The sequence below is a fragment of the Ignavibacteriota bacterium genome, from assembly GCA_016708125.1.
GTDB lineage: Bacteria > Bacteroidota > Ignavibacteria > Ignavibacteriales > Melioribacteraceae.
Genome location: JADJGF010000001.1, coordinates 1,041,373 through 1,272,058 on the forward strand (window position 1 = coordinate 1,041,373; position 230,686 = coordinate 1,272,058).

The window sequence follows — 230,686 nt, forward strand, 5'->3', positions numbered from 1 at the left end:
TATCTTTAACACTTATTATTAAATTTTCTTCCCCGGAAAAACTATATGGATTTCCATCTGGCTGCCAGCCGGGATTTTTTGCAATATTACTTGCGGCTAAATTTATTCCGGTTCGCGCAATTTCTTTTGCCGTAACCAATTCAAAATATTTACCCGAATTATCTGCAGCGGATCCGGATACAGAATTAAAATTCAATCCAATAATCAAAAGTATGCTGCTGAATCCTAAAACTAATAATAAGGCTGCTTTTCCTCCCATATTACCTGCTTATATTTTTGGTTGCTAAACGAATTTGGCGCCACAATGCCGTTTGGTATTTTTCACTATGTTCTTTTTCTAAATTATCTGTATCATATCCGTAACAGTCTTCAACTTTTATATCTATCTGCATTGAAGCAATTATTTGTGCATTTATCGGATGGGAAAGTAAATTGCCGAAATTATCAAAATATTTTATTGAAAAATGTGTAATTCCCAAATTTGATGCATCTTTATCAAAACCCGGAATAAATCTGTATAATAATTTGTCATTAGGATTTGGAGTTTTATTTACATCATCACCCAATTCATAACGCAAAGTATCAAGAATTCCATCTCCTCTAAAATCTGAAGAGTTTAAAGCAAGGTCTGTGCAGAATTCAATAGCAGTGGAATCTGCATAAAGAATCATATTTTCCGGATTGGGAATTTTTGTCGGATCTTCACAATAGCCTAATCGGGAAAAATCATATTCAATTAAATCTATTATTGAAACTAAATTTTGCTGTACAATTAAATCGCTATGATATTTGCTTGTATTTTCACTAACATTACCGTTAAACGCTTTTATTGTTAGGAGCATTAATGCTCCAATTATCATTGCTCCAAGTATGTCAATTAATGTACTAAATCCCATAATTTATAACATTTTCCATTGGCTAAATACTGTTGATATTGCAATTGTATCTACAATTCCAGTAAACGGATTTTTTAAATTTGTATTTGTAACTTTGATTTTTACAGCTTTATGGTAAGTGTTTGATGCAGAATATTGAAGATCATCATTAACATAATTTACATTTACTTTAAAATTGAAAACTCCAAAATTTTCAACTGAATCTTTTTTTGAAAAATTATTAAAATCATCAATATCATCAAAATTTGGATATGCCTCACCGGACTCGGATGTTAACGCAGAAGAAAAATTAGAAGCATTTGTAATTACAGCACCACTAATAATTTTTTCATCAAAAGCTTTATTACTTATTTCATCAAGCAAAGATTGCGCAGCGGTTGTTGTTAGAATATATTCTTTATTATAAATTAAATTATCCTGAGTGTTGAGCGAACTTTTGTTAAAGTTCAAAACTGTCAGCACAACTAATGCTAAAGCTGCAATTGTAATTAACGTTTGTCCGGTATTCATTTTACATTTTCATTTAATTTATTCAAACCAAGAAACAATTTCATATGATGTTGTTGAGGGAAATGCAGGAGGTGTAGAATGTCTATATCGTTTATCATATTTTATTACTTGGTTGTATCCAGCACCATTTGTGTAACCAGTTGTTTGAGCAGTATTTTCTATTAAACTTCCATGAATTCTCATTTTACCCATATTTGGTTTTGAAGAACTTATTCCTTCAACTGAAATTCCACCACCATAATTAAAAAGTGCAGCATGTATATTTATATCATTTCTGTTTGCTGCATTGTCTTTGACTACAACTTGTTGTTCAGCAACAATACCAAGCATATCTTCACAATCTGGATTTGTAACAGTTGTTCCTCCAGAGACAAATTTCAGAGGATCATTACGATATACAATATCATCTTCTAAATAAACATTTCCCGTCGAGCCGCCACTTTTGGCTGTTCCAACAGTATATTTTCCATTAACTGTTCCAGATAAATAGATATTCCCTTTTTTATTCCAAATAACTCCATTAGTTGTAAGAGTATCTAAATCTGCATTAACTGGAGTTGTCCAACTTGAAGTTCCGGTTTTTTTTGTACTCCAATCAACAGTTCCATCAGAATTAAATTTTAACCTAACGTCTAAATTGTGTCCACTAGGATCATTGAATAATTTTCCACCACTTGTAGCAATACCTTCAAGGGCAGAAGTATTGAGTGTAAATGGAACATCAACTGGTGTTTCGTAACCTCCTTTAAATTCGGGATTTGCTGCTCCATATCCATATGAATTACCAACCATTTTTAATCCGGCTTTTGTAGTAACTTTTCCAAGAAAAACCGGTGATCCAAGTGTATTTAACTTTCCTTGTGTATGAAAGGGACCATCAATTGTATCACCAGTAACCAAATAACCAGTACCCCAATTTTTTGTATAATAACCAAACCTTGAATAGTTTGTAGCATTTAAAATAAAATTTACTCTTGATTCTTCAGTTATTTTTTCGCCAGCATAGAAAAAACTATAAACTGCTTTCGCATCAAATTTTGCTTTTGCATTTACAGGATTATTTACAGTAAGAACAGCATATCCGCCATTCATATAAAGTGTATCATGGCCAAATCCCGACCAATTTGGATTTCTAAATAACTCATTAGCTGCAATGTTTGCAGCACTTGATGCAATATTATGTGCATTGGTTTTTACATAATAACTGGTTAGTCTTTCTGTGGCTTGAGCCGTTGTATTAGTTGAATTATATTTTACAACTGTAAACATCAAACTAAATGAAATTACAACAAGTAATATTGCTTTTCCACCCATCTATTTAATACTCCTATCAGAAATTATCTATTGTTTAAACTTGGTGCTGCAAGTCTAATTTGTCTCCAAAATGCACTTTTATCTTTTGAGTAAACTTCATTTTCTTCATCTTCCATATCACCATATGCTGCGGTGTTTTCAACTGTTATATCAATTTGCATTGTAATTACACCAAGTGGTTGTTTTGCTGCTGCACTCACAATTAGTTCTGATACAGGTATTTCATAACCCAATGCATCAAAGTAAACTATTTTAAGCTGTGTTACCCCCATATTAGAATATAATGGAGCTTCTCCATTAACTTGTCTATATAACATTCGATCTTTAGGATTAGGTGTTTTTCTTACATCTACATCATTTGGTGATCCAACCCAATATCGCAAAGTATCAATATTCCCATCTCCAAATTGATTTACAGTTGTAGAAACATCGGTTAAAAATGAAATACTCGTATCAGTTGCTTCTAATAAAGCCTCACTTGGAACTGGGGCATCTTCCCAATTTTGACAATATCCAATTTTTCTTAAATCATATTCTAACAATTCAACAACCGATATTAAATTTGTTTGAACAATTAATTCACCACTATTTAAATAATGGTTTTCTACAGCTGAATCATTCATCCTAAATAAAATTAATAAGATAGTTCCACCTATCATTGTTGAGCCAATAATGTCTAATAACGTTGAAAATCCCATTGGTTCTCCATTAGTAATAAAAGTAACTGTAAATTTTAGATAATTTTACCGTATCTTTCCCTTCATTAAGAAATTTACTTGTTACAAACACATCCATTCTTTTGTGCCAAGTTCTATAATTGACTTTTTTCAATTCACTGTCAGTTGATGGATCTACATAATAAACATCACTTTCAACTTTAAATATTGCTGAAATTTCATTTTTTAATGTTTCGGAATAAACTGAATCCATTGAAGCATTTGATGTGTTTTCAACAAATCCATTGTAGTCATCAAAATCGTTAAAATTTCTCCTTTTTCGTTCAGAAGGACTTGGTCCAAGACTATAATAATTGGTAAGGTCTGATAAATTATCAGCTTTTTCAGCATCACCCGTAATTGGATCTCTTGCAGTATATGCATCAAAAGATTTACTAAATGCTTCTTCAATTAAAGCCGTTCCAAGCGAAACACCAAGAATCTGGTATTTATTTTCCGTCATTGAAGAAGTAGTATTTAATGCGTTTTTGTTTACACTAAGTATAACTGTTGACAGCAGTATCATTGCCGCCATTGTAATCATCATTTGTCCAGTATTCATCTTTTTATAATTTTGTTTTACAACATGCGGTTAAATCAATTCTGATGCCATTCTGAAAATTTGAATTTTAGCTTAAAAAGTGAGGTTTATTTTAGGTTTGGATTGTTTCAAATCACAAAAATGATTTTTTTGTATCATATTGATTCAATTAAATACACTTTACTGAATCAAAAAAGTTTGAATTTTAAAAACAAAAACCCAACATTTCTGCTGGGTTTAAATTTCAAATTATCATAATTATATGTTATGCGGATTTTCTATCAACTTCGTAATAAATTGGTGTATCGCCATTTTCAACAGTATCTTTTGTGATTAAGCATCGTTCAACGTTATCTAAATTCGGAAGTTCATACATAATATCCAACAAAGTAGTTTCTACAATTGATCTTAAAGCTCTTGCGCCGGTTTTTCTTTCCATCGCTTTTTTAACTATTGAATCAATTGCTAATTTATCAAATTCTAATTCAACACCTTCCATTAAAAATAATTTTTTGTATTGTTTAAGAATTGCATTTTTTGGTTCTGTTAAAATACTTTTTAACGCTTCTTCATTTAATGAATGCAAAGGAGCAATAATTGGAATTCTGCCAATTAATTCCGGTATTAAACCATATTTTAATAAATCTTCCGGTTCAACTTTTGAGTAAAGTTCATCTTTAATAATTTCTTTTTCTTCATCTTGAGCAGCTGAAAATCCCATTGTATTTTTATTTAAGCGCGATCCGACAATTTGTTCAATTCCATCAAATGCGCCGCCGAGAATAAATAAAATATTTTTTGTATTAATATTTATTAAACTTTGTTCAGGATGTTTTCTTCCGCCGCGCGGTGGAACTCCAGCAACTGTTCCTTCCAAAATTTTTAGAAGAGCTTGCTGAACTCCTTCACCGGAAACATCTCTTGTTATTGAAACACTTTCACTTTTGCGCGAAATTTTATCAATTTCATCAATGTAGATAATTCCCTTTTGAGCTTTTTCTAAATTATAATCCGCAGCTTGTAGTAAACGAACTAAAATTGTTTCAACATCATCTCCAACATATCCGGCTTCGGTTAAAGTTGTTGCATCAGCAATTGCAAACGGAACATCTAAAATTCCGGCAAGTGTTTTTCCAATTAAAGTTTTACCAACTCCGGTTGCACCAATTAAAAGAATATTGCTTTTATCAATTTCTACATCGTCAAAATCAAACATTGATGATGCTGCATTTATTCTTTTATAATGATTATAAACCGCAACAGAAATTACTTTTTTAGCTTTATCTTGACCAATAATATATTCATCAAGATTTTTCTTAATCATATCGGGAGTTAAAGAATTTGTTGAAGTTTCTTTATTGTTATAAGCGGCTAAATTATTTTTTAAAATATCCACACTTGTTTTTACACAAATATCACAAATGTAAACATCCGGTCCGGCTACCATGCTTGTTACTTCGTTTCCGTCTCTTCCGCAAAATGAACATTTTACAACTTTATGATCATGCAAATCGCTCATATGTTACCTTTTCCCCCATCATTAATTTCTGAAATTATTTTTCTGGATTTGCCAGAATAAATTGAGTTTGGAAATTCGTTAAAAATTCTTGCAAATATTTTTAATGCATTTTCCGTTTTGTTTAAACCATAATAATACGTTGATCCTAATAAGTAAAAAATCTTATCCTTATAGATGTTATCTTCGTCACAATTTGAAATTTCCTCCAAAAAGATAACAGCTTCTTCATAATTATTCAATGATAATAATAATTCTGCGTAATTAACTGAAGCAAAATCCTTAAGTAAAATTAAATTTTTATTTTCTGCTAATTTTTTAAATTCGATAGAAGCATCGTAATATTTTTCTTTCTCAATTAAATAATCGGCATTTACGTAAGAAAATAAATTGATCGAATCATTTTTAAATGTGTTTAAAAGCAATAATAATTGAAGTGCATCGTTCGTGTTTTCATCTTCCGAGTTTTCCTTTACTTCATTAAACTGCAAAATCGCTTTGCTGAATTCACCTTTCCACATTTTAGTTTTTGCCAACAAAAATTTTATTTCTTTTTGCAAATTTTGGTCATTTATTTTAAATAGTAAAATTTCATTAAGAATATTTTCAGCCGCATTCAAACTATCATTTTGAAGTTTTAATTTTGCTAATCTAAATTTTACTTCCGGAATAATTACATTTCCCTTGTTTTCCGAAATGATATTTTGAAAAATACTATCTGCCTTTTTATAATTTCCCAAAAATTCTTGATAAATTATTCCACTTCTAAATTCAGCTTCAATTCCAACATTATCTTTCGGATATTTTTTAGTAAGATTTTCGTAAGAGGAAATTAAATTTTCAACTTCTTTTTGCTCAAATTTATAATTATTATATTTCTTCCAACTATCTTTTGCTGATAAACTATTTTTCAGATTAAACTCAATTTCTCTCGTAAGACTAATTTCCGTCTGCGGAATTAACGGACTTTGTGGATAGTTTTCCAAAATGTATTTATAAGAATTTGCCGCAATTTCATGATTTCCAAGTCGTGAAATTCTTGTTGCAATATTAAATAAATAAGACCCGTTATGCGTATTTTCTTTTTCAAATTTAATTGCGTTTTCAAAAACTTTAGCAAAATTATTTGTTTTGAGATAAAGATCAATTAGTAATTCCAAAAATTGTTGACTTTCGTAATTATCGTAATGATTTTCAATAATTCGTAAAGTTGGCTCTTCCGCTCCGGTTGAATTTATATAACCCAATATCCTATTTTTTACAATTGCTATTTGGTTTGGTTTTGAAACAATAATTTTACAATATTCTTCTGCGGCTTTCTCAAATTTCATTGTTACGGAATACAAATTCGCAATATCATACGAAAAAATTGTTTGATCTTCAGATTTGGAATTACCGATTTCCAAATATTCAATGGATTTTTCAATCAAACGATTTTCAATTAAGTAATTTGCAATAATTCTGTAACTAAATGCATTTTCAGAATTCAGCGAAATTCCCTTTTCCCAAGTTTCAAAAGCATCTTTTTCTTTTCCGGTTAAATAATATAAAGACCCGAGATCGCCGTATAAATCAATATTTTGAGAATTTAGAAGAATTTGATTTTCAATTAGATTTTTACATTCATCGTAATTTTTGATTTTAATAAGTAAATCATGAAGGTTTTTGTAAAAAATGAAATTTTGAGGTTCTTGAATTAACAAATCTTCATAAATCTTTTTTGCTTCGTCAAAATTGTTTATTTCTTCAAAAGATTTTGCTAATCGAATTTGATTTTCAACATTTTTATCTTGTCCAAAAATTGAGATTGAAAATAAAAGAAAAAATGAAATTAAGTATTTTACTTTCAGCATTTTAGACTTCGTTCAAATATTTTTCGCTAAAAATATTATTAAGACTTAAAACCATATTGGAATCTAAGGTCTTTTTTAATTTTGCCATTTTCAATATATTTTCTTCACCAAACATATTTAACAGAAAATCTCTTTTATATTTTCCAATTCCGTGTTCAGCAGAAATAGTTCCGCCCAATTTTGTTGAAAATTTGCAAATTTCAGCATAAAGTTTTCTGCTCATATCAAGTTCATTTTTACTTTTTGGCAGCATATTAAAATGTAAATGCGAATTTCCCATATGTCCGTAAACAACATAATCTAAATTATTTTCTTTTATAAGACCGCATGTATATTTATAAAATTCATAAAATTTTTCATCCGGTACAGCGTTATCTGTCCCAACTTTTTTTAATCCTCTTTGAGAAATTATATCATTCACTTTTAATGCAATACTGTGTCTGAATAATTTCATTTTATTTCTTTCGTTTTCATCAATTGCAAACCAAATATTTTCTAAATTTCCATCATATTTTGTAATAATTTCCGTGATTTCGTCTAAAACTTTATCTTCATTATTTTCAAGTTCTTGCTCAATCCAAATTGCACTTTTTGAATTTTCCGGAATATTTGGAAATTCATTAATCAATAATTTCAATGAATTTTTATCAAAAAATTCTATTTCCCTCAAATCAATTTGTGAATTTCCATTTTTACACTTTTCTTTAATTTCTGCTAAAAATGAAAAACTATTATCTTCCGAATTAAAGAAAATAATCATCGAAAGAATTTGTTTTGGTAAATCAATCAATTTAAGTTTTATACTTGTAATAATTCCCAAAGTTCCTTCTGAGCCAATAAACAAATCAATTAAATCCATATTTTTTTTGGCAAAATATCCGGCAGCATGTTTTACATTCGGCATTTCATAATCCGGAATCGGTATTTCAATTGTATGATTTTCGCTTGTGATAATTTTTCCTAAATAATTTTCCGAAATATTTTCACCACGCTTTAAAGTAATTTCTTCTCCATTTGGTAAAATTATTCCTAATTCTTCCACAAAATTTCTTGTCGATCCGTATTTAAAAGTTCTTGCACCGCTTGCGTTTGTGGCAACATTACCACCGATTGAACTATTTGTTTCTGTCGGGTCTGGCGGATAAAATAAATTTTTCGATTCAACTATTTTTTGAAGTTCCGAAAGTAAAATTCCGGGTTCAACAATTATGAATTTATTTTTTTCATCAAACGAAATAATTTTATTTAACTTTTCCAGAGAAATTAGTATTCCGTTTTCCGGAACACTTCCGCCGGTTAATCCAGTTCTTGCCGCAGAAACTGTAACTTGAATTTTTTCTTTATTCGCTAATTTTAAAATTTCAACAATTTCATTTTTACTTTCCGGAAAATAAACTTTATCACAATTTCCCTTAATGTTTGCTGCATCGCATAAATAATTTTCAAATTCCGATTTATCAATTTTTTCAATCATATAATTAAAAAGGTTTGTTATGTTTTTTCATAACTTCCGTCCATTCTTCCAAACTCAATTGTTCGGCTTCATCAATAAGCATAATGGGAATATCGTCTTCAATTCTATATTTTCTTCGTGTTGCTTTATCAACAGAAATTAAAAAATTTCCTTCAAGAACCAAATCGGCTTTAGTTTCCGGGCAGCACAAAATATCTAATAAATCTTTGCTCACCATAAAATCTCCAAAAGTTTTGTAAATTATATTTTTAAAAATGCCATTAAATATTTATAATACAAAATTTGGAAAATAATTGTTAGATAACCTTTTTATAAATTTGCCGAGATTGGAAACCGAAAGATTAATTTTGCGTAAAATTGAATATTCGGATCGATTTGATATTTACGAATATGCGAAAAATCCCGAAGTTGCAAAATATGTTTTGTGGGAAGCGCACAAAAGTGAAATTGATACAATTGCATTTTTAAATTTAATTTACGAAGGTTATAATAAAAACGAACCCGCACCGTGGGGAATTGAGCTAAAAGAAAATTCTAAAATTATTGGAACGGTTGGTTTTGTAAATTTGAATAAAGAAAATAATTCCGGTGAAATTGGATTTGTTTTAGCTCAAAAATTTTGGAATAAAGGTTTCGTTTCTGAAGCTGTAAAAAAAATTATTCAGTTTGGATTTGAAGAAATGAAACTTCACAAAATAATTGCAAGGTGTAAATTAGAAAATATTTCTTCGGAAAAAGTTTTATTAAAATCCGGTTTTATTTTTATAGGAATTTTAAAGGATAATCTATTTATAAAAGGTGAACTTTGCGATATGAAACTTTTTGAAATTTATAATTCGTTACTTTTTTAATTTTATGAAAAATGTAAAAGTAAAAATTTGTTGTATTTCAAGTTTGGAAGAAGCTCAAATAGCAATAGAATTGGGAGCTTCGTCAATTGGATTAGTTTCTGAAATGCCAAGCGGACCGGGAGTTATTGGTGAATCTTTAATTTCAGAAATTGCAAAATCAGTTCCGCAAAATATTAATACTTTTTTACTAACCAGTAAACAAAATTCAAAAAAAATTATTGATCAATTAAAAAGATGCAAAACCAATTGTTGATAATTTAATTGATGGAATTTATTCGGATATTAGGAATGAAATTCCAAATATAAAAATTGTTCAAGTTTTGCATGTTCAAAATGAAAATAGTATTGATGATGCTCTGGCAATTGAAAATGATGTTGATGCAATTTTACTCGATTCCGGAAATCAAAGTTTATCAGTAAAAATATTAGGCGGAACCGGAAAAACTCATAATTGGGAAATTAGTAAATCCATAGTTGAAAATGTAAAAGTTCCGATTTATTTAGCCGGCGGATTAAATTCACAAAATATTATAGAAGCTGTTCAAACCGTTAAACCATATGGCGTTGATCTTTGTTCAAGTGTAAGAACGAACGGAAAATTAGATAAACAAAAATTGTTAGAATTTTTCACTAAAATTAATTCGATATAAAACATGAGAAAACTTTTTAAAATATTTTCAATCATTCTACTAATTACAATTTCAAATTTTTGTAATTCAAATAATAATGTAAACGGAATTAGCGGAAATATAAAACCGGTTTCGCAGATAAAAATAAATGTTCCTGAACCATCCGGATTATACTTTGATGAAATTACAAATTCACTTTGGACAGTCAGTGATGAATCGAGTAAAATTTATCAAATTAATTTTGATGGAGAAGTTTTAAATTCATTTTCATTAAATGGATTTGATCTTGAAGGAATTACTTTTCTTAACGATACAACTATTGTAACAATTTTAGAAAGAACTCGCGAAGTTGTATTTTTGCATATCAACGGAAAAGAAATTAAAAGATTTTCACTAAATATTTATGGAAAACCAAATTCGGGATTTGAAGGAATTGAGTACAATTCTATAAATAATCATTTATATATTGTTAATGAAAAAAGCCCGTGTTTATTGATTGAGACAGATTTAGATGGAAATATTATTTCACAAAATAAAATTGATTTTGCAAAAGATCTTTCCGGATTGTGTTACGATAAAACTAAAAATGAACTTTGGATAATCAGCGATGAAAGTAAAGCGGTTTTCAAATGTTCAACTGAAGGAAAATTAATTCAAAAATATGATGTTGGTATAAAACAGATTGAGGGAATTGCAATTAATTTTTCTCAAAATAAATTATATATAATTTCTGATCCGGAAGAAACTCTTTACATTTTTAATCTGCCATGAAAAAAATTGTAATTTCAATTTTAGCAATTCTGTTTTTATTATTTCTGTTTTTATTTTGGGGCGGAAAAGTTTACACAAAATATACAATCAATTCTGAAATTGATGAATTAAGAAGTTCAGTAAATTTCAAAAACAAAAAAATATTTTACTTCTCACAAATTGAAAATCAGCCAAAATTAATTAAGAAATATTTCAAAACTGTAATTGATGATAGCTCTCAAATACCTAATTTTATTACACTAAATCAATCCGGTGAAATTAAAACAGAAGAAAATTCAAATTGGTTGAAAATAAAATCAGCAGAATATTTTACAACTCAAAAACCTAATTTATTGTTGGATGCGGAAATTGGAAATTCAAAATTTTTCTGGATTGAAATTGTTGACAGCTATTTGAAAAGTAAAGGGAATACTTTGATTAAAATAAACTCAAGTGTTACCATTGGTGATTCTTGGGGAATTGAAATTGATAAATCAAATTTGTTTAAATATTTATCTGAAGCGGTTTATTTTCCTTCTTCACTTTTACCAAGTGAAAATTTAATTTGGAATATTCTCGATTCAAATATTGCTGAAATAAAATTTACTAATTCCAAAACTTCGGTTGTTGCAAAATTATTTTTCAGTGAAAATGAAACAATTAACAAAATTGAAACATTAGATAAATTCCGACCAATGAATGACAATTATAAAGAATCACTTTTTACAATTTATTTTTCTGATTATAAAAAATATAATTCGTTTTTAATTCCAACTTATTGCGAAGTTGAATGGGAATTAGAAAAAGGTAAATTCAAATTTGGAAAATTTAAAATAGACAATATTAAATATGAGTAAAGAATTTTCTGTCGATGAAATAATTAAAATCCTTAGGCACAATAAAAATCCAAAAAATGTTGAAGGAATGGCAAAGTTTGGAATCAATCCAGAATTTGCTTTGGGAATTTCAATGCCATTTCTTAGAAATTTAGGAAAGCAAATTGGGAAAAATCACAATCTTGCAATTGAATTTTGGAAAACAAAAATTCATGAAGCACAAATTCTTGCAACAATTATTGATGATCCAAAACTTGTAACAAAATCACAAATGAATTCTTGGGTGAAAGATTTTAATTCGTGGGATTTGTGCGATCAATGCTGCATGAATTTATTCCGCAAAAGTGAATTTGCATTTGAAAAATCTTTAGAGTGGCTGGAACGAAAAGAAGAATTTGTAAAACGCGCCGGTTTTGCTTTAGCTGCAACTTTAGCAGTTCATTCAAAATATTTAACAAATGAAGATTTTGAAATTTATTTGCAAAAGATTATTGAAAAATCTGATGACGAAAGAAATTTTGTCAAGAAAGCAGTCAATTGGGCTTTGCGTCAAATTGGGAAAAGAAATATTTATCTAAATAAAAAAGCAATTGAAGTTTCCGAAAAATTAATAAATTCAAAATCCAAATCTGCAAAATGGATTGGGAAAGATGCGCTGAAAGAATTAACTTCAGAAAAAATTTTAGTTAGAATATCTTAATCTAAACTCAGCTCGACCAATTTGGAACTTACTCCGGGTAAAACTGCAACTTTTCTGGAAAGCTCATTTTTCTGTTCTTCGGTTCCATGTAATTCCAAAATTAACAAACCTTCATCACTGCAATTTTCCATTACGCCATCGTGAATTCCCAATCTGGTTTTAATAATACAGCCCCAGCCGGTTAAAATTTGCTGAACTTTTACAGCCGATTCTTTTCTGTTTCCAACTAAAATTAATAAAATTGATTTTGCCATTTTTTTACCAAATTGTTTTACAATCGTAAAAATAATTAACTAAAAAATAATATTTAACAAATATTTCTTTTATATTTTAAGCACATGTAAATTCTTATTTAGGAATTTAGCTATGATAAATGTGATTGAAACCGAAAGCGAAAATCCAATTTGTCCTTATTGCAATAATGAATTAAAAAGTGTTTTTGCGAGAAGAGTAGAATCAACTTTAGGAGTAAGATTTATTTACTTTTGCCAATTTTGTAAAAAAGTTTTAGGAGTTTCACATCGCAAAGGATTTTGGATGGGATAAAATTTATTTAATTCTGAAACTTTAAAAATCTAAAAACGTTAAAAAAAAAATTATAAATAAAATGAAAAAAATATGAACGCACTCGAAGTAAAAAATCTTACCAAAACTTTTGATGGAATTACAGCCGTCAATAACGCTTCCTTTGAAGTTCCCGAAGGTTCGATCTTTGGTTTAATTGGAAGAAACGGAGCTGGAAAAACAACAACAATCAGAATGATGATGAATATTTACTTGCCGGATTCCGGCGAAGTAATTTTGCGCGGAACAAAAGTAGGACAAGAATTTAAAAACAAAGTCGGTTATCTCCCCGAAGAACGCGGACTTTACAAAAAAATGAAAGTTTTAGATACACTTTTATTCTTTGCAGAAATTAAAGGTAAGTTGGGAAAAGATGTTACGAAAAAAGCATTAAATTATTTGGATAGATTTGAATTGCTTGATAGAAAAGAAGCAAAGGTTGAAGATTTGTCAAAAGGTAATCAACAAAAAGTTCAATTCATTTCTACAATTTTGCATGATCCGGAATTTATAATTTTGGATGAACCATTTTCTGGTTTGGATCCGATTAACACAAATCTACTAAAAGAAATTATTCTTGAAGAAAAGAAAAAAAATAAAGTAATAATTCTTTCAACTCACTTAATGGATTTTGCGGAAAAAATGTGTGATCATATTGCAATGATTGATCACGGAAATATTATTCTAAACGGCTCATTGAAAAGTATAAAACAAAAATATGCACAGAAAAATGTTAGCTTAACTTACGAAGGCGACATTTCATTTTTGCATAATCATCCAATAATCGATAAAATTTCTGATTACGGAAACACAATTGGAATAAGGGTGAAAGACACTTCGCAAATTCAGCAAATATTAAAATTGCTTGTTGAAAAAAATATTATTGTAAAAAATTTTAACGCAAATGAAATTTCACTTCAAGAAATTTTTATTGAATTAGCCGGAAAAGAAGATGATGTTTTGGAGGTAAAAAATGTTTAACTACAGAATTATCGGTTTACTAAAAAGAGAACTAAAAGAAAAATTACTTTCCAAAACATTTATTATAATGACGTTGGCTATACCAGCATTTATGATTTTAATTATGGGAATGCAGGCTCTTCTATTTTCTTATGATGGAGATGAAAATACAAAATTAGAGTTAATTACCGAATCTCAAGAACTGACACAAAATTTCAAATCTGATTTTGAAGAATTACCTTTCATAAAAAATAATTATTATGACTTTGAATATTCTACGAAATCCAAAAACGAATTGAGAAAATATTTGGAAGAAAAGAAATCAGATTTACTTGATGAAAAATTATCGGCTATAATTTTTATTTCTGATTCCTCAAAAAGCACAAAAAATGTTGAGTATTATTCTAAAACTCCAAACAATACAACAATAACAGAAAAGTTAGGCGGATATATTAATAAAGTTTTGGTAAATAATTATTTTCAGCATAAAAATTTATCTGAAACTGATTTAGATTTTGCCCGCTCAAGAGTTGATTTTTCGGGATTTAAAGTTTCTGAAGACCAAGAAATTGCAGAAGAAGGTTACGGAAATTTGGTACTTTCTTATCTTTTCACATTTTTACTTTACATAAGTCTTTTAATGATGGGACAAATGACAATGCAATCTGTGATGGAAGAAAAAAGCAGCAGAGTTGCTGAAGTTTTACTTTCTTCTGTTGGCAGTAAAGAATTAATGACCGGAAAAATTTTAGGTTCTTCAATAACCGGAGTTTTCCAAATGGCAGTTTGGTTAATTCCGTTAATTCTTGTAACCTTTACAACAATTTTTACACTTCCACAAGATTTTAGCTTCAGCATTTCTGTCGGTCAAATTTTGTATTTACTATTTAATTACTTTTTAGGATTAGTAACATTCTTAGGATTGTTCGCAATGATTGGATCGATATTTGAAAATTCACAAGATGCACAATCGGGAATGTGGCCGGTGATGATGTTAATAATGATTCCTTTTTTCATTTCAATGTCGTTGGTTAAAAATCCAGCAAGTCCAATAGCGGTCGGGGCTTCAATGTTTCCATTTGCTTCAATTATTGTAATGCCGGCTAGAATGACAATTGTTGATGTTCCAATTTGGCAATTTGCTGTCTCAATAATTGTAAGTATTGCTACAATTATTGCAATATTTCCTTTTGCCGGAAAAATATTTAGAGTAGGAATATTGCGCACCGGTAAAAAACCAACTTGGGGCGAAGTTGTTAAATGGCTAAAGTATAAATATTAATTTTTAATGAAAAATCCTTGGCTGGAAATTGATTTATATGATTATGAAAATCATATGTCACTTTCAGATATTGCACAAGCACAATATCTTTCAACTGTTTTTGAAAATGCGTTAAAAAAATTCCAGCCAAATTCTGTAGCAATTGTTGGTTGTTCCGGAGGAAATGGTTTAGAAAAAATTGATACAAAAAAGATAGAAAGAATAGTCTGCGTTGATATTAATTTTAATTACTTAAAAATCGCCAAAGAAAGATTCGAAAATTCATTTAAAAGTAGCGAATTTATTTGTGCAGATATTTGTTCTGCAGAATGTAAATTTGAATCGGTTGATTTGGTTTTTGCTGGACTAATTTTTGAATATTTAGATTTTCAAAATGCAATTTCCAACCTTAAAAAACTTATTAACCCAAACGGATATTTAGCAATAGTTTTGCAACTTCTGAGTGACTCAATTCCAGAAGTTACACCAAGTAAGTTTAAAAGTCTTGAAAAATTACAAGATATATTTGCTTTTATTCCAATTCAAAAATTCAAAGAATTTATTTTAGAAAATAATTTTCATTTATGTGCTGAAAATATTACAAAGTTAAAATCCGGAAAATCATTTCATGAATTAGTATTTCAATATTTAACAAAATAAATCCCAACAAAATTTCAATAAAAATTCTATCCATAATATTTACTTTTTATAAATGAAAAAAATTAAATGTGAAATAAAAGAAGTAAAATTTTATGATTTGGAACATTTTGATTTTTAGTTAAGTTAAATTAGAAAATAATTTTCAACATGGAGATTTTATGAAAATCACATCACTAATAATAATATCATTAATTTTGGGAATGGTAATGCAAACTTCTGCGCAAGAATCAAATCAAAAAGAAATTGCTGTAACGGTTTACAATAGTAATTTAGGTGTAATTAAGGATACAAGAAATATTAAACTAAACTCCGGAAAATCAGAAATTTCCATTACTGATGTTGCACAATTTATTGATCCGACAACGGTTCACATCAAATTTGATGGAGAAGTTTTAGAACAAAATTACCAATATGATTTAGTTGATTTAAACAAAATCTTAAAAAAATATATTGATAAAAATATTCAACTAATAAATGAAAATAATGAATTGGTGGAAGGAAAATTATTATCTGCTCTAGGAAATCAAATTGTTCTTGAAAATAAGGAAGGCGGATTAATAATGCTGCCAAGCACTGAAAAGTACAGATTCAATGTTGGTTCATTGCCCGAAGGTTTAATTACTAAACCAACTTTGGTTTGGCAGTTGAATTCAAATAAATCCGGTAATCAAGATGTTGAAATTTCTTATCAAACTCGCGGAATGAATTGGCATGCAGAATATGTTGCGGTTTTAAATGAAGATGATACAAAACTTGATTTGAATGCCTGGGTAAGCATTGAAAATAATTCGGGTTCAACATATAAAAATGCAAAATTGAAATTAGTGGCTGGTGATGTTAACAGAGTTCAAGATCAAAGACCAATGTACAAAGGAAGAGAATTAACAAGTTCAGTAATGATGGCTGACGAAGCTCAATTTGTAGAAAAGGAATTTTTTGAATATCACATCTATAATTTACAGCGACCAACAACTTTGGCACAAAATGAAACTAAGCAAATTTCACTTTTCGAAGCTAAAAATGTAGATGCAAAAAAGAAATATTTTTATAATTCACATGGTTATAATTCTAACGGAAAAGTAAATGTTATAATTGAATTTCAGAATAAGGAAGATCAAAAACTTGGCGTTCCAATGCCGAAAGGAAAAGTTAGAGTTAATAAGTCGGATGGTGAATCAATTGAATTTATTGGCGAAGATCAAATTGATCATACACCAAAAAATGAAACTATAAAATTAAAAATCGGCGATGCATTTGATATTGTTGCCGAAGAAACTCAAACCGATCATAAACAAATTACTGATAGAGTTTATGAGCAAACTTTTGAAGTAAAATTAAAAAATAGAAAAAAAGAAAATGTTGAAATTGAAGTAGAAAGATATTTGGGATTAAATTGGGAAATTCTAAACAGTTCAATTGAATATAAAAAGAAAAATGCTCAAACAATTACATTTAAAGTTTCGGTTAAAGCCAATGCAGAAACAACTTTAACTTATAAAGTGAGATATACAAATTAAATTTGTTCTTTAGGAAAATAGCACTTAGATTAAAAGAAGATCAGTGAAAATCTGTTTAATCCGTTTGATCTGAGTGCTATATTTCTATATCAATGATTTGGGATTAAAATTCAAATCAATCCAACTTATAAAATGCCCAACTTTGCTTATCAATTGTAAAATTCAAATTATTCTCAAAAAATTTAATATTATCTTTTGAACTTAAATTGAAAGCTGAAATGCAATTATACATTTCCGGAATTTTTAAACTCATATTTTGAATAACATCACTTTTATTAATTACAACTAAAATTCTTTCATTAAAATCAGATCGGATAAACGCATAAATATTTTCATCGGCTTGCAAAGTATAAAAATCTCCATAACGCAATGTCGGGTGTGCTTTTCGTAAATTAATAATTTTAGAAACTTCAGATAAAGTATTTTTTTCAGCAGCATTTAATTGGTTTCCAAATCTCATCATTCTTCTATTATCCGGATCCGAAGCACCGGTCATTCCAAATTCACTTCCATAATAAATAACCGGAAGCCCTGGGATAGAATTCATATATGCCATATATAGAATTAATTTTTTATAACTTTCTGCATTATCAACTTCTGGCGGATTATTCCAGCCTTCTTCAATTGCGGTCCATTGACTTGCATCTAAATCTCCATCTGCAAAAGCCATAAAACGATTTTTATCATGGCTATCCATAATATTTCCCATTAAATGATTTATTCCATAAACGGAAAATGTTTTTTGCATTTCCTTATCTAAAGTTGCAAATGAAGCATTTTCTCTAATAAATGTGGGAAGTGCAACATCATACAAATTAAAATTAAATTGCGAGTTTAATTGTCCGTTGTTTACATACGAACTAATTAGTTCGTAACTTCCGAAAGTTTCACCAATTTGATAAACCGATAAATTTCTTTTTGGTGAAATCTCTTTTCGAATTTTCTCATTTAGTTTTCTCCAAAATTCATTGGGAACATGTTTCACAGCATCATGACGGTAACCATCAGCACCGGTTTCATTCAACCACCATACTGCAACATTCGTCATTTCTTCTAAAGCCTTTTCAGAAGATAAAAAATCAAAAGAAGGCAAATACGGCTCAAACCAAGTTGTTAATCTAAATTCATCCCAAAATCTTATATTTAATCTTCCGTCCGGCAATTCAAGTTGACCAAACCAATTTTTATTTTTTTCATAATATGGATGTTGAATATGAACATGATGTGATACAAAATCTAAGAGAATTTTTATTCCTTTTTGATGTGCAATTTTTACAATTTCTTTTACATCTTCCAAAGTTCCTAAATGTTCATCAACCAGATAGGAGTTGATCGGCCAATATCCATGGTATCCGGAATAATATCTGTGCGGTGAAGGATATTCTTTGTATGCTTCATTTGGATTATCATAAACGGGAGAAATCCAAATTGTATTTATTCCAAGTGAAGTAAAATAACCATCATTTAGTTTTGAGATTATACCTTTTAAATCTCCGCCCATATAATTTGCTTTGGGAGAAAGTGAATCATGTTTTATTGGAGAATTATTTTGCTCATTTCCATCTTTAAATCTATCAATCATCAGCGAATATATAATACCGTCATTCCATGTAAAAGTTGAATTATCAATCGGCTTTCCATTAGATAGTTGAACAGTTTGGAAATTGGAAACCTTTCCATTTGCTGAAACTGCAATTCTTAAAGTTTGATTCTGCAGTTCATCATAATTGAAGTTAATGCTAATATGCTTGCCATCTACATTAATTTTATTTTTCGGAATTTTAGAATTATCTAACAAAGCAAAAATATTTTTAATATTTAATTCGTTGTCTATTTCATCTTCTAAATAAAATGAAAAAGTCGATTGCGGATTTTTAGAATAATATTCATCAATGTGTAAATAAAATTTTGCAGAATTTATATCTTCAATTGTGCGGATTGAATTAAAACTTCCCATTCCATTTGAAACTTTTTCGGGATTTTCCGGATCTTCGATTTCAATTCCATCGCCAAAAAATTTATATTGATAAATTCCCGGTTCCAATGCAACTTTTGTAGAAAATATTCCGTCACCATTTTCATCGTACATTGGCAAATTTGTTCTATTCCAGCCATTGAAACTACCGAACAAAGTAAGTTTCTGATATTGTTTATCGGGCTTAAAGGTAAATTCATAAAATTTTTCCTTTTTAGAAATTACCGGAATATGATAATCAATTTTATCTAATTTAAATTCAAGAAATGTTAAACCCTCAAATGCAGAATCGGCAGATAAGAATATTTTATCTTTTACTTGATTAACGGAAACATTTTTATTTTCAGAAAATTTTATATCATACATTTTTGAATAAAACAAATCGCTAATTATAACAGAATCTAGTTTACCGGAAGTAAGTTTTATTGGTTGAATTATATCATCGATTTTTTCCTTGTTTTCATTACATCCCAAAAACAATAAGTACATTAAAGAAATAATCAAATAATAATTTAATTTTAGCACGTGTTCACCTATAAATCATTTGCAATAATTAAAATTAGTAACGGAATTATGAAAATAAAAGTTTATTGATTTTATAAATATTTAAAATTTTTTTTAATATAAATTATTTCTATTTAAGTTTATAACATTAATTTTATACGATACTTATGAATACTACGTTAATAATTCCCACAGAAAATGTTATAAATAAAATATTATTTATAAGAAATCAAAAAAAATATTTTGGATAGAGATTTGGCATTGTTGTATAATGTTGAAACTCGAAAACTAAAACAAGCTGTAAGAAGAAATTTAAAAAGATTTCCACCGGATTTTATGTTTATCCTCAAAAATGCGGAAGTTGAGGAAATGGTATCACAAAATGTGATACCCAATAAAAGTTATTTTGGTGGAGCAAAACCATTTGCGTTTACTGAACAAGGAGTTGCGATGCTCTCATCAATTTTAAATAGTGAACGCGCAATTGAAGTAAATATTTTAATTATTCGTGCATTTGTTAAGTTGAGAGAATTAATTTCCACACATAAAAAAGTGGAGTTAAAAATAAGAGAAATTGAAAACAAATTAAACGAACACGATGAGCAAATTGTTAAAATCATACAATTAATAAATGAATTATTAACTCCGCCAGAAAAAAGCAAAAGAAGAATTGGATTCAATATTGATTAGTTGGAAAATTTATTTTTAAGAATTTACTAATTTGTCAAATTTTATTTTTGTGTGGAATTTTGCTCATCGCTCTTTCAGCTAATGCTGTTATTGTTAAAGAAGGATTTACACCGGGATTTGCAGAAACTGCCGAGCCATCGCAAACAAACATATTTTCATAACCAAACACTTTGTTGTCTTTATCAATTACACCTTCTCTTTCATCTTTTCCCATAACAGCTCCACCTAAAATGTGTGCAGTAGTTGGAATTCCTAAAAGTGTTTCCGAAATTAATGCAACCGGCTGACCATTAACAATTTTTGAATAATCTGAAACTAATTTTCGCGCTTCCGGAATAAAGGCAGTTGGTGCGGTTCCCTTTTCCATTGCAGATTTCATTCTTAGAAAACCTTTCTGAAAACTTAAAGTACTATTTAAGGTTTGCATAAATAATAATATTTGTGTTTGTTTTGCCCAATCTTTTATAAAATATACTTTAAACCATTTTATGGGATGTAATATAATTTCGACAAAAACTTTTAATAATCTAGAAAACCAATTTCTCCCATCAAGCATTGGCATTAGTTGGGTTCTCCAAAACCCGGAACCGGATGGATATCTCACGGCTTCAATATGGCTGTATTTATCTGTGTGGTAAATTGAGCCAATTGCAATTCCTTTTGAGAAATCTTTTTCTCTATCAATTGAAGTTACACCAAGTAAACTTTCGGAATTGGTCCGAATATTATTGCCAATTTTTTTTGAAAGATTTGGTAATGAAGTTTCACTTAATTTTAATAATAAAGGAATTGTTCCAAGAACTCCGCCGGCAAAAATAATTCCGTTACAATTTATTTTTTCTTTTTTTGCAAAAATATTTGTAGAAGATTTCCAGCTTACTTGATATAAAGTTTCTAAATTATTTGAAATTTGTTTAACATCATAAACTTCTGATTCAACTAAAAATTCAGCTCCATTTTTTTCAGCCAAGTACAAATAGTTTTTATCCAAAGTATTTTTTGCATCATATCGGCATCCAACCATACATCCGCCGCAAAAATTGCAACCGGATCTATCCGGTCCTTCTCCATTAAAATATGGATCAGAAACAATTTTATTTGGCTCGCCGAAAAAAACCGCAACATTGGTCGGTTCAAAATCTTTTTCTTGATTATTTTGTTTTGCTAAGAATTTAAGTGCAATATCACCAAATTCAAGTTTGGGATTTTTTTCAACACCAAGCATTTTTCTTGCGATTGAATAAAAGGGTTTTAATTCTTCTTCCCAATTATTTAAGTGTGACCAAGATTCAGATTCGAAAAATTCTTTTTTAGGAATTGGAAGTGTGTTTGCATAAACGAGTGAACCGCCGCCAAATCCAACTCCGGAAAGAATTCCGATATGACGATAAAATGTAATTTTAAAAAATCCGAAGAATCTTAAAGTAGGAATCCAGAGCCATTTTTTTACATTCCAATTTGTTTTGGGAAAATCCTCCGGTTTATATTTTTTCCCTTTTTCAATTACAAGAACTTTATAACCTTTTTCGCTTAACCGTAAAGCAGAAACGGAACCGCCAAAACCACTTCCGATAATAACATAATCATAATGCTGCCGAAGTGTTTTCATTTGTTAAAGTTAAAGTTCATCTAAATTTTCCGTATCGGAAAAACTCTGAAATGTATCATTATTTAATGAATGATTTTTCTCAATAATTTCATCAGCTAATTGTATATAAGCTTTTGATGCTCTTGCGTTTGGCTCAACAATAATTACCGGATCTTTTCGGAATGAAGCAACTTCCGCCGAAATATTTTTAGGTATTGCTGTTGTAAGCATATAATTAGGATAAAGATTATACAATTCTTTTTTTGCTTCGAATGAAGCTTTTGTATTAATCTCGTGCATCGTTAGAAAAATTCCTTCAATATGAAGATTGGGATTTCCATTTTTAGAAATTGCCTCTATTCTGCTGATCAATCTTGGAATTGGAGCAATTGAAAACATACTTGATTTTACCGGAATTAAAACCGAATCGGAAATGTTTAAAACATTTGTAGTCATTCCAACTAAAGTCGGAGGGCAATCAATAATTACATAATCATAACCGCCAATAAATGGTTTTACTTGATGTTCAAATAATTTTGTATCGTTATTAAACTGACTCAAGAATAATTCTTCTTCATACGAAACATTTTTAAAAGGTAAAATATCAAAATATGGATTTTCCGTTGTGTTTATTGCTTCATCACAGTTTTGAACATAACTTAAAACATTAAATAAATTTCCAATTTCCGGATCATCTGGTAAACCAAACGCTATTGCACATTGGTTTGATGGATCCGCATCAATGAGTAATGTTCTTTTTTGTTTGTTGGCTAAAGCGATTGATAAGTTAACTGCCGATGTAGTTTTTGCAACACCGCCTTTTGGCATAGCTAAAGCAATAATTTTTCCCATATTTTTTCCGGTTTTTATTCTGTTAAGTAGTTAATGAATTGGCAAACTTAATAAATTTTATTGAATATTTATGTGAGATGGACTAAATTTTCAAAATTTTCTTGCAACAACAATTACATCTTTTATTGTCTCAACAACCGCATTGCGGGAATTTACTGCTTCAAATAAAACAATATAAATTCCAATTTTTAATTGATTTTTCTTTTCGTCTAATCCGTCAAAAATTATTTCGCCGGATGAACCAACTGAAAGATTATTTTCTAGATTTCTAACTAACCTTCCTTTGCTATCGTAAATTCTTAAACGAATCTGCGAAATTGGTTCACTTAAATTATAACTAATAATTGTAAAATCTTCATATCCGTCATTATCCGGAGAAAATGGATTTGGCGAAATATTTAATTTTGATTTTGATATTTCTTTATTGATAAAAATTGAATTTTGCTTTCCGGGAGTTCCGCCAAAACTGCTTACCGAGCTGCTCCAATTGATTGATTTTGCTCTGTCCAACTCAACATTTATTAATTCTAAAGAAATGTTTTTAACATTTTCGAAAGCAGAATTGTGCCAAGTTTCCGAATAATAAATTGAATCGATAATTACATTTCTATTATCAATTAAATAAATTTTCTTGCCGGTATTTGTTAATCCGAATGAACTAATATTTTTAATTTTTAGATTTTCGAACTCGTGAAGCCACGAATAATTTTTTACGATTGATGAATCTGAAGAAATGACAAAATAATTATTTTCGTTTAAAATGAAACTATAATCGGAAAGTGAAAACAAATTTTCATCAACTTTAATTTTCCAACCGCCTAATTCTATTGGGCTTTCGGTAGTATTAAATATTTCTATATATTCAGAATTATTTTCATTCGGATCAAACATAATTTCTGTAATAATTAAATCACTGAAATTATTTTTAGGTATTGTAAGAATTGAATTTATATTTCCCGGTGTACTTCCTAATGAATTTAAACAATTTGTCCAATTAGATTTTTCCGAAGATTCCATTTCCAAACTAATTCTTTCAAGTGAAATATTATTTTTTATTTCCTCCGTAAAACTATAACTCATACTATCAATCATTGCATTTCTATAATCATAGATTGCAATTTTATCTTTCTTTTTATTTAAATCGGGAAGTTTAGAAATTATGAAATTTGTTTCAAGATTGAAATTATTTGAATCTGCGTTTTCTGTAATTATAATAAATTCATTTGGTGAAATTTTGAAATCATTTTGAGTAATAATTAAAGTTTGATTTCCATTTCTGATTAACCAATTTTTCAAATTAATTGTTGAATCACTATTGTTAATAAGTTCAATCCATTGCGGAAAGTTTTGAGATGGATTTATCATAATTTCATTTATCAATTGACAGTTTTGATTAAATCCAGCAACAATTATTTTTTCAATAAAATTATTTATTATATCTTCATCGTTTGCTAATTCAACTTTTACCGAAATAAATAATGTGTCTTCAATTCCAATTTGGTTTTTCGATTCAACAATAATTGAATCTTGCGAATCAATTTTATCAATAATTATTTCTTCAAGAAAATTTATAGCAGAAACTTTTCCAAAGAAGAATTTAACTTTTACATTTTCCGCATCGATTTCTCCGTAATTTTTGAGTAACATTTTAATTTTTATATTTTCATTTGTAATTGGTTTATTCGGAATCGAAAATAAACTTGAAACTGCAACATCAATATTTTTTGATGAAATACTATTTACTCTTCCGGGCGTACTTCCCTCAATATCCATCGAACTTTTCCAATTATTTAAACTTGTAGAATTGATGTTTTTCTCTATACGTTCAATTGAGAAACCGTTTTTACTAAATTCATTCGTGTATAAAACCGAATCAATTGTAATTCCTCTATTATCTTTAATTACAATTCCGTCTTCATCATTATTTAAGTTTGCAAATTTGGAAATAATAATTGGTGATAAAATCATTTTATGAAAATTATTTATTGTTGAATCTTTTGCAATTACTAAAAATGTTTTGGAATTAAAATTAAATTTCTCGGAAGAAATTTCTTTGAATATTGGTTTAGTTAGAACATCGCCAATTTGCCAATTATTTAAGTCAATGTTGTAATCTGAATTGTTATAAATTTCTATCCATTCGGGTTCATCATTTAACGGAGAAAACATAATTTCGTTTACAATTATTGAGGATTTTGCGTACCCGGGATTTAGTGCAAATTTAATCGAATTATTTGTCGAATCATCATCAATAACATTAAGTAGAACTAAATAATTTTGAGAAGAAACCTTAATTATAATTTTTGTAGCAAAGCTAAAATTTAAAGAATCGGAAATTGCTAAAATATTTTGAACTGATTCTTCAACAAAATTTATTTTATTTCCATTTTCTTCAATGAGATATATTTGAATTGAAAAAAGAATTTCTTCTTTTCCAATATTTTTAATTTTGCATGAAATCGTAACACTGTCATTTACAATATAATTTTGCGGAGAAATTGAAATTGATTCAATTTGTAAATCTCTATTTTTTTGCGAAATGCTGTTAATTCTTCCGGGAGTTGGAAATTTACTTTCATCCCAATTTAATTGGTCGAAAGAAACTTTCTCTGGATTAATTCTTTCAAGTGATTTTCCATTAATTCCACCCCAATCTGAAAAATATTCCAACGAATCAATCATTCGCAATAAAGAATCTCTAATTATAATTTTATCAGTTGAGTTATTCAGCGAAGGTAAATTTATAATTGCAGCATTTTTTACTTCGGGATAATAATCAAAAAATGAACTATCGTCCGCAATAACAAAATAATTTTGCGGTTCAACTTTTAAATCATCTTTATATATCGTGATTGCCGAACTTCCGTCTTCTAAAACAAACTTATTTAGATTTATTCCATTTTCACTATTGTTAAAAAGTTCTATCCATTCCGGTTCATCATTTATTGGCGAATACATGATTTCATTTATAATAATTGCAGATTTTTCATATCCGGGATAAATTTTTATCCATGCAAAATTATTTGTCGAATCATCATCTATGACATTAAGTTTTACAAAAAAGTTTTGTTTAGATTCATTAAATATTGTAGAATGGTTAAAAGTAATATTTGTTGAATCATTAGAATTAATTGAAAACATTTGACTTTCTTCAATCAAATCATCTTCAATAAAATCTAAGTTTTTGTCACCAAATAATTGAATGGAAAAATTACAATTTTGCCTTCCAATATTTTTTACTTTCGCAGATAATAATACTTTTTCACCTATCGCAGTATTGTTAAAAATAAATTCTGCTAAATCAATTTTGAGATCAAATTCTTTGAGCGAAACGCTGTTAAACTTTCCGGGAGTTGGATAATTACTATTTTTCCAGTTTGCTGGATTATTTGAATCATCATTTACATCAATTCTTTCCAATGAATTTCCGTTATTTCCGCCCCAAGTTGATGAATAAGCAACAGAATCAATAACTCGAAATAGTGAATCCATTAAAATTATTTTATCAGTTGTATTGTTTAAAGTCGGTAAATCAGTAATTAATAAATTTTTCAAATCCGGATAAATTTCGTTAATAATATTGTTCTCACTAATTACCAAATATTCTTTAGGTTTTAACAAGAATGAGCTGGTTGTTGTAAGAGTGTCGTTTTGATCTGCAATTTTATAATTATTTATGAAAATATTTTTCTCACTTTTGTTGTAAAGTTCAATCCATTCTGTTTCTGCATTCAAAGGAGCGAACATAATTTCATTAATAATTATATCGCCTCTAAATTCATTTATTTCTATTCCGTTTACACTTTTATAGCAATAATTATTCGCAGTAAATTCATCATTTGCAAAAACGAGTTCTGCAATAAAATGATTTTCACCTTTTGTAATATTTGATATTATTTCTTCAAGAATTATTGATTTAGATGAATCTAAATTTGTTAATGTTTTTGTAAGAATATGCTCATTAGACTGATGAACGCTGTCTTTGTTTTCATCTTTGAATAAATTTAGAATAAATTGTTGCGCTAATTTTGTTCCAAGGTTTTCAATTTTGATATTTATTGAAACTTCATTTCCAATAATTACATTATAATTTGAGAAAGTGATTTCTTTTATCGATAAATCAAATTCTTTCGGAGAAGCGGAATTTTTAAAACCCGGAGTTCCATTTAAAACTATTGAGTTTTTCCAATTATTACTTTCTATTAAAATTCGTTCATCAGAAAAACCAAGATTATTATCAGAAGTATAAGTGTAAGAATCAAGTGTATCATCAACAGAATTTAAAAGATAAATTGATCTATCACTTGTATTTGCCATTCCGGTACTTCCGAAAGCGTTGTCATCAAGCAAAAATAATAAAACATCTGCTGGAATTAATTCCTTATAAATTCCATTTTGAAAATCATAATCAGCTTCAAATATAATTGCATATTGATTTGGTAAAAGTTGATAATTATTGTTCTGAGATATTATTGCATCTGACGTAGTTGTGTGATATTTAATTTTGAATCCGGATAAATCTATTGTATCTGTATTGGAAATATTTTTAATTTCAATAAATTCAGAATTCTCAGATGAAGGCGCAAACATAATTTCGGAAAGTTTAACATTTTGTGCAAACGTAAAACTTGCAGTTAAATGAATGATTAGGAAAATATTCAGAAAAAGTATTTTTGATTTATTATTCAAACCTTTCTTACTTTATAAAAGTAACCTTATTGAATTTTAATTAAACATTTTCATTTATTATTTCATATTTTAATAATTTTTATTTAGATATTCAATATTAATTATTTTGCATTGTATAATTTTCATTTATTGAATTTACACTTCGCAAAAAATATAAATCACTTAATAATTGATTTTCCTTACCTCAATCTGAAATTTTGAAGTTTTATAATATTTGATATGTCTTATTATAAATAGTATTTTACAGCTCACAAATTTGTTTTTTATTATGGAAAAAGAACCAAACGTAAGCGTAGCAATACTTTCAGATATTTCTGTAGAATTTGTTTTATACGGAGAATTTCATTCAAATTTTTCTTCTGACCTTTTTAACGGAAAATTTACCGCTGAAATAAAAAATGGTTTTATTAGTCTTTTATCAAATGACGGTGAAATAAAAAATCTGCAAGAAATAATTTTTACACCAACTGATGAAAACTCCGATACGTTTTTATTAAAGAATGTTACAATTGGAATAAATTTTCATTGGGAGCAAAAGCAAAATCAACAGTTTGCCGGTAAGTTAAAAATTTTATTGAATGATGATAAACTTACAATCATCAATATTATTCCGGTTGAGCAATATTTACAAAGTGTAATTTCTTCCGAAATGAGTCCAACAAGTTCATTGGAATTATTAAAAGCACATGCAATAATTTCTCGAAGCTGGCTTTTGGCGCAAATGGATAAAAGTTCAAGTTTAATTAAAAAAGAAAAGTTTTTTACTTCTGAAACAATTACTGATGACGAAATAATTAAGTGGTACGATAGAGAAGACCACATTTTATTTGATGTATGTGCAGATGATCATTGCCAGCGTTATCAAGGAATAACAAAAAATTATGCACACAATGCCGAGTTAGCCGTAAAATCTACAAATGGATTAATTTTACAATATGAAAATAAAATTTGCGATGCAAGGTTTTCTAAATCATGCGGCGGCAAGACGGAATCTTTTGAAAATGTTTGGGAAAATGTTCCGCACGAATATCTAAAAACTTTAGTTGATTACAAATTTGAACATGATGGTTATGATTTAAATTTAGCCAATGAAAATTCCGCGGTTAAATGGATTAGCAATTCCCCCGTTGCATTTTGCAATACAAACGATTCAAAAATTCTTGAACAAGTCTTAAATAATTATGATCAAACAACAACAGATTTTTATAGATGGAGTGTAAATTATACGCAAGAAGAAATTGCAAATATTATTAAAACGAAAAGCGCAATTGATTTTGGAGATATAATTGATTTGATTCCAATTTTAAGGGGAAATTCCGGAAGAATAATTAAGTTGAAAATTATAGGAACTTTAAAAACTTTAATAGTTGGAAAAGAATTAGAAATAAGAAAATTTCTTTCTATGTCGCATTTATACAGTTCCGCATTTGTTGTTGAAAAAGGTGAACTTCAAAATAATATACCAACAAGTTTTAAACTAATTGGCGCTGGCTGGGGACATGGTGTAGGCTTATGTCAAATTGGTGCCGCAGTTATGGGTGAAAAAGGTTACCGCTTTGATGAAATATTATTGCATTATTTTCGCGGCGCACAAATAAAAAAGATTTATTAATTTCCTTTCCTACTGTATGATAATTAGATTGGAATAAAAATGGTTTTTCTTAATCCCGCAATTTTATTGGGTTTGCTTGCTGCCACAATTCCAATTTTAATTCATTTATTAAATTTCAGAAAACTTAAAAAAGTTGAATTTAGTTCATTAACTTTTTTAAAGGAACTACAGAAATCAAAAATTAAAAAAATAAAAATTAAGCAATGGCTGTTGTTGTTTTTAAGAACTCTTCTAATAATTTTACTTGTATTAGCTTTTGCAAGACCAACGCTTGAAGGAACAAATATTATCGGCTCTGCTTCATCGGCAAAATCAAGTAATGTGTTTGTTTTGGATAATTCAATAAGCATGTCGTATTTAAACGACAAGGGTACAATATTCAATCAAAGTAAAAAAATAATTAAGGAAATTATTAATAAGATTGATGACGGAAGTGATTTTTATTTTATCACAATTGCAGATTCTGTAAAAAGTACAACTAACAAAACTAATGCACTGCAAATTTTAGATGGGTTAAAATTAACTCAAGTTTCAAAACCTTTTGATAAAATTATTTTGTCTGCAAAAGATATTTTAATAAAATCTCAAAATCTGAATAAGGAAATTTTCATATTTTCTGATTTTCAGAAAAGTACATTCTCGACAAAAATTGATTCACTTAAAAATTCCATTGATGAAAATATTAGGGTTTTTTCATTTAATCTTGCGGAAGAAAATCCGGAAAATTATTCTGTTTCAAATTTACGCTTGAACAATTCAATTATTGAAGTTAACAAACCATTGAATTTTACGGTTGATGTTTCAAATAATTCACAAAATCAAACTGATGATTTAGCCGTCTCGCTTTTTATCAATAATGAAAGAGTTGCTCAGCAAAATATTTCACTTCAAGCAAACCAAATAAAATCAATAGATTTTGAAACAATTTTAAATTCACCCGGACTAATTGAAACAAAAGTTGAACTTGAAGAAGATAATATTATTGAAGACAATATTTGTTTTTTAAATTTTGAAGTTTTGGAAAAAATAAAAATTTTACTTTTATATGATTCTATTGACGATATTCGATTTTTAAACTCCGCTATAAATTCTGTAACCACATCGGATAGATTTGAAGTTACACAAAAACCAGCAAATAAAATTTCTTTTCTTTCTCTAAATAATTTTGATATAATTTTTCTGGTAACTTCGGGAAATATTGAGCCAAATCTAATTTCGAATTATTTAACATCCGGAGGAAATGTTGTATTTTTCCCAAACTCAAATCCGGAATTAAATAAATTAAACGAATTCCTTAAAAAGCTAAATTTGCCTTCCGCACAGAAAATTATTTCTACTGACAATACAAATTTAAATTTCGCAGAATATGGCAAAATAGATTTTACACATCCATTGTTTCAAAGTTTATTTCCGGATAAGAATAAGCAGCAGATTGAATCGCCGAATATTTTTAAGTATTTAAAATTTACCGAACAGCAAACAATTAAAAGTATAATAAGATTAAATGATAACAATCTTTTCATGGGCGAAACAAATTATAATAGCGGTAAAATAATATTTTTTAATTCTTCACCGAATTTTCAATCGGGAAATTTTCCAATCAAAAGTATTTTTGCTCCTTTAATTACAAGGGTAATCTTGTATTTAACTACAAATCAAAATGATAAAATATTTAATACCGGAAGTGAAATTCAATTAGATATAAAAAAATATAATTTTCCTATAATTGATATTACTACGCCAAATGGAAATGAAAAAATTAATATTCAGGATATTTATTTGGATAAATATAATTTTTCTGGAACCGATTTTTCGGGAAGTTACAAATTTTACAGTAATAATAAATTGATTGATTTTGCAAGTGTGAATTTAATTCCGGCAGAATCTGATTTGAGAAAAATTGAAATTGATACTTTAAATAATTTTTACACAAAACATTTTGGAGAAAATTATTCGCTTATTAATCCAAATGAAAATTATCTTGATAAAATTAAAAATGCCCGATTTGGAACCGAGTTGTGGAAATTATTTTTATTATTAGCATTTTTAACTGCATTGATTGAAATGTTTGTTGCAAGAAGCTCCCAAAAAGATTTAATGAATTTAACAGAAAATTAATTTATGATAGAAACCTCGCAAGTAGTTGTTGATAAGGCAATTCTTGTTGCGTTAAAAACAAGAGATATTTCCGATGAAAGAATTGAAGAACATTTACTCGAATTAGAAATGTTAACGGAAACAGCCGGCGCTGAAACAATTTTAAAAATTATTCAAGATAAAAGTAAAATGGATCCGGCATTTTATATTGGCAAAGGCAAAGCTGAAGAAATTGCCGAACTTGCTGAAATGAATAATATTACAATAATAATATTTGATGATGATTTAACGCCAACACAATTAAGAAATTTGGAAAAATTAATTAATAGAAAAGTTGTAGATCGCTCGGGATTAATTTTAGATATTTTTGCATCTCACGCAAAAACTAACGAAGCCAAAACTCAAGTGGAGCTTGCCCAGCTTCAATATTTATTACCGCGATTAACAAGAGCGTGGACGCATTTATCAAAACAATACGGCGGAATTAGAACTAAAGGTCCCGGCGAAACACAAATAGAAACCGATAGAAGAATTGTCAGAACCAGAATTAGTACACTAAAAGATAAATTAAAGAAAATTGAATCTCAGCAAAAAACAAAAAGTTTGGCAAGAGAAGAAATTCTTAAAGCAACTTTGGTTGGGTACACAAATGCGGGAAAATCAACATTATTAAATTTGCTTACCGATGCAGCCGTTTACGCAGAAAATAAATTATTCGCAACACTTGATTCTACAACTCGCGCTTATGAATTATCATCAAAGAAAAAAATTTTAATAACCGATACAGTTGGATTTATCAGAAAACTTCCGCATCATTTAATTGCTTCGTTCAAAAGTACTTTGAGCGTTGTGCGGGAAGCTGATTTAATAATTCATTTAATTGATATTACAAATCCATTTTTTGAAGATCATATAAAAGTTGTTGAAGAAACTTTAGAAAGTCTTGATTGCAAAAGTAAACCAACCGTGAAAGTGTTTAATAAAATTGATGTACTGAATGACAAAAGTAAAATTGAATATGTTAAAAATCATTTTCCAAATTGTTTAATCGTTTCTGCGGAAAGAGGAATTAACATAAAAAGTTTAAATGATTTATTTGTGAATTTCCTTGAACAAAATTTTGTAAAAAATAAAATTAGAACTGATCACACAAAAGGAAATTTAGTTGCAAAAGTTCATTCGCTTGTTGATGATTTGAAAACAACTTATGATGATTTTGGAATTACTTTGGAATACAGAACTTCGAAACAAATTCATGAACAAATTTTGAGATTGTTTAATGGCGAAAATTAAAAAATTAATTATTGATGGAAATTCGTTAACATTGGAAAAAATTGAATTTTTCTTAAACGAAAATCCTCAAGTTATTTTAAGCGAAGATTCAAAACAAAATGTAAGAAAAGCGAGAAAATTAATTGATAAATGGATTGAGGAAGACCAAGTAATTTACGGTGTTACAACTGGATTTGGAGAATTTTCCAATGTGAAAATTTCTAAAAATGATTTGGAAAAATTGCAAGAAAATTTAATTGTAAGTCACGCAGCCGGAGTTGGAGAAAATTTACCACCATTTATAATTAAAATTATGATGCTTTTGCGAGTCAATGCTTTAGCAAAAGGTTATTCGGGAATTAAACTTTCCACATTAGAACTTTTATTAGAATTTATAAATAATAATATTATTCCCGTTATTCCATCGCAAGGATCCGTAGGCTCAAGCGGCGATTTGGCTCCACTTTCTCATTTAGTCCTTTCATTAATTGGGAAAGGAAAATCGCAAAAATTTAATGTTGTAAATAGTGAAACCACAAAATTTACAAAACCGGTTTCAACAAGAAATTTGTTAAAAAAATATAAATTAAATTTCGTAAAACTTGGGGCAAAAGAAGGTTTAGCTTTAGTTAACGGAACCCAAATGATGACAGCGTTTGCGGCGTTCATTTCAATTCAAGCAAAAAAATTAGCAACTCAAGCTGATATCAGTGCGGCGTTAAGTCACGAAGCTTTACGCGCAACCGATAAAGCATACGATTTACGTTTACATAATTTACGACCTTTTGATGGACAAATTAATACTGCAAGAAATATGCTTGCGTTAATTAAGAATAGTGAAATCAGAAAATCACATTTGGAAAATGATACACGCGTTCAAGATTCATATTCGCTAAGATGTATTCCGCAAATTCACGGTGCTTCAAAAGATGCAATAAATTATGTGTGCTCCAAAGTTGAAATTGAACTTAACTCCGCAAATGATAACCCTTTAATTTTCCCGGAAGAAGGTGATCATATTGAAGGTGGAAATTTTCACGGACAACCAATGGCTTTGGCAATGGACTTTATGGCAATCGCACTTTCTGAAATTGCAAATGTTGCCGAAAGAAGAATTGAAAGATTGGTAAATGGTCAACTTAGTAATTTGCCAAGATTTTTAACAAAAAACGGCGGACTCAATTCCGGCTTTATGATTGCTCAATATACTGCTGCTTCTTTAGTTTCGGAAAATAAAACATTGGCACATCCGGCAAGTGTTGATTCGATTCCGACTTCTGCAAATCAAGAAGATCATAATTCGATGGGATCAATTGCTGCGAGAAAATGTTATCAAATTTTACAAAATGTTCAAACTGTAATTGCAATAGAAATGCTTGTTGCGTCACAAGGAATTGAATTTCTAAAACCATTAAAATGTGGAGTTGGGACTTCCGCTGCTTACAAAAAAATTAGAGAATTTGTAAAACCATTAGATCACGATAGAGAATTGCATATTGATATTCAGAAAGTTTTGAAAATTGTTAAAGATAATACTGTACTAAATTCCGTAGAAAAAGTAACTAAATTAAATTAGCTGATTTATCACCACAGTTTATATTTTTGATAAAGTTATTTTAAATATTACCAAGCATATCCAATATCAAATCTAACAGCCGGAACAGAACCGCTGTAGTTTGCATAATCATCATTATTATCATCAACAGATCCAGTGTAATAATCAAAACCAATTCCTAAACCAATAGCAAAATCATCTCCGGGAAACCATTGCCAACCAACTAGAGCACCAATACTAAAAGCAGATGTTCCACTTCCTTCATTAACTGTAAGTCGATTGTATGATATATTGGGCGCAATATAAAAACCTCTCAAAGTTTTACCGGAAGGATAAATTCTTGATTCTAAATTAATACCAAAACCACCAAGACCGCTAATTGTTGGAATTTGCAAACCACCACCCAAAGCAACTTTATCAGAAATTTTATGGAAATAACTCAAGTTGTAAAAAATAAAAAATTTAAGTGGGTTAACTACTATCATATCTTCCCGGGGAGTTATATCTTCAGAATTGCTAACAATTGTTGATTCTGTAAATAGCGTATCACCATTTTCGGTTACTGTCTTCTTTTTTTCTTTGGTAACAATTTGTGCAGAAAGTGTTATTGTAAACAATACAAAAAAGAAAAAAATGGATATTAGTTTCATAACAACCTCCTAACATTTTAGTTAAATCAAGGGAATTAGCAACTTAAAAAATATGTAATTTTCATTACTTCAAAATAGAAAAAATAATTTGATTTTAGTTACAAATTTGTAAACACATTTCTTCAAACCCACTCATCAATAATTTCTTTTGACATTTTTTCTGTTATGTTCCAATCGTGAAATTTTTCTTGAGCATTTTGTTCTAAATCTTTTTTCAATTTGGCGATAAGCAAATATGAGAAAAGCTGTAGGTTTTATATTTTTATTTTAAGTCTATACTTTAAACTATTTCATTATTTTTTACTTCATCAAAACAAATTTTTTTGTTGAAGAATATTTTCCATAAGATAGTTTGTAGAAATATATTCCGCTTGCAAGATTACTTCCATCAAATTGAATTTCATAATTTCCGGAATTCTTTTTTTCATTAACAAGAATTTTTACTTCTTTTCCCAAAATATCGTAAACAATTAATTTTACGTTTTGGTTTTCACTTTTTGCGTATATAGGAATATTATATTTTATTGTTGTTATTGGATTAAACGGATTTGGGTAATTTTGCATTAATTCAAATTCATTTTTTATATAATTATCTTGAGGATCTTCAACTTCAGTAATTACGTTTAAATTATAAATATTGCAATAAATATCATATCCAATATTTCTTTCGCGTAAATCTGACCATACAAAAAATACTTTATTATTGCTTATTAAGGCGTTCGAATTTTTTGTGCTGAAAACCGATTTTTGATGAATTATTTGTTTTGCATATTCAATTTTCCCTTCATGAGTGTAAACGCGGTAATATGAATATTGTCCGCCATCGAGTGAATTCAATGAATACAAAACTAAAAATTTCGAATTAAGCAGCGGAACTACACTAACATTTCCGTTATAATATTCTAAGTAAGGAATGTCACTAAAATCGATATTTGATACAAGTGTGTCTCCATAATGAGATTTTATTGTTCCTTTTAAATCATAACCATAATTATTGAAATTAGAATAAAATGAAAGAAATTTATTGCTGCCAATATATTCATTGAAATCATTTACATAAATCGAAGAAATAGGTTCAAGATTATTTTGAAAAAGCTGTAAATTGTTTCCCCATTTTACCCAAAGATTTTTTCCTTCTATATACAATTTTTTAGGATTTGGATATTGAAAATTCGGTAAGCCTATTTCTTTAACTAATTCACCAAAATTATTATAAGAAGTTAATTTTGTAGATTCACTTCCGGATATAATGCAGAAAGTAGTATCTGTTAATTTTATAAGATTTTCACTATAATTATAATAATTACAAATTTGAATTGTATCTTTTCTAATTAATTCATTGTTTGAATTATATATAGAAAAGCCAAGCTGCAATTGGTCTCCAGAAATTCTATCTTTCCATAGATTTACAAGTGTGCTGTTTTCTAAAAATACTACTTCATTTCCCTCTAAGATTATTTCACTTTCTTCAATTATTCCATTTTGAGAAATTTTTTGTCCGTAAAAATTTCTTTCGTTGCTCCATGCTACAAAAAACTTATTTTCATTAATTGCTGTTATTTGCGGATTTGTCTCATTACTTCCAGAAATATCATCATTAATTTTTATTCTTTCGGTTTCGATAAATACATTTTTTTTTATTAAGTATATATCATCATCAATAAATTTAGCAGATAAAAATTCATTATCCGATAACATAAAAATTCGTTCATTTATTCCGTTTTGTACAACTGATTTTTCAGAATATATTTTTAATAATTCTCCATTCTTATTAAAGATTAAAATAAAATTATAAAGATTTACTGCTCCGGAATCATATGAAATATTGACTGCAAATTTATTATCTCTCATTGAAGAAACATTAAAACTTCTTATTGAATATGTAAAATTTGAATCGAAATTTTCATTTAATTTAATCAGGGTATCATTAGTTAATTTTTTCCCATCTAAATCAAATTTTCTAAAAGAAAGTTCAAATGGTCCGTTGATTAAATCAAAAATTAAAAATGTACTATCTGTTAAAGAAACATTTTTAAATAATTCAGAATTATTATATAAATACTGCTCAATATTTTGATCGGTTTTTTTTACTTTAATATTAATTCGAGAGTTCTTGAGATTGTCTAAAATAGAACTATTAATCTCTATACTATCTGGGATTTGTTCCCAGGTATTATAGTTTATCCATGTTAAAATCGTTTTATTCGATAATGAACAAATATCAAAATTTATTAAACTTGTTGCATTAGTCGAATCAGAAAAATGGTAATTAGAAGTAATATTTCCTAACTCATCTAAATATATCAAGTCAAGTTTTCCGTTATCTCTAATTCCGAAAGTAAAACCATTTTCAGATTTAATTGTTTTAAAACCATAACCCAAATATCCAGTACCGCACCAAGGTAATGTAATATTACCAAGTAAAAATTCATCTTTTATAATTTCATTATTAGAATTAAATATGGAAGCATATACGGATCTGTTACCAACGTCAAAGAAATTTTCATAATATTCGTTTGAAATATTTAGAAACCCATCTTCTGCATCTAAAACAATATCAAAATTAGAATTTACTTTAAAATTAGATCCAATTTTGTTTCCCAAGGAATCAAATCTCTGTGCAAAGTAATTTAGATCACCTAATCTGTAATCTTCCCAAGCTACAATAAATTCTTTTGATGAGTTTGAAAATAAATTAGGATTTGCTTGTTTGAAAGAACTGAACAATTCATCTTTGCTAACTCTAAAATCTGATATTAGTGCATTTTCAATTTGGGAATAATGAAAGGATGTAAATGTTAAAAAGATTATTGTAAATATGGATTTTATCTTTAACATAATTTTCTCAACTAGTTTGAAATAAAATCAACAAATTTAGTACCAATTAAAATTTAACTATAAATTAGAATAATTTTATATTAGTATTCATCCACTATGAAAAAATTTCGTTAAAGCGAAAAAAATTCGTACTATTTAATTTCTTTTGTTTTAAAAAACCAATTCGTAATTCCCTTCACGGTTTTATCAACAAATTTTTCTTGTTTCATTTTTTCTTGATCTGCCAAATGCAAACTTTCATATCCAACCGCAACGTAATATGCAGCTTTATCAAAAAAATTATTTAACTGCTGATAAAATCCTAAACATTGATGAAGTTCCAAACTTGAATGAATTATTCCATGATTTATTATATACCGCCAAAGTACAACCCTTGATAAAATTAATGCATAAATTACTTCACTGCTTTTTAAATTTTCAGCCGCGCGCTGTCTGCCAATATCAATAAAAAATTCTGCGGTATTTGCATCGGTTGGATCAGCGTTCATAATCCATTCGCCAAGTCTGCGGTAAACATTATGAATTCTTTTTTTTAGAATTTCATCATCAACTTTTCTATAACCAAATGTTGATGGATTTGATTTTACTTCTTTAATCCATTCTTTGGTTATTGAATCTGCATGATCTTCAACGAGTCTGATAAATTTTTCGTATAACATTTTGCACCTCCATTTTATTTTTGAGAAGTACAACATCAATACGAAAACCATCAGTAATTATAGATTGGTTTTCTTTGGAAAAATTATTTTTCTAAGTTAAAAGGAATATTTATTGTTTTTGTTTGTTTGGAAATTTCATCGCTGACAATAAAAACTAAACTATAATTTCCAACTGCGAATGTTGAATCCAATTCAATTTGTGCTTCTAATTGTAAATCGGATATTTCTTTTTTTTCATCCAGCAAAATATTTTTATCAAAAATTGATTTGATTGTATCATTCTCCGGAGTAATCAAATCAACTTTATAAAATAGATTTATATTAGATTTATTTTCTTTAATATTTTGGGCAAATCCTTTTGCATTAACTGTAGCATTAACTTCCCAAGAATTATCAACTTCGAATGCAAAAGCTTCGGGACTGAATAATTCAAGTTTAGGTTCGGGCTTGCTTGAACAAGCCCAAACATTAAATAAAATAATTATTGACAAAACAACTTTGTAATTTTTCATAATAGTTTTAACTGAAATTCTTAAAAACTTATTTTAAATTATAGGTCATTTCAACAAAAGTGGAAATCCAATTTTCTATGGATTCCCGATAAAATCATTCGGGAATGACAATTATTTATATACTTTCTTAATTATTCTTTTTAAAATCTTTCATAAATTCAACTAAAGCTTCAACTCCTTTTTGCGGAAAAGCGTTGTAGATTGATGCTCTTAATCCACCGACAGATCTATGTCCTTTTAAACCGGAAAATCCTTTTGCAGTTGCTTCCGCAATAATTTTTTTCTCTAATTCTTCACTTGGTAATCTAAATGTAACATTCATTAAAGATCTATCTTCTTTAACTGCGGTTCCTTTATAGTAACCATCGCTTTCATCAATATAATTATATAGAATATTTGCTTTCTCTAAATTTTTCTTATACATAACTTCAAGTCCGCCCATATTTTGCAGCCATTTAAAAACCAATCCCATTATGTAAACACCAAATGTGGCGGGAGTATTATACATAGATTCATTTTCAACATGAATTTTATAATTCATATAAGTATGCAAATTATCGCTGCTTCTTTCAAGCAAATCTTTTCTAATAATGACAAGAACAACTCCGGAAGGTCCCATATTTTTTTGTGCACCGGCATAAATTAATCCAAATTTATTTACATCAAAATAATTGTGAAGCATATCCGAAGAAGTATCGCAAACCAAAGGAACATTTCCGGCTTCGGGAATATATTTAAATTGAGTTCCGAAAATTGTATTGTTAGATGTGTAATGAACATAAGATGCCTCGGAAGATAGTTTCAATTCATTTTGTTTTGGAATTCGTATAAAATTTTCTGTCTCGGTTGAAGCAGCAATATTAACTGTACCTTCACGCTTTGCTTCTTTAGCGGCTTTTTTTGCCCAAGTTCCGGTAAGGATGTAATCTGCTTTTTTTACCGGAGGCATTAAATTTTGCGGCACCATTGAAAACTGAAGTGTAGCTCCGCCTTGTAAAAATAATACCGCATAATTCTCACCAATATTTAAAAGTTTTCTAACATCCGCTTCTGCTGTTTTGATAATTGATTCATAAACTTTTCCTCTATGACTCATTTCCATCACAGACATGCCGGTGTTTTTGTAATTGTAAAAATCTGCTTGCGCTTCTTTTAAAACTTCTTCCGGTAAAACTGCTGGTCCCGCACTAAAGTTATAAATTCTTTCACTCATTTTAATTTTCCTTATTAAATTTTTGAATTGTTAATCTCACAGTACTTTTAATTTTTTTTCTTACCCTTAATCTTATTTTTACTCATTCTTTTTTATTTTTTAAAGAAAGATTAAGAGCAAGAGTAAGATTATGATTAAGAAATAAAAGATTATCTTTCAGAATTATATTCCACTTCCGGTTCGTGAATTCTTTCAGAATTACTTTTAATTAATCCTATTAACATTGAAACAATTTCTTTAAGTAATTCTTTTCCAAATTTAATTTCTTCTGATGTTAAAATAGTTTTTGTAACTAAAATATCTAATCCAGCAGAACATTCTAACGCCGACCCACGCGAAATATCAAAATATCTACATCTGTCTTTACTTGTAAACTTACCATTGCCTTCTGAAATATTCAAAATTATTGATGTTGAAGCTCTTTCTAATTGATCATAAACTGAATATCTTTTCTCAACTTTGGATAAAACAACATTTAACCACTTAAGAAATTCTAAAGATTTTTGATAAACAATTAATTTCTCATGATCGAAATAGTAAATCTTTTCTGTCATTTTTTTTCTTAATCTTACTCTTATTCTTAATCTTACTCATTCTTTTTCTTTCATTCTTTTAAAAAAAGATTAAGAACAAGAGTAAGATTATGATTAAGATTATTTAAATTGTATGAACAACCAATCCGTCTCTCAGCTTTGGTTCAAACCAAGTTGATTTTGGCGGCATAATTTCTCCCGCATCCGAAATATTTATCAAATCTTCAATAGAAACCGGAAACATTGAAAAAGCTGCTTTTGCTTTTCCGCTGTTTACTAATTTTTCTAATTCCGTTGTACCTCTAATTCCCCCAATAAAATCAATAGTTGTATCGGTTCTAATATCTTCAATTCCTAAAACCGGTTTAAGTAAATAATTTTCCAAAATACTTACATCTAAATTTCCACCAAAGTTATCAGCTTTCTTAACATTTTCATTCGGCTTTAACAAATACCATTCATTGGAAATATACATACAAATATTTTTTACATTTTTGGGTGAGGCTGAATCCGAACTTTCTACAGAAAAATTTGTTTTAATTTTTTCAATAAATTTATTTTCCGACATTCCCTTCAAATCAAAAATAACTCTGTTGTAAGGAAGAATTTTTAATTGTTCCGCGGGAAATAAAACTGCCATAAAATAATTATATTCTTCCTTTCCGTTATGATTTGGATTATTATCTTTTTTTACCGTTCTTGCTCTTGCTGCGCTTGCAGCTCTGTGATGTCCATCGGCAATATATAAATATTTTGTATTTGCAATTTCATCAATTATTGTTGAATTATTTTCTTTTGGCAAAATCCAAATTTTGTGAATTATTCCATCGTTAGAAGTAAAATTATATGTCGGAGTAATTTCTTTCATTGTTTTTTCAACAATTTGATTTACCTTATCAATCCCTTTGTATGTTAAAAATACAGCGCCGGTTTGTGCTTCCGTTGTAATAATATGATTTGTTCTGTCATCCTCTTTAACTTTTCTGGTTTTTTCATGTTTTTTAATTATATCATTTTCATAATCATCAACAGAAAAAGTTGCGGCAATTCCAACTTGCTTTTGCTCGCCCATTGTTAAATGATAAATGTAAAATCTTTCTTCATCATCTTGAATTAATGTTTTTTCATTAATAAATTTTTGAAAATTTTCTTTAGCTTTTTCATAAACTGATTTATCGTAAGGATTTGTATTTTCCGGTAGTTCAATTTCTGATCTTGTAACACGTAAAAAATTAAATGAGTTTCCGGCAGCAAGATTTGCAGATTCTTCTCTGTTAACAACATCATACGGAACACTGGCAACAAGTTGCGCAATATTTTCTGTCGGACGAAATGCTTTAAAAGGTTTAATTACTGCCATATTTTTAAATCTCCGAAAAAATTATTTTCTATTTGTAAATTAATAAATTACGGTGATAAAGGATATTGTTATCGTAAAAATTATTCAATCATCGTAATCATTTGATCAAGTTCTGCCAAAATTTCTTTTTCCGTTCCTTCCAATCCAACACTTTTGAATCTTATATTTCCATTTTTATCAATAATAAATTTTGTTGGAATTCCTTCAACTCCATAATTATCTATCACTTCATTTTGATCATCAAGCAAAACGTGAAATAGATATTTATTTTTTTCAATAAAATCCGAAGCATTTTTCAATTTATCTTCAACTCTTTCCCAAGTATTTACGAATAAAAATTTTACATTTTTACTTTTTTCAAATTTATCAACAGCTTTCTGCATTATTGGAAACGACTGCAGACAAGGTCCGCACCAAGTTGCCCAAAAATCAACAATTACAATTCTTCCTTTAAAATCAGAAAGACTCACAGAATTTCCCTTAAGATCTTTTAATTTAAATTGCGGTGCCGGTTTATTCAAAATAGAATTCTTTAATTTTTCTATCATTTTCTGATTTACACTTTCACCAATTTTACCAAGATGTTTATCCAAATTGTCTTTACTTCCGCCTAATTTTATAAATGAATTATTAAAAATTTCTTGAATCTTATTCGTGCTTTTTCCTTTAGAAATAAATTCTTCCGATTTATTTTTTGCTTTTTCAAATTGTTTTAAATTATAAAGTAACGAAACATAACTTTCATTCAATTCGGGATAATCGCCGTTTGTTAATGTTGCGGCTTCTTCAAAAGATTTTAATGCAGCTTCGGTTTTGCCTAATTCATTTTGAATATTTCCGTAAGTATCAAGAATAAATCCTAACGAATTCTTTTTAGAATTTATCCATTGTTCGTCATCAATATAAACCGGTTTAATTCCGGTTGGATTTTTAACTTCTTTTCTGGCAATTTCAATTCCCTTTTCACCATACTGCAAAGCACTTGGAAGATTTTTTTTCGTTTCAAACATTCTCCATGCAATTCCATTATAAAGATTTGAATTTGCCAAATACAAATATTCATTCAATAATTTTTCAGCTGATTTAAAATCATTTTCCTTTACTTGCTGATTTACAATGCCCGAAAACATGTAGCTCGTTACTTCACTGTTTTTATCAAATTTTAGATATTCATTAAAAACTTCTAATTTTTTTTCAACGGTAAGCATGTTTCTAAATTTTCCCAAGAATCTTGTCTTTATTAAATTCGATTCGGGGAATTTCTTTTCGATCATTTCAACATACTTTACAGATTTAACGTGATCGCCGATGTTTCGCGTCCAATTAGCTAAAAACTCAAATTCTTTTTGAGTGAAATTATTTTTCTCTTCTAACTTTTCAATTTCTGAAGCTGCTGCGCTATCAATTCTATTTTTAGGAAATGAACTAACGTAACCATTTAAAAATAAACCTTTTACTTCCGGATGTTTTGCGAAATCTTCCTTAAATAATTTGTTTGCCAATTCATTATCTTTTTTTAATCCAATTGTGGCAGCCCAACGCTGATAAATATTGGCTAAACCGGCTTTGTATCCGGGCAATTCATTTTCATCATCATCAAAAAGTGGAACTACAAATCCAAGCTGATTATTATCATCAATAAATTCATCCCCAACAAATTTTATAATCAAACCAAATATTTCATTTTCAGTTTTAAATTTTCCAATCCAAACATCATCTTTTTTTTCCATTGCAATTTTACTTGTGTTCAATAATTCATCGCCAAAAGAATAAACAATCATATTTAACTCTGATGCATTCTTTAAACTATCTTTTTCCGGTACGAATTGAATTTTAATTTCTTCACTAACTTTTGGCAATTCCGGAACAAAAGAAAACTTTTGTTTTTTATCATCCGAACATGAGGCGATAACAATTATTAGCAAAGTAACCATCAAATATTTTTTCATAAATCCTCGAAGTTAAAATTTTTCAATAATATTTTATTATTACAAAAATACCATTTTCCCTTCAATTTTATTACCTTGCTTAAGTGAAAGTTTTCTAAGTATTTTTTGCCAAAAGGAAATTGCTATGATTGATCAAGAAATAAAATACTTTACTCCGGAAGAAGCAAATAAAACTCTTCCGCTTGTAAAAAAAATTGTTAGGGATATTTTAGATTACAGTTTTGAACTGAAAACTATTTCTGATTCTGTTAATGGAGAAATAGATGAAAACAGAGAAGCCCAAAATTTAATTAGAAAAACTCGTGGTTTTATTAACGAATTAGAAGAAATTGGCTGTTTTTATAAAGATTGGAATTTTAATGTTGGATTAGTAGATTTTCCATCAATAATAAATAACGAAGAAGTTTATTTATGCTGGAAAAGTGATGAAGAAAAAATTATTTATTATCACGGAATTAATGAAGGTTTTAAAGGAAGAAAATTAATTCCGGAATATTATTTTGAAGAAACTTCAATTTAGATTTTAAATATCAAAAAAAATGTCTCTTCATAAACTCAAAAAAAATAAATCCAAAATTGAAAAATTCTCACATATTATTTCTGGCATAATAGTTCTTTTATCGGCGTTTGACAAATATGAATCGCAAAATCCAAATTACATATTTTTTGCACTTGCCGGTTTAATTTTTATTCAAGTTGCAATTTTTAATGATAAAATTTCTAAAAAATTTCCATGGATAAATAACACATTTATTTTTTTAGAAGGTTTGGTTTCAATCTTAATTGCTTGGGATTATTTTAAAATTGGAAAAAAAGCACTTCCATTTACATATCTTTTTGCCGGTTTAATTCAATTTATTGTAGGTTATTTAAAGATGAAAAAAATATCAATCTTTAAAAATCGAATGAATGATTGAATAACATTTAAAATGTAGAAAATTCTCTTCAATTAAGAAGAGAATTTCATCAAATTTATTTTTCTTCTTTAATTGTAAATGAGTGTGTAATTTCAACTGATTTTTCTAACATTGCGGTAACACTGCAATATGTTTTTTGAGAAAGTTCTATTGCTCGTTCAACATCAGCATCTTTTATATTTTTGCCAATAATTACAAACTCAAGGTGAATTTTTGTAAAAACTTTTGGATGAGTTTCCGCAGTTTCGGCAGAAATTTGGATTTCAAAATCATCTAATTTTACTCTTTTTTTCTCTAAAATTGTAATCACATCTGATGCGGTACAGCCGGCTAAACCAAGTAATAAAAGTTCTTTTGGTCTAATTGCTCCATTACTTCCGCCAAAATTTTCCGGACCATCCATCGTAATCCAATGATTTGAATCGGTTTTTCCAACTAACGTAATTCCTTGTAATTGTTTAACCACTGCTTTATGTTGAGCCATTTTTTCTCCAGTTTAAAATTTTGCATAGTATGATGAAAAAATATGAAAGTAGTTTCTGAATAAAAATGTTAAAACGTTTAAATGTTGAGACGTAAAAGCAAAAAAAACAAATTCCCAAATGTTTTCTATTTTAATTCACAGCAATCATATATGCTTTTATGTTTCTTACTCAAAGAAAAATATTCTTTTCCAAATAACAATCTTGAAATTTTTTATTAATGTTTTGTGTCTTTACTTCTAAACGTTTTCACTTTTCAACGTCGCAACGTTTCAACTTTATTTATTATATTTATCGCTCAATTTATAACAATAATTAGAAAATTTATGACATCGCAACAAATTAGAAATCAATTTTTAGAATTTTTCAAATCCAAACAACATACAATCGTACCAAGTGCGCCGGTTGTTCCTTATGATGATCCGACTTTACTTTTTACAAACGCGGGAATGAATCAGTTTAAAGATGTTTTTTTGGGAAAGGGAAATCGCGATTATAAACGCGCAGCTGATACACAAAAATGTATTCGAGTTAGCGGAAAGCATAATGATTTGGAAGAAGTCGGACACGATACTTATCATCACACATTTTTTGAAATGTTGGGAAATTGGAGTTTTGGCGATTATTATAAAGAAGAAGCTATTACTTGGGCTTGGGAATTATTAACAGAAGTTTGGAAACTTCCAAAAGAAAGGTTGTGGACAACTGTTTTTGAAACAGATGATGAAGCTTTAAATTTGTGGAAAACAAAGACAGATATTAACCCGAATCATGTTTTGAAGTTTGGTGCAAAAGATAATTTTTGGGAAATGGGAGAAACCGGTCCGTGCGGTCCGTGTTCTGAAATTCATATAAATCTAACAGATGATTATGAAAACCCAAAATATGTAAATGCCGGAGTTCCGGAATGTTTGGAGATTTGGAATTTAGTTTTTATACAAAATAATCGCGATGAAAACGGCACGTTGCATGATCTTCCTGCAAAACATGTTGATACCGGAATGGGCTTTGAGCGAGTTTGTGCAGTTTTGCAAAATAAAAATTCCAATTATGATACGGATGTTTTTCAACCGTTAATTCAAGAAATTTCAAAAATTTCTAAAATTCCTTATGATACTCAAGAACATCAAATTCCAATGCGTGTAATTGCTGATCATATTCGTACACTTACTTTCGCTATTGGCGATGGCGCAGTTCCCGGTAATGATGGAAGAAGTTACGTACTACGCAGAATTTTGCGTAGAGCTGCTCGTTACGGAAGAAAATTAAATTTAAATGAACCATTCATGTATAAGTTGGTTGATGTTTTGGTAAAAACAATGAGCAATGTTTTCCCGGAAATAAAATCAAATCAAGCAAATATTGAAAAAATTATAAAAGCCGAAGAAGAAAGTTTTAATGCAACTTTAGATAGAGGAATTTCTTTGTTCGAAGAAATTTCCCAAAATGTAATTTCGAAAAATGAAAAAATAATTCCCGGTGAAGATGTTTTTAAACTTTATGATACTTTTGGTTTTCCAATTGATTTAACAAATGTTATGGCTCAAGAAAAAGGTTTGAGAATTGATGAAGATAAATTTAATGTTTTGATGAATGAACAAAAAGTCCGCGCAAGAAAATCGACAAAAGATAAATTGGGAAATGTAAATATCGTTGAAAAATTATCAGATTTCGAAAATCTTAAACCATCTGATTTTATTGGCTACGAAACACTTGAAACAAAATCCAACATAATAGAAATTTCCGATGATTTTTTAATTTTAGACAAAACTCCATTTTACGCAGAATCCGGGGGACAAGTTAGTGATACGGGAATTTTGGAATTTCAAAATCAAGAAATTAAAATTCTTAACACTATAAAATCCAATAATATTTTTGCTCATGAATTTGAAGGAAGTTTAGATAAAAATTCAGTTCAAGAAGTTTTCGCAAAAGTTGATAAAAATCGCAGATGGGAAATTATGCGAAACCACAGTGCTACACATTTCCTTCACGCAGCATTAAGACAAATTCTCGGAACTCATGTAAAGCAAGCTGGATCGTATGTTGGTCCAGATAGATTACGTTTTGATTTTGCACATTTTCAAAAAGTTACTCAACAAGAATTGCAAGAAATTGAATCTTTGGTAAATTTTAAATTACATGAAAATATTGAACTTCAACATCACAGAAATATTCCGTTTGATGAAGCTAAGAAAATGGGAGCTTTAATGTTCTTCGGCGATAAATATGGAGATAAAGTGAATGTTGTTCAATTCAGCGATTTTTCTTTGGAATTTTGCGGAGGAACTCATGTAAAAAATAGTTCACAAATTGGTTTGTTTAAAATTATAAGCGAATCATCAATTGCAAGCGGAGTAAGGAGAATTGAAGCCGTTACCGGTTTGGGTGTTGAAAAATATATTCAAAATCAAATTTTAGAATTAAGAAATGCCGATGAAAAAATTGCACAACTAAATGAAGAAAAGAAAAAAATAGAAAAAGAATTGGCTGATATAAAACTTAAAGAAAAACTCGGCGGAATTGATTCTATTGTGAATAATCCTTTTGAGAAAAACGGAATTAATATTTTTAAAGGAAAAGTTGATGTAAACAATATGGATGAATTAAAATCCATGGGAGATGAACTTCGTGCAAAAATTAGAAATGGAGTTGGAGTTTTAATTTCGGAAATTGAAGGAAAGGTTGGAATTGTCTGTGTTGTTACAGATGATTTGATTAGTACAAAAAAATTATCTGCCGGAAAAATTGTTGGAGAAATTGCAAAGATTGTCGGAGGCGGCGGAGGTGGAAGACCGCATCTTGCTACTGCCGGCGGAAAAGATATTTCCAAAATTGATGAAGCATTAAGTAAAGTTGAAGAGTTTATTTAAATAATCAATTTATCAATCCGTGAATTAGTGGCAATTTATTTAGCCACGAATGCACTAATAAAAAATTGTATGAAAACTATAAATAACGTTTTAATAGTTTTTCTTCTTTTCTTCTCAATAATTTCTGCACAGCATAAATCTCAAAAAACGTATTGCAACCCTATGGATATTGGTTACCGTTACAACTTTGAGCAAATTGATGAGAAAATTTCATATCGTTCTGCTGCCGATCCCGTAATTGTTACATTCAAAGATTCATATTATTTATTTGCAACAATTTCAAACGGCTGGTGGAAATCTACAGATATGAGCGTTTGGGAATTTGTTACACCAAGCATGTGGCCCATGGAAGATAATTGCGCTCCGGCTGTACTTGTTGTAAAAGACACAATGTTAATTTATCAATCGACTTTTGAAAGACGACCAATTTTGTACACAACCCAACCCGAAACCGGAAAGTTAAAATTTTATAATCGTTATATGCCTTGGCGTAGAAAGGAAATTGGCTCTTGGGATCCGGCACTTTTTTATGATGAAGATTTGAATCGTTATTTTATGTATTGGGGTTCATCAAATATGTATCCAATTTATGGCTGCGAGTTAGATCATGGCCGACAATTAGCTTACAAAGATACGATTGCACATAAATTTATTTATCTACACCCGGAAGAACATGGCTGGGAAAGATTTGGTTTAAATCACAGCGATGAAATTGATCCGTTTATTGAAGGCGCTTGGATGACAAAGCATAACGGTAAATATTATTTGCAATATGCAGCTCCGGGTACCGAGTACAATGTTTATGCAAACGGAACTTATATCGGGAATGATCCGCTTGGACCTTTTACTTATGCACCGTACAATCCAATTTCATACAAGCCCGGCGGGTATGTTCAAGGTGCGGGTCATGGAAATACTTTTCAAGATTTGCATGGAAATTATTGGAATACCGGTACTCCGTGGATTGCGGTTAATTGGAATTTTGAAAGACGAATTGCAATGTTCCCGGCATTTTTTGATAAAGATGATCAGTTTTTTTCAAATACACGATTTGGAGATTTTCCACAATATTTACCCACCCAAAAAATCATAAATAAAGATGAACTTTTTACCGGATGGATGTTGTTGAGTTATAAAAAACCGGTTACCGCTTCGTCTGTTCGTGATACTTTTTCTTGTGCAAAAATTACGGATGAAAATCCGAGAAGTTATTGGGTTGCAAATACAAATAAATCCGGCGAGTGGGCAATTATTGATTTGCAAAAAATCAGTTATGTTAAAGCTATTCAAATAAATTTGACTGATTACAAATCAAATATTTACTTTAATGATTCAACGGTTTACACTCAATTTAAATTTTATACATCAAAAGATAATGTTAATTGGGAATGTGTTGTTGATTTATCGAACGAAAAGCAAGATAGACCAAATGGATATTTCGAATTAGAAAATCCTATTGACGCTCGTTATATAAAATTTGAAAATATTTATGTGCCAACTGCAAATTTGGCAATAAATGCAATTCGTATTTTTGGAAATAGTAATGACGTAAAGCCGGAAACTCCAAAAAATCTTTTTGTAAAAAGACATGAAGATGAGCGCAATGCTACAATTACTTGGGATAAAATTGATAGTGCAATTGGATACAATATTTTATGGGGAATTGCAAAGGATAAACTTTATCAGACTTACCAAATTTTTCATGATCAAGGAACAAAATTAGAATTGCGTGCTTTGAATAAAGGTGTTGATTACTTTTTTGCAATAGAAGCATTTAACGAAAATGGAGTATCAGAGAAGAGTATAGCTATATCTTGTGAATAAAAACTTTTGCCACGAATGCACGAATTATAAAACAATTCTTTTATAATTCAATTTAAGTTCACCAAAGTTTACAATTAAAGCCAATTTATTATTTGATACTTTTAAATAATTAATTGCTTGTGCAATATATTCTTCGGCAATTCCATTAGTTGATTTAATCTCAAGAATTATTTTATCAAATAACACAAAATCTGCAAAAAACTTATGCGGAAGAATTATGTTTTTGTAATGAATTAAATATTCCTTTTCCCTTTCGAATGGAATATTTGATTTTCGAAATTCATATTCTAATGCATCCTTATATACAATTTCCAAAAATCCAGGACCCAAATTATTATGAACTTCAAAACACTTTCCGATTATTGCATAACTTTCATCTTTGTATATTAATTCGTTCATTTTTTTATTAGTGCATTCGTGGCTATAATTTTTTCTTACTTTATTCGATATATCGAAGTACTATACCCTCCAAAAATTCCCAATCCATTTTGAACATTGTTGTGAATTGAAACCGGCTCAGCAAAAGGATTATCATCCGCTTCATCTTGTTCTTTTACCGAAACAAGATATCTATATAAATTTTCACTTAGCGAAGAAAGCACAACATAAACTTCTGAGTAATAACTAATTTCGTAAGTTGATATTTTTAATTTATATACTTTTCCGGAAATTATTGCATCATCAAAATATGCTGCGTAACCATAAAATGTTTTTTCATTTTCATCAAAAATATCACTTTCGCCAATTAGAATATCGTTGCTTTCAAAGAATAAATTTGTTCTATAAATTTCTCCGGAAAAATTTTCAATTGCATATAATGATAATTGATAATAATTTTTAATGCTTCCATCATCTTCAAAAGTAATTGTAATTTCATACTGAGAAAGATATTCATCCATGGAATTTGATTCCAATAAAACATTTTTTATTAAAATACTATTTGGAATTTTATCTTCTGCAAAAACTGATTTAAATCCATCAGCACTTACAACAATTTTATAATTATTATTTATTTGAGGAAATGTGTTTTGAGCAATGTAGAAGCCCTTTCCGGAGTAATTTAGATTTGTGACAAAATTATCTCCGTTCCAAATTTCAACTTTAGCATTTTCTAAAATTGGAATTTTATCTTCATTATATCCATATTCATTTAGCACAGAAAAACTTTCTAAAATTCCCAAACTTTTAGAAACATGAACTTTAAAAACACTATCTGGAGCAAAAAAGCTATTAACAACAATTAATGGATTTTGTTTTGGTAATTCAACATCTACAACAGATTCGCAGCTGATTGATATAAAAATTATAGAAAATATTTTTAGAAAATTTTTCATTTTATATTGTCTTAAAATTTAAAACTATAACTGATAGACGGAATAATTGGAAATAGCGTAATTTGTTTTAGAACTTTTTTATTATTCATGTAATCATTTTCAAAATAATAAAAGAATGGATTTTTTTGTGAATATGCATTATAAACCGCAATCGTAAATACACTACTGTTTTCTTCTCCCCACATAAATCTGCAAGCCAAATCCAAACGATGATAAGCCGGCATTCTGTAACTATTTTTTTCTCCAAAATATTCTAACTGCTGATAATTATAATTGTAATATTGATCGAACAAACTTGAGTTGCCGTAATACTGAACAAGCGGAAGCGAGATTGCGTTTCCGGTTCCGTAAACCCAAGTTAAAGAGGCATCAAAACTTTCGGATATTTTATGATTAAGAACCAAAGAAATATCATGTCGCCTATCGTATTTATAAGGATACTCTTTTCCGTTATTTAATTCATCAAATTCTCTTTTTGACCAAGCCAGCGTGTAACCAATCCAGCCGGTTGTATTTCCCTTTTTCTTTTGAAGAAATAATTCAATGCCGTAAGTTGTACCTTCACCAAAAGTAATTTTGCTTTGCCAATCTGAATTTAGTCCAAAAAATTCTGCGCCTTCTTTGTACTCAAGTAAATTGTTCATTTTCTTATAATATGTTTCAACGGTAAATTCAAATTCATTATCAAAAATATTTCTGGAAATTCCTAATGCTGCTTGATGCGCTTTTTCCGGTTTAACAATATCAGTTGTCGGAACCCACAAATCAGTCGGCAAACCAATTCCGCTATTTGCTAGAAGATGAACGTACTGATTCATAAATGTGTAAGAAGTTTTAATCGACCAATCTTCAATTAAATATCTGAGCGAAATTCTCGGCTCGAAAGAAAAATAATTTTTATTATTTACTGCGAATAGTGAAGTGTGAATTCCCGCATTAATTTTAAGATTGGAATTAATTTCCAAATCGTCTTCAAAATATCCCCTTAATTCTATTGCGTTGTGAAGTGATGAAGCAGAAATTGAAGTATCAATATTTTGCGAAATACTGTATTGAAAAACTCCCGGATTAAATTTATGATGAAATAAATTTGCACCAAATTTTATATTGTTACTCTGGTTTGGAATCCAATCAAAATCAATTGCAAAACCAAAATCTGTAATTCCCGATAAATATTCAGCACGATAAATTTCTTTTTCATTATTATATTCTGAAGAACTTTCAACATCCGTATAAAATCTAAATCTGCTGAAATTTGCCGTAACATTGCTGAATAAATTATTTGAGAAAATATGATTCCACCTAATTACGGATGTAATATTTCCCCAACCCAAACTAAAATCGTTTGATGAATTTGAGTAATCAAAATCACTTTTGGAAACTGCATAAAATTCATCATCACCTAAATAGAGACTAAAAAAGAGTCTATCATTTAAAGAAAATATATGGTTTAATTTTGCATTCAAATCATAAAAATAATATCCGCCGTATTCGTTATCATCCATAAACGGCTGGGCTAAAACGTCTATATAAGTTCTGCGTGCAGAAAAAATAAAAGAAGTTTTATCTTTGTAAATCGGTCCTTCGTAAGTTACTTTTGATGAAATCAATCCGATTGTAGCGCTTCCTTCAAATTCTTTATTGTTACCTTCTTTCATATTAATTTCTAAAATTGATGAAAGTCGCCCGCCAAATCTTGCCGGAAATCCTCCCTTTAATAAATTTACATTTTTTACCGCATCGGAATTAAATACAGAAAAAAATCCGAATAAATGACTTGCGTTGTAAACTGTGGTTCCATCTAATAAAATTAAATTTTGCTCGGGACTTCCGCCTCTCACATACAATCCACTGCTTCCTTCGTTACCGGATTGTACGCCGGGCAATAACTGTAATGCTTTTAGAACATCTGTTTCGCCGAGCAATGCGGGAATTGAAACTATTTGTTTAATCGGAATATTAAAATTACTCATTTGAGTATTTTTTGTAATTTCATCAATCGCTTCAGACTCAACTAATATTTCTTCTGTCTCAATAGATTTTGGCAAAAGCTCAATTTGTAAAAGTGTGTCTTTTTTTGTGGATAAATTTAGCTGAGAATTTTCATAACCAATGTATGAAACAATAATATTGTAGTTTTGATTTTGCGGCAGAACCAAACTGAAGAATCCATAATTATTTGTTGCGGCTCCAATTTGTAAATTTTTCTCATAAACATTTGCGCCAATTAATCTTTCGCCGGATTTTGAATCTTCAACAAAACCGCTGATTGTAATGTTTTGAGCAAACACAAAGGAATTTAGTATAAATATAATTGCCAAAAATATTTTTGATTTAGAAATCAAATTTGCTCAATAAAAGTTTGTTTAGTGTTAAAAATATTAAATTAAAATTTTCAAATTCAATATTAAAATAAGTGACTGGAATTTATTTTTTATTAGTGCATTCGTGGCAAATCTTTTAGCCACTAATTCACGAATGAAAAATTAATCTTCCAACAAATATAGTTGCGCATTTTTGATATTCAATTTCACATTTCCCTTAAAACCATTTTTCATCATTTCATCAGAAAACATTTTCAGAAAATATCCATGCGAAACGATTTGAATATTTTCGTAACCGGAACTTTTTATCAAATTATAAAATTCGTTAATTCTTTTTTTTGTTTGATTGATATCTTCAATTTGGGATTTGTGAGATTTGTACCAAGCAATTCTTGCTCCAATATGCCAAATAAAACTTGGTAATTTAATATTCATTTTTGTAAATGGAGAAATAGGAACTTCTTTTATTAAATCAGTTTTTACAATTTTTCCGGAAAAAATTTCCTCGGCTGTTGTAATTGCTCTTGGCAATGTACTGCAATAACAAATTTGCCAATCATTTGAATTTATTCTCAGTCCATTTTTATGTACCGGAGCCAAATCATATTTTCTCATTGCTTCAGCAAATTCTTGAGAAGAAAGAAAAGTTTTCTCATTTGTAATTACTTTGAAATGTCGTACAAGACCAAGTTTCATATTTCAGCAATGGTTAAAAATATACGCACAAAAAATAGTTTATATTTTGTATTATTGTGGAAAATAAATAGTTGACATCAAATAATTACAATCATTTAAAACAATTTTTCCTAACAAAACAGATTGATTACAAAAATGAACAACATAAACAATCATGATGAGCGAATTGCAAAAATGTCATTCGCTTCGGTTTATCCGCATTATGTAACAAAAATAGAGAAAAAAGGCAGAACTAAAGAAGAACTGCACAAAGTAATTGAATGGCTTACCGGTTATGATAAAAAGAAACTACAATCTATTATAAAAGAAAAAGTTTCATTCGAAAAATTTTTTCAAAATGCCAAATTAAATTCCAATGCTCATCTTATTACCGGAATAATTTGCGGTTATCGAGTGGAAGAAATTGAGAATCCTTTGACTCAAAAAGCAAGATATTTGGATAAACTTGTGGATGAATTAGCAAAAGGAAAAAAGATGGAAAAGATTTTGCGAAATTCCTAAGTTAAAAGAATTGTAAGTAATACTTAACTTCTTAAAAAATTTAAAATTGACTTAAAATTAATTTTATAACAATATCAAAATAATTTTCTATTAAAATAAGATTAAATGTATTATTTTAATTTAACAATAAGGGAATCTTAAAATGAAAAATTTAAAATCATTTATACTCCTCTCAAGTTTTCTAATAATAATTTTTGGATGTCAACAAACATCTGATAAAAATATCTCAAACAATTTAGTATCATCATTCGATGAAAAAGCGGAAACGGATTCAATAATGAAAGTTATTGAAGGTGAAACAAATTGTTTTTTTGAAGGAAATTACGAATGTTGGAAAAATTATTGGAGTCATAAAAATTATGTTGTTCAAGCTTGGAACAACAGCGATGGTACTTCCGATATTGCTGTTGGATGGGATAAAATAAACTCTAGAGGGAAAGATTGCATAGAAAAATATTATAAAAATGGTGAGAATATTATTCATCCCGTTGTAAAGCGGGATAAACCAATGATAAAATTTTACAGCGATTCAACTGCCTACCTAACTTGGAAACAATACAATTCCGATAAAGAAAATAAATATTTTAGAACAAGTTTTGAAATAAGAATAATGGAAAAGGAAAATACCGGATGGAAAATTGTTAATGTTTCGGCATTTTGGGATACACAACCCGATATTCCTTTTGATAGTTTAAAAATAAATAATTAATAATATTTGCTAAGTAAATGAGACTTCTGAAGAATTAGAATTGTGATATTTCAGAAGTTTCTTTAAGTATAACAAACATACTTTTCAACTATTAATTTTTTCAGAATTTCTTTCCTTCCCAAAATAACTTTCACTGAAATTAATTTTATTAAAAGTTGTATTTTAGTCATAACCTTTAAATAATTAATTATTCTACAATTTACATTGAGCTTAAATTCTATGAAAAATAAAACACTTGCAATTTTTATTCTTATAATAATTCTTGTCAATTGCAGTAAAGACAATTCAGTTGAAAATCCATCAGATAACAACGAAGATCCGCACTCAACAACATTATTTAATGAAATATTATTCTATGACGGATATTCGGCAACTGTTGAATATCCGGTTCCAGATGGAGTTTATAGAATTTCAAATTCAAAATATGTTACTAAAATTTCACAAAAGTTTATTGAGGCTTTAAGCGATAAATTAAATTTGGAAATTACGGTAAAAGCTGCTTGCGATAATTACGATAGGATTGGAAATGTTTTTTTAAGTTTTGTAAATAAAGATGGAATTTATGATAAAAATAAAATTGTAAACAAAATTGAAATTGCAAGATTTATCACTCCTTTTATGGATAAAAACAGACTTCCAAATAAAGTGCCGTATAATTTTGAAATAAACAATATTGCAAAACTGTTAAGTGATTCCGAAATTTCCGGCAAATATGATTTCTGGATAGAGTTTGATATTTTCGGTGTACCTTATGCCGCAAATAATGAAATACCCGGCTGCCAAGGAATGAATTTTACATTTTTTGGATCATTAAAACTTTCAACTACTGATGAAGATTACAACAAACAAAATCAATACCTAATACCAATTGCCAGCTCAATAGATTTTAATAATTATTCGCAAACTGATGTTATCGGGCAAACAACTAAAACTTTTAACTTAGAAATTTCTTCAACTATTAATTCTGCTAAATTATATTTGATAACTTCAAATCATGGTTCCAATGCCGGTGGAGAAGAATACATTAGAAGAAACCATTATGTTTATTTTGATGGAAATTTAATTGCAACATATAAACCCGGCGGAAAGTCTTGTGAACCGTTTAGACAATATAATACACAAGGAAACGGAATTTATGGTTCGCAGCCAAGAACAGAGGCTGAATGGACTTCGTGGAATAATTGGTGTCCGGGCGATGTTATTCCAATTAGAGTTTATGATTTAGGAAATTTAGATGCCGGAAATCATACATTTAAGATTGAAGTTCCGGATGCTAAATTTGTCGATGCACAAGGAAATTTTCCACTTTCCGCGTATATTCAAGGTGATAAATAAAATGAAGTTATATCAGATATTATTAATTACACTTTTAATTTTATGTGATAATAATATTTATTCACAAAATGAAATTTTTGATTCAAGTAATTTTGAGTTTCAAACTTTATTTACCAGCAAGGATAATTCAAAAGTTTCTTGCTATAGAATTCCGGCAATTATAACTACAAATAACGGAGTTTTAATTGCAGCGATTGACGAAAGAGTAGAATCTTGTGATGACTTAAAATCCAATAATGATATTAATATTGTAATTAGAAGAAGTGAAGATAACGGAATTACTTGGAAAGAAATTGAAAGAATTGTGGATTATCCCTTCTGTCAATCTGCATCGGATCCATCCTTTATTGTTGATAAAATTACCGGCGAAATATTTTTGTTTTTCAATTTTATGAATTTGAAAACAGAGAAAGATATTTATTATTTAAAATATATTTCAAGTACTGATAACGGAAAAACTTGGAGTTCCCCAAAAGATATTTCTACACAAATTATTAAACCGGAAAATAAAAAAGATTTTCAATTCATTACTTCGGGCAATGGAATTCAGGTTTCATCCGGAAAACTTCTTCATACTTTGGTAAATCTTAATAAAGGACTTTATATTTTCGGAAGTGATGATCACGGTAAAAATTGGTATGTGATTGATAATCCAATAAATCCCGCCGATGAATCAAAAATAGTTGAATTGGATAACGGAAATTGGATGGTTAATAGTCGCGTTAACAAATTGGGAAAAAGATATATTCATATTTCTAATGATGAAGGTAAAACTTGGAAGTCCAATATTGATAGTACTTTAATTGATCCCGGATGTAATGCAAGTTTGATAAATTATAAATTTGGTGAAAACAATATTTTATTATTTTCAAATGCCAAATCGAAAGATGAAAGAAATAATATGTCAATTTCAATAAGTTATGATGAAGGAAAAACTTGGACTTTAGAAAAATTAATTTATTCCGGAAGTTCGGCTTACTCTTCAATGACAATTTTAGAAAATGGTAACGTTGGATTATTTTTTGAGAAGGATGATTATACCGAAAATGTATTTGTAAAACTTGATATAAATTCAATTCTTAATTTTAAAAAGTGTGAAATTGTTAAATAATTATTCTCAATTTAATTTTCCGACATATGAAAACTATTATTATAAATTTGATCTTTTTTATCGTAACACAAATTTTAACTGCACAAACCAAAAACATTTGTTTTACAATTGATGATTTGCCCGTTGTATCTTACGGAATTAACGATACAACATTTCAACGAAATTTAATGAATGGAATAATTCAATCTTTGAAGAAAAATAATATTCCCGCAATTGGTTTTGTTAATGAAATGAAATTATATAAAAATGATTCAATTAATAAATTTCAAATTTCACTTTTGGAAAATTGGGTTGATAATAATTTAGAACTTGGCAATCATACATTTTCACATCCCGATTTTAACAAAACTAATCTTGATGAATTTTCAGAAAATATTTTAAAAGGTGAAATTCTAACAAAACAAATTCTTGGTAAAAGAAATAAATCAATAAAGTATTTTCGTCATCCATTTCTTCATATTGGCAACTCAAAAGAAAAGTTTGATTCACTAAACAATTTTTTAGAAAGCAAAAATTATATAACCGCTCCTGTTACAATTGATAATGAAGATTATTTGTTTGCGTTAGCTTACAAAAGAGTTAAAGTTAAAAATGATACCATTCTCGCAAAACAAATCGGGAAAGATTATATAGATTATATGGAAAGAAAACTTCATTATTTTGAAAATCAATCGCAAAAATTATTTGGGAAAAATATAAATCACATTTTATTAATGCATGCAAGCTGGCTTAACTCTGATTTTATTGACTCTCTCGCAATTATGTTAAAAAATAATAAATACAATTTTATTAGTTTAGATGAAACTTTAAAAGATGATTTATACAAAACTCCAATCACAAAATTCGGAAATTGGGGAATTTCTTGGTTAGATATTTGGGCTTTATCACAAAACAAAAAAAGTGAATTTTTCCAAGATGATCCGCAAACTCCGGAATACATTAAAAAGTTAGCTGAATAATATTTTTACTTTCATATAATGAGGATAAAATGAAAACAAAATCGTTCATCTGCCTAATTTTATTATGCTTTATTGTTTTTTCAAATAATTTAATTGCACAAAATCAAAACAAATTAACAAGTAAATTTGATTTTATTCCCGGAGAAAATGTAATTTTTTACGATGATTTCACTTCGGAAAATATTGGTGATTTTCCACTTCAATGGAATACAAACGGAAGCGGTGAAATTGTAACTTCCGAAAAATTTGAAGGCAGATGGTTTCAAATTACAAAAACCGGTTATTACGTTCCGGAAGCCAAAGAATCTTTTACAGACAATTTTACAATTGAGTTTGATTTTGTTCCGTTAAACTCTGTACAAGAAACTGCTACGGGAATTCATTTCTTTTTTCTCTCCGGTGATTTAAGTAATCCCGGATATGGTTCACAACCAGGAAATGCCGGTTTAAGAATTAGTCCGGATTATGATTTAATCGGCTGGAATAATTGGTCCGAAGCCCGTGAATGGCAAGGCGATAATGGCTCAGTGTCTTTTATGTTTAATTCTTCGGATAAATATCATATTTCATTTTGGATTCAAAAACAAAGAGTAAGAATGTATGTTAATGAAGAAAAAGTTTTAGATATTCCACGAGGATTGCAAGAAAAATATGTTTACAATATTTTTAGAATTGAAACATATTCGGATGAAACAACACCGCTTATTTCAAACTTTAGAATTGCTGCCGGTCAGCAGGATATGCGAAGTAAACTAATCACAGATGGAAAACTTATAACTTACGGAATTTTATTTGATGTTAATTCGGATAAAATTAAACCAATTTCTATTCCAACGATAAAAGAAATTGCAAATATTCTAAAAGATAATTCAACATTAAAAGTAAAAATTATTGGACATACTGATTCTGATGGCGATGAGAATTCAAATTTGGAATTGTCAAAACGCAGAAGCGAATCGGTAAAAAATGAATTACTTAATTTATTTGGTATTGATGCAGCGAGAATTGAAACCGAAGGCAAAGGTGAAAGTTTGCCGATTGCACAAAATGATACAAGCATTAACAAAGCTAAAAATCGAAGAGTAGAATTTATAAAACTGTAACAAACATTTTAAGTGAATTTCTTGTTCTATAAAACGGAATTTAATTATGAAAATCATTTTTAGAATAGCAATTTCTTTTATCACAATTTTTGTTAACTAATAAACAAATTTCATTTCAAAAAATGTATGACTTCCTTTTAGTAAAGGAAATATTTACCATTCTCAAACAAAAAATTTATTGAATAATGGAAAATATTCTATGACAAATTTATTTTTTCCGAATGAAGATTATTCGATTCTAAAAATTTATAGTGAAAATTCAGAACAAATTAATAATTTGCAAATCAATAAAATCAATAGAGTTTGGAATTAAAAGCGGGCGGAAAATGAAAAGTTCAAAAGTTTTTTTTACATCTATTGTAGTTGCTTTGGGAGGCTTTCTATTTGGGTTTGATACTGTTGTAATTTCCGGTGCCGATAAACAATTGCAAGCATTATGGCAAAGTTCAGATTTATTTCACGGACTTGTTGTAATGTCCACAGCACTTTGGGGAACTGTACTTGGCGCAATTACCGGCTCAATTCCAACAAATAAATTAGGAAGAAAAAAAACTCTAATATTTATAGGAATTTTATTTTTCATTTCCGCAATTGGTTCTGCGTTGGTTTCTGATCCTTATCTATTTGCAATTTTTAGATTTATAGGAGGAATTGGAATTGGAATTTCAACAATAGTATCGCCATCTTATATTGCAGAAATTTCTCCGGCAAACAAACGCGGAAGCCTTGTTGCACTTTATCAATTTAATATTGTATTTGGAATTTTAATGGCTTTCGTTTCAAACTATTTTTTGCAAGATAATGGTGAAACCGCTTGGAGATGGATGCTGGGTATGGAGGCAATCCCGGCATTCATTTACACAGCATTAGTTTTGGGAGTTCCAGAAAGTCCACGCTGGTTATTGGAATACAAAAACGATAAAAATAAAGCGATTGAAATTCTTAAAGAAATTAATCCATCTGCAAATTTAGATGAAGAAATTTTTGCAATCGAAAAGGAAAAAAGCGAAGAGACAACTCACGAAAATATTTTTATGCAGAAATATAGAATTCCGTTAATGTTGGCTTTCTTTATTGCATTCTTCAATCAAACTTCCGGAATAAATGCTTTTCTATATTATGCGCCAAGAATTTTTGAATTAGCCGGATTGGAAAAATCAGCTTCGTTCCTTAGCAGCATTGGAATTGGCGCCATAAATTTAATTTTTACATTAATTGGAATTTCAATGATTGATAAATTCGGAAGAAAAACACTTATGTATATTTGTTCTTTCGGATATATAGTCTCGCTAAGTTTGGTTGCTTTAGCATTTTTATTAAAATGGCAAGGAATACTTGTCCCAATTTTCTTCTTTTTATTTATTGCGGCTCACGCTGTTGGTCAAGGCGCAGTTATTTGGGTTTTCATTTCAGAAATATTTCCAAATAAATTGCGTGCAGCGGGACAAGCATTTGGGTCTTCTGTACATTGGATTTTAGCAGCTTTAATTCCATCACTTATTCCATTTTTATTTAATGCAATTGGTCCGGCAACTGTATTTGTATTTTTCACAATAATGATGGTTGGTCAGCTTTTGTGGGTAAGATTCAAAATGCCGGAAACAAAAGGTCAAACTTTAGAAAGTTTAGCAGCAAAATTATCCAAGTAAATTTTTGCGAAAATTATAATGAAAAAAAATATTGTTTGCTTTGGTGAAGTTTTGTGGGATGTACTTCCCAAAGAAAAAGTTGCCGGCGGCGCGCCAATGAATGTTGCAATTCGATTGCAATCTTTAGGAATTCCAACAAAAATAATTTCTAAAATTGGTAATGATGAAAATGGTTTGGAATTATTAGAAATAATAAAAAATAAAAATGTTGATATTTCTCAAATTCAAATTGATGAGAATATTAAAACCGGTGAAGTTTTAGTTAAATTGGATTCAAACGGCATTGCAACTTATGATATTGTTTATCCTTCGGCTTGGGATAAAATTGAACTAACAGAAGAAAATATTAATTGTGTGAAAAATTCAGATGCGTTTATTTTCGGTTCATTAATTTGCAGAGATGAAGTTTCAAAATATTCGTTATTAAAATTATTGGAAAATGCTAAGTATAGAATTTTTGATGTGAATTTGAGAAAACCATTTTATTCAATTCCGTTAATATTTGAATTGATGAAAAAATCAGATTTCATAAAAATGAATGATGATGAATTATTAATTATTGCAAAAGAATTAGGCTCAACAGAAATTAAAATTGAGAAAAACATAAAATTCATTTCACGCAAAACAAAAACAAATTCTATCTGCATTACAAAAGGAAAAGACGGAGCAATTTTATTTATTGAAAATAAATTTTATTCTCATAATGGATTTGAAGTAAAAGTTAAAGATACGATTGGCTCCGGCGATAGTTTTCTTGCAGCGTTAATATCTAAAATTTTAATTTCTCAAAATTATGAAGAAGCATTAAAATTTGCATGTGCAGTAGGAGCAATTGTTGCATCACACAAAGGTGCAAATCCGGAAATTGATTTTGGTGAGATTGAGAAGCTTATAAATAATTAATACTATTTTATTACTTCTTCATACCTAAAACAATCAACAGTGTGGTCGTTCACCATTCCCACAGCTTGCATAAGAGCATAACAAATAGTTGATCCAATAAATTTAAATCCCCGCTTTTTTAAATCTTTGCTCATTGCATCTGAAATTGCAGTTTTTGGTGGAACTTCATTTAAACTTTTAAAATTATTTACAATTGGCTTTCCATTAACAAATTGCCAAACGTATTTATCAAAACTTCCAAATTCTTTTTGAACTTGCAGAAAAGCCTTTGCGTTTGTTACCACAGAATTAACTTTTAATTTATTTCTAACAATTCCGGAATCTTGTAATATTTTTTCAATCTTTTTATCTGAGTATTTTACAATTTTTTTGGCATCAAAATTATCAAACAAACGTAAATAATTTTCCCTTTTCTTTAAAATTGTAATCCAACTCAAGCCAGCTTGGGCACCTTCCAGATTTAGCATTTCAAATAATTTTCTATCATCATGAACCGGAACTCCCCATTCCTCATCATGATATTTAACATAAAGCGGGTCACTTCCACACCAAGAACATCTATTTAACATTTTAATATCTCCATAAAATAGAACGCAGATTATTATGATCGTTTATAATTTATCAAGATCTTAATCAATCATAATTATCATAAAAATCCGTGTCCTATTTTTTTAATTTGGTAATTTACCCAAAATTTTCCAAATCCATTTGTGAAAACTGTGAAATGAATTCACCGGTTCTGCAAACATTAAAATACATTCTTTATGAACTTCGTTAATCCCATTTTCTATACAAAAATTAATTGCTTCATCTGTTTCACTTCCTTGCTGCATCCAAATATTTTTAACTCCTATTGAATGAGCTTCTTTAATAACTTGCAAAGTTTGATTAGGCGAAACAACATTTACAATTCCATCAATTTTTCCTTTTAAATCCTTCAAAGTTTTAAAACATTTGTCACCTTCAAATGTTTCCATATTGGGATTAACACCAAAAACATTAAGACCTTTTTTCTTCAATTCCTTATAAATTGCATTTCCAAATTTTGTACTTTTTCTTGAAACACCAACAATTGCAATGTCTTTACATTTTAAAAATTCATCAACATATTTTTGCTTTGTCATTTTTTTCCCTCAAAAAAATATTATTTAATCCATGCCATTTTTATATTTACAAATTCTATTGTGAATTTTACCATTTTTATTAATGTTATATCTTTTTATTTTTTACAATATTTATAAATTTAAACAACTTCTCATTTATTAATTTTATATTATATTTTAAAAAACAGTTTATTAATTGACCATAAGATAAATTTTATTTATAAATAATTACTAAATCTTAGAAAAGAAATTTAATATTAGTTGGATTAAATTATGAGCGAAGAATTATTACAAAAAGACTTAAAAAACAATCCGGAAAAAATAGGGAAATGGGATTTTTATAATATTGGTTCAACAACAATCAAACAACTTAAAGAAAATGGTATAATTCGTAATATAGATTATGGCATAGAAGAAAAAAAGAAAGTAGATGCATTAGTTGTACAAAAGAAAAACGTTATAGCTGTTGTAGAATATAAAAAACCAACAGACTTTAATACTGAAGAAAAAAAGCAAAAAGCTATCAAGCAAGAATTAGAAGTAGCAAAAAAATTAAAAGCGAATATTTTAATTGCGACTGATAATCAAGAAAGTATTTGGATTAATGTTCAAAATGGAAATTCTATTAAAGGAGAAGATGGAAGTATAATCAAGACTGTTTTTAATCCAAAAGATGAAAAATTACCTGAATTCATTGAAAAAATTATCAATTCAATTAATGAAAAAAACGATCAGATTGTTCCACCAAAATTGGTAAATCCTACTGATCTTGCAAAAAAGATATGGCAAATAGTATGGAGCATTAGTGGAGCAACTCCCGAATCCTGTCTTTACTCTTTTGTCGAACTTTTTATTTTCAAGTATTTAAGCGATTTAAATGTATTACAAGAACCAGAAAATTTTGATTATTTATTAAAACTTTACGAGAAAAAGAATCCCGAATTTGTAATAAGTTATTATGCCAGAAATATAAGACTTAAAATCAAAAATGATTTATTTCCCAAAGGTAATGATGGAACAACTATAATTAATGGAACTGTTTTTGTAAATAATGATGACGAAGCCATAGAAGGAAGAAGCACTGCATTTGAAAAAATTTTGAAAGAATTTGAAAAGTATGGCAAATTAGATAATATTCATCCGGATTTTAAAAGCCAATTATTTGAAAGTTTTCTTAAGGAGAGCATCAGCCAAAAAAATTGGGGACAATTTTTCACTCCATTAAAGGTTGTTAAATCCATTGTCAAAATGGCTGAAGACTTTATTAAGCCAAACCTTATCATTGGGGATCCAGCAAGTGGTGTAGGAAAATTTTTACTAGAAGCAATTAAACCAAAACTGAATCAATTTTATAAAGTTGAAAAAAACAAACTTCAAAATAATATTGAAATTATAGGATATGATATTGGTTTTGATAAAGATGAACAAAAAACCATAATATTAGCTAAAGCTAATATGTTAATTTATTTTTCTGAATTATTAAAAAACAATAAAGGCATTACAAAACAGTTTGCCTCTTTATTTAATAAAAGTTTTGAATTAAAGAAAAATTCAATCCTTGGTACTTTAGCAGTAAAAGAAGAAGAAAAATTTGATTTAATACTTTCGAATCCGCCTTATGTTACAAGTGGCAGCAGCAATGTTAAGGAAGAAATTAAAAGAAAAGGTCTTTCGGATTATTACAAAATTAATGCAATGGGTTTGGAAGGTTTATTTATGGAATGGATTATTAAAGCCTTAAAACCAAACGGAAAAGCATTTATTGTAGTGCCTGACGGCATATTTAATCGCCAAAATGATGCAAAACTCCGTAAATACATTCTTGATGAATGTTTTATTGACGCAATTATTTCGCTACCTCTAAATACTTTTTTCACAACAAATAAAAAAACATTTATTCTGTCTATAACTAAAAAAATTGATAAAAAAGAAGAACAGGTTGAACCAGTATTTACGTATTTAGTTAGTGAAATAGGAGAAACAAGGGATGTTTACCGCTTTGACACAGAACAAAATGATTTACTAGAGGCAGTAACATTATTTTCCTTTTTTAAAGGCAATAAGTCTAACTTTGAAAAAATCAATACTGACAGAAGATGTAAAATTCAACCAATTGAAAAATTTACAAATGAAATCAATTCATCTTGGATAATTGATAAATGGTGGACAGAAGAAGAAAAAATTAATCTTGGTATTGAAGAAAAACAAGACAAATTAGATTTATTTGACTTTTCCGTACTTATCCAAAATGTATCAGAGACAATTAGAGAATTAGGTGAAGAATTAAAAGAATTTCAACAAGAAAAAAAAAAAGCTATAAATAAACAAAAATTTTTTCTAATAAGAGAACTTTTTAATATTGAAAGAGGAAAAAGTAAATACACAAAAAAATACGGCAATCAAAATCGCGGAAATTTTCCAGTCTATTCTGCCTCAAATAATAATCCTTTAACTTTTATAAATAGTTTTGATCTTAGTGGTAGGTATCTGACCTGGGCGACAAATGGATTTGCCGGTTATATGAAAATCATAGATGGTAAGTTTTCAATTAATGGTGACCGAGGACTTTTAAAGCTAAAACAAGACTCTGTGGTAATTGATTATATGAAAATTGTTCTTGAACCTAAGCTAAGAGAATTGGCAAAAGGAAGAAAAGGAGAAAAAGGAGAAGATGAATTTACAAAAGTTTATCCATCTATGATAAAGAATATTAAAGTTGCTTTACCTATTGATGAATCTGAAAATATTGATATTGAGAGACAAAAAGATATAGTTGAAAAATACAATGCCACTCAAGAAATAATAAAACAAGTGAAAGAATATAGGCATAGGATACAAGAAATCAGTGTCGAGATTAAAGATAATTATAAGTTTAAACCTTATCCTATTGAAAAAATATTTGCGACCGAAAAAGGGTTATCAAAATATACCAATGAATACATAAAGAAAAATAAAGGAAGTTATCCTGTTTATTCTTCACAAACAGTGAATGAAGGTATAATAGGCTACATAAATACATATGATTATGATACAGAGTGTTTAACTTGGACAACTGACGGAATTTACGCTGGAACAGTGTTCTATAGAAATGGGAAATTTAGTATGACAACCCATTGCGGTGCATTATTACCAAAAAATAAAAACACTATTTATTTAGGTTACTTATATTTTTATTTGAAAAGCAACTTAAAGAAATATGCGTTAGGTGAGCATAATAAACGTATCACTGTAAATATCATAAAAAAAATTATTGTTGATATACCTGTAAAAGAAAATGACGAATTTAGTATAGAAGCACAAAAAGAAATCACATCAAAATTCAAGAAAATTGATGAAATAAAAAAAATAATAAATTTAGAATTAAAAAAAATTGAAGAAACAAAAATAAACTACGAGTAAAGTTTTCTTTGCTTTCTACTTCACCCAAACAGTTTTAATATTTACAAATTCTTTTATTCCGTAATGAGAAAGTTCTCTTCCGTAACCGGAATTTTTTATTCCGCCAAAAGGTAAACGCGGATCTGATTTTACAATTCCATTAATAAACACAGAGCCGGAATTTATTTTTGTCGCAATAATTTTTGCATTTTCCATATTCGTTGTCCACAAAGATGCACCTAAACCATAAACTGTATCGTTCGCAATATTTACCGCGTCTTCTTCATTTTCAGCAATTATTATTGGTGCAACGGGACCAAATATTTCTTCATCAAAAGCCGGCATTCCTTTTTTTACATTTGCTAAAATTGTCGGCTCAAAAAAATTTCCGGGTATGTTTTTTCTTTTTCCGCCGAATAATATTTTTGCACCTTTTTCAACAGAATTATTTACTTGAGTTTCAATTTCAAATAATAAATCTTCACGCGCAATTGGTCCCAATTCTGTTTCCTCTAAAAGCGGATCACCAATTTTTATTTTATTAATATTTTCAATAAATAAATTTGTAAACTTTTCTGCAATTTCTTTTTCAACAATAAATCTTTTTGCGGCAATGCAGCTTTGACCGTTATTTATCAATCGTGCAGTAACAGCATTTTTTGCGGCAAGTTCCAAATCTGCATCTTTCAAAATTATAAAAGGATCGCTTCCGCCAAGTTCCATAACGGTTTTCTTCAACATTTTTCCCGAGAACTCTGCAACTTTACTTCCCGCAAATTCGCTTCCGGTTAATGTAATTGCTTTAACATTTTTGTTTTCGATTACATTATTTACTTGATTGGAATTTATAAGAAGTGTTTTAAATGAATTTTTTGGAAAGCCGGCTTTGCTAAAAATTTCTTCAATTGCCAAAGCACACATAGGTACATTTGATGCGTGTTTTAAAAGACAAACATTTCCAGCCATCAAATTTGGAGCTGCAAAACGGAAAACTTGCCAGAACGGAAAATTCCACGGCATTACTGCAAGCACAATGCCTATTGGATCAAACTGTACATAACTTTCTGAAGCGTCAGTTTTAATAAATTCTTTCTGTAAAATTGCTTCAGCATTTTCTGCATAATATTCACAAACCCATGCGCACTTTTCAACTTCAGCGTAAGATTGTTTTATTGGTTTTCCCATTTCCAAAGTCATAGTTTCAGCATATTCTTTAGAATTACTTCTTAAAATTTTTGCGGCGTTTTCCATCAATTTACTTCTCTGCTGAAATGAATAATTTTTCCAAATGTGAAATTCATCATTTACAGAATTTATTATTTTTTCAACTTCATTATTTGTATATGCTTCAAATAATTTTATTCGTTCGCCGGTTGCCGGATTGATACTTTCTATTGCCATAATATTTTCCGTAAATTTTTTGAGATCATAATTATTTTATAATATTAAAATACTAAGTTTACTTTTTTATCAATAGAAAATTTTATTAGTAATTTAATTTCAAAATAATTCATTGATTGATTATTTTTATAATTCACAAACCAAAATTGAGTACATGGCAAAACTAAAATCTGTTAAAACTTTTGTTCTTGACACAAATGTAATTCTGCACGATCCATCTTGCATACATCAGTTTAAGGAAAATAATATTGTAATTCCCATTACTGTAATTGAAGAAATTGATCATTTCAAACGCGGAAGCCAAGTTATAAATTTAAACGCGCGAGAGTTTGTTAGAACATTAGATTCATTAACGGGAAAAAATCTTTTTAACGGCGGCATTCCGCTTGGCAAAGGAAAAGGAAAAGTTAGAATTGTAATTAGCAAATCCGCCGCAAAAGAAATTAAAGAATCTTTTAGAGAAGATACTCCCGATCACAGAATTTTAAATACGGCTTTGCTGCTTCATCAAGAATCTAAAGGAAATGAAAAAGTAATTTTGGTTTCTAAAGATGTTAATTTAAGAATGAAGGCAAAAGCTCTTGGTGTACTTTCCGAAGATTACACAACAGATAGAGTTGGTAGTATTGAAGAATTGTACAGCGGTAAGGAAATTATAGAAAATTTTGATGATGAAATAATTCAGCAATTTTTCAAAACTCCCTTTTCTATTGATGCAGAGATTGTTAAAAAATATATCAATGCAGAATTAGTTCCAAATAAATATTTTATTCTTAAAAATGAACATAGATCAGTTCTTACTTATTTAAATCAAGATATGAATTTGTTTGAGAGAATTGACAAAGAAAATATTTATGGAATAATTCCCAGAAATGCCGAGCAAACTTTTGCAACTCACGCTTTATGTAATCCGGATATTCCTTTGGTTTCTTTAACCGGTAAAGCCGGAACGGGGAAAACATTGCTGGCACTTGCAAGTTCATTACAAGTTAGAAAAAATTATAGACAAATTTATATTGCTCGACCAATAGTTCCGTTAAGCAATAAAGATATTGGATTTTTACCCGGCGATGTGGAAAGTAAAATTGGTCCATATATGCAGCCACTTTGGGATAATTTAAAAGTTATTCAAGATCAGTTTAAAGAGACAGATATAAAATTTGAAGCAATCGAAAATTTAGTAAAGGATGATAAACTTGTAATTGAACCATTAAGTTATATTCGCGGAAGAAGTTTGCAGAGAATATTTTTCATTGTTGATGAAGCTCAAAATTTAACCCCGCATGAAATTAAAACAATTATTACACGCGCTGGAGCTGGTGTTAAAATAGTTTTAACCGGAGATATTTACCAAATTGATCACCCTTATTTGGATACACAATCAAACGGATTATCTTATTTGATTGATCACTTTAAGGGACAAAAATTATATTCTCATATCAATTTAGAAAAGGGTGAAAGATCAGAACTTGCCGAGTTAGCAAGTAATATTTTGTAAGTTTTTCCGTTTCCTTTTTCTTACTCTTAAACTTAATCTTAATCATACTCTTCTTTAAAACAGAGTAAGATTAAGTTTATGAATAGAAGATAAAAAAATTAAAATGTATTAGGATACGAATTTCTGTGTAAAATAATTTTCGTCTCCCAAAATAATTTGAAATTAAAGTTCAATTCCAAAATTGTAAAACATAAATGTCCACAAATCGGAATACAACTCAATTGCTTTAGATGTACTTGTTCCGGCTCCGTGTCCGACTTTTGTTTCAATTCTAATTATTGCCGGATTATCGCCTTTATATTTTTCTTGAAGAGTTGCCGCATATTTAAATGAATGTGCCGGAAAAACTCTATCATCATGATCTGCAGTTGTTACCATAATTGCCGGATAATTCAAATCACTTTTAATATTATGAAGCGGAGAATATTTATATAAATTAGTAAACTGCAATGAATCATCGCTTGATCCGTATTCCGGAACCCAAGCCCAGCCAATTGTAAATTTATGAAAACGTAACATATCCATTACGCCAACTTGAGGAAATGCAACTTTACATAAATCCGGTCTTTGATTAATTACTGCTCCAATTAAAGTTCCGCCGTTCGAACCGCCGCGCAAAGCAAGTTTACTTGAGTTAGTATATTTATTCTCAATTAAATATTCTGCTGCAGAAATAAAATCATCAAAAACATTTTGTTTGTTTTCTAACATTCCAGCTTTGTGCCATTCTTCGCCATATTCACCGCCGCCTCTTAAACAAGCCATTGCATAAACTCCGCCATTTTCTAAAATTGGAATTATTGAAACTGCAAATTCCGGAGTTAGTGAAATATTAAATCCTCCGTATGCATAAAGCAATGTTGGGTTTTCCGAATTTAATTCCAATCCTTTTTTATGCGTAATAAACATTGGAATTTTTGTTCCATCTTTGCTGGCATAAAATACTTGTTTTGTTTCATAATCATCCGGATTAAACTTAACATTTGATTTTCTAAATATTTCAGATTCATTTTTTTCTATATCATACTTAAATATTGTTGGCGGATAATTAAATGAAGTAAAAGTGTAAAACAATTCAGTATAATCTTTTTTACCATTAAAACCATATGCAGTACCAATACCGGGCAGTGTGAGTTCATATAATTCTATTCCTTCAACATCGTGAATCGTAACTTTTGTATTCGCATCTTTCAAATATTCTGCAAATAGTTTTCCTCCAACTAATGAAACAGATTTTAAAACATCCTTAGATTCCGGAATAATTAATTTCCAATTTTCTTCATTAGGGTTTGTCGGATCTACCAAAATAAGTTTTGAATGTGGTGCATTTTTATTTGTAACAATTAATAATTTATCTTCCAAATTATCAACTACAGTATACTCTGCATCAAACTTATCGAATATTAATTTTATTGGAGAATCTGTTTTTAGATTTTTTATATAAATACTATTTTCACTTGCAGAACCTTGCCAGCCATAAATTATTAAATATTTTTCATCATCTGTTACCGATGCAGAAAATCCCAATTGCGCATTTGATTTATCTTCCAAAATTAATTTATCATTAGATTGCAAATCTCCCAACTTGTGATAATATAATTTCTGAAATTCATTTTTTGCTTTTAGAATATCTTTCTCTTTCGGTTCATCGTAACGACTATAATAAAATCCGTCTTTATACCAAGCCATTCCGGTAAACTTTGCCCACATTATATGATCTGATAAAAGTTTTTTAGTTTCTGTTTCCATTACATAAATTTCACGCCAATCAGATCCGCCTCTTGATATTGAATAACTGCAATATTTTCCATCATTTGAAAATGTAACTTCTCCCAAACTAACAGAACCGTCATTAGAAAGTTTATTTGGATCTATTAAAACTTCCGGCTCTGTATTTAATCCCTTTTGAATATAAACTACATACTGCTCTTGCAATCCATCATTTTTGTAGAAAATATAATAATCTTTTACTTTTTGCGGTGCAGAGTATTTTTCAAAATTCCATAATTCAGTTAATCTATTTTTCATTTTTTCTCTAAATGGAATTTTAGAAAGATATTCTTCCGTAATTTTATTTTGTGATTCAACCCATTTTGCTGTTTCTTCCGATTTATCATCTTCAAGCCAGCGATATGGATCATCAACTTTTACTCCAAAGTAATTATCACTAACTTCAACTTTTTTTGTCTTGGGATAATTTAATTTTTGCTTTTCCATTTCACATCCAATAAATACTAAAATTAAAAGAATTGTAATTACTGATTTCATTTTTCCCTCATGGTTTGTAAAATTTATAATTATGAATTGAAGATATTATACATACTTGATTGAAATATAAAATTGTTTTTCAATATTTGTAAATTTTATTGAAGCAGCATTAGTTTAATAGTTTTTTTAAAATTATTAGAATTAATATTTAACAAATAAATTCCGCTGGATAATTTATTACCATAATTATCAACAGCGTTCCAAATAATATTATAATTCCCAATTTCTTTTTTCACTTCGGGAATACTCCAAACTTCTCTTCCTAAAATATCATAAATTTTAATTTGAACATTTGATCTTTCCGCAATTTCATATTCAATTTTTGTAGAAGGATTAAATGGATTTGGGAAAGCTGATAATCTATAAGAATGTTGTAAAATATTTGTTTCTTTTAAATCTGTAATTATATTTGATTCTCCCGGAGTTGCTGAAAAATTAACAAACCAATCTCCGGAATTATTTTCTCTTGCAAAAGTTTGATCATCATTTAATGTTGGGAATGTTACAGAATCAATAATCGTAATTCCATCATTATTTACAATTGCTGCAAATTCTCCATCTGCACTAAGTTTGAAATTTGTATGATTTATTCCTTGACTCGAATCCTCATCGCACCAAATTAATAAATTCTTTTTAGGCTGAATAACAAAATTTTCCGGGAACTGCCATTTTGTTAAATTATCAATTTTATCCGTTAGATATTTTCCGCTCAAATTTACAACTGTGTCTTGCGGATTATAAATTTCAATCCAGTCTTCATATTCTGAAAAATTATCTTGAATTGTTTGTGAGTTTGAACTCATTAATTCACTTAAGAAAACTTCATTTGTATTTTCACCGGCAGAAATAATTTCTATTCCATCTTCGGGATATTTAGCAATAATTCCATTGTTATCTTCTACCGAAATTTGAATTGTGCCCGAAAAGTTTTCCGGTAAAATTCCAATTGAGCCTTTCCACAAATCATTCATTTTAATATCAAGCAAATTTATGTCTGGAGAAAATCTTAAATCATAAGTTGAAATTTGCTGGGTTTTTAAATTTTTTAATTCGGCTTTTATTTCTTTTATTCCAACATTACTAAATGCCGAACAATTAATAAATATTGAATCACCGGAATTCATTTTTTTTGGATAAACATCAAATGAATAAATAACCGGATTTGAGTTAACATAATTCAATTGATTTGCAAGATTAGAATATCTTTTATCAATAAAATCTTGAATTGAATATTTTACATGTAATTTGGAAAAGTTTTTTTGAAAAAAAGAATTATTGAAATCATCAAATGTAAATCCGTAATCGTTTGTTCGATAAGTATCATTTTCTGCAAAAGAATTAATTTTATTTTTCAATTCTAAAATATAGTTGGCTTCCAAAGAAGTGTTATTTTTAATTTTACTAAAATGTTCCAAAATGTGTGTAAATAAATTTTTAAATTCTTCTATTTGTAAAGTTCTTTCAATAAGTGGTCTGTAGCCGTTTACAACTTTTTCAAAAGTATATGGATTTACAGAAGCCCAATCAGTATTGCTCCAGCTTATACCAAATGTGTTATCGTAATCATAAGGAATTATATGAAAAATATTATTATCCGACTCGTGATAAAGATAATAATTATTTGTAAGCGACCAGTAATCATCCCAACTTCCTAATAAAACATTTGCTGCAAAATATTGAAGTAATTCTAAAATATTAATTTTCTGCGGAAGCTGATTTTTAAAAGTTTCATTATCTGAATTATTAATAAAATCAATAAACTCTGCTAACTTTGTGTAGTTATCATCTTTAGAATTTGTTAAAAGATCGTAAACTCTATTTTCTGAAGAACCGAATTTATAACTATCCGCATTATCATTTATATAATTTAGATCAGCTCCGTAAAGACATTTCCAAAGATTACCGGAATTATCAGCATAATTTTTCTTAATAAAATTTTCATCAATGTGTTCAACGGAAATATATAATCCGTAATAATTACCATTAATATAAAGTGCCGCAAAAGATGCTCTTGAAGAAATCAATCCAATTGAATTAAAAAAATCCCAACAAATTTTACTTCTTGAAATCGATGGATCATTATGTTCACCATTTAAATTCATTTCTTCAATTGAATAAAATTTTCTTCCTTTTATAAATTCATTAAACTCAATTTTAAATGATTTTTTTGCAGATTCTCTTGAGGTGTTTCCTCTTATGCTAATTCCAATAGAATCAATTGTTTCATCAATAAATGCATTTTTAAAGTTGAAATTTGCAACGTGAACAGAATCAAAATTCGGATTATCATACATAAATTGCAAATCGTTTGAATCCATTGTGATATTTATTACTGCAACTTCAGTATCATCATAAACTTTCCAGCTTTCATCAGTTTGTCCGAAAACAGAATTAACAACATAAATAAGTAAAATAAAAATATTAGTGATTTTAATTTTCATAAAATCCTTTTGATTGAATTAAGATAAAGTAGTGATTTCTGTTTTGATTAAAAAGATAAATAGAAGTTAAAAATATTCTTCATCGTAGAAAATATTAACATTCATAACACCGCGAACTTTTCTTAATTTTTGGATAAAATCTGCTGCATTATCTTTGTTTTTAAATCCAACATAATAAGAAAGTTCAAGCATTTCATCAGTCCCAACGGCTTTAGCATTGATCAATTTACTTTTTTTGCAATATTCATCAATTAGTTTGATGTAAAATGAAGAATCATTTCCGTTAGAATTAAAAGTAAATTGAAGAAGTAAATCGCTTTTTATTGGAGTGGAAAATTTTGATTTTGAAAGCACTAAGGCAATTGTGCCGATAAATATCGCGCTGAATATAGCAAGCAAGTGTAACCCAACTCCAACTGCCATTCCAATTGCAAGAGCAAAGAAAATAAACATAATATCCAAAGTTTCTTTTACGGCGGTTCTAAATCTAATAATTGACATTGCCCCGACTAATCCAAATGCGCGGGCTAAATTATTTCCAATTACCATAATTACAATTGAAGTTATTATTACAAGCAAAATAAGTGAGTTTACATATGAAGCTTGATAACCGGGACCATTGTAAGATTTTCTATAAAAAATTGAAATTATAATTCCTGCAATTAATGCAAAAATTAAATTTATAATTGCTTCTTGTGCAGTAAATGAAACATTTAAAATATTTCTAAAATCTTCAATCATATTTAAAAAATTCCCTCTTCGGCTGTTGTATCAAACAAGGAATAGTTTGACGTAAATAAATTTTTTCTTCTAGGATTAATTACTCTGGAAGAATCAATACAAATTGTATATTTTGAAACAGAACGTCTAATCAAATTAAACTCATGAATAATATCTTGAAGCCATTTGGGATATCCGTTATTAAATTTAATTTCCATAACAAAATTATTGGGAATTGCCATTTCCAAATCTTCATCTCTGTATAAATTATCTATTTTGGGATATTCATAAAATCTTAAATTTTTATCAAAAGTAATTCTTAGACTATTATCAAACTTTGAAAAAAATGCTTCTCTATCATAAACAATTAGTATTATTGGCTTTAATCCGCTTTTATAAACATGATGAAAAAATTTTTCGCCGTCTCTATATGAATTTGCAAAACCATTATTTGTTAAAGTATAAGTTTCAATTGATTTAGTTTCCAACAAGTTTTTCAAATCGTGATATAAAAGCGCTGCTCTGTTCTTTCCAATAAAATTATCGTACTTATTTTTAATTTCTAAAAAAACTAAATTGTTGTCTGCTTCTGTATCGTAACTTCTAATTCTAAGTTTTTTTCTAATTTTAATTCCTTCAATTTTTTCATTATAATAATCAAAATTGGATGAATCAAAATAAATACTCCTAACTGTATATTCATTATCCGTTGATCCCATTGTAAATGGATCAAATTCAACAAACGGCAGAATTTTTTTTCTCAGACTATCTAAAATTTCAGAGTTTACTAAAAATTTATATTCTAATCTCATTTCTATTTTTTCAAATAAAACATAATATAATCCAATAGATTAACCTCGTTACCGGAAATTTTACACTCAACAATTTCGTTGGTGTAAAAAGTATCGGAAGAACTTTCAAAAACAGTTTTAGCAATTATAAATTGTTCACCTAAAAATATTTTTACGGATTTATCAACTGATTCAATTTTAGCTAAAATTGAATTTCCATTTCGCGGAATTATTTCAACTTCATTTCCAGCATTAAAAGAGTTTGCTAAATTCAACTTTATTGGAATTAAAGCCGTGAACTTGTTTTCACTATTGATAATTAATAATGTATCTTGATTGTAAGACGCAGAAACAATTCCATTTATAGTGGATTTTAAAAGTAAATTATTAGATTTATTTTGCAGTACAGTAATTTGATTTTCTAATGATTTTATTTGTGAATTTATTAATTGTAATTCTTCTTTTTTTGTGCCAGTTAAAACCGATCTTAATCTTTCTTCAGCAATACTGATATTGATTTTATATAATTCCAATCGGGCATTTTCGGTTTCGTATTCGTCTTGCGTAATTAATTGTTTCTCAAATAATTTTTTCTGTCGCACAAAAAACTTGGTTTGTTCCTCAACTTGTTTTTTTGCGTAATCTAAATTCTTATTTTCAAGTTCAATTAAAGATTCTTTTTCACCACTAATTCCAATTTGAAGAGACGCTTTAGCTGCATCCAATTCACCTTTTAAAGTTGCAATTTCCTGTTCATTTAAACTTGAGTAAACAATTCCAATTGTATCGTTAATAAAAATTTTTTTACCGGGTTTAATATTTTTATTTAGAGAAAATTTAATTAAATCTCCGCGCGCAAATTGGGTAATTGAATATTCTTCATTAAAGCCGTTAACATTATCAACCAAAGTTGTATAAAGTAAACCTTCCAAACCTTTGGAAATAATCCACACTTTTGAAGGAAGAAGTTTTCCGTTAGCCGTTATTGAAGTATTTATTTTTATTGGTAAAATAAAAATTATAATCAGAATTAAGATAACTATTGGAACGTAGAGAAATTTTAATTTCATTATAAACTATATTATTTAAGCAAAATCATTTTTGAAACTTTATTAAAATCATCAGTCAAAATTTGATAAAAGTATATTCCGCTTGAGAGAAATTCGGCATCAAAATTAATTGTATAACTTCCTGCAACTATTTTTTTATTTAGCAATAATTTTATCTCTCTTCCCAAAATATCAAAAATTCTTAATTGAACTTCTGATGTTTTGGGAATATCAAATTTTATTGTAGTCTGTGCATTAAATGGATTTGGATAATTCTGATAAAGTTTGAATTTTGCCGGCAGCGTATTTTTAAAATTTTCAACATCGGTTAAATCGTTTAATTCACCTGGAGTTCCGTATAAATGAGTGGTAACCCAATTTGTAGCTAATGAGTTATCCAATTCATAATTTGTAAGTTGTAATGTAAATCCTTCACCATCAGCTTTATTCGGCCAGGGCATTTCATCATCATAAGTCAACGAATCAATTATATTTCCCAAAGGATCAAAAAGTCGAATTTTTTCACCAGAATTACTAAATCCAAAATTTAAGTTACCAATATAATTAATTATTTTTGGATACTTAGCTAAAAACTTTAACGTATCCTCACATATTATAAGATAACCTTTTGGTTCAATTGTGGTTCCTTTTGGAAAAAAGAAAATATGATCTTTTTCGCCATCTTTTAAAATCCAATTTGATATATCGCGTTTATCATTATTGGGATTGAAAATTTCTACCCAATCTTTTGAATCAAATATTTCATTTGAGTTATAATTTATTTCAGTTATAACTAAATTATTTGAATTAGAAAAATCATAAAAAGAAGCCCCAATATTTGTTCGGCTTCCGTCTGGATTTTCTTCATAGTTTGGATCACCATTATTAATTACCGGCGAATTCTCACTTACCCTAAAATCAAGAGAATCTGGATTAATAAAATTCGGATCATTAAATAAGTTGCCTTCACCATCTAATAACTGTTTATCCGAAAGTGAAAATGTTGTTCTAATTTCCGAAAATTCATCTGCAGACAAATCAGAAATTTTTGATTTAGAAAATATTGAATTTGTTATATCTGCTTTTCCGCCGCCTCTTCCCAAAGTTTTTTCATAACAAGCAACCGAAATATTATTGTTGTAAAATGTATTGTGATCAATAAAGCCATATGAGTCTTCGTCTTTAACTCCAACACCCATATTGCAATTAACTATAATATTTCCTTTTACTAATGCAGATGATGCTTGTCCGATTGAAATTGCTTTATCGAAACAATTATATATAAAATTTTCTTCAACTAAAACATTCTGTGCGCCTTCCCCAATATCAATTGCGTCACTATTTTCAGCGTGAAAATCGCGTATAATATTTCGTCTTATAATTCCGCCTTTTACATCGTCATAATCAATTGCATCGGTATCAATAGAATAATTACCAGTAAATTCACTATTCTCAATAATTGCACTTCCATATTTTATATTTACTAAATCTGAAGTAACATCCGTCTGTATTTTAGAATTTCGCATAACGAAATTACCATATTGAACGAATACCGGAAATTGGACATTTTCAAGTTCAACTTGGTTTAATTCTATATCTGAATTGTAACTTGAGATTCCACCAATTTCATCAATTACATCTTTACCGTGTGAAGTTCCGGAAATTATTGTGTGTGATATATATGATTTTAGTTTTGCGTTATCAAAAATTATTGCGCCCCATTTTTTATCACTAAGTGATGATATTCGTACTTTATCTGTTATCGTACCGTAAATATTTAACGCTCCGAAAACATAAATATTACTATTTTCCGACATTCTTATTTCCACACCTTCAAAAACATCCAATGTGGAATTTTCATTGATATATACATCACCAATTGCAGTATATGGACTTTTCTCTTTTTCTAATTCAAAATTAGTTGTTATGTGTGTTGGAATTACAGATAGGTTTTCAACAGAAGTAAAAATTGCTTGAATATTATTATCTGATTTAAGAATTGTTTCAACATACATATTTGTAGAATTAATCAAACCTTTCCACTCAACAAATTTATATCCGGGATTTGGAATAGCTTCAAGTCTAACTTTTCTATTTGCAAATAATTTTGCTTCAATGTCATATTCTGTATTAACTCCATTAATTTTGACAATTCCGCCGTCTAAATCATTTGTCTGCACAACAAATTTTGCCGTATCTGAAATTGAGAAATATTCCATTAAATATTTATATAAATAATAATTTCTTTGATCTGCAAAGTTCCGCAAAATTTGAATATTAGATTTCCACTCAGCAATAGTAGAAAATACACATCCATCAATAGATTCCGGATTTGAAGGAGAACAATCTGGCAGCCATCTATTTATGTGTTTGGGAATTTCATTTTCAATGTTATTCTGAAATTTATTAATAAGTAATTTTGTTTTGCTTGGAATAAATGAAAAACTGAGATGTGCTGCAAATCTTTGACTGAATTCATTTTTGAAAATGCTATTTTCTAAAAGTTTTCTAAATAAAAAAGTTGACCAAGGTTTATTGTTCCAATCTGTACTATTTGCTTCTGTGGCGTATGTAATAGAATTAAAATCTATACTTGACCATAATCCAAAACCACCGTCGCAATCATAAATCAACCATCGCCATTTTCCATCATTTGTTTTTGGTCGCCAATATTTTATATTATTTGCTGGCCAATCTAAATTGCTGATATACAACTGCGCAATTTGATAGTCAATAAAATTATCAACATCAATCCAATTTTTTACTGTGTCAAAATTTGATTGAACACTTAAGTCATTTACTTCAAGAAAATTAATTATATTTTTATAATGAACATCATCTCCTTCAACAACAATCATATTATTTTCCAAAATGTCTAAATTATTAGGATCAACACCATTATTATCTTTTAAATATTCTTCATTTTGTTTTTCTCTGATATTATAAATTCCCCAATATTTTCCATTTACATATAAAACACATGGTCTGTATGATTGATAATCTAAATCCATATTTTCCGATAACAAATTTTGTATAAATCCATCTCTAAAATGAGTGTAAGTATATTCCGGAAATCCTCCATTTCTTAAAACAAGAGATGAAAATTTACGAATCTCTTTTTCCGGAAATATTTTGTAATCTATAAATTCATCTCCATAATTTTCCCTCATTTGAACTCTAAATGATTTTTGAAGCATATTTCTTCTTGCTCCATTAATGGCTATTCCCGCATTAACTTTAAAAGCTAAACTTTTATCATTTTCAAAAAATTCAATGTTAACCGGTCTTTCCCATTCTTGCCAATAATTTGCTTTTACGCCCCAAAGATAAAAGCCATTAGTACCAATTGTATAAATCCCGATATTATCATCATAAAAATTTTTAGGATCTGTAACAATTGACATAACCGGAAGCTCTGTATTTTCATTTATAAAATATGTTTGAGAAACGGTTTTGCTTGGTAACTTATTTGTATCCAAGGCAATTGCTGTAATTGTAGTTGTTGAATCAATAGTTATTGGTCCAAAATATAAAAGGCTATCATTAATTTTTGGTATTGATCCATCCAAAGTATAATAGATTGGAGAATTGTTTTGCGATGAAATTTCAATAATTATTTCTGTGGAAAAAAATCCGCTTAGTTTTGATAATTTCGGTAAATCAGAAATTTGATTTTCTTTAACTCCGTAACCTAAATTATTTTTACCCGGAGTTGGTTCTGCAAAATAAATCCATACTTTGTTACTGTCAGATTTTCTACCTAAAGAAATATCGACTTTTTGTTTATCAAATTTTACAGAATCAACAAATTCTAAGTTTGAAGAAAAAAGATAAATACTTTCACCGTCTGCATCCAATTTGAAATTTGTATGCAAACTATAATTTTTATCATCGGCATATATTATTAGATAAGAATTCGAATCAATTAGTGTGTTTGCCGGAAATTGCCATTTAGCCGAATCAGAAATGTCATCAGTTAAAAAATAACCGGAAATATCAGCAAGTGAATCAGTATTGTTATATAGTTCAATCCAATCAATATATTCACCGTTTTCTAAATTTATTAAACCATTAAGATTTGAAGACACAACTTCGTTAATTATAACGTTATTTTGTGAATGATAATTTGAAATGAGAATTTGAGTGAAAAATAATATTGGTAGAACTTTTTTAATCATCAATTTATTCTTTTATTATTTATGTAAAAATACAATATTTTAAAATATTAGATTATGCAAAAATTCATGAGTTGAGATGAAACTAAAATTATTTATCACTATTTCTTTTTTAATTTTATTAAAATTTCTGACAGTCAGTTGTGATAATACTCAAAATGTTCACGAATCGAAAAAAGAAAACATTTCAGAAACAGAAAAAATAAAATCAGAAAAATTGGAACTAAATAAAACTGCCGATAATTTATCGCAGAATATTCAAAAATTAAAAGAACAAAAAAGAGTCCTCACAAATGATTCTTTGATAATTCACAACAACATATATTCGTCAATTAGAAATTCTTTTTTAGATCATATAATTATTGGAACAAAAAACTTAAAAGATATTTCTGAACTTTTTAGAAAAATTGGATTTACGATTAAAGAAGGAAAACTTCACAAAAACGGAATTAAAAATAATTTTATCGAATTTGATGATAATTCAGAAATTGAATTTGTTGAAATTAAAAATCCGACTGATAATTTTACCAAAGAATATGAAAAGTTAATTTTACAGAAAAATTATGGATTGCAATTCGCATTGAGAGTAAATGATATTGAAAATCTTAAAAATAATTTTACTTCAGCAAATTCTAATTTTACTGAATTACAAAAAGGAAAAGACTTTTCTACTCTTTCTGCAAAAAATATAAATTATGATTTACCAATATTTTTCATTGAATTTAATAAATTGAATAATTCCAAAACGAATCATGAAAATAAAACAAAAGGAATTTCTTCAATTTGGTTTGAAACAAAAAATATTAAGAAAACTGCTCACGAGCTTGTAGATATTGGTTTTGAACCAATTGGGAATCATTCAATTCCAACTTTTCCCGGAAAGATTGTAGAATTGAAAAATGCTAATTTCAAAATAATTTTGATTGAATCAGTTAAAGATGAGATTACGGGAATTACAATATCGATAGAAAATATTAATGCAATAAAAAATATTCTGAATAACAATTTTGATAAAACATTTTCAAGTAAAATTATTGAAAAGGGAAAAAGTATATTTCTTCCAAAAGAAATTACAAAATCAATTTGGATGGAATTTATTGAAATAAAGTAAAGACGTTTAATGCTTATTCGTGCATTCGTGGCTTAGATTTTTATTAATAATTTTTTGTTGCACTTTTTAACTCTTTTACCAATTCAATAGTTTTAGAAAAATTGTTATCATCAGTTGCTAATGATTTTACAATTGCACTACCAACAATTACTCCATCACAAAATGGAGAAAATTTCTTAACATCTTCTGCGGAAGAAATTCCGAAACCAATTTGCATTTTATTCTTTTTAACAATAGCATAAGTTCTTTCTAAATTTTTCAAAACATAATCATCAAATTTTTCACGAACTCCGGTTGTTCCAACAACGCTCACACAATATACAAATCCACTGCTTTTTTCATCAATTGCAGAAATTCTTTTTTCACTAGAAGTTGGAGTGGTTAACAAAATTTTATCAATTGCATTAAAATCATTTTTGTAAAAATCATCATATTCTTCAAGCGGAATATCGGGAATAATAATTCCATCAACTTTTGCATTTAAACAATTTTTCACAAATTCTTTCTTTCCAAAAGCTAATACCGGATTGCTGGAACTCATTATCACAATTGGAATATCCGACTTTTTTCTTAATTCGGTAATCAACTCAAATGTAGTTAACAAGTTTACATTATTTTTTAAGGCAACTGTATAAGATGATTGAATAACCGGACCATCAGCAAGCGAATCACCAAAAGGTAAACCTATTTCCAGAATATCTGCTCCAGCTTTTTCAATATTTAAAACTAACTCAACAAATTTTTCAATAGTTGGAAATCCGGCAGTTAAAAATAATGTTAATGCCTTTTCATTTTTTTCATTTACGGAAATAATTTTTTCTCTAATTCTACTCATAAAATTTTATCACCTAATTTTTCAATAATTGTATTTAAGTCTTTATCGCCTCTGCCGCTTACATTAACAATAATTATTTCATCCTTACTTGTTGTTGGCATCAAATATTCTAAATATGCAAATGCATGTGCTGTTTCTAATGCTGGAAGAATTCCTTCCATTTCGGAAACTTTTAAAGTTGCATTAAGCGCTTCTTCATCTGTGATTGAAAAATATTGGACACGATTTTCATCTTTTAAAAAGCTATGTTCCGGACCAACGCCCGGGTAATCCAATCCCGCAGATATTGAGTGAACCGGAGATATTTGTCCAAACTCATTCTGCAATAAATAAGTTTTCATTCCATGAAATATTCCTTCACTTCCTAAGGTTAAAGTAGCACAATGCAAATTCGAATTTATTCCAAAACCGGCAGCTTCAATTCCAATTAATTTTGTATCTAAGTCTTCAATAAATTCATAAAATATTCCCATCGCGTTTGAACCGCCGCCAACGCAAGCTAAAACATAATTAGGCAATTTATTTTCTCTTTCCAATATTTGTTGTTTTGCTTCTTTTCCAATAATTGATTGAAAATCCCTTACCAGCATTGGATAAGGATGCGGTCCAACAACAGAGCCAATTATATAATGTGTGTTTTCAACATTTGCAATCCAATCACGAATGGCTTCGTTTGTTGCATCTTTTAAAGTTTTGCTTCCAGATGTTACCGGAATAACTTTTGCTCCTAACATTTTCATTCTAAATACATTTAATTTTTGGCGCTCAATATCTTCTTCACCCATGTACACAAAACATTCCAATCCAAATTTAGCACAAACTGTTGCGGTTGCAACTCCATGTTGACCTGCACCGGTTTCTGCAATTATTCTTTTTTTGCCAAGATGTTTTGCAATTAAAATTTGTCCTAATGCATTATTTAATTTATGTGCACCGGTGTGACATAAATCTTCTCTTTTTAAATAAATTTTTCCATTTCCATAATGATTTGTTAATCTTTCTGCAAAAGTTAAAGGTGTTGGTCTGCCATTGTAATTCTTTTGTAAATCATTCAGTTCATTAATAAATGATTTTTCAGATTTTAATTTATTATAAGTTTGCTCAAGTTCATCTAACGCAAATATTAAAGTTTCCGGAACATATTTTCCACCAAACTCGCCATATTTGCCGTCTTTATTGGGGTAAAAGTAATTCATAATTTTATAATATTTGTGATTCTTTCAGTTTATTATATTTTTCAAAAAAACTTACCATTTTGTTTTTATCTTTTTTGCCGGGAAATTCTTCCAACGATGAAGAAACGTCAATTGCATAAGGAGAAATTGTTGTAAATATTTCTTCAAGATTTTCTTCTTTAATTCCACCAGCTAAAATTATTTTATTTCTAATTTCTTTCGGAATAATTTCCCAATTAAATTTTTCTCCAGTTCCGCCAAATCCATTTTCGTTATATGTATCAAGTAAAATATTATAATTAGAAAATTCCTTTAAAATGTTATACTCAAAATTCTGTGAAACTCTAATTGCTTTTATTATTGGATAATTAATTTTCTGAATATATTCTAGATTTTCATCACCGTGCAATTGTGCCATATTTAATTTACATACCCGCATTATTTGATTGACCATACTGATTTCTTCATTTACAAAAACACCAACTTTTAAAATAAATGGCGGCAAGTATGAAACAATATTTTTAACAATTTCAGGATTTACAAATCTTTTACTTTTGTTATAGAAAATAAATCCTATTGCATCTGCGCCTAAATCACAAGCCAGCTTTGCATCTTCATAATTTGTAATACCGCAAATTTTAATTTTCATAATAACAATTATCTCTAAATTTCTTTAACGCATCTTCTATGTTATCTGATTTCATAAAGTGTTCACCGACCAATACAGCTTTGGCTTTTGTAGATTTCACAAAATCTATACTTTCTTTTGTTGATATTCCACTTTCGGAAATTATTAAGTTTTCTTTTGGAATTATCTCGGAAATATATTTTGTTGTTTCTAAATCGACTTTAAATGTTTTTAGATCTCTATTGTTTATGCCGATTATTTTATTTAGTGAAAAATCTATTTTTTCTATTTCTTCTTCAGAATGTAATTCCAATAAAACTTCTAAATTAATTTCATAAGCTGCTTTTGTTAATTCAGCAATTTGGTTTTTCGATAAAGCTTCGGCAATTAACAAAATTGCATCTGCACCGTTTGCTTTTGCTTCGTATACCTGATATTCATCAATTATAAAATCCTTTCTTAAAAGTGGAATGTTTTTATATTTTGCAATATCGTTTAGAAAAGAAATATTTCCTTTGAAATAATTTTTATCAGTAAGAATTGAAATTCCATCTACTTCACAATTCATATATGCTTCAGCAATTTTAAGATGATTAAAATCTTTTCTAATTATTCCTCTTGATGGGCTCGCTTTTTTAATTTCTGCAATTACTGAAATTCTTTCTTTTTTATTTAATGATTTAAATAAACTAATATTTTTATTTTCAAAAAATTCATAATCTTTAAATCTGCTTAAAGTAATGTTTTGTCTTAAAAATTTTACTTCGTCCTTTTTTACAGAAATTATTTCATCTAAAATTGTCATTTATATTTATCACCAAATTCTTTTAGTTCATTTAATTTCTTTAATGTTGCTCCGGATTTTATTGATTCTTCCGCAATAGATTTACATTCCAATAAATTATCAGAAATTCCGGAAGTCTTTAACGCCAATGCTGCATTGGCAATTACTACATCGTAAGTCGGTCCATCATTTTTATTTGAAAATATATTAAATATTATTTCTGCATTTTCTTTTGCATTTCCACCTTGAATTTGTTCTAATTCAATTTTGGGAAATTTAAAATTCTCATTTGTTAAAGAATAGAAATACATTGAGTGATCTTGGTTAACTTCAAATATCTTTGTTGTATCTGATAAAGTAATTTCATCAAAAGAATTTTTTGTACATAAAAATGTTACTTTTTCCATTTCCAATAATTTAATTGCTTCGCTCATAAGCTGTGCAGTTTTATCGCTGAATGTTCCAATCATTTGTCGCTTAACTTTTGCCGGATTTGTTAATGGTCCAAGAATGTTAAATATTGATCTGAACTCTAATTCTTTTCTTATTGGCGCAACGTGTTTCATTGCCGGATGATAAAGCGGCGCAAACAAAAATGCAATCCCGATTTCATTCAATGCTTTTTCAGATAATTCCGGACTAAGTTGAACATCAACGCCAAGCTCATGTAAAACATCTGAGCTTCCGCTTTTACTTGAGATAGATCGATTTCCATGTTTCGCAACACTAACTCCAGCCCCGGCAACAATAAAAGAAACTGCTGTAGAAATATTAAAAGTGCCCGAATTATCACCACCGGTTCCGCAGACATCTATAACTTTTTCATTTTCACATTTTATTGGAATTACTTTTTCTCGCATTGCTTTTACAAACCCAGCAACTTCTTCAGCGGTTTCGCCCTTTATTTTTAAGGCTGTAAGCAATGATGCAATTTTAGAGTTGTTTTCATTTCCACTCATAATCGAATACATTACATTATAAGATTCATCAAATGATAAACTTTCTCCGGCAATTACTTTATCCAATTGTTCTTTCATAATTTCAACCAATTTTTAATTAAATTTTCTCCTTCGGGAGTTAATATTGATTCCGGATGAAATTGAATTCCTTCGATTGGGTATTGCTTATGACGCACACCCATAATTATTTCATCATCAGTTTTTGAAGTAATTTCCAAATCTTTAGATAAAGTAAATTTATCAATTACAAGCGAGTGATATCTTCCAGCTTCAAAATTTTGCGAAATATTCTTATAAATTGTTTTTCCATCGTGACTAACTTTTGATGTTTTACCGTGCATTAATTTTGGTGCATTTGTAATTTTAGATCCGAAACAATATCCAATTCCTTGATGACCCAAGCAAACACCTAATACCGGTATGGTTTTACCCAACTCACGAATTACATCTAATGAAATATTTGAATCTTCAGGTCTGCCCGGACCCGGAGAGATAATAATTTTATCCGGATTTAGATTTTTAATTTCCTCGATATTAATTTCATCATTTCTTTTTACAATAATATCGCTTGTAAATTTTCCGACAAGCTGTACAAGATTATATGTAAATGAATCGTAATTATCTATTACTAATATTTTCATCAATTTCCTCTGCAAATTTTAACGCACTTACTAAAACTGCCGATTTGTTCTGAATTTCTTTTAACTCCAATTCGGGTTTACTGTCTGCAACAATTCCCGCTCCGGCTTGCCAATAAATTGTATTTTTATTTGCAAAAAAAGTTCTGATTGCAATACACATATCTAAATTTCCATTAAAATCTATATAACCTACGGAACCGGCATATGGTCCGCGTCTTACATTTTCATATTCATTTATTAATTGAATTGCTCTAATTTTTGGCGCGCCGGAAACTGTTCCCGCCGGAAAACTTGCTTTTAAAGCATCTATACAATTTTTATCATTTTGCAATTTTCCTTCAACACGGGAAACAATATGCATTACGTGAGAAAACCTATGAACTTTTTTCATTTCACTTACATAAACGGAATTGTGTTCGCAGACTCTGCCTAAGTCATTTCGTGCAAGATCAACAAGCATTGTGTGTTCGGCAATTTCTTTTTCGTCATTCAATAAATTTTCCTCAAGCATCAAATCTTCTTCTTTTGTTTTTCCGCGTCTTCGGGTTCCGGCAATCGGCAAAATTGTAGCGTTACCATCTTTTACTTTTAATAAATCTTCCGGTGAAGTTCCGATAATTGTTAGGTCTTCATTTATTTCCATAAAATACATATACGGTGATGGATTTATAATTCGTAAAGCCCTATAAACATTGAGCAAATCGCCTTCATACTTTTGATTAAATCTTTCTGAAATTACAAGTTGGAATACATCTCCATTGTAAATGTTGTTTTTTATTTTTTCAATTTTTGAAGAAAATTCTTCCAGATTAATTTTTCCTTCAAACTCAGAAATTGTATTAAATTTATTTTGATAAGAAATTGGCTCTACAATTTTTTTCTTTATTTCTGAAATTCGTGAAATTGCTTCTTCATATGCAAAATATGAATTTAGTATTTCTTCAACAAAAACATTTGCAATTAAAATTATTCTGTGTTTGTAATGATCAAAAGCAATTAATGTATCAAATAATCCTAAAATGGAATTTGGAAATTCTTGCGATAAATTTTGATTAAAATGAATTGTCGGTTCAATTTTAGAAATTATTTCAAATCCCAAATAACCAACAATTCCGCCGGTAAAATCTGGTAATTCCTCAATTTGAGGATGATTATATTTTTCGACCAAACTGTGTAAATAATCAAAAAGTTCAATTTCTAATTTTTCCGACTTACCATTTTTTGTAATGGTGATATGATTATTTTCCGATTGAATGATTTCCTTGGGTGAGGTTCCGATGAATGAATAACGCGCTAATCTTCCAATTCCTTCAACTGATTCCAGTAAAAATGAAAATTTATTTTTTTCTCTAATTTTTAAATAAGCTAAAACCGGAGTAAGCAAATCTGCTGTAATAATTTCAAAAACCGGAATAACATTATATTTTTTTGAAAGATCTTCAAATTCTGCAAATTTCATTTTATTCCTAATTGATTTTCATTTCTTGCTCTTATTCTTAATCTTAATCTATTTTTAGAGTATGATTAAGAGTAAGATAAAGATTAAGAAAAAGATAAAAACATGATATAACAAAAAAAACCCTTCTCAGTGATTTACCAAGAAGGGTTTTTAATTTCCTAATATATTTCACTGGTTACAAAGTATTAGATATGCTCCACCACCAAGCCCAGTTTTTTAAATTGTTATATGTTAAATTCATTTTATTCATTATGGATTGTAAGATAAATTATTTTTATGGAAAATGTCAATAGGAAAATGTTTTTAATTAACTTCTTTTCTAATCTGAATTATATTTATACAATATTTTAATTATTACTTCAACTTGAAATTTTATCTTAATCTTATTCTTAATCATAATCTTACTCTTCTTTTAATGCAGTTATTTTCTTAAAAGAAAAGTTTAGAGAAACAATTGAGAATGTTTTATAAAGATTAGGATTAAGATTATGAGTAAGATTAAGAAAGAAAAATAGGCACAAAAAAAGCGGTTAAGTTTCCCTAACCGCTGCATGAATACAAATTATAATTTATCCAAGATAGACTTTAAGTTTTTTGCTTCTTGAAGCATGACGCAATTTTCTTAAAGCTTGTTCTTTGATTTGTCTAACTCTTTCACGAGTTAAATTTAATATTTCACCAATTTCTTCCAAAGTTGCGGTGTATTCTGTATTAAATCCAAAATACAATTTAATAACTGTTGCTTCTTTTTCTGATAAAGTAGAAAGTACTCTTTCGATTTCATTTCTTAAAGATTCGCTCATTAAACGATGATCTGGCTGAGGCTGATCTTCGTTCGGCATAATATCCAAAAGACTACTTTTACTATCTTCACTTTGTGAAAATGGAGCATCAACAGAAACTTGTCTTCCGGAATGACGAAGTGTATAAGCAACGTCATCAACATTCATTTCTAATTCTTGGGCAATTTCTTCAACACTTGGTTTTCTTTCAAGTTCTTGCTCAAGCATGCTTGCAGCTTTAGAAATTTTGGACAATTCTCCAACTCTGTTTAGAGGTAAACGAACCATTCTTGATTGATCTGCAATTGCTTGCATAATTGATTGACGAATCCACCAAACGGCGTAGGATATAAATTTAAATCCTCTCGTTTCATCAAATTTCTTTGCAGCTTTAATCAAACCAAGATTTCCTTCGTTAATCAAATCGCTTAGTGGTAATCCTTGATGTTGGTATTGTTTAGCAACACTTACCACAAACCTTAAATTAGCTTTTGTCAGCTTATCTAAAGCAGCTTTATTTCCTTCTCTAATCTTAATTGCCAAATCAATCTCTTCTTCTGGAGTGATAAGATCAACTTTGCCAATTTCTTGGAAATATTTGTCCAACGATTGACTTTCTCTGTTGGTTATTTGTTTAGTGATTTTCAATTAGGATACTCCCTTGTTTATATATAGTAATTCTCAAATTAAGACATAGTAACTTTATTGCGAAAAAAATCTAAGGTATATAAGGTTTTTGGACTTTAAAGTCAATACTTTTTTATTGCCTAGTACTTTTTATGCATTTTGATGAAAAAGAAACTAAAATTTGGGGGGAAATTTTATTATTTATTCTTTTTTCGATTTTTACAACAACTACAATTTCTTAACTTATCCCCCTAATATCGAATAAAAAATAAAAAAGTTAAGTATATTTAGATCAAGAAGTAATTTTTACAAATTTTTCCTTCTCTTTTTGGGTACATAATAAGTTGATTTTTTTAATAAAGTCAATGACTAAAAAAATACTTTTATCTACCTTTTACAATCAAAAAATTAACTTTTACTAATAACATTATAATAAATATGCAAATAACAGGAAAACCAAAGATCAAATTGAGATCTGAAGCACATGATTACATAAATCTTTTTAAATCGTTGGGTGAACGAGCCGAAAACTTTATGCCTAATGATACTTTAAATTTGCTCAAAAATTTTGTTAGAATTTGTTATGAAGAACCAATTGATCCTTCAAAACAAAATGCAGAAATTGATAAATATTTTCTCGAATTAAAAGAATCAATTCCCGGTTACTCCGATGTATCTTTAATGATTTTTCCTCATGAAGATTCGAAAGCATTTCAATATAGAGAGAAGAAACAAAATTTTGAAAATAAATTAAAATATTTTATAGATACCGAAGCCGTTGACTCAAAAACAAAAGAGCAGACTTTAAATATTCTCAATTCGCATGATTTTTCAATTGGAACTCCGCCGGTTACCGAAGCTCATTTAGATTTAATGTACAAATTAGTTTTGGGTGATGATGTAACCGAGTTAAGAAAATTTAGAGATGTAATTGGAATTGTCGGCGATATTGAAGAAGCACAGTGGAATTATTTTATGGATGTGCTTGAACAGATGATTATCCAAAGTTCTCATTACACCACAAATGCAGAAAAGCAAGATTTCTTAAGTAGAACTTTTCTAACCGTAAATTTTAAAGGATTAGACGGATTAATAAAAACTGTTGTCGGCGGAAGTTCTGACACAGTTGTTGAATTGCTTTCCGAAGAAATTTTTAACAAAAATGATGTTAAAGTTATTGAGTTTAAAAATCCGGAAGATTTGTTTAAGCAAATAGAATCCGATACAACAAGCATATTTATTGTTAAAATTGAAAATATGCGAAAGAATATTTTCAATAATAAAAAGTGGTTTCCGTATTTAACAAGAATTGTTTTGGTTGATAATTCACCGGAATCAAAAAGTACAAATACTTCTTTGGTTTTTGCGTTTCATAATAAAATTATAAATACGTTAAATAAAGTTCACACAAAAAAATTGGGAGCTTTGGCAAACAGTCAGCTAAATCTCCGTTTAATTTTAGATAAAGTAAATGATGAAAATTTAGAAAAATTCAGAGTTTGCGCAGAACAAAAAATTAAAGATTATGATGATGAATTAATACAATTCAAACTAGAGCAATTGGGCGAAACCGAAAATCATTTAAAGAATTTATACTTATTTAAATTCAATAATTTTGTTAAACAAATAATTAAGGATAAATATTCCCTAACAAAATTAAGGGATTTTATTGTTCTTGTACAAAATTGTAAAAATCCAAAATCACTTCAGAAAATTAATAAAGCATTAATTGCGGAATTTGAATCGCGAACAAAAGCATATTTTTATTCAAATATTGAACAAGTAAATATTGCTACAATTATAGAAGGCGGCGGTCGCGGACAAATTAGAACTTACGGAAGTTATTTACTTCAGAGAAAACTTAAAGAACTTGATCCAAAAATTATTCAAAAGTGTAAAACCATTATAGATATTACTCCGGATAACTATCAGCGAACTTTAAAAAATCATTTCCATAAAAATTTCGGACTAAATTTATTTTTGGAAAAGTATAAAGAATATATTACAAAAATTCAAAACGAATCAGACAACACCGGAAGATTTTACAATCTATTAATTGATTTAGGAATTAAAGAAGCTTACGAAAGCAAATCTGAAAATGAAAAGGATATTATAAAAGAATTTATCAGCAACTTAAGCAATTTGGAAATTACTTCTGTTGCCGACGATGTCCAAATGATAATTAGAGATATTTTATCAGACCGTGTTTTGATGCCATATATATTGTTTAACCAAGAAGCTTCGTGGGAATATAAAGATTTATTCCCGGAAGACAGATTTGATATAAATCCATTTGATTTGGAAATTGGTTTGGATGAATCTGGTAGAATTGATTTTGATAGACTTCACCAAAGATTAAACAGAATGAAAAATAACTTCCAACTATTTGATGATACCGGAAGTTTGTGGGATAGATTCTGTGAAAATTTAACAATAATAATTAATGATCCATCAAATCCAAGCGGATACACGGATTTTAATAATGTGTCGTTGATAAAGTTTTTGAAATTTTTAAACAACAGCAAAATTACATTATTGCTGGATGAAGCTTATAGCGATTCGGTAAAAATTGAAGATCCGAAAGAACCAAAGTGGCGAACAATTTCCAGATATATTATGAATAACATTTCAGCAATGGGAAATATAAGCGCAGTTTCGTCTTTATCAACTACTAAAAATTTAGGCGCAACCGGAAGCAGATTGGGTTCTTTAATTGCAACACCGGCAAGAAAAGATGTAATTGATTTTGCAAAAGAACAAAACGGAATTGAAAAAGGAAATACAAATTCTCTTTATATTCTTGTAAATACTTTGGAAACTGCTCAACTTGCAAAAAAGATAAAAGACAGGATGGAACGAGAACTTCCAAAGGAAGCTTCTCGTTATAAAATTAAAGCAAGAATAGAAAAATATATAATTGATGAAATAGAAAATTTTAACGATAAAAAAGAAACCGCAAATCAAGGTAAAACTGCAAAAAGATTTTCACCATTTGAAGGAAGTCCGCTGAACTTGTTTTTATTGGATGAACTCACATCGCTTGATAAATTAGATGTTTTAGATTTGCCCGATGATTTCAAATATAAAGGCGAGCCGTTTTTCAGTTATTACCAAAAACATCTTGTTTCTGAAATAAATAAATTCAGAGTTAATAAAAATTTCGGCGCTGAATCTATAAAGAGATTAAAACTATCTAAGGAAGTTGCTAATTCAATTCTTAACGAAACCGAAAATCAGTTTGCGGAAGTTCTTCCTTCCGATGGTTCTTATTTATTCAACTTAAAATTGAAGGAAAACTTTTTCTATCAAGATTTGGAAAAGTTCACAAAACGTTTAGCGCAAGAAAGAGGAATTGCGGTAATTCCATATCAAACGGGATTCTTACGATTTTCAATTGGCGATTATGTTCACGGTTCTGATAAAAGTTATGAAGTTTTCAAAAAGGAATTTGAAAATGCGCTAAGAATAGTTTTAAAATATTTGGGAATATTTACAGGTGAAAAATCTAAACCAGAAAATTCAGAAAAAAGAACTGATGATATTTTGGATGAAATTTTCAAGACATCAACCGACAAGGATTTTATTAAAAATATTCTCAATGATTTTGAAATAATTAAAAATATCAAAAAGCAAAAGAAGAGCAGTTTAACCATCAGCAATATTATGACGCTTTATCATGCGTTTCCAAAAGATTGCGGAGTTACAATTAATTCGTTAAACAAATCTCAAAATTCCGTAATTGAATTTTATGATAATATCGGCGAGTGCAGAGATTTGAGCAGTTTTATAAAAAGTAAAGCTTTCTCAAAAATTTATGAAAATCTTTTACCACAGATTTATAAATCAATTCCGCAAATTAAAGATTTAGATTTCAACACTGTTATTAATCGATTCGGCAAACCGACAATTCAAAAGTACATTGATAATAAAATGGATTACAAACCAAATTATCATGTGCTTGATGATCCCGAAGAAATTATTATAATGAAAGAAATTCTTATTGAGATGGAAAGAATTTTATTCTCTGATTCAAAAGTAAAAATTATGGCGATAAATGCTTCTGATGATTTTGCTTCAGATGTTTCTAAACTTGAAGGCACAAATATTATTCTGCGAAAATTTATTCGCGAATTGCTTTTACATTTCAATTTGCCTTTTGAACAAGATGCAATTGAACCAAATTGTGAACAGCTTCTAAAGACTTCTGTCGAAAAGTTTAATGAAGTTGTAGGATTTTCCGTTGATGAATTTAATTTAAAACAATATGCCAACATATTTTTAGATAAAGTTTTTAATAAGTTGGATAAAAATTTATTCGGTGAAAAATTAGAAGGAATAGTTCACAAAATTTTAATTGACAAAATTCTTTCATCAAATTTATCAACCGAAAAAAAATTATTACATTTTTATATGCTAAAGAAAGATGATAGTTTTTTAAATATTCTCAATTCTAAAATTCAATTTTTATCAAATAAATTAGGTCAAAAAGAAAATGGTGAAGTAAAATTATTCACCGAAGATTTCATTTTTGAAATTGTTTCATCTGAAATAAATGAAATTATTAATGAAGTTTATAGATACAAAAATGAAAAAATTACACAAGATAAACTTCATCAAGTTACACGTGATATAATTTTATTTTTCATTAAAATAATTAACAAAACTCGTTCAACGGAATATTATGATAAATACACTCACACTTTGATTAAATTCGTTGAAGCACAATACAGACAGCAAAATTCCAGCATTAACGAAATGATTCAGCACGGAATCACGCTTCATAAAAATTATGAATTTAGTAATAAAACTTTAAATTCATTTGATGACGGATCGCTAAAATGGATTGAAGATGTAATGAAGAAATGCGGTGTAATTGCATCAGAACAGCCGGTTCAAACACATACAAGAATTGTAACCGATGCAAAAAAACGCGAATATGCAATGCATAAAGTAGATAGAGAAATTGATAATAATGAAGAAAGAAAATATGAAGATTTAAATGAGTATATAAAAAATTTAGATACAAAACCTTCGGCGGTTTTCTTTAAAAGTCGTTTATCAAAATTTGTTGAAAATATGGACTCCGATGATTACAGATGCAAAATCATCAAACACGGACTTGTAAAAGTTTTATACATAATTCAAAAATCATATATAAAATATTTAACGGATAATCACCGCTTAATTACTGCAGATGAAGTTAGCTTGAATGATTTAAAAGATTTTATTCCCGATGTAATTTTATTTTACGGTGCGCCGGAAAAAGTTATTTCATATCCGCAGATTGGTTACTTCAATATTAAGGGACCAAACGGAAATATAAAAACTTTAGTAACGCCGCTAAAAATGAAAACCGATTATTTCGGAAATATTAAAAAACCTTGGCTTACAATGATGAACGAAAAAGTTAAGGAAATGGGTGGTATGCCGGTTCATGGTTCATTGTTTGCAGTTGAAGAAGAAGACGGAAGTTTGTTTGTAATTCAAGTTGATGGCGATAGCGGTGTCGGTAAATCAGAAATGCTTGCGGCAATGATGTTAAAATGGCTAAAGAAAGATTTACCGGGAATTCGTTCGATAAAATTAATTGCCGGCGATATGTTTTACGTTTTTCCGGATGCCGATGGAAATTTATATGGAATTGGAACTGAAGAGGGAGATTTTTCTCGCGTAACAGATTTTGATCCGGATTTCATTAAGTATTACAATTCCCTTTTTGAAAGTGCTGCAGATAGTAACGTTGAAGATTTAAATTCGAGAAGTACTATTAGCGGATTGTGTGATATTAAAATGCCGTACAAAATTGATATTATGTTAACCGCAAGTAATTTTGGTCGACAAGAAGCTGGTATTACAGTTTATAAAAATCCGGAAAACTTTTTGTTATATAGACATTCTCATGGCGAAAGAAAAGAGAAAGCAACAAGTTCGGATAATCCGAATTTTCAGCGAACGTTACTTCGTTATACAAATGATAAAAATGTTGTAGAAGTTATGGATAAACATGGCAATTATCTTGATGATGTTCTTGATTGGGAATTTGATGAATTCACCGGAAAATATTATTTATGTTCTTCATATAAGTTGATTGAAAAAATTGATATTGAAGAAATTGTAAATAAAATTTTTGATAAAAAAGTTTTTAAACATTTGGATGGAAACAAATACAAAATTGATTCCGTAAAGTTTGATATAATCAAAAATAGATTTATTGCAAATTGTGTTGATATAAAATCGGAAGAATCAAACACTAAAGAAATTGTAATTGATAGAACAATTTTCAGCAGTTTCTTCAATTCATTGGCAAGCACTCCGGCGGGACAACCATTCGTTGCCGAAGAAGGTCAATATGAAATGAAAAAACATTTGGTTAATATTTTGAAAGGCGGCGAAAAAGAAAAAGGTGCGGGAAGACATATTCAATTTGGAATTTTATCTACCGATCTTGGAAGAAAAGGTAAAGAAATAACAGGACCTCAAGCTGCTGCACAAGATATGGTTAAAATGATTCAAGAAGTTAGAATTTCTAAGCCGGAAATAAATAAGAATAAAAATTATATCAGAAATATTGTGAGAGAAAAATATCCGCATATTTTATCCGATGAAAAACAAAATGCCGAAGTTAACAGATATAACTTTTTCCTATTCCAATTAGAGCAAATGCGTAAAGCAGAATTTGTGAGAATTGATAATGAAAAAGTAAAAGTTGATTTAACTTCAATTAAAGGATTTTGCACGGTTGAAAAGAAGAAAGAATTTAGTCCGCTTTTAGTTACACCAAACATTAATGTTGAGTTAAGCGGTTATACAGAAGCTTATGAGCAGCTTATGGATCTTCCGAATAACGAAAGTTTTGCGGATGAATTTTATAAAGATTGTGAAAAACTTTACATTGCAGAAGGTTATAGCAAAGCCACTATTGAGAATAATATGATTCTACAATTATTATTGATGAATGGATATATTAATTTAGAAGATATTACTCGCGGAAGAATTACAGAAAAAGTTAACCGCGAAACTTTAGCAGCGGCAAAATTTGCAGTTGTTAAAAAGCTAATTGAAAAGAAAAAATAATGTTTGACAAATATCCGATCTTTTAAAAAGATCGGATATTTACAATCTTAAGCAGAAATCTAAATTTATAATTTACACATCTTATTCAATCTTCAACAATTTTCTTACAAGCGGCGTTAACCCGCTAAACATTAGCTCAACTGCAATAACCATTACTATCAATCCCATAATTCTCATTAAAACTTTATTCCCGGTTTCGCCAAGAAATTCCATCAGCTTCCTTCCGGTTAACAATGATACTAACATAATTGCCATCAATAAAATTATCACGGAAAATAAAACCATTTTTTGCGAAATATCAATTGCATCATTGTAATGTACAATTGAAACCGTAATTGCTCCGGGTCCGGTAATTAATGGAATTCCCAGAGGACTTATTGCAACATCTTTTGAATTTTCAAAATGTTCATCTTCACGGGATTTGGTTCTGTTTAATCTTGCTTGAAGCATATCATATCCGGCAATAAAAAAAATTATTCCTCCAACAATTCTTAAACTATGAATTGTGATAGCGAAAAAATCGAATATAAATTTTCCGGTAATCACAAATAAAATTAATATAATAAACGCAGTTAACACAGCTTTATATGCAACCTTTTTTGCATCTCTTGGCTCAAGGTGTGATGTTAATGAAATATATACCGGTATTACTCCAAGTGGATTCATCATTGTAAATAATGATGTGAAAACAATTAATGTAAATTCTAATAAGGAATTCATTTTAATTCCATTTGTTATACAATTTAATAAATTTTTCTTGAATGAATTCCCAAGCTTTTAAAACATGTTTCTCTTCAGTTTTAATTCCGCCGATAGTTATTCGTATCGTAAATTTTCCATTTAGTTTTGTGTGACTTAAAAATAATTTTCCGGAATTATTAATTTCATCCATTAAAATTTTATTAAATTCATTTAGTTCGTCTTCACTTAATTTTTTATTTGGAATTGCTCTAAAACAAATTGTGCTTAATGGAGTTGGAGCCAGTCTTTCAAAATTGGGATGTCGGTCAATAAAATCAGCAAATAATTCACCTAATCTTAAATGTTCACGCAAAATATTTTGTAATCCTTCAACGCCAAAGTAACGAATTAAAAACCATAACTTAAGTGAGCGAAATTTTCTTCCAAGCTGAATTCCATAATCCATATAATTTATAACTTTTGATTCTTCATCAGTCTTCAAATATTCCGGAACTATTGAAAAAGCCTTTTTAATAATTTCCGGTTTTGAAGTAAACAAAACGCTTAAATCTATTGGAACAAAAAGCCATTTATGTGGATTTACAACCATCGAATCTGCATCTTCTACTCCACTTAATATTGATCTAAATTCGGGAATTATAGCTGCTGATCCCGCATGTGCTGCATCTACATGAAGCCACAAATTATATTTTTTTGCAATTCGAGAAATTAAATCAACCGGATCAATACTTGTTGTTGAAGTTGTTCCAACTGTTGCAACAATACAAAACGGTAATAAACCTATTTCTAAATCTTTATTAATTTCATCATCAAGTTCTGAAGTTAACATTCTAAACTGATCATCCGTTTTTATTTTTACGACCGCAGAAAGCGGTAATCCTAAAGTTATTACTCCTTTTTCAATTGATGAATGCGCATGCTCGGAACAATAAAGTCTTAGTTTATTTATATCATAATTATTATAATTTGATTTTGCCTGCTCGCGTGCGGCAGCAATTGCGTGCATTGAACTTACAGAAGCTAAATCATAAATAATTCCAAAAAACTTTGGGGGAAGCTGTAGCATTTGTCTGAACCAATCTAAAACTACTTCTTCCAATTCTGTTGAAGCGGGAGAAGTTTTCCAAATCATTCCATTAATATTAAATGCAGAACTTAAAAAATCGCCCAATATTGCTGGGGCAGAAGCTGTTGAGTTAAAATACGCCATAAAATTCGGATGATTCCAATGAGTCATTCCGGGCATAATAATTTCGCTTACATCATTAAAAATACTTTCCATATCCTCCCCTTTTTGTGGAGGAGTTTGTGATAATTTTTCTTTAATATCGCCGGGTTTAACTTGAGCCAAAACTGGTTTTTCTTCAACATTTTCAAAATAGTCCGCAATAAAATCAATAAGTTCGTGTCCATATTTTCTAAAATCTTCAATCGGCATATCTTTAGTTTTTGAAATCATAAAAAACTCGTATATTTTTCTTAAATAAAATATTTGATTTACAAATTATGAATAAACGAGAAAGTTATGAAATTAAAATTATATCAAGTTGATGCTTTTACAAATGAAGTTTTCAAAGGAAATCCCGCTGCAGTTGTTCCATTAGAAAATTGGTTAGATGATTCTGTTATGCAAAATATTGCCGGCGAAAATAATTTAGCCGAAACTGCATTTTTTGTAAATGAAAAAGATGGTTACAGAATTAGATGGTTTACTCCAACAAGTGAAGTTGATTTATGCGGACACGCCACACTTGCTTCATCTTTTGTTCTATTCAACATTTTAGATTACGAAAAAAATATAATTGAATTTAATTCCAAAGGTGGAAAATTAATTGTTACAAAGGAAGACGATTTAATTAGTTTAAATTTTCCTTCAAGAAATCCGCAATTAATTGAAACAAATAAAATACTCGTTGATGCATTGGGAAAAACTCCCAGTGAAGTTTATTTTGATAAATCAACAATTTGTGTTTTTAATGACGAAGAAACTGTTAGAAATTTAACTCCAAAAATCAAAGATTTTTTAAATATTAAAACTCATGGAGTAATTATAACAGCCAAAGGAAATAATGTAGATTTTGTTTCAAGATTTTTTGCACCCGATGTTGGAATAGATGAAGATCCGGTTACCGGTTATGCGCATACTTTATTAATTCCTTTGTGGGCAAAAAAGTTGAGTAAAAATAAACTTAGCGCTTTACAAGTTTCAAAAAGAGGCGGCGAATTATTTTGCGAATATATGAATGAAAGAGTTAAAATTTCCGGTAGAACTGTACTTTATTTAGAAGGTGAAATTACAATTTAAAACCGCCAAGAAAAGTTTGTATAAATATTAGAGTAACTTGTTTTGCCTTCGTATGTTCCTTCAAAACTAAGCGAAAGAGTTAAACTTTTATTTATTCGTAATGATAAATCTGCAGAAAAAATATCTTGAATTAATTTACTCTCAGTATTAATAAATTTATAGTTTATATTTCTATAACTCAAAGTTCCGTACAGTGCTCCATCTAATAAATCTTTTGATAATCTCAATCCAATTATATCTCCATTTAAATACATTGTGTTTAATCCGAGATAATTAATATTAGCGGATAAATTTAAATATTGAATTCTTGAATGAGTTACAGAAATACCATAATTATTTGATGGCTTCGCATCGTCTTCACTAAATCTGTAACCCGAATTTAAACTGACAAAAATATTATTGAGTGGTCTAATGTTTAGTCTCAATCTAAAACCTTGTCTAAGTGCTGATTCTATTAGCTGATCGGCATAATTTTTAAATGTCTCATAATAAATTACATTTTTTCGAGCATCGTAACTTGCGGTTGCGGAAAGCCATCTAACCGGAGAAAATCTTGCAGACACATAAAAACTTGTTAATCTAAAATCATTACTTGCTTTATTGTTTTCATATTTAAACAAATCAATTTCAGTAGAAAAAAATAAACCGAGATTATTAATTATATTATTTGAATGCTGCAAATAGAAAAATCTTCTATCAGTACTATTATTATTCATAAGCTGAAAAGCAGAAATTGTGTTTTGCATTTCACCATTTCCCAAAGAATCTTTCCTACTTATAAATCCGCCTAATTGTAAAAGATTTATATTATATCCATAATCATTAAAATTTGGTCTTGAACCAATTACTCCGCCGATTGAAAAAGAATTATAATTAGTCTCGATTTGCAATCCATCAATTGCACCAACATTTGCGATATTTGTATTTATTTTTCTTCCTAATGTAAACTTAGTTTTTTTCAATTCGTAAGAAACCGCAAGATCATAAATTTTCACCGCATCATTCAAATGATTTGTTGTATAGCTCCATTCATCGGCTCTATATCTGAATGTAATATAATTCGAAAATGATAATCCGGAATTATTAATATCATTTGCATTTAGATTAAATGAGTATCTCCACTTTTGATAATCTTCACCATTTGAGTTATTAGATAAATTGGAATAACTCGATAAATTAAATCTTCCGTAAAAATTATCTTTTTCAGATTTATACTTACTTGAGTTTTTAACTTCGATTGGCTTTACTTCTTCTGAATCAACGTTAACTAAATTATTTTTTTCATCATTTTTAGTTATCAAAAGTTTTTCATTTTCAATTTTATTATATGCAAATATTTCAATCCCTTTTTGAAGTTTTCCCTTTATTTCTTTTGCCGCACATGATCTTGATGATTTTGAATGCACGATTAGTTTTGGAATAAATCCGGTATTGATTTTTGTAAATAATGTATCACCAATATTTATTCCTTCGGTATTTATAAAACTTACATAAGTAAATTGAGAAGATACATATTCAACTTTTCCGGAAATTATTAATTTATCTTTTTGCTGCGCCGATAAAACAGTAAACGATAGCAGTATTAATATTTTTATATTTCTAATCATATAATTTTATTCAAATCTAAAAAGTTCTTTTTTATTTAAATTGCCTTCGCTTCCGTTTGGATGACAATCATAACAAGCATTGCTACTATATGAATATCCGCTTTCACCTCTGTGTTCATTATTCATATCTGTCTGATTATGCTCATGACAATCAATGCAAGAAAAAACCGAATAATCGTTTTGATTAGTGTGACAATCGGAACATGAATTCCATTCGTTTCTATGTTCACCAGAATAAATTGGGAAGTACTGATCATCATGATCAAAAGTAGCCGGCTTCCAAGCATTTTGTGAATGACAATCTTCACATGCAAAACCAAATCCAGAACTTGAGTGTACCGGATTTGTCGTTGAATTATAATCAGAAGAATGACAACCATAACAATCATCTGGAGTTGAATTATAATTTCCATTATGACATGTTGCACAATCATTTGAAATTGAAGAATGCGCACCTTGTAAAACATAAAAATTATTGTGAACCGAAAATGATGCGGGCTGCCAATCCGGATTAGTAGTATGGCATTCATTACAATTTGTTGAGAGACTTAAATTTGTATGACTTGGATTTGTAGAATTATTAAAATTATCAATGTGACAATCTGAACAAATTGTTGATGTTCCCGAATATCCCGATGTGTGACAATCACTACAGTTTGTACTTACGTGTGCCCCTGTTAATGCAAAATTAGTATTGTTGTGATCAAAAGTTGTTTCGTTCCAATTTGTTGTATTGTGGCAGTCTTGACAAGTTTTAGGATAATTTTGTGAAACATGTTCTTGTGCTGAAGCGTAGTTATCAGCATGACAAGAATAACATTCCGGTGAAGCATTTGCCGTACTTACCGAATGACAACTTGAGCAGTTTGAAATATTGTGTCCGCCCACTAATTCAAATCCGGTTGTTGAATGATTAAAAGTAGAGGGATTCCAAACTGATGTGTTATGACAATCTTCACACTTATTTGAAATTCCAACTTGAACATGATTTGGATTTGTAGAATTATTAAAATTATCAATGTGACAATCTGAACAAATCGTTGATGTACCTGAATATCCCGATGTGTGACAATCACTACAGTTTGTACTTACGTGTGCCCCTGTTAATGCAAAACTAGTATTGTTGTGATCAAAAGTTGTTTCGTTCCAATTTGTTGTATTGTGGCAGTCTTGACAAGTTTTGGGATAATTTTGTGAAACATGTTCTTGTGCTGAAGTGTAGTTATCAGCATGACAAGAATAACATTCCGGTGAAGCATTTGCCGTACTTACCGAATGACAACTTGAGCAGTTTGAAATATTGTGTCCTCCAACTAATTCAAATCCGGTTGATGAATGATTAAATACAGAAGGATTCCAAACTGATGTGTTATGACAATCTTCGCATTTATTTGATATTCCAACTTGGACATGATTTGGATTTGTAGAATTATTAAAATTTGATTCATGACATGCAAAACATTCTGTTGAAGTTCCAGCATATCCGTTTGAGTGACAAGATGAACAATCTGTACTTGTATGAGCTCCGGTTAATGCAAAATTAGTATTATTATGATCGAAAGTTGTTTCATTCCAATTTGTTGTATTGTGACAGTCTTGACAAACTTTAGGATAATTTTGCGAAACATGTTCCGGTGCAGATGCATAGTTTGCTGAATGGCAAGAATAACATTCAGATGTTGCATTTGCCGTACTTACTGAATGACAACTTGAACAGTTTGAAATATTGTGTCCTCCAACTAATTCAAATCCGGTTGATGAATGATTAAAAGTAGAGGGATTCCAAACCGATGTGTTATGACAATCTTCACACTTATTTGAAATTCCAACTTGAATATGATTTGGATCTGATGAATTATTAAAATTATTTTGATGACAACTAATACATTCTTTAGATGTATTCAAGTATCCACTTTGATGGCAATCCGAACACTCCTGAGTTATATGCGCGCCGGTCAGTGGAAATTCTGAGAGAGCATGATTAAAAGCTCCATCTTCACTTCCTGTTGGATGACATGCGAAGCATTCAGAACTTATATATTGATATCCTTGAATTCCACTATGTTCATCATCCATTTTTGCTTTTTCATGTTCATGACAATTTATACACTCAAAAACTTGAAAGTTTGAAGAATTAGTATGACAATCAGAACATTCATTCCATTGATTATTGTGCGAACCTGAATAAATTGGGAAGAATTGATTATCATGGTCAAATGTTGCTGGCTGCCAAGCATTTTGCGAATGACAAGTTTCACAATCTGTACCAAATCCAGTTGTTTGATGATTTGGGTTATTGGTATTATTGTAGTTATCAGTATGACAATCATAACACAAATTTTTTGTGGTAGTGTAATTGCCGGAATGACAAGAATTACAATCATTTGCAATACTTGCATGCGCACCTTCCAATAAATAGAATTCATTGTGAACTGAAAATGTTGCTGGCTGCCAATCCGGATTTGATGTATGGCATTGCTCGCAATTTTGATCTAACCCAATTTGCTGATGATTAGGATTTACTGAATTTTGAAAATCTGTTAAATGACAAGAATTACATTCCATCGATGTTCCTTGATAACCGGAAGAATGGCAATCTGTGCATTGGGTTGAAATGTGCGCTCCGGTTAATGGAAAATTTGTTGCCGAATGATTAAATCCGCCTTCTTCACTTCCGGTTGGATGGCAAGCGAAGCATGCATTACTTTCATACACATATCCATTAATTCCGCCGTGTTCTTCATTCATAGAATTTTGATTGTGTTCATGACAAGTAATACATTCGAAAACTTGGAAGTTAGAAGAATTTGTATGACAATCTGAACACTCATTCCACTTACCTTTATGTTCTCCGGAATAAATTGGGAAAAACTGATTATCATGATCGAACGCTGCCGGTTCCCAAGCTTTTGTTGTATGGCAAGATTCACAATCAGTTCCAAAGCCGGCTGATTGGTGAACCGGATCAGCTGCAGAATTATAATCAGTTTGATGACAATCATAACATTGATTTGGAGTATTTGTGAAACCGGTAGTATGACATTTTGCACAATCATTTTCAATTGTTTTATGTGCACCGTCTAGTACAAAAAATTGATCATGATCTTTAAACAGCGCTGGCTGCCAGCCGGGATTAGTTGTATGGCATTCCAAACAATTGGTTGAAAATCCAGATGCAGTATGATTAGGATTTGAAGTTGAATTATAATCATTCTGATGACAAATTAAACACTCTTGTGATAATCCTTCAAAAGTAGTTTGCGAATGGCAATCAAAACAATTACTTATTTTATGTCCGCCGACTAATGGAAAAAAATCATGAGATACGTTTGCCTTACTCCATTCAATATCACTAACTCTATGACAATCTTCACAATCTTTTGAAAATCCGGCTTCAATATGATTTGGAACTTGTGCTGATTGATAATCACTTAAATGGCAATCAATACACTGCGATCCAATAACTTGAAATAATAATTTATCAACCGAAGTATGACAATCTTTACAATCTGCAATTTTGTGCGCACCAAGTAAAGGAAATCTGCTTACATCATGCATTTCTGTAATATTTGCAATTACCCATGAGTTTGAGTTATGACATTGTTCACAATTTGGTTCAACCGTATTTTGATGAATATTTGTATGACAATCAAAACAATTACCTTTTGTTTCAGAAAATTTTAAAGTTGTGTGACACGATTGACAATCTAAAACTTTATGCTGACCCGCAAGTTCAAAATTTGTTTGTGCATGATTAAAATCTAATTTCTTTAAATCAACTTTCCAATCATTCGTTGAATGACAAACTTCGCAATCAAAATTAAAATTTTCTCCATGCGGAGTTTGAGAATAATTCAATGAGGATATAAAGATAAATATTATGAATGACAGCTTATACATCTAACATCCTCTATTTTATAATTTGTGAATGAAATATCATTTTTGATAATTGGCTTATGACATTTATCGCAGCTTACATTTCTATGTGCACCATCAATTGCAAATCTTGTTTTATTATGATCAAATAAAGTTGGCTGCCAATTATTAAATGTGTGGCAATTTTCGCAAAGTTCTTTTTCATCTTCAACAAACTGACCTTGATGAATGTCATTGTGGCATTCGGTACAATTTAATTTTAATTGTATAAATTTTTGTGCAATAATTTTAGAATATTCAATTGTGAAATGACAATCTCTGCAAGTTGCGGTTTTGTGTTTTCCAATCAATTCAAATTCTGTTTTGCTATGATCAAACTCAATTGTTTTCCAAGAAATTGTTGAGTGACAAGTTTCGCATTTATTTTCATTAAAATATTTTTCGCCAATTTCATTTCCGTGAATATTTGTATGACAAGAAATACATTTTTCACCGGAAATTTTAAATGTCCAACTTTCATTTTTATAATGACATGCAAAACACGGAGTTGCCGAATGTGAATTTGTTAATTTAAATTCTGTTTTTTCATGCATTTCCAAAGTGAAATTGGAAGGTGAAAATCCATTCTCAGTATGACAAACTTTGCAATCCGTTTGAATATTATTTTTTATAAATTCACCTTTGTGAAAATCATTATGACAATCATAACATTTAGAATATTTTGGTTTACTTGTTAAACTTTCTTTATGGCAATTTTCGCATTTTACTTTTTGATGTTTACCAACTAAAGGAAAATTGGTTTTTGAATGATTAAATTTATCGGAAATATTTACTTCATTAAATGAATTTGTATTGTGGCAAGTTTTGCAATCATTACCAAATTTTCCTTTATGAAAATCATTATGGCAAGATTCGCAACTGTTGAATTTTACTTCTGCAAATTTCTGAAATGATTTATTATTTCTTTTTTCTTTTGCGTGACATTTTTCGCAATCTACATTTTGATGTTTTCCGGTTAATTTAAAATTCGTATTATCATGCAAAAACTTTTCCGCCGGTTTAAATTTTTCTTCGGTATGACATTTTGCACAATCATCATCTAATGTTTTTTGATGAACATCTTCATGGCAATTTTTACATTTTGTACCTAATCCTAAGAAAGTGTTTTTTCTTGATTTAAGTTTTTTATCATGTATAAATTCCGATTTGTGACATTTATCGCAATCTAATTTTTTATGACTTCCCTTTAGTTCAAATCCGGTTTCATTGTGTTCAAATTTATTTTCATCAAACTTTATGATTTTAAAATTTCTACCAAAATGTTCTCCATGGCAGCTCCAGCAATCTTTAACGGCAACATTTTTATTTGAATGAAATCCTCTATTTTGATTTATTAAATCCGAAATTTCTGTGTGGCAATCAAGACATTTTGCTTTGGAAACTTGCTTTCCCAAATCGTGACATTTTGTGCAATTACTCATTCCTTCAAATTCCGCATGAGCTTTGGTTAAATCTCCGGGAGAAATTTGCGCTAAATTTATTTTAGCAAAAATGAACAAAAACAAAAATATTTTGAGAACTAATGTTTTAATATTACCTCTCCAAATTTTTTGGTTATTTTAATTCCAATTTTTTCAAGAAATTTATTTGGTAATTCTCCGCCCGCAAAAATGTAAACTAAATCATTTTGTATTGGGATTATGCTTCCGTTATTCAATTTTATTTTTACTTCTTTTTCTAAAATTTCCGTCAAGTTAGAACTGTAAATAGCGCTGATTTTGTTTGTCTTAATTGCGCTATCAATTTTTTCCAAATTTTTTGGCTTAAGTCGATTAAAAGATTCTGATCGATAGGAAATTGTAACTTGATTTGTTCCATCTTCTGCAAGTAAAAGTGCTGATTCTATTGCAGAATCTCCGCCTCCGATAACAATTACTTTTTGATTCTGTATCAATTCCGGCTCAAGTAAACGATATGCAACTTTTTCAAGATTTTCTCCCGGAACATTTAATTTTCTTGGCGAACCTCTTCTTCCGATTGAAAGCAAAACTTTTGAGCAAGTATATTTATCGTGATTTGTAATTACTTCAAAAGAATTTTGGTAAGCAATAATTTCTAAAACTTTTTCATTTTCATTTATTGAAATATTATTTTTTTCTAAAACTTCTTTCCAGAGACCAATTAATTCTGATTTTGAAGTTTCACTTAATTTAACTTTTCCATGAAGTGGTAAATCCATTGGTTTTGTCATAACAATTTTTGCTCGAGGAAATGTAAAAACTGTTCCGCCCAAACTATCTTGTTCAAGAGTTAAAAATCTAATATTATTTTTTGCTGCATTTAAAGAAGCCGCAATTCCGGCTGGACCGGCGCCGACAATTATTACATCAAATTTTACATTTTTTTCTTTGGGCAAAGTTCTAATAATATTTTCCATTGCTTTAGAACCTTGATCAACTGCATTTTTAATTAAACCCATTCCGCCTAATTCGCCGGCAATGTAAATTCCTTTTATATTCGTTTCATAATTTTGACTTACATGAGGAAGTTCAACTCCGCGTTTTTCAGTTCCCATTACCAACGATATTGCTTCAACCGGACACGCATGAAAACAAGCTCCGTGTCCAACGCATTGAGATGCATTTATTAATTTTCCTTTTCCGCTTACAATCCCCAAAATATCTTTTTCCGGACAAGCAGCAACGCAAGCACCGCTACCAATACAAATATCTTCGTTAATTTCCGGATGAAGTGAAATTGGTTCGTGAAAACCAAATTCTTTTGCTTTATCAATTTTAAGTCGATTTATTTTTGTTTTTGTTTTATGACTCATATAATACGCGAAAAGTACTATTGAGATAAGAAGAATTACTAAAATTGCTGATATCAAATATTCAATTAAAACTTCCAATTCTTTACCAATTTTAATTTGTGTAAATAGGACAATTAGTCAATAAATATGCCATAGTAAGTTATGTAAAAAGTCACAAAATTTGGACATTTTATAATATGCTTCCAAAATTTTACATGTAATTAATACATTCTGTCTTAAAAATCGAAAAAGAAAACGAGAAATTTAGGTCTAAAAAATCCACCTATAACCAAAAACTACAGTTACAATTATATGAATGAACATAATTATTAGCATAATTAAAGCAAAAGGAAGATGTGCAACATGCCAATATTTAAATAAACTTTGCATTAAACGTAAATAATGAATTTTACTCGAAATTGATATTTTTTCTTTGATTGTTTTAATTATCTCTTTTCTTTGATGTTTTGATATGTTGTTTTGCTTCAATTCATTTGAAATATTTACTATTTTTTTTCTATTTTCCAAATAATTTGGAATAACTGATAAAAGAAGATTTCCGAAAGAAGCTTTACCTTGCTGCTGAATTTGTGATAAGTTCGAAACTTTTTCTAATGTGGAATTCATTAAATTATATTCGGTTGCTAATCTATAAGTTAAATTTTCATTTAAATTATTAATTTGCTGCATATTCATTTCGCTGCCTTCAATTGTTCTGGGAATTCTTACATAAATAAATCTCCCAATAATTCCGCTTAAAAAAACTGCAACCATACTCCAAAAACTAACGGAAACAATTCCTCCAAATTTAAATGCCGTATGAAATAAAATTAGAATTGGTCCAACTGTGCAAAGAAAAATGTGTAATTCAAGCCAATGTTTTAAAACTCCTAAATGAACAAATAATTTTCCTCTTTTTCTAATCATATATATTAACACGCCAAAAACCATTAAAATAGAGCCAATAATTCCAAAACCGTGACCCAAAATTCCGCTTGGTTTTAATAAATCATGTTCAGATGAGAAAAATTTTTCTTCAAGTGGAGTTGTGTAGTAAGAATATCCATTTATAATAAGAATGGCTAAAACTGAAATTGTGACTAAAATAAAAAAACCGATATACAAATTATGCTGTAATTTTGTCAAATCCTTTCCAAAAAATAATTTATACTATAAATCTTATTTAAATTAAAAAAAATATATAAGTTTTCCTAAGATCAAAAATAAAATGATGCTTGGGTTAATATTAACCAATTGAGCGAAATTTATATTTTAAAAGTGTGACACAAATCAAATCTTGTATCAAAACAGAACACAATTTTTAATAAATGATTTACTTTCTAATTGTTGCAAATGCATCTAACAGAATAGTGGAATAATTAAATGTTTGAATTTGTAATAAATTCCTAATTTTACTCAATTAAGCATTCTGATATTTTAAGTAAAAAGTAAAGATGTAAAAATTACCGATTTTTTCGTTTTACGGCACAGTATTTGAATTTATTCTTCGCATTATAAAACTATTATATTTAAGAAATAAAAGAGATTACCGATAATTGTATAATCTCATAAGTGTGAGGACGAGGAAATGCAAAACTACATCACTTCTGCGCTAAAAAGTAATGAATTGTTTAAAAACACAAATATTTCGAACATTACTTTAGAAGATCTCAATCTAAAAATTATCTCCTTAGAAGAAGGCGAAATACTATTTAAAAACGGCGATGTTTCAAATTCAATTTTCTTAATTCTTGAAGGCGAAATAAATCTACTAAAAAAACATAGTTTTTCAAAAACTACAACTTTAATACTATCGGCAAATGAATTTTTTGGTCAAGATGAGTTTTTTACTAATTCTAAGAGAAAATCAACATCTTTAGCAATAAAAGATTCAAAAATTGCTGAAATTTCTAAGGATAATCTTGATGTTCTTTTGATTCAGTACAACTCAATTCTTACCAATCTTAAAGATTCTATGGAAGATATTGATGAAACAATGATGGAAAATCTTGAAAGACTTTTAAAAGAAGCAAATGAAAAATACATTGCCGGACAAAAAAAGGTTTCAATTTTTGATCTAACAACAAAAAATAGCGATGAATTGGTTTCCTTTAACGAAGTGAAGCAAAAAGAGAAAATTATTGACGAATTGAATAATAGAATAACAAGATACAATGAATTAATTAGAAAAAAAGAAGAACAAATTACCGATCTTTTTGACCGAGTTGAAGAGTATCAAACATCAAATAAACAGTTAAATACTGTAATTGATAACCAAAACGAGCAATTATCAAGATTATTGGAATCTGAAAAATCTTACAAATTTCAGTTAGATGATCACAATAATAAAATAAAAAAACTTGAAGATGAAATTTTGACAATTGGAAATACTAAAATAGATATTGAGTATTCTAATCAAAAAGAAAAAGAGCTTGAATATCTTAGAAAAGAATTAGAGAATTTAAGTATAAAAGAAAAAAATCTTCTTGAGCAATTAAATCAATCAACTGCAAAAGTTGAAGAATTGAAATCAATATTGCATAATTTGGAAGATGCTTCAAAATCATCAAAAAATAATGATGAAATTCTTCAAAATGAGATAAATAAATTATCAACTGAAATTTCTTCACTTCGCAATAAAGAAATAGAATTTAATAAGCTTAAACTTGATTATGAAAATAATAAAGTTGAAATGATTACCTTAAAGGAATCGTTAAGAAAGTCGAAAGATGAAATTGAAGGATTTGAAAGTAAATTTAATCAGAGTAAACAGCTTGAAACCGAATTGGTTGCCAGTAATAAGAAATTGGAAAGTGAACTTAATATTCTCCAGAATAAACTTTTAAGCAGTGAAAATAATATTGATGAGTTAATTTATTTCAAGAAAAATTACGGAAATTTAGAAGAAGAAAAGAATAAGACCATAAATCTTTTAAATAAAAAAATAACAGAAAATGAAGAAAAATATTCAGATTTCGATAGATTGCTAAAAATTAAACAAAGTAAAATTGAAGAACAAACTTCTGAATTGACAAAAATAAAAGCTGAATTCGGTAATATTTCTTTGGCTGATAAATATAAAAGTGAATTAATTGGTGAACAATCCTATAAAATTGCAAGACTTCAAGAATCAAATAAAGAAACTACTTCTGAATTACAAAAATATAAAGACACTATATCTAATTATTCTACAGAAATTAAAAAACTTAAAGACGAATTCGAAAATACATTACAATCTCAGAAAAAGTTAGAAAATACGAATTATGAAGTAAGAGCAAAATTAGAACTTAAAAATGATGAAATTTCTAAGTTATTTGCTGAAAAGGAATCTTTATTAATTTTTGAATCAAACAAAAACGAAATAATTAGCAAACAAGTAAATCAGATTGAAGAGTTAAAAGCAAAAGAAAGTTATTTTAAGGAATCTGAATCAAAAAAACAAGCAACTATCGAAAGACAATTAAATCAATTAAAAGAAACAGAAAATTTCTTAGCTGATTCTAAAATATTAATTGAGAAACTTTCTAATGATAATGAATTAAATAAAAGTAAAATTTCAGAGCTTACAAATCAACTTGCAAAATTAACTTCAGAATTATCACAAAAGAATAATACAATTTCTTCTCTGGAAAATGAATTATCGAGTAATTCATCAAATCTAAAAAAGATTCAAGATCATAATAATGATTTAACAAATCAGATTTCTCAACTTAGCGGTTCAATTGTAAAGAAAAACGAAATTATTGATGTTCAGTCCAAAAATTTGAAAGAAATAGAAATAAGTAAATCCGGATTGGAAAATATCGCTAAGGAAAAAGATGAAATTATAATTAAGCAAAGTCATAAATTAACTGAAAGTGAACATTTAATTGAAAAATTAAATGAACAATTACGTTCTGAAAAAGTTGAAAAAAATGAACTTACAAAAAATCTTAGCTCGATAAATTCTAAAGTTCAAGAATTCGAATATTCAATAAATGCACTTTCTGCTCAAATTTCTGCAAAAGATGAATTGATTTCTGAAAAAACCTTAATAATTGAAGAGAAAGAAAATCAATTAAGTGAAAGCAGCAGAAAAATTGCCGAGAATTTATCTGAAATTTCAAATCTTGAAAATAAAATAAATACATTTTCAGAAGAATTAAATTTAGCAAAAGGTAAGGAATCTGAATTACGAAATGCAGTAAGTCAGAATCTTGAAACTATTACGCAACAGAATAATGAAATTTCCAAATTAAAAGAAGTTAAAAAGGAAAATGAAACAACTAATTCATTTTTAAATCATCAGTTATTGCAGAATCAAGAGACTTTATCTCAACTAAATAATAAATATTCGGAGACAGAAAAAGAATTACAGAAAAGTTTACAAAATTCAGAAAATCTTAACAATTCATTGAATGATAAAAATAATAAGATTTCGGAACTTATTTTATCGAATGAAAAATTAAATGAAGATCTTAATGCAAATGAATTAAAAATTGCAAATCTGCGAGTTTCCGAATCTGAATTAAATTCCGTAATTGAAAATAAAAATGATGAAATTAACAATCTAAAAAATGAATTATCACAATCTATTTCGAATTATCAAGAAATTTCATCCAAATATGAAAAAGTTGAAACAGTAATTAGCAAATTAGAAAACAATATTATTGAAAAAGCAAAATCTGAACAAAATCTTCTTATTTTAGTAGAAAACAAAGAATTACAAATTTCTTCACTTAATTCAAAAATTACAGAGCAAAGTGCAGAAATAAATAAACTTAACTCGGAGATTTCAGAATTAGCATATCTTACAAGTTCACTAAAAGTAAAAATTGAAACAAAAGATACAAATATTACTGAATTAAATTCTCAAGTAACTAATTTATCAAATATTGTAGAGCAAAATAAAAATGAAATACATCAACTAAATTCTTCAATTAAACTTAGAGATAATACAATTTCTGAAATCAGCGAAGATTTGGAAGGCAAACTTGATACAATTGAAAAATTAAACAATTCTATTTTCGAAAAAGAGGAAAATATAAATTCGCTTTCAAATAAAGTTGAAACAATAACTTTAGAATTGAACGAGAAAAATTCGGAAATTGAGAAATTAACAAAAACATTAGAAATAAATAGCTCATCAATTAACAAACTTGAAAGTGAAATTTCAATTAAAAATGCAGAAATTAACGATTTCAAACTCCAAATTAAAGAAAAAAATATTATTAATTCGCAGCAAAAGGAAGCATTTGAATTACTTTCAAATTCGTACAATTCACTGCAAATAAGTGAAGAAATTGAAAAAGATAAAGTAACTAAATTAACTTTTGAACTGAGAGAATTGCTTGAAGAAAAGAATAATTTATTGTCTTTATTAAAAGATTCCGGGTCAGAAATATCTCATCTAAGAAAACATATTTCGGTTTTGGATGAAAATATTGCTGAAAGAGACAGAACAGTTGAGGAATTGAATTCTAATCTTAAAATTGAAAGAACGGAAATTGAAAGCAGATTAATTGATAAATCTCGCTTAGCGGAAGAATTGCAAAAATCTGTAATTTTCTTGGAAGAGCAGCTCGAAATTTTACAAAAAGGACATAACGAAGTTACACAAGTTCAAGAAGCTGAAATTAAAAATAGTTTAGATAAAATTACAAAATTGACTCAAATCGAAATTGAACTGAAAGAAACTTTGTTTGAAAAAGAAAGTGAATTTAACAAACTTCACTCAGAAATGGATTCTTTGAAGAGTGAAATTACTAATTATAGAAATAATATTGATCAAAAATCTGAAGAATTAAATAAACTTGCCGGTGAGCTTTTTGAAAGTAAAAATAATTTAGAATCAAAAATTGCTTCTGAAGTTGAGTTGAATAGCAAAATTGCAAATTTATCGGAAAGAATTAATTTAATTACACTGGAATTAGAGGAAAAATCAAATAAGATTAACAATTTAACGAAGAAGAATGAAGAATTTAATTCATTGGTTTCAGAAAAGGATAATTTAATTCATGAATTTGAGCAGAATCTTTCCGAAAGAAATAATTCAGAAAATGAACTAAAACTTCAAATTGAAGAACTTAATAGAAATATTGAAATTATTAAATCTGAATTGACCGAAAAGGAAAATCAGATTAGCGAAATAAATTCAAATAAAAATAATCTTGAGAATTTAATTTCCGAAAAAGAAAACTTAATTAAGGAATTTGAGCAGAATCTTTCCGAAAGAAATAATTCTGAAAATGAATTAAAACTTCAAATTGAAGAACTTAATAGAAATATTGAAATTATTAAATCTGAGTTAAGCGAAAAAGAAAATCAGATTGGCGAAATAAATTCAAATAGAAATAATCTTGAGAATTTAATTTCTGAAAAGGAAAACTTAATTCATGAATTTGAGCAGAATCTTTCCGAAAGAAATAATTCTGAAAATGAATTAAAACTTCAAATTGAAGAACTAAACAGAAATATTGAAATTATTAAATCTGAGTTGACCGAAAAAGAGAATCAGATTGGTGAAATAAATTCAAATAGAAATAATCTTGAGAATTTGGTTTCGGAAAAAGAAAACTTAATTAAGGAATTTGAGCAAAATCTTTCCGAGAGAAATAATTCAGAAAATGAATTAAAACTTCAAATTGAAGAACTTAATAGAAATATTGAAATTATCAAACTTGAATTAAGTGAAAAAGAAAGCAAAATAAATCAATTTTCAGAAGTTGAAAATGAACTTAAAGTTAATTTAGAAAACAAAACAAATGAAATACAGTATCTTAATTCAGAAATTGAAACTTTACATATTGATTTAAAAGCTTACCAAAATCAAATTTCCTCAAAGTATTATGAATCGAAGAATTTAATTTCAGAAATTGACAATTATAAATCAATAGTTAAGGAAATTGGTTTAAGCGAATCACAGCTTCAAAATCAAATTTCTGAGTTAAATAATAAACTCTCTGAATATGAAAATAATACGAAAGAAAAAGAAAGCAATTTAATTTCGTTAAACGAAATGATAGAAACTTTACAAAATTCAATTAAAGAGCGCGATGAAATTATTGATTCAAATCAGAAATTTATTAATGAACAAAATCAGCAAATTTCATCAATTGAATCAGAATTGCTAAAGCAAGATGCAATAAGTGAAAAATATGAATCTTTGAACGAAAAATTAGAAAATTTAACTTTAGAACTTTCTGTTAAAGCTGATGAAAATAGAGTTGTTTTTCAAGAAAATGAAGAGTTGAAAAATCAATTAAGTGAAATAAAAAATAATTACGAATCGGTTTTGAATAATAGAAATCAAGAGAATTCGGAATTGTTAGAGATTTCTTCACAAATTGAAAACTTAAAATCACAATTAGAAAGTACACAAAATATAATCAGCGAAAAGGATTTAGAACTTGAACGTTTGAATTTAGAATTAACAAATTTAAGTTCTGCAAAAGATTTAGAAAATGAAACAAGAAAATCTTTTGAGGAAAAAGTTCAAGAATTGGAAGCTAAAATTTCTGAATTGGTGGAAATCAAATCTTCTTACGAAATTGAACTAGAAAATAAAAACGAAACTATTGCAGATCTTCAATTAAAAAATAGTTTTGCCGAAAATAATTCTGCTGATCAATCTAAAGAAGAATACACAATTAAAATTGAAGAATTAACAAAAGAACTTGAAAAATATTCATTTATTAAAAATAATTTTGATTCTTTAATTGATGAGAAAAATTCAATTATTGAAGAACAAGGAAAGCGTTTAACTCAAGTTAAGTTAGAAAAAACCGATAGAGAAATTGAATTTATAAAACTTAAAGAACAGTTGGAAGATTTCAAGAATCAAGTTGAAAAAATAAATGAAGCTAAAAATCATTTTAAGAGTGAAGCCGGAAGAAAAGCTGATGAGCTTGACCTTCTTTCAAAAAGATTAGAAATGTTTAATAACAATTCATTGGAAAAGGAATCTTCAGAAGAAAGATTAAATTCAATAATTGAAAATCAAGTTGAAAAGATTGCCGAACTTCACAGTAAAATCATCGAGCTTGAATCAAAGGCAAATCATGAAACTGTAAAAAATCAAAATGTCCCGATTATTGAAAAGCAATCTTCTCCAAATATTTTTGAAAAAGAAGCATTGGAAAAAGAAATTTCTGAAGATCGCTTTGAAAGTATTGATGATAATGAAAATGTAAAACCGGCATTTTCATTTGGAAAAATAAGTGATGAGAATGATGAAATTATTGATTTTGAATTTGAAGATAAAAAGGAAGAAACTTTTGAGGAAGAAATTAAATTTGAAGTAAAAGATCGTTCGGTTACAAAACCCAACAAATTTTCCGGTGACTTAACAAAATCAGAATCGGATTTACCTAATTACTCACAATTTTCTCATCTTCTGTACGGAGACGTAAGCGTTGTAACATTAAATATTCCCCGCGCAACAATGGAAATTGCAGCAAAATTTAAAGAATATTTAACTTCTCTTTTTAATAGTCACAATTCCAGAATTGTTGTTGATTTAAGCGAATGTGAATTTGTCGATTCAACTGTACTTGGTGTTATGGTAAGTTCACTTAAAAAAGCAATGAGTTTGGGCGGAGATTTAAGAATTGTTTGGGGAGACCACACAGAATCTTCAATGTTTTATATTACAAGAATGGATAAAGTTTTTAAACTCTTCGATAATTTGGAAGATGCAATACAAAGTTATTTAGATTAAAATCTCACACTCATATATAATAGTCCTAGTGCCGGAAAATTTTCCGGCATTTTTATTTTTAGAGATCACTATTAATAAAACGATATTTTCTCTTTATTACTAAAATTTAAATTCAACAGATAAAAATATCAAAATTAGTACTATTTTAAATAATTTTAAAATAGTTACAATATCTTATATTGATTTTAAAATTCCATTTTTAATAATTTTTTATTACGATACAGTATCTTTTTAAAAATCAACTTTGGAATAAAATTTTATTGTTTACTTTGTTGCAAACTTTATAAATAATCATGCATTTAAAATAAAATCCAAAGTGTAACAAAACTTTACATATCTCATTTTTTTATTGACTTCTTAAATAAAATCCTAATTATTAGACTTAATTTTTTAAACTTTTTACCGATTGTATAATTATAGTACAAAAAGATGTATTAATTTGATAAATTAACTTTCAAATTTTTGAAATAACTTAATTCTGTGATTTGAACAATATGTTAAACTTCATTTTAGGTATAAACTGAAAATAGTGAGTGAATTAATTTCAAATATAATTTCTGAAAATGATACAATTTCACTTGCTTACAGAAACTATTTTCACCTTTTTACAAACTCGACAAATGACATAGTTTTTATTTTAAATGAGAGTGGAACAGTAGAGTTTGCAAATAAAATTTTACTTACTCAATCACATTTTAGGTTGGAAGAAATTGTTGGAAAGCACTTTTTTGAATTATTGCACGAGAAAAATAAATCAAAAGTTTCAGATGCATTTCAAAATATAATTAGTCAAAAAACTGCTGTAAAATTTGAAACTGAATTAATTCCAAAAGTTGGAGTTGAACAATTATATGAAATTACTTTAACGCCAATTTTCCAAAATGAAAAACTCACTTCCCTTTTTGGCGTTGGTACAAATCTTAGCAAAGTAAAAGCTGAAAAAAGCAAAATTGAAGATTTAATTTCTAAACTTACTGAAGCAAATAGACTTAATGCAATTGAAAGAGATAGAGCGCAGCAGCAAATCAGCGTTTTAAATGAATTGAACAATTTGAAAAATGAATTTATATCAAATGTTTCGCATGAGTTAAGAACGCCGCTTGCTTCCATTATTGGTTTTGCAGAAACAATTGCTGAAGATAAAAATTTAACTTTGGAAAAAGCCGAAGAATTTAATCAAGTAATTTTAACGGAAAGTAAACGGCTTGCAAAATTGATTAATGATGTTTTGGATTTTTCTGAACTGGAAAGTGAGAAACAAAAATTACAAAAAACTTCGCTTAACATTATTGATGTAATTAACGAATGTAATACTAATATTAAAAGTGAAAGTGAAAACAAGAAAATAACTTTAACATCACGCATTCCGCAATCTGAAATAATGATTTATGCGGATGAAGAAAGAATGAAAAAGGTTATATCATATATACTTTTAAATGCTGTAAAATTCACAAAAGAAAATGGAAGAATTACAGTAATAGTTCAAGAATTTTTAAAGGAAGTGGAAATTGTTATTAGCGATACCGGAATTGGAATACCTGAACAAAACATTCCTTTTCTGTTTGATAAATTCAGCAAAATAAAAAGAACCGGATTAAACTTAACCGGCGCTGGATTTGGCTTAGTTACGGTGAAGCAAATAATTGATTTACACAAAGGTCTTATAAGAGTAAAAAGTGAAGTTAATAAAGGAACAAGTTTTATTATAAGACTTCCAAAATATAGTTTTAATTAAAACTAACGGGGTTAAAATTGGAAAAAACAATATTCATAGTTGATGATGAACCGGCAATTCTCAAATTGATTACTCATTGGGTAAAAAATGAGTGGGAATATAATGTCCGCACTTTTACAAACGGTTCTGAACTTTTAGAAAATATTTATGAAAATCCGGATTTGATTTTACTCGATATTATGCTGCCAGATCTAAGCGGAACCGAACTTCTCAAAAGAATTAAACGAATGAACAAACATTTACCGGTAATTATGCTTTCCGCACAAGGAAATATAGATGTTGCGCTTGAATGCATTCGTGAAGGAGCTTTTGATTATTTCCCAAAACCGGTTGATAAAAATCGACTTAGACCGGCAATCCAAAATTCAATCAAAAATTTTGATCTTCAAAGAAGAGTTGATGAATTAAACACAAATCTTCAGCATGAATACAGTTTTGATAATATTGTTTCTGCAGATAAAAAAATGCAAGAAGTTTTTAAAATGGTTACAAAAGTTTTAAATAATGATATTACAGTTTTAATAAATGGCGAAAGCGGAACCGGAAAAGAATTAATTGCGCGCGCAGTTCATTATAACGGAATTAGAAAAAACGAACCATTTGTAGTAGTAAACTCAGCTTCAATTCCTCGTGAATTATTGGAAAGTGAATTGTTCGGTCACGAACGCGGAGCATTTACGGGTGCTCATCAAAGAAAAATTGGAAAGTTTGAATTGGCAAACGGCGGAACAATTTTCTTGGATGAAATTGGTGATATGGAAATGTCGCTTCAAGCAAAAATTCTTAGAGTAATTCAGCAGAAAGAATTTGAGAGAGTCGGGGGAAATGAAACAATTAAAACCGATGTAAGAATTATTTCCGCAACTAACGTAAACTTAAAAGAAGCAGTTGCAAACAGAGATTTTAGAGAAGATCTTTATTACAGATTGAGTTCGTTCCCAATTCATATTCCTGCCTTAAGAGAAAGACGCGGCGATATTGTAATTCTTATCAATCATTTCCTTGCGGAATTTAACAAAAAAATGAGCCGACAAATTAATTTGGTTACAAAACCAGCTCTAAAATTATTATACGATTATGATTGGCCCGGTAATGTTAGAGAATTGGAAAATACAATTGAAAGATGCATGATTCTCTCTGAAACAAATAATATAGATTTAGAAGTTCTGCCTCCGCAAATTTTATCTGCAGATAATGATGGATTCTCAGATTCAACGGGGCCATTATTTACCGAAGATGCGCCAATTATTCCATTTGAAAAACTAAAAGCTGAAGCAATAAAACATGCATTAAGAATCACAAACGGAAATATTGTTGATGCATCTAAAAAATTAAATGTTGGAAGAGCAACTCTTTACAGACTAATGGAAAAGTACGATATTAAATCTCGTCGAAATTAATTCGATAATCTGTAAAAAGGATTTATTTTGAATAGTACTTCGGAAAATAAAAATCATAAAATACTTCTTGTTGAAGATGAGGAATCAGTAGCAAAACTTTTTCTTTATAACTTCAAAAAATCCGGGTACGAATGCGAGTGGGCGGAAAACGGTTTGGATGGTTATCTAAAAGCAAAATCATTTAATCCGGATATAATTGTTAGCGATATTATGATGCCCGAAGTTGACGGACATCAATTCAGAGAAAGAGTTTTGGAAGATCCTTCTTTAAAATTAATTCCATTTATTTTCCTTACCGCAAAAGGCGATGAAACCGATATACTTGAAGGATATGATCTTCATGTTGAAGATTATATAGTTAAAACTTCCGGACCAAAAATAGTTTTAGCAAAAGTTAATGCAATTCTAAAATCATTCGAAAAAGAAAGAGAAAAAGCCGTTAGCGAAGTTCAAAAAGCTGCAAGTGCAATGAGCGCAAAAGTTGTTCCCGATGAGTTTCCGCAACTTGACGGATTCTTAATAAAACATTGGCATGTGCCCTACCAAAATGTTCCCGGCGGAGATTTTATAGATTACTTTAAAGTTGATGATGATAATTTAGTTATTGTTCTCGGCGATATTATGGGAAAAAAATGGGGAGCTTGGTATTTTGCCGTAGCTTATGCCGGTTATGTAAGAAGTGCAATTAGAATGATTTTAGATTCCGAACATGATTTATCACCAGCAACAATTTTAGATAAAGTAAATAATGCAATTTTTAAAGATGAAAGAATTTCTGATGTGTTTATAACTTTATCTGTGGTTTGTATAAATAGTAAAACTAAATTGTTAAAATATGCCGGCGCCGGTGATTTGCCGATTATTTATAAATCAGAAACAGTTAAAAGTGTTAAATCAAACGGAATACTTTTAGGTTTTAAGCAAGTAGGAAATTATCAAAATATTGATCTTCAATTAAAAAGCGGCGAATCTGTATATTTAATAACCGATGGAATTCCCGAAACACGAATGTCAGACGGAGATTTTTTTGGTGAAGCAAAACTTAAACAAACAATTTCAGAAATTGAATTAAACGAAGATCCTCTCGATAAAATTATTGATGTATTTTCAGAAGCTACAGCCAAAAATTTTGAAGACGATATTAGTATTGTTGCTATTAATGTAAACTAATATTTATAGTTTTTCTCAATTCAAATTTCAATTAAGATTTTTTTCAATTTTGTTCTATTTAAAATTACTTGATTGAAAATATCTTTCACATCATCTTTTATAATTTTACTAAAATCTTCTTCTCGCGGAGTAATTATCAATCCGCCTAAATCAACCGAAGCGGGACTTACTAATAATTGTTTTTCACCTTCATCAAAATATTGAGTTGGTCTGTGTTTTTCTCTGAAGAAAACAATTACTTTCCAAATATTTTCTTCAAAAAAACTTAACACATTTATTAACGGTTCTTCATTTGTATTTAATATTTGTTTTGCGGATTTATAAATTTTTGAAAACTTTTTCTGTAATTTAATTTTATCAGATGATTCAATAATTACAAAATTTTGAATTCCATTATCTGTAAGAATTACTTTTACATAACTATCTTGAAAAATTATATTTTGATTTTCGTGTTTAATATTTAAGTAATTTTTGTAAATGGGAATTTCATTTTTTAATCCAGCTTGAAAATGAAGATGATCCGGCGCAGAAGCTCCGCATTTGGGTCCGTTGTAAAAAACAAAAAATTTTTCACTTAATTCTTGGCTCAACTCTAAGAGATCAATAAAACTATTTTCAATATTTTGCGGAATGTGTTTTAGATTTGGAATTGTTAAATGCCGCTTAAAAATTGGATAAGGATTACAAAGAATTAAGTAATCATTTTTAAATAAAATTCCTTTCTGCTCAGAAGGTAAATTTTCCAAACACAAAAAACATTTTCTTTCTTCAATTGATTTTTTATCAACCTTTGCCGAAGTTGATGTAATTCGCGACGGATTAAACTGAATTTTAATTTCGGAATTTTGAAAAGCAAAATTTTTTGTTTTCACATTTAATAAAGAATCAAAATTAGTTTTAACCAATTCCCAATTGGCTTTCTGCTGATTTAGTAAAGCTTTAACTTTTTGAGAAAGGTTATTAATTTCTCCAAATTTGCTTAATTCATTTTCTGTAAGAAATATTTTATTCATTTTTTCAATTGCCACAAATTCACATTTTATAAATAATTTATCACTTCTTGTAAAACTTTCCGATAAAATAATGAGATCTCTCAGTCACTTCGTTTCCTCGAGATGACATAATTGTCATTTCGATCCCGATGTTTTTTTTTTGGGAGAGAAATCTCAGAAACGAGATTTTGATAATTATTTATCATTAGAAATTTTTGTTTTTATTTTGTCTTGCTAAAACTTCAAAAGTTCTAATTCTATCTTTATACAAATTATTTGCATTAACTTTCTCAATATCCAAATCAGAATCGGAATTTCCTTCCCATCTTCTGCACAAATAAATCGGTTCGTAAATTCTGCCAATTTGATAATTGCGAGAAATCTCCAATCCAACCGAATAATCTTCTCCGTAACTTACATTTGGAATTTTAATTTCACGCAAAACCGGCGTATAAAATGCACGCGGCGCGCCTAATCCATTTATTCTCAAAGCATTATTTTTTCCGTTATCCGGCGTCCATTCTTTGTGATCAATAATTCCAGGCGGAATTTCTTCCAATTTAAAATTTGTTAATTTATAAGAGCCAATAACCATCGCACATTTTTCTTCGTAAAATTTATCAACAATTTTTTGAATTGTATTTTCATTAAAGTATAAATCATCGCTGTCTAATTGAATTGAAAATCTTCCGCATTTTTCATTCATAATTCCTTCGTTCCAGCATCCGCCGATTTGCAAATCTTTCCTTTCGGGAATTATATGAATTACTCTTTTATCATTTTCTGCAAAACTTTTAATTGTTTCCGAAGTTCCGTCATCAGAATGATTATCAACAATTATTAAATTGAAATTATATTCGGTTTTCTGATTTAGTACTGATTTTATTGCATCTCCAATTGTTTTGTTGCGATTTTTAACCGGAATAATGACCGAAGCTTCAAATTCAAAATTATGATTATCTATTTCAATTTTTTGAAAATCAGAATCTAAAAATGCGTTAATGTTTTTTAAATGTTTTGTTACTACATTTTCCATTTCAATTTGATTTTGCCGATTTTTAGGATCAACATAATCAAACATTTTTTCGCCGCTTTTTCTATTATCATCTTCATTTGTTGTGTAAAGAAATTCGGGAATTCTAATTATTGGATACTTTTCCGAAATTGCTAAACGCAGATTATACAATCCCGCAGAATTGTAATTTTCGGAAAAATTATTTACAGCTACTTTTAAAGCATTTGTGTTAAGTAATAAAACCGGACCAAAATCGAAATCATCGCGCAAACTTCCTAACTGATAATCTATAAGCGGATGTTTAGAAATTACATTTTCTTTTTCTTCATTGAAATTTGAGTAAACTATTCCGGCTTGTGTATTTTTTGCAACATTAAGCATTCTTTCTAAACTATATTTTCCAAAATTTATAAAAGTGCTTTTGGTAATAAATAAGATGAAATCGCATGTGGAATTCTCTGCAATTAATTTTATTGCTTTCGTAGAAAAAATATTTGAAGATATTAGTTGATTGCTATTTTTGAATTCAAGATTTTCCTCGTTTACTAATACATATATTGAATTAATTAGTTGAGATTGATTAAGAGAATTTTCTGTTCTATCAAAAATTACTTTGTTAAAACCCGGTAAAAATACATCGATTTTGTTATTCATAATTTTTCAATATTTAAGTTTATAATTATTTAAAAAAGATTTCAGAAATTAAAAATTAACAAAATCGTTGGTAATAATTTGTTTTTTTAATAATAAGACATTGTATAATTTTAAGAGCAGATTTATTTTAGAAAAACAGAAAAGATTTTTTTTAATTTGTAATGATAACAGTCACAAGTAATTATTTTCATTATAATAAGTTTGTTATAGTTAAAAACACAAAAGAATAATATTATAATTTCTTTGCAGTTATTTAATTTCTTATTATTTTGACAAACAAATTACTATTTAAAAACACATTTTAATCATCTTAAAAAGGGGAATTATTCATGAAAAAAACAGTTCTAATTTTAGCTCTTTTATCTTTTTTTGTAATTACAATTAATGCACAAGAAGGTAAAATGCACGTTGGCGGACAAGTTGGTATTTCTCTTCCTATGGGAGATTTTGGCGATGCTGCAAATATGGGTTTTGGATTTTTAGGTAATTTCTATTATGGAATTAACCAAAATATCGATTTAACCGGATCTGTTGGTTATACTTCTTGGGGAACAGATGCTGATGGAGCTTCATTTAGTAATGTTCCAATTGTTGTTGGAGGAAGATATTATTTCCAAAGATCAAGTTTAACACCTTATGCAACTGCTGAATTAGGAGTTAACAATTTAAGTTTCACATACGATAGCGAATTTTTTGGGGAATATTCAGCAACAAGTTCTGATTTTGGATTGGGAATTGGCGGCGGATTCTTATATGCTTTAGGAAATATGGATCTTGATGTAAACGCAAAAATTAATATTATCAGCGATTCAAATAATTTAACAGTTTTTGCGGGATTAAGATTCCCAATTAACTAATAAATACTTTTTAATTCTTGGAGAAAATATGAAAAAAATAGCAGTCCTTTTGTTAAGTTTAACATTATTATCAAGCGTTAGTTTTGCACAATTTGAAGTTGGAAAATCCCACGCCGGTCCATCATTAAGTATTGGTTTTGGCGGATGGGGGATGGGTTTTGGCGCTGATTATGAATACGGAATGAGTTTAAAAGAAATCGGTGTTGATGCTCCAGGTACATTAGGCGTTGGCGGTATTTTCAGATATTATAATTGGAGTGAAGATTTCTTCTATGGTGAATGGAGCTACACGGATATTATTATTGGAGCTCAAGCTAACTATCATTTTAAATTGGAAAATAGTAAAATCGATCCTTGGTTAGGCGTTGTATTAGGATTTGATATTGATTCTTATTCTTATGATAGCAAAGTAGGATACGATGATTATGATTATAATACTTCTTCAGGCGGCGGATTATTTTTTAACGGTAATGCTGGTGTAAGATATTGGTTTTCACCAAATATGGCTGCAAGAGCTGGTTTTGGTTTTGGAAATTTAGTTAGCTCATTAATTATCGGCGTTGATTTTAAATTCTAATATAACTTTTCAAACTTTATTTGATGCGGTTAGTTTTAAAAATTAACCGCATTTTTTTTGCTTCTTTTAAACAACAATTTATTAAATTCTTACCATCTAATTATAAAAACTTACTAAATAATAAATACAACTCTATTTTATCAACAAACTCAATGTTCTTTTTATTGGGAGGAATTTAAATGAAAAAAATATTAACAATTTTTATTGCGTTTTTTATGTTCTCCAACTTTTCATTTGCGCAAATGAGCAATATGGCAGTTGGGTTAAATGGAACTTTATCAATTCCAATTGGAGATTTTAATGATGTAGCCAAAATGGGTTACGGTGTTGCCGGATCATTCTTTTATGATCTTTCCGATTATTTCCAATTTACCGGAACTTTGGGATATATTTCTTGGGGCGGCGATAAAATTGAAATTGGAAATACAACTTTGGAAGCTACTGAACCCGCTACTTCAATTCCAATTTTAGTTGGAGCAAGATATTATTTGGATGATAAAGAATTGAATCCTTATATCAGCGGTGAATTAGGATTACATGTTTTTACTGTTGCCGGTACAAAATCTGAAATAGATGGAATTGAAACTGATAAAGTTAAAGGTGATACAAATCCTTATTTTGGTTTTGGACTTGGCGGCGGTTTTGTTTATGAATTAAGCAACGATATAAAAGTTGATGGCAATTTACAATACAATATTATAAATGCTGAAGAAGCCATTGGTCATTTTGCTTTAGAAATTGGTTTTATAGTTGGTATATGATTTTAAACATGTAGAGACGCAATATATTGCGTCTCTACAACATAATTTTATTTTATCAATAACATTTTTCTTGTTTCGGTAAATTTATCCGTTTCCAATCTATAAAAATAAATTCCGCTGGATAAATTTATTGCATTAAAACTAACTTGATATTTTCCGGCAGATTTTGTTCCATTAATTAAATTTGCAATTTCTTTTCCCAATGCGTCAAATATTTTTAATGTAACATTTGATTTTTGCGGTAAAGAAAATTCTATTTGTGTAGATGGATTAAATGGATTCGGATAATTTTGTGCTAAATTATATTCAGTTGGAATTGTTGAAGTTTGTATTACATCAACCAAATAATCAATTGGAATTGTAAAATTTCCGCCATTTGTGCTAATGCTAACTTGACCCGTATAATTTCCAACATTTAAATTTTGTGCATTAAGCGTTAATGTAATTGTCTGCGAAGAATTTGGCTGAATTGATCCGCTTGAAGGATTTACAGTTACCAAATCTGTATTAGTGCCTGTCCCTAAAGTTCCAAAAGGTCTAATTAAAAAAGCACCGTTTTCAAAACCGGAAATGGAATTAATATTTACAAATGTTTGATTATCTTCATTATAATAATAACTATTATTTGTGCTAACTCCGTCATAATCAGTGCCGGCGGGATAAAAAATATCATTATCGCTTGAGATTAAAATGTAAAAAGATTCTCCATCGTTAAACGAAATTGTAGGAGTTAAATTAATTTTATACCACATTCCAGCAGAAGAAAGAGAAAGATCAAGTTCACCAAAATCCAAAGTATTAAAATCTCCGTCTAAAATTTCGAGATATATTGGATTTGTACTAACTCCTTCTGTTCTCATATAAAATTCGAATGAATCCATTTCAAAATTATATCCGGAAAGTGTAAATTTATTCATCCAAGTAAATTTTGCGCTTCCTCCAAATCCATCATCACCAAATCCTATAAATGAATCCGAACTTGCATCTCCGTCATCAAGATATAAATAATCGTCTCCTAAAATTGTGTTTGGTTTTTCAAAACTTGAATTTGGATTTATTATTGATTTCACATTGCTGTTAGTCGATTCGGAAAATTTAAAATCTCTATCAAATCTATTGGATAATTTATTTTTTAAATTTCCCTTTTCTAAATTGTAAACATTGGAATTTTGTTTGCTTAAAGATCCGCCAAAACTTCCGCTAACAGAAACATTGAAATTTAATACTGATTCACCTGTATTACTTAAGACAAAACTTGTATTTCCTGTAGAACCCGGATTAGACTGCAAAGTTAAATTACTTACGTTTACAGAAGCAACTGCAGCACCGCCTACTTCGGCACTTGCAACAAATATACCTCTTCCGTGAGTTCCCGCTACAATTCTTCCATCTGATCTTCTTGCGGAAAGATAATTTACAATTACGTTTCCAATTGTTTTTGAGCCTTCAAGAATCCAATTTGTACTATTTCCATTCAAAGTATTTGTTGAATAAATTCCTGTGCTCGTGGCAACGAAATACATAGTTCCGCTTTGAGTCGGCAAAACACTTCCCGCTCTAATCGATGGTCCCGGATTATTTGCATCACCGGTTAAATTTCCTTCAACGGCAGTAAAGTTTTGTCCGCCATCAGATGAATGAAAAATTCCAACAATATTATAGTTTGACATTACAACAATTATTTCATCGGCATCATCCGGATTTATTGCAATATTGTGAATATATGAATTTTCCGAAGCTCCGGGAATTGATAATTCTACAGCTCCGGAAGTTGATGTATTTGCATTATCCAGTTTATATATTTTTGGCGCTTGCGGAGTTTGTGAAATATTTGAAGCGGCATAATATAATCTGTGCTGAGGATTACTTTCCGAAATTGATAATGTTGAAATAATATAACCTTCTGCAACACTAAGATTTGTAAGTTCACTCCAACCCTGAGTAATTCCTTGTTCAAACGATTGGTTTACCGGCAAAGTGCTTAATTCACTATTTCTCCAAAGTGAACTTCCCGCCGGATACAGCATAATATTTTCTTCATTTGGATCAACAACATACGGATTTATAAACGATTGGTTTAGTGCACTTTGCGGTGTAATATTGCTCCATCCATTACTTCTTGATGGATTTCCATTTGCATCATAATTTACTCTTAAAACCGCACCGTTTTGTGCAGAAGTGTAGCAAAAATTATTTGCAAAATAAGCAAAACTTCCGTCACCGCTGCTTACATCTTCAGATTCTGAAGTTGATGTTCCGTTAAAAGTAAAAAACGGACTTCCATTATCCTGGGTTCCGCCCATAATTCTATTATCGCCAGCATCGTTTGGCTGAGTAACCATATAAAATTGTGTAACGTTGTAGCCGTTGTTTTTATCTTCCCAAGGAAATACATCTGCATAATTTGTTTGGGTAATATCAGATGTATAAGACAAACCGCCGTCATGTCCCCACCACATTGCTTTTGGGTTTGTTGGATTAAAAGCGAATGTGTGAATATCCGAATGAAAATTTGGATATTGGAAATGAAATAAATGGTATCCGCCAATCCAATCTAATTTAACATCATCCGGTTTTGTTGCAAAACCATCGGTTGATCTAAACAAACTTGTTCCGCCGATTAATACAAAATTTTCGTTATCCGGTTTTACTGCAACTACCATATTGTAATTATTTTGTGTGTGGATAAAATCTTCAAAATCATTTCCGAAGTTTGGCATATTTGCAGATCTATCTTCTGAACTTCCTGTAGAAACATTTATTTTATGAAATCTTACATCGTCATACTTTTCATCAATTGAAGCTCCGGTGTACGTCATTACATAACAAGTGTTTGCATTTGAAGGAGCCAAAGTAATTATACTTCTTAAATGTGTTTCCGGAAATGTAGCTGGCGTAATATTTGTCCAATTTGCACCATCATTTGTCGATTTATAAACACCTGGATTATTTGCTGGTGTGGTTCCGGAAAATGACGAAGAAATTACAGCCACAAGAGTTCCATTACTTGCTACATCAATATCTGCATAAATATGATTATTACTTCCACCTAATGCTAATCCGAAAGTATTTCCGCCATCTGTAGATTTTAAGATTCCAAAAGCGTGTGAAGCAATAAATACTGTTCCGGTTGTTGGACTAACAATTATTTTAGAAACGTAATCATAAGGTGTATTAAATACAGTTGGATTTGTATCTTTTGCATTGGGTAATAAATTCCAAGTTTCTCCGTTATCTTCTGATTTATAAATTCCGCCGCCGGTAAAATATGAAGTAAATCCTAAATCTTGTCCGGAGCCATTAAATTCACCGCTCGAATAATACCAAGTATTAGTTTTTCCGGATCTTGTATCTTGCGCTAATGAAGTAACACTTAAAATGTGAGAAGTGGAACTTTTCAGATTCCAAGTTGCGCCGTTATCTGTAGATTTCCAAATTCCTCCGGAAACACCTCCGGCAATAATTGTATTAGAGTTTGCAATATCAATTGCTAAAGCACGAGTTCTTCCGCCAACATCATTTGGTCCGGCTTCTTTCCAAATTAATTCATTTACATCATTATTTTTTTGCAGACTTTTATTTCTAATTTCAAGATCATTTGCAAATTTTAATTCACGCTGTCTTATATTTTGCGGAATTTTATTTGTTGCCGGATCACGTAAAATCATATTAAAATATTCTTCTCTGCCTTTTTTGGCTTTAATTCCGGATTTTGGCGAAGAAGTTGATCTTAATCGTTGAATTGAATTTTTTTTCAAATATGTTTTTTCAGCAGAAAAAAATGTAAATACCGAAAAGAACAAAATTGCTAAAGAAATATATTGTAAAAATTTTCGCATATTTTCCCCCTAATAGTTATTCTGATATTTTAATTATTCTCCATTTTGTAACATTTTCTTCTCCCATTCCACCCGGTAAAGTTGCAATTGTAATTAAAAGTTCTTCATTATTTACTTTTGCACTATCTAATTTTTCTTTATGAAAATCTTTAATTTCCAATTCCAATTCAGAATTTGCAGAAATAGGTTTTGTGGAAGATCCATATTTTTTAACAGAATTTACTTTAATAACACAAAAAGACTTTTTCTCTTTTTCATAAATATCTGTAACAATGCATTTTACTTCTGCGGTTCCGGGCGCGGGTGAAATAATATTGTTTTTTTTCGCCATTGAAATTTCTTCTTCTTTTAATTCATTTTGAGTTGTACAGCAATTTGTGAGTGTAAAAAGAATTGACATTGCAACTAAGCTTTTTAGGATTTTTGTTGAAAGCATTAATTTCTCCGTTTTATCGAAAATTATTTGATTATAATTTTGACTTGTTTAATAAAGGATTGAATGTCTAAATATAATTATCGATTTTAATTTATAAAAATAAAATCAATAATATTGTGATAAAACTCTAATTAATATTTATAAATCATGAAAATATTTTAAAAACAATGAGCCCTCGGAAAAAGAGGACTCATTAACTACGGTGGAGGGAAACTTAAATTTTTAGTTTACCCTTTATCTAACTGTAAAGTTAGAATTAACGCTAAATGTTTGATTATTACTTGCCAATGTTCCTTCAAATTGAAATGTCCACTGTTGACCGTTTTCAACTCCAACATATTCTTGCAGTAAAACTGCTTCATTTGCATTGTACACTGTTGCTCCATCCCCTTGTAGAACATCTGTAAATTGTTGCGCCGGAAGACTTACTGTCACTTTTGTAATTTTTACCGAAACACTTGGTGCGGCGGTAAAGTAAATTCCCCCTTGTTCTCCTTGAGAAGTTCCTATTGTAAAAGTTACACTTCCAGTTCCACCGCCGCCAATTCCGCCAATACCACCTCCGGTTGGATTTGTAATTCCGGCACTGTCATCACAAGATGTTATTGCTAAAAATAAGATTGGCAAAAAATATATAATTATTTTTTTCATATTAATTCCCTATTATTTTATGATTTAAAGACCAAATTTTACCGAAACTCCCATTTTAAGACTTAAAGTACTATTACTTACTCCCGGGAAATTGTATGTGTTTGTTAACGGAACATAAACTATAAAATCTGTTCCCAAAGCAATCGTTGGTGAAACCTTAAAATTATAACCGGTACCGACAGCTATATCAAATTTTACGGATTTTGTATCAAAATTTACCGGCTGAACTACGGGAGCTTGTCCCGTTACAACTTGACTTGTTTCGCCGCTTGAGCTTAATTTTATTGCAATTGATGGTCCGCCAACAAGATAAAATCCACTGAATTCTGCTTTGAACATTGGATCAATTGATAAATATGAAAGTGATAAAGATTGCTCAACCGTAGTTGTCTGAATCGTTTGAGAATTTGAGAAATTCTTCATATCAAACAATGTGAGATTTGTTAAAAGACCAATACTATTTGTGAACGACATATCTATTGCCGCTCCAATTCCAACTCCAATTCCGTTATAGGATCCGGTTAATCCGTTTTGATTGTAAATATTCAGATTTCCGGTTATTCTTGGTCCAATTTTTACATTTTGCGCAAGTGAAATTGTTGAAGCAATAAAAAAGATTAAAAGAATTTGTTTGGTTAATAATTTTTGCATTTTTTCCTCCGTTTGTAGTTTTGTTTATGAGAGTTTTAATCAATGAATTTTTTCTCTCATATCTACATGCGTAAAAGGAGGACAAAACAGCTCATTAAATTTGGAAAAAAGTGAAGACGTGTAAACGTAAAGAAGTAAAAACGTTGAGAAGTAGAAATGTTAAAACGTTACAAAAATAAATTTGTAATTTCGATTCCGATGATTTTTATCGGAAGAGAAATCTCATATTTATCATTCCAATATTCCAACCTTTCGAGATTTGAGGAAAAATTAAAAACCTCGAAGGTTTGGTTATTAACAAAATAACTTGATTCAATTCAAATTATTTAATTAGTTTAAACATAAAATCAAGAAGATTATATGAAGCTTAAACCTCAAGTTTTTGCGACAGTCTTTTCTGTTATTCTAATTCCAACTTCTATAAACGCACAAACATACGGAAACATAAAAGCACAACTAGTGGAAAAAGGAACAACACACGCACTAAACGACCAAGAAGTAAAAATATACTACAACGGAAACACAATCCCAACAACAGAAAAAACAAACAAAGACGGAACACTAGACATTACAACAGGAATAGAAGAAGAAACAGAAACAAACAACACAAACAAAATAACATACACATACAACAACGAAGGAATAACAATAAACAAAAACGGAAAACTAACAATATACACCATGGGACTAGGAGAAAAAGTACTAGAAACAAAAATAGAAGAAAACAAAACAACAAACATAGGACAACTAACATCAACAAACTACACGACAAGAATAGAAATAGACGGGCAAAACTACACAAACAAAATAACAATAATAGACGGAATAATAGCAGGAATAGGAAAACTAGAACAAGAAATAAAAAACACAAAAACAAAACTATTCAAAACAAACAACGAAACAACAATAGACAGCATAATAATAAACAGCCCACAAATAGCAGGAATACCACAAGTAAAAGACACAACAATAATAGACGGAAAAACATACCCAGACATCACAGACCTAGGACTAATAGAACTAGAAGGAAAAAATGTGATCAAAGGATACATATACGACCTAGAAACAAACGAACCAGCAGACAACGGAAAAGTATTTCTAAAATCAACACCAACAAAAACATATGATTTGAATAACGGATGGTTCGAATTCACAACAACACAAAACAACACAGACACAATAAAAATAACAATGCCAGAATACTACAACATAACACACCCAATAAACATACAAATGGGAACAACAAACGTATACGGAATAAACGACAACCAAGGACTATTCAACATAAAAATACAAACAGACAACAACGCAATATTCACATATCTAGAAGACGGAATATGGAAATACGAAACAAGAAAAAACGACTACATGGAATATCTACAAGACATAACAGACGTAAGACACACAGGATACGAAAAACACCAAGAATACAACTTCACAAAAGCAAGATTCAAAGAAAATCCCGTGAAAGTATGGATAAATAGAGCAGACGCGCCGAACGAAGAATACTCAAACACAACGTTAGACGGAATAATGGGACTAGAAAACAACAACATAAAATTCGAAGAAACAACAGACAAAACAAACGCACAACTAAGAATAGTAGACTATAACAACCCAAATCTAGGAAACGGAGTACAAGTAATATATGATTTTGACGAACAAGGACCATACCTAAAACAGTGGGACATAAGCCTAAACAAAAACTTACCGCTCGATCAACTTAAATTCGTAACATCACACGAAGCAATAAGATCACTATTTGTAAGCACATACCCGACAAGCCCATTCATATCAGACGTAATGTACAGTAGTCCTTTAGCATATATGGAATTCGCAATCGATGGCGCACTATGCAGTGAAAAAGAAAAAACAACAACAGAGTGGATATACAAGGCACCAAGAAACACAAAATGGCTAGAATACTCAAAGTAAAAACGTAGAAACGTAAAGACGAGGAGACGAAAAAAGTAAAAAGTGAAGAAAAGAATTCAGAATCCGTTTCCGTCAGCTGACGGATAACGGAAGAAGTAAATAGTTTAAAAATAGTGGGACATGAATAAAATGAAAAGATTTGTAATGATAATATTTTTTACAACAGCATTAATAATAAACGCACAGACAACCGGAATGTTAAACGGAAAGATAGTTGAAATAGTAACTGAGAGAGGATTAAAAGGACAAGAGGTTAAGATATATTATAATGGTAAAACAGAACCAACACAAGTAACCACAAATAATGAAGGGATGTTTGATATAATTACCGGAATTGAAGAAAGTAAAAAAGAAACAGCAGAAAATAAAATAACATTTAATTATGAAAACAATAAACTAAGAATTAACACAGAAAGCAAACTAACAATATTTGATATACTTGGAAGGAAAGTAAAAAGTACAGAATTAAAAGCAGAAGAACCGATAACAATAAATAATTTATCATCGGGAAAATATATATTAAAAGTAACGACAGAAAACAAAGAAGAATATGTAAATGAGATATCAGTAATTGAAGGAAAGATAAACGGAATAAAATGGTTAGAGCAGAAAAGAAAACATAAAATTATAGAATTGAGAAAAGAAAATAAATTAACAGAAGACGGAACAACAATAGACAGCATAATAATAAACAGCCCAAGAGTAAAAGGAATACCACAAGCAAAAGACACAACAATAATAGACGGAAAAACATACACAGACATCACAGACCTAGGAACAATAGAACTAGAAGGAAAAAATATAATCAAAGGATACATATACGACCTAGAAACAAACGAACCAGCAGACAACGGAAAAGCATTCTTAAGTTCAACACCAACAAAAACATATGATTTGAATAACGGATGGTACGAATTCACAACAACACAAAACAACACAGACACAATAAAAATAACAATGCCAAACTACTACAACATAACACACCCAATAAAAATACAAATGGGAACAACAGAAGTCTACGGAATAAACGACAACCAAGGAATACTAAACCTAAAAATACAAACAGACAACAACGCAATAAGACCAATATGGCACGAAGACACACAAACATGGGAATACCACAAAGAAAGCAACGACTACATGGAATACCTACAAGACATAACAGAAATACGAAACACAGGATACGAAAACCACCAAGAATACAACTTCACAAAAACAAGATTCAAAGAAAACCCAATAAAAGTATGGATAAACAGAGCAGACGCGCCAAACGAAGAATACTCGAACGCGACATTAAACGGAATACTAGGACTAGAAAACAACGACATAAAATTCGAAGAAACAACAGATAAAACAAACGCACAACTAAGAATAGTAGACTACAAAAACCCCAACCTAGGAAACGGAGTACAAATAATATATGACTTCGATGAACAAGGACCATACCTAAAACAATGGGACATAAGCCTAAATAGAAACTTAACGCCAGATCAAATTAAATATGTAACAGGACACGAAGCAATAAGATCACTATTTACAAGCACAGGATTAACAAGCCCATTCGCATCGGACGTAATGTATGGCCGACCATTAACATATATGGATTTTGCAATAGACGGTGCACTATGCAGTGAAAAAGAAAAAACAACAACAGAATGGATATATAACGCACCAAGAAACACAAAATGGCTAGAATATTCAAAGTAAAAACGAAGAAACGTAAAGACGTGGAGACGGAAAAAGTAATTCAGTAGTAATTAGGTGGTAATTCAGTGGAAACGGAAAACAGAGACATGAATCGGGAAAAATTGAAAGATTGCAAAATTCCAAGATTAATTGAGATGTCTCATATAAAACATTAAAGGTTACAAAATTTCGTCATTCCAATAATTCAAACCCCCGAGTTTTATGTAAACTTTAGAGACCTCGGAGGTTTTTATTAAACTGAAGAGAAATCTCATAAATTAATTCTGAGATCTCTCAATCTCCGTTAGCTAACGGATCACTCTTTCGAGATTGACAAATCTTGTCATTCCGGTTGCTGTCCGTTAGCCAACGGATTATCGAAGCATACCGGAATCCCAAAAACAAAATTATTTGACAAGAGATCACTAAATTAATTTGCAGAAGTTTTAGTAAGGTTTTTATAAAAATTTAATTTTTCAACATTTTTTGTTTCATCATAAAATTTTATCACATAATCTAACATTCTTTTTGTGTTGAAATTTTTAGAACCTTTTATCTCTTTTATTTTTTCGTATCCGTTTAAAAGAAGTTTTTCAGATTCCTTATATCTTTTCTGAAGTAAATAAATAACTCCAAGTTCCGCACTTGCCGAAATTATATTTACATGATCCGGCGAATAATTTTTGTAATATATTTTTAATGCTTTCTGAATATAATCTTCAGCTTCATTTAATTTATTAAATTCTATTAAATTTTTTCCGTACCAAAAAAAAGTTAATCCAAGCCAAATATGATTTTCATTAATTGAAGTTTTATAATTTTTTAATGAACTAATTAAATTTTTGTTTGCAGAATCATACATTTTCATAGTGTATTCCAAAGCGCCTAAATTCATATAAGCAAATCCAACCATTGAATGATTTTCGCCCCATGTAATTTTTTTTAACTCAAGAGATTTTGTGAAATTTTCATGCGCTGATTTAAAATCATCTTCAGCAATAAAAATATAAGCAAGGTTGTTATAAATTGTAGAAACTTCGGGTCTTATATTGCCAAAAAGTTCTATATATAACTCAAGCGATTTTTGATAATATATTTTTGCGGAATCAAGCTCGCTTGTTGCTTCAAATGACAAAGCTAAATTATTTGCAATGCTTGCAGCGTCTCTGTCTTTTTCTCCAAAATTAATTAATACAATTTTATATGCTTCTTTAAGTAATTCTAAAGATTCATTATATCTATCTTGCTGCTGCTTTATTATTGCAAAATCATTTATTGCACTTGATAAAGATCGAGGTGGTGTTTCCGAATTACTTCTTAAAATTTTTACAGAAATTTTATACAAAGAATCGGCATAATTTAAATCACCAAGCCAATCATAAAGCAAAGCTAATTCATGTAAACTTTCTCCGGCTTGATAACTTTCATTTCCATAAACTTTTTGATTTAACATTAATGATTTTTCAAGATGACGTTTTGCTTTTTCAAACTCGCCGAGATTTGTTAAAGTTTTTCCCAAAGTTTTACGAACAGCAGCTTCAATTCCGGGCTGATCCTTAAATCCAATTTCAACTTCTTTTGATGCTTTTTGAAGAACATCGTAAACTTTTACGTCTTTTCCAATTTCAGTCGGATCTGCAGAAGAAATCATTTCCTGTAAAAATTTATTTACACTTTCTGATTTTATTGCTTCAAGTTTTGCATTATCTCTTTCTTTTGCTGCAATATTTGCTTGATAAATTATTGCGGCAATGCTTGATAAAATTATTATGTTGAATAAAATAAATAGCGCAGCACCAACTTTATGTCTTTTAACAAATTTTGTAAATCGATAAAAGTAAGTATCTTTTCTTGCGCTTACCGGCAAGCCTTTTAAATATCTTTCTAAATCATTAATCAATCCTTGAACCGATGAATATCTTTGCGATGAATCTTTGTGCATTGCTTTTAAAATTATATTATCCAAATCACCTTTTAATAATTTTGATCTTTTATTTGATTCAACATTTTTTTCAATTTTTTCATTTGCAATATTTTTTTCATTTTGATTTGTATTTTTTTTTACAATTTCACTTGGTTTTAAAATATTAGTTTCATCAATAGATTTGTTAATTGAGAGCGGAGAAAAGTTTAAAAATGTATACGGCTGGCTTCCGGAAACTAATTCGTAAAGTAAAATTCCCAACGAATAAACATCGCTTCCGGTTGTAATATTTTCTCCCTTTATTTGTTCGGGACTCGCATACTCCGGAGTTAAATGCCACATTTTTGTTTGTGTTAATTTTACATTTTCAACTTCAACAGATTCATCAAGCAGTTTTGCAATTCCAAAATCCAAAAGTTTTGGAATACTTTGTTCAGTTACTAAAATATTTCCGGGTTTTAAATCTCTATGAACAATTAAATTTTGATGTGCAAAATGAACTGCGCCGCAAACAGTTTTAAACAATTCTAAAATTTGATTAACATTAAAATTATTTTTCTTACAAAAATCCGTAATTGGAATTCCCTCAATAAATTCCATAATTAAATACGGAAGTCCATCGGAAGTTTTTCCGCCATCAAAAAGTTTTGCAATATTTGGATGCTGAAGATTTGCAAGAATTTGTCTTTCGTTTTCAAAACGTTTAACTAAATATTTTGTTGATAAACCTTGCTTTAAAATTTTGATTGCAACTTTTTGATCAAATTCTTTGTCGTCTCTTCGACCAATAAAAACAATACCCATACCGCCATAACCAATTTCACTTTCAATTAAATATGGACCAATATGTTTTCCAATTAATGGATGAATTTCGTTTTCGCTGGTTAAAAATATTTGATTATAATTTGATGCAATTTCAAGAAAATCATCAGTTTTTTCATACGAAGCAAGTAAAGATTTTACTTCATCTACAAATTCTTTTTGATCATCCGAAAGATTTTTAAAATAATTTTCTCTTTCGGATTTATCAAGTTCAAGTGCTTTTTGAAAAATTGATTTCAATATTTCGTTAAATGAATTATCCAAATTTTCCCGAGTTAATTTTGATTTGCTTAATTGATTTCGCGGTAAAGCCAAGCTTTCGCAAATTGCCAATCGCGTTTAACAGTTGCTAAAGAAATATTTAACATATCCGCAGTTTCTTCCAAAGATAAACCGGAAAAAAATCTTAACTCAACAATTTTACAAGATCGCTCTTCTAATTTTTCTAATTTATTTAATGCTTCATTAAGATTTAAAATTTGCTCTTCCGAATCTGCCAAAACAAAATTAAGATCATCCAAAGATAATTGAGTTTTACCAAGCCCTCTTTTTTCAGATTTCTTCTTTCGCGCATAATCCACTAATATTTGTCGCATTGATTTTGCAGCAATTCCATAAAAATGCGCTCTACTTTCCCATGATAAATTTTGATCACCAATTAATTTTATATAAGCTTCGTGCACCAATTCCGTGGTTTGCAATGTGTGTTTTTTGTATTCATCACGCAAATATTTTGACGAAATTTTTCTAAGTTCACCATATACAATTGGTAAAATATTATTGAGCGCAAAATTATCTCCGGCTGTTGCTGAGTTTAAAAGTTGGGTTATATTTTGCGATTTGCTGTTCATTAAAAATAAGTCTTGTTGTCTTTTTATAAGATAAATAAATATTCATCAATTTTGCAACTGTTCAAATCACAATGAAAAATAAATTAATTTTTATTGATGAAGTTGAATTACGTAGGTATTAAATATTTTTGGAAATTTGGTTGATCAGAAATATTCTATAATCATTGCTAAAAGAATAAACTATTTCTTATCTATGATGATTTATTTTGTTTCAAATCCTCGGCATTGCTCATAACTTCATTTAAAAATTGAAGATTATCCGACTGAGAATTTGAAATAATAATTTTCAAAACAGCGGTTAGCGGAACGGATAAAAACATTCCGGCAATTCCCCAAATGTATCCCCAAATTAATAAGGATAACAAAATTACAAGCGGATTTAACCCAAGTTTATTTCCTAAAAATTTTGGTTCCATAATATTGCCTATTAAATTTTCGGCAAATGAAATTATTCCCCCAACCAATAATGTGTACCCAATAGATTCATATTGAATTAAAGTCATAAGAGCTGGTAAAATAACGGAAACAATTGCCCCAATATTTGGAATAAAATTTAAGAAAAATGAAAGCACTGCCCAGACTACTAAAAAGTCGATATCAAAAATCCAAAGTATAATTCCTATAACAATACTTTTTAATAAACTAAGTAAAAACTTTGCCGCAATATATCTTTGAATTTGTTCAGTAATATCCCTAAAAGCTTTTTCAATTGTTTGCTCTCGATGCGTTCTAACTTCATCTAACTTTTTCTGATATTCAGCTTTTTCAATTTCTTCATCATCGAGAATTAAATTTTTCTTTATTATTTTTTTCGAAACATGAGACTGAACTTTTAGATATCTATTTTTAATTGCGTTGATTAAATGTAAATGACTGCTGTTTACAAAAATGAAAAAGAACAACACAAAAAACACTGCAGAAAAAATTGAAATTGTGGAAGAAAAAAATCCGCTTGCCATTCCGCTGTAATCCAAATCGCTTAATATTTTGGAAATATCAAATTCTAAAAAAAACTTATCGGCTATTCCAAAATTTGCAGCAGAAGTTTTGACGATATTGTTTAATCTTTCTTCATACTGCGGAAGTTCTTCACCCAAACGGCTGAACGAATCAATAATAAAAGTTGAAAGAGCCCAGAAAAATCCAATTATTATAAGTAAGTCTAAAAATGTTGTTAAAGATTTAGGAATTTTACGTTTTATCAAAAAATCATTCAACGGCTCAAAAACAAAAACTAAAAGGTATGCAATTGTTAGTGGTATAAAAATATCTTGAAGTTCTTTAAGAACTCCTAATAAAACAACTAACCCAATAAATACAATAAAAAATTTTACTGCAGGATCTACTAATTGCTTTTTCATTTATATAATTTATTTATAATTTAGATTAAAATTAACTATAAAATAATTCATTTTTAAAATTTAGATAGGAATTGGTGAACAAAATGAAAAAATATTTTTATGTGCTGATAATTTTCTCAACATTGATTTTAGGATGTAAGGAAAAAGAAAATATTGCTGTAAAGGAAGCGTCAACACATCCGGAGTGGAGCTACAATGCTTCAATTTATGAAGTTAATATTCGTCAATTTACAAATGAGGGAACTTTTAAATCATTTATGAATCATCTTCCAGAATTGAAAAAACTTGGAGTTGATATTTTGTGGCTTATGCCAATTCATCCAATTGGTGAAAAAAACAGAAAAGGAACTTTAGGAAGTTATTATTCAGTTAAAGATTATAAAGGCATAAATCCAAATTTTGGAAATGAAAAAGATTTTAAAGTTTTGGTTGATAGCATTCATGCTTTGGGAATGTATGTAATAATCGATTGGGTTGCAAACCACACTTCTTGGGATCACAATTGGACAATTACAAATCCCGAATTTTACAATAAAGATTCTATTGGAAATTTCATTCCGCCCGTTTCAGATTGGAGCGATGTAATTGATCTAAATTTTGACAATAAAAATCTTAGAATTGCAATGTTAGATGCATTAAAATTTTGGATTAAAGAATTCAATATTGATGGCTACCGATGCGATGTTGCAGAAATGGTTCCGTTGGATTTTTGGAAAAATGCGCGACAAGAATTAGATAAAATTAAACCCGTTTTTATGCTTGCTGAAGGAGAAAATCCAGAACTGCATAAAAATGGTTTTGATATGACTTACAATTGGCGGTTGAAAGACATTATGAACAATTATGCAAAAGGCGGAATTTCAGTTGACAGCATTAAAAATTTATTTTTAAAAAACGCAAGAGATTTTAATGAAAATGATTTCAGAATGAATTTCACTTCTAACCATGATGAAAATACTTGGGCGGGAACTGAGTTTGAAAGACTCGGAAATCTATATGAACCTTTTGCAATTTTAGCGTTAACAGCAAAAGGAATGCCTTTAATTTATAATGGTCAAGAAGCCGGAATGAATAAAAGATTGGAATTTTTTGAAAAGGATTTAATTCCTTGGCAAGAATTTAAAATGAGAGATATTTATTCAAAAATTTTAACTGAGAAAAAAACTAATAAATCAATGTGGAATGGCGAAAAAGGTGGAAATGTAAATTTTATTGATTTAAAAAATGAAAATGTACTTTCATACTTAAGAGAAAAAGATGATGATAAAATTTTGGTGATTTTAAATTTATCTAACACTGATCAAGAAATTTCTGTAAATGACAAAAATTGTATCGGAAGTTTTAAAAATGTGATTTCTGAAAATTCTATGAATATTGAATTGGGCAATAATATTAAGCTTAAAGCTTATGAATATTTGGTTTTGGCGAAATAACGTCAAACGTCAAATGTGAAACGAAAAAAAATTAATGTAAGGAATGAAAATTTTCATTCCTTACTAATTAAAATATAATTCGTATGGTCTTTGTAATTCTTCACTAAATTCTGCAATACTAATATTTCTTGATTTGCGAATAAATTCTTTTCCATCTAAAAAAACTAAAATTGTTGGAACCGCAAAAATTCTATTTTGTGCGGAAACTTCTTTAAGAAATTCGCAATCAACATAAGCCATTTTAATTTTGGGAAATTTATCATTTAGTAATTCTTGAACTTTTGGTTTCAAAACTTTGCAAACATTACATTGCGGCGTACTGAAATAAATTAACGCAGCTTCACTATTTTTAATAAATTCTTCAAACTCTACTTGTGATTTTATGTCAATCATAATTTTCATTTAATTAAATACAAAAACCGCAACTTAAAAGTTGCGGTTACAAAATTAAATATTTTTGAAACAAAAAATTAATCTACAAAAGGAATTTTTAATTCTTGTCCAACTTTTATTAAATCCGGATTTTTTAACTGATCTTTATTTGCTTCAAAAATTTTCATGTATTTATTTGCTTCATCAAAATAAACTTTTGCCATTTTGCTTAAAGAATCGCCGCTCACAACTTTATGAATGTGGTAATAATCTTTTGCTTCAACTTTAATATCGGCTTTTAGATCAGCTGGTGATTGTCCGCCGACTTCTTTTATTTTATCCCAAATTGTATTTTTTTCATATTGAGTGTGAACTGTTCCGGAAATTTTTAAACTTCCAAGAGCTTCTTCTACCTTTGCTTCTTTCATATTTAATTTGTTGCAAAGATCAAGTACCGGACCATATTTCATTGTAAGTGCCATTTTTTCTCCTTTTCTTTTAAGTTTATTGATATTTAAATTTAACAAAAAATAATAATGATTTTATTTCCAAATGTATAAATAATCATTAATAAATTGTTGAAATTTTATTGGTTCTTTATTTAATATTTTCTGAATATCATCTGTAACAAAATCAATTTCATCATTTTTAATATGACTGCAAAGCTGCAACGTCCCTTTTATTGTTCCACTTGGCCAATTTGCCGATTGAAGTAATTTTTCAAATACATCTTCAGAAATATTTTTATATTTTATTTCCTTACCAAGTGCTTCAGAAAAAAGATAAGAAACAACGTGTAAATTTAAAGCTTGTTTTCCGGTTAAGCTGTAAGTATTATTTTTTAATTTATCATCCAATAAAGCTTGAACGGCAACATCCGCAACATCTCTAACATCAACAAAACTTACTTTTGCACTGTCTGTTGGAATTGAAATTTCTTCTTCGGAAACAATAAAATCCCTAAATATTTCATTAAAGTTTTGCATATAAACATTTGGGTGAATAAAAACAAAAGGAATTTTACTTTTCATTATGTGATCTTCAATCAATTTCATCGGTTTATCTAATTCGCTTTCAATGCTGATAGCAGAAATGTTAACTATTAATTCTACACCATTTTGAATTGCGGAATCTATTGCATTCATAACATTATCTTGAATTCCAAAATATGAAGGCGGAGAAACCAAAAGTAATTTCTGTACATTTTCAAAAGTTGAAGAAAAAGTTTCACTATTGAAATAATCAAATTTTACAAACTCTGTATTTTTCAAATTCATCTTCTGAGCTTTTTCCGGATCACGAACCGCAATTTTCACTGGTAAATTTTTATCAATTAATTTGTGTGCAACTTCTAATCCTATTGAACCGCTTGCGCCAATTATTAAAATTTTGTCTTTCATTTTCTCCTCCGATTTTTGAATATTTCTAAAATTTGAAATTATTTTTCTAAGACCTAAACAGAGGAAGTGAATTTATAGAATGCAGAAAAGTCTTTTATATTTTTAAATATAACTAAGTTTATTTTAAAATCAAGAAAATTTACAATGCGCAATTTTGTGTTTTGTAAAATTTAGATATTCAATTTTTATATCTTATAGTACATTAATAATTTCTTATGATATTTTATAAATGGAATCATTTTTTTTCATTGCTGTAATTATTGGTTTTATATTAATTTTTATAGGTTTCGTTGGTTGTGTAATTCCGGGTTTACCGGGACCACCATTGGCTTATTTGGCATTGCTTACATTAAAATTTGCCGATACTTCAACATTCAACGCAACATTTTTAGTTATTATGGCAATTCTAAATATTGCAGTTTATTTTTTAGATTATTTACTACCCTTTATGGGAGCAAAAAGTTTTAAAGCTTCAAGAAAGGGAATTATATTTTCTATAATTGGAATGATAATAGGAATGTTTTTCTTCCCGCCATTTGGAATGATGCTTGGTTTATTATTCGGTGCAATTATTGGAGAATTACTCGCCGGAAAAGCAAAAACCGAAGCTATAAAAATTGGAATTGTTTCATTTGCGTTTAGCATTTTTGCAATAATAATTAAAATTATTTTAACGGGAATTATGGCATTTTATTTTACGAAAGCAGTTTTTCAAAATTTAGCTTGAGACAAATATTTATGAAAAAATATATACTACTTTTCCTCATTTTAATTCTTTTTGGATGCGGAGAATCTGAAGAATTAAAAATTAATAAAAATTCAATTATGGATGATTTAGGAAAATCTTTTGAAGTAAATACTAAAATAAACAAAATTGTTTCACTTGCGCCAAATTTAACCGAACTTCTTTTTTCATTAAATGTTGGAAAAAAAATTGTCGGAAATACAAAATATTGCAACTTTCCGGATTCCGCAAAAAGTATTGAAAAGGTCGGCGATTTATTAACGGTCGATGTTGAAAAAATAATTTCCCTAAAGCCGGATATAATTTTTATAACTGTTGAAGGAAATTCCAAATATGATTATGATAAATTAAAACAACTTGGATTAAAAGTTTTTGTTTCAAATCCTAAAAATTATAGAGGAATTAAAAAAACTCTTTCCGATATGAGCAAAATTCTTGGAAAAGAAAAAGTTGGAGATTCACTAATAATAAATTGGGATTTAAGAATTGAAAAAGTTAAAAAAACTCACGATGTAATTTTTGCTCAAACTGTACTTTTTTTAGTTTCTACAAATCCGATTTTTACTGTTGGTAAAAATTCTTTTATAAATGAAATTTTAACTTTTGCCGGATTAAAAAATATTGCATCAGATAATGATATAAAGTATCCATTGTATAACCGTGAAGAAATTGTGAAAAGAGACCCGGATTATATTTTGCTATATGAAACCAATACAAATAAAATTGATGAACTTTTACATGCTTATCCCGAGTGGAATACTTTAAAATCCGTAATTAATAAAAGAATTTTTTATGTAAATGCAGATTTATTTTCCCGTCCGGGACCGCGTTTTGTTGATGCAGTTGAAAATTTGAATAAATTGGTTTTAGAAAATTAATTTAGTTTAATATGCCATCTTTTTAAAATTCACCTTTCATTTATGTTGCTGCTGTCGTCGACCACTCGATGACAGTTGTAAATTACGCCACTGTTTGGACGGTGGCAGCAGAGAAAAGCATAATAATATTTATTGGAATAATAATTCACTTCGGTTCCCAAGCAGAACCCCCGCAAGGAATTTCATCTTCGGTTGGATGTTCATCTAACTTCAAACATAAAATTGCGGTTTCATCAAAATGTTTACAGCTTGAGCAAAGTGTATTTGTAATTATTTTTTCATTCTTTTCTTTAAAAATATTAAACTGAATTACTGCCGGATGAATTATAACTCCATAAATTGAAATTGATACAATTGCCCACCAAAATTTGTATTCAATAAAATCCAAAACAAGCCACAGAAATGGAAGTAAAATTGCAGTTCTAATAATTCCCCAATAAATTATTGCGCCCATTTTAAATTTTCTATCATATAAAACTTGTTAAATTGATTTTAGACTTATATTAAGTTAATTTTAATATTCTTTTTTAGCAATTGAAACTATAATTTGTTTAGAATTTTTTTAAGAGGTCTTTTTGAATAACGAAGAAATTAAAGGTAATTCTGAAAACAAAAATTCAGATTCTGTTAATCCAAATCCAGTAAAATCTGAAAATACAGAAAAACCAATTGAGCGAGAAAAAAAACAATTTCCGGATAAGAAACCCAAAAGAACTTTTCAGCCAAGAAGACATTATTATAATAAAAACAAACAAATTGAAAAAACAACTTCAAATGTTGTTACAACTAAATTTCAAAAAATTTCTATTCTAATTCCTCTTTTTAATGAAGAAGAATCCTTATCTAAATTAACAAAAGAAATTAGCGAGCAATTTGAAAAACTCTCTACAAATTATGAAATTCTTTTTGTTGATGACGGCAGCAGCGATAATTCATTGAACGTAATAAAAAATTTAGCCAAGACAAATAACAGAATTAAATATATAAGTTTTAGAAAAAATTATGGAAAATCCGCTGCGTTAAGCGTTGGTTTCCAAAATGTTTCCGGCGATGCAATTATTACAATGGATGCCGATCTTCAAGACGATCCGGGTGAAATTCCAAATTTAATTGCAGAATTGGAAAAAGGTTATGATTTAGTTTCCGGCTGGAAGAAAAAACGTCACGATCCGTTTATTAAAAAGTTTTCCTCTCGTTTTTTTAATTATGTAACTAAAGTGATGACGGGAATTAAAATTCATGATTTTAATTGCGGATTAAAAGCATACAGAAAAGACGTTGTGAAAGATGTTGATGTTCACGGAGAATTGCATAGATACATTCCCGTTTTAGCAGATTGGAAAGGTTATAAAGTTTCGGAAATTCCGGTTAAACATCATCCAAGAAGATACGGCAAAACTAAGTTTGGTGTTTCCAGATTTTTTAAAGGATTTATTGATTTGGTAACCGTAATTTTTACAACTAGATATATCCGCCGTCCACTTCACTTTTTTGGTTTGCTCGGATTAATTTCTTTTATTGCCGGATTTGTAATTGACGGCTATTTATCAATCTTGTGGTTTCTGCATAAAGTTAATTTAAGCAACCGTCCAATTTTATATTTGGGAACACTTTTAATTATTGTTGGCGTGCAGTTTTTCTCACTTGGATTAATTGGAGAAATGCTTGTTCACAATAATAGAAAAGAAGATGATTACGGAATAAAAGAGAAAAAATAATTTTAAAATATTCTTGAAAAATTTTAGGTAAAAATGAAATATCATTTAATATCCGGTGCTTGTGGATTTGTTGGAAAAAATTTTGTTAAACATTTTTTGAAAAATACAAATGATACAATTATTACAGTTGATGATTTATCGATCGGAACGCATCCATCAACTTGGCTTGAAGATAATACATCAAAAAAAATAAGTGATGTAGAAATATTTGGGAAAGATGAAAGATTAGTTTTTTTCAAAATGGATTTTAGAAATTTTCTGAAAAAATTATTAGAGAATCCTAATTTTTTTATTGAAAACTATAATTTGAATTTCACAAAATTTAATGATGTTTTTCACTTTGCTGCAATTGTTGGCGGAAGAGCAAAAATTGACGGTGATCCGCTTGCCGTTGCATTGGATTTAGCAATTGACGCTGAATTTTTTCATTGGGTAACTAAAGCAAAACCGGAAAGAGTTCTTTATCCAAGCTCAAGCGCAGCTTATCCAAACTCATTACAAAAAGAAGAAACCGCAGTTGCTTTAAAAGAAACCGATGTAAATATAAATGGTGATGTTTTAGGTAAGCCGGATATGACTTACGGCTGGACGAAAATGACCGGAGAATATTTAGCTCACTTAGCCGCAAAACATTATGGAATTTCTGTTGTTTGTATTCGTCCGTTTTCTGGCTATGGAGAAGATCAAGATTTGTCTTATCCCGTTCCAGCAATTGCGGCGCGTGCTGCAAAAAAAGAAAATCCATTTGAAGTTTGGGGAAGCGGAAAACAAGGTAGGGATTTTGTTCATATTGATGATGTTGTTGAATGCACACTTTTAGCAATGGATAAAATTCATGATGGTTCTGCTATAAATATTGGTTCCGGAAAACTTACAACATTCATCGATTTGATAAATGTATTTGCAAAATTTGCTGATTACAATCCCACAATAAAACCTTTGATTGACAAACCGGTTGGTGTTCACTCGCGTTATTGCAATATGGATTATGTAAAAGAAAAACTCGGTTGGGAACCAAAAATTTCTTTGGCAGAAGGAATGAAAAGAGTTTATAATAAAGCTCTTGAGCAAAATGTATAAAATGTTTATTTGGAAATTTTCCCAATGAAAAAAATTGTTGTTTTTGGTCCGGGTCCAAAATTTAAAGGCGGAATTGCAAATTATACATTATCACTTGCAAAAGCTTTTACAGAATTTGAAAATACAGAAGTAACAATTTTTTCTTGGACGCAGCAATATCCATTTTTCATTCCACGCGATTTTATAGATAAAAGTTCAAAGAAAAATCCACTTGATGGAACTAACATTTCTGAAATTTATCTTACAAACTATAACGATCCTTTTTCGTGGAATAAAACTGTTGATGAATTACTAAAAATAAATCCCAATATAATTATTATTCAATGGGCAATTGCAATTCAAGGTTTACCGCTTGGTTATATTGTAAAAAAGATAAAGAAGAAATTTTCCGGAGAAATTATTTTTGATTTGCATGTTGTTGCGCAAAAAGAACCAAGTACAATTGATAAATTTTTAATCAAATATGGATTGAAAAATTCCGATACATATATTGTTCATTCATACAAAACTTTTGATGAATTAAAATCTATTTTCCCGCAAACAAAATTCCACATTGATGAAACCGGAAAACGTTCTGGTAATGAAAGTAAAAGTGTGATAAAACTTTATCATCCAATTTATGATATGTTTAAACCGAATCCGAATTTTGATATTGAGAAAACCAAAGCTGAATTGAATTTGAAAAAATATGTGTTTTTATTTTTTGGATTTATTCGTGAATATAAAGGTTTGCACAATGTAATTAAGGCTTTTACCAAATTGCAGAATGAAAGAAATGATGTTTCACTTTTAATTGTTGGCGAATCTTTTTGGAATACTTTGGCTTCAAATAAAATTTCAACAAAAATTAAAAAAGCAATTTTCGATACTGCAAAAAAAATTGTTTTACGCAAATCAAAAAATGAAAGAGATTATCAGCCGCTAAATTTGATTAAAGAATTGGGAATTGAAAAAAATTTAACGGTTATTAATGAATACGTTCCGAATGACGAAGTACATAAATATTTTCAAGTGAGTGACTGCAATTTGCTGTTTTACCTAAACGCAACGCCCTCCGGAGTTGAATCAATTTCATATAATTTTAAATTGCCTTCGCTTGCAACTAAAGTCGGACATTTTCCAGAAACAATTAAGGATGGATTTAACGGATATTTAGCCGAACCAGAAAATATTGATTCGATGGTTGTGGTAATGAAGAAGTTTATTACAAATCCAATTCCAAGAGAAAATGTTGCAATTTCCGCAAAAGATTTTAGCTGGCATAATTATGCAAAAGCTATTTTAAACAAATGAAAAAAGTCTTAATCATAACATATTATTGGCCGCCGGCTGGCGGAGCGGGAGTTCAAAGAGTTTTAAAGTTTGCAAAATATCTTCCTCAATTTGGATGGACGCCAATAATTTTGACAGTTGAAAATCCGGATTGTCCCGTTATTGATGAAACTTTATTAAATGATATTCCCGCAGAATGTAAAGTTTATAAATCCAAAGCGATTGAACCTTTTGAGATTTATAAAAAATTAACGGGGAAAGATAAATCATATAAAATTCCCAGCGATGTAATTACAAAAAGCACAAATCTTAGTTTTACTGAAAAAATTTCTAAATGGATAAGAATAAATCTTTTCATTCCCGATGCAAAAATTGGATGGAAATATTTTGCAGTTAAGGAAGGATTAAAAATTATTCGTAAAGAAAAAGTTGATTTAATTTTTTCCACATCTCCGCCGCATACGGTTCAGCTTATTGCCAAAAAATTAGCAAGGTTTACAAAACTCAAATGGGTGGCTGATTTCAGAGATCCTTGGATGGAAATTGTACATTATCAAAATTTACAGAGAAATTCCTTAACCAAACTAATTGATCAGAATTTAGAAAAAAAAGTTTTGCAAAATGCCGATTCAATAATTACAATAAGTGCTGATATTGTAAATTTGTTCAAATCTAAAAACGGAGAAAAAAAATATTTTGTAATTCCCAACGGTTTTGATGAAACCGATTTTCACAAAACAGAAAAAGTAAAAAATAATATTTTCACAATTGCTTATACTGGAGTAATTACAAAAACAAGAGTTCCGTTTGTTTTTTTATCAGCACTGAAAAAATTTTTAAATGAAGATGGAATTACAAATGTTAAATTTATAATCGCCGGAAAAACTTGCAGTGAATTTTCTAAAGAAGTGAGAAAATTAAATCTAAAAAATTATGTTGAAGAAAAAGGATTTCTGCCTCATCATGAATCGACAAATATTCTGCAAAATGCTGATGTTCTGCTTTTAATAATTGATGATGTTCCAAATAATAAAGGATTTTTAACCGGTAAAATTTTTGAATATTTAGGATCGAAAAAACCAATATTTGCTGTTGGTCCTATTGATGGAAATGCAAATGAAATAATTATTAAATCCGATTGCGGAAAAATGGTTGATTACAAAGACGAAGCAATTGCTTATAACTTATTGAAGGAAATGTATAATAATTGGTTGAATAATTCTTTTGATTACAAATATAATGTTGAAGAATATTCAAGAAAAAATCTTACGAAAAAATTATCTAAAATTTTTGAAGAAGAGATTAAATGAAAATTATTGAAATAATTGGCGCTCGACCTCAATTTATTAAAGCCGCAGTTGTTAGTAAACAATTGAGAAAATTTCCGGAAATAAAAGATTTAATACTTCATACCGGGCAGCATTATGATGAGAATATGTCAAAAGTTTTTTTTGATGAACTTCAAATTCCAAAACCGGATTATAATTTAAATGTTGGCTCGGGAAATCACGGAAAGCAAACTGCGCTTATGCTTGAAGGAATTGAGAAAATTCTAATTGATGAAAATCCGGATTGGGTTATAGTTTACGGTGATACAAATTCAACGATTGCCGGATCTTTAGCCGCAAGCAAACTTCATATAAAAGTTGCACACGTTGAAGCCGGATTAAGAAGTTTTAACCGACTAATGCCGGAAGAAATTAACAGAATTACAACAGATCACATTTCCGATATTTTATTTGCACCGACGCAAAACGCAATGAGTCTTTTAGAAAAAGAAGGATTGAAAGAAAGATCATTTTTTTCGGGTGATGTAATGTTTGATTCGGTTTTGTTCTATCAGAATTTAGCGGAAGAGAAATTTTTCTTAAATCAAATTACAGATTTAAACGAATTTTATTTGGCAACAATTCATCGCCAAGAAAACACAGATGATACAAATCGTTTACAAAATATTTTTACAGCTTTTTCTAATTTGGATTTCCCGGTTTTACTTCCACTTCATCCACGAACACAAAAATATTTGCCACAAATTAAATTTTCTGAAAATGTAAAAATTATAAATCCCGTTAGTTATTTGGAAATGTTAATACTTTTAAAGAATTGCAAAAAAGTTTTAACCGATAGCGGCGGTTTGCAAAAAGAAGCTTATTTTCTTCAGAAGCAATGTATAACTTTACGTGAAGAAACAGAATGGATTGAAACATTGGAAAACAACTGGAATTTTATAGTTGGACCAGATGTTACGAAAATTATTAATTCTGCAAAACTTTCGCCAACTTCCGAACAAAAAAAATATTTTGGTGATGGAAATGCTGGGGAACTAATTGCAAATTATTTACAAAAAATATATTGAACAGAAATTTCAATTTTATCAACAAAAATTTTAAATAATTATGACAAAGAAAATAAAAAAACTTGAAACCGAAAAACCAACTGTTAGTTATTTAGACAATATTCCAAAAAAATATAGAGATATTATTGCAGTAATTATAATTTTAATTCCGTTACTATATTTCTTTTTACCATTTGCAATTAACAGCGTATCTCCAACCGGAACAGACGTTTTGGCAAATCTTGGTCAAACCCACAATTGGGTTGAATGGAATAAAAAAAACGGTGAAACGGCTTTATGGAATCCGGCAATTTTTGGAGGAGAACCAATTTACAATAGGCTAACTCCTACTTTAATTCATGTTGATTCTCTTTTAGCATTTCTTGGAAAAATATTTTATTGGGGATTTTGGTATTTATTTATCGGCGGTTTGGGAATTTATTACTTATTAGAATATAAAAATATTCCTTGGTATTTGGCAGTAATTGCTGCAGTTGCTTTTGTACTTTTGCCCGATTGGCAAGCCCAGATTGGCGAAGGTCACAATTCTAAATTAAGAGCTTTGATGATTCTTCCTTGGTTTATTCTTTCTTTTTCTTACTTTTTTGAAAATAAAACTTGGCTCAGCACGGGATTATTTGCTTTAGTATTTTCATGGCTTGTAAGAACACATCACTTTCAAATTATATTTTACGGAATTTTAGTTTTGTTCTTCTTGTATGTTTATCCAACAATTTTATTATTCATTAAAAAAGAATTTAAGCAAGCTGGAAATTTAATTTTAAAATTTACTATTGCATTAACATTAACTTTTCTAACAACAGCACAGCCTTTATTTACAACAAATGAATATGCAAAATATACTATACGTGGTGGAAATCCAGTACAGATTGGAGAAGATGCAAAATCTGCAAAAGAAGCAAAGGGTGTTGATTTAGATTACGCAACCGGCTGGTCATTTGCTCCAAATGAAGTTTTCGATTTTTTCCTTCCACATTTTTCCGGCGGAATTTCTTCGGAATTATATAACGGTGATAAATATCCTCAGTTAAAAGGTAGACAAATTCCTACTTATTGGGGACAAAAACCTTTCTCCGGAAATTATGCAACAATGGGAATGATACTTTTCTTGTTTGCCATTATTGGAGTTATTTATAATCGAAAAGATAAATTTGTAATTGGTTTGGCTGTGTTTGCAATTTTTTCAATTCTTCTTTCATTCGGTAAACATTTTGAAACTTTGTACAGTTTGTTTTTCTATTATGTACCATACTTTTCAAAATTCCGTGCACCGGCAATGATTTTAAATGTTACTTTTCCGGTAATTTTAATTCTTTCCGGTTATGGTTTAAAAGCAATCATTGAAAATAATTCCGCAAAAGATAAACAAATATTTTTTGCAACATTTTTAATTGGATTAGCTTCAATACTCGTAATTCTTTTTACATATTCTTCTTACGGATTTACAACTGTAAATGAAGCTGCGCAGTATGATGCAAACACAATTAACTTGTTGAAAGAAATACGCAAAGAACTTTTAACAAATGATATATGGAATTTAATAATCATTTTGGGATTAACAATCGCAATTATTACTGCATACATTTATAGAAAAATTAACACATCAATTTTTGTAGTTTTAGTTTTAGTGATTTCCGCATTCGAATTATTTATAATTTCCCAAAAAGCTCATTCAATAATTCCGCTTAATAATTTAGAACAATTAGAAAAATCTGAGTTTAAACAAACTTCCATTACTCAAGAATTGCAAAATGCAGATAAATCAATGCGCGCAATTGTTTTGGGAAGAGATTTTACAAGTAATCATTATGCATATTTTTATAATTTAATTAGCGGATACAGCGCAATAAAATTGCAGATTATTCAAGATGTGATTGAACACAATCTTTATGCTGCTCAATCTCAAGATAGAATTAATTGGAATATTATAAATATGATGAGCGGAAAATATGTTATTGCTCCAGCACAATTAAATTATCCGTTATTAACAATTGCTACTCAAGATAATGAACGAAAAGAAATTATGTATAAAAATATTAACGCACAGCCAAAAGCTTGGTTTGTTAAGGAAGTTAGAAAAATGCAAACCCCGGAAGAAATTGTTTTATTTATGAATTCTCCAAACTTTAAACCGGATTCCTCCGCATTAGTTTTAAATTCATCAAATATTAGCAAAATAAATTTTGATGGAAATGGTGATATAAAATTAGTTGAGCACAATCCTAATTTTGTTGAACTTGAAGTAAACACAAACTCAGAACAATTTATGGTATTATCTGAAATATTTTACCCGGAAGGTTGGAAAGCCAATATTGATAATACCGAAACAACAATTCATCAAACAAATCACATTTTAAGAGGAATTCAAGTTCCGGCTGGAAAACATAAAATTACTTTTGAGTTTAAACCTCAAACATATTATACAAGTCTCACATTTTTGTGGATCGGAAATATTATTATTTTGGGATTGATATTAATTCCGGGAATTTTCAACTTCAAGAAAAAAAATATCTAAAATATTCTCTTTTCTTTTAAACTTTTTTCAATATATTTCGAGTAATAATCTTACTCGAAATATGTTAAATTCAATTATAACATCTGAAACCAAAATTAAGTTATTGCTAAAGTTTTTTCTTAATCCAAAAACTAAGGGATACTTGCGGCAGTTAAGCTCTGAATTTAACGAATCGACAAACGGTATTAGGGTTGAGCTTAATAAATTGGAAGAAGCAAAAATTCTTTCTGCACAATTTGAAGGAAGAAACAAAATTTATAAAGCAAATTCATCTCATCCCTTATTTGATGAATTAAGAAATATTGTTTTAAAATCTACCGGAATTGATAAAGTAATTTCCGATATAATTCAAAAAGTGGGAGATATAAAATCAGCTTTTATTCGTGGAGATTATGCAATCGGAAAAGACAGCGGCTTAATCGATTTGGTAATTGTTGGTAATGAATTAAACAGAACGGAAATCGAAAGAGTGAGAAAAAAAACCGAAAAATTAATTGATAGAAAAATTTCCATATTGATTTTAAATTCAGATGAATACAAAAATTTGAAATCCAATTTTGAAAAAGAAGCTTGCTTTATTTTGCTTGAAGGAAAATCAAAATGAATATTGGAATGCTTTTAGACAAAGAATTTTACGGCGATTTACGAGTTGAAAATGAAGTACAAGCTTTATCTCAAGCTGGTTTTAATGTGTTTGTCTTTTGTTTTTCCTTTTCCGGAATTTCTAAAATAGATGAATATTTTGGTGCAAAAATTATTCATATTCCGGTTTCCAAAAAGTTTGTTTATAAATTGCGCGGATTGATAAATACTCTATTTAATTTTTATCCAAACTATGTTGTGAATTTAATTAAGAAATATTTAATTCAATACAAAATTGATGCTCTTCATATTCACGATTTATATTTATTTGAAATTGGATTAATTCTAAAAAAGAAAAATCCTAAACTTGTTTTGGTTGGTGATTTACACGAAAATTACGTTGAAGGATTAAAGCATTATAAATTTGCAAATACATTTCCCGGAAAATATTTAATTTCAATTAAAAAATGGGAACAAAAAGAAATTGAATGGTGCAAAAAGTTTGATTATCTCATTACGGTTATTGAAGAAGCAGTAGAGCGATATACTCTTCTCGGAATTCCAAATGATAAATTATTTGTTGTTTCAAATTATGTAAATCTTGATTCATTTCAAGTTAATGAATTTGAAAATACAATTTTGGAAAAGTTTAAAAATTTTAGAACACTAACTTACGTTGGCGGATTTGATATTCACAGAGGTTTGGAAAGTGTGATAAAAGCTGTTCCCATTATAATTAAACAAATTTCTAATTTTAAATTGGTGTTGGTTGGTAAAGGAGCAAATCTAAATTCACTAAAAGAACTTTCGCAAAAATTAAAAATTGAAAATTATATTTCATTTGAAGACTGGCAGCACCATTCAAAGCTTCCTTCTTATATTAAAGCAGCTGATGTTTGTTTAATTCCTCATTTAAAAACTCAACACACGGATAATACAATTCCGCATAAATTATTTCAGTATATGTTAATGAGTAAACCAGTAATTGCATCAAATTGTAATCCAATTAAAAGAATTTTGAATGAAGTAAGTGCCGGACTTATATATGAAGCCAACAATGAAAAAGACTTAGCAGAAAAAGTAATTGAAATCGTTAGTGATACAAATAGAATAAATGAGTTTGGTGAAAACGGAAAAAAAGCTGTTCTGCAAAAGTATAATTGGAGTGCAACAAGCAAAAATTTAGTTAAGCTTTATGAAAAGATAAATGTAAAGTGAGAGAAAAATGTTACAAGCAATAATTAAAAAGGGAAAAGTTTTATCCGAAGAAGTTCCGGCTCCCAAAGTTGAAAGAAATTGTGTGTTAATAAAAGTAGTTAACAGTTGTATTTCTTCGGGGACTGAAATTAGTGCGGTTGCAAATACCAATAAATCATTATTGCAAAAGGCAAAAGAGAAACCCGAAAAAGTTAAAAAAGTAATTGATAAAATTAAATCAGATGGAATTACCGGAGCAATAAATTTAGTTAAAAGTGAATTGAGCATTGGCTCAACAACGGGTTATTCCGTTAGTGGAATTATTGTTGAAATTGGTGAAGGCGTAAACAATTTTGAAATTGGAGATCGTGTTGCGGCGGCTTCCGGAAATGCTAATCATGCAGAATATGTAAATGTGCCAATTAATTTAATTTGTAAAATTCCAGATGAATTAGATTTTCCCGAAGCTTCAACAGTTGCATTGGGAGCAATTTCAATGCAAGGTGTGAGAAGAGCAGATTTAAAAATGAGTGAGTTTTGTGTTGTGTTCGGAACGGGAATTTTAGGATTGATCACAATTCAGATATTAAAAAATGCCGGCATCCGTGTTGCTGCGGTAGATATTGATCAAAACAGACTTCTATTAGCAAAATCTTTTGGTGCAGAAATCACAATTTCCGGCGATGACAATAGCGTAAATTCAGTTTTAAATTGGACCGGCGGTTACGGCGCCGATGCTGTTATTTTTACAGCAGCAACTCAAAGTAGCGATCCGCTTTCAAATTCATTTAAAATGTGCAAAAGAAAAGGGAAAGTTATTTTAGTTGGCGTTTCTGGTTTGCAAATTAATCGTGAAGATATTTATCAAAAAGAATTGGATTTTCAAATTTCAACATCTTACGGGCCAGGAAGATATGATATCAATTATGAAGAAAAAGGAATCGATTATCCATACGGTTACGTGCGTTGGACCGAAAACAGAATTATGAAAGATTATTTAAGACTGTTAAGTGAAGGAAAAATTTCTTTAAATAAAATTATAACAGACAAAGTTGATATATCAAAAATTTCCGAAGCTTATGATAAGCTGCAATTTGATAAACAACATCAATTGATGATAATTGTTGATTATAAAAATACAACATCGGAAAATATTGTTAGAAAAGTTTCAATTAACAAAAATCCTATAAACAAAGACCGTATAAATGTTGCAATAGTTGGAATTGGAAGTTTTGCAAAAAACATTCATCTACCAAATTTGCAAAAGTTGAATGACAAGTTTAATATTTATGCAATAATGAATCGAAACGGTTATAAAGGAAAAGCAATTGCAGAAAATTATAATGCTAAATATGTTACAACAAATTATGATGAAATAATTAATGACCCAAATGTTGATTTAATTTTAATCAGCACCAGACATGATAGTCACGGTGAATTAGTATATAAAGCTTTGCAAAAAGGTAAAAATGTATTTGTAGAAAAACCATTAACAACCGATCAAGAAAGTTTAAAACTTATTGAAGATTTTTATAATTCCGAATCGCAATTTAAACCAGCTTTATTTGTTGGTTATAATAGAAGATTCAGCAAATACATAAATGAAATACGAAAGCATACTGAAAAAAGAATAAATCCTTTGTTCATCACTTATAGAATGAATGCCGGTTTTGTTTCTCTCGATCATTGGGTGCATGAAAGCGGCGGAAGAATTGTGGGCGAACTTTGTCACATTATTGATCTTGTGACAAGTTTAACAAAATCAATAATTGTTTCAATTAGTTTTGAAAATTTAACACCGCAAAATCAGAAATTTTCTAAAACAGATAATATTTCTTGTATTTTAAAATATTCCGATGGCTCAATAGCTAATTTAAATTATTTTGCTGTTGGGGCAAAAGATTTAGAAAAAGAATATATGGAAATTCACTTTGATGAAAAATCGATAATCCTTAATGATTATAAGAGTCTGAAAGGGTATGGATTAAAAATAAATGAAATTAAATCAGAGAAAAGTGAAAAGGGACATCTTGAAGAATTGGAAGTTGTTTACAATTATTTAAAAAATAATAATTCGGAATTGCCAATTCAATTATGGGATTTATTTCAAACAACGAAAGTAACATTAGCTTTAAAGTAAATTCATGAAACAAGATTACCTTTTTACATTTGTAATTCTTCACTATCAAACTTTACAAGATACTTTAAAGTGTGTCGATTCAATTTTATCCAAAATTAATAACGACAAATTTTACATTGTAATTGTTGATAATAAATCGCCGAACAATAGCGGTAATGAATTGATGAACAAATTTTCTTCACATCCCCAAATAAAAATTATTTTAAATGATACTAATTTAGGATTTGCAAACGGAAATAATGTTGGATTTAACTTCGCTAAAAAAGAATTAAAAAGTAATTTTATTGCGTTAATAAATAATGATACTTTTATTGATCAAACAGATTTTATAAATCTTATATTAGATAAATATGAGAAAAGTAAATTTCATATTCTTGGTCCGGATATAATTTCAACCATAACCGGTAAGCATCAAAACCCAACTCCGCCAACGCTTCAAAATAAAGAACAGTTAAAAAAATACCTTAAACATTATAAAATGTTATTACTCCTAAATTATTTTGGGATGGATAAATTTTTAGAAACTGCAAAAAAACAAATTATACAAAAACCTTTCGTTGCTCAAGAGATTTATCTCAAATATGATTTTAATAAAGAATATCAAAATATAAAATTACACGGCAGCGCTTTAGTTTTTTCACCGCTTTATATTGAGAATTACGATGGATTAAATCCAAACACATTTATGTATTCTGAGGAAGCTATTCTTTATTACATTGCAAAGAGAGATAAATTAAAAACAATTTATTTTCCGTCTGTAAGAATTTTTCATAATGAAGATTCGGCAACAAATTCTTTGTTTAATAAAAATTATACAAAGCGAAGATTTTACTACAAAAATTTTATTAAATCCGGGAAAGTATTGTTAAACATAATGAATGAAAAAAATACAATTTTATAAATAAAAAGGAATTTTAATGACAGAATTTATTAAGACAAACTTCGCATGCAGAATTTGCGGAAACGAAAATGATAACCTTGAATTTAGTGCCCGTGAGATGTTGTTTGGCACCAAAGATACGTTTAAATATATCGAATGTTCAAATTGCAAATGTATTCAGATTAAAGAAATTCCGGAAAACCTCAGTAAATATTATCCTCAATCATATAATTCATTTACTAATAAAATTAAGCTCAGAGATAATACTTTAAAGAAATATTTAAAAGAATTATTAGCAAAAAAATATTTAAATGACGAACGGAATTTACTTTCAATTTACTTACAAAAAAGATTTGGTGTTGGATTTTTAGAAAAAATTAAACCTACCGGCGTAAATTTAAACTCAAAAATTCTTGATGTAGGTTCCGGGGACGGATTGAGATTAGTTGGATTAGCGCGTTATGGATTTAAGAATATTACTGGAATTGATCCATTTCTTGAAAAAGATTTGGAATACGAAAATGGAATAAAAATTTTCAAGAAAGATGTTTTAAATATAGATGATACATATGATATGATTATGTTAAATCATTCTTTTGAACATATAATAAATCCAGAAGAAGTCCTTGAAAAAATAAATACATTGTTAAAGACAAACGGTTCTGTTCTTATTCGTATTCCGGTGTCAAACTCAGCTTCGTGGAAAAAATATGGTGCAAATTGGGTCGCCTTAGATCCGCCTCGTCATATTTATTTGCACAATGCTAATACAATTAAAATATTAAGTGAAAAATTTGGCTTCAAATTTAGCCATGTAATTTATGATTCAAGTGAATATCAATTTGTTGGAAGTGAACAATATTTAAAAGATATTCCAATGTTTAGTGAAAATTCGTTTTATAAAAATCCCCAAAAATCAATTTTTAGTTCAGAACAAATTAAGCAATTTAAAATAGATGCTGAAAAGTTAAATTGTTCTAATGAAGGTGACGCCGCATGTTTTTATTTAACTAAAAAATAAATTCATGAACACTCAAAAAATAAAAATAGAAAAATCAATCTTACTTTTAGATAATTGGATTTCTCAAAACGGCTGGACCGGTTTTGATCCTTATGATATTAAGGAATTACCATTTATAATAAAACTTACAGATTTAGGAAACAAATATTTCTTTTTCGAAATTATACGAGAAATATTATTTGAACTTTTTTTAACTTTCCCAAATTTTAGCAGAAAACTTTTAAAAATAAAACCTCAAATAAATGCAAAAGGCATGGGACTTTTTGCAAAGAGTTATTTACAACTTTATAATCATTTTAAAAAAGAAGAATATTTAGCGAAAGCCAATGAATGTATTTCTTGGTTAGATAAAAATTATTCTGATAAATACGAAGGCAAAGGCTGGGGTTATCCGTTCGGCTGGCAATCAAAAAAGTATATTCCAAAATATACTCCAAACGGAATTGTAACAACCGCTATTGGCGATGCCTATTGGGAAATGTACAAACTTACAAATGATCAAAAATATTTAAATACTTGTAAAAATATTTGTGAGTTTTTAGTCAAACTGCCAATTGATAAAATAAACGAAACGCAAATTTGTTTTTCTTACACTCCAATTTATACTAATCATGTTCACAATTTAAATTTATTCGTCGCAGAATTTTTAATAAGAATTGGAAAAGAAATTGCTAATCAAGAATGGATTGAATTGGGAATTGCCGCAACTAATTATACGGTTTCTAATCAATTGGGAAATGGAGCATTTGATTATAATGGTCCGCCGGAAAAGCCACAGAATATGATTGATAATTATCATACTGGCTTTGTAATTCGCCAGCTTTATGCAATTTGGAAATTAACGAATGATGAAAAATATTATAAAAGTTTGGAACTTTGCTATAATCATTATATAAATAATTTTTTTATTGATAAAACAATTCCGAAACTTACACCAACAAGAAAATATAGACTTGATATTCACTCTTGCGCAGAAGCTATTAATTGTCTTTCTGATTTATCTGAAATTTTTACGGAAGGAAAACAAATTGCAGTAAATGTTGCAAATTGGACAATTGAGAATTTACAAGATGAAAAAGGTTATTTCTATCACGGAATATTTAAAAGCAGAATTTTTCAAAATGAATATAAATCTAAAATTCCATATATGCGTTGGGCTCAAGCATGGATGATGAGGGGACTTTCCAATTTGTTAAAGGTAATTTAGCGCATGTTTGATGTAATCAAAAAAACTGTGAAAAGTTCCGTACTTTATGGAATTGGAACAATTTCATCAAAGTTAATTGGATTTATATTAATTCCACTTTATACTTCTTATTTAACAACTGCCGATTTCGGAATTTTATCTATTGTAGAAATTACAACAACATTAATTACAGCAATTGTTAGCTTAAAAATTAACGCCGCTTTATTTAGATGGTACTATGACACAAATTATTTAACAAAACAAAAATCGATATTTTTTACAAGTTTAGTCTTGCCAACGCTTTTTTCAATATTCACATTCTCTATATTCTATTTATATGTCGATGAATTATCAATAATTATATTTGAAACTAATTCATATTCATATCTTCTAATTTTGATGTACATTTCTGCGGCTTTGCAAGTTACATTCGATTTGGTTTTACACTTAATGAGACTGCAAGATAAAGCCCTATATTATTCATCAATTTCAATTGTAAGACTTTTAATCGGGTTAATATTAATAATTATTTTCGTAACAATTCTTAATAGAAATGTTGAAGGAATTTATGAAGCAATCGTTATCAGTCAAATTATTACAACATTATTTGTTATAAGATACATCATAAAAAATTCTCAATTCAAAATTGAAATAAAGATTTTTAACGATATGTTGAAATTCAGTTTGCCATTAATTTTTGCAGAAATTTCCGGAATAATTTTAACAATTTCTGATAGGTACAGTTTAAACTTTTTATCAACAGCATCTGAAGTTGGAGTTTATTCTCTGGGTTTTAAAATTGCAAACACAACCAGAGTTTTTCTTTATTCTTCCGTAATGCTTGCCGTTTCACCAATGATTTACAGCTATATCGATAAACCGAATAATAAAAGATTCTACTCAAAACTTTTAACTTATTTCTCTTTTGGTGTAATGATTTTTACTTTAGTGTTATCACTTTTTGCGGAGAATTTAGTTTATATTTTAGCTGAAGATGAAAGCTACTGGTCGGCAATAAATTTAGTTCCGATAATAGCTTTTGCAATATTATTCGGAACGTTAAAAGATATTATTTTAACTGGATTAAATATTACAAAGAAAACATTAATAATTGCAGTTGTAGTAATATTGATGGCGGCTTTAAACATTTTTCTAAATATAATTTTGATTCCGGATTACAATTCTTACGGTGCAGCAATTGCTGCTTTGGTATCACGAATATTTTCTCTAATAATATTTTATTTCATCGCACAAAAATATTATTTCATACCTTATGAAATCTACAAAGTGTTTTTAATAATTTTAGCCGGAACAATTTTAACAGCAATTTCAAGTTTAGTAATTATTGAAAATATTTATTTATCAAGTTTATTTAAGTTTGTTTTACTTTCTGCGTTTCCGATAATATTATACTATCTAAAATTCTTTGAAGAAATTGAATTGGTTAGATTAAGCGGAATTTGGCATAAATGGAAAAATCCACTTAAATGGATCGAAAATATTAAGCAAATAAAATTTTAGTAATTACTTAGTTAAAATCATTTTTTTAGTTTGTGAAAATTCTCCTACTTGCAAGCGGTAAAAATATGTGCCGCTTGCTAATTCTGATGCATTAAGATTAACTTCATATTCTCCGGCAGATTGATTTTCATTTACCAAAGTTGCAACTTCTTTTCCAAGAACGTCAAAAACGTTGAGACGTACAGACGTTAAAACAGAAGAATTGTAATTTCGGACTTGTGACGGAATCTGATACTTTATAGTTGTACTCGGATTAAATGGATTGGGATAATTTTGGTACAAAATAAAATTTGTTGGAATTTTATTTTCTTTAATACTTGTAATTGGTCCCGTGTATATTAACCGAAACGCATCAGCTACAACTAATCCGGTTGAATTACTATTTAACTTTATCGAAATATTTCCTTCACTATTTAATTCAATATTTGTTAAATAATTCCACTGACCTCCATTTAATTTTTGAGTTTTAGTAATTTCATATTTATTTGAGCCGGCATTAATTTCAAATTTTGTTTCGTATGAATTTCCTTCGCTTGTTGCCCACCAAGCTGCAACATCATAATTTCCGCTTGGTAAATTTTCCGTATTAAATGTAACTGATGAATTTGTACTTCCATCTATAACAATAAAATCCTTTCCATAAAATTCATTGCCAATTTCATAATTTGTAAAATTTCCATCAACAGAAGCTATTGTATTATCCATAATAAAATGTTTTGGGTGAGAAATTTCTAAATATTCTGCAATTGCATAAACTGTTCTTTTTCCTAATTCAAATAAATTATCATTTGTAACTTCAATTAAAGTATCAGAAAAAGTTTTAAAATAATTATCATACGGAGTTTCATAAGTAAGCGCCATAACTTCTTCGCCGTAATTATTCCAAAGCCAGCCTTCGGGAAAAACAGATCGTAAATTTGATTCACTGTAATCCGATTTTACAAAATATGGATTATCAGAAATATTTAAATTACAGAATTGATATTCTCTTCTATAAAAATTCGTTGAAGTTGAACTTGCCGAGTGAATCCAAAAAGTGCAATATGATGCGGCTTGCGAATGTAAATTCAGAAAAACAGAAAATGGTTTTTCATCATTTAATTCTTTCATTCTTGCGCGGAGAATTTTTACTTCTTCACAAGTTGCGATTTCAGAATCATCCCAATTTTCTTCCAAATTAATTCCCTCAAAATTTACACGAGATCTTCCGTAAAAAACTCCATCGGGATTTGTAAACGGAATTAAATGAAATTCTAATTTCTGCAAATAAGAATTTATAACTTCATCATCACTTAATAATTCTTGAACAATTCCATCAAAGTGCCAAGAACTTGGTGTTTCGCTTGTATGTGTTCTTGAGTGAATCCAAATAATTTGCTTTTCATCTTTTGGAATTGAACTATCCGTAATTTTTATTTCTTGAATCGGAAATCCTTTGGGCGAAATTCCCAAAGTATCTAAAGTTACAAATTGATTTTTTTTCCATTCATTTATTCTTTTCTGCAAATATGAAAAATTATACGGTGTGTAATAAGCTAAGTAAACCGTATCTTGTTCAAACTTTTTAATAAAAATTCCATCGCCAAAAGTTTCTTGATCAGTAAATCTCACAAAAGAAATATTATCATAAGAATACATTGCTTTTGTTACATCTGTATTTGTAAAACGCAGACTAATTTGTTTATCCTTTACATTTTTCATTCTGAAATAAAACCAGCGAGAACTTCCACCGTCGATTCCTTCATCGGCTTTTGTTGTGATGTAAAAATTCACATCATCAGATGTTTGAATCTCTGCTAAATTTCCGCTTTCAAAATCCGCATCATAAGTTATTTGTGAAAATAAGCTGATTGAAAAAAGTATGAAAATTAGAATAGTATATTTTGCCAAAATTTGGTCCAATGATTATTAAAATTTGTGATGTAATTTAAGTAATTCAAAATTACAATAACATTTTTTTAGATGATTTTTCTCAATTTGAAATAATTTTTGCAGAAATGTATGTAATTGTTTGAGTCAGATCACAATTTCCCCAATTGATTTTTCCCTTATTTGCATTAAATATTTTTAGGGGGAATTAATGGATAGCATTAGAGAAAATCAAACAAGTGAAGTTTATACAGAAACAATTGGGACAAATAATTCAGTGCAAAATATAAAAACATATTTAATTAACCCACTTTCTATGGGATTAGCCGGATTTACCGCATTTTTCAGTTTAATAGTTTTTACAAATTTGTTCAGCTATTTATTTGGAATGAGCGATAGTTTTTCTTTGGAAGTTAACGATGTAATTTTATCATTAACCGGATTTGTATTTGCAGCCGGTGCAAAATTTTTAGAATTTTTCTCAAAAGAAGATAATTAAGCTTTTAGTTTTTCGGTTCTATCGGCTATTTTCATTTTTTCGATTAAATCAAAAAGTTCACCTTCCATAATGGATGATAAATCATAAAGTGTTAATCCAATTCTGTGATCAGTAACTCTATTTTGAGGATAATTATAAGTCCTAATTTTCTCGCTTCTATCACCTTTTTTTACAACTGATTTTCTTTGTGCAGAAATTTCATCAGTCTGCTCCTGAAGTTTCAAATCATATAATCTGGTTTTCAAAACTTTTAAGGCTTTTTGTCGATTTTTTAATTGAGACCTTTCATCTTGACATTGAACAACTATTCCGGTTGGTAAATGAGTCATTCTAATTGCAGTTTCAACTTTATTAACATTTTGTCCGCCAGCTCCGCCGGATCTGTAAACATCAATTTTAACATCGCCCATATCAATTTCAACTTCAACATCTTCGGCTTCGGGCATTACAACAACTGAGGCAGCAGAAGTATGAACTCTACCGCTTCCCTCTGTTTGCGGAACTCTTTGAACTCTATGAACTCCGCTTTCAAATTTTAAATCGCCATAAATTTCATTTCCCGCTAAACTAAAAACTACTTCTTTAATTCCGTTCATTGTCGATTCATTCAAATCGATAATTTCAATTTTCCAGCCTTTCAATTCGGAAAAACGTGAATACATTCTAAACAAATCATTTGCAAAAATTCCCGCTTCATCTCCGCCGGTTCCGGCTCTAATTTCAACAATTACGTTTTTCGTATCATTCGGATCTTTAGGAATTAACAAAAGCTTAATTTCTTCTTCCAAATCAATTTTTTTCGATTCAAGTTCTTCAAGTTCCATTTCTGCAAGTTCGGTAATTTCACTTTCATCCGAAGATTCAATAATTTCTTTATTTCCTTCAATATCTTTTAAAAGTTTGGAATATTTATTATATGCGTCAACAATTTCAGTCAATTCACTTCGTTTCTTGCTTAATTCAATAACTTTTGCTTGGTTTGATAAAACAACCGGATCCATAAGTTCGTTGTGAATTTCATCAAATTTTTCTTTAATTTGCTTTAATTTCTCTAAATAATCCATCTAAATGCCTTAAAATTGAGCGGTAAATATACCAAGAATAGTTTGAAAAACTAAGTTGAATATTAAGTCAGACTTCTAAGTTGTTGTAAAATTCTTAACTGAGTATCAAAATTTGGAATTTCCGAATCTGAATTATCGATATGTTTTTCGTTAAATTTTTCCAATAAATAATTAACTGAAGAAAACATATTTTCATTTCGAAAAGCAAAATCTTTTAAATAATGAATTAATTTCAGAGTTTTAAATCCATCCATCCAATTTTTAATATTTTGATTTAATTGCTTTTGTGTTTTAGAATTTTTTATAATATTTGTCCAATTTTCTTCAAAATTCTGCGAAATCAGAAAATTATATAATTCAACATTAATTGATTTTGCATCATTTAAAATTATTTTTGATTTTGAAATTACATTTGAGCTACTTAAAATTAACAGCCAATCTTTCAAAATTTCAAATGATTTAGGAGAATAAACCAAATACTCATTTTGTTGTTTACTTAAAAATCTTCTAATTCTCGGACCAGTTCCAAATGGAACGCGCCAAGAAATTCTTGAAGATGGATAAACTGTTGCATTGGCAACTTTTTTAATTTCGGTCAATTTTGCAACTTTTTGAAGAAAATAAAAATCTTCACCGGCTTTTTTCTTATTCATCCCGCCGACTTTTACATAAATTTCCGGATCAACTGCAAAAGTTGAACCGATAGTATGCAAAGTAAATGTAGAATTTGCATATTTTAATCCAAGGATATAATATCTTATAAATATTTCATAGTTAATAATTGCTAAATTTTGTTCAATATTTTCAGAAAGTTGATGTTGAAAATTTATAACCGCGGCATCTAAATTATTTTTATTAAATGATTTTTCAATTTCCTCAATATAATTTTCCGAAACTAAACAATCTGCATCTAACGAAATTAAAATTTTCTTAGTATTATTAGAATTATCAAAACATTTTAAAGCTAAATCCATTCCAATTTTTCTTGCAAATCCGGCACCGGCATCTTTTTCAGTTAATTCATTTCCGTTTGTAGAGCAGTCAATATATCCAAATTTTAATTTTTGATCAAAACCGTAAATTATTTTCTTTAGAAATTCAATTGAATTTTGATTATTAATTTTTATTTCATCAGAATCATCTTGCCTATTATTAATTACAAACAGAGCTAAGGTCTTGTTTATATTTTCTAAATTATTTGAGAGAAGTGAATTAACAAGTTTAATAATATTTTCAAATTCTGAAATTGCGGGAATTACAATAATATTCGAAAATCTTTCTTTTTCATTTTTCTGAATAATTTTCCAATTAGTTTGATTTTGCTTGGAGAGATATTTATCTACGTTTTTATTAATTGACATCGTAACTTATTTAATAAAGTTTGAAATTAAATTTTCAGCTTTTCCAATTTCATCATTTTTCAACCAATTAATTACAATTCCTTCTTTTTCCATTTTCCTAAACCAAGTCATTTGACGTTTTGAAAATTGAATAATGGCGCTAGCTAATTTTTGATACATATCGTTATAGTTTAATTCTCCGATTAAATATTGACTTACAAATTTATATTCCAATCCGAAAAATCTTAATTTTTCGTGTGAAATTCCTTTAATTAACAAATTTTCAACTTCTTCAATCATTCCGGTTTTTAATCTAATTTTTAATCTTTCTCTAATTCTTTGTTTATGAATTTCTCTATCTTCATAAATTCCTAAAATTAAAAACTCTAGATTTTCATCCGGAAGCTCTTTTTCTTCATTTTTTTCAGCGATTAAAATTGCAGAAATAATTCTTCCTTTTTCGGTTAAATCTGTTTTATTATGCAATTTGGGTTTTAAATCTTTCAATATTTCAATTAGTTTTTCTTCTGAAAAATTATTTAAGACCTTGTATCTTTCAGAATTAAAATCAACTTTGGGAAGCGAATATTTTTGAATTACCGAACTTAGGTAAAGTCCTGTTCCGCCGACTAAAAATGGTAATTTTTGATTTGTATAAATTTCTTGAAGTGATGAATAAAATAATTTTTGAAAAATGTATAAATTAAATTCACAATGAGGTTTTACAACATCAATTAGATGAGAGTTTATTGTAACATTTTGAAAAGTGTAGTCTTCTAAATCTTTGCCGGTTCCAATATCCATTCCAATATAAACTTGTCTGGAATCTGCGGATATTATTTCTCCGTTAAAATGATGAGCTAATTTTACGGCAAATTGAGTTTTACCAACAGCTGTTGGTCCAAGTATTACAATTACTTTTTTTGATTTCTTCACATAACAAAATTAGTGAATAGGCAGACTAATAATAACATTAGTTCCAACATTTTTTTCACTTTTTATTGTTATGCTTCCTTCGTGATCTTCAATTATTTTTTGACTAATTGATAATCCCAAACCGGAATTATTTAATTTATTTTTTGACCAAAGCGGTTCAAAAACATGTTTTAAATCTGCATTACTAATTCCAATTCCGCGATCTTCAAAATTAATTTCTATTCTATCACCTTTTCGCTCAGTTGTAACAAATACATTTCCGCCTTCGGGTAATGCTTCGCAAGAGTTTTTAATTATATTAAAATAACATTGATAAAATTCTTTTTTGTCAACAAAAACGTTAACATCTTCTCCCAAACTATACTCAACTTTACAATTTTTTGATCGTGCAAAATTATGAATTTCAATTGCAAATTCATGTAAAGTATCATTTAAGTTAATTGGCTGCCTTCTTAAAATTGTTGTTCCTTCAGTATAATCTGATGCAGCAACAACTTGACTTGAAACTTGGTTTAATTGTTCTAACATTAAATTTACAATTTGCTTTACATCCATTGGCAAATCTTTTTTCTGCAAATGTTCTGCATATCTTTTGCTAACGAGAATAGGTTTTTTCAAATCATATGAAATAAAATTACCCATTTTTCCCAAAGATTTGCTTCTTTCTGTTTTTACAAGCTGATCAACCAAAGCTGCGTTTTCAAGCGCAAACGCAACATTTAATGATATTGCATTAAGAAACATTTTTTCTTGATTTGAAAATTGACCTTTTATACTATTTAGTAATTGTAAAACTCCAACTATTTTTTCTTGCTTATCTTTTATTGGGAAAACTAACATATTTTTTGTGTTGTATCCGGTAATATCATCAAAACTTCGCTCAAATCTTTCATCAATTTTTGTATCATGAATATTTAAAACTTCTCCGGTTTTTGCACAATATCCGGCAAGACCTTCGCCAATTTTTAATCTAATTTCTTCAATTTCATCTGCAATTAAAACTTTTGACCAAATTTCTTGTTTTTCATCATCAACAAGATAAAGAGTTCCTCTATCTGCATTTGTTAAATTTACGGCAACGTCAACAATATTTTTCAAAACATCGTCTTGTTTTACATTAGCATTAACTAATTGTAATGCTTTCACAATCATTTCAAATTGTTCAGCAGTCATAAATTCTTTTTCGGTTTTTATGTCAATTGTTTCCATTGGCTTCTCTTTTCTTTTAGAATTCTGATTTAACTTAAAACTTTTATTATTATTATCGGAAGTTTCTTTGTGATTTACAACACCTACATCATTTTTTTCATCAAATTCCGAATAATTATCCATTATTACTTTTTCTTGCTGATTTATTGAATTTATAATTTCATCTATGTTATTTTGGTTTACAAAATCCTCTAAAAATTCAGAATCTACTTCTTCATCATCATCTAAATCACTATTTAAAAATTGGGTAAATTGCGGAGTGAAATCCGTTTCAAACTCATTTTCCTCAATATTTGCGGCAATTTTTTCATCTTGTTTAATTAAATATTGAATTTCATCTTTTGTTAATTCAATTAAATAAGAATCCGTGAGCGAAACAGTTGTTGAACATCTATTAAGATTTTTCAATAATTCTTTTGCGCCAAAAAATTCATTATCCGCATAAATAACAGATTTTGATTTTGAATTATTTTTCTTTTTAAGAAGATTAATTTCACCGTTTACTACTAAAAAAATAGAATTTGCAGAATCACCTTCACGGTATAAAATTTCTCCTCCATTAATTGAATGAAGTTTTCCGTTAATTTTTTCTAAGTTCAATCTGGAAATATCTGCATTTTTGAGTAAATTATTGTTGCGTAAAGCTGATATTGATTCTTGGTCCATTTTAAACCCAATTTTATCTATTGATATGACTGAAATTAATGAATATAATTGTGCTGTCAAGCACTTTTTGGCAAATGATGTATCAATTTACAACTTGATGAAAAAGTATAAGCCGATTTATCTTAAAAAGAGGCGGAATTATTTCATTCAACTTTGCAATTCTATTGTTGGTCAACAGCTTTCCGTAAAATCTGCAAGTGCAATTAGAGGAAGATTTTTAAAATATTTCAATAATTTTCCAACTCCGGAATTAGTGAATGAAACGGATTTTCAAGTTTTGAGATCACTTGGTTTATCAAATGCAAAAGCGAAATATGTAAAGGATTTGGCAAATCAAATAATTGAAAAGAAAGTCAATCTTTCAAAAATCGGCTCAAAAACAAATGATGAAATTATTAGTGAATTAACAAAAGTAAAAGGAATTGGAACTTGGACAGTTCACATGTTTTTAATGTTTGTTTTGGGAAGAAAAGATATTTTACCAACAGGTGATCTTGGCATAAAAAAAGCAATTATGTTAAATTACAATCTTAAAAATTTACCTATTGGTGAAGAAATTACTAAACTTGCGAAAAAGAAAAATTGGAATCCTTATAATACTTATGCGTGCATGTATTTGTGGAAATCAATAGATGGGGAATGAATCTTTTTTATGATCGATACATCAAATAACGTTACAGAAGAGCAATTAATTGAAAGTGCAATAAAAGGTGATAGAAATGCTCTTGCTCTATTAGTAAAAAATAATGAGCAGACCGTTTACAATTTTGCATTTAAAATTTGCAGAAACAAAGAACGTGCAGAACACACAATGCAGGAAACGTTCTTAAGCATGATTAAATCTTTAAACCAATTTTCCGGAAATTCTAAATTATCAACTTGGTTATATACAATTGTAAGCAATCATTGTTTGATGCTTGCGAGATCACAAAAAAAATATGATTATGTTAATTTAGAAAATGAAGACGGATTAATTGAAGATAAAAATATTGCCGATTGGAAATTTTCTCCGGAAAAATTAACAGAAAATTCTGAGTTAAAAAAATTGCTTGATGATGCTGTTGAAAAACTTCCTCCGGAATATAGAGTTGTATTTATGTTAAGAGATGTTGAGGGTTTATCTACAAGCGAAACAAGTGAAATTGTAAATTTATCGGTTCCGGCAATTAAATCTCGTTTGCATAGAGCGAGAGCTTTTTTAAGAAATGAACTAAACAAAACTTTACATATATGAAAAATCAAAATGTTTCTTGCAAAGAAGTTATGAGTCACATTTGTGATAGTTTAGGCGAAGATTTAAATTCACCTAAATGTGTAAATATTAAAGATCATTTAGAAAATTGTCCGAGTTGTCAAAAATATTTTGATTCGGTTGAATCAACAATCAGCTTTTACAAAAAATATAATGTTGAACTTGATAATGAAGGACACAATAGATTATTATCAGTTTTAGGATTAAAGGAAAAAAATGGATAACACACATTTCTATGAAACAATTGTAACTTGGACTGAAGGTAGAAAAGGAATTTTAAGTGAACCAACTTTGCATGATATTGAAGTTGCAACTCCGCCGCAATTTACAAAAGGAGTTCCGAATATTTGGTCGCCCGAACATTTATTTGTTGCATCAGTAAATATTTGTTTAATGACAACTTTTTTGGCAATTGCAGAAAATTCAAAATTAGAATTTGCAAGTTTTACAAGTAAAGCAAAAGGAAAATTAGAAAAAGTTGAAAACGGATTTATGATTACCGGAATTGAATTATTTCCGGAAATAAATGTTATTGCAGAAAAAGATTTAGAAAGAGCAGAAAGAATTGTTCAAAAAGCTGAACAGCATTGCTTAATATCAAATTCTATAAAATCCGAAATTAAACTTTTCCCAAAAATAAATTTAAATATTTAAAATGTAGCCTCAAGCTTCAGCTTGAGGAAAAAAAGTAGTTTTCTAAAAAATTGAGTTTAAAAATAAAGATGCATCTTTTAAAAAGATGGCATCTTTTTTATTTATGTAAAAAATCGTTAAAATTTAATATTTATATCCTTTCGCTTCATCTTCGTAAGTTTCAACTCCCAAACCATTTGCAATTCTTGAAACAAAATTAAAGTAACTCACAATCAAATTTATATTCAAAATATCTTCATCACTTAAATCGTGAATCCTTAAATTCTGAACATCATATTCATTTACTAAACCCGGAGTAACTGTTAATTTTTCTGCATAATTTAAAATTGCGTGAATGCGAATTGGAAATTCAATTGATTTATAATCACTAATTAGCATATTAATTTTGGCTTCATCATCCCAAAAACTTTTTAATGCTTCCGCATGATGATGAATACAATAACTACAATTATTCAAAGATGAAACCACAACGGCAATTAATTCTTTTTCTTCGCGGGAAATTTTTGATTCATTATACATAATCGATAAATACAAATCAAGATGATGCTTCATCGTATTTGCATCCAAACTATGAATTTTCATAATGTTAGAAACCTTTCCGCGCGCATTTAATAATTCATCGTAAACTTCCATTAATTTTCCGTCCGCATCTTTTTCGTTTATTTGTTTTATCCAAGACATTTTATATTTCCTCAAAATTCTAAAATTGATTAAATGCTTATTTTTATTAGCCGTGAATACAAATTAAGTTTTACTAAAATTTTATTCAACAAGTTTATTTTATAAATTTTAAACAACAATAAAAAATAGTAAAATGAAAAACACCTTTTATTCAAATTTTGATTTTGAAAGAATTAAAAAAAGTGATCGCCAAGATTATCGCTCGCCGTTTCAAATTGATAGAGACAGAATTATTCATTCGTCGGAATTCAGACGTTTGCAAGGAAAAACCCAAGTTTTTCTTCCCGGCGAATATGATTATTACCGAACTCGTTTAACTCACTCAATTGAAGTTGCACAAATCGGAAGATCAATTTGTAATTTTTTAACTCATTCGCATAAAAATATTTTTTCTGAAAATTTTTATATTGATTCTGATTTGGTTGAATCCGCTTGCTTAACTCACGATTTAGGTCATCCTCCTTTTGGTCATGCGGGAGAAAGAACTTTACATAAATTGATGAAAGATTACGGCGGATTTGAAGGCAATGCTCAAACTTTAAGATTAATTACAGAAATTTTCTACAAGAATGAAAATGATAGAAGGGGAATGAATCCCACGCGAGCTTTTATTGACAGCATTTTAAAATATAAAAGTTTGTACGGAGATTTAGAAAATCCGGAAAATCATTTTATTTATGATTATCAAAAAGAGTTTTTGGATTTTACGTTTGATATTTCTTCCCAAAATCATACTCTTAATTTTAATCCCGGCGATGAAATTAATTCTTTCCAAAGTATTGAATGTCAAATTATGGATTGGGCTGATGACACAGCTTACGCAATTAACGATTTGGTAGATAGCATTTCCGGCGGATTTATTAATATTTATAAACTTCATCATTGGAAAGAAAACAATTTAAATTCTTTATCAGAATTGCAAAAAAAATTTATTGATGAAATAATAGAGTGGATTAAAAACGATAAATACAAACAAAAATTTGGTTCTCAAATCGGCGATTTTATTAACGCAAGCAAATTGGAAAAATCAGATTCGGATTTTTCTAAATTAACTAATCGTTATAAATTTAATTTAATCATAGAAAATGAATTTCAAGAAAAAGTAAATCTATATAAAAGAATTGCGGTTGAATTAGTTTTTAAATCTGCACAAATTCACCAAATGGAATTTAAAGGTGATAAAATGTTAACAAACATTTTTAAAGCGCTGGAAGAAAATTATATAACTTCAATTCAGTCAATGCGACTTTTACCGGAATTTACAGATAATATAATTAGAATTGAAAAAGATCCAAATGTTAGAGCCAGATTAGTTTGCGATTATATGTCGGGAATGACCGATTCTTTTGCGATTAGAAATTTTAAACGTCTTTTCGATTCTGATTACAGCTCAATAAATGATATTGTATGATTTTTATTGACAAAACATAAAATATCCATTTTAATAGACGATAATACTTAAAAAAAGTGATGAAATGATCGGAAGAATTTTTTCAATATTATTTTATACAATTTTTATAATTGCAATTGTTGTTGTTGCCGCAAGATATACTTTTTCCGTATCATATCTTCCGTTAAAGATTCATTCCAAATATTACAAAACTTCAAATCTTGCCGTTGAAGGTTATGATATGGTTTTTTATTTCAAAGAAAAAGATGCCTACAAGGGAAATGATATGTTCTATATAAATTGGGATGATTTCAACTGGCTATTTAAATCTTCAACAAACTCAAATCTTTTTAAAGCAAGACCGGAAAGATATGCTCCACAATTCGGCGGATATTGCAGTTACTTGGTTACTAAAAATATTGCTTATCCTTGCGATCCGAAAATTTTCCATGTATATAAAGGAAAATTATATTTGTTTTCTAGCGAATCAAAAAAAGAAGCATTTATTTCTGATATTGATAATCAAATTGATAAAGCTTCTTTAAATTGGAATAAATAATTTATCTTTCTGCCAAAATTAATTTTACTTCTTCAAGATTTCCATTTCTATCAATTGTTAAAGTTACTTCATCACCGGGTTGATGTTCTTTTAATAAATCAGAATATTCTTTTAAATTCTTGCAATCTTTCCCATTTACTTTTTTAATAATATCACCAACAAATAATCCTGCTTTAGCTCCGGGAGAATTTTCAGAAATTGCCGCAACTTTTACACCTTCTCCGGTATAAGCAAAATCCGGCATTGTTCCCGTTGAAACTTTTCTTCCTTCTTTTATTTTTTCATTTTCGTTTTTTGTTTCACCCGACACGTCGGGCAAGCTTTTCACATTTGACTTTTCACCAATAAAATTCATAGCATCTTCTCTATCTGCCAAATAAACCAAAGTTTCTCTTGCAACGGTAATTACTTTTACCAAACCATCAGCATCAATTTTTTCAATTTTATCACTTGGTTTATGATAATCTTCATTTGGTCCGCTGAAAAATTGAACTGCGGGAATTCCATTTTCTATAAACGCAACTTGATCGCTCGCATCCAATTCTTGCGTAATCAATTCGGAACCAATACCGGTTGTGTATTCAGTTCCCATAAAAATAAATTTCCATTCGCGAGCAGTATTTCCATTCAGAATCATAATTTTCTTACTGTGCAATCTTCCAACTGTATCAAAATTTAAATTTGCAAAAATTTTATCGGAAGGAAATTTCTTATAATTTTCTACTAAATATTTTGATCCGACTAATCCGGCTTCTTCTCCGCTAAATGCAATAAAAATAATTGTTCGCGCCGGTTTTAAAGATTTGCCCAAAACTTCTGCCAATTCTAACAAAACAGAAACTCCACTTGCGTTATCATCAGCTCCATTATGAATTTGTCCTTCGTTGCCTTTTCTAACATCGGGCCAACCTAAACCTAAATGATCATAGTGCGCAGAAATAACAACTGCTTCTTTTAAATTTTGATTTGTTCCGGGAATAATTCCTATTACATTTTTAATTTGCAAATTTCCTTTTCCATGAAATGCTTTTTCAAATGTTTGAAAATAACTTCCATCATCGCTTCCGGGCAAGAGTCCGAATTCTTTAAATTTCTCTGAAATATAATTTGCTGCATTTTCTAATTCTGTGCTTCCTAATTCTCTTCCTTTCATTTCATCGGAAGCGAGAAACGAAATATGTTCCATCATTCTTTTTGATGAAAAAACGGGAGCTAATTCCGCTAAAGCTTTTCTTGGTTTCGTTTTAAATTCCGGACTTTTTACTTTTTGATTCAAAACTTTTAATAAAGGCGAATTAATAACCGGCCATTGACCTTTATCAATATTGGTCGGTTCGTTTCCTTCAAAAGTTAAACAACTATATTTTCCGTAATGTGGAAGTTTTCTTACCAGACCGGAATCTGCTTTTTCATTTCCGATTGATAAATAAACAATTGCATTATTAATATTTTCTGGATTTTTTATTGATGCAATAAAACTATTATTATTTTTCGAATGTGATTTAGACTCGAATTTTATTGAGTCCTTTGCAATTGCTGAATTAAATTGCATTAATGAATTATTAACAATTGACTGAAATTTATTTTCTCCCAAAATCCAAACAGCTTTATCTGAAGGAATTTTTTCAATTTCGTTTTCATTAATTACTTCAAACTTTTCTTCATTTCCCTTTATCCACTGAATTACAAAATTTTGATAAGTCTTAAGATTTTTATCATTTTCATTTGGTAAAATCATTAATGTTTTCTCAGCACCAAAAGCTGTGGATAATGCCGCTGGAATTTCATTCGGGTCCAAAATTCGAAAAACATCAAATTGAGGATCGACCAATATTTTCAATGGTTCGGACGTAAGTGTTAAAGATATTTTTCCTTCTTTGTCATTCAATTCGCAATTTTCAATTTCTATTCCATTTTGTGTAATTATAGCAACCGGAATATTAATTTTAAAATATTCACCATCTTGAATTTGCTTTAAATTGAAATTCAAATTAAACACATTTCCAAATTGTTCAACTTTTACATTTTCTAAATTTAATTTTGGAGCTCCGGTTTTTTCAATCCATTGCGTAAAAAACCATTTTAAATCTTTTCCGGTTGTTTCCTCAAATGCCAATCTAATATCATCGAAAGAAGCTTTTTTAAATTTGTTATTTCTGTTAAAAACTTGGAATGACTTTGTAAAATTTTCATCACCAACTAAATTTCTTAACATGTGAAAAACCATTAGTGACTTTCCATAACCAATTGCTTCGCTTGCGGCATCGTGTCGGGAGAAAAATTTATTAAGCGGAAAATCATTGTTTGATTTTACATAATCAGAATATTTTTGCAAAGTTGATCTTCTATATTCTTCGGCTTGTCCGCGCTGTTCTTTAATCAAATGATCTGCCATGTAAGCAGTCAAACCTTCGCACCAATTTCCTTTTTCAAAATCGACATAAACACTATTTCCCCAATAATTATGCAAAAGTTCGTGCGGATATGATGAATGCAAAATGAACGGAAAGCGAATTATTTTTTCTCCAAGTAAAGTAAATGAAGGCATTCCATATCCGGTTTCCCAAAAGTTTTCTACGAGTGCAAATTTTGTGTATGGAAATGGTCCAATTAATTGTCGATACATTTCCAAATACTGAGCTGTTGTTTCCAAATATTTATTTGCAATGCTTTCATCGGGAGTTCGCATAAATGCAAATGCATCAACGGATCCGGTTGAATATTTATATTCATTAAATTTTGCGGCAACTAAAAATATTTCTTCTTGCGGAGTTGGCGAATCCCAAATATCTATATGAAAATTATTTTCAACTTTATCTTCAATTCGTTTACCTTGACTTACGGTTTTCCATTCTTTTGGTAATTCGGTGGTTAATTCAAAATTTACAAATTCATTTTTTATTGTTGGAATCCAATAAGTTGAACCAGCTAAATAAATTCCTAAATCGCTAATAATTCCGGGCGATTCACTAAATCCGCGTTGGTAATTTTCTTCACTTTGTTTAATTGGTGATTCTATTTTGCCGGAGTATTCAACGGTGAAAATCAAATCCGTATTTTTTTCAAAATCAGAAATTATATATTTGTTAACTTTTAATGTTGATTCGAATTCTGCGTCATCTCTATCCATTCCGATATCTTGTAAAGATGCTGATTTTTCTATCAATGAAATTTTTGCATTATTTGATATTAATTTCAAATCCAAATTTTCGTTCAGACTAAATTCAATATCATTCTGCAATAGAGTTTTGTTAATTGTTATTTCGTCTAAAACTTTTATTTGAGATGATGTTGGAATTATTTTCACATTTAATTTATGATGAACTTTTGCCTCTTGTGAAAAGAGAGAAAAGGATAGAAATAACAAAACAATAAAGATTTTTTTAATATTCATTTTTTCTCCAAAAGTATAAAATAAAGATAGCACTCGGATTTAACGGATAAAACAGATTCAAACAGATTTAAAAGATTTATATTTATTTTCAAATATCATTCTTTTGAAAAACGGTTCTTTGCCAAAATTTAATACAAATCCTATTTCGATCGAAGTTGCTTTCAAATAATTTATTAGTTGAGCTTCATGTTCTTTTATAATATTTTCTGCCGATTTTAATTCAAGAATTATTTTATCTTCAACAATTATATCCGCAAAATAATCACCTACATTTTGATTTTTATAATAAACATCAATTTTCTTTTGCGATTCACAATTTAATCCCAAGAGTTTTAATTCAATTAACATAGCTCTTTCATAAACTTTTTCTAAAAATCCAAAACCAAGATTATTATAAACATTATAAAATGCTTTAATTATTAAATCCGTAGTTTCTTTGTGAAGTAGATTCATTTTATCCGTTTTAAATCGGTTTAATCTGTTAAATCCGAGTGCTATTTATTTCACTATTATTTTTATTGGATTTTCAACTTTCAAATATTTTTTCACAACTTCATTTATATTTTCGACTTTCACATTTTTCAGAGATTCAATTGATTTTGAATCATAAAAAATATCATTGTGAAAATATTTTGAATGCGCCAAATAATAAGCCTGGTTTATACTTGATAACCTTCTAAACATTACTTTACCCAAGTACATATTTACCGATTTATCAATTTCGTCTTGAGTAATTTTTCCTAAATATTTTTCCGTAAAGAAATTTGATAATTGAGGAATAAGCTTTTCTACATTTTCGGGTCGTGTTCCTAAATTAATATTAAACATTGCTTTATCATTTTTAATTTCTACTCCGGCATTCATTCGGTAAGCCATTCCTTGTTTTTCGCGAACATCAAAAATTATTTTATCAGAAATTAACATTGATAAAACTTCCAAAGCGGGTTTATCATTTGGCTCAACATTTTTTTGAAATCCATAATAAATAAATGATTGTTCACCGCCAATATTTTCATCAACATTTATTGCTTCGGAAATTTTCTTAAATTCTTTTTCAAATGCTGAATTATTTATTGCACCATCCAATTTCGGTTTAGAAAATTCAGAAAAATATTTACTAATATTTTCCGGCAATTCTTTTGATACAACCGAAACAATAATGTTATTCGGATTAAAATAGTATTTCGTAAATTCCAACAAATTTTCATAAGTCAGTTCAGTTTTGCTTGGATTATATTTTTCTTCCGTGTACAAAATTTCATCAACTTTTTTCTCAAACATTTTTTGTGTTGGATTTCCGTGTCCCATCATTGCCGGCATTTTTGATTTTCCCGTAACTTTCGCAAATTCATCTTGAGTTGGAATGAAATTCAACATTTGATCATTCAAAAATTTTATTGCTTCTTCAATATTATCAGCCAAACCTTCAACTCTTATATATCCAAATTCCGGACTTAAATAAATATTGTCCATTGGAATAAACGGATTATCATTCACCGTAAATTCAAATCCAAATTTTAAACTTTGATTTAGAACTTCAGAATTTTTCATTCGCTGGCCAAAAATATCATGCAAAATCTTTGCAGCATCTTTTCCATATTTTTCTTCGTAAGCAGCTTTATTTTTTAACAAATAGTGAATTGCTAACAATCCGCTTCCGGGATTTTGTTTTGCAATAATTTCAGCACCGTTAGAATTTTCAAATAATATTGGAATCTGCAAATTATTTTGAACTTCTGAAATTGATTCAGAATTTGGATGTTGAATAATTACAATTGGATATTCATCAATTTTAAATTCATTAATTTCTTCCGCAGCTAAATTTATTCCTTCTCCCGAGTATGAATTTAGAATTGATTCAATTCCATATTGCGAAAGATGATCTGCATTATAAATTCCAAACATGTGCGGCTTTTCAATATTTTGTTGAAATGCAGTTTTGGCTTTTGTTTTTTCAGATTCAATAATTTCATCTGTTAGATTAAATTTAGTGGAATTTAAAAATGAAATTAAGGTGTCATTAATTGCATTAATATTTTTTTCCGAATTTAGAATTACGGTTGCTTGAAGATGATTTTTAATTTTGAACTCGCGAGTTTTAAATTCCAATCCTTCAATATCTCCTTTAAATAAATTATTTAAATTAGATTTTAAATTCTCGGTCTCGTTTTCCAGTAACAAATTTAACTCTTCAAAGAATTCTAAATTTTCCGGATTGGGTAAATTGAAAAACAATTGAAGCTGGGTTTTTTCACCTTTGTAAAATCTGTGAAATATTTTTTCATCATTTATAATAATTGGAATAATTTCATAACCGGAATTTAGTTCGGAATTTTTTACAGTATTAATTGTTCCCGGTTTTTGCTTTCCATAAATTTCATTTAAATTTTTCAGCATCTCATCCGAGTTAAAATTTCCCACAACGCTAATTATCATATTATTCGGCACATAATAATTCTTGTAAAAATTATAAACATCGTTTCTGTTCATGTTTTTTATAGTTTCGTAAGTCCCTAAAGTCGGCAAAGAAAGTGAATGACCTTTGTAAATAATTGATAAAATATTTCGCTCAATTTGCTCGCTTGAATTTCCAAGACTTTTTGCAATTTCTTCAAGAACAATTCCTTTTTCTTTTTCAAATTTATCTTCGGGAATTGTCGAATCGAACAACATTCCGGCTTGCAGTTTCATTCCTTCAATAATATTTTCGGTTGGTGTAACCATCATAAAATTTGTGTAATATTCTGAAGTATTTGCGTTATTGTATCCGCCTATTTTATCGGTTGCATCATATAATTCTTTTTGCGTTAAAGTTGTTGTTCCGTTAAATAATAAATGTTCAAGCATGTGACTCATTCCGCTTGTTGCAAAATTCTCATACGCCGAGCCGACTTTTACCAATGTATTTATTCCGGTCATTGGCAAAGATGGTTTTTCAATAAGCAAAACTTGAATGCCGTTATCAAGCTGATAAATTGAAACTCCGTTGGGAATTGGTGATATTTTTTCCTTTGCAAGAAAAATTGAATTGAATGAAATCAACAAAAAAATTGATAAAAAATTTAATCTATGTAAAAGAAATTTTCTCAACATTTGTTCCTCAAATGATAATTATTATATTTTAAAACTTAACAAAAGATAAAGTGTAATTCTATTCAAGAATATTTCATAAACTTTGTATAATTTGATTATGTGATTTATGAAATTTAATTTTCTGTAAACTTTCTCAAAAATTTAAATGAAACTAAAAATAATTCTTTATTTGTTTGTGATATTAGGAATTTTTACAATTTCTTGCGATGAAAAAAATGAAGTTGTTTTTGAACCGACAGCAACATTAATTTGGACCGGAGATTATGATATTGATGGATGCGGATTTTTTATTGAAATTGACAGCGTACTTTATAAACCGGAAAATGAAGGAATAATTCCTCCGGCTTTTAAAATCGAAAGAAATCTAAGTGTTACAATTCAATATATTGATTTGTTTTATGAGATTGAAACGGATTGCACTCTTGAAACATACCCGCCGAAAGCAAATGCAATAAAATTAACTTCAATGGATTTGAATGAGGAATTGAATTAGTTTAACTTCCCAACATTTGAATTGATGTAATTACCCAAACAATTTGTGCAATTATAAACCACGCAATTGCCGATAAAAAACTTATTAAAATACAAGTCTTCTTAACCGGCTTTTCCGGTTCTTTAATTTTTAATTGCTTACAAAAATATCTAATCGTAAAAACGAAAAAAGTCAAAATTATTAATTGAATTGAAATTAAAAAAATCCAATCGGAGTTTGATGCAAGATTGAGAAATGATGTAAATATTTTCATAATTTAAATTTTAATTGATATTAAAAATTTACTACAAACAATTTTATTATTTAATTTGATTTAATCAACAATGCTACATTTTCTATATGGAAAGTCTGCGGAAACATATCAACCGGTTGAATTTTTACAAGTTTATATTTTTCTTCACAAAGTAATTTTATATCTCTTGCCTGCGTTGAAGGATTACAGCTTACATAAACTATTTTTTGCGGTTCTAATTCCAAAATATCATTTACAGTTTTGGGATTCATTCCAGCTCTCGGCGGATCAACAATTATCACATCCGGTTTTGTTACTTTATTGTTACTCAAAAATGAAAGAAATGATTTATTCAAATCAACTTCAAAAGATTCTACGTTTTCAATTTTATTAATTTCGCAATTTATTTTGGCATCTTTTACCGCCGATCTAACAGATTCAAATCCGTATACTTTTTTAACTTTTTCCGAAATAAATATTGAAATTGTTCCTGCGCCGGAAAACAAATCATAAACAATTTCGTCACCTTTAAATTCTGCAAAATCTAAAGCAGTTTCATAAAGTTTTTCTGCTTGCAAAGTGTTCGTTTGGAAAAAAGAATTTGCACTTATTCTGAATTTAAATTTTCCAATTTTATCATGAATTAGTCCATTGCCAAAATAAACTTTTTCATAATCGCCAAATGCTGTTTGAGATTTTTTTAGATTTATATTATTTACTACAGTTGTTATGAATGGAAAATTACTTTTAAGTTCATCGGAATAATTTTTAATCAATTCATCATTTTCAGAAGATGTTACCAAATTTACCATAAACTGATTCAGCTTAAATGATTCACGCAAAACTAAATTTCGTAAAAAACCTTCATAATTAATTGTTGAAAATATTGGTGTGTTTTTTTGTTTAAAAAAATCTCTTGTAAAATTTAAAACTTTTGTTGCCTTTTCAGATTGCAAAAAACATTCTTCAATATTTATTACTTTACTAAACACTTTGGGAACGTGAAAACCAAGCGCGAATTCTTTATCATTTATTATTTCATTTTTTAAATCTTCATCGGTAAGCCATCTTTGCGGCGTAAAAGAAAATTCCATTTTATTTCTATAATGAAAAATATTTTCGCAACCTAAAATTGGAAGCATTTCAAATTCACTAAATCCGCCAAGCCGTTCAAAAATATCTTTAACTTGCTCATGTTTATACTTTAATTGAATTTCATAATTTAAATCTTGCTGTTTACATCCGCCGCAAACTCCGTAATGTTTACATTTGGGTTTAATTCTGTCAGAAGAAGATTTTATTACTTCAACAGTTTTAGCTTCGCCGTATGATTTTTTTAATTTTAAAATTCTTGCATTTACAACATCGCCGGGAAAAGAATTATGAACAAAAATTACATACTTTTTATCAACATCATTGCTAATATGATCAAGCTGGGCTTGGTTAATACGCGCAATGCCTTTTCCTTCAAACGCATAATTTTCAATTGTAAGTTCAACTATATCGTTTTTTTTCATTTCTTTTTCAAAATTAAAGTTTTGAATCCAATGAATTTATCAGCTCCTAATTTTAGAAATGCGTGACTTTCATGTTTCATCTGATTCAAAAACTTTTTGTGGTAGGATTTTTCATTTTCGTTTAAATCTTTCATTTTAGATTTTGATAATTCGGCAACAACCGAATAAAATTCATTCAAACTTTTTGATAAATCTTTTGAATCGATTAATTCAAAATTCCGTTCTAAATAATATTTTTCCAAATCTTCAATTTTTATCGGATCAATATCAGAAGTTTCAAAAATATCTTTCACAAAAGTTGGAACTTCATTTTGAAGTTTTACAATTTCACCAATGCAGAAAATTCCATCGGGTTTTAAAATTCGTTTAATTTCTTTAACAATATTTTTTCTGTTTGAATTTGAAATTGTTGCTTGTGCATAAACCAAATCAAATTGATCTTCAATAAAATCGGTATGTTCAAACGACATTATTTTTGCATTTACATTTTTTTCTTTATCCAAAACTAATTTTGTATTTATCAAAGATTCGTAATCTTCAACAATTAATTCAATTTTATTTGAATTTTTGGAAGTAATTAAATTTGCAATTTCACCGGAATTTGAGCCGATAACTAAAATTTTAGAATCGTTAAATTTTATTTTTGACTTCAGAAAATTTATCTGTTGCCTTAATCCGGGCAATAATATTTTAATTTGAGATTTCATTGTGTAAAGATAAGAAGAATTATTTGGGGATGCAGTTTTTAGGAAATAAATCAGTTGAAGGGAAGATAAGTTTTTCTTTCAAGATCAGCTAAAGCCAAATTATAATCAATAAGAGCGCTCAAACTATTATTTTTTGCTTCTGTTAATCTGATTTGCATTTGGGCTAAATCAAAACTTGAAATTGTGCCGGATCTAAATCTTTCCAAAGAAATGTTATAACTTTTTTCTGCAATTTCAACGGATTTACTTAAAACTTCAACTCTTGCTTTTGCAGAATTTAATCTATTGATTGCAGAAATTACATCATTTCTGATTGTCTTTTTTAAATTTTCATAAACAAGCTGATTAATTTTATAATTAGCTTCTGCAGATTCGACTTGTTTATTATTTTGTCCCCAATCCCAAATTGGAATTGATAGATTTAATCCAACATTTATATCATCTAACAAATCCGCATACAAACTTGAAAATTTTTCATCATTTTTGCTTAATCCATATCTGGCAATTAAATCAGCTTTTATTTGTCTTCGCGAATCAATTTCTTCGACATTTAATTTTGATAAATAAATTTCACTTTGCTGATTTAGTAAATCCGGTCTTTTATTTAGTGCACTTTCAATAGCTTTTTCTTCATCAACAATAATTGGAGAATATTCTATATTGGAAATTATTTCAATATTTTCATCAAGTTCCAAACCCAATAACAATTTAAAATTACTTAAATCTTCTTCATATGATCTTTGAGAATTTAGCAATTCATTTTTACTCGATGCTAAGTCAACTTCTAATTGTAAAGCTTCAACTTCTGCAATAAGTCCCGCAACTAATTTATTTTTGGCAGTTAAAAATGATTCTTCATTTTGTTTAACTTTTTCTTCCAGAATTTTTACATTTTCTTTTATTTTATACAAATTGTAGAATGCTGATTTTACGTTGTAAATTATATTTTGTTCGGCTTCATCAAAATTTCTTTTAGAATTTTCTAAATTAATTTCGGCTCTTTCTAAATTTGCTTGCTGTGTATTAAATGTAAAAAGCGGCTGTTGAAGTGAAATACTAAAATTTGTAAAATAATCTTTTGTGCTTTCCAAACCGGTTCCAAATTGGTCCCTTCCAAAAACTCTTCCGGTTAAATTTATGTTTCCGTTTGTAAAAATAACCGGCTGCGATAAACTTAATCTTCCTTCTAACCTAGTGCTTCCCAATTCGAAAAATTCTTCTTTACTCAAGAGCGGATTGAATTGGCTTGTTAAACTTTTTGAATAACTTGGAATATCAAATTCCAAATCCAACTGAGAAAATAATCCGGCTTTAAATGCTTCCAAACTTTTCTGCGATGCGGTGAGCGAGTAATTCGCATTTTGAATTCCAAAACTTTTCTGCAATGCAACATTAATTGATTTTTCCAAATCATAAATTTCTTGGGCAAAATAATTTTGAATTGATAAAAAAAATAAAATTGTAAGTAAATTTTTTTTCATATTATTCATATCTAAGAGATTCTATTGGATCTTTTTCTGCAGCTTTTTTTGCCGGATATAATCCAAATCCTACGCCAACAGCCATCGAAACGAAAAATGCAACAACAACTGAATATGGTGTAATTAAAGTACGCCAGCCGGCATATTTTGTAATTATAGATGTTAAAATAAATCCTATTATTGTTCCAATATTTCCACCAATTAAACTAATAATTAATGCTTCATACATAAATTGATAAAGAATATTAGTTTGTGTTGCCCCAACAGCTCTTCTAATTCCAATTTCTTTTGTTCGCTCTAAAATATTTGCAAGCATAATATTCATAATTCCAATACCGCCAACCAGTAAAGAAATTCCGGCAATTGCTCCCATTACAACATTAAAAATTGATTGTGTTTTTTGTTTTTGTTCAATAATAGCTTCGGGAATAATTATTTGAAAATCTTCAACACCGTAATGTTTTCTGAGCAAAATTCGTTTAATTAATGAAGCGGTTTCAAATATTTGATTATCTTCAAAAACTTTTATTGTTAATTGATCTATTGAAATTCTATCAACAGCGTTTGCCACATTGTTTCTGCTGTTTCTCTGGTTTTCTTCCGAAACTTTATTTTTCGGCATTTTATAAAACATAGTTGAAATTGGAATATAAATATCATCATTAAAATTTCTAATTTCTGATGAGGTTTCACCTCCGTCTTTTTTAGAAGAGATTACTCCGATTACCGTAAACCAACCATATCCTATTTTTATTTTTTTATTTATCGGATTTTCATAATTAAATAATTTATCTTTTATTCCGGCTCCTAAAACGCAAACATTTTTATAATTATCATTGTGATATTTATTGAAAAATTTTCCTTCACTTAATTTCGAATTAAATGTTAAATAGTAATTTGGAGTTGTTCCAATAATTTTAGTTTCTATAATTTTTGATTTATAACCGGCTTTCTCAGTATTTTCTCTTTGCACGGTAATTGATTTTATATATGGGCAAATCTGAAGAATTGCTTCGGAATCTTTAAGGGTTAATCCCGATGAGAAAAAAGCTTTTTTATTTTCTTCTTCTGTTATTGAATTTTTTTTAACAATAATATTATTAGAGCCAAGCAATTCAATTTGCTCTAAAGTTTCTTGTCGTGCTCCTTCACCAATTGAAACCATTGAAATTACTGAAGCAACTCCAAATATTATCCCGAGCATTGTAAGAAAAGTTCTAAGTTTGTTTGAATTTAATCCTTCTAGACTTATCCTTATTAAATCTTTCTTTTTCATAATTATTGAATAATAATAGATCGGAACGATTTTGACTTTGAAGGGGCAGACGGAGTTTCTGTTTTTTCCGGAGCTTCTGTTACCGAAGGATCATCTATTTCACTATTGGGATTTCTAAGTGCAACAAAATCTCCAATATTCAATCCTTCTTCAATAACGATAAAATCTTCGCTTTTTATTCCAATTTTTACTTCTGTTTCTTCAAAACCGGAGCCATTCTTTTTATAAACCAAAAATTTATTATCTTCATTAAATATTGCTTCATGAGGTACAAAAAATTTATTGGGAGTTTCATTAACAATTATTTGATTACTGGTTGTCATACCTGGCTTAAGAATTTCTGAAATACCATCAATATCAACATGAACATCAAAAACTTTAATATCCGAATCATAATTTTTATTCTTTCCTAATTTAGCAATGCTCGAAATTTTTCCAATAAAGATACTATCTTGAAATGCGTCAAGTTTTACAATAACTTTTTGACCAACACTTACTTTACTTACATCAACTTCATTAACATAGGTTTCGCTTTCCATTGCAGAAAGATCCGGCAAAGTTATAATTACTTGTCCGGGCCACGGCTGATCACCAATTTGAAATTTTTGCCCGTTGTTAGCCCAATTTTCTCCATACACTACTAAACCTTCCGCAGAAGCTGTTAAAGTTAGTTCATCCAAATCCTTTTGGGCTTTTTCTAAATCATTTCTTTTTTGCCTAACTTCAACATTCGTATTGTTGAGCTCAGATTGTTGAATTATTTTTTTCGATTCAAAATCCTTCTTTGATTGTTCATATTGCAATACATTTTTTTGATGCTGCAATTCCGCTTCTCTTTGTTTAGTTTGAGCTTCAAATTTCATTTGGGCTAAATTTAATTGAGATAATTCAAAACTTAGCTGTGAACCTTTTAATTGAGATTCAGTTTGAGCAATATCAGAAGCCTGATTTGCCAAAAGTTTTTCTTTATTTGATATTGCAATTTCAAGTTGAGCTTCTGCTTCTTTTAATTTTGTTACTGCTTCTGTTGGATCAAACTTCGCAACAACATCACCGGATTTTATATATGTACCTTCCGGAATTAGAAATACAATTTTTAAACTGCTTCTTACTCTTGGCGCGGATATTGAAATTGAATTTTTTGCTTTAATTTCTCCACTTTCCGTTACAGAAATTCTAAACACATCATTTTTAACTTTATATACTGGAATACTCTTTTCAGCCGTGGTTCTACCAAATAAAATAAAGTATGAAAAAATTATTAGTATAATAGCAATTAACGGAAGAGAGAAATTCTTTTTGAAAAATATAGGAAGTTTTGTATTGCTAACAAATTTAAGGTATTTGTTATTTATCTGATTTACTTTTTCAATAATTTTGGAAATAAATTTGAGGGTTTTACTTTCTTTATTATTCATGATTTATAAAAGTTATTTTCACAAATAATATTATTAAATATATTTTCTAAAATAAAGTCATTTTAATTTAAACTATATAAAATGATTTATCTAAAGAAAACTATTTTAATCAGATTTATTAATAATTGAAAAGTCTATTTTATAAACTTAAACTCAAATCTTCTATTTTTAGCTTTTCCTTCGTCTGTTAAATTGCTCGAAATCGGAAATCTTTCGCCAAAACCAATTGTATTAATTTTGGCTTCGCTAATCCCATTTTCTACTAAATATTTTTTTATTAATTCTGCTTTAGCTAATGATGTTTTTTTATTGTTTTCATCTTTTCCAACATCATCTGTGTGAGCATGAATTTCTAAAATTAATTCCTCGTGATTTCTAAGATAATTTCCAATTTCATTCAATTGAATTTTTGAATTATCAGAAAGATTACTCATTTCAAAATCATTGTTTAATTGCTCAATTGTAAAAGATATGTCATTCTTTAATGCGTTTTCAATTTTTTCTAAAATTTCTGAATTTTTTATTTCACCAATTGGTTTTTCAATTTCACTTTCTTTATCTGAAATTATTTCAGCTACATTTTCACTTTTCAGTACAATTGAATTTGTTAAATTGTTCGTTTCGTTACATCCTTTGCAGAAAATAAAACAAACAATTAAAATTAGCACTGCAAGTAAAAACCAAATCCATAATTTTCCGCAGCCGCCTTTTTTCTCTATAATCGTCTGGGGAATTTCTCCCGCTATTTTTTCAATTTTAGGTTGTTCAATTTTTTCTAACTTTATTTCCTCCGAAACTTTTTTTTGTTCAGATTTTAAATCTGCAACTAAATCTAATTCTTCAATTTTATTTTCAATAATGTTATCAACTTTATTTTCTGTAAATAGTTTTGCAGCAGAAAACCAAACTCCGTTGATTTCAGTTGCACCAATTCCAATAATTGAATTTTCACCACGCACCCATTCATAATCTTTTTCCATTTCATTTACAGAATTATAGTAACAGCTTCTTGCAATTTCTTGTTTGTTTCCGGCTATTAGACAAAAGAAATATTTGTTATCATTGGTTTGTGTTTTTAACCATCTTTCATCAAGAAGAGAATTTCTGTGGATGGAACTTATGCCGTTATTTCTGGCAATTTCAGAAGTGTAACTTTGTGATCTTAGATATGTTTTTCCATCGGAATTTAAAGCAAAATAAAATTTGTTGTTTTTTTCAAATTTGAAAAAATCGTTTTCACCTTTGTATTCTTCGCATAATAAATATTCATCAAAAGAACGCAGAGAATTCTGTGGAATTTCATTCTTTTCTTCCATTTTGGGGAATCTCTCTTAATTTTAAAAATATTGATTAATATCAAAAGCATGTTATTATCAAATAACAATTATCGCTTTTAATGAAAATCCCCCTAACTTTACTTTATTTATCTACAAATTAGTAATTAAAAGAATTATTAAATTTTTGCAAGAAGAATAAAGAAATTTTCCGATGCGAAGTTACAAAAATTCGGATAAAAAAGTATTACTTTAATAAGAAAATATATGACTTTTAAACGGACCTAACTCAATAAATAATCCTTCATTTATTACTTCTTCCGTTTTTCTAAAATATGTCTTATAGTTTAAGATATCTTTAAGTTTAAATTTTGTTGGATAATTATTTAAACTCATCTCAATTCTACATTGTGAAACAACTTTGGAAAAATTTATTACTACTAATCTTTTTCTTTCTTCAAGATTAATTTTCCAAGCAAGTATATTATTGTAAGTATTATTTGATACCCAAGATGGTATTGGATTTAGCAATTCCCAATTTCCATATTTAAAAACATCTGAAGATGTAATTCTCAAAAGTTTTTCGTAAAACTCTAATAAATTAGGATTCTCTTTTTCAATCGGCTCTCTGCCAAGTTGAACGGGTAGTTTGATTTTTTTTCCTTCAATTTGTCCGTCGTGAATAAAAGTCATTCCCGGTATTGTGTTTATTATTATTGCGGCAGCTTTCGATTTTTCAATTCCCAATAAAGTAATGGCTCTTTCTTCATCGTGATTTTCAATAAATCTAACAGACTTTTCTTGAAAATTTTTCTCAGCCATTAAATGTGCTTTTATTTCGCTCACATTTTCAACTCTTATTCTATCTAACAATCTTTTATCATAAGTAAAATCAAATCCTAATTTCTGAAGTTCCCATTCAAGATCCCAATAAGATTCACCAATAAAAATAAAATTATCATTCAACTGTTTTATTTCTTTAATGCAAATTTCCCAAAATTCATTTTTAGGTCTTTGATAATTTCTGTTTGATAAAACTCCGCTCCAAGTATTTTCAAATACATTATTCAACGAAAGCATTGCCATATCGCACCTAACTCCATCGCACAAATTCATAAGTTCTTTTAAAATATCAATCATATATCTTCTTGCATTTTCATCAAAATAATTAACTTGAATTGTGTCTTGCCAAGCTGGAAAAAATGGATCTCTTCCGTGAGCAAATATTTTTGAATTTTTTGATTTGAAAAATGTATATGAATTTCTTTGCAAAAAATCTTCGTTGGCAGATAAAAATAATTCGGGATTTTTTTCGATAAGTGAACTATGCGCGCTAAAATGATTTGAAACAAAATCAAGAATTAATTTAATTCCTAACGAATTTAAATAATTCTTCAATTCTATAATTTCTTCAGAAGTTCCAATTGATGGATTTATTTCATAACAATCAATTGAGTACGGCGAACCAATTACATCTTTTTCGCTCCAATCTTTTAGAGCTTTTCCGTAATCACCAACTAAACCGGGCTCAAAACAATATTCTTTTATTACGCTTTCATTTGTGCGCCAAACGCCCATAAGCCAAATATAATTGAAGCCTTTTAAATATAAATCATACCAATATTCTTGCGGAATATCTTTTAAAGTTGCTCTCTTTGTGCCGTCATCAAATCTCCTTAACCAAACTCTCGTGTTAATTTCATAAATATTTGATTTCTTATTCATTGTCTCAACTCTTAAAAAGTGAAGTTTTTTCTTTTCTTAATTCATCATTTTCTTTCATGATATTAATTACTTCGGGATCGTTTCCAAGATTTTCGATTTTCATATCATTTAACTTAATCTGCTCATCAATCTTAATCAATTGATATTTTTTAATTGTATCAATCGCAAATTTTAAAGGATCTTTTTCAACTTTTCCGCTGCTCGATTTTTCATCCCAATTACTGCTAATTTGATATTCGCCAAGTGTAATTGTAAGAACATAATTTTTAAGTTTTTCGTCATCAATTTTTTCAATAACATCTGCTAAATTAAAATTTCCTTTTATATATGAATCATATACAATTCCAGCAAGTTTTCTTAAAGAATTATTTGTAAAATCTTCGGGCTGAATTGCATCAAATATTTTTCCAATTATTTCTTCATTTCCATCGTAAAGTAAATGAATTAATTCTTTTTCCAGATTTACTAATTGTGTGTTGATTTCTGTTTTTATTACTGAATTCGGTTTTCCGGTTTTCGTTATTTTCTGATCACTTTGAAATTCATTCTTTTTATTTTGACTAAGAAATTTATTCAACTCCGATTCAATTAATTTTTCTCGTAAATTAAATTTTCTTGAAATTGAACGAATTAATAAACTTCGCTTTAATTCATCATTTACAAACGCAGCGGATTTAACCAATTCCCGTATGGCTTCCGCTTCGGTTGTAGGATTTTCAAACATTCCTTCCGCTTCGTATTGAGATGTTTGGAATTCCAAAAAGTTCTGTGCGGTTTTTAACAAATCTTCAAAACTCTCTTTTCCGTATTCTGTTATAAACGAATCCGGATCTTCGCCTTGCGGCAAACTTAACATTGAAACATCGAAATCTTGCTTAAGTAAAATTTCTATACTTCGCATTGAAGCTTTCAATCCGGCTGTATCTGCATCAAAAATTACTGTAACATTTTTTGTATAACGCGAAAGCAATTTTACTTGATCATCAGTTAGAGAAGTTCCCGAAGATGCAACAACATTTTTAATTCCGTTTTGGAACAAAGCAATCAAATCCATGTAACCTTCTACAAGAATTGCTTTATCCATTTTTCTAATTTCATCTTTTGAATGAAACAATCCATACAAACTTTTTCTTTTTAGATAAATTGTTGATTCGGGAGAATTTAAATATTTGGCAATATTTTCTTCACCTTGAAAAACTCTTCCGCCGAATGCAATCACTCTTCCGTTTGGAGAAAAAATTGGAAAAATAATTCTTCCTCTAAATTTATCGTAATATTTTCCGGCATCTTTTGAATCAATCAATCCTAAAAGTTTTGCATTATCTAAATTTATTTTATTCTCAATTGCATAATTCACAAAATGATCCCAGCCGTTTGGCGCAAATCCCAATCCAAAAGTTTTTTGCGTTTGCAATTTTATTTTTCTCAATTTAAAATAATCGCGGGCAATTTCTCCCATTTCCGAATTAAGTAAATTGTTGCTGAAATACTTTGCCGCAAAAACATTTATTTCATAAAGTTCTTCAAGTTCCGTTTGCTGTGAAGTAACTTGTTCTTCCTCAAAATTTAATTTTATTCCAACAGATTCCGCAATTTCTTGAACTGCTTCAATAAAGGAAATACTTTTGTAATCCATCAAAAATTTATAAACATTTCCGCCTGCGTGACATCCGAAGCAATGAAATATTTGTTTGTCTTCGCTAACTGTAAACGACGGAGTTTTTTCTTGATGAAACGGACAAAGTCCGATAAAATTTTTTCCTCTTTTTCTAAGCGCAACAAATGATGAAATTACATCAACAATATTTGCCGAGCTTCTTATTTCTTCTATAGTATTTTCGGGAATTCGCATATTTTAATTTCGAAGTTTAAAAATCAATTTTGGAAGTTTTGCACTAATAAAATAACATAAAATTATCTCAAATCTAAAATTGTTAATGTGCAATTGGATTTTTCAATTTATTATATTTAAAAATTACTTTTTGAAAGATATAAAATGAACGAAATTAAATATTGCAATTCGCTTACTAAATACAGCCGATTTGTAACTCGCGAAGTAAAAATTGGAGAAATTTCTTTAGGAAATGGAAATCCAATTCGTGTTCAATCGATGACAACAACAAATACGATGGATACAATTGCGACTGTTGAGCAATCGATAAGAATGACAAATGCTGGATGCGAATTAGTTAGAATTACGGCTCCAAGTATTAACGAAGCAAAAAACTTAAAAAATATTAAAGATGAATTACACAAACGAGGTTATAAAGTTCCGCTAATTGCCGATATACATTTTACGCCAAATGCCGCAGAAGAAGCCGCAAGAATTATTGAAAAAGTTAGAGTAAACCCCGGAAACTATATTGATAAAAAGAAGTTCCAGCAAATTGAATACACAGATTTAGAATACGAAGAAGAAATTGAAAGAATAAGAATTAAATTTTCCCCGCTTGTAAAAATTTGCAAAGAGTATGGAACCGCAATGCGCATAGGCACAAACCACGGTTCGCTTTCGGATAGAATTATGAGCAGATACGGAGATACTCCGCTTGGAATGGTTGAATCTGCGCTTGAGTTTTTAAGAATTTGCGAAGATTTAGATTATCACCAAATTGTACTTTCTATGAAAGCAAGCAATCCGCAAGTTATGGTTCAAGCTTACAGATTACTTGTGAACAAAATGATTTCTGAAAATATGAATTATCCTTTGCATCTTGGAGTTACGGAAGCCGGCGATGGCGAAGATGGAAGAATAAAATCTGCACTTGGAATTGGAGCTTTACTTGAAGATGGTTTGGGTGATACAATCAGAGTTTCATTAACCGAAGAACCGGAACATGAAATTCCCGTTGCGCTGGCTTTGGTTAACAGATATTCAAATAGAATTCCGCATAAAGAAATTCCGGGAATTATTAATCTTCCGTACGATCCGTTTAGTTATTTGAAAATCCCTTCATATCCAATAAATAATTTTGGTGATAAAAATTCTCCCCGAGTAATCGCAGAAATTTCCGATAAAGAAATTGTTAATAATGATTTGAAGAAACTCGGTTTAACTTATTTACCGGATTTGGATAAATGGAATATTGGCGATCAAGCTCCGGATTATATTTTTGCAGGTGATCAAAATGTAAATACAAATTTGCCGGAAAGTTTAGATATAATTCAAAATTATAATTCGTGGCTGAATAATTCTGATAATCATAAATTTCATCCATTATTTAAATTTGAGGAATTTTTATCTGCGTCAAAAAAATCAAACATTTTAAATTTTGTTGAAATAAATATTGAAGATGTTTTTGATGAAAAATTTGCTCAATTAAAAAATCAGAAAAATATTGTTTTTGTAATTACGACAAATAACAATCATGGATTAGCCGAGCAAAGAAGAATTTTTATCGAATTAACAAATTTGGGTTTTAATCAACCAACAATTATTAAACGGGAATATGATGTAAATAATTTTGAAAATTTAAGATTATTTGCTGCAACTGATTTGGGAAGTTTATTTATCGAAGGATTTGGCGATGGCGTTTGGCTTACAAATAACTCGGCTAAATTTTCATCTGAAGAAATTAACAGAACTTTGTTCGGAATTCTTCAAGCAGCAAGAGTTAGAATTTCTAAAACTGAATATATTGCTTGTCCCTCTTGCGGAAGAACACTTTTTGATTTGGTTGAAGTAACTAATAAAATCCGTGAAAGAACCGGACATTTAAAAGGTGTAAAAATTGGAATAATGGGATGCATTGTAAACGGTCCGGGAGAAATGGCTGATGCAGATTATGGTTATGTTGGTTCGGGTCCGGGAAAAATTACACTTTACAGAGGAAAGGAAGTTATTAAAAAAAGTATTTCCTCGGAAAAAGCAGTTGATGGTTTGATTGAATTAATTAAAGAAGATGGCATTTGGATTGAGCCGGTGGACATGTGAAATGTGAAACATCAAAGGTAAAAAGAAAAGCCCAACATAAAAATGTTGAGCCTTTAAAAAATTAACTTTTCTTTACTTCGGCCGCAACGTTTGGAGAAACTAAAAGTCGTCCGCAAGATTCACAAGTAAATAATCTATTGCTTGTTCTAATTTCAATTTGTCTTTGCGGAGGAACAACATTATGGCAGCCGGTGCAAGCGCCTCTGTTAATTGTCGCAACTGCTTTTCCACCTAATGCTTTTCTAATTCTTGTATAAGTATTGTAATCAGATTTTCTAACTTTTTCTGCAACTTCTTCTCTTTTAGAATTTAATTTTGTTTCTTCTCTTTCGTTTGCTTTTACAATTGTCTTTAATTCTTCTTCTTTAATTTTTACTTCGGCTAACAAATCTTTTAACTGCGGCTCTACTTCTTGAATTTCATTTTTCAATTTCTGAACTTTATTTTCAAGCTCGGTATTTTCAGATTCCAAAACTTTTATTTTTTCTTCGGAATGTTCAATTTCCTTTGTCAGCGCATCATACTCTTTATTATTGCGAACTTGATATAATTGAGTTTTAAACTTTTTCAAACTCGAATTCAATCTTTCAATTTCATTTTCATTTGATTTCATTACTTCCAAACCGGAATTCTTTTCATCTTCTTTCAAACTTACCGATTCTTTAATTGTTTGAATTTGCGAGTTCAAGGTATTGACTTCAATTGGTAAATCCCCCCTTAATTCTTGGAGAGTATCAAGTTCGTCGTCAATTAACTGAAGCTCAAAAAGTGTTGATAATCGATTAATCAATTTATTTAACTCCTTCTGTTATTAAAATACTTTACCGGATTTGTTGAACCGGAATATTTATAAATTTTTATGTTTTCAGATTTTTCCGAAATGAATTTTTCTAAATTTTTCTTTACTGCATTTAAAGAATGAATTTCTGTTTCGTAATGCCCCGAATCAATAAATAGAATTTTATTTTCCGCATCTTGAAATGAATGATATTTTATGTCTGCTGTTACAAATGCATCTGCTTTATTTTTTATTGCTGAGTTTAATAAATCAGATCCGCTGCCACCGCAAACTGCAACTTTATTTATTTTCTTATTTCCAAAATTTGAGTAACGTAAATTTTCTGATTTTAATTTTTCCGAAACGAAATTTAAAAATTCATCTTTGTTCAAACTTTTCTTCAGATTTCCGATTGCACCAAATCCATAATTTAAATTTTCATTTTTCAATTCATAAACATCAAACGCCGGTTCTTCATAAGGATGATATTGTTTTAAAGTATTAATTACTTTTTTCAAATTCCAAGAATCAACAATTACTTCAAATCTAACTTCATCAACTTTTTCAAACTTTTGCTTTTCACCAATTTTAGGATTTGTATTTTCACTTCCTAAAAAAGTTCCTTTTCCATTTAACTGAAAACTGCATTTCTCATATTCGCCAATAATTCCCGCACCAGCTTTAAACATTTCTTCAGAAACTTTTTCAATATTTTCTTGAGGAATAAATGCAATAATTTTATATTGATTGGAATTTTGGTTTTCCAAAAATTTTATGTTTTGTAATTCTAAAACTTTGGCAAGTTCAAAACTTACGCCGTCTTTTGTAAAATCTAAATTTGTGTGTGCAGAAAAAAGTGTGATATTATTTTTTATTAGCTTTTCAATAATTTGGGATTTAAGATCGGATGTTGTATCAATTTTTTTTAAAGGTTTGAATAAAAACGGATGATGTGTAAATATAAAATTGCAATTTTTCTTTAAGGCTTCGGTTAACGCATTTTCAGTCAGCTCCAAACAAAGAAAAATATTTTTCACTTTTTCTTTTGTAGATCCAATCTGTAAACCAACGTTATCTTTTTCCCAAGATATTGCGGGCGGCGCCCAATTTTCAATATGTTCTATAATATTTTGTGTTACCATATAAAAAAAATGCACTCCTAAAATTGGAAGTGCATTTTGATTTTTAATAGTTTAAGAAGTTTTTATACTCAAAAATTTCTTTTTTCTATATGTAATATAATATTGAAGTACTCTCATAATCTAAGTGAGTAAATATAGTATTTTTAAATTTCATTAACAAACCTATAACTAACAACAAAATTTAAATAAAACTATTTACTTAAGTTTTTTAATGATTCCTTTATAAGATTTTCTAAAGTTATTTGCGGATTTTGAGAAATAACATCACGAATAATTTTTTCTGCAACTTTTTGATTGTAACCTAAACCAACTAATGCGGCAATTGCATCATCTTTTACAGTAAAATTGAAATTATTTTTTTCAATATTTTGATCGGAAACTTTTTCAATTTTTTCGCGCAATTCTATTAACATTCGCTCGGCAGTTTTTCTTCCTATTCCGGGAATTGAAACCAATCGCGCTAAATTTTTTGAAATTATTGCATCTTTAAATTCATCTACGGAAATTCCCGATAAAATATTTTGCGCAAGCTTGGGACCAATTCCGTTTATGCTTATCAATGCTTCAAACAATTCTTTTTCGGAAATTGAATAAAATCCGTATAAAGTTAACGAATCTTCTTTAACTGCAAGATAAGTGAACAATGAAACTTTTTCTTCAGTTTCAGAAATTTTTTCAAATGTGTTGAGTGAAATATTGACTAAATATCCAACGTTATTTACATCCAACAAAATTTGAGTTGGTTTTCTCGAAATTATTTTTCCAGTTAAATATCCAATCATGTTAATTGTTTATTATTCTTTCGGGATTTTGTGAAATAAAATTTTTCCAACTTTTGCTTGATGAAACAAAGGAATTAATTTTTATAGAATGACAAACTGCCGCAGCAATTGCATCGGTTTCATCAAATTTAATTTTTTCTTTTTTTAAATTAGTTAAATTTTTAATCATGTATTGAACTTGTTCTTTTGATGCAGAACCATTTCCCACAACAGCTTTTTTAATTTCTCTCGGTGAATATTCAACAAAAGTTAAATTATTATTTGAAGCCGCAAGCATCGCAATTCCTCGGACGTAACCAATTTTCAAAACCGATTGTATGTTTTTATCATAGAATGCGGTTTCAATACAAAATACATCCGGGGAAAATTGTTTAATAAGATTATTAATTTCTTGAAAAATAAATTTTAATTTTTGCGGTAATTCTTCTTTGGGATTTGGTTTAATAACACCGGAATGTAAATATTCAATTTGAGTTTTGTTTGATTTTATAATCCCGAAACCAGTTAAAATAGTTCCGGGATCAACACCAAAAATTATCATTATAATTTGCTCTTAATCAATAAAATCAGCATTTGAATAAACATTTTGCACGTCGTCAAAATCTTCAATCATTTCAATAAGTTTCATTAATTTTTCTGCGGTTTCACCATTAACTTCAATAATATTTTTTGCTCTCCATTGTAAAGAAGCATTATCAATATTCAGATTTGCATCAATTATTGTTTTTCTAACATTTTCAAAATCTTCAACGGCTGTTGTAATTTCAAAATATTCTTCTTCCAATAAAATATTTTCGGCACCGGCTTCTAAAATTAATTCCATCAAATCATCTTCACTTTTACCTTGCTGCGGTAAAGAAATAATTCCTTTTCTTTCAAACATCCATGCAACCGAACCAGATTCACCAAGAGCTCCGCCGTATTTACTGAATAAATGTCTAATTTCTGCAACTGTTCTATTTTTATTATCCGTAACACTTTCAACTAAAACTGCAATTCCTCCGGGTCCGTATCCCTCATAAGTTAGCTCAAGATAATTTGCACCTTCAACTTCACCGGTGGCTTTTTTAATTGCTCTTTCAATATTATCCATTGGCATATTTGCTGCTTTTGCATTATCTACAACCAATCTTAATCTTGGATTTCCATCGGGATCGCCCCCGCCTTGTCTTGCGGCAACTGTAATTTCTTTTATAAGTTTTGTAAATATTTTTCCTCTTTTTGCATCAATTACAGCTTTTTTTCTTTTTGTAGTAGCCCACTTTGAGTGACCTGACATCGTTAATCTCCTTATAAAATATGTATTCTGTTATGTCTTTATTGTAATATCTTTTACTCTAATTTGCGGATATGTTCTTCCATCGCGTACGATTTTTTCTATTGTGAACACAATATCAACAAGATTATTATTATTTTCAAATTCACTTACAAATTTACCTAAATTAAATCCAATTGCATCAAACACTTTATCGGCACCGTTTTGGCAAAAAGTTGTTACAAAATGATTTGTTCCAACAATTCTTGGTGTTGCAATAATTTTTACATTTTCTGCTAAAAATACCGGTCTCATATTTCCAGGACCAAATGGAGCAAATTGTTCTAAAACTCTTAAAAATTTTGGCGTAATTTCACTTAATGAAATTTTTGCATCAATTTTTATTTCCGGAATTATATCTTCTTCATTTAAATTTTGGCTTAAGAATTTATTAAATCTAATTTTGAATTCATCAATCTTATCAATTTCTAATTCTAATCCGGCAGCAGCTTTGTGTCCGCCAAATTGAATTAATAAATCTTTACATTCTTCCAAAGCTTCATAAATATCAAAACCGGTAATGCTTCTTGCAGAACCTTTTGCAACTCCGTCAATTGTTGTAAGCATTATTGCGGGTCTGTAATATTTTTCTACTAATCTTGAGGCAACAATTCCCACAACCCCCGGATGCCAATTATCATGATGTAAAACTATTCCCATGTTGCTATCGAAATCTTCGATATCCTTAATTAATTCGAGTGCGTGAGAAAATGTTACTTCATCTATTTTACGTCTTTCTAAATTTTCCGACTCAAGAATTTTTGCTAATCTTTCGGCTTCTTCGTAACTATCCGTATTAAAAAGTTCAACTGCTCTGTTTGCGTCTCCTAATCTTCCAACGGCATTTATTCTTGGCGCAATTGTAAAAACTATTTGTCCGGCCGATAAATTACCGAGCTCCATTCTTGCTATTTTAATTAAAGCTTTAATTCCCGGGCGAGGGCTAACATTTATTTGTTCAATTCCAGCTCTTACTAAAATTCTATTTTCATCAATAAGTGGAACAATATCAGCAGCTCCGGCAAGTGCAACTAAATCCAAATATTTGAATACCATTTCTTTTTTACCGAATCTATCGGCAACTGCTCTTGCTAATTTAAATGCAACTCCGGCACCCGAAAGATATTTGAATGGATAATTACAACCCGGTTTTAGCGGATCAAGAATTGCATAAGCATTTGGCAATTGTTCTTTTGGCTGATGATGATCGCAAATAATTGTATCTATAGAAAAAGTATTTGCATAACTAACTTCTTCAACCGCAGTAATTCCGCAATCAACAGAAATTATTAATTGAACATTGTCTTTTTTAACATTATCAATTCCCTCAAAGGATAAACCATAACCTTCGGTTAATCTATTGGGAATATAAACGTAAACATTTGCTCCTAATTCTTTTAGAAACAAGTACATTAATGAAGCAGAACAAGTACCGTCAACATCATAATCGCCATACACACAAATTTTTTCGTTATTGGTTAAAGCGCTGATAACTCTATTAGCTGCTTTTTCCATATCGTTCATTAAATAGGGATCGTGTATTGAATCGAGGTCTGGTCTGAAATAAGATTTTGCTTCAAAAAAATTTGTTACACCTCTATGAATAAGTAAATTCGCCAAAACAGTTGAAATATTTAAACTGTCTGCCAATGCAAGCATCTTACTCTTTTCTGGAGGATCTTTAAGTGTCCATTTTTTCTTCATTATTTTCGCAATATGAAGAAAATTTGATGATCCAAGTCTATAAGCCGAATTTTGTTTCCTTTAAAAAAGGGCGGCAATTATTTATCTAGACTTTAGATTGCTCTAAAATTCAAGCGGTTTACCCGAAAGCAAAGGGAGAACATCCTTCTTACAAAAATTTTTTGTAAAGCTTTCTACTTAACCTTGCACCAAGTGGGGTTTGCCATGATCCCAATAAATTGGGATTCTCTTACGAGACCTTTAATATTACTATTAAAGCGGTAGGCTCTTAACCTGCCTTTTCACCTTTACCTATCAAGTATTGGCTTATTGCCAATTTCAATAGGAAGTATCTTTTCTGTGGTACTTTCCGTAACTAAATATTTACATAATTAGTCCCCGGGCGTTACCCGGCACTCTGTTCTCGGTGTTCGGACTTTCCTCTATTCAAGCATATACAGCTCAAACAGCAATTGCCCAACTTGAATCATCAGAATCTCTTCTTTTTTATTTTATAATTTATTTTACTAAAACTAAGCGAATATAACAAAAAAGATATTGTCTTTCATTATAAAAATTTATTTGTAAGGTATTTCGAATTGACTCACAATTAAAGTAACCGAAGTTAATTAGGAAAACAATACGTTGCCTCATAATATAAGTAACCGAAAAAAGCGGAAATATTATGAGCAAAAAGTCGAAACAAGAGTATATTGCAGCTATACGAGCAAGATATTTAAGTTCAAATAAGGCAGAAAAACAGAAACTTCTTTATGAAATATGCACTACTTGTGGATATAATAGAAAATATATAATAAGGGTATTGAATAAAAAAGAAATAAAAGGAACCCCAAAGAAAAAAGCCGGCAGAAAAAAAAATTTGCTCACAATGAGATAATAGCAGCATTAAAGAATATTTGGAAATCAACTAATCTTATTTGCTCAAAAAGATTAAAATATGCAATACCACTATGGCTTCCATTTTATGAGGGAGAACTAACAGAAGAAAATAGAAAACTTCTTCTCAGAATTTCACCAGCAACAATAGACCGACTCTTAAAACCGATTAGGAATAAATTTAAGAAAAAAGGATTATCAACAACCAAACCGGGTTCTTTAATCAAAAAACAAATTCCAATAAAAACAAACCAGTGGGATGAGAGTTCCCCGGGATTTATTGAAGCAGATACCGTAGCTCATTGTGGAGACTCGATTACTGGTAGTTTTGTCTATACAGTTAACACTGTTGATATTGCCTCCGGATGGACTGAAGCACGTGCTATATGGGGCAAAGGACAACAAGGAACTTTTAAGGCTATTGAATCTATTGAGAATTCTCTCCCTTTCAAAGTTCTTGGTTTTGATTCTGATAACGGTGGTGAATTTCTTAACTGGCATCTATTGGCTTACTTCACGAAACGTAAACAACCGGTTGACTATACTCGTTCACGAGCTTATATGAAAAACGATAATGTACATATTGAAGGTAAAAATTGGACTCACATCAGGCAATATTTTGGTTATCATCGCTTCGATAATATTAAAATTGTTGAGCTGATGAATGATATTTTACTAATGAATGGTCTTTGTTTTTTAACTTCTTTATTCCTTCTTCTAAAATTATTTCCAAAGTTCGCGATGGCTCTCAAGTTATCAAAAAACACGATCAGCCTAAAACCCCTTTTCAAAGAATTTTAGACTCTACGGTTGTCTCTAAGAAAACTAAAATCCTCTTGACAAATAAACACACAAAATTAAATCCCTTTTTGCTACAAAACTCAATCTCTCGTAAAATAAATGAAATCTTGAAGTTGATTTGACGTTATCAACATATTAACAAAGAAAGAAAAAAAGTAGCAAAAAAAGAAACAATTATTATTACTTTTTATTATCTATTTGGAATTTTTATGAACTCTTTTTTCAACATTTTTTCTTTACCATAGTTACCTTTTATTTTGAGGCAACTGGATTTTATTATAATTATTTAGAGAAATTATAAAACAAAAAGCCCGATTTTTGATCGGGCTAAAATTAAATTATTTCTAAAACTAATATTTTATTAAAGTCCCTTGCCTTTCTTTTGCTTTTTTATCCCATTCAACAGCAGTAGTTTTTAGGAAATCTTCTTTATCGTTTCGTAAAGCATCCATATCTAATCCAATAACTTTTTGGGCTTTTTCTTTAGTAGAAATATCCGGCAAATCTATCGGATATTTAACACCTAACTTTACTAATATTAAAGCAATTTCTTTTCTTGCATCTTTTACTTTATCTATTGATGTGCCCAAAACTCTCATTGCTTCTACCGGTGAATGAAATCCTAATCCGTTTGCTGCAGCTACCCAATCCCACCTCCATTGTGCGTGGCGGATTAATTGCAATGCCGGTTTCATATCTACTTCTTTTGCTCCACTATCCCAAGCAATTTTTGCTTCTAAGTGAACTGCCGCTAAATTCTTTTCTGCTATTCTTTTTAATTCTTCAACTTTATCTTGTCTTTCGTAAACATCTTTTAATAGAGTTTCTGTTTCTTCTCTATGACAAACTTGACATGAATTTGCAACATTTGCTAAAGGGCTTTGCGCGTGATGATCTGTAAATTTTACTCCGCCTTCGCTTTTATAAGGCATATGACAATCAGCACAAGCAACACCGCGTTTTCCGTGAACGCCGGTCATGAATAATTCATAATCCGGATGTTGAGCTTTTAACATCGGGGCTTTACTAAGTTTGTGTGTCCAATCTGTAAATTCATATTCGTCATAATATTTTTCCATATCCTCTGCCGAAAATCCTTTATCCCAAGGAAATGTTAAATAATTTCCTTCTTTCTTAAAATAATATTCAACGTGGCATTGTGCACAAACTAAAGATCTCATTTCTTGCCGACTAAAATCTTCCATCTTTTTGCCTTGTCGTTCAAAAGCTTCAACTAATGCCGGTCGCGAAATTTTCAAAGCCATTGTTTTATTATCGTGACAATCTCCGCAACCAATCGGATTTGCAATTTCATCACCATTTTCTTTCCATTTTCCCTTGTAAAATTCTGCAACACCAACTTTTTCCATAACTCTTGGAACATCGGGACTTTTACATGTCCAACACGTTGCGGGCATTGGACTTTCAACATTTCCTCCGGTTCTCAAAATATTTCTTATATCCGTTATTGCGTAGGCGTGTCCTCTTCCTTGGTTATATTCTTTGGAAAAAGCATATCCTGCCCACATTACTACTAATTCCGGATATTGCTGTAAATAATCTCTCTTTACAGAACCACCATGTTTACTTGCAAATCCGGTTTCTAATGTTTTTCTATATGATTCATATTCACGCGGAAAATTTTCTCCCCAAACTTCGTTTCTGGTTTCTCCATCCGGAATTGGTTTTACCATTTGCAGTGTGTAATAAGCTTCATTTTTTCTTTCTAAGATAGAAGATGCAAATAGTCCTATTAAGAAAACTACAATTACGGTTATCAAAAATAACATCCAACCATATAATGATTTTTCTTGAACTTTTTGTTTTATTGATTTCATTTTTATCCCTTCTACTTTAAAATTTATTGTTTAATATTTTCTTTAATCCAATCTGGGATTACTTGCTTGTTATTCGGTCTAATAATATTTGGCGCAGAAGATAAACTATGAATGTTTCCGTGCGGAGTTTCTCTATGACAATCCCAGCAAACACCATCTAATTCATCAAAAATACTTTTTGCATTTGTTGATCTTAAAGAAACCGGATGCAAATAATTTGCATGACACCTAATACAATTTTCTTGAACAACATTTCTTCCGGCATTTTTAATTCTTATAACTTGAGGCTCAAGTCTGAATGTAAACATTGTTGCATGGCGTAAACCATCACTTGCTTTAAACATATATTTTCTAAAAACATTATCGTGAGGAACGTGACAATCATTGCAATTCGTAACTCTTCCGTGGCTTCCCCTTTCCCATGTTGCAAATTCCGGAAACATAATATGGCAATTTATACATGCTTTCGGGTCATCAGATAAATACGAAACTGCGTTCGAAATGTGAAGAATATTTATACCTAATCCCACAATTATTCCAAGCAGAATTATTACAGAAAATTTCCAATTTGTGGGTGGCGAAATGTGAAATAATAATTTTGATAAAAAGTTTAATTTCTTTTTATTCATCTTATTCTTTCTTGTTTGAATTTGAAATTTGATTTAACTCTTTAATATCCTCTGAACTTCTTATGTGATCAATCGAATTTTTTTGCTGATACAATTTCAAATATTTTTCTTTAGGAATTTCATTTTGCCAATTTCCGGAAATCATTCCAATTGTGATTATTGCAAAATAAATTGCTACAACTCCAATTGCAATAACTTTTTTTGATACTTTCTTTTTTGTGTAAATTGATTTTAACTCAAGCGTGTCTTTTACCGGACAAACATCAACACAGCTCATGCAAGTTGTGCATTCATCGGAAATTACTGTTTTTACTTTATCAACTTTTATAAATGATGGACAAGCCTTTGCGCACAAATTACAATCGATACAACTCTGTTTATTTCTTACAATTTTATTTGGACTGAAAAGTGAAATGAATCCAAGTAAGGCACCGTAAGGACATAAATATCTGCACCAAAAATTTCTAAATATAATTGATAAACCAAAAAGTACTGTAATTACTATTAATGAAAATTGTGAAATGTGAGCAAAGAAATAATACATTTTCACATCGGAGATTATGTTGTATGGTGAATCAAGAAAATATCTTACCGCTTCGGCTGTCATTGAAAAAAATATAGAATACGCAAAAAATCCAAGAATCAAATATTTTAAACTTCGTAAAGGATAATCTAAAATTCGCGGCATTTGTAATCTTTTCTTAAATAATTTTTTTTGAATTTTTTCACCAAAATCTCCGAGTGATTCCGAGATAAATCCAATTGGGCAAATCCAACTGCAGAAAGATTTTCCGAAAATAAATGAAACAAAAATAATTCCCACAAAAATTACTAATCCCGCCGGATGCGCTTGATGAATTTCACCGGAAAGTATAAAATAGTATAAACTCATCAATGAGCTTATGGGAAGAAAAGCTTCAACTCCGGGTGGTCTTTCGTAAAAAGTTGAAGTTCCGTTACTTTCTAAAAAAGTTGTGAATAAATAAAATTCAACTCCAATCCATAAAACAATTGCAACAAATAAGAGCTGAATATATAATCTATATTTTTGAATAGGTTTTTCGAGATTCTTATCTATTTTTGACATTTTATATGCTTTCTATAATCAGATTTTAAATTCTGCTATTTAATATATTATAAAAAGATAAATTTGTCAATGATATAATAAAGAGCATCTATTACTTATTCGGGAAGTGATCAATCACTAAACACAGCATATAAAAAATAATAAATTGACACGAACATCTTTTTGTGATATGTTTAAACCGGAAAAAATATTCTGCTTTTAAATCTGATAATTAATTTTTCTTCAAACAAAAAAAGGAAGGAAATATGGTTGATTCAAACGTTGTATTAACCGGACAAACTTTTGCTTATACGTTTTATGTTTTAGCAATTATGTCTCTTATGGCTTGGTTTGCCTACAAAGTTACCCGCGATGGAAAAAGTAAAGAAGTTAAGCCCGCGGTTTTTTATTCATTTGTTGGATTTTTAGTTTTAATTGGCGTCTCGCTTCACATTGCTACACATTACACAATTCCTTGGAAGCCGATGGATCTTGATCGCGCGGAAATTACTCCCGATAAAGTTTTCGAAATTTCTGTTGCAGATCACAAGTTTATTCTTCCCTCAGAAAAGCTTCAAATTAAAGTAAATGAAAAAGTTTTGTTCAATGTTGCTTCCGAAGATCTCACATATGGCTTCGGTGTTTTTAGAAAAGACAATTCAATGATGTTTCAAATGCAAGTGATTCCCGGTCATGTTAATGATATACTTTGGATATTTGATAGACCCGGAGTTTATTCAATCCGATCAACAGAATATTCCGGCTGGAAAGGAATAAAAATGGTTGTTGAAGATGTTGTTGAAGTAACTGAATAAAATTATAATAATTAAATGTGAGAACTAATATGAACTTTTTAGAAACTTTTATGAAAGGTGAAAAAGGTTTGTTCAAACCTAACACTTTAACACCAATGCAAAAATTAACTTTACGATTTGTTGTTGTGGGATTAGTCTATTATGCCTTTGCGGTAATTGAGGGAATGATAATGAGATTGTATGAAGTAAAACCAATTGAAGCGATCGGCAACGAACAATTTTTTGCAATTATGACTGCACATCCTCTTGTTGGAATTTTTGGTTCAACATATTCAATTGTGTTTGGAGCTTTTCTTTTTCTCGTTCCCTTCTTGATGAAAAAACCTTTATGGAGTATCAAACTTGGAAATTGGACTTTATGGTTAATTGCTATCGGAACTTTTATATTTTGGTTTGCGGGATTTATATCTCACTATTCGCCATTGTACACACTGTATTGGCCTTTACCTGCAGACTTTACGCAATTTAGTGTTTGGGGCGGAACATTTTTTATTTTGGGAATTGCATTAGTTATGGTTGGAACTGTTTTCTTTGTGATAAATATTTTCAAAACTATTGCTTACACTCCGCAAGGTTGGGAAAAACAACCGGGTGGTGAGTTGATCAAATCTGCATTGGGTTTAAGCGGATTTAAAAATTTGTTTAAAAAGAAAAAAGAAGAACATTTGGTTTCTCTTCCCGTTGCGGCAATTGCAAGAGGAACTGTTGATACGGCTTTAAATGCCGGAATAATTTTATTTACCGGAGTTTTAATTCTTGTTTACATGATTGCGGAAATTGCCGGCTCAAGTTTAAAGCACTCTGCCGTTGATGCCTTGCTTTACAAAAATTGGTTTTGGTGGGGATTGGATTTAATTGCAGATGGATTAGTATTAATTTTCGTTGCCGGAACTTGGTATTTACTTGCAACGATGATTTCCGGAAAAAAATTATTTATGGAAAATATTGCGCGCGCGGCTTTATTTGTTGAAATGGTTGTTTCATGGACGGTTTGGTCACATCATTTAATGTCGGATCAAGCACAGCCCGGAATTTTAAAAATTCTATCCGGTGAAATGGTAACAGCTTTTGAGCTTATCACACAAGGTTTAGCTTTCTTTATTACGCTTGTAACTTTGTGGAGTGCAAGACCATTGAAAATGACAAATCCACTGAAATTTTTATTAGGCGGATTACTTGGTTTTGCTCTCGCTGTTCCGGCTGGAATTATGCAAGCAGATTTAGGATTAAATAGAATTCTGCACAATACTCAATGGATTATTGGTCCACATGTTCACGTTGCTATTTTAGTTGGATTAACAATGACACTTTATTCTGCAATTTATATTTTGCTTCCGGTTCTTACAAATGGCGCTGAATTGTACAATCAGAAATTAGCAAACTTTCACTTTTGGGCACATTTAATTGGCGGAATTGGAATGGGAGCTTTTATGGGAATGGCTGGATTAAAAGGAATGTTACGCCGCGCCGTTTATTTCAACGGCGAATTTAATTTGTATATGATTTTAGCAGCTATAGCCGGATCATTATTGTTATTCGGATTTTTAGCATTCTTCTATAATATTGTAATGACCGTTGGATTAAACGGTGTTATTGGAATTTTTATGCCTTCAAAATTAAAAACAAAAGATTTGCTGCCTTCTCAAAAATAAAATTTAATAAAGGACTCAATTTATTTTGAGTCCATTTTATTTTTTATTCTATTCACTAACAACGTTAAAGTAAACCGTATCGCTTGCAAATGCGCTGAACACGCCTAAACCATTATCAATATTGGAGATTGGCTCATTTAAATTTCTTGAATCTTGAGTTCTGGATTCATACAAATCTGCATACTCTTGGTTTACTTTATACACAATTGCGGCATGTCTTCCAAAGTAAGTTATATTTCTTCTTCCTATTAAAAACTCACTTGTTGCACTTGGCGGAAATGTAACTTTGGCTGAATTTGCTTTCCCGGAAGTATAAGTTATCAAAATTGGATTTGCCTCTAAATTTTGAATTACAACATAATACAAAGTTGAATCGGGATTGCTCCAGCTTACCTTTATTGAATTTGTGTCTGATGCAAATCCGCCAAACCCAGTGGATGTAGTTGTTAACGCCAAAGTTTCCGGGAAAATATTTACATTGTTTGGTTTTACCGGGACTAATGTTGAGGAAGTAATTGTTTCATTATTGTAAATTATTCTAAGAGAAAATATATCTCCCGATTTTACTTCCAAATCAGATTGCTCATAAACATAATATCCGTTTAGGCTATCGGCATTTTGAAGTAAATATTCATTTCCGTCTTTCGATAAATAAATCTCTGCTTCATTTATTGGCATTGCGATTGTATCCTCGGAACCAAGCGGAAATGTTCTTGTTAATCTTATGTTTTCAATTTTTTCACCTTCAAACAGAAAAGCACTTACAACAACCATTTCATCATCAACTGTCGGCTCATCATACAAATCTTCCGTACAACTAAGAATAAAAATTGAAATTAGAATAATTATAAATAGTGATTTTAATTTAATCAGTAATTTTGATGTATTTATTTTGTTCATCTTTTTTCCTTAAAAATTAAACTTAACAAATAATGTCGGTGTAAAACCAAGCATTGATACATTTGTAATTTCTACGGGCGAGACAGTTAAATCATATTTTTTATACCAAACATTTTCTCTGTTGTAAACATTAAAAATTGATAAACCCAATTCGCCATCAAAAGTTTTTCTTGCAAAGCGATAAGAACCGCTTAAATCCAAACGGTGATAATCCGGTAATTGATAAACATTTTTTTCACTTACATGAATATAACTTTGTTCAATTCCGTCAAGTAATTCTATTGAATATTGAAGCTGCGGAGCTGTGTAAGGCGCACCCGAGGCATAAATCCACGCCGCAGAAAAATTCCAATTTCCGGTTTCATATGCTAAAATAAATTTCAATTCGTGAGTTTTGTCTTGGTTTGCGGGAAAAGGATCGCCGTCATCAAACTCCGGAAATGTATATTCAACATTGCTTAGTGTGTAACTTACCCAGCCGCTTAAATCTCCAAATTTTTTCTGAGCTAAAAATTCAACACCTTTTGAGATTCCCGTACCTTGAAAAAAATTTGTTACATAATTTGTTTTTACAATTTGTCGGCTTTGCTGACTTCTTACAATCCTCTGTGTAAATTCTAAAAGGTTATCAATATTTTTATAATATCCTTCAACACTAAAAAGATAATCCGGAGTTTCGAATTCCGTGCCCAAAGTATATTGCTGTGATGAACCCGGTTGTAATTCTTCACTTGAAATTAGCCAAAAATCTCTGCTTCCTTCTAAAACATCTTCGCTTGTTACTTGATTTATGTACTGATAATATTGACCCAAACCACCTTTCACTTTTATTAAATCATTTACTTTATATCTGAATGAAAATCTTGGTTCCAAATAAATATTTTTTGTCGGATTAAAATAAGTTGTTCGTAATCCTAAATTTAAATCCAATTCATTCGTAATATTCCATTTATCTTGAACATAACCGGAAAAATGATAACCATTTTGTTTTGTATCTATAATGTTTAAAGTATCATTTACCGTATAAAGATAATCTGTTTCGATATTCGAAAACCATGCTCCAAATCCCAATTTATGTTTTAACGAAAGCGAATATTCATTATCAAATTTTAGTGTGAAATCTCTAACGTTATTATCTTGCAAAGTAGAAGATGATGTTTTTGTTGAAGCAATATTTGTTGTATCAACATTAAGATCAAAAGAATTGTTTACATTATTTTTACTAAAATAATTTGAGTAAGCAATTGTGAAATCGGAGAACCAATAATCCGACCATTGTCTTGTTAATTTTATACTCGAGCCAATATTTCCCCAATCTGTAACATCATCAATTTTACGAGAAGCACTTCCGGCATTATTCTTAAGCGTAACTGTTGTTGGGTCTTGGGATTCATCAAGATAATCTTGACCATTATAAATACTTACTGCAATAAAGTCTTTATCACTTAACTGGTAAGATAATTTCGAATTAAAATCATAAAAGTAAAAAGATGGTGTTGTTGAAACTGTAGTCTGATTCATTCTTCCGGTTCCTTTTGGAGTTGAGGTTGATGCCGCGTCTTCTCCGCTCAAGAAATTAAAAATGTCATCGTACAAACCAATATTTATTAAATCCGCATAAGACCGGCGGGCAGAAAGTAAGATACTTCCTTTTCCTTTTAAAGGAATTTCTGCAACTCCATTTAAGCTTAACAGACTTCCGCCAAGAGATAATCTGAAATTATTCATATCTCCGGTTTTTCCGGTAAGATCTACAACGCTTGAAATTCTTCCGCCGTACTTTGCATCAAAACCGCCTTTGTAAACTTGAACATCTTTAATTGCATCGGCATTAAATGCGCTGTAAAATCCAAAAAAATGATCAACGTGATAAACCGTAATTCCATCAAGTAGAACAAGATTTTGATCGGGAGTTCCGCCGCGAATATATAAGCCGGAAGAGCCGTCATTTATTGCACTAATTCCGGGAAGATATTGCAGAGATCTGAAAATATCTTTCTCACCTAAATTTGGAAGTTTGGAAAGTGATGCCGGAGCAATTGTAATTTGTCCTACAAGTTCTGAAGATTTCCAAAACTTATATTGATCGGCAACAACTACAACTTCATCCGTTGAATAGTTGGATTGCTCTAATTCTATTTTTATTTCTGCATTAAAATTTTTTATTGGAATTTCTTTTGTTTTGTATCCGATATAAGAAACAACAAGAATACTTTCGCCATCTGGAACATCCGGCAAAATAAAATATCCTCTTAAGTTAGAAGAAGTTCCAACGCTTGTATTTTTGATCATTATGTTTGCATAAACTAAAGGTTCACCGGTTTTTGCATCTTTAATAAAACCTTTAATATTACGGCTTACATTTTTGTTATCATTTTGCTGACCAAAAACTTGCAGCGTAAATACAAGTAAAAGACATAAAATTATTGTCTTTTTTGAGAGAGAAAATAATTGTGTCAATTTAATTTCCGTAAAAAGATTAGTAAAAATTCTGATTTAGAAAAGCATTAATAATTATTAAAAATTATGCCACAATTAAATTTTCGTTTTTATAATGATTTTCTAAATTATTTATTTATCACAAAAACATAATTTCAAATTTGGTCGAAGTGCTCGACATATTGGGCGTATTTATTTTACTAGTCATTGTTTTGAATTTGGAAATTAAATAATCAAAAACTATAAATCACTTTTCCGTAAATCATATCGTTATAATTGTATTGACCAAATTGTCCGCTTGAGCCGGAAAAAATGTTTGCTCCAAATTGTAAATTAATTGCATCTGAAAAATTGTATAAAATTCTTGGTCTAACTAACGCATCGTCAAATTCAAAATCGTAATAAGTAAAAAGCTCTAAATCCAATGTTTCATTCAACATAGAATATTTTGCGAGAAAGGTTAGCATATTATTATACTCATCATTAAATAAATTATTTGGCTGAATAATTTCTTCATAATCTAAAATTGCTTTTTGAATAAATTGCGTACTAATATTTATATCGAATAAAGTGAAATCTGTGCCGAACATATATTGAACATAATCCTTTTTAATCGTTCCATTATCTACTGCTAGATTATTTGTATTAAAATATTTTCCAAAGTAATAAGCTCCTTCACCCCGCAAAACAAAGGGACCAAGAGTTGTGCTGAAACTTCCGCCGGCAACCGATAATCTTTTATATTCCGGAGTAATTGTTAAATTCATTCCGCCAAGATTATTCGGCAAAATTGTGCTGAACATTACCGCATCGTCATCAAACATATATCCGCCCATTAATTCAAAATCAACAATTTCTGTAAGTGCAGAATATTTCATGAAAATTTCACTATTCTCTAAAGAGGGAATAATTTCTTTTTTCGAATTATCAAAAGTTGGCGGAATTGCAAAATTCATTTGCGGCGCCCAAATTGAATTATTGTTTGGTAAATTTGTCGAAGTAAAAACCGGAAGCCAAACAAATTCAAAAGTATTATTTCCCAAATAGTAATTTAGCTTTGCCCCGATTACACCAATTCTAATTTCATCAAAATCCGGAAGAAGAAATTCATACAAATCTTTTGGCGAAATTATATCAGTTATGAAAACTCCATCTGCTTTTCCCCAAACTATTTGCTGCTTTCCCAAACGAATATCAATATTATCAAAATTTAGATCGAGATAAATCTCGCGCAGTTTTAGTGTTAAGCTGTCTTGATTATTATGATAAAGCATTGGATTTACTTTGAACGATGAAACACCCAGATTTTTTTCAATATTTAGATTGAAAGTATTTTGCTGAATTATAAAATCTGAATTTCCGTTTCCGGCAAGCATTCCCGAATAATTTCTGACATATCCGGAAAAATCAACTGATTGAGCAAACAATCCGTTTGCAATAATTAGTAATATTAAAATTATTTTCGTTTTCATTTTTTGTTTCCTAATCATTTTTAATTCTTAAAAACTTTTGTTAATTCACAATTGAGCTTGCAAATTATTAGAATAATAGATTCCCGCTAAAAACATGCGGGAATGACAATTATTTTTGTGCAACTTTTTTATTTTGCATTCTGAATTCTGTTTTCTGAATACAGTTACTTACATTCCTTTTATCATAATTCTTTCCGTAAACTTACCATCATCAATGCCGGTATTGATTTTTACGTTTTTCAATTCCATAATTGTTTTGTGATCATTTTGTTTGTTGTTCATTTCAGTGTGCGTAATAATTAAAAATCCGTTTATGTTTTCGTATTTATCTACATTTAAAATTTTAAGTAATTCACCATCCTCATCATAAAACTCTTTTTTCAATCCAATCCATTTGTCTTTAATAATCCAAGTTATTGTTTTGGAATACATATAATCTTTATCTTTAGGTGTACTTTCAACAACGAAACAATTTTCACCATTTACATTTTCTTCGCGCAATAATTTATGATTATCTTGTTTCGGCTGACGATCGCCAAGATCATCATAAGTAAAATCAGAACCCATGAAGTAATCACTTTTGCTATCACTTGAAATTCGTTTGGTTTTCTTCAATGCCGGTAAGTAAATCCATTGATCGTCATCCTTTCCTTCTTCATCATAACTCCAATTCATAAATGAAGTATTTTTTACATCCGCCGGTGTTACGAAAAACATAATTTTCTTTTCAACCCTTCCAAAGTCTTTGGAAAATTGTTTGATCTTTCTCACTCTGCTATCGCCGGATGAATTTGTTAATGTCATTGTTAAATCTGCTGTCATATCTTCGCCAACAGATCTGTTATAAACATTTTCAACTATTTCTAAACCAGTTAATTTTTGTGCATAATATTCATTGTTTAAAATTACTGCAAAAAGCATTGCCATTATTTTTAAGGTTTTCATTTTAGTTCTCCTTTTTATTTTTAAAGTAAATGTTTGACATGTTTAATAAAATCATCATAATTGTTATTGTTCCGATAAAACTGATAAACATATTTATTGAAACCAACGCACCCAATTCTCTGTTTGGAGGAAATACTGAAAAAAGCAATACAAGAAATCCCGCAATAACCACAACAGCATTGAATAAAATTGCTCTTCCGGAATGTGACATTGTATTTTGTGCTGTTAAAAGTTTGTTGTTATTTTGCGAATAAAATTTATACTGCTCTAAAAAGTGAATTGCATAATCAATTCCAATTCCTATTGCAATACTTGAAAGTAAAGCCGTAGTTGTGTTTAGCGGAATATCCATCCAGCCCATTATTCCAAAGCCTAAAACTGCTGTTATAATTATTGGAACAGAGCCGATCAATCCAAGATTTATGCTTTTAAACATTATTGCGATTAAAATAATTACAATGAATAGTGACATTATTAAACTCATTATTTGTCCTTCGAGAATTAAATCCGTAAATACTAAACCTTTGTAACCGGAACCGGCGTAGTTCATTTCAATTCCAAGTTTTTTGAAATCGTCTTTATATTTTTCTATTTCAGAAATTGCAGAATTTATTGCTTTTGAATTATCACTTTTAAGCTGGAAGTTTACATTAAGTTTGTTGTAATTGTAATCAACAACCTTCCAAAGATTTTCCGGATCACCGGACATTTCATACAAAAGCAAGTATTGAGCTATTAAATCTTTTTGATCGGGAATTGAATTAAACTCTTCATTATCGGCATGCATTACTTTATTCATTCTTTCAATGTAATCAGTAAGAGAAAAGGAATTGCCAACCAGCGCTTGGGTTTTAACAACATCATTCTGCATTGTTGAAACAAGTTTTAGCACATTTGGATTTTTGAATGCGTCTTTTTCTTTACTATCAAGAATTAAATTTATTGTTGAAGTTCCGCCGAAATGTTTGTTTATGAATTCATCAGTAAGAACTATATCGCTATCTTTTTCAAACTTATCGAGAAAGCTCGAGTTAATCCAAACTTTTGTAATTCCAACAATAGAAACAGCAACAATAATTATAGTTGCTATAATTGATACACTTTTGTGTTTTATTATTTTTTCCGTTAAAGAAAACGCAAATTGATTATTCTCTTGTTTTTTATCCTTAAACTTTCTTTTTGGCAAACCAAAAATCATAATGCCGGCTGGAATTAAAACCAATGAGAAAACCATTGCTGCCATTACTCCGAAAGCAGTAAAAATTCCAAAATATTTTATTGGATAAACTTGTGAAGTTAACAATGAAATAAATCCAATTGCAGTTGTTACTGATGTCATTACAACCGGTTTCCACATTTTAATCAGCATATCGGAAACGGCTTCTTTTTTTGTTGCATTAGGATTTTTATAAACAAAAAGCTGCAAATGGCTGTAAAGATGAATTCCATCGGCAACGCCAATAGCAATAAGCATAACGGGAATCATTGTGGAAACCGCATAAATTGGAATATTTACTAGTGCCATTAAACCAAAAGCCCAAAGCGTGCTGAACAAAACAACGAGCATTGTTAAAGTTGTGCTTCTTACGCTTCGCATTGTGATGTACAAAACAAGAATAATTACAATTAAAACAATCGGGACCATTTTTTTCATATCGGCTGGACCGAGAAGTGCCATTGTACCTTCTACTATTGGTCTTCCGGCAACATGAAGTTTTACGTTTTCTGTTTCTGCTTGTTTTGCAACATCAAGGATTTCTTCATAAAATTCTTGTGTGAAAACATCATCATTAATAGCTGCAATAATTATGGAAACAGTTTCATCTTCAGAAACTAATCTTCCGTAAACCATATCATTTGATTTTACTTTTTCTTGAAGTTCATTAAATTCATTTTCACTCTCCGGAACTTTTGTAAAAAAAGCTTTAACATCCATGCCGTCTTCAGTTCCAACAATATTATCAGCAGTGTAGAGAGATGTAACATCTTCCTTTTCAATCTGCGGCATTTTTTGAAATTTCTTTGTAAGATTTTTAATTATCTGCAAAGTTTCTTTATTGTAAACTCCATTTTTATTTTCAACAGCAACAATAATTCCGTCTTTAATATTGAACCATTCTTCCGCTTTATCGCTGTAAACAAATGCGGGATGATCTTGCGGCATATATTCATCAAGATCGGTTTCCATTCGTGAGTTTTCGATCATTTTGGAAAAAAATACTGCGGAGAGAAGTAAGGTTACAGCCAATATCAAATATGGAAAGTTAAGAAGTTTAATTAATAATTTGTTCATTTTTATATATCCTTAGTTAATGTTAACTAACATTTGTTTAAAAAATTTTTGCCCTTTTTTGTTAATACACCTTTTAACAGAATATGGAAAATTTCAGTAAATTCAACTTTGATTTTTTCATTTTCACATTTGGTGTTAATTATTGAATTTGATGAAATAATTGAAAAGAATAAATTCAATATAGTTTTTGGTTTAAAATTATTTATCATATTATGCTTTTGTGCATTTTCAATCAATAATGTAAAAAGCGGTAAAATTCTATTTTGTTTGAAATTATTTGTTTGAATTAAAACTTCGGGGAATTTTTCTCCAATATCAGATAAAATATTTGTGTTGAAGTAAACAGATCGTTTTTGAACAATTTTTGCAATATTTTCAAATTTTTCAAAAAATGTATTATTATTTTGAATTGTACTTATAATTTCAAAATATGATTTATGGAGCAAATCCAAATAAAATTTTGCTAGAAAATCTTGTTTTGATGAGAAATCCTTATAAAATGTCTTTTTACTAATACTAACATTTTTACACAAATATGAGATGTTGAATCTATTTATCCCTTTGGAAAGAATGATTTCCCCAGCTTGTGCATAAAGATTATATTTTTTGTCTTTTGCAATCATTTTACTTTTAATTAAAAAATTAGCTTTTCAAACGTTTTTGTAATGTTTTCGCCTTTTTCTTTTAATGAAAAACTAAAATTATTCAGCTTCCACTCAAGCACGCATATTCTTATAAATCCCATAATAATTTTCGCAATTTCTGCCGCATCAACATCTTTTACTTTTTGATTACTTTTAATATCATTAATTATTTCAACAATTATTTTTAATCTTAGACCCATTATCTGCATTAATTTTTCTTTCAAAATTTTACTCTGTGTAAACATTTCTTCCGAAAAAATTACTGAGGTCATCGCTTTGTTTTTATCGAGAAAATTAAAATGAAATAGAATAAATTCATTCAATTTTTCTTTTGGATCAATTTTCTTATTCACACTTTCAATTAATTTTTGATCAAAATTGCTGATTCTAGAAAGAATTCCCAACACAATATCTTCTTTATTTAAAAAATGGCGATAAATTGCCGGTTCACTTATTTTTACACGCGAAGCTAATTCTCTAATGGATAAAGATTCATATCCACCTTCGTGAATTATATTTAATGCTTCATCAATAATTGTTTTTTGTCTTTCTTCAGTTGTAAATTTTGCCATTTCTTAAATCCAAAATAGTTTGTTAACATTCACTAACAAATTTATGCTAAAATTATCGACTTGTCAAGTGAAAAGTTTAATGTAAAATTCTTTTAGAAATTTAAATTGAGGTAAATCACAAAATAACACTCGTTGTCGAAATTTTATATTCGGAATTTTTATTCTTGTTATGTATATTTAGTCTAAATAATTTAGAAATATTTTGGAAAGGAAAATAAATGAGCGAATTAATAAATAACAGCAGAATTAGAGTTGATAAACTAAAAGAATTAATTTTAACTCTTCACAAAGATAAATCAGCAAATGAAGTGCAGATAGAATTAACCGAACTTATGGGAAATGTTCCTTACGGCGAAGTTGTTCAAGCTGAAGAGGAATTAATTAGTGAGGGTTTGGAACGCGAAGAAGTATTAAAATTCTGCGATATTCACACAGCCGCTTTAAAAGGAAATATTGATACATCAATGGCAAAGGGAATTCCGGCGGGACATCCGGTTGATACTTTCATAAAGGAAAATTCCGCATTGCAAAAAGAGATTGATGAAATTCAGCATATTTATCACAAAATAAATTCGAGAAATTCCGAAGAAAATTGCAATGATTTACTTATGCAAATTCATCAACATTTTAACAATTTGATGGATATTGAAAAACATTATGTGCGAAAGGAAAATTTAATTTTTCCATACTTAGAAAAAAATAATATTACCGGTCCGCCAATGGTAATGTGGGGAAAGCACGATGAAATAAGGGGATTCCTTAAATCAAGTATTGAACTTTTGCGTGAAACTCCGCAAGTTACAAAGGAAGAAGTTAAAGGATTTTGGGAATTAATGTTTTATCAGGCAATAAACGGAATTCAAGAAATGTTCTATAAAGAAGAGCAAATTTTATTTCCGATGTGCATGGATACTTTAACGGAAATTGATTGGTTTGAAATTTACAAACAAAGTGATGAAATTGGTTTTTGTCTTTATTCGCCGGAAATTGAGTGGAAACCAAATGTTACAATTGATGAAAATTTTGATAAATCTTCTGATAAAAAAATTAAACTTTCTACCGGTTCGTTTACTGTGGAAGAACTTGAAGCAATGCTGAACAGCATTCCGCAAGATATTACTTTTGTTGATAAGGATGATAAAGTTAGATATTTCTCGGAAGGTAAAGAAAGAATTTTTAGCCGAGCAAAAGCAATTCTTGGAAGAGAAGTTCAATATTGTCATCCGCCGAGCAGTGTACATATTGTAAATCAAATTGTAAATGATTTTAAAACCGGAAAACAAGATGAAGCAATTTTCTGGATTAACATGGGCGGAAAATTAATTCACATTGCTTATTATGCCGTGCGAAATAAAAATAATGAATATTTGGGAACCGTAGAAGTTACACAAGATATTACAAAGATCAATAAAATTGAGGGTGAGAGAAGGCTTTTGAAGCACGAAAAGTAAAATCGTTGAGACGAAAAACGTGAAACGAAAAAGCATAATATAAAAACAAAAAGAAAAAAACTGTCATTCCGGTTTTGACAAAGTCAAATACCGGAATCTAAAAAATCAAAAGGATATGCATTATGAATAAATTACAAATTACACCGGAAACAAAAGTTTCGGATTTATTAAATAATTATCCGGAACTTGAAGATAAATTAATTGAAATTGCTCCGCCTTTTAAGAAATTAAAAAATCCAATATTGCGGAAAACAATTGCAAAGGTTACAACTCTGCGACAAGCAAGTAAAGTTGGTGGAGTTTCTTTGGCAGAATTAATTAACAAATTAAGAATTGAAGCCAGACAAAATGAAATAAAAGTTGAAGAAAATAAAAATGCCAATATGCCAAAGCCAGCTTGGGTTTTAGAAGAAAATATAAAAATAACTTATGATGCAACTTTGGATTTAGAAAACGGAGTTCATCCAATTTCAAAAGTGACGAAAGAAATTCTAACATTAAATGAGAATGAAACATATTTACTTATTACTCCATTTTTGCCCGGACCATTAATCGATATTGTGAAAGAAAAAGGATTTGAAGTTTTTTCGGAAAATAAATCGGCGCAAGAAGTTTATACTTTTATTAAAAAAAATAATTACAAATAAATTTTTATTCATAAAGTCATTTTGAGCCCGAAGATTTTAATCGGGAGAGAAATCTCATAAGCAAAATATTTTCGGATTTGAGATATCTCATCAAAAAACGATTCGACATGACAAAAATTAAAAGATTGCTTCTAAAAATATTATGAACAATTCAGAATTTTATAACACACTTTCATCAAATTATGATTTGATGATAAATTTTGAAAATTCTCTAAAAAATAAAACTGAGAATCTTAAAAAATTTATCGAACCAAATTTTAAATCAGCTTTAGATTTAGGTTGCGGAACCGGCGTTGATTCTATTGCGCTTTCTCAACTAGGATTAAAAGTTACAGCAATTGATAATTCTGAAGAAATGATAAAAATTGCTAAGGAAAATTCTAAAAAATATAATTGTGAAATTAATTTTATCAAATCAGATTTAACAAAAATTAATTTTGATAATAATTTTGATTTTATAATTTCTCTGGGAAATACTTTAGCAAATTTATCTTATGATGATTTAAAGAATTTGTTTTTCAATTTAAAATTATTGTTAAATGAAAAAGGAAAAATATTAATTCAGATTATTAACTTTTTTGCAATTCCTCAAAATGAAGATTACATTCTAAATAAATTTGAAAATGAGGAATTATTGATTATTCGAAAATATCAAACCTACAATTCCCATCTAAAATTTATAATTGAAATAGAAAACAAAATTAAGTGCGCAACTTTTACAATAGAAACTAAAATTTATCCCCATACCATAACAGATTTCAAAAAGATTGCACAGGAAAATGAATTGTTAATTTCATTCTTTGGTAATATTTGGTTGGAAGATTATGAAGAAAGGAAATCGAAGGATTTAATAGTTTTACTAAATAAAGAGGAAGTTATTAGATAAATGCAAAGATTCGTGGCCATGAACGAACTTTTAATTATAGACATTTGTGCTATTTTTTAACTTAGTGAAATATTTGAAGAAAATTATTGTAATTCCCAGGCACTTACAAGTTGTAGTCTTGAGTAAGAATCAATAAGAGTATAAACTCCTCACCGTCGTTCGATCGATATTCAAAATAAATTATAATATTTCAGAAATCTCAATAGATTTTTTAAATTTCAAATTTCAGCAATTCTTGCTAAACTTAGCATTATAATTTTTACGAAATGTAAATACTCAAATTTCATTCCAGGGTCAATTAAATGAAACTTATTAGAAAGTTCTTCATTATCATACTAACATTATTCTTCATCAATGCAATCATCAATGATACAAATGCACAACTACAAATTACAAAAGTAATTGGCAATGGTGCTGTTTTACAAAGAGATATTGAAATTCCCATTTGGTGAAAGACTTCTATAAATGATATTGTTAAAATTAAATGTTGTAAAAAAATTTTTAATCAAACTTTTTTGTTTTAACTAAATGAATAGAGCCTTGTTTCATTGGCTCAATGTTTGTAAGTTTTAATTAAAAAGTAAAATTAAGAATGAACCCATTTCATATTACACGAAACACTAATTCACATTCTAATACCGGAAGTAATATTCCAAATTGGTTAATATATTTTTTAATCTTAATTGCAATATTTGTTTCTGTAATATTTTATCTATTTCCATTTCAAAATGAATTTGTTGAAGACAAAATTGCCAAAGTTTATTTTGCAGATAATATTACAAAAGCCCACACAGATTTGATAAATCTGTTTAATAAAAAATATAAAGGCAAAATTGAAGTTATACCTGTTGATATCCCCACTTTAAAATTTACGACAAACAAACGCAAAGAATTAATTACCAGAACACTTCGCAGTAGAAACAGCAGAATTGATATTTTTGCAGTTGATCAAATTTGGGTTCCACGTTTTGCTAAATGGGCAGAGCCTATCCAAACTCATTTTTCTCAAAAAGAATTAAATGATTTATTGCCGCAAGCTCTAACAACTTGTTTTGTTAATGACACTTTATATGCAATTCCATTTTTTATAGATGTCGGCGTTTTGTACTTTCGTAAAGATTTGATTTCACAACTTAAAAATTCAGGCGAGATAGAACATAAATTAAAAAACGGAATTACTTGGGAAGAAATTATTTCGTTAAAAAAAGAAAATCTTAATAAAGAGTTTTTATATGTCTTTCAAGGCGATGCGTATGAAGGTTTGATTTGTAACTTCATTGAAATTCTTGGAAATAAGTCGGAAAATATTTATAAGAACAATGTGTTTAACGTTAACAATATTTACAGTATTGAAGCAACTCAAAGACTAGTTGATCTAATTTATAAATACAAAATTTCTCCGCAAATTATAACAAGTTTTGATGAAGGAAGATCTTTTGAATATGCTCTGAAAAACGATATCCCTTTTTTTCGGGGTTGGCCAACAACTTTTAAATATTCAAATTTAGTATCCCGAACAACGAGTAAATTAAATTTGCTGGAAGAAGCACCGCTCCCGAGAAACTCAAACAGTGTTTCAACATCTACAATTGGAGGATGGAATTTTGTTCTTTCAAGTTATTCATCGGTAAAAGAAGAAGCCGTTACTTTTATTAAGTTTGTGTTAACTCAAGAAATGCAAGAATTGAATTATACCTCAGGTTCTTATTTGCCCATCTTAAAATCATTTTATAATAATGAAGATTTGATTAAAAAATATCCCAAACTTGGTGAATTTAAAACTATAATTAAAAATGGTTTACACAGACCTTCGGATTACAACTACACTAAAATTTCCGATATACTTTCGCTTTACTTAAATAAAGCTTTAAAGAAAGAGTTATCGGTTGAAGAAGCACTAAAAACAGCTCAAGCTCAAATTGAATTAAGCTTGAATGTAACAAATAACAAAAAATAAAATTTGGTAATTCTATGAATTTACTCAACAGAATTAGGAAATACCGGTTTGAGTTTTATCATTTCATTATTCTGATAATCATCATCAGTATTTCACAAATTACGTTATCTTATATAAATACTCGTTCCACACAAAATCTTATCGGAAAATCCGTTGATATTTATCGTTGGGATACCGCCGAAAGAATTGCCGATTTAACGACAACTTCACTGGAATTATTAATGCAGAGCAGCAGTGTTACTTCAGAAAATAATTTGAACTATTCTCAAATTGTTGAAGCTTTGGATTTTATTTTAAGTCAGCAGCGTTTACAAAAAAATATTGAAGATATTTGTCTTTTGTTTTATGATGGTAACAATGTTATAGATATTGATGATGGACGTGAACTTTACAATTATGTTATTCATCATACCAGTCTTAAAAAAAGCGGCTCTTACAGAATGCAGGCAAAACAACTCTTTATAAATTCCAGTGAGAATTTATTTAAGAACGAAACCGTTTTAAATCAAAAAGAATCATCTCAAGTTTTTCACGTTCTTGTTCCCTTTTCAATTAAGGGTGAAGTAGTTGGCTCGGTTTATATGAAAATAAAACCGGATTTTTCAGATATGATGAAAGTAATTACAAGTTCATCAGATCAAACCGGAGCTTTATTTTCGGCATTAATTCTATTCAGCATTTTATTAATGTTTTTGATTACAAATTTCCTCGTTCGTGAAAGAGATCAAATGCAATTTGAACTTTATCAACAAAGAGAAAGATTTCTAACTCAAAAAATTGAAGAAGAAAAAGAAGTGTTATTCACAAAAAGAATTTATCACGCTCAGCACAAAGCTGAAAAAATTATGGGTTTTATTAAACAAGATGTTTTAGAATTGACAGAATCTAATTTTGAAAAAGTTAAAAATCAAATTGTTAAGTATGCAAATTTTGTTGGAAGAGTTGTTTATGATATGAAAAATTTTAATCCTCCGATAAGTGTAATTCGTAATGTTAGTTTTAAAACAAATATTAATTCGGTAATACAATTTCTTGTAGATAATATCTTTACGAGAGTATATAAGGAAAACAAACAATTTAGTTTTAACCTTAATCTTGATAAGGCGTTCCCAATTCTTCACATTAATGAATATGTAATTTGGGAAATTATTGAACCTCTAATTCAAAATAGCATAGATCATAATAAAAATAATGATGTTATTATTTCTATTGAAACAAAATATTTGCCGAACGAAAATTTTTCAAATGTTTACATTAGTGATGATGGAAACGGATTTGATGAAAATGTTTTTCAGACTGATGATACCGGAATTAAAAAATTATTTTTAGAAAAAGTAACAACAAAAATAAAAGCTCAAAATTCTGGTTACGGCTGTTATATTGCTTATGAAAATTGTAAACGCTGCGGAATGAAAATTGATGCATATAATAATAATGGCGCAGTTATTTTAATTCAAATTCCTAATAACTAAAATTTCTTATGACGGATAATAAAATTAACATACTTATTGTTGAAGACGAAGCATTTGATGTAAAACGAATTCAAATTACACTTCAACCTTTTGAAGAAATAATGAGCATTAAAGAAATTGTTTCTTCGGGAAAGGATACTCTAAAAGTAATTACTGAAAATAAACATTTATTTGATGTTATAATTCTTGATTACCAAATTTCGGGCGGACTTCACGGTGAAGAATTAATTGAAGAAATCAAAAAAATTGATCACACAATACAGGTAATTGTTATTACTAAAATGACAATTAACCAATCCGATTTAAAATTTGCAACTCAGCTAATTGAAAGCGGTGCTTCTTGGTTTGGAACAAAAAATCCAACTGATATAGATTTTATTTATCAGCCGACCGATTTCGTTCTGGCAATTAAAAATGCTTATGAAAAACGAAAACTGGAAATTGAAAAAGAAATTTTGCGAAAAGAGCATACCAATTCACAATCTAAACTTCAGAATAATATTGAAAAAATGTTAAATAGATACACGTTAATTGGTGAATCTAACGCAATGAAATCGATAAAAAGGTCGATTGAAACTTATGCAAAAACTGAAGCAACTGTTTTGATAATTGGAGAATCCGGGACAGGAAAAGAATTAGTTGCAAGAAATATTCATTATGTGAGTCAAAGAAAATTTGAAAACTTCGTTCCGGTAAATTGTTCGGCAATTCCAAACGATTTAATAGAAAGCGAACTTTTTGGATATGAGAAAGGTTCTTTCACAGATGCAAAAGATGAAAAACCGGGATTGTTTGAACAAGCAAATAATGGAACAATTTTTTTAGATGAAATAAGTGAACTACCATTAATGGCGCAGGCTAAATTATTACGCGTTCTTGAAAATGGCGAATTAGATAAAATTGGAAGGAAAAAAAGTTACGGAGTTAATGTTAGAGTTATTGCGGCAACAAATAAAAACATCGAACTATTAATGCGAGAAAAACAGTTTAGGGAAGATTTGTATTATAGACTTAATATACTAAATATTAATTTAGTTCCACTACGTGACCGCAAAGACGATATCACTTTGCTGTTATTTAATTTTATTGATAAAACTTGTAATGAATTTCATGTTTATCCTCCTAAAATTTCTGAAGAAGCTTTAAAATTTTTAACAGATTTTCATTGGCCTGGAAACATTAGGCAGCTTAAAAATGTTGTTCAACGCTTGATTTTGATGAACACTAGCAGTATATACATAGATGAAGTTGAAGCTGCATTAGGAATTAAAACACAGTCTGCATTTGGAGGATATACTTTACCGCTTTATTCGAAAGAAGACATTCCTCAATTAAAAGAAGCAGAATTTGAATTCAAAAAAAAGTTTGTGCAATTTGTTAGAAATAATAGCCGGACAGATTCTGAAGCCGCACATAAATTAGGATTAGCCCGATCAAATTTTCACCGTTTATGTAAAGAATTGGGATTTAAATAAATTTATTGGTTATAAATTTGATAACTGCGTTATGTTGTTGATAACATTTTAAGATATTGTGGCTTATTTTTTTCCTTTCGGAGTAAATAATTCCTTTGCAAAATACAATAAATCAATTTTAAAGTGATTTTTCATTTTATTCTAAAAACAAAACTTTCTGGCACATATCTTGGCTGAAATTTATTAAAAAACTATATGAGATATCTTGTTTTATTTTCTATCTAAATATGTCACAATCTAAAAGGAGTTACAACATGAGGGAAAAAAATTACATCAAATTTTACGTTTTGTTTTTGCTATTTGCATTTCTGCCATTTTTACTGTTTGGTCAGAATACCGGAAGTGTTTTAGGTAAAATTACCGACACAAAAGGAGTCGCTATTCCATTTGCAAATATTGTTATTCAGGAAACAACTATTGGCGCTGCTTCTGATATAAATGGCATTTATTCTATTGAAAAAATTTCTGCCGGAAGCTATATTCTTAAAGTTTCCGTAATTGGTTATCGTGAAACTTACACAAACATTACTGTTACTGCCGGCACAACAACAACTCGTGATTTTAGTCTTTCTGAAGACGTTTTACAGATGGAAGGAGTTGTAATTACCGGAACGGCTGGTGGCTCGGGTGTTAAAAAGAAAGATGCCAGTTTTGCAATTACAACAATATCTCCGGCAGCTTTGGAAAAATTATCCCCCCAAAGCACTGCCGCAGCTTTAGATTTAGTACCTGGTGTTTGGTCGGAAAGTACCGGTGGAGTTGCAGGTGCAAACATTATGGTTAGAGGTTTGCCTTCCGGCGGTGATGCTCCATTTGTAACTTTTTCCCTTAACGGAGCTCCTCTTTATGGAACTCAAACTCTATCCTTCTTTGAGCAAAGCACAATATTTAGAATTGATGAAACAATTGCTTCAACAGAAGCTGTAAGAGGCGGACCGAGCTCTGTATTTTCAAACGGTGAACCTGGTTTAACGACAAACTTCAATTTGAAAAAAGGAACCGATATTACTGAAGGAAGGGTAAAATATACTACTTCAGATTATAGCCAACAAAGAGTGGATGCTGTATTAAGTGGTCCATTAGGAGAAAAATTATATTTCATGGTAGGTGGATATTTTAGAACTTCTCCAGGTATTAGAAATACTCAATTTAATTCGGAAAACGGACAGCAGTTTACTTTACAACTTACAAAAGTTTATGATAAGGGTGTTTTAAATGTATTTTCAAGACTTACCGATGACCATGGGCAGTGGATTTTACCAATGGCTTTAGGAACTGGTAATGATCTTGGAACTTATTCACCGCTTGGAAATGCAACTCGTTATAGAACTTTACAAATCAATGCACAAGGAGATAGTGCAAATTTTGACTTCTCAAACGGCAGAGGTTGGAAAGGTACTATAAGTGGGTTAAATTTTGATTATAGTTTAGGTGATGGCTGGACAGTCCGTGATAATCTTTCATATACTAGCGGAGATGCGGATACATATGGATTTGTTCCGAATGGAAATCCAATGAGTGTTAGCGCTTTAAGCAGTAAGTTAGGTGGCGCTGCGGTTAAAACCGTTGGTGGACAAACTCTTACTTCAGGTTATGTTCAAAGTTATGGAAGTTGGGTAGTTCAAAAACAAATGGAATCTTTCACTAATGATATCAGTTTAACTAAACAAATAGAACAACACGATCTTACAATTGGCGCATATCAAGCATATTGGACAACAAATGATTTCTGGACACTTGGAAATCATATTCTGGTTAATGATGTTGCAAATGGCGATGTTATTGCCGGAGTTCCTGCTGATAGTGTTGCGGGAAGTTGGAATTACGGATTGAATGAAGCCGGAGATGCCAGAGTATTCGCGCTTTACGCCGGTGATACATGGCAGATAAATGAAAAACTAAGATTAGATCTTGGTGCAAGATATCATTTCTTTAATCTCAATTTTACATTAGATCATGGTGGTAATCCGGATGGAATTACTGATTTAACTGCTTCGCTAAATGGTAATGACTGGGCTGGAACAGCAGCAATAAATTATGCTGTCAATACAGATTTAGGAGTTTTCGTTCGCGGTTCAAAAGGTTTGTTTTATCCTAATTTTGATAACATCAGAGAAGGTAACAATTATAATTTAACTGATGGCGATTTAAGAGACGGAACAATATCTTCAAGTGTTTTTAATCAATTCGAATTAGGTTTGAAATATGAACACAGTATATTCAGCTTATTCCTAACTGGTTTCTTAAATACAGTTGAAATTTATGATGGCGGTGTTGGTTCAGTTTTCTCAGCCGCATTATTAAAAACAAGAACATTTGGTACTGAAATAGACGGTGCATTAGCAATTAACAATTTTAAAGTTCTTTTAACCGGAACAATACAAAGTGGAAAAATTACCGAATCAAGCGATGCTGCAGCAGTTGATAAAGAAATTTGGCGTCAACCAGCAGCACAGTTCCGTATTGCACCAAGTTATGATTTTCAATTAAAAGAAAATTTAGAAGCATCATTATACGGAGCATTTAGATTTGTTGGTTCGAGATGGAGTGATAGACAAAATAGTTATGAATTAGATTCATATACTAAATTAGATCTTGGCGTAAATCTTAAAACAGCAAGTGGAATTACATTTAATATTAGTGGAGACAACTTAACAGGTTCCGAAGGTTTAACTGAAGGTGATCCTCGTGATCCTTTATCTAAAAATGGTCGCCCTCTTTTTGGCAGATCATTACAATTTGCAATTAGTGTAGATTTTTAATTTGCGAATTGACTATGTCTAATTTTTGGAAAAAATTAAATAATGTTTTGTAAAATGTAAAACTGTAGTGCAGACAACTTCCATACATAAGGAATTGTCTGTACTGCAAATTACATAATCTTGCGGATCACCTCATATGTCAAAATGGAAAATCAAAATCTCACTTTTTCTAAGTTATTTCGTCCTTGCTATTCTTCTAAATACGGTCGGAATTGTAATTGCACAAGTAATTGAAGATTATAATGTAAGTCGATTAACAGCAGGAACTTTGGAAGCTTTTAAAGATCTTTCAATAATGTTTGTATCGTTTGTTCTGGCTTCATTTGTCCCTAAATTCGGTTATAGAAAAACTTTAATTTATGGACTCATCGCACTCACATTTGGGTGTATGCTAATTGCCTCAATTACCGAATATTGGTCGGTTCCAATTTTATATATGATCACCGGTTCAAGTTTTGCGCTTATGAAAGTTTCGGTTTATTCAACAGTCGGATTGATTACAAAAAATCAACAAGAACACACAAGTTTTATGAATACACTCGAAGGTGTATTTATGACCGGATCACTTACTGGTCCGTTAATTTTTTCATTAATGATAAGTTTAAATCATTGGAATAATACATATTGGGTTATCGCAGTTTTAACTTTTTTATCTCTCATCTTGATGTTATTTACAGAATTTGATGAAAGTGTCGTACACGAAGAAGCAAAAGATTCAAATTTTGTTAAAATGTTTTCGCTATTAAAATATCCTATGGTTTGGGTATTTATAATAAGTGCATTTTTATATGTAATGATTGAGCAAAGTTTCGGAACTTGGCTTCCAACATTTAATAGAGAAATTTTCAAATTGTCACAAGCGCAATCTGCATCTTTCTTAAGTTTTTATGCCGGCTCAATTGCAATAAGCAGATTTTTTGCCGGTTATTTATCAAAAAAATATTCTTGGTTAACTATCCAACTTATTTATTTAGTTGGAGCATTTTTATTAACGTTTATTGTACTTTTTCAAACTATGGATTTTACATCAGTCGAACATAAAAATTGGTATCACGCTTCGCCTTTGGCTTTTATTTTTTCTTTGGTTGGATTTTTTCTCGGTCCAATTTATCCAACAATTTGTTCAATTGTTTTAAGTAAACTTGAAAAAAGTAAACACAGCTCAATGACCGGATTAATAATTATATTTTCTGCCTTAGGCGGAAGTTCGGGTTCAATGATTATTGGATTTTTTTCACAAAATTTCAGCGTGCATAATGCATTCTTTTTTCCATTAATCCCAATTACCCTATTGGCATTTATGTTAATTCCTTATAAAAAATTATCAGATAACTTTGGAGTTGAGCATCATACATTATAGTATGTTGAGTAAAAAATAATTT

The 230,686-nt window shown here is 29.2% G+C and carries 175 protein-coding genes, 1 other RNA gene and 3 pseudogenes (1 of these 179 cut by a window edge); 79 read left to right on the forward strand and 100 right to left on the reverse strand.

The genetic code is table 11. From position 1 onward, the window contains the following. From IPH62_04880 to IPH62_04925, 10 genes are all read right to left on the reverse strand, one after another. Positions 1–259 carry the 5' end (the start) of a DUF4900 domain-containing protein gene (locus IPH62_04880; protein ID MBK7104598.1) on the reverse strand. 971 nt of this gene lie to the left of the window's left edge, so 259 of the gene's 1,230 nt are visible here — the first part of the coding sequence; it begins with the start codon at positions 257–259; its stop codon lies beyond the left edge, outside the window. 1 nt (position 260) lies between these two features. Next, entirely contained in the window at positions 261–896 is a 636-nt protein-coding gene (locus IPH62_04885; GenBank protein MBK7104599.1) for a hypothetical protein, read from the reverse strand. A 3-nt stretch (positions 897–899) separates the two neighbouring features. Then, positions 900–1,406 carry a hypothetical protein gene (locus IPH62_04890; protein ID MBK7104600.1) on the reverse strand — a complete coding sequence of 169 codons (507 nt, stop codon included), beginning with the start codon at positions 1,404–1,406 and terminating at the stop codon, positions 900–902. Between the two features lie 18 nt (positions 1,407–1,424). Continuing rightward, the gene (locus IPH62_04895) at positions 1,425–2,720 is read right to left on the reverse strand and encodes a hypothetical protein (GenBank protein MBK7104601.1); all 1,296 of its coding nucleotides are present in this window, start codon (positions 2,718–2,720) and stop codon (positions 1,425–1,427) included. 23 nt (positions 2,721–2,743) lie between these two features. After that, entirely contained in the window at positions 2,744–3,418 is a 675-nt protein-coding gene (locus IPH62_04900; GenBank protein ID MBK7104602.1) for a hypothetical protein, read from the reverse strand. A gap of 10 nt (positions 3,419–3,428) precedes the next feature. Continuing rightward, the gene (locus tag IPH62_04905) at positions 3,429–3,998 is read right to left on the reverse strand and encodes a hypothetical protein (protein MBK7104603.1); all 570 of its coding nucleotides are present in this window, start codon (positions 3,996–3,998) and stop codon (positions 3,429–3,431) included. A 244-nt stretch (positions 3,999–4,242) separates the two neighbouring features. After that, on the reverse strand, positions 4,243–5,496 hold the full coding sequence (gene clpX / locus IPH62_04910; protein ID MBK7104604.1) for an ATP-dependent Clp protease ATP-binding subunit ClpX: 1,254 nt from the start codon (positions 5,494–5,496) through the stop codon (positions 4,243–4,245). Beyond that, positions 5,493–7,346 (reverse strand): tetratricopeptide repeat protein, encoded by a 1,854-nt coding sequence (locus tag IPH62_04915; GenBank protein MBK7104605.1) that lies wholly within the window; start codon positions 7,344–7,346, stop codon positions 5,493–5,495. Before IPH62_04915 ends, clpX begins: the two co-directional genes overlap by 4 nt. 1 nt (position 7,347) lies before the next feature. After that, a complete protein-coding gene (locus tag IPH62_04920; protein ID MBK7104606.1) occupies positions 7,348–8,820 on the reverse strand; it encodes an FAD-binding oxidoreductase in 1,473 nt (490 codons plus the stop codon). 4 nt (positions 8,821–8,824) lie between these two features. Next, positions 8,825–9,037, reverse strand: a complete 213-nt coding sequence (locus IPH62_04925; protein MBK7104607.1) for a hypothetical protein — start codon at positions 9,035–9,037, stop codon at positions 8,825–8,827. A gap of 94 nt (positions 9,038–9,131) precedes the next feature. Between IPH62_04925 and IPH62_04930 the strand changes: the two genes are divergently transcribed. From IPH62_04930 to IPH62_04950, 5 genes and pseudogenes are all read left to right on the forward strand, one after another. After that, entirely contained in the window at positions 9,132–9,671 is a 540-nt protein-coding gene (locus tag IPH62_04930; GenBank protein ID MBK7104608.1) for a GNAT family N-acetyltransferase, read from the forward strand. A gap of 4 nt (positions 9,672–9,675) precedes the next feature. Next, positions 9,676–10,321: pseudogene (locus IPH62_04935) on the forward strand (phosphoribosylanthranilate isomerase). A 3-nt stretch (positions 10,322–10,324) separates the two neighbouring features. Next, complete coding sequence (locus IPH62_04940; GenBank protein MBK7104609.1) at positions 10,325–11,071, forward strand: SdiA-regulated domain-containing protein; 747 nt, start codon at positions 10,325–10,327, stop codon at positions 11,069–11,071. Then, positions 11,068–11,907, forward strand: a complete 840-nt coding sequence (locus tag IPH62_04945) for a hypothetical protein (protein MBK7104610.1) — start codon at positions 11,068–11,070, stop codon at positions 11,905–11,907. The genes IPH62_04940 and IPH62_04945 overlap by 4 nt, the downstream gene beginning before the upstream one ends. Next, complete coding sequence (locus IPH62_04950) at positions 11,900–12,586, forward strand: DNA alkylation repair protein (protein ID MBK7104611.1); 687 nt, start codon at positions 11,900–11,902, stop codon at positions 12,584–12,586. Before IPH62_04945 ends, IPH62_04950 begins: the two co-directional genes overlap by 8 nt. Here IPH62_04950 and IPH62_04955 read toward each other — a convergent pair. Next, on the reverse strand, positions 12,583–12,840 hold the full coding sequence (locus IPH62_04955) for a hypothetical protein (protein MBK7104612.1): 258 nt from the start codon (positions 12,838–12,840) through the stop codon (positions 12,583–12,585). The genes IPH62_04950 and IPH62_04955 overlap by 4 nt on opposite strands. 112 nt (positions 12,841–12,952) lie before the next feature. Between IPH62_04955 and IPH62_04960 the strand changes: the two genes are divergently transcribed. From IPH62_04960 to IPH62_04980, 5 genes are all read left to right on the forward strand, one after another. Beyond that, positions 12,953–13,132: a hypothetical protein gene (locus IPH62_04960; GenBank protein ID MBK7104613.1), complete on the forward strand. Its 180-nt coding sequence runs from the start codon at positions 12,953–12,955 to the stop codon at positions 13,130–13,132. Positions 13,133–13,204: 72 nt separating this feature from the next. After that, positions 13,205–14,131, forward strand: a complete 927-nt coding sequence (locus IPH62_04965) for an ATP-binding cassette domain-containing protein (protein ID MBK7104614.1) — start codon at positions 13,205–13,207, stop codon at positions 14,129–14,131. Continuing rightward, positions 14,124–15,392: an ABC transporter permease gene (locus tag IPH62_04970; GenBank protein ID MBK7104615.1), complete on the forward strand. Its 1,269-nt coding sequence runs from the start codon at positions 14,124–14,126 to the stop codon at positions 15,390–15,392. The genes IPH62_04965 and IPH62_04970 overlap by 8 nt, the downstream gene beginning before the upstream one ends. A gap of 6 nt (positions 15,393–15,398) precedes the next feature. Continuing rightward, entirely contained in the window at positions 15,399–16,031 is a 633-nt protein-coding gene (locus IPH62_04975; GenBank protein ID MBK7104616.1) for a class I SAM-dependent methyltransferase, read from the forward strand. A gap of 158 nt (positions 16,032–16,189) precedes the next feature. Further along, positions 16,190–17,548 carry a DUF4139 domain-containing protein gene (locus IPH62_04980; GenBank protein ID MBK7104617.1) on the forward strand — a complete coding sequence of 453 codons (1,359 nt, stop codon included), beginning with the start codon at positions 16,190–16,192 and terminating at the stop codon, positions 17,546–17,548. A 115-nt stretch (positions 17,549–17,663) separates the two neighbouring features. Here IPH62_04980 and IPH62_04985 read toward each other — a convergent pair whose 3' ends face one another. After that, positions 17,664–20,048 (reverse strand): hypothetical protein, encoded by a 2,385-nt coding sequence (locus IPH62_04985; GenBank protein ID MBK7104618.1) that lies wholly within the window; start codon positions 20,046–20,048, stop codon positions 17,664–17,666. 146 nt (positions 20,049–20,194) lie between these two features. On the opposite strand from IPH62_04985, the pseudogene IPH62_04990 reads away from it, so the two are divergent. Then, a pseudogene (locus tag IPH62_04990) lies at positions 20,195–20,717 on the forward strand (ORF6N domain-containing protein). 34 nt (positions 20,718–20,751) lie between these two features. Here IPH62_04990 and IPH62_04995 read toward each other — a convergent pair. The 3 genes from IPH62_04995 to IPH62_05005 form a co-directional block, all read right to left on the reverse strand. Continuing rightward, positions 20,752–22,326 carry a GMC family oxidoreductase gene (locus IPH62_04995; GenBank protein ID MBK7104619.1) on the reverse strand — a complete coding sequence of 525 codons (1,575 nt, stop codon included), beginning with the start codon at positions 22,324–22,326 and terminating at the stop codon, positions 20,752–20,754. A gap of 9 nt (positions 22,327–22,335) precedes the next feature. Next, positions 22,336–23,157, reverse strand: coding sequence for a ParA family protein (locus IPH62_05000; protein ID MBK7104620.1), 822 nt, complete (start codon positions 23,155–23,157; stop codon positions 22,336–22,338). 90 nt (positions 23,158–23,247) lie between these two features. Continuing rightward, positions 23,248–27,846 (reverse strand): lamin tail domain-containing protein, encoded by a 4,599-nt coding sequence (locus IPH62_05005; protein ID MBK7104621.1) that lies wholly within the window; start codon positions 27,844–27,846, stop codon positions 23,248–23,250. Between the two features lie 268 nt (positions 27,847–28,114). Here IPH62_05005 and IPH62_05010 point away from each other — a divergent pair, with 268 nt between their 5' ends. From IPH62_05010 to hutH, 4 genes are read left to right on the forward strand one after another with little or no spacing between them, the layout of a single operon-like run. After that, positions 28,115–29,458, forward strand: coding sequence for a SpoIID/LytB domain-containing protein (locus tag IPH62_05010; protein ID MBK7104622.1), 1,344 nt, complete (start codon positions 28,115–28,117; stop codon positions 29,456–29,458). Between the two features lie 39 nt (positions 29,459–29,497). Beyond that, positions 29,498–31,576, forward strand: a complete 2,079-nt coding sequence (locus IPH62_05015) for a BatA domain-containing protein (GenBank protein MBK7104623.1) — start codon at positions 29,498–29,500, stop codon at positions 31,574–31,576. A 3-nt stretch (positions 31,577–31,579) separates the two neighbouring features. Next, a complete protein-coding gene (gene hflX, locus IPH62_05020; GenBank protein ID MBK7104624.1) occupies positions 31,580–32,848 on the forward strand; it encodes a GTPase HflX in 1,269 nt (422 codons plus the stop codon). Beyond that, positions 32,844–34,403 (forward strand): histidine ammonia-lyase, encoded by a 1,560-nt coding sequence (gene hutH / locus IPH62_05025; GenBank protein ID MBK7104625.1) that lies wholly within the window; start codon positions 32,844–32,846, stop codon positions 34,401–34,403. Before hflX ends, hutH begins: the two co-directional genes overlap by 5 nt. A gap of 47 nt (positions 34,404–34,450) precedes the next feature. On the opposite strand, the gene IPH62_05030 is transcribed toward hutH, so the two are convergent. The 8 genes from IPH62_05030 to IPH62_05065 form a co-directional block, all read right to left on the reverse strand. After that, complete coding sequence (locus IPH62_05030) at positions 34,451–35,032, reverse strand: hypothetical protein (GenBank protein MBK7104626.1); 582 nt, start codon at positions 35,030–35,032, stop codon at positions 34,451–34,453. Between the two features lie 300 nt (positions 35,033–35,332). After that, positions 35,333–37,870 carry a T9SS type A sorting domain-containing protein gene (locus IPH62_05035; GenBank protein MBK7104627.1) on the reverse strand — a complete coding sequence of 846 codons (2,538 nt, stop codon included), beginning with the start codon at positions 37,868–37,870 and terminating at the stop codon, positions 35,333–35,335. Between the two features lie 131 nt (positions 37,871–38,001). Further along, a complete protein-coding gene (locus tag IPH62_05040) occupies positions 38,002–38,529 on the reverse strand; it encodes a hypothetical protein (GenBank protein ID MBK7104628.1) in 528 nt (175 codons plus the stop codon). An 83-nt stretch (positions 38,530–38,612) separates the two neighbouring features. After that, positions 38,613–39,041 carry a hypothetical protein gene (locus IPH62_05045; GenBank protein ID MBK7104629.1) on the reverse strand — a complete coding sequence of 143 codons (429 nt, stop codon included), beginning with the start codon at positions 39,039–39,041 and terminating at the stop codon, positions 38,613–38,615. A gap of 127 nt (positions 39,042–39,168) precedes the next feature. Beyond that, complete coding sequence (gene serC / locus IPH62_05050) at positions 39,169–40,254, reverse strand: 3-phosphoserine/phosphohydroxythreonine transaminase (protein MBK7104630.1); 1,086 nt, start codon at positions 40,252–40,254, stop codon at positions 39,169–39,171. 149 nt (positions 40,255–40,403) lie between these two features. Then, complete coding sequence (locus IPH62_05055) at positions 40,404–40,808, reverse strand: four helix bundle protein (GenBank protein ID MBK7104631.1); 405 nt, start codon at positions 40,806–40,808, stop codon at positions 40,404–40,406. A 103-nt stretch (positions 40,809–40,911) separates the two neighbouring features. Next, positions 40,912–42,147, reverse strand: coding sequence for a DUF1015 domain-containing protein (locus tag IPH62_05060; protein ID MBK7104632.1), 1,236 nt, complete (start codon positions 42,145–42,147; stop codon positions 40,912–40,914). Between the two features lie 80 nt (positions 42,148–42,227). Continuing rightward, a complete protein-coding gene (locus IPH62_05065; protein ID MBK7104633.1) occupies positions 42,228–44,096 on the reverse strand; it encodes a TlpA family protein disulfide reductase in 1,869 nt (622 codons plus the stop codon). A gap of 124 nt (positions 44,097–44,220) precedes the next feature. Between IPH62_05065 and IPH62_05070 the strand changes: the two genes are divergently transcribed. Then, positions 44,221–44,616: a DUF2203 domain-containing protein gene (locus tag IPH62_05070; GenBank protein ID MBK7104634.1), complete on the forward strand. Its 396-nt coding sequence runs from the start codon at positions 44,221–44,223 to the stop codon at positions 44,614–44,616. 19 nt (positions 44,617–44,635) lie between these two features. Then, a complete protein-coding gene (locus tag IPH62_05075) occupies positions 44,636–45,013 on the forward strand; it encodes a hypothetical protein (GenBank protein ID MBK7104635.1) in 378 nt (125 codons plus the stop codon). A gap of 55 nt (positions 45,014–45,068) precedes the next feature. On the opposite strand, the gene IPH62_05080 is transcribed toward IPH62_05075, so the two are convergent. Beyond that, positions 45,069–45,497, reverse strand: a complete 429-nt coding sequence (locus tag IPH62_05080; GenBank protein MBK7104636.1) for an OsmC family protein — start codon at positions 45,495–45,497, stop codon at positions 45,069–45,071. 324 nt (positions 45,498–45,821) lie between these two features. On the opposite strand from IPH62_05080, the gene alaS reads away from it, so the two are divergent. Together alaS and IPH62_05090 are read left to right on the forward strand one after the other, a co-directional pair. Continuing rightward, the gene (alaS, locus tag IPH62_05085; protein MBK7104637.1) at positions 45,822–48,368 is read left to right on the forward strand and encodes an alanine--tRNA ligase; all 2,547 of its coding nucleotides are present in this window, start codon (positions 45,822–45,824) and stop codon (positions 48,366–48,368) included. A 69-nt stretch (positions 48,369–48,437) separates the two neighbouring features. Next, positions 48,438–50,192 carry a family 43 glycosylhydrolase gene (locus tag IPH62_05090; GenBank protein MBK7104638.1) on the forward strand — a complete coding sequence of 585 codons (1,755 nt, stop codon included), beginning with the start codon at positions 48,438–48,440 and terminating at the stop codon, positions 50,190–50,192. 24 nt (positions 50,193–50,216) lie between these two features. Here IPH62_05090 and IPH62_05095 read toward each other — a convergent pair whose 3' ends face one another. From IPH62_05095 to IPH62_05110, 4 genes are all read right to left on the reverse strand, one after another. Next, positions 50,217–50,591 carry a GxxExxY protein gene (locus tag IPH62_05095; GenBank protein ID MBK7104639.1) on the reverse strand — a complete coding sequence of 125 codons (375 nt, stop codon included), beginning with the start codon at positions 50,589–50,591 and terminating at the stop codon, positions 50,217–50,219. Positions 50,592–50,626: 35 nt separating this feature from the next. Beyond that, on the reverse strand, positions 50,627–51,526 hold the full coding sequence (locus IPH62_05100) for a DUF4249 domain-containing protein (GenBank protein ID MBK7104640.1): 900 nt from the start codon (positions 51,524–51,526) through the stop codon (positions 50,627–50,629). Positions 51,527–51,537: 11 nt separating this feature from the next. Then, positions 51,538–53,853, reverse strand: coding sequence for a TonB-dependent receptor (locus tag IPH62_05105; GenBank protein MBK7104641.1), 2,316 nt, complete (start codon positions 53,851–53,853; stop codon positions 51,538–51,540). Positions 53,854–54,012: 159 nt separating this feature from the next. Next, a complete protein-coding gene (locus IPH62_05110) occupies positions 54,013–54,546 on the reverse strand; it encodes a histidine phosphatase family protein (protein ID MBK7104642.1) in 534 nt (177 codons plus the stop codon). Positions 54,547–54,681: 135 nt separating this feature from the next. Here IPH62_05110 and IPH62_05115 point away from each other — a divergent pair, with 135 nt between their 5' ends. The 9 genes from IPH62_05115 to IPH62_05155 all read left to right on the forward strand — a co-directional run bounded on the left by IPH62_05115 (position 54,682) and on the right by IPH62_05155 (position 62,816). Further along, complete coding sequence (locus IPH62_05115) at positions 54,682–55,047, forward strand: DUF2200 domain-containing protein (GenBank protein ID MBK7104643.1); 366 nt, start codon at positions 54,682–54,684, stop codon at positions 55,045–55,047. A 142-nt stretch (positions 55,048–55,189) separates the two neighbouring features. Beyond that, a complete protein-coding gene (locus tag IPH62_05120; GenBank protein ID MBK7104644.1) occupies positions 55,190–55,756 on the forward strand; it encodes a hypothetical protein in 567 nt (188 codons plus the stop codon). Between the two features lie 219 nt (positions 55,757–55,975). Continuing rightward, complete coding sequence (locus tag IPH62_05125; protein MBK7104645.1) at positions 55,976–57,091, forward strand: hypothetical protein; 1,116 nt, start codon at positions 55,976–55,978, stop codon at positions 57,089–57,091. A gap of 1 nt (position 57,092) precedes the next feature. Continuing rightward, positions 57,093–58,202: an exo-alpha-sialidase gene (locus tag IPH62_05130; GenBank protein ID MBK7104646.1), complete on the forward strand. Its 1,110-nt coding sequence runs from the start codon at positions 57,093–57,095 to the stop codon at positions 58,200–58,202. A gap of 26 nt (positions 58,203–58,228) precedes the next feature. Further along, positions 58,229–59,161 (forward strand): polysaccharide deacetylase family protein, encoded by a 933-nt coding sequence (locus IPH62_05135; GenBank protein ID MBK7104647.1) that lies wholly within the window; start codon positions 58,229–58,231, stop codon positions 59,159–59,161. Between the two features lie 29 nt (positions 59,162–59,190). Next, a complete protein-coding gene (locus tag IPH62_05140; GenBank protein ID MBK7104648.1) occupies positions 59,191–60,264 on the forward strand; it encodes an OmpA family protein in 1,074 nt (357 codons plus the stop codon). A 199-nt stretch (positions 60,265–60,463) separates the two neighbouring features. Continuing rightward, positions 60,464–60,577: a hypothetical protein gene (locus tag IPH62_05145; GenBank protein ID MBK7104649.1), complete on the forward strand. Its 114-nt coding sequence runs from the start codon at positions 60,464–60,466 to the stop codon at positions 60,575–60,577. 13 nt (positions 60,578–60,590) lie between these two features. Continuing rightward, entirely contained in the window at positions 60,591–61,913 is a 1,323-nt protein-coding gene (locus tag IPH62_05150; protein ID MBK7104650.1) for a sugar porter family MFS transporter, read from the forward strand. 18 nt (positions 61,914–61,931) lie between these two features. Further along, positions 61,932–62,816: a carbohydrate kinase gene (locus IPH62_05155; protein MBK7104651.1), complete on the forward strand. Its 885-nt coding sequence runs from the start codon at positions 61,932–61,934 to the stop codon at positions 62,814–62,816. A gap of 2 nt (positions 62,817–62,818) precedes the next feature. Here IPH62_05155 and IPH62_05160 read toward each other — a convergent pair whose 3' ends face one another. Together IPH62_05160 and IPH62_05165 are read right to left on the reverse strand one after the other, a co-directional pair. Further along, positions 62,819–63,385: a DNA-3-methyladenine glycosylase I gene (locus IPH62_05160; protein MBK7104652.1), complete on the reverse strand. Its 567-nt coding sequence runs from the start codon at positions 63,383–63,385 to the stop codon at positions 62,819–62,821. A 102-nt stretch (positions 63,386–63,487) separates the two neighbouring features. Then, positions 63,488–63,940, reverse strand: coding sequence for a CoA-binding protein (locus IPH62_05165; GenBank protein MBK7104653.1), 453 nt, complete (start codon positions 63,938–63,940; stop codon positions 63,488–63,490). 252 nt (positions 63,941–64,192) lie between these two features. On the opposite strand from IPH62_05165, the gene IPH62_05170 reads away from it, so the two are divergent. After that, positions 64,193–67,318, forward strand: a complete 3,126-nt coding sequence (locus IPH62_05170; GenBank protein MBK7104654.1) for an N-6 DNA methylase — start codon at positions 64,193–64,195, stop codon at positions 67,316–67,318. A gap of 15 nt (positions 67,319–67,333) precedes the next feature. Here the strand turns inward: IPH62_05170 and IPH62_05175 are convergent, their stop codons facing one another. After that, the gene (locus IPH62_05175) at positions 67,334–68,698 is read right to left on the reverse strand and encodes an NAD-dependent succinate-semialdehyde dehydrogenase (GenBank protein MBK7104655.1); all 1,365 of its coding nucleotides are present in this window, start codon (positions 68,696–68,698) and stop codon (positions 67,334–67,336) included. Positions 68,699–68,852: 154 nt separating this feature from the next. On the opposite strand from IPH62_05175, the gene IPH62_05180 reads away from it, so the two are divergent. Further along, positions 68,853–70,196 (forward strand): PhoH family protein, encoded by a 1,344-nt coding sequence (locus IPH62_05180; GenBank protein MBK7104656.1) that lies wholly within the window; start codon positions 68,853–68,855, stop codon positions 70,194–70,196. Between the two features lie 162 nt (positions 70,197–70,358). On the opposite strand, the gene IPH62_05185 is transcribed toward IPH62_05180, so the two are convergent. The 6 genes from IPH62_05185 to IPH62_05210 form a co-directional block, all read right to left on the reverse strand. Further along, entirely contained in the window at positions 70,359–72,464 is a 2,106-nt protein-coding gene (locus tag IPH62_05185; GenBank protein ID MBK7104657.1) for a S9 family peptidase, read from the reverse strand. A gap of 95 nt (positions 72,465–72,559) precedes the next feature. Next, positions 72,560–74,905 carry a CotH kinase family protein gene (locus IPH62_05190; GenBank protein MBK7104658.1) on the reverse strand — a complete coding sequence of 782 codons (2,346 nt, stop codon included), beginning with the start codon at positions 74,903–74,905 and terminating at the stop codon, positions 72,560–72,562. 66 nt (positions 74,906–74,971) lie between these two features. Continuing rightward, entirely contained in the window at positions 74,972–75,646 is a 675-nt protein-coding gene (locus tag IPH62_05195; protein MBK7104659.1) for a DUF4956 domain-containing protein, read from the reverse strand. A 2-nt stretch (positions 75,647–75,648) separates the two neighbouring features. Continuing rightward, entirely contained in the window at positions 75,649–76,437 is a 789-nt protein-coding gene (locus tag IPH62_05200) for a polyphosphate polymerase domain-containing protein (GenBank protein MBK7104660.1), read from the reverse strand. A gap of 2 nt (positions 76,438–76,439) precedes the next feature. Further along, positions 76,440–77,486: a hypothetical protein gene (locus tag IPH62_05205; GenBank protein ID MBK7104661.1), complete on the reverse strand. Its 1,047-nt coding sequence runs from the start codon at positions 77,484–77,486 to the stop codon at positions 76,440–76,442. A gap of 11 nt (positions 77,487–77,497) precedes the next feature. Continuing rightward, a complete protein-coding gene (locus tag IPH62_05210; protein MBK7104662.1) occupies positions 77,498–81,643 on the reverse strand; it encodes a CotH kinase family protein in 4,146 nt (1,381 codons plus the stop codon). 76 nt (positions 81,644–81,719) lie between these two features. On the opposite strand from IPH62_05210, the gene IPH62_05215 reads away from it, so the two are divergent. Further along, positions 81,720–82,751, forward strand: a complete 1,032-nt coding sequence (locus tag IPH62_05215; GenBank protein ID MBK7104663.1) for a VOC family protein — start codon at positions 81,720–81,722, stop codon at positions 82,749–82,751. A 43-nt stretch (positions 82,752–82,794) separates the two neighbouring features. Here the strand turns inward: IPH62_05215 and IPH62_05220 are convergent, their stop codons facing one another. From IPH62_05220 to IPH62_05255, 8 genes are all read right to left on the reverse strand, one after another. Further along, the gene (locus IPH62_05220) at positions 82,795–83,586 is read right to left on the reverse strand and encodes a tryptophan synthase subunit alpha (GenBank protein ID MBK7104664.1); all 792 of its coding nucleotides are present in this window, start codon (positions 83,584–83,586) and stop codon (positions 82,795–82,797) included. Next, complete coding sequence (trpB, locus tag IPH62_05225) at positions 83,583–84,782, reverse strand: tryptophan synthase subunit beta (GenBank protein ID MBK7104665.1); 1,200 nt, start codon at positions 84,780–84,782, stop codon at positions 83,583–83,585. Before trpB ends, IPH62_05220 begins: the two co-directional genes overlap by 4 nt. A 4-nt stretch (positions 84,783–84,786) precedes the next feature. Next, positions 84,787–85,410, reverse strand: coding sequence for a phosphoribosylanthranilate isomerase (locus IPH62_05230; GenBank protein ID MBK7104666.1), 624 nt, complete (start codon positions 85,408–85,410; stop codon positions 84,787–84,789). Continuing rightward, positions 85,400–86,194: an indole-3-glycerol phosphate synthase TrpC gene (gene trpC, locus IPH62_05235; GenBank protein ID MBK7104667.1), complete on the reverse strand. Its 795-nt coding sequence runs from the start codon at positions 86,192–86,194 to the stop codon at positions 85,400–85,402. The genes IPH62_05230 and trpC overlap by 11 nt, the downstream gene beginning before the upstream one ends. Continuing rightward, entirely contained in the window at positions 86,191–87,210 is a 1,020-nt protein-coding gene (trpD, locus tag IPH62_05240; protein MBK7104668.1) for an anthranilate phosphoribosyltransferase, read from the reverse strand. The genes trpC and trpD overlap by 4 nt, the downstream gene beginning before the upstream one ends. Continuing rightward, positions 87,207–87,773 (reverse strand): aminodeoxychorismate/anthranilate synthase component II, encoded by a 567-nt coding sequence (locus IPH62_05245; GenBank protein MBK7104669.1) that lies wholly within the window; start codon positions 87,771–87,773, stop codon positions 87,207–87,209. Before IPH62_05245 ends, trpD begins: the two co-directional genes overlap by 4 nt. Continuing rightward, the gene (trpE, locus tag IPH62_05250; protein ID MBK7104670.1) at positions 87,751–89,232 is read right to left on the reverse strand and encodes an anthranilate synthase component I; all 1,482 of its coding nucleotides are present in this window, start codon (positions 89,230–89,232) and stop codon (positions 87,751–87,753) included. Before trpE ends, IPH62_05245 begins: the two co-directional genes overlap by 23 nt. 569 nt (positions 89,233–89,801) lie before the next feature. Next, positions 89,802–90,662, reverse strand: coding sequence for an RNA polymerase sigma factor RpoD/SigA (locus tag IPH62_05255; protein ID MBK7104671.1), 861 nt, complete (start codon positions 90,660–90,662; stop codon positions 89,802–89,804). Between the two features lie 417 nt (positions 90,663–91,079). Here IPH62_05255 and IPH62_05260 point away from each other — a divergent pair, with 417 nt between their 5' ends. Beyond that, positions 91,080–97,715, forward strand: a complete 6,636-nt coding sequence (locus tag IPH62_05260) for an aminotransferase class I/II-fold pyridoxal phosphate-dependent enzyme (GenBank protein MBK7104672.1) — start codon at positions 91,080–91,082, stop codon at positions 97,713–97,715. Between the two features lie 81 nt (positions 97,716–97,796). Here the strand turns inward: IPH62_05260 and IPH62_05265 are convergent, their stop codons facing one another. Together IPH62_05265 and IPH62_05270 are read right to left on the reverse strand one after the other, a co-directional pair. After that, positions 97,797–98,435: a MarC family protein gene (locus IPH62_05265; GenBank protein MBK7104673.1), complete on the reverse strand. Its 639-nt coding sequence runs from the start codon at positions 98,433–98,435 to the stop codon at positions 97,797–97,799. Position 98,436: 1 nt separating this feature from the next. Beyond that, entirely contained in the window at positions 98,437–99,876 is a 1,440-nt protein-coding gene (locus IPH62_05270) for an amino acid decarboxylase (protein MBK7104674.1), read from the reverse strand. A gap of 66 nt (positions 99,877–99,942) precedes the next feature. Between IPH62_05270 and IPH62_05275 the strand changes: the two genes are divergently transcribed. Beyond that, the gene (locus IPH62_05275) at positions 99,943–100,722 is read left to right on the forward strand and encodes a PhzF family phenazine biosynthesis protein (GenBank protein MBK7104675.1); all 780 of its coding nucleotides are present in this window, start codon (positions 99,943–99,945) and stop codon (positions 100,720–100,722) included. Here IPH62_05275 and IPH62_05280 read toward each other — a convergent pair. From IPH62_05280 to IPH62_05300, 5 genes are all read right to left on the reverse strand, one after another. After that, the gene (locus tag IPH62_05280) at positions 100,719–102,329 is read right to left on the reverse strand and encodes a hypothetical protein (protein ID MBK7104676.1); all 1,611 of its coding nucleotides are present in this window, start codon (positions 102,327–102,329) and stop codon (positions 100,719–100,721) included. The two genes, IPH62_05275 and IPH62_05280, sit on opposite strands and share 4 nt — an antisense overlap. A gap of 6 nt (positions 102,330–102,335) precedes the next feature. Next, positions 102,336–106,229: a hypothetical protein gene (locus IPH62_05285; protein ID MBK7104677.1), complete on the reverse strand. Its 3,894-nt coding sequence runs from the start codon at positions 106,227–106,229 to the stop codon at positions 102,336–102,338. Beyond that, on the reverse strand, positions 106,208–107,758 hold the full coding sequence (locus IPH62_05290; GenBank protein MBK7104678.1) for a cytochrome C: 1,551 nt from the start codon (positions 107,756–107,758) through the stop codon (positions 106,208–106,210). The genes IPH62_05285 and IPH62_05290 overlap by 22 nt, the downstream gene beginning before the upstream one ends. A gap of 26 nt (positions 107,759–107,784) precedes the next feature. After that, positions 107,785–109,038 (reverse strand): NAD(P)-binding domain-containing protein, encoded by a 1,254-nt coding sequence (locus tag IPH62_05295; GenBank protein MBK7104679.1) that lies wholly within the window; start codon positions 109,036–109,038, stop codon positions 107,785–107,787. 249 nt (positions 109,039–109,287) lie between these two features. After that, positions 109,288–110,124, reverse strand: a complete 837-nt coding sequence (locus tag IPH62_05300) for a hypothetical protein (GenBank protein ID MBK7104680.1) — start codon at positions 110,122–110,124, stop codon at positions 109,288–109,290. 481 nt (positions 110,125–110,605) lie between these two features. Here IPH62_05300 and IPH62_05305 point away from each other — a divergent pair, with 481 nt between their 5' ends. From IPH62_05305 to IPH62_05320, 4 genes are all read left to right on the forward strand, one after another. Next, entirely contained in the window at positions 110,606–117,715 is a 7,110-nt protein-coding gene (locus tag IPH62_05305; protein ID MBK7104681.1) for a cyclic nucleotide-binding domain-containing protein, read from the forward strand. Positions 117,716–118,244: 529 nt separating this feature from the next. Beyond that, positions 118,245–119,450, forward strand: a complete 1,206-nt coding sequence (locus IPH62_05310) for a PAS domain-containing protein (GenBank protein MBK7104682.1) — start codon at positions 118,245–118,247, stop codon at positions 119,448–119,450. 17 nt (positions 119,451–119,467) lie between these two features. Then, a complete protein-coding gene (locus IPH62_05315; GenBank protein ID MBK7104683.1) occupies positions 119,468–120,850 on the forward strand; it encodes a sigma-54-dependent Fis family transcriptional regulator in 1,383 nt (460 codons plus the stop codon). Positions 120,851–120,877: 27 nt separating this feature from the next. Beyond that, positions 120,878–122,020 carry a SpoIIE family protein phosphatase gene (locus IPH62_05320; GenBank protein ID MBK7104684.1) on the forward strand — a complete coding sequence of 381 codons (1,143 nt, stop codon included), beginning with the start codon at positions 120,878–120,880 and terminating at the stop codon, positions 122,018–122,020. Positions 122,021–122,040: 20 nt separating this feature from the next. Here IPH62_05320 and IPH62_05325 read toward each other — a convergent pair whose 3' ends face one another. After that, a complete protein-coding gene (locus tag IPH62_05325) occupies positions 122,041–123,033 on the reverse strand; it encodes a DUF4922 domain-containing protein (protein ID MBK7104685.1) in 993 nt (330 codons plus the stop codon). Between the two features lie 184 nt (positions 123,034–123,217). Next, complete coding sequence (locus IPH62_05330; GenBank protein ID MBK7104686.1) at positions 123,218–124,681, reverse strand: glycosyltransferase family 2 protein; 1,464 nt, start codon at positions 124,679–124,681, stop codon at positions 123,218–123,220. 329 nt (positions 124,682–125,010) lie between these two features. Between IPH62_05330 and IPH62_05335 the strand changes: the two genes are divergently transcribed. The 3 genes from IPH62_05335 to IPH62_05345 all read left to right on the forward strand — a co-directional run bounded on the left by IPH62_05335 (position 125,011) and on the right by IPH62_05345 (position 126,876). Then, positions 125,011–125,538 carry a hypothetical protein gene (locus IPH62_05335; protein ID MBK7104687.1) on the forward strand — a complete coding sequence of 176 codons (528 nt, stop codon included), beginning with the start codon at positions 125,011–125,013 and terminating at the stop codon, positions 125,536–125,538. A 28-nt stretch (positions 125,539–125,566) separates the two neighbouring features. Beyond that, positions 125,567–126,115, forward strand: a complete 549-nt coding sequence (locus tag IPH62_05340) for a hypothetical protein (protein MBK7104688.1) — start codon at positions 125,567–125,569, stop codon at positions 126,113–126,115. A 179-nt stretch (positions 126,116–126,294) separates the two neighbouring features. Continuing rightward, a complete protein-coding gene (locus tag IPH62_05345) occupies positions 126,295–126,876 on the forward strand; it encodes an outer membrane beta-barrel protein (protein ID MBK7104689.1) in 582 nt (193 codons plus the stop codon). A gap of 47 nt (positions 126,877–126,923) precedes the next feature. On the opposite strand, the gene IPH62_05350 is transcribed toward IPH62_05345, so the two are convergent. The 4 genes from IPH62_05350 to IPH62_05365 all read right to left on the reverse strand — a co-directional run bounded on the left by IPH62_05350 (position 126,924) and on the right by IPH62_05365 (position 132,453). Continuing rightward, entirely contained in the window at positions 126,924–130,715 is a 3,792-nt protein-coding gene (locus IPH62_05350; GenBank protein ID MBK7104690.1) for a T9SS type A sorting domain-containing protein, read from the reverse strand. Positions 130,716–130,731: 16 nt separating this feature from the next. Beyond that, a complete protein-coding gene (locus tag IPH62_05355) occupies positions 130,732–131,151 on the reverse strand; it encodes a hypothetical protein (GenBank protein MBK7104691.1) in 420 nt (139 codons plus the stop codon). Between the two features lie 234 nt (positions 131,152–131,385). Further along, entirely contained in the window at positions 131,386–131,802 is a 417-nt protein-coding gene (locus IPH62_05360) for a hypothetical protein (protein MBK7104692.1), read from the reverse strand. Between the two features lie 24 nt (positions 131,803–131,826). Next, the gene (locus IPH62_05365; protein MBK7104693.1) at positions 131,827–132,453 is read right to left on the reverse strand and encodes an outer membrane beta-barrel protein; all 627 of its coding nucleotides are present in this window, start codon (positions 132,451–132,453) and stop codon (positions 131,827–131,829) included. Between the two features lie 360 nt (positions 132,454–132,813). On the opposite strand from IPH62_05365, the gene IPH62_05370 reads away from it, so the two are divergent. Both IPH62_05370 and IPH62_05375 read left to right on the forward strand, forming a co-directional pair. After that, positions 132,814–134,388, forward strand: coding sequence for a hypothetical protein (locus tag IPH62_05370; protein ID MBK7104694.1), 1,575 nt, complete (start codon positions 132,814–132,816; stop codon positions 134,386–134,388). Between the two features lie 129 nt (positions 134,389–134,517). Next, positions 134,518–136,095: a T9SS type A sorting domain-containing protein gene (locus tag IPH62_05375; GenBank protein MBK7104695.1), complete on the forward strand. Its 1,578-nt coding sequence runs from the start codon at positions 134,518–134,520 to the stop codon at positions 136,093–136,095. A gap of 409 nt (positions 136,096–136,504) precedes the next feature. On the opposite strand, the gene IPH62_05380 is transcribed toward IPH62_05375, so the two are convergent. The 3 genes from IPH62_05380 to IPH62_05390 all read right to left on the reverse strand — a co-directional run bounded on the left by IPH62_05380 (position 136,505) and on the right by IPH62_05390 (position 141,032). After that, positions 136,505–139,135 carry a serine/threonine protein kinase gene (locus tag IPH62_05380; GenBank protein MBK7104696.1) on the reverse strand — a complete coding sequence of 877 codons (2,631 nt, stop codon included), beginning with the start codon at positions 139,133–139,135 and terminating at the stop codon, positions 136,505–136,507. After that, positions 139,111–139,671, reverse strand: coding sequence for a sigma-70 family RNA polymerase sigma factor (locus IPH62_05385; protein ID MBK7104697.1), 561 nt, complete (start codon positions 139,669–139,671; stop codon positions 139,111–139,113). Before IPH62_05385 ends, IPH62_05380 begins: the two co-directional genes overlap by 25 nt. A gap of 191 nt (positions 139,672–139,862) precedes the next feature. After that, positions 139,863–141,032, reverse strand: coding sequence for an AI-2E family transporter (locus IPH62_05390; protein ID MBK7104698.1), 1,170 nt, complete (start codon positions 141,030–141,032; stop codon positions 139,863–139,865). A gap of 83 nt (positions 141,033–141,115) precedes the next feature. On the opposite strand from IPH62_05390, the gene IPH62_05395 reads away from it, so the two are divergent. Beyond that, a complete protein-coding gene (locus IPH62_05395; protein ID MBK7104699.1) occupies positions 141,116–142,465 on the forward strand; it encodes an alpha-glucosidase C-terminal domain-containing protein in 1,350 nt (449 codons plus the stop codon). Between the two features lie 63 nt (positions 142,466–142,528). On the opposite strand, the gene IPH62_05400 is transcribed toward IPH62_05395, so the two are convergent. The 3 genes from IPH62_05400 to IPH62_05410 form a co-directional block, all read right to left on the reverse strand. Then, positions 142,529–142,858, reverse strand: a complete 330-nt coding sequence (locus tag IPH62_05400; protein ID MBK7104700.1) for a thioredoxin family protein — start codon at positions 142,856–142,858, stop codon at positions 142,529–142,531. Positions 142,859–142,935: 77 nt separating this feature from the next. Next, positions 142,936–143,319: a LysM peptidoglycan-binding domain-containing protein gene (locus tag IPH62_05405; GenBank protein ID MBK7104701.1), complete on the reverse strand. Its 384-nt coding sequence runs from the start codon at positions 143,317–143,319 to the stop codon at positions 142,936–142,938. A gap of 60 nt (positions 143,320–143,379) precedes the next feature. Further along, positions 143,380–144,237 carry an NmrA family NAD(P)-binding protein gene (locus IPH62_05410; GenBank protein ID MBK7104702.1) on the reverse strand — a complete coding sequence of 286 codons (858 nt, stop codon included), beginning with the start codon at positions 144,235–144,237 and terminating at the stop codon, positions 143,380–143,382. Positions 144,238–144,466: 229 nt separating this feature from the next. On the opposite strand from IPH62_05410, the gene IPH62_05415 reads away from it, so the two are divergent. Together IPH62_05415 and IPH62_05420 are read left to right on the forward strand one after the other, a co-directional pair. Next, a complete protein-coding gene (locus tag IPH62_05415; protein ID MBK7104703.1) occupies positions 144,467–144,964 on the forward strand; it encodes a DUF456 domain-containing protein in 498 nt (165 codons plus the stop codon). Positions 144,965–144,975: 11 nt separating this feature from the next. Continuing rightward, positions 144,976–145,860: a cobalamin-binding protein gene (locus tag IPH62_05420; GenBank protein ID MBK7104704.1), complete on the forward strand. Its 885-nt coding sequence runs from the start codon at positions 144,976–144,978 to the stop codon at positions 145,858–145,860. Positions 145,861–146,005: 145 nt separating this feature from the next. Here the strand turns inward: IPH62_05420 and IPH62_05425 are convergent, their stop codons facing one another. Further along, positions 146,006–146,314, reverse strand: a complete 309-nt coding sequence (locus tag IPH62_05425) for a hypothetical protein (GenBank protein MBK7104705.1) — start codon at positions 146,312–146,314, stop codon at positions 146,006–146,008. 214 nt (positions 146,315–146,528) lie between these two features. Here IPH62_05425 and IPH62_05430 point away from each other — a divergent pair, with 214 nt between their 5' ends. The 13 genes from IPH62_05430 to IPH62_05490 all read left to right on the forward strand — a co-directional run bounded on the left by IPH62_05430 (position 146,529) and on the right by IPH62_05490 (position 163,328). Continuing rightward, complete coding sequence (locus IPH62_05430; GenBank protein ID MBK7104706.1) at positions 146,529–147,578, forward strand: glycosyltransferase family 2 protein; 1,050 nt, start codon at positions 146,529–146,531, stop codon at positions 147,576–147,578. A 33-nt stretch (positions 147,579–147,611) separates the two neighbouring features. After that, positions 147,612–148,658 (forward strand): NAD-dependent epimerase/dehydratase family protein, encoded by a 1,047-nt coding sequence (locus tag IPH62_05435; protein MBK7104707.1) that lies wholly within the window; start codon positions 147,612–147,614, stop codon positions 148,656–148,658. A 24-nt stretch (positions 148,659–148,682) separates the two neighbouring features. Beyond that, a complete protein-coding gene (locus tag IPH62_05440) occupies positions 148,683–149,951 on the forward strand; it encodes a glycosyltransferase (protein ID MBK7104708.1) in 1,269 nt (422 codons plus the stop codon). Beyond that, the gene (locus IPH62_05445) at positions 149,948–151,240 is read left to right on the forward strand and encodes a glycosyltransferase family 4 protein (GenBank protein ID MBK7104709.1); all 1,293 of its coding nucleotides are present in this window, start codon (positions 149,948–149,950) and stop codon (positions 151,238–151,240) included. Before IPH62_05440 ends, IPH62_05445 begins: the two co-directional genes overlap by 4 nt. Next, positions 151,237–152,286 carry a UDP-N-acetylglucosamine 2-epimerase (non-hydrolyzing) gene (gene wecB / locus IPH62_05450; protein MBK7104710.1) on the forward strand — a complete coding sequence of 350 codons (1,050 nt, stop codon included), beginning with the start codon at positions 151,237–151,239 and terminating at the stop codon, positions 152,284–152,286. The genes IPH62_05445 and wecB overlap by 4 nt, the downstream gene beginning before the upstream one ends. A gap of 40 nt (positions 152,287–152,326) precedes the next feature. After that, positions 152,327–154,801 (forward strand): YfhO family protein, encoded by a 2,475-nt coding sequence (locus IPH62_05455; protein MBK7104711.1) that lies wholly within the window; start codon positions 152,327–152,329, stop codon positions 154,799–154,801. A 61-nt stretch (positions 154,802–154,862) separates the two neighbouring features. Beyond that, complete coding sequence (locus IPH62_05460) at positions 154,863–155,405, forward strand: ArsR family transcriptional regulator (GenBank protein MBK7104712.1); 543 nt, start codon at positions 154,863–154,865, stop codon at positions 155,403–155,405. Then, positions 155,402–156,601, forward strand: a complete 1,200-nt coding sequence (locus IPH62_05465) for a glycosyltransferase family 4 protein (protein MBK7104713.1) — start codon at positions 155,402–155,404, stop codon at positions 156,599–156,601. Before IPH62_05460 ends, IPH62_05465 begins: the two co-directional genes overlap by 4 nt. A 7-nt stretch (positions 156,602–156,608) precedes the next feature. Beyond that, positions 156,609–158,720 carry a bi-domain-containing oxidoreductase gene (locus tag IPH62_05470; GenBank protein MBK7104714.1) on the forward strand — a complete coding sequence of 704 codons (2,112 nt, stop codon included), beginning with the start codon at positions 156,609–156,611 and terminating at the stop codon, positions 158,718–158,720. Positions 158,721–158,724: 4 nt separating this feature from the next. Continuing rightward, the gene (locus IPH62_05475; GenBank protein ID MBK7104715.1) at positions 158,725–159,621 is read left to right on the forward strand and encodes a glycosyltransferase family 2 protein; all 897 of its coding nucleotides are present in this window, start codon (positions 158,725–158,727) and stop codon (positions 159,619–159,621) included. Positions 159,622–159,637: 16 nt separating this feature from the next. Beyond that, positions 159,638–160,621, forward strand: a complete 984-nt coding sequence (locus tag IPH62_05480) for a class I SAM-dependent methyltransferase (GenBank protein ID MBK7104716.1) — start codon at positions 159,638–159,640, stop codon at positions 160,619–160,621. Between the two features lie 4 nt (positions 160,622–160,625). Next, positions 160,626–161,828: a hypothetical protein gene (locus IPH62_05485; GenBank protein MBK7104717.1), complete on the forward strand. Its 1,203-nt coding sequence runs from the start codon at positions 160,626–160,628 to the stop codon at positions 161,826–161,828. Between the two features lie 3 nt (positions 161,829–161,831). Further along, positions 161,832–163,328 carry an oligosaccharide flippase family protein gene (locus tag IPH62_05490; GenBank protein MBK7104718.1) on the forward strand — a complete coding sequence of 499 codons (1,497 nt, stop codon included), beginning with the start codon at positions 161,832–161,834 and terminating at the stop codon, positions 163,326–163,328. Between the two features lie 3 nt (positions 163,329–163,331). Here IPH62_05490 and IPH62_05495 read toward each other — a convergent pair whose 3' ends face one another. Continuing rightward, positions 163,332–165,218 (reverse strand): T9SS type A sorting domain-containing protein, encoded by a 1,887-nt coding sequence (locus tag IPH62_05495; protein MBK7104719.1) that lies wholly within the window; start codon positions 165,216–165,218, stop codon positions 163,332–163,334. 190 nt (positions 165,219–165,408) lie between these two features. Between IPH62_05495 and IPH62_05500 the strand changes: the two genes are divergently transcribed. Then, positions 165,409–165,696 carry a hypothetical protein gene (locus tag IPH62_05500; protein MBK7104720.1) on the forward strand — a complete coding sequence of 96 codons (288 nt, stop codon included), beginning with the start codon at positions 165,409–165,411 and terminating at the stop codon, positions 165,694–165,696. On the opposite strand, the gene prfA is transcribed toward IPH62_05500, so the two are convergent. The 4 genes from prfA to IPH62_05520 form a co-directional block, all read right to left on the reverse strand. Next, entirely contained in the window at positions 165,693–166,760 is a 1,068-nt protein-coding gene (gene prfA, locus IPH62_05505) for a peptide chain release factor 1 (GenBank protein MBK7104721.1), read from the reverse strand. The genes IPH62_05500 and prfA overlap by 4 nt on opposite strands. A 62-nt stretch (positions 166,761–166,822) precedes the next feature. Continuing rightward, positions 166,823–168,121 (reverse strand): hypothetical protein, encoded by a 1,299-nt coding sequence (locus IPH62_05510; protein ID MBK7104722.1) that lies wholly within the window; start codon positions 168,119–168,121, stop codon positions 166,823–166,825. 6 nt (positions 168,122–168,127) lie between these two features. After that, positions 168,128–169,036 carry a tRNA (adenosine(37)-N6)-dimethylallyltransferase MiaA gene (miaA, locus tag IPH62_05515; GenBank protein MBK7104723.1) on the reverse strand — a complete coding sequence of 303 codons (909 nt, stop codon included), beginning with the start codon at positions 169,034–169,036 and terminating at the stop codon, positions 168,128–168,130. Positions 169,037–169,045: 9 nt separating this feature from the next. Then, positions 169,046–170,911, reverse strand: coding sequence for a GAF domain-containing protein (locus tag IPH62_05520; GenBank protein MBK7104724.1), 1,866 nt, complete (start codon positions 170,909–170,911; stop codon positions 169,046–169,048). Here IPH62_05520 and IPH62_05525 point away from each other — a divergent pair. From IPH62_05525 to IPH62_05540, 4 genes are read left to right on the forward strand one after another with little or no spacing between them, the layout of a single operon-like run. Next, positions 170,865–171,554: a DNA-3-methyladenine glycosylase 2 family protein gene (locus tag IPH62_05525; protein ID MBK7104725.1), complete on the forward strand. Its 690-nt coding sequence runs from the start codon at positions 170,865–170,867 to the stop codon at positions 171,552–171,554. The two genes, IPH62_05520 and IPH62_05525, sit on opposite strands and share 47 nt — an antisense overlap. A gap of 9 nt (positions 171,555–171,563) precedes the next feature. Further along, entirely contained in the window at positions 171,564–172,145 is a 582-nt protein-coding gene (locus IPH62_05530; GenBank protein ID MBK7104726.1) for a sigma-70 family RNA polymerase sigma factor, read from the forward strand. Continuing rightward, positions 172,142–172,387, forward strand: coding sequence for a hypothetical protein (locus tag IPH62_05535; protein ID MBK7104727.1), 246 nt, complete (start codon positions 172,142–172,144; stop codon positions 172,385–172,387). Before IPH62_05530 ends, IPH62_05535 begins: the two co-directional genes overlap by 4 nt. Continuing rightward, positions 172,380–172,817, forward strand: a complete 438-nt coding sequence (locus IPH62_05540) for an OsmC family protein (GenBank protein ID MBK7104728.1) — start codon at positions 172,380–172,382, stop codon at positions 172,815–172,817. The genes IPH62_05535 and IPH62_05540 overlap by 8 nt, the downstream gene beginning before the upstream one ends. 123 nt (positions 172,818–172,940) lie before the next feature. On the opposite strand, the gene IPH62_05545 is transcribed toward IPH62_05540, so the two are convergent. Next, a complete protein-coding gene (locus IPH62_05545; protein MBK7104729.1) occupies positions 172,941–173,498 on the reverse strand; it encodes a peroxidase-related enzyme in 558 nt (185 codons plus the stop codon). 133 nt (positions 173,499–173,631) lie between these two features. Here IPH62_05545 and dgt point away from each other — a divergent pair, with 133 nt between their 5' ends. Next, on the forward strand, positions 173,632–174,909 hold the full coding sequence (gene dgt, locus IPH62_05550) for a dNTP triphosphohydrolase (GenBank protein ID MBK7104730.1): 1,278 nt from the start codon (positions 173,632–173,634) through the stop codon (positions 174,907–174,909). A 64-nt stretch (positions 174,910–174,973) separates the two neighbouring features. Further along, positions 174,974–175,447, forward strand: a complete 474-nt coding sequence (locus IPH62_05555) for a YHS domain protein (GenBank protein ID MBK7104731.1) — start codon at positions 174,974–174,976, stop codon at positions 175,445–175,447. Between the two features lies 1 nt (position 175,448). On the opposite strand, the gene IPH62_05560 is transcribed toward IPH62_05555, so the two are convergent. Genes IPH62_05560 through IPH62_05570 form a run of 3 tightly spaced genes read right to left on the reverse strand, consistent with a single transcriptional unit; the run spans position 175,449 to position 181,934 of the window. Next, positions 175,449–178,841, reverse strand: coding sequence for a M20/M25/M40 family metallo-hydrolase (locus IPH62_05560; GenBank protein MBK7104732.1), 3,393 nt, complete (start codon positions 178,839–178,841; stop codon positions 175,449–175,451). A 57-nt stretch (positions 178,842–178,898) separates the two neighbouring features. Then, a complete protein-coding gene (locus IPH62_05565; GenBank protein ID MBK7104733.1) occupies positions 178,899–179,294 on the reverse strand; it encodes a GxxExxY protein in 396 nt (131 codons plus the stop codon). A gap of 45 nt (positions 179,295–179,339) precedes the next feature. Next, positions 179,340–181,934, reverse strand: coding sequence for an insulinase family protein (locus IPH62_05570; protein ID MBK7104734.1), 2,595 nt, complete (start codon positions 181,932–181,934; stop codon positions 179,340–179,342). Between the two features lie 145 nt (positions 181,935–182,079). Here IPH62_05570 and IPH62_05575 point away from each other — a divergent pair, with 145 nt between their 5' ends. Further along, positions 182,080–182,427: a hypothetical protein gene (locus IPH62_05575; GenBank protein MBK7104735.1), complete on the forward strand. Its 348-nt coding sequence runs from the start codon at positions 182,080–182,082 to the stop codon at positions 182,425–182,427. A 1-nt stretch (position 182,428) separates the two neighbouring features. Here the strand turns inward: IPH62_05575 and IPH62_05580 are convergent, their stop codons facing one another. From IPH62_05580 to IPH62_05620, 9 genes are all read right to left on the reverse strand, one after another. Then, entirely contained in the window at positions 182,429–182,680 is a 252-nt protein-coding gene (locus IPH62_05580) for a hypothetical protein (GenBank protein ID MBK7104736.1), read from the reverse strand. A 50-nt stretch (positions 182,681–182,730) separates the two neighbouring features. Next, positions 182,731–184,176, reverse strand: coding sequence for a 23S rRNA (uracil(1939)-C(5))-methyltransferase RlmD (rlmD, locus tag IPH62_05585; GenBank protein ID MBK7104737.1), 1,446 nt, complete (start codon positions 184,174–184,176; stop codon positions 182,731–182,733). Next, the gene (locus IPH62_05590; protein MBK7104738.1) at positions 184,173–184,883 is read right to left on the reverse strand and encodes a methyltransferase domain-containing protein; all 711 of its coding nucleotides are present in this window, start codon (positions 184,881–184,883) and stop codon (positions 184,173–184,175) included. Before IPH62_05590 ends, rlmD begins: the two co-directional genes overlap by 4 nt. Positions 184,884–184,933: 50 nt before the next feature. Then, positions 184,934–186,364, reverse strand: coding sequence for a TolC family protein (locus IPH62_05595; GenBank protein MBK7104739.1), 1,431 nt, complete (start codon positions 186,362–186,364; stop codon positions 184,934–184,936). A gap of 1 nt (position 186,365) precedes the next feature. Continuing rightward, positions 186,366–187,640 carry an ABC transporter permease gene (locus tag IPH62_05600; GenBank protein ID MBK7104740.1) on the reverse strand — a complete coding sequence of 425 codons (1,275 nt, stop codon included), beginning with the start codon at positions 187,638–187,640 and terminating at the stop codon, positions 186,366–186,368. 2 nt (positions 187,641–187,642) lie between these two features. Further along, positions 187,643–189,058: an efflux RND transporter periplasmic adaptor subunit gene (locus IPH62_05605; GenBank protein ID MBK7104741.1), complete on the reverse strand. Its 1,416-nt coding sequence runs from the start codon at positions 189,056–189,058 to the stop codon at positions 187,643–187,645. A gap of 134 nt (positions 189,059–189,192) precedes the next feature. After that, entirely contained in the window at positions 189,193–190,374 is a 1,182-nt protein-coding gene (locus IPH62_05610) for an OmpA family protein (GenBank protein ID MBK7104742.1), read from the reverse strand. Between the two features lie 210 nt (positions 190,375–190,584). Continuing rightward, entirely contained in the window at positions 190,585–192,057 is a 1,473-nt protein-coding gene (locus IPH62_05615; protein ID MBK7104743.1) for a glycosidase, read from the reverse strand. Positions 192,058–192,061: 4 nt separating this feature from the next. After that, entirely contained in the window at positions 192,062–193,909 is a 1,848-nt protein-coding gene (locus tag IPH62_05620) for a DNA primase (GenBank protein MBK7104744.1), read from the reverse strand. A 144-nt stretch (positions 193,910–194,053) separates the two neighbouring features. Between IPH62_05620 and ispG the strand changes: the two genes are divergently transcribed. Beyond that, positions 194,054–195,991 (forward strand): (E)-4-hydroxy-3-methylbut-2-enyl-diphosphate synthase, encoded by a 1,938-nt coding sequence (gene ispG / locus IPH62_05625; protein MBK7104745.1) that lies wholly within the window; start codon positions 194,054–194,056, stop codon positions 195,989–195,991. 61 nt (positions 195,992–196,052) lie between these two features. On the opposite strand, the gene IPH62_05630 is transcribed toward ispG, so the two are convergent. The 7 genes from IPH62_05630 to rnpB form a co-directional block, all read right to left on the reverse strand. Further along, the gene (locus IPH62_05630; protein MBK7104746.1) at positions 196,053–196,781 is read right to left on the reverse strand and encodes a hypothetical protein; all 729 of its coding nucleotides are present in this window, start codon (positions 196,779–196,781) and stop codon (positions 196,053–196,055) included. Positions 196,782–196,786: 5 nt separating this feature from the next. Further along, positions 196,787–197,911: a Nif3-like dinuclear metal center hexameric protein gene (locus IPH62_05635; GenBank protein ID MBK7104747.1), complete on the reverse strand. Its 1,125-nt coding sequence runs from the start codon at positions 197,909–197,911 to the stop codon at positions 196,787–196,789. Between the two features lie 191 nt (positions 197,912–198,102). Further along, positions 198,103–198,693, reverse strand: a complete 591-nt coding sequence (gene ruvA / locus IPH62_05640) for a Holliday junction branch migration protein RuvA (GenBank protein ID MBK7104748.1) — start codon at positions 198,691–198,693, stop codon at positions 198,103–198,105. 1 nt (position 198,694) lies between these two features. Continuing rightward, positions 198,695–199,234 (reverse strand): crossover junction endodeoxyribonuclease RuvC, encoded by a 540-nt coding sequence (ruvC, locus tag IPH62_05645; GenBank protein ID MBK7104749.1) that lies wholly within the window; start codon positions 199,232–199,234, stop codon positions 198,695–198,697. Positions 199,235–199,246: 12 nt separating this feature from the next. Next, a complete protein-coding gene (locus IPH62_05650; GenBank protein MBK7104750.1) occupies positions 199,247–199,972 on the reverse strand; it encodes a YebC/PmpR family DNA-binding transcriptional regulator in 726 nt (241 codons plus the stop codon). Positions 199,973–200,002: 30 nt separating this feature from the next. Further along, complete coding sequence (gene recJ, locus IPH62_05655; GenBank protein MBK7104751.1) at positions 200,003–201,715, reverse strand: single-stranded-DNA-specific exonuclease RecJ; 1,713 nt, start codon at positions 201,713–201,715, stop codon at positions 200,003–200,005. Positions 201,716–201,736: 21 nt separating this feature from the next. Continuing rightward, positions 201,737–202,180: RNase P RNA component class A (gene rnpB, locus IPH62_05660), an RNA gene on the reverse strand. A gap of 196 nt (positions 202,181–202,376) precedes the next feature. Between rnpB and IPH62_05665 the strand changes: the two are divergent. Then, positions 202,377–203,511: pseudogene (locus tag IPH62_05665) on the forward strand (integrase). 228 nt (positions 203,512–203,739) lie between these two features. Here the strand turns inward: IPH62_05665 and nrfA are convergent. The 3 genes from nrfA to IPH62_05680 are packed head-to-tail and all read right to left on the reverse strand — an operon-like array spanning position 203,740 to position 206,943. After that, positions 203,740–205,227: an ammonia-forming cytochrome c nitrite reductase gene (gene nrfA / locus IPH62_05670; GenBank protein ID MBK7104752.1), complete on the reverse strand. Its 1,488-nt coding sequence runs from the start codon at positions 205,225–205,227 to the stop codon at positions 203,740–203,742. Between the two features lie 23 nt (positions 205,228–205,250). Then, complete coding sequence (gene nrfH / locus IPH62_05675) at positions 205,251–205,856, reverse strand: cytochrome c nitrite reductase small subunit (protein MBK7104753.1); 606 nt, start codon at positions 205,854–205,856, stop codon at positions 205,251–205,253. Between the two features lies 1 nt (position 205,857). After that, on the reverse strand, positions 205,858–206,943 hold the full coding sequence (locus tag IPH62_05680; protein ID MBK7104754.1) for a 4Fe-4S binding protein: 1,086 nt from the start codon (positions 206,941–206,943) through the stop codon (positions 205,858–205,860). Positions 206,944–207,188: 245 nt separating this feature from the next. Between IPH62_05680 and IPH62_05685 the strand changes: the two genes are divergently transcribed. Together IPH62_05685 and IPH62_05690 are read left to right on the forward strand one after the other, a co-directional pair. Then, positions 207,189–207,737, forward strand: a complete 549-nt coding sequence (locus IPH62_05685; protein ID MBK7104755.1) for a cytochrome C oxidase subunit II — start codon at positions 207,189–207,191, stop codon at positions 207,735–207,737. A 29-nt stretch (positions 207,738–207,766) separates the two neighbouring features. Further along, on the forward strand, positions 207,767–209,389 hold the full coding sequence (locus IPH62_05690; protein MBK7104756.1) for a cbb3-type cytochrome c oxidase subunit I: 1,623 nt from the start codon (positions 207,767–207,769) through the stop codon (positions 209,387–209,389). 48 nt (positions 209,390–209,437) lie between these two features. On the opposite strand, the gene IPH62_05695 is transcribed toward IPH62_05690, so the two are convergent. The 7 genes from IPH62_05695 to IPH62_05725 form a co-directional block, all read right to left on the reverse strand. Continuing rightward, the gene (locus IPH62_05695) at positions 209,438–210,289 is read right to left on the reverse strand and encodes a DUF4249 family protein (protein MBK7104757.1); all 852 of its coding nucleotides are present in this window, start codon (positions 210,287–210,289) and stop codon (positions 209,438–209,440) included. Between the two features lie 9 nt (positions 210,290–210,298). After that, the gene (locus IPH62_05700; protein MBK7104758.1) at positions 210,299–212,749 is read right to left on the reverse strand and encodes a TonB-dependent receptor; all 2,451 of its coding nucleotides are present in this window, start codon (positions 212,747–212,749) and stop codon (positions 210,299–210,301) included. Positions 212,750–212,961: 212 nt separating this feature from the next. Next, positions 212,962–214,200, reverse strand: a complete 1,239-nt coding sequence (locus IPH62_05705) for a hypothetical protein (protein MBK7104759.1) — start codon at positions 214,198–214,200, stop codon at positions 212,962–212,964. A 168-nt stretch (positions 214,201–214,368) separates the two neighbouring features. Then, entirely contained in the window at positions 214,369–215,145 is a 777-nt protein-coding gene (locus tag IPH62_05710; protein ID MBK7104760.1) for an outer membrane lipoprotein-sorting protein, read from the reverse strand. 1 nt (position 215,146) lies between these two features. Next, entirely contained in the window at positions 215,147–217,438 is a 2,292-nt protein-coding gene (locus IPH62_05715) for an MMPL family transporter (protein MBK7104761.1), read from the reverse strand. Between the two features lie 26 nt (positions 217,439–217,464). Beyond that, positions 217,465–218,061 carry a TetR/AcrR family transcriptional regulator gene (locus tag IPH62_05720; protein MBK7104762.1) on the reverse strand — a complete coding sequence of 199 codons (597 nt, stop codon included), beginning with the start codon at positions 218,059–218,061 and terminating at the stop codon, positions 217,465–217,467. An 11-nt stretch (positions 218,062–218,072) separates the two neighbouring features. Next, on the reverse strand, positions 218,073–218,654 hold the full coding sequence (locus tag IPH62_05725; GenBank protein ID MBK7104763.1) for a TetR/AcrR family transcriptional regulator: 582 nt from the start codon (positions 218,652–218,654) through the stop codon (positions 218,073–218,075). A 218-nt stretch (positions 218,655–218,872) separates the two neighbouring features. On the opposite strand from IPH62_05725, the gene IPH62_05730 reads away from it, so the two are divergent. The 9 genes from IPH62_05730 to IPH62_05770 all read left to right on the forward strand — a co-directional run bounded on the left by IPH62_05730 (position 218,873) and on the right by IPH62_05770 (position 230,664). Then, positions 218,873–220,105 carry a DUF438 domain-containing protein gene (locus IPH62_05730; protein ID MBK7104764.1) on the forward strand — a complete coding sequence of 411 codons (1,233 nt, stop codon included), beginning with the start codon at positions 218,873–218,875 and terminating at the stop codon, positions 220,103–220,105. Positions 220,106–220,227: 122 nt separating this feature from the next. Further along, positions 220,228–220,752, forward strand: a complete 525-nt coding sequence (locus IPH62_05735; GenBank protein ID MBK7104765.1) for a DUF1858 domain-containing protein — start codon at positions 220,228–220,230, stop codon at positions 220,750–220,752. A 142-nt stretch (positions 220,753–220,894) separates the two neighbouring features. After that, positions 220,895–221,638 carry a class I SAM-dependent methyltransferase gene (locus IPH62_05740; protein ID MBK7104766.1) on the forward strand — a complete coding sequence of 248 codons (744 nt, stop codon included), beginning with the start codon at positions 220,895–220,897 and terminating at the stop codon, positions 221,636–221,638. A gap of 302 nt (positions 221,639–221,940) precedes the next feature. Then, entirely contained in the window at positions 221,941–222,090 is a 150-nt protein-coding gene (locus IPH62_05745; protein ID MBK7104767.1) for a hypothetical protein, read from the forward strand. A gap of 140 nt (positions 222,091–222,230) precedes the next feature. Continuing rightward, positions 222,231–223,595 (forward strand): extracellular solute-binding protein, encoded by a 1,365-nt coding sequence (locus tag IPH62_05750; GenBank protein MBK7104768.1) that lies wholly within the window; start codon positions 222,231–222,233, stop codon positions 223,593–223,595. Between the two features lie 14 nt (positions 223,596–223,609). Beyond that, positions 223,610–225,067, forward strand: coding sequence for an ATP-binding protein (locus IPH62_05755; GenBank protein ID MBK7104769.1), 1,458 nt, complete (start codon positions 223,610–223,612; stop codon positions 225,065–225,067). 8 nt (positions 225,068–225,075) lie between these two features. Beyond that, positions 225,076–226,542, forward strand: coding sequence for a sigma-54-dependent Fis family transcriptional regulator (locus IPH62_05760; GenBank protein ID MBK7104770.1), 1,467 nt, complete (start codon positions 225,076–225,078; stop codon positions 226,540–226,542). 254 nt (positions 226,543–226,796) lie between these two features. Then, entirely contained in the window at positions 226,797–229,304 is a 2,508-nt protein-coding gene (locus tag IPH62_05765; GenBank protein ID MBK7104771.1) for a TonB-dependent receptor, read from the forward strand. Positions 229,305–229,440: 136 nt separating this feature from the next. Then, on the forward strand, positions 229,441–230,664 hold the full coding sequence (locus tag IPH62_05770) for an MFS transporter (GenBank protein MBK7104772.1): 1,224 nt from the start codon (positions 229,441–229,443) through the stop codon (positions 230,662–230,664). Positions 230,665–230,686 lie beyond the last annotated feature (22 nt).

Coding starts and splice junctions, on each gene's coding strand:
- IPH62_04885 (MBK7104599.1), bottom strand. CDS start 896: ATGGGATTTAGTACATTAATTGACATACTTGGAGCAATGATAATTGGA.
- IPH62_04890 (MBK7104600.1), bottom strand. CDS start 1,406: ATGAATACCGGACAAACGTTAATTACAATTGCAGCTTTAGCATTAGTT.
- IPH62_04895 (MBK7104601.1), bottom strand. CDS start 2,720: ATGGGTGGAAAAGCAATATTACTTGTTGTAATTTCATTTAGTTTGATG.
- IPH62_04900 (MBK7104602.1), bottom strand. CDS start 3,418: ATGGGATTTTCAACGTTATTAGACATTATTGGCTCAACAATGATAGGT.
- IPH62_04905 (MBK7104603.1), bottom strand. CDS start 3,998: ATGAATACTGGACAAATGATGATTACAATGGCGGCAATGATACTGCTG.
- clpX (MBK7104604.1), bottom strand. CDS start 5,496: ATGAGCGATTTGCATGATCATAAAGTTGTAAAATGTTCATTTTGCGGA.
- IPH62_04915 (MBK7104605.1), bottom strand. CDS start 7,346: ATGCTGAAAGTAAAATACTTAATTTCATTTTTTCTTTTATTTTCAATC.
- IPH62_04920 (MBK7104606.1), bottom strand. CDS start 8,820: ATGATTGAAAAAATTGATAAATCGGAATTTGAAAATTATTTATGCGAT.
- IPH62_04925 (MBK7104607.1), bottom strand. CDS start 9,037: ATGGTGAGCAAAGATTTATTAGATATTTTGTGCTGCCCGGAAACTAAA.
- IPH62_04940 (MBK7104609.1), top strand. CDS start 10,325: ATGAGAAAACTTTTTAAAATATTTTCAATCATTCTACTAATTACAATT.
- IPH62_04945 (MBK7104610.1), top strand. CDS start 11,068: ATGAAAAAAATTGTAATTTCAATTTTAGCAATTCTGTTTTTATTATTT.
- IPH62_04950 (MBK7104611.1), top strand. CDS start 11,900: ATGAGTAAAGAATTTTCTGTCGATGAAATAATTAAAATCCTTAGGCAC.
- IPH62_04955 (MBK7104612.1), bottom strand. CDS start 12,840: ATGGCAAAATCAATTTTATTAATTTTAGTTGGAAACAGAAAAGAATCG.
- IPH62_04960 (MBK7104613.1), top strand. CDS start 12,953: ATGATAAATGTGATTGAAACCGAAAGCGAAAATCCAATTTGTCCTTAT.
- IPH62_04965 (MBK7104614.1), top strand. CDS start 13,205: ATGAACGCACTCGAAGTAAAAAATCTTACCAAAACTTTTGATGGAATT.
- IPH62_04970 (MBK7104615.1), top strand. CDS start 14,124: ATGTTTAACTACAGAATTATCGGTTTACTAAAAAGAGAACTAAAAGAA.
- IPH62_04975 (MBK7104616.1), top strand. CDS start 15,399: ATGAAAAATCCTTGGCTGGAAATTGATTTATATGATTATGAAAATCAT.
- IPH62_04980 (MBK7104617.1), top strand. CDS start 16,190: ATGAAAATCACATCACTAATAATAATATCATTAATTTTGGGAATGGTA.
- IPH62_04995 (MBK7104619.1), bottom strand. CDS start 22,326: ATGAAAACACTTCGGCAGCATTATGATTATGTTATTATCGGAAGTGGT.
- IPH62_05000 (MBK7104620.1), bottom strand. CDS start 23,157: ATGGGAAAAATTATTGCTTTAGCTATGCCAAAAGGCGGTGTTGCAAAA.
- IPH62_05010 (MBK7104622.1), top strand. CDS start 28,115: ATGGAAAAAGAACCAAACGTAAGCGTAGCAATACTTTCAGATATTTCT.
- IPH62_05015 (MBK7104623.1), top strand. CDS start 29,498: ATGGTTTTTCTTAATCCCGCAATTTTATTGGGTTTGCTTGCTGCCACA.
- hflX (MBK7104624.1), top strand. CDS start 31,580: ATGATAGAAACCTCGCAAGTAGTTGTTGATAAGGCAATTCTTGTTGCG.
- IPH62_05030 (MBK7104626.1), bottom strand. CDS start 35,032: ATGAAACTAATATCCATTTTTTTCTTTTTTGTATTGTTTACAATAACA.
- IPH62_05035 (MBK7104627.1), bottom strand. CDS start 37,870: ATGTTAAAGATAAAATCCATATTTACAATAATCTTTTTAACATTTACA.
- IPH62_05040 (MBK7104628.1), bottom strand. CDS start 38,529: ATGTTATACGAAAAATTTATCAGACTCGTTGAAGATCATGCAGATTCA.
- IPH62_05045 (MBK7104629.1), bottom strand. CDS start 39,041: ATGAAAAATTACAAAGTTGTTTTGTCAATAATTATTTTATTTAATGTT.
- serC (MBK7104630.1), bottom strand. CDS start 40,254: ATGAGTGAAAGAATTTATAACTTTAGTGCGGGACCAGCAGTTTTACCG.
- IPH62_05055 (MBK7104631.1), bottom strand. CDS start 40,808: ATGACAGAAAAGATTTACTATTTCGATCATGAGAAATTAATTGTTTAT.
- IPH62_05060 (MBK7104632.1), bottom strand. CDS start 42,147: ATGGCAGTAATTAAACCTTTTAAAGCATTTCGTCCGACAGAAAATATT.
- IPH62_05065 (MBK7104633.1), bottom strand. CDS start 44,096: ATGAAAAAATATTTGATGGTTACTTTGCTAATAATTGTTATCGCCTCA.
- IPH62_05070 (MBK7104634.1), top strand. CDS start 44,221: ATGATTGATCAAGAAATAAAATACTTTACTCCGGAAGAAGCAAATAAA.
- IPH62_05075 (MBK7104635.1), top strand. CDS start 44,636: ATGTCTCTTCATAAACTCAAAAAAAATAAATCCAAAATTGAAAAATTC.
- IPH62_05080 (MBK7104636.1), bottom strand. CDS start 45,497: ATGGCTCAACATAAAGCAGTGGTTAAACAATTACAAGGAATTACGTTA.
- alaS (MBK7104637.1), top strand. CDS start 45,822: ATGACATCGCAACAAATTAGAAATCAATTTTTAGAATTTTTCAAATCC.
- IPH62_05090 (MBK7104638.1), top strand. CDS start 48,438: ATGAAAACTATAAATAACGTTTTAATAGTTTTTCTTCTTTTCTTCTCA.
- IPH62_05095 (MBK7104639.1), bottom strand. CDS start 50,591: ATGAACGAATTAATATACAAAGATGAAAGTTATGCAATAATCGGAAAG.
- IPH62_05100 (MBK7104640.1), bottom strand. CDS start 51,526: ATGAAAAATTTTCTAAAAATATTTTCTATAATTTTTATATCAATCAGC.
- IPH62_05110 (MBK7104642.1), bottom strand. CDS start 54,546: ATGAAACTTGGTCTTGTACGACATTTCAAAGTAATTACAAATGAGAAA.
- IPH62_05115 (MBK7104643.1), top strand. CDS start 54,682: ATGAACAACATAAACAATCATGATGAGCGAATTGCAAAAATGTCATTC.
- IPH62_05120 (MBK7104644.1), top strand. CDS start 55,190: ATGAAAAATTTAAAATCATTTATACTCCTCTCAAGTTTTCTAATAATA.
- IPH62_05125 (MBK7104645.1), top strand. CDS start 55,976: ATGAAAAATAAAACACTTGCAATTTTTATTCTTATAATAATTCTTGTC.
- IPH62_05130 (MBK7104646.1), top strand. CDS start 57,093: ATGAAGTTATATCAGATATTATTAATTACACTTTTAATTTTATGTGAT.
- IPH62_05135 (MBK7104647.1), top strand. CDS start 58,229: ATGAAAACTATTATTATAAATTTGATCTTTTTTATCGTAACACAAATT.
- IPH62_05140 (MBK7104648.1), top strand. CDS start 59,191: ATGAAAACAAAATCGTTCATCTGCCTAATTTTATTATGCTTTATTGTT.
- IPH62_05145 (MBK7104649.1), top strand. CDS start 60,464: ATGACAAATTTATTTTTTCCGAATGAAGATTATTCGATTCTAAAAATT.
- IPH62_05150 (MBK7104650.1), top strand. CDS start 60,591: ATGAAAAGTTCAAAAGTTTTTTTTACATCTATTGTAGTTGCTTTGGGA.
- IPH62_05155 (MBK7104651.1), top strand. CDS start 61,932: ATGAAAAAAAATATTGTTTGCTTTGGTGAAGTTTTGTGGGATGTACTT.
- IPH62_05160 (MBK7104652.1), bottom strand. CDS start 63,385: ATGTTAAATAGATGTTCTTGGTGTGGAAGTGACCCGCTTTATGTTAAA.
- IPH62_05165 (MBK7104653.1), bottom strand. CDS start 63,940: ATGACAAAGCAAAAATATGTTGATGAATTTTTAAAATGTAAAGACATT.
- IPH62_05170 (MBK7104654.1), top strand. CDS start 64,193: ATGAGCGAAGAATTATTACAAAAAGACTTAAAAAACAATCCGGAAAAA.
- IPH62_05175 (MBK7104655.1), bottom strand. CDS start 68,698: ATGGCAATAGAAAGTATCAATCCGGCAACCGGCGAACGAATAAAATTA.
- IPH62_05180 (MBK7104656.1), top strand. CDS start 68,853: ATGGCAAAACTAAAATCTGTTAAAACTTTTGTTCTTGACACAAATGTA.
- IPH62_05185 (MBK7104657.1), bottom strand. CDS start 72,464: ATGAAATCAGTAATTACAATTCTTTTAATTTTAGTATTTATTGGATGT.
- IPH62_05190 (MBK7104658.1), bottom strand. CDS start 74,905: ATGAAAATTAAAATCACTAATATTTTTATTTTACTTATTTATGTTGTT.
- IPH62_05195 (MBK7104659.1), bottom strand. CDS start 75,646: ATGATTGAAGATTTTAGAAATATTTTAAATGTTTCATTTACTGCACAA.
- IPH62_05200 (MBK7104660.1), bottom strand. CDS start 76,437: ATGAGATTAGAATATAAATTTTTAGTAAACTCTGAAATTTTAGATAGT.
- IPH62_05205 (MBK7104661.1), bottom strand. CDS start 77,486: ATGAAATTAAAATTTCTCTACGTTCCAATAGTTATCTTAATTCTGATT.
- IPH62_05210 (MBK7104662.1), bottom strand. CDS start 81,643: ATGATTAAAAAAGTTCTACCAATATTATTTTTCACTCAAATTCTCATT.
- IPH62_05215 (MBK7104663.1), top strand. CDS start 81,720: ATGAAACTAAAATTATTTATCACTATTTCTTTTTTAATTTTATTAAAA.
- IPH62_05220 (MBK7104664.1), bottom strand. CDS start 83,586: ATGAGTAGAATTAGAGAAAAAATTATTTCCGTAAATGAAAAAAATGAA.
- trpB (MBK7104665.1), bottom strand. CDS start 84,782: ATGAATTACTTTTACCCCAATAAAGACGGCAAATATGGCGAGTTTGGT.
- IPH62_05230 (MBK7104666.1), bottom strand. CDS start 85,410: ATGAAAATTAAAATTTGCGGTATTACAAATTATGAAGATGCAAAGCTG.
- trpC (MBK7104667.1), bottom strand. CDS start 86,194: ATGACAATTTTAGATGAAATAATTTCTGTAAAAAAGGACGAAGTAAAA.
- trpD (MBK7104668.1), bottom strand. CDS start 87,210: ATGAAAGAACAATTGGATAAAGTAATTGCCGGAGAAAGTTTATCATTT.
- IPH62_05245 (MBK7104669.1), bottom strand. CDS start 87,773: ATGAAAATATTAGTAATAGATAATTACGATTCATTTACATATAATCTT.
- trpE (MBK7104670.1), bottom strand. CDS start 89,232: ATGAAATTTGCAGAATTTGAAGATCTTTCAAAAAAATATAATGTTATT.
- IPH62_05260 (MBK7104672.1), top strand. CDS start 91,080: ATGCAAATAACAGGAAAACCAAAGATCAAATTGAGATCTGAAGCACAT.
- IPH62_05265 (MBK7104673.1), bottom strand. CDS start 98,435: ATGAATTCCTTATTAGAATTTACATTAATTGTTTTCACATCATTATTT.
- IPH62_05270 (MBK7104674.1), bottom strand. CDS start 99,876: ATGATTTCAAAAACTAAAGATATGCCGATTGAAGATTTTAGAAAATAT.
- IPH62_05275 (MBK7104675.1), top strand. CDS start 99,943: ATGAAATTAAAATTATATCAAGTTGATGCTTTTACAAATGAAGTTTTC.
- IPH62_05280 (MBK7104676.1), bottom strand. CDS start 102,329: ATGATTAGAAATATAAAAATATTAATACTGCTATCGTTTACTGTTTTA.
- IPH62_05285 (MBK7104677.1), bottom strand. CDS start 106,229: ATGTATAAGCTGTCATTCATAATATTTATCTTTATATCCTCATTGAAT.
- IPH62_05295 (MBK7104679.1), bottom strand. CDS start 109,038: ATGAGTCATAAAACAAAAACAAAAATAAATCGACTTAAAATTGATAAA.
- IPH62_05305 (MBK7104681.1), top strand. CDS start 110,606: ATGCAAAACTACATCACTTCTGCGCTAAAAAGTAATGAATTGTTTAAA.
- IPH62_05325 (MBK7104685.1), bottom strand. CDS start 123,033: ATGAATAAAATATTTCTTACAGAAAATGAATTAAGCAAATTTGGAGAA.
- IPH62_05330 (MBK7104686.1), bottom strand. CDS start 124,681: ATGAATAACAAAATCGATGTATTTTTACCGGGTTTTAACAAAGTAATT.
- IPH62_05335 (MBK7104687.1), top strand. CDS start 125,011: ATGAAAAAAACAGTTCTAATTTTAGCTCTTTTATCTTTTTTTGTAATT.
- IPH62_05340 (MBK7104688.1), top strand. CDS start 125,567: ATGAAAAAAATAGCAGTCCTTTTGTTAAGTTTAACATTATTATCAAGC.
- IPH62_05345 (MBK7104689.1), top strand. CDS start 126,295: ATGAAAAAAATATTAACAATTTTTATTGCGTTTTTTATGTTCTCCAAC.
- IPH62_05350 (MBK7104690.1), bottom strand. CDS start 130,715: ATGCGAAAATTTTTACAATATATTTCTTTAGCAATTTTGTTCTTTTCG.
- IPH62_05355 (MBK7104691.1), bottom strand. CDS start 131,151: ATGCTTTCAACAAAAATCCTAAAAAGCTTAGTTGCAATGTCAATTCTT.
- IPH62_05360 (MBK7104692.1), bottom strand. CDS start 131,802: ATGAAAAAAATAATTATATATTTTTTGCCAATCTTATTTTTAGCAATA.
- IPH62_05365 (MBK7104693.1), bottom strand. CDS start 132,453: ATGCAAAAATTATTAACCAAACAAATTCTTTTAATCTTTTTTATTGCT.
- IPH62_05370 (MBK7104694.1), top strand. CDS start 132,814: ATGAAGCTTAAACCTCAAGTTTTTGCGACAGTCTTTTCTGTTATTCTA.
- IPH62_05375 (MBK7104695.1), top strand. CDS start 134,518: ATGAAAAGATTTGTAATGATAATATTTTTTACAACAGCATTAATAATA.
- IPH62_05385 (MBK7104697.1), bottom strand. CDS start 139,671: ATGAACAGCAAATCGCAAAATATAACCCAACTTTTAAACTCAGCAACA.
- IPH62_05390 (MBK7104698.1), bottom strand. CDS start 141,032: ATGAAAAAGCAATTAGTAGATCCTGCAGTAAAATTTTTTATTGTATTT.
- IPH62_05395 (MBK7104699.1), top strand. CDS start 141,116: ATGAAAAAATATTTTTATGTGCTGATAATTTTCTCAACATTGATTTTA.
- IPH62_05400 (MBK7104700.1), bottom strand. CDS start 142,858: ATGATTGACATAAAATCACAAGTAGAGTTTGAAGAATTTATTAAAAAT.
- IPH62_05405 (MBK7104701.1), bottom strand. CDS start 143,319: ATGGCACTTACAATGAAATATGGTCCGGTACTTGATCTTTGCAACAAA.
- IPH62_05410 (MBK7104702.1), bottom strand. CDS start 144,237: ATGAAAGACAAAATTTTAATAATTGGCGCAAGCGGTTCAATAGGATTA.
- IPH62_05415 (MBK7104703.1), top strand. CDS start 144,467: ATGGAATCATTTTTTTTCATTGCTGTAATTATTGGTTTTATATTAATT.
- IPH62_05420 (MBK7104704.1), top strand. CDS start 144,976: ATGAAAAAATATATACTACTTTTCCTCATTTTAATTCTTTTTGGATGC.
- IPH62_05425 (MBK7104705.1), bottom strand. CDS start 146,314: ATGGGCGCAATAATTTATTGGGGAATTATTAGAACTGCAATTTTACTT.
- IPH62_05435 (MBK7104707.1), top strand. CDS start 147,612: ATGAAATATCATTTAATATCCGGTGCTTGTGGATTTGTTGGAAAAAAT.
- IPH62_05440 (MBK7104708.1), top strand. CDS start 148,683: ATGAAAAAAATTGTTGTTTTTGGTCCGGGTCCAAAATTTAAAGGCGGA.
- IPH62_05445 (MBK7104709.1), top strand. CDS start 149,948: ATGAAAAAAGTCTTAATCATAACATATTATTGGCCGCCGGCTGGCGGA.
- wecB (MBK7104710.1), top strand. CDS start 151,237: ATGAAAATTATTGAAATAATTGGCGCTCGACCTCAATTTATTAAAGCC.
- IPH62_05455 (MBK7104711.1), top strand. CDS start 152,327: ATGACAAAGAAAATAAAAAAACTTGAAACCGAAAAACCAACTGTTAGT.
- IPH62_05460 (MBK7104712.1), top strand. CDS start 154,863: ATGTTAAATTCAATTATAACATCTGAAACCAAAATTAAGTTATTGCTA.
- IPH62_05465 (MBK7104713.1), top strand. CDS start 155,402: ATGAATATTGGAATGCTTTTAGACAAAGAATTTTACGGCGATTTACGA.
- IPH62_05470 (MBK7104714.1), top strand. CDS start 156,609: ATGTTACAAGCAATAATTAAAAAGGGAAAAGTTTTATCCGAAGAAGTT.
- IPH62_05475 (MBK7104715.1), top strand. CDS start 158,725: ATGAAACAAGATTACCTTTTTACATTTGTAATTCTTCACTATCAAACT.
- IPH62_05480 (MBK7104716.1), top strand. CDS start 159,638: ATGACAGAATTTATTAAGACAAACTTCGCATGCAGAATTTGCGGAAAC.
- IPH62_05485 (MBK7104717.1), top strand. CDS start 160,626: ATGAACACTCAAAAAATAAAAATAGAAAAATCAATCTTACTTTTAGAT.
- IPH62_05490 (MBK7104718.1), top strand. CDS start 161,832: ATGTTTGATGTAATCAAAAAAACTGTGAAAAGTTCCGTACTTTATGGA.
- IPH62_05500 (MBK7104720.1), top strand. CDS start 165,409: ATGGATAGCATTAGAGAAAATCAAACAAGTGAAGTTTATACAGAAACA.
- prfA (MBK7104721.1), bottom strand. CDS start 166,760: ATGGATTATTTAGAGAAATTAAAGCAAATTAAAGAAAAATTTGATGAA.
- IPH62_05510 (MBK7104722.1), bottom strand. CDS start 168,121: ATGTCAATTAATAAAAACGTAGATAAATATCTCTCCAAGCAAAATCAA.
- IPH62_05520 (MBK7104724.1), bottom strand. CDS start 170,911: ATGGACCAAGAATCAATATCAGCTTTACGCAACAATAATTTACTCAAA.
- IPH62_05530 (MBK7104726.1), top strand. CDS start 171,564: ATGATCGATACATCAAATAACGTTACAGAAGAGCAATTAATTGAAAGT.
- IPH62_05535 (MBK7104727.1), top strand. CDS start 172,142: ATGAAAAATCAAAATGTTTCTTGCAAAGAAGTTATGAGTCACATTTGT.
- IPH62_05540 (MBK7104728.1), top strand. CDS start 172,380: ATGGATAACACACATTTCTATGAAACAATTGTAACTTGGACTGAAGGT.
- IPH62_05545 (MBK7104729.1), bottom strand. CDS start 173,498: ATGTCTTGGATAAAACAAATAAACGAAAAAGATGCGGACGGAAAATTA.
- dgt (MBK7104730.1), top strand. CDS start 173,632: ATGAAAAACACCTTTTATTCAAATTTTGATTTTGAAAGAATTAAAAAA.
- IPH62_05555 (MBK7104731.1), top strand. CDS start 174,974: ATGATCGGAAGAATTTTTTCAATATTATTTTATACAATTTTTATAATT.
- IPH62_05560 (MBK7104732.1), bottom strand. CDS start 178,841: ATGAATATTAAAAAAATCTTTATTGTTTTGTTATTTCTATCCTTTTCT.
- IPH62_05565 (MBK7104733.1), bottom strand. CDS start 179,294: ATGAATCTACTTCACAAAGAAACTACGGATTTAATAATTAAAGCATTT.
- IPH62_05570 (MBK7104734.1), bottom strand. CDS start 181,934: ATGTTGAGAAAATTTCTTTTACATAGATTAAATTTTTTATCAATTTTT.
- IPH62_05575 (MBK7104735.1), top strand. CDS start 182,080: ATGAAACTAAAAATAATTCTTTATTTGTTTGTGATATTAGGAATTTTT.
- IPH62_05580 (MBK7104736.1), bottom strand. CDS start 182,680: ATGAAAATATTTACATCATTTCTCAATCTTGCATCAAACTCCGATTGG.
- rlmD (MBK7104737.1), bottom strand. CDS start 184,176: ATGAAAAAAAACGATATAGTTGAACTTACAATTGAAAATTATGCGTTT.
- IPH62_05590 (MBK7104738.1), bottom strand. CDS start 184,883: ATGAAATCTCAAATTAAAATATTATTGCCCGGATTAAGGCAACAGATA.
- IPH62_05595 (MBK7104739.1), bottom strand. CDS start 186,364: ATGAAAAAAAATTTACTTACAATTTTATTTTTTTTATCAATTCAAAAT.
- IPH62_05600 (MBK7104740.1), bottom strand. CDS start 187,640: ATGAAAAAGAAAGATTTAATAAGGATAAGTCTAGAAGGATTAAATTCA.
- IPH62_05605 (MBK7104741.1), bottom strand. CDS start 189,058: ATGAATAATAAAGAAAGTAAAACCCTCAAATTTATTTCCAAAATTATT.
- IPH62_05610 (MBK7104742.1), bottom strand. CDS start 190,374: ATGGAAGAAAAGAATGAAATTCCACAGAATTCTCTGCGTTCTTTTGAT.
- IPH62_05615 (MBK7104743.1), bottom strand. CDS start 192,057: ATGAATAAGAAATCAAATATTTATGAAATTAACACGAGAGTTTGGTTA.
- IPH62_05620 (MBK7104744.1), bottom strand. CDS start 193,909: ATGCGAATTCCCGAAAATACTATAGAAGAAATAAGAAGCTCGGCAAAT.
- ispG (MBK7104745.1), top strand. CDS start 194,054: ATGAACGAAATTAAATATTGCAATTCGCTTACTAAATACAGCCGATTT.
- IPH62_05635 (MBK7104747.1), bottom strand. CDS start 197,911: ATGGTAACACAAAATATTATAGAACATATTGAAAATTGGGCGCCGCCC.
- ruvA (MBK7104748.1), bottom strand. CDS start 198,693: ATGATTGGATATTTAACTGGAAAAATAATTTCGAGAAAACCAACTCAA.
- ruvC (MBK7104749.1), bottom strand. CDS start 199,234: ATGATAATTTTTGGTGTTGATCCCGGAACTATTTTAACTGGTTTCGGG.
- IPH62_05650 (MBK7104750.1), bottom strand. CDS start 199,972: ATGTCAGGTCACTCAAAGTGGGCTACTACAAAAAGAAAAAAAGCTGTA.
- nrfA (MBK7104752.1), bottom strand. CDS start 205,227: ATGAAATCAATAAAACAAAAAGTTCAAGAAAAATCATTATATGGTTGG.
- nrfH (MBK7104753.1), bottom strand. CDS start 205,856: ATGAATAAAAAGAAATTAAACTTTTTATCAAAATTATTATTTCACATT.
- IPH62_05680 (MBK7104754.1), bottom strand. CDS start 206,943: ATGTCAAAAATAGATAAGAATCTCGAAAAACCTATTCAAAAATATAGA.
- IPH62_05685 (MBK7104755.1), top strand. CDS start 207,189: ATGGTTGATTCAAACGTTGTATTAACCGGACAAACTTTTGCTTATACG.
- IPH62_05690 (MBK7104756.1), top strand. CDS start 207,767: ATGAACTTTTTAGAAACTTTTATGAAAGGTGAAAAAGGTTTGTTCAAA.
- IPH62_05695 (MBK7104757.1), bottom strand. CDS start 210,289: ATGAACAAAATAAATACATCAAAATTACTGATTAAATTAAAATCACTA.
- IPH62_05705 (MBK7104759.1), bottom strand. CDS start 214,200: ATGAAAACGAAAATAATTTTAATATTACTAATTATTGCAAACGGATTG.
- IPH62_05710 (MBK7104760.1), bottom strand. CDS start 215,145: ATGAAAACCTTAAAAATAATGGCAATGCTTTTTGCAGTAATTTTAAAC.
- IPH62_05715 (MBK7104761.1), bottom strand. CDS start 217,438: ATGAACAAATTATTAATTAAACTTCTTAACTTTCCATATTTGATATTG.
- IPH62_05720 (MBK7104762.1), bottom strand. CDS start 218,061: ATGATTGCAAAAGACAAAAAATATAATCTTTATGCACAAGCTGGGGAA.
- IPH62_05725 (MBK7104763.1), bottom strand. CDS start 218,654: ATGGCAAAATTTACAACTGAAGAAAGACAAAAAACAATTATTGATGAA.
- IPH62_05730 (MBK7104764.1), top strand. CDS start 218,873: ATGAGCGAATTAATAAATAACAGCAGAATTAGAGTTGATAAACTAAAA.
- IPH62_05735 (MBK7104765.1), top strand. CDS start 220,228: ATGAATAAATTACAAATTACACCGGAAACAAAAGTTTCGGATTTATTA.
- IPH62_05740 (MBK7104766.1), top strand. CDS start 220,895: ATGAACAATTCAGAATTTTATAACACACTTTCATCAAATTATGATTTG.
- IPH62_05745 (MBK7104767.1), top strand. CDS start 221,941: ATGAAACTTATTAGAAAGTTCTTCATTATCATACTAACATTATTCTTC.
- IPH62_05750 (MBK7104768.1), top strand. CDS start 222,231: ATGAACCCATTTCATATTACACGAAACACTAATTCACATTCTAATACC.
- IPH62_05755 (MBK7104769.1), top strand. CDS start 223,610: ATGAATTTACTCAACAGAATTAGGAAATACCGGTTTGAGTTTTATCAT.
- IPH62_05760 (MBK7104770.1), top strand. CDS start 225,076: ATGACGGATAATAAAATTAACATACTTATTGTTGAAGACGAAGCATTT.
- IPH62_05765 (MBK7104771.1), top strand. CDS start 226,797: ATGAGGGAAAAAAATTACATCAAATTTTACGTTTTGTTTTTGCTATTT.
- IPH62_05770 (MBK7104772.1), top strand. CDS start 229,441: ATGTCAAAATGGAAAATCAAAATCTCACTTTTTCTAAGTTATTTCGTC.